The sequence below is a fragment of the Micromonospora sp. NPDC005173 genome (genome assembly GCF_040608515.1).
Classification (GTDB): domain Bacteria; phylum Actinomycetota; class Actinomycetes; order Mycobacteriales; family Micromonosporaceae; genus Micromonospora.
On sequence record NZ_JBEXIK010000002.1, the window covers coordinates 227470 to 454525 of the forward strand.

Genomic DNA, 227056 nt, shown 5'->3' on the forward strand with positions numbered 1-227056 from the left:
GGTCACCTCGGGCGTAACCACCGGCTGCCGGCCGTCGCCGACACGGTAGCGTCTGCGGCGTGACCGCCGACCAGGATCTCGACGCCGGCCTGCCGATCCGCCTGCTGCACGACCGGGTGCTGGTACGGATGGAGGGCAGCGAAGGCGAGCGCCGCTCCACCGCCGGCATCGTCATCCCGGCGACCGCCACGGTCGGCAAGCGCCTCGCCTGGGCCACCGCCGTCGGGGTGGGGCCGAACGTCCGCGCCATCGTCTCCGGCGACCGGGTGCTCTTCGACCCGGACGACCGCTCCGAGGTCGAGCTGCACGGCCGTGGGTACGTGCTGCTGCGGGAGCGGGACGTGCACGCCGTGGCCGCCGAGCGCGTCGACAACGACTCCACCGGCCTCTACCTCTGAGACCTCCCCCAACCCCGCGCCGCACACCGGCGGCCGGGCACCGGCGCGCGGCGTCGCTCCGTTTGCCGGGCCGCACGACGGGAAGCCATCCGGCGACCGTGGCCCTGGGGAGGGACGATGCCGGTATTCGTGAAGAAGCTGTTGGCCTGGGGCAGCCTCGCGTTCCTGATCTACTTCATGGCGTTCCGGCCGGACGGTGCCGCGCAGATGTTCAAGGCGATCGGGGCGATGCTGGTCGCGATGGCCCAGGGCCTCGGTGACTTCCTCACCACCCTGATGACCTGAGCCGCCCTGATGACCTGAGCCGCCGGCCTCACATCAGTGTTGACCGGGCGGCCAGGGCGCGGGCGCCGCCGGCCGCACGCCGTACCAGCCGGGCGGGGCGTACCCCACCGGGGGTGGCGGCGCGGCCAGCAGCACCGGAATCGGCACCACCGGCTCGTCCGGCGCGGCCACCGGACGCTGCGAACCGTCCGGGAAGCGCAGGTGGTAGCGGCTGCCGTCCCAGACCCCGACCGGGGCCTGCGGGTCCCGACCCACGAAGAACGACCGGTACGAGGTGATCGACTCCAGCAGCTCCCGCTCCTCACGAGCCGTCCGCTCCCGATCGGCCGGCTTGCGGTCCAGGCCGCGCAGCGTCCCGTCGCGCAGCAGGGCCAACCGGGTGGCGGCGAACTGGTACCCCCGCATCGCCCGCACCCCGGCGTCCCCGGCCACCCGACGCGCCCAGCTACGGGCCGCGTGCCGGCGACCGAGGCTGCTCAACGCGGCCACCTCGGGCGGGCTCAGCCAGCCGGCGCGCACGTAGTCCGGCAGCGTCCGCTCGGTGAGCCGCCCCTCCCACGCACGCAGCCACACCGCCAGCCCCACCATGCCGAAGAAGACCGGCACCATGAGGCCCAGGAAGCCGTACAGCATGATCACCGTCTCGCCGGTGGCCTGGGTCAGCGTGGGCAGCAGGTTCCAGGTGCCGTGCAACATCATGGCCAGCAGCAGGCCGGCGACCGGTGCGAGCACCCGGACCCGGCGGTCGGCCGTCCGGGCGGCGACACCCAGCCCCACACCGGTCATCGAGGTGAAAAGCGGATGGGCGAAGCCGAACAGCAGGATCCGCACGATGAAGATCGCGATGACCTGCTGGGTGCCGGTCGCCGGGCCGTACCGGTCGGCGCCGGCCGCGTAGCCGTACCCGCCCAGGTAGAGGATGTTCTCCACCATGGCGAAGCCGACCGCGGAGAGCCCGCAGTAGACCAGGCCGTCGGTGATCCCGGACCACTCCCGGCGACGGAACACCAGCAGCAGGATCGGGCCGAGGGCCTTGGTCAGCTCCTCGATGAACGGCGCCACCAGCACGCCGGTGAGCGCGGTCGGCAGTCCCCAGTCATTGAACCGGGCGGCGGCGAACTCGTTCACGGTGAGCGAGGCGGCCGTGGAGACGAACGCACCCCAGGCGAAGCAGAAGATCAGGTACTTCAACGGCTCCGGCTCGTAGCGGTCCAGCCAGAGGAAGCAGGCGACCAGCACCGGCACCGGCAGGACGGCGGCGACCAGCCCGATCAGCAACGCCTCGACGCCGAGCGACTGGCCGAGCGTGAAGACCATGAAGCCCGCGCAGGCGGCGATGAACAACACCACCCCGGCCAGCACCAGGAACCGCCGCCGGTCCAGTCGGCGCAGCGGCATCCGGGGCGCCTCGCCGGCGGACGGGGCTGCGGGCGCGGGCGGCGACGGCAGGGGTGCACCGGGCGGGGTGTCGGCCATGCGGTCAGCGTAGCCATCCCCCGCCGGCTGGTTTGGTCGCATCGGCAGTCGCTATGCTGCCGGCAGGTCACGAGCGCCAGCGTCAAGCCCCGGCTTGCTGGCCGGCAACCCTCGTCGAGTTCGCGGTGGGGTGCCCCGGGTGATGACCGGGCCCAGCCCGATCGGCGTGCTGGGCAAGCGCGGACCCCGTCCCGACACCAGACCCGGGGTCCCTGACCCCGGAGGTTCCGGCGTGTCCGTCACCCTCGTACCCTCGCTCCCCACCCGGTCCGCCGTGGCGCCCGCGCCGGCCCCGTCGGCGCCGCTCGACGTACTCGGCGTACCGGGCGAGATCAACCTGGACTACGCGGCCAGCGCGCCGTGCGCGCAGGCCGCCGCCGACGCGGTGGCCGAGCTGCTGCCCTGGTACGCCAGCGTGCATCGCGGTGCCGGAGCGCTGTCCCGGCACTGCACGCTGGCCTACGAGCGGGCCCGGCAGACGGTCGGTGACTTCTTCGGCGCCCGCGCCGAGGACCACGTGATCTTCACCCGCAACACCACCGACGCGCTCAACCTGCTGGCCCGGGCGCTGCCCGCCGGCACGACGGTGGTCACCTTCGCCGGCGAGCACCACGCCAACCTGCTGCCCTGGCCGCGCGGCTCGGTCCGGCTGCCGGTGCCCACCGACCCCGCCGGGGCGGTGCGCGCCCTCGCCGCCGCCCTCACCGAGCTGCGCCGGGACAGCAACCCGGCGCTGCCCGTACTGGTCGCGGTGACCGGGGCGAGCAACGTGACCGGCGAGCGATGGCCGGTCGCCGAGCTGGCCCGGGTGGCCCACCGGCACGGGGCCCGGATCGCCCTGGACGCCGCGCAGCTCGCCCCGCACGCCCCGGTCGACCTGCTCGCGCTCGACGTGGACTACCTGGCCGTCTCGGGCCACAAGCTGTACGCGCCGTTCGGCGCGGGCGTGTTGATCGGCCGGGCGGACTGGCTGGACGTCGCTCCGCCGTACCTGGCCGGTGGTGGCGCCACCAGCCACGTCGGGCCGGCCACCCACGACGTGACCTGGACGACCGGCCCGGCCCGACACGAGGGCGGTACCCCGAACCTGGTCGGCGCGGTGGCGCTGGCCGCGGTGTGCGCGGCGCTGGCCGACGCGGACCGGTTCGCGCTGGCGGCCCGCGAGCAGGCACTGCTGGCCCGGCTGCGGACCGGCATCGCCGCCCTGCCGCACGTGGTGGAGCTGCGCACCTTCGGCCCGGACGCGCCCCGGGTCGGCATCGTGTCGTTCGTGGTCGCCGGGTGGGACTCCGCCGACGTGGCCGCCCGGCTGGCCGCCGAGCACCGGATCGGCGTGCGGGACGGGCTGTTCTGCGCCCATCCGCTGGCCCGGCGGCTGCTCGCCGAGGCGGCGGGGCGTACCGGCCGGCGGGACCTGCCGCCCACCGCCCTGCGCGCCAGCATCGGCCTGGGCAGCACGGCCGCGCAGGTGGACCGGCTTCTCGCCGCACTCGCCGCGTTGGGCTGAGGGCGGGCGGAGCGCCGCGGCCCCGGTCAGCCGACCGGTGGGGCGGTGGGCGGCTTCGGCGCCTCGCCCGGCTCGGCCGGTTCACCGATCGGCCGCTCCTGCTCCCCGAAGGCGGTACGGATCCACCGGTTCGCCTCCTCCTGGTCGATCCCGGAGGCCACCAGCAGGTCGCTCGCCGTGGTCCGGATCTGGGCGATCACCACGCTGCCCGAGAAGCCGACCCCGGCTCCGTACGCCCGACCGGCCTCGCTGACCGCCCGCAGCGACCGCTCCCGGGCCTTCTCCGGCTCCTCGCCCACGGCGAACTCGTGCTTGAGCAGCCGGACCGACTCGGCGAGGTGGCTGATGCCGTCCGGCATCGGATCCGGCACCGTCTCCTCGTCCTCGATCAGCGTCACGGCCCGGCGGATCAGCGTGCCGGTGTTGCGCATCGCCCGGTCGATCGGGTCGGCCGCCTCCGCGTAGTGGGTCAGCTCGTCGCGCCGGTGCCAGCGGGCCGGGGAGAGGGTGGCGGTCTCCTTCGCCCCCTCGATCGCCTCGGCCAACGTGGCCAGTTCCTCCTTGTTGTTGCGCAATCGTTCGAGCGCCTGCTGGATGCCGGCGCGGTCCCGGTTGCGCAGCCCGTCGGCCGTGGCGTCGAGCTGGGCGGCGAGCAGGTCCAGCGCCGGTCGGGCAGCGCGATTGAGCACCCGGAGCGGGTTCAGCGGCAGCAGCACCGCCGTCACCAGCAGCGCGATCCCACCACCGAGGAACGCGTCGACGAAGCGCGGGATCTCCAGATTCTCGGTCTGCGGACTCAGCGTGACGATCAGCACGGCCGTCGCCGCCGCCTGGATGACGATGGCCACGCTGGCCCCGGCGAAGATGGTGAGCAGGATCGCGACCGTGACCACCAGGCCGAGCTGCCACGCCCCGGTGCCCAGCAGGTAGATCAGGAAGTCGCCGATGGCCACCCCGATCCCCACCCCGACGATCAGTTCCACGGTCCGGCGGAACCGCTGACCGACCGACGCGGCCAGGGTGCCGACCGCGGAGATCGGCGCGAACACCGGCTGCGGGTTGCCGAGCAGCCGGTGCGAGACGTAGTACGCCAACCCGGCGGCCAACCCGGCCTGCACGGCCAGCCCGCCGGCCATTCGCACCCGGTGCAGCCGGTCGTGCAGCGTGGCCCGACTGCGATGGCGCAGCTCCTCGGTGGCCTCGGCGATCCGCGCGCCGTCGATGTCCACCAACCCTTCGCGCAGCGCCGTACGCCGCACCATCGGAGGTCGCTTGTCCCGGGGCACGGCCATGGGCGCGACTACCCGTGGCACGCGCGCTGAATCCTCCCGCTCCGCGCGCTCCCGTCGGATGCGGCAGACTCGGGCGGTGGCCGATCTGTTGGACCGGTGGCGGGCGGCAGCCCGGGGCGCCGGGGCGAAGCCCGGCGCGGACACGACCCGGGCCGGGGAGCAACTGCTCTCCCGGTGGCGGGAGCCGCACCGGCACTACCACACGGCGGTGCACCTGACCGCCGTGCTGGACGTGGTGGACCGGCACGCGGGGCTGGCCGACCGAGCCGACCTGGTCCGGCTGGCGGCCTGGTGCCACGACGCGGTCTACGACCCGCGGGCCGCCGGCGACGCCAACGAACGGGACAGCGCCACGCTGGCGGGGACCGTGCTCACCGAGCTCGGGGTGCCGGCGCCCGCGGTGGCCGAGGTGCGCCGGCTGGTGCTGCTCACCGCCGGGCACGTGGTGGCCCCGGGCGACCGGGACGGCGAGCTGCTCTGCGACGCGGACCTCGCTGTGCTGGCCGCCCCGCCGGCCATCTACGACCGCTATGCGGCGGCCATCCGGCGGGAGTACGCGCACGTTCCGGAGCCGGCCTTTCGGGTGGGCCGGGCCATGGTGCTCACCGGCCTGCTGGCGCTGCCGGCGCTGTTCCGGCTGCCACCGCTGGCCGGCCGGTGGGAACAGCCGGCCCGGAACAACCTGCGCCGCGAACTGGCCACGCTCACCGCTGCCGGGCCGCCGGCGGACTGACCAGATGCTTCGGGCGGCGCAGGCCGGCGTCCCGGAGCAGCCGGACCAGCTCCCGGCTCGGCACCACCTGGGCACCGAGCCACACCGCCGCCGCGAACCGCTCGGCCGGAATGTCGTAGTGGTCCCGGTCGAAGCCGCGCCGGGGCGCACCCAGCGCCTCGGCGAAGGCGTGCAGTTCGGCGTAGGAGACGTCGCTGATCAGGTGCGACCAGAGCCGACCGCGCCACGGCCAGGCAGGCCGGTCCAGGTAGAGCATGGTGCCCAAGTTAGCCCGCGCAGTTGATCACGTTGATGATCGGCGGTCGGCAACCTAGCCTCAGCTACATGGCCCCCACCCCACTCCTCGACGACCTGCGCGCGGCGCTGGGCGAGACCGCCGTGCTCACCGACCCGGACCTGCTGCGCATGCACCAGCGGGACGAGGCCGACCTCTGCGCCGCCGGCACCCCGCTGGTGGTGACCCGCCCGCGCACCACCGAGCAGGTGGTCGCGGTGATCCGGGCGGCGGCGCGGCACGGCGTACCCGTGGTGCCGCAGGGCGCGCGGACCGGGCTGGCCGGCGCGGCCAACGCCGTGGACGGCGCGGTGGTGCTGAGCACCGTCGCCATGGACGAGATCCGGGAGATCGACCCGGTGAGCCGGATCGCGGTGGTCCAGCCGGGGGTGGTCAACGCGGCGCTGGCCGCGGCGGTGGCCAAGCAGGGGCTCTGGTACCCGCCGGACCCCGGCTCCTGGGAGTCGTCCACCATCGGCGGCAACGTGGCCACCAACGCCGGCGGCATGTGCTGCGTCAAGTACGGCGTGACCACCGAGTACGTGCTCGGCCTGGAGGTGGTGCTCGCCTCCGGCGAGGTGCTGCGCACCGGCCGGCGTACCGCCAAGGGGGTGGCCGGCTACGACCTGACCCGGCTCTTCGTCGGCTCGGAGGGCACCCTCGGGGTGATCACCGAGGTGACCGTCGCGCTGCGCCCCGCCCCGGCCGAATCGCTGACCCTGGTGGCGGTCTTCCCCTCCACTGCGGCGGCTGGCGCGGCGGTGGCCGAGATCGCCGCCCGAGGGCTCACCCCCAGCCTGCTGGAACTGCTGGACCAGACCCACCTGCGGGCGATCGAGGCGTACCAGCCGATGGGGCTGCGGACCGACGCCCAGGCTCTGCTGCTGGCAGCCGCGGACACCGGCAGCCGGGCCGCGGACGACCTGGCCGGCCTGGCCGAGGTGTGCGAGGCAGCCGGCGCCGACGAGGTCTACGTGGCCACCGACGCGGTGGAGGCGGCGGCGCTGCTGCAGGCCCGGCGCCTGGCCCACCCGGCGATGGAGAAGTTCGCGGCCGACGCCTACCCGGGCGGCAACGGCGGCCTGGTGATCGACGACGTGGCGGTGCCGCGCGGCTCGCTCGCCGCCCTGCTGGACGGCGTGGCCCGAATCGCGGTGGACTGCGACGTGCCGATCGGCGTGGTGGGGCACGCCGGAGACGGCAACATGCACCCGAACATCGTGGTCGACCGGGCCGACCCGGCGAGCCTGGAACGGGGTCGGCGGGCGTTCGACGAGATCATGCAGCTCGGCCTGGACCTGGGCGGCACCTGCACGGGCGAGCACGGCGTGGGGCTGCTCAAGCGGGACTGGCTGGCCCGGGAGATCGGCCCGGTCGGGGTCCGGGTGCACCACGCCATCAAGTCGGCGCTGGACCCGGACGGCCTACTCAACCCCGGCAAGGTGCTCTGACCCGGACCCGGACCCGGACCCGGCGAGGCCCGGCCGACGCCTCGGTGCAGGATCAGCCCTCGACCTCGGCCGGGGTCGCCTGGGTGAGCAGCAGCAGGATCTCCCCGGCGACCTTCGTGCGCTCCTCGCCGGGGCAGTCCTGCGAGGTGACCAGCCCGGCGGAGGTGAGCAGGCTGGAGGTCAGCGCGTCGATGCAGGTCGGCCGGTACTGCCGGACCTGATCGGTCTCCTTGGCCAGCGTCGGGTCGGCGAGCAGCACCTGGAGCCGTTCGGTCTGCTCCGGGGCGAGGGTGCCCCGGGAGGTGACCCCGTCACCGGCACAGTCGAGGCACTGCCACGCCCCGTCCCGCTCGACGCTCAGCGTGCGCAGCGGGCCGTCGGCCCCGAGCCTCTGGAGCAGGCTGACCTGCCCCGCGGCGACCGTCGTGGGAACCTCGAGCGCCGGCCCGCCGGCCGCGGCTCCGGCCGACTGCACCCCCGGTGTGTCGCCGCCGTTCCGGTCGAACAGCGAGCACCCGGTCAGGGCGCTGGCCAGCGCCGCAGCGAGAAGGGGAATGAGCAGGCGGGAGGGCGCGCGGTACAGCACGCGCGGAAACCTACCCCACCGTAGGTTCGACCGAAACCACCATCCGGGCCGGTATCGATGGTTACCCTTCGGTAACGTTTCTTTTCGTCACCGAGTGGACGGGCGCAACTCAGCCTGATCGTCGTCGCCACCCCGGTCGGCCGCGAAGCCCCGAACGTCCGGAGCGCCGAGCCGGGCCGCGTCCGCAGCGGCGTCGTCCGGCATCAGTTGGGACTGCCGCTCCGCCTCCACCCGTGCCCGGTAGTGCTCGACCTCGCGTGCCTGGGTGGCCGCGTCCCAGCCGAGCACCGCGCCCATCAACTCGGCGGCGTGCTCCGCCGACTCCAGCCCCCGGTGGCTGGTCTCGAAGGAGATCCGGGTCCGCCGGGTCAGCACGTCCTCCAGGTGCAGGGCGCCCTCGGCCCGCGCCGCGTAGGTGACCTCCGCGGCCAGGTACTCCGGGGCACCGGCCAGCGGGGAGGCGAGCAGGGGATCGGCGTCGGCCAGCGCCAGCAGGTCCAGCGTGAGGGTGCCGTACCGCTCCAGCAGGTGCTCCACCACGCCCACCGGTACGCCGTGCCGGCGGGCCAGGTCGGCCCGGTCCCGCCACATGGCCGGGTAGCCGTCGGCGCCAAGCAGCGGCAGGTCGGCGGTACGCGAGGCGCGCGCCCCGCCCAACCGCCTGGCGGCCCGGTCGACCACATCGGAGGCCATCACCCGGTACGTCGTGTACTTGCCGCCGGCGACCAGCAGCAGCCCGAGCATCGGCTCGAAGACCGCGTGCTCCCGGGACAGCTTCGAGGTGGAGTCGGCCTCGCCGGCCAGCAGCGGACGCAGCCCGGCGTAGACGCCCTCGATGTCGGCGGTCGTCAGCGGCCGGTCCAGTACGACGTTGACCTGCTGCAGGAGGTAGTCGATGTCGCGGGCCGAGGCAGCCGGGTGGGACCTGTCCAGCCGCCAATCGGTGTCGGTGGTGCCGATGATCCAGTGCCCGCCCCACGGGATGACGAAGAGCACCGAGCTCGCCGTACGCAGGATGAGCCCGGTCTCGCCGGTGATCGCCGAGCGGGGCACCACCAGGTGCACCCCCTTGGAAGCGCGCACCCGGACGCCGGGCCGCAGGCCCACGTCGTTGAGCATCCGGGACATGTCGTCGCTCCACACCCCGGTGGCGGCGATGACGGTGCGGGCGTGCACCTCGAACTCCGCGTCCGGTGAGCCGGCCGGCGCCTCCAGGTCACGGACCCGGACGCCGGTCACCTCACGCGCCTGCCGGATCAGCCCGACGGCGCGGGCGCTGCTCACCACCGTGGCGCCGAGGCTGGCCGCGGTGCGGGCCAGCGTGACCACCAGCCGGGCGTCGTCGACCTGCCCGTCGTAGTACCGGATCGCCCCGGCCAGCGCGTCGGCCCGCAGGCTCGGGAAGATCCGCCGGGCACCCTCGCGGGTCAGGTGCCGGTGCAGAGGCATGCCCCGGCCACCGCCGAAGACCCCTGCGAAGGCGTCGTAGGCGGCGACGCCAGCGCCGTAGTACGAGCGGCGGAAGATCCGGGCGGGCAGGTCCCGCAGGCCCCGACCGGCCGGCAGCGGCACCAGGAACGGCACCGGGCGGACCAGGTGTGGCGCGAGCCGGGTGGCCAGCAGGCCGCGCTCGGTCAGCGCCTCGTGGACCAGGTGGAACTCCAACTGCTCCAGGTAGCGCAAACCACCGTGGATGAGCTTGCTGGACCGGCTGGAGGTGCCCGCGGCAAGATCGCGTGCCTCGACCAGGGCCACCTTCAGGCCCCGGGAGGCCGCGTCCAGGGCGGCGCCGGCACCGGTCACCCCACCCCCGATGACCAGCACGTCGAAGCGCTCGCCGCGGAGTCGGCGCAGGTCGGCAGCGCGGCGGACCGGCGAGAGCTGACCGGCTACGGATCGGGAGATATTGGGGTCGCGCACCTGTCCACCGTAACCGCCGATGCCATCGTGCCGACATGCGCCGCCCGCCCCGTACTGTTCACGTCATGCAGGTCGGCTCTCCGTCACCCGCTGGTCCACCGTCGCACCACCAGCCGTCGTACCCGGGCCGGGCCAGTCCGTGGCCGGTGGTCGCGGCCGTGCTGGCCGGCTGCTGGACGGTGGGGGTCACCGTGGCCACCCAGGCGGGTGGCTGGCTCACCGACCAGGTGCTGCTGGGCTTCGGACGGGACCGGATCGGTTCGCTCTGGCCGCTGCTGGGCCTTGCCACCGTCGTGCTGGTGGGCACGCCCGCGCTGCTGCTGGCCCTGCTGCCCCGGTCGGCCGCGGTCCGCGCCACCGGCCGGGCCTGGCTGGGCGGGGCGCTCGCGCTCGGTGTGCTCACGCTGCTGCGAATCGTGCCGCCGGTGCACCACGAGGCGTACCTCGCCGCGCTGGCCGCCACGGCGGCGCTCACCGCGCTCGTGCTGCGCTGGACGGCACGCCGCTCGGCGCGCCGCTCAACGTCCGGCGGGTCGATCGGCGCGACGCCCGGCAGGGACGCCGCCGCACCCCCGATCGGAAGCGCCGCGTCCGGCGACATCGCCAGTGCCCCCGAGCCGACTGGAAGCGCCGCGCTGGCGGACATCATCGGCGGCTCGGCCGGACCCGGGCGGAGGCCGGCCGGGCCCGGTCCGGTGCCGCTGCTCGCGGTCGCCGCCGGGCTGGCGCTGCTGCTGCCGTGGGCCTGGCTGGGCGCGCTCGGCGGCCTGCTGGAGACCGCGCTCGCCCTGCTGGCGGCGGCCGCACTCGGTGCGCTGGCCGCGACGCTGCTGGACGCCGCCTTCTGGTCCCGGTTCGCGATCGGCCGGCCTCCCCGGCCGGCCCGGTTGGTCCTGGTCGGCGGCCTGGTCGCCGGGGTGACGCTGCTGCTGCTCGCGGCCGGCACCGGCCAGTCCGGCGCGCAGCTACCCGCGCTGCTGACCCTGCCGCCGGTGGGCTTCGCGCTGGCCGCCCTGTGGGCCGCGACCTGGCGTCCGGCCGCCGACGGGACGGCAGACGCCGGGGAACCGACGGCGGACGCCGGGCGCGCTGGTCGGGCGGCGACCGGCTGGCTGGTGGGCCTGACCGTGCTCGGCCCGCTGGCCTTCACCGACCCGGAAGAGATCAGCGTGCTGTTGGCCGGCACCCGCGACGTGCCGTTCTGGGTAGCGGCCGCCGCCGGTGTCGGGCTCGCCGTCGCGGTCCTGGTCGCCATCGGGTACGCGCTGCTGCTGGCCCGGCCGGCGGCCCGCACGCCGAGCCGGCGGATGGCCGCGCTGACCGCAGTGGTGCTGCTGGTCACGGCCGTCGTCGTCGACGTCGGGCCCGGGCAGCCCGGCCTGTACGGCGAACGGCTGCTGGTGGTGCTGCGCGAGCAGGCCGACCTGACCGGCGTGCCGGCCGGTGTGCCGGGCCGGGCGGGGCGGGAGGCCCGGGCGGCGGAGGTGTACCGGCGACTGGTGACCACCGCCGACCGGAGCCAGGCCGACCTCCGTCGGGAGCTGACCCGGCTGCGGCTCAACCCGGTGTCGTACTACCTGGTGAACGCGGTCGAGGTGGACGGCGGTCCGGCGGTGCGGGCCTGGCTCGAGCGCCGACCGGGGGTGGCCCGGGTGCTGGTCAGCCAGCGACTGCGGCCACTGCCGGCCCCGGCCGGGCAGAGCCGGGGCACCGCCCCCGCGCCGACCGGTCCGGAATGGAACATCCGCCAACTCGGCGCCGACCGGGTCTGGTCGCAGCTCGGGGTGACCGGCGCGGGCATCGTGGTGGGCAGCTCGGACTCCGGGGTGGACGGCACCCATCCGGCGCTGCGGGCCGGGTTCCGGGGCGGGGACGACTCCTGGTTCGACCCGTGGGACGGCACCCGGACCCCGACCGACCAGGGCGGGCACGGCACCCACACGGTGGGCAGCGCGGTCGGGCGGGGCGGCATCGGGGTGGCGCCGGACGCGCAGTGGGTGGGCTGCGTCAACCTGGACCGCAACCTGGGCAGCCCGGGGCACTACCTGGAATGCCTTCAGTTCATGCTGGCGCCCTTCCCGGCCGGCGGTGACCCGTTCACCGACGGCCGGCCGGAGCGCGCCCCGCAGGTGCTGACCAACTCGTGGGGCTGCCCACCGATCGAGGGCTGCGACCCGGGTGTGCTGCGACCGGCCACCGCCGCGCTGGATGCCGCCGGGATCTTCGTGGTCGCGGCGGCCGGCAACACCGGCCCATGGTGCGAGTCGATCGCCGACCCGCCCGCGCCGTACCCGGACGTGTTGACCGTGGGCGCGGTGGACGCGCACCGACGGGTTGCCGAGTTCTCCTCGCGGGGGCCAGTGCCGGGCGGCCTTCGCAAGCCGGACGTGCTGGCGCCGGGCGTGGACGTGGTGTCGGCCATGCCGGGCGGGGGGTACGCCGCGCTCGACGGCACCTCGATGGCTACCCCGCAGGTGGCCGGGGTGGTGGCGCTGATGTGGTCGGCGAACCCGGCGCTGGTCGGCGACCTGGCCCGGACGCGGCAGATCCTGCGGGACACCGCCACGCCGGCCGTGCCGACCTACCGCTCCCGCAACGCGGCGGACGCCTGCGGCGGCCCGGCGAACGTCACCGGGGCCGGCCAGGTCGACGCCTACGCCGCCGTCCGAGCCGCCCGGCCCTGAGCCTGCGGCTGTCCTCATCAACACGATGGCGGGAGTCGAAACCGGTACTCGGTGATCTAGGGTCGCGACCATGGACGCCGAGATCACCATCACCGAGCTGACCGTCGACCTGACCCCCGCCGTGGTGCGGCTCTGCGAGCAGGCGCTCGACCTGCCGGAGGACGCCACCGAGGCGGGGCCTGTGGTGGACGCGCTCTGGCCCCGGGCCGCCGCCGACCGGCTGGTCGTCGGGCTGGGCGCGTATCGGGGTGGGGACCTGGTCGGAGTGCTGCTCTGCTCGGTGTCATCGGCCGACCCGGGTCTCGGGCACGTGGACCTGGTCGCGGTGCTTCCGGAGCAGCGTCGCCGGGGTGTCGGCAGGGCGCTGCTGAGGCGGGCCGAGCGGGTGCTCGCCGAGCGCGGGGCGACCGAGGTGCTGCTGGCCGGGAACCCGCCGTACTACGCCTGGCCGGGCATCGACGTGCGCTACACCCCGGCGGTCTGCACCGCCCTGGCACTGGGTTACCGACAGGATCGGACCGCCTGGAACATGACCGCCGACCTGTCGTACGACGAGTCGCCGGCGCTGCGGTCCACCGAGGCGGCGGAGCGGCGGCTGGCCGGGCAGGGCATCACGGTACGTCGGGCGGAGCCGGCGGACCTACCGGCGCTGGCCGCGTTCGCCCGGTCCACCTTCGGTGGCGCGTGGGACGGGGAGCTGGCCGGGTCGGTGGGTCGCGAGGGCGCCGGTTGCCACCTGGCGGAGCGGGCTGGCGAGTTGCTCGGCTTCGCCGCCTACGGTTCGTCCCGACCGAGCTGGTTCGGGCCGATGGGCACCGCGCCGGCCGCCGAGGGTTCGGGCATCGGCGGGGTGCTGCTGCGGCGCTGCCTACGCGACCAACGGTCGGCGGGGCTGGACCGGGCGCAGATCGGTTGGGTCGGGCCGGTGCCGTTCTATTCGGGCAGCGCGGGCGCCCGGATCGAGCGGGTCTTCTTCCTGTACCGACGGACGCTCAACGGCGAATAACGGGCGAATAGGATATAGACCCAGATAGTCCCATTCGCCCGCGTCGGGCATCGACGCCCCCTACCGTTTCGGTAGAGGAGGCAGCCATGACCACGGATGACGACCAGACCGAGGACGGCCCGCCCGTCACCTGGAAACCGGTCGGCGAACTCCCCGGCCAACTGCCGTTCGACCGGCTCGACTACGGCGACGCCGAGCAGTTGGCCGAGATGGCAGAACCGGTGATCGAGGAGCCGCAGGAGATGGTGGACGCTCCCATCCAACTGCCTCCGCCGTACGACCGGGCGCAGAAGCGGCGCAACCAGCGCCCCCTGCCCACCTGACGACGAACGGGGCGGACCGCGTCAGCGGCCCGCCCCGTTCGGTGTCGGAACTGGACTCAGAAGTCCATGTCCCCGCCACCCGGGCCAGCCGGGGCAGCCGGGGTCTTCTCCGGCTTGTCCGCGACAACGGCCTCGGTGGTGAGGAAGAGCGCCGCGATGGAGGCGGCGTTCTGCAGCGCCGAACGAGTCACCTTGGCCGGGTCGATGATGCCCGCGGCCAGCAGGTCCACGTACTCGCCGTTGGCGGCGTTGAGGCCGTGACCCGCTTCGAGGTTACGGACCTTCTCCACCACAACGCCGCCCTCGAGGCCGGCGTTGACGGCGATCTGCCGCAGCGGGGCGTCCAGCGCGACCTTGACGATGTTGGCACCGGTCGCCTCGTCGCCGACCAGGTCCAGCTTGTCAAAGGCGGTCTTGCCGGCCTGCACCAGCGCGACGCCACCACCCGGGACGATGCCCTCTTCGACGGCGGCCTTCGCGTTGCGAACGGCGTCCTCGATGCGGTGCTTGCGCTCCTTGAGCTCGACCTCGGTGGCCGCGCCGACCTTGATCACCGCAACGCCGCCGGCCAGCTTGGCCAGCCGCTCCTGCAGCTTCTCCCGGTCGTAGTCGGAGTCGCTCTTGTCGATCTCGGCCCGGATCTGGTTGACCCGGCCCTGGATCTGCTCGGCGTCGCCGGCACCATCGACGATGGTGGTCTCGTCCTTGGTCACCACGACCTTGCGGGCGCGGCCCAGCATGTCGAGGGCGACGGCGTCCAGCTTGAGGCCGACCTCCTCGCTGATGACCTGGCCACCGGTGAGGATGGCGATGTCGGCGAGCATGGCCTTGCGGCGGTCACCGAAGCCCGGCGCCTTGACGGCGACGGACTTGAAGGTGCCCCGGACCTTGTTGACGACCAGGGTGGCCAGGGCCTCGCCCTCGATGTCCTCGGAGATGATCAGCAGCGGCTTGCCCGACTGCATGACCTTCTCCAGGATCGGGAGCAGGTCCTTGACCGACGAGATCTTGCTGTTGACGATCAGGAGGTAGGGGTCGTCGAAGACGGCCTCCATGCGCTCCGGGTCGGTCATGAAGTAGGCCGAGATGTAGCCCTTGTCGAAGCGCATACCCTCGGTGAGCTCAAGCTCCAGGCCGAAGGTGTTGCTCTCCTCGACGGTGATGACGCCTTCCTTGCCGACCTTGTCCATCGCCTCGGCGATGATCTCGCCGACGGTGCTGTCGCCAGCAGAGATGGAGGCGGTGGAGGCGATCTGCTCCTTGGTCTCGACGTCCTTGGCGAGCTTGGACAGCTCCTCCGAGACGCTCGCGACCGCAGCCTCGATGCCCCGCTTCAGGGCCATCGGGTTGGCGCCAGCGGCCACGTTGCGCAGGCCCTCACGAACCAGGGCCTGGGCCAGGACGGTCGCCGTCGTCGTGCCGTCACCGGCAACGTCGTCGGTCTTCTTGGCGACCTCCTTGACCAGCTCAGCGCCGATCTTCTCGTACGGGTCCTCGAGCTCGATCTCCTTGGCGATGCTCACACCATCGTTGGTGATGGTGGGGGCACCCCACTTCTTCTCGAGCACGACGTTGCGGCCCTTGGGGCCGAGGGTCACCTTTACGGCGTCAGCGAGCTGGTTCATGCCTCGCTCGAGGCCGCGGCGCGCCTCTTCGTCGAACGCGATCATCTTGGCCATACGGCGTTGTCCTCCTGGACACTCACGGGCCACCCGAGATGTGTGCCTCGGATGGGCCGCCTGGTGTACGCACCTTGGGACGTCGCCACCTGGCGACGACGACGTCCTTCGGCCGGGCCGGATAGCCCGCGACGACCGGCCATGTGCCGCCCCGGCGTCTCCACGCCGGTGCAACCTGGCCCCACCGTCCCGACCATTGGCACTCGCGGTATGCGAGTGCCAATACCTTGTTTAGCACTCTCCCCTGCCGAGTGCAAGCACGACTGCCGCTGTCAGCCGAGTTCCGCGGCCAGCCCGGCGCTGTTCACCGGCCCCTCATGAGCCCGCTGCTCGGCGTACGTCACCAGCAGCCCCACCATCTGCGCCAGATAGGCGGGGAGAGCCAGCACCGCTCCGAGGGCGAGAACCAGCACCACGCCGATCGCGGAACCTGGAGCGGCGAGCGGATCGACTCCGAACGGGGCGGTGCCGACCCCCTCCAGCACGCTCGCGACGAAGGTGCCGACAATCACCACCGCACCCACCAGCGCCACCCGCCCCAGCAGCAACCCCAACCGGTCGTGGAACATCCTGAACGACCGGCCGATCGGGTTGTGCCGCTCGAAGAGATAGACCGGCCCGGCCATGCTGAGCGCGAAGGTGAGGTAGATGCCGGGCAGGATGCAGAAGCAGATGCCCAGGCCGACGATCAGGCTGATCGCCAACGTCCACCCCCAGAGCCCGAGCGCCCGGCGCACGCCGTAGCGCAGCGCCTCACCCAAGCTCACCGGCCCACCGGCCGCCTGACGGGTGATCACCCAACTGCCGGCGGCCCAGCCCACGGACTGCACCAACCCGATCAGCACGCTGCCGACGATGATCACCAGGAACAAGGACGCCAGGTCGGTGAAGAAGTTGTCGGGCAGCGAGGTCGACTCGTCGACGGCGTTCGTGTCCCACTCCGCGGTCGGATCCAGCCCGAGCGAGAGCACCGACAGCACCGCCGCCGGCAGCACCTGGGTGAGCAGCAGGATGGGCAGCAGCAACCGCCAACCGCGCTGGAGCGCACCCAGGCACCGGTTGAACCAACCGCTCAGCCCGGCGCCGGGCGGCGTGACCAGCCGGTCGGACGGGTCGATGCCGGGCGGATACCACCCGGCGGCCGGTGGCCCGGGATACCAGTGCTGCCCACCGTACGGCCCGGAACCGATCGGGTAGCCGCCGGTGGGCGGGAACACCCAGCCCTGCGGCGGCGCGCCCGGTGGCGGCCCCCAAGCAGGCACGGTCGGATCCCAGCCGGGCGGACTGCCCGGCGGCGGGCCTCCAGCCGAAGCGGGCGGCGCGGTCGGATCCCAGCCGGGCGGGGTCCCCGGCTGCGGGCCCCAGGGGGACGGCGCGGTTGGGTCCCCGCCGGGCGGGGTGCCCCCGGGCGGGAGCCCAGCGGCACCGGGCGCGGTCGGGTCACCACCGGGCGGCGGGCCGGACGGGTCGGGCTGACCCGGTGGTGGGACGGCCGGGGGCGGCTGGTCGGACATGAACCCTCCTCAGCAACGGCTGGAACGGTTCACGATCCTCCAGGGTCCGGCCGCGCGGCGCAGCCCCGGGCCGGCGGCCTTACTGGCGGTGCCCGCTCAGGCGACGACGCGCACCCGCTCCGCCTGCGGACCCTTCTGGCCCTGGGCGATCTCGAACTCCACCCGCTGACCGTCGTCCAGCGCCTTGTAGCCGTCCATCTCGATCGCGGAGAAGTGGACGAACACGTCCTGACCGCCGTCGACGGCGATGAAGCCGTAACCCTTTTCGGCGTTGAACCACTTCACGGTGCCCTGTGCCACGGTGCACTTCCTCACTCTGCGCGGCGTGCCATGCCCCTGGCGCGCGGCACGGGCCGGCGCCGTCGGACCACCCACTCGGCGATCGATGACTACCGCTGAAACAGGTGACCGAAATCGCACGCTACACGAGGAGTGACGGCCGCGCACGACCACAAATCGGGCGCATCGGCGCCGTTTCCGACAGCACGAAGTCGGCCTCGTTTTCGATCAACCCGATCCACGCTCATGACTACCACGGCGCGGGCAGCCCGCCGGCCGTCCGGCGGCGATCGAGCACGCCGAAACCGTCGTCCACCCCTGTGATAGGCATGCGGGCATGACCACCGATCCGGGCGGAGTCGCCCTCCGGCAGGCGAAGGTCCGTCGGGTCCGGCCGGAGGACGCCGCCCGGATGCGGGCGCTGCGCCTGGAGATGCTCGCCGACGCACCGCTGGCCTTCCTGGAGACCGTGGCCGAGGCCGCGGCCCGCTCCCACACCGAGTACGCCGCCCGGGTCGCGTCCACCGCGACCGGGTCCGGTACCGCGCAGTTCATCGCCGACCCGGGAGGCCGGCTGGTCGGGCATGCCGGGGGCACGGCCGCGCCATACGAGGCGGGGTTGACCGTGATCTACGCCGTCTACGTCACGCCGGCCTGGCGGGGCATGGGGCTACTCGGCGAGCTGGTCGACGAGGTGGCCGCCTGGTCGCGCGCCTGTGGCCGGCCGGAGTTGCTGCTGGAGGTGGTGGTCGGCAACAACCGCGCCTACCGGGCCTACCAGCGGCTCGGCTTCACCGACACCGGCGTACGCGTCCCGCACCCGACCATCCCCGCGCTGACCGAACTCCAAATGCGACGACCAGCCTGAACCCCAAGAACCCTCCCAAGGCAGAACCCCGGTGATGTTTTCCAAGAGCCGGCTGCGTCGCGCCTAGCGTGCGCCGAGAGGGTTTCCGGGGCAGCCCGCCCCGCAGGGATCAAGCCTGACCGCCCGGAGCGGGGCGGGCTGCCCCGGAAACCCCAACAGCAACCAAAGACCAACGATCAGACAGGCCGCCGCGACTGCACGATCCGGAACCGATTCGCCACGTACGCGCCGTCGGTCAGCGCCGAGTTGGCCGCCGCGTTGGCGCCGCTGCCGTGGAAGTCGGAGAAGGCCGCCGACTGGTTCACGAAGACCCCGCCGGTGAGGTTGCAGGACAGGTGCACCCCGACCTCCACCGCCACCGCCTCGGTCGCGTCCAGCACCGCCTCGTCCGTGGAGTAGACCCCCGCGGTGAGCGCGCCCTTCTCGCCGACCGTCCGGTGTAGCAGTTCCAGGCTGTGCGCGGTGGAGTCGGTGGCGATGGCGAACGAGATCGGCCCGAACCACTCCCGGCCGTAGGTCTCCGCGTCGTCCGCGCCCAGCTTCACGATGGTCGGGGTACGCACCACCGCGTCGGCGTACGACGGGTGCGTGACGGCCCGCGACTCCAGCACCGGCTCGCCGACCTTGGTCACCTCGGCCAGCCGCTCCAGCACCCCGTCGTTGACGATGGCACCGGTCAGCTCCACACCCCGGGCCGGGTCGGCGGTCAGCTTGCCGACCGCCGCGGCGATCCCGCCGGCCACCTCGTCGAAGCTCTTGTGTCCCTGGTCGGTCTCGATGCCACCGGCCGGGATGAGGAAGTTCTGCGAGGTGGTGCACATCTGGCCGCTGTACAGGGTCAGCGTGAAACCGAGGTTGCGGCACATGCCGGCGAAGTCGTCGGTGGAGTCGATCACCACCGTGTTCAGCCCGGCCTTCTCGGTGTAGACCGCCGCCTGCCGGGCGTGCGTCTCCAGCCAGTCGCCGTACTCGGTGGAGCCGGTGAAGTCGACGATCTTCACGGCCTGGTGCAGGGCCAGGTCGCTGGCGAGCTTCTCGCCGGGCGTCTCGGCGGCCAGCGTGATCAGGTTCGGGTCGAAGCCGGCCTCGGCGAGCACCTCCCGGGCGTACTTCACGGTGATGGCCAGCGGCAGCACCGCGCGCGGGTGCGGCTTGACGATCACCGGGTTACCGGTGACCAGTGAGGCGAACAGCCCCGGGTACGAGTTCCAGGTCGGGAAGGTGTTGCAGCCGATCACCAGCGCCACCCCGCGGGGCACCACGTGGAACGTCTTGGTCATCCGCAGCGGGTCACCCTTGCCGGCGGACTTCTCCCACCCGGCCGTCGCCGGGTGCCGGGTCATCTCGGCGTACGCGTACGCCAGCGCCTCCAGCGCCCGGTCCAGCGCGTGCGCGCCGCCCGCTTGGAAGGCCATCACGAACGCCTGGCCGCTGGTGAACTGCACCGCGTTGGCCAGCTCGAAGATGTTCTTGTGCAGCCGGTCGAGGATCTCCAGGCAGACGCCCACCCGGGCCTGCGGGCCGGCGTCGCGCCACGCCGGCAGCGCGGCGGTGGCGGCGGCGACCAACTGGTCCACACCGGCGTGCGGGTAGCGCACCGCCAACTCCACCCCGAACGGGCTCGCCTCGGTGGCGACCCGGTCGCCGGTGTCCGGCTGGTCGAGGGGGAAGTCGCCACCCAGGTACGCCTCGAAGGCGGCCTTGCCGTCGGCGGCGGCGGTCTCGCCGTACACCCGAGGGCTGGGGGACTCGGGATAGGCGGACCAGTAGCCCCGCTCCGTGATCGCGGTCAGCGCACGGTTGAGGGTGTCGGCGTGCCTGTCGTACAGGGGATGCGGGGTCTCCGTCATGCCCGCCATCATGCCTGAGGAGCGCCCGTGAGCAGTAGCGCCGATACCCGTCAGAGAGTGAGCTGCCAGTTGCTCCAGGAGTCCACCGGGCGGAACCCGAGCCGCTCGTTGATCGCCACCATGTAGCTGTTGCTCGCCGCGTTGAAGGTGTCGATGACGCGTACCTCCTGCTCGTGGGTGAGCAGATGATGCAGGTTCTCAATCTTGGCGAGCAGGCCGAGCCGGTGCCCCCGGTGGGCCGGGTCGACGATGGTGATCTGTTGGAACGCGTGCCAGTCGGCGGAGGCGCCCACGTCCAGCAGCGTCCAGGCGACCAGCCGGCCGGACTCCTCGTGCAGCACCCCGAGGTTGTAGCGCCGCCGACCCCGGGCGTCCAGGGCCCGTTCGGTGCCGCGGATCCGCTCGGCGTCCACCTGCTCCGGTTCCCACTGCACGTCTCCCATGGGCGCGTCCATGAGCAGCCTGCCGTCCAGGTAGGCGACGTCCGCCACGTACTCCTGCGGGGTCGCACCCTGCCAGCAGACCGACCGGTAGCCCTCGGCCAGGGCGTGCGCCTCGGCCAGCGCCGCCCGCAGCGCGACCCGGTCGATGGTGCCGACCTCGAGTCGGCGACGCACCTCGGCCAGCGCGGACTGGGCTCCGGTCGCGGCGGCGAACGCGTCACCCGCCACCGTTCGGGCCGGCCCGTCGGGCAGCGCCGAGACGGTCATCGCGACCACCCGCTTGCGTCCGCGCTCGCGCAGCAGGCGTACCCCGTGCTCGTGCAGTGCCCGACCGACGCCCCGCCGCCGCAGCTCGGGATGCACCACCAGCTCGGCGGTGGCGTTTTCGGTGTTGTCGAGCTGCGGCAGGTCCAGCTGGACATAGCCGGCCGGTACGCCGTCCAGTCGGGCCAGCGCCCAGAGCGTCTCGGTGCCGGGCATCGGCGTGTGGAAGAACGCGTCGAAGCGACGCCGGCAGAAGGGCGGGAAGTCCGGGAGATCGGCGTCGTTGGCCGCCGCGCCGATCCGGTACGCCTCGTCGACCGAAGCTCGGTCGGCGCCGTCGAACGACGCGATGGTGATGCTCATGCCGCCGAGCGTGCACCCCGGGAAAGCGATCGGGCCAGCGAATATTCGCTGGCCCGATCGAACGTGGTCGGGAGGGACACTCGCACAACGCCTCCGGCGCTGGGTCGCAAGAACTTCAAAAGTCTCCGGCGAAATGCCCTCCCGCAGGGAGCATCTTGCGCCGTCCGGTTCCTGCCGTCAAGTCCAGAGCGGTGGGTTTTCCACACTCACTGCGAAAAGCCAGTTACCCGGCGGATCGGCCCGATCCCCCGTCCGGGCGATCCCCTATCCCCCGCCCGACCCTGCCAGCCCCACCCCTCCGGCGCGGCGCGGGGCTGGGCGGGGGGTGTGATCAGCCCAGGAGGCCGGCGTCGCGGGCCGCGCGGAGGGACGGCTTGATGTGGTGGGTCGGGCCGACCTGGCCGGCTACCGCGTCGATGGTCTTCAGCCCCTCACCGGTGTTGAACACCACGGTCTCCGCCGTCGGGTCGAGCCGACCGGACTCGACCAGCTTGCGCAGCACCGCCACGGTGACCCCGCCGGCGGTCTCCGCGAAGACGCCGGTGGTACGGGCCAGCTGCCGGATGCCGGCGCGGATCTCGTCGTCGTCGGCGTACTCCATCCAACCGTCGGTGCGGCGGACCGCCTCCAGGGCGTAGAGGCCGGCGGCCGGGTCGCCGATGTTCAGCGACTTGGCGATGCCGGTGGGCTTGACCGGGGTGATCGTGTCGGTATCGGCGTGCAGAGCGGTGGCGATCGGGTTGCAGCCTGCGGACTGGGCACCGAAGACCTTCCAGCCGCCGGCCGGCGCCTCGACCAGCCCGATCTCGACCAGCTCGGAGAACGCCTTGTCAATCTTGGTGAGCAGTTCGCCGCTGGCCATCGGGATGACCACCTGGGCCGGGATCCGCCAGCCGAGCTGCTCGGCCACCTCGTAGCCGAGGGTCTTGGAGCCCTCCGCGTAGTACGGCCGGACGTTGACGTTGACGAACGCCGTGTCCTCGAACTCGTCGGTCTCCACCAACTCGCCGCAGAGGCGGTTCACGTCGTCGTACGAGCCGTCGATGGCGACCAGGTCGCCGCCGTAGACCGCGGTGGTGATGACCTTGCCCTGCTCCAGGTCACTGGGGATGAAGACCACCGAGGGCACCCCGGCCCGGGCGGCGTGCGCGGCCACCGAGTTGGCCAGGTTGCCGGTCGAGGCGCAGGCGAACCGGCTGAAGCCGAGCGCGCGGGCGGCGGTGAGCGCCACCGAGACGACCCGGTCCTTGAACGAGTGGGTCGGGTTGGCGCTGTCGTCCTTGACCCAGAGCGGTGCGGTGATGCCCAGCTCGGCGGCCAGGTGCGGGGCCGCCACCAGCGGGGTGAGCCCCGGGTCGAGGGTCACCCGGGTGGACGGGTCCTGACCGGCGGGCAGCAGCGCGGCGTACCGCCAGATGTTGTTCGGGCCGGCCTCGATCTGCTCACGGGTGACGGCGGCCAGGGCGGCGGTGTCGTAGTCGACCTCCAGCGGGCCGAAACACTCGTAACAGGCGTGCTGGGCGGCGAGCGGGTAGCGGGCCGAACAGGCACGGCACACCAGGGCTCGGGCGGGGCTGGAGGAGGTGTCGATGCCAGGGGTGGCGAGCGTCGACGTCATGTCGAGGAGTCCTCTCATCTTTCCCCACACCGCACGGTGCGGCGGGGACGGAATTGGCACCTGCCCCGCGGGTCGCTCAGCGGTGAGCGCGCGGGGTGGTTGCCGGGGCGTCGTCGGGCCGTATCCCTCAGCCCCTCTGGATGAGGTATTCAGTTGTGCCGTCGAGTCTAGGCAACGCCGGGCGCCGCCTCCACCGCAGATCCCAGTGGGTGGGTCAGCGGTTGGCCACCGCCACCGGGTCGACCACCGCGACCGGATCGGTCACCGCAGTCGGTTGGGGCAGCGACGGGGTCACGGTCCGGGCCCGGGTGGCGAGGTTCGCGGCGATCAAGGCGGCGATGGTGATCGCGGCCCCGACCAGCTCGATCGGCTCCGGCCGGTAGCCGCGGACGATCTGCACCGTGAAGGTGGTCACCGGCACCAGGTTCATGAACAGGGCGGCATTGGCGGCTCCGAGCCGCTGCACGCCGGTGTTCCAGGCCAGCACCGCGATCACCGCGCCCATGATCACGGCGTACGCCAACTGCGGGGCGACCGCCACGAGGTCGGCGGCGGCCGGCGCGTGCTGCCATCCGATTCCGTCGGCGAGCACGCTCGCGGCGAGCATGGCGGCCGTGCCGGCGAGCGCGGTCAGCGTGGTGTACCGCAGCGGCGACCAGGTGCCGAACTGGCTGGCGCCGTGGGTGTAGATCGCCCAGCCGAGCACCGCGCCGATCATCATCAGCCCGCCGAGGCCGAACTGACCGAGCCCGGTCAGGCTCCCGCGGGTGATCACCAGGCCGACGCCGAGGAGCGCCACCAGGGAGAGGGCCAGCAGGAGGGGCTTCGGGCGTACGCCGTCGCGAGCCCAGCGGACCAGTTGGGTGATCACCGGGGTGGTGGCCACGAAGAGGGCGATCTGCTGCGGGGCGGCGTGCTCGAGCGCCAGGTTGGTGAGCACGTTGAAGCCGGCGAAGCCGACCACACCGAGCACCGCCACCTCGACGGCCCGACCGCCGAGCCGCAGCGCACCGGCACCCTCGCGGAGCAGCAGGATGGCGACCAGGATGAGGGCGGCCAGCAGGTAGCGAGCGGTGGTCAGGTTGAGCGGATCAACCCGGGTCAGCGCACTGGCCAGGACCGGGAACATCACTCCCCAGCTGAGCACGGCGAGAAGCGGATAGGCGGCGGAACGGGGACGCATCGTCAGCTCCAATGTTCGAGAATCGTCGAACCAACGACACCGACCCTAGGGACTTGTTCGACGATTGTCGAACAACGGTTACACTGGTCACATGGAGCCGCACGAACCCGACCTGACCGCCGTACCGGTCACCACTGTGCTGGCCGCACTCGCCGACGACGTGCGGCTACAGATCGTCCGGGCGCTCGCCGAGGGCGGCGAGTTCGCCTGCAACACCTTCGAGTTCGGCGTCTCCAAGGCGACCCGCAGCCACCACCTCAAGGTGCTGCGCGAGGCCGGCCTGACCCGCACCCGAGCCGCCGGCACCAGCCGCTACGTCCGCCTCCGGCGAGACGAGCTGGAGCGCCTCTACCCCGGCCTCCTGAACGCCGTCCTCACCCCCGCCCCGCCCGCCCCGAGCCGCGCCGCCCCGAGCCGCCCCGAGCCAGCCTGAGAGCGGCCGGCACCGCTGGCGACGCGACGTGACGGCGGGCTGACGAGCCCGGCGGTCGGGAGTAACGGACTGCCTGCACGCCCTGTCGAGCTGCCCCAGATATGGGGCGGGGTTGGACGTCGGCGTTACCACCGCTGGATGCCGGATTGTGCGCTTGCCTCAGCATGCCGGCTGTGTGCCGGGTCAATGACCGCCGGCCGCTACACGCGGACGAGCGATGTCCCCAACGATTCAGCTCCAGAGGCACCCGAAAGCCCTCGTCAGGTCCGTGCCGAGAGGGAACGGCGGCAGAGCAGCCGCCCCAGCAGAGCAGCCAGCCCGGCAGAACCGGTCAGGTGACTGGTCGCCGCGCAACCCTCGCGGCGATGGTCCAAATATGGGGCAGCTCGACAGGGTCAGCAGCCGGCAGGCCGGGCCGGCAGGCCGGGGCCGCGAGCCCGGGGCGCGAAGCCGGGGCCGCGAGGCCGGCGCGAGGCCGGGGCGCGAGGCCGGCGCGAGGCCGGCGCGCGAGGCCGGCGCGAGGCCGGCGCGAGGCCGGCGCGCGAGGCCGGCGCGCGAGGCCGGCGCGAGGCCGGGGCGCGGCCGGGGCGCGGCCGGGGCGCGAGGCCGGGGGCGCGATGCGGGAGCCGATGCGGGAGCCGATGAGATCCAGAGGGCCGGGCGGCGGTCGGACGCTCGCGTGGGCGAGGATCAACGGATGACCTTGCACGGCACGGCACCGCGGCGACGGACCGGCGTGGCGGTCGCGATGGCTCTCGTGCTCGGCGCCTGTGCTCCCGCCGACCATCGAGGCCAGGCGGGGGATGACCCGAGCCGGCTGCCCGGGGTCACGGCCGCGCCCAACCCGACGCCGTCGGCGTACGTCAGCCCGCCGTTCTGGTGCCCGGAGTCGGGCCTCCGGGTCCGCTCGAGGGGGTCGGACGCCGCCATGGGACTGCGCGCCCTCGGGCTGGAGCTGGTCAACTGCGGCGACCGGCCGTACCGGGTGAAGGGGTATCCGGCGCTGCGCGTGTTGGACGAGCAGCGCGAGCCGATCACCCTGCGGGTGGTGCCCGGGGCGAAGGAGATCACCCCGGGCTTCGACCAACCGCCCCAGCAGTTCACGCTGCAGAAGGGTGAGCGGGCCGTCGCCACCGTCCTCTGGCGCAACCTCGTCACCGACTCGACCGTGCCGGCCACCAACGGGGCGTACCTGCTGGTCGCGCCCGCCGCCGGGCAGCCGGTCGAGGACGTCGACCCGGACGGCCCGATCGACGTGGGCAACACCGGCCGGATCGGCGTCAGCGCCTGGAAGAAGGCCGACCCGCCCGCGCCGGTGCCGACGCAGCCGGCCCAGCCGCCAGCGCCGAGCGCGGTGCCGTCGTCGGTGAGCCCGCCCGACATCCGGCTCTGAGGTCAGCCGGCTACGAGGTGATGTCCTTGCGGGTGAAGCGCCAGAACGCCAGCCCCCAGAACAGCGTCGCGTAGCTGATCGCCGAGATACAGCCGCGTACCACGTCGTCGGTCTGCACCGGGGTGGAGAGCAGCCCCAGCCAGGCGGTGCTGAAGTGGGTGGGCAGGAAGTCGCGCAGCGCACCGAGCGCGGTGATCTGGTCCAGGATGCTGGACAGGATCCAGAGCAGCACCGCGCCGCCCACCGCGCCCAGCGCGGCGTCCGTCGTCACCGACAGCAGGAACGCCAGCCCGGCCACCACCAGCAGGACGACCGCCAGGTAGCCGAGCACCGCCAGCAGCCGGAGCAGCCCCTCGGCCGGCTCCAGCTCCGCGGCGACCGTGCTGCGCAGCGGCGACCAGCCGTACCGCAGGGTGCCGGCGACCAGCGCGGTACCGGCCAGCAACAGCAGGGCCAGCCCCGAGTACGCGAGCGCGACCACCAGCTTCACGGTGAGCAGCCGGGCCCGGGGCACCGGGATCGCCAGCAGGTAACGCAGGCTGCCCCAGCTCGCCTCGCTGGCCACCGTGTCGCCGCAGAACAGCGCCACTACCACCACCAGCAGGAACGACGCCGACACGAAAATCGAAAACAGGGTGAAGTTGAGCCCGCCAGCAGTGGCCAGGTCGACCAGGCTGGCGAACTCGTTGTTGCCGTTGTCGTCGTCCCCGCCGGAGTTGAACTGGAAGGCGACCAGGATGACCAGCGGCAGCAGCACCATGAACCCGAGCGCCAACTGGGTTCGCCGCCGGGACGCCTGGCGGCGGAACTCCGCGCCGAACGGCATGGTGGCCGACGGCCGGTAGCCCCGGGCCGCACCGGCCGGATCGGTGACGCCCATCGGCGCCTCGACGGAAGAGCCAGCCATCACCGGTCACCGCTTCCCCGAGAGTTCTCGCCCACCAGGGCGAGGAACGCGTCCTCCAAACGCCGCCGGGGCACCACCCGATCCACCCCGATGCCGGCGCGCACCAGCTCGGCCACCACCTCGCTGCGGGCCGTGCCGTTGGTGTCGACCACCAACTGGCCGTCGCTCTCCGGCAGCACCCGGACCCCGTGCAGCCGGTCCAGCACCGCCCGCGCCGCCACCGGATCGGTGACGTCGAAGAGCACGCTCGGGGACTCGCCCACGATCTCCTCCACCGGCCCGGATGCCACGATCCGGCCCTTGTTCACCACCACCGCGTGCGTACAGGTCTGCTCCACCTCGGCCAGCAGGTGGCTGGAGACCAGCACCGCACGACCGTCCGTGGCGTACCGCTGGAGGACTCGGCGCATCTCGGCGATCTGCGGCGGGTCGAGCCCGTCGGTCGGCTCGTCCAACACCAGCAGCTCCGGCAGGCCGAGCATGGCCTGGGCGATGGCCAGTCGCTGGCGCATCCCGTGGCTGTAGTTCTTGATCTTCCGGTGCACCGAGTCGCCCAGCCCGGCGATCTCCAGCGCCGCGTCGAAGTGCGCGTCCGCCGCCGGTCGCCCGGTGGCCCGCCAGTACGCCTTCAGGTTGTCCAGGCCGGACAGGTGCGGCAGGAAGCCGGGCCCCTCCACCAGCGCGCCGATCCGGGAGAGCACCGGCGAGCCGGGCACCAGTCGGCGGCCGAAGACGTAGATCTCCCCGGCAGTCGGCTGGGTCAGCCCCATCAGCACCCGCAGCGTGGTGGTCTTGCCCGCGCCGTTCGGCCCGAGCAGGCCCACCACCTGACCCGGGTGCACCTCGAAGTCCACGTTCGACACCGCGACGAAGCCGTCCGCGTACTCCTTGCGCAGCCGCCGCACGGCCAGCGGCGTGTCCGCGTACTCCGGATGCACCGAGCGGTCCTGTCGACGGTGCCGGCGCCGGACCACGGCGACGACCACGACGAGGCCGATCGCGATGGCGGCGAGCAGGCCGGCGAGGACCCAACGCCAGATGATCGCCGCGCTGGGGATCGGCTCGCCGCTGATCGTGGGCAGGCTGACCGCGCCGTCCGCCGCCACCGTGTAGACGGTGGGCTGGGCCGGCGTGGTGTACGCCTGGTCGGAGCTGGCCACCACCAGCCGCAGCCGGTGCCCCGCCTCCACCCGGCGGACGATCCCGGGCAGCGTCACGGTGACCGGCCGGGCCTCCTGCACCCGCTGCGGCAGGCCGGTGAGCCGAACCGGGGCGACCAGCCCGTTCTGCAGCGTGGCCGCGCCGTCCGGATCGACGTCGTAGAGCTTGACGAAGAGCACCGCCTCGCCGGTCGGCGACGCGGCCCGCAGGCTGACGGTGGGCGCGCCCGCCACATCCACCGCCTCGGTCAGCGGCGCCGACTCGAACCGGGCGTGCTGGCCGGGAACGTCGCCGGCCACCCCGTCCAGCAGCGACGCGAGCCCACCGGCGAACGGGATCGAGGAGATGGCGGCCGGGTTGCCGTTCGGCGGGTTCGCGATCGGCTGCGCCGGACCGGCGACCGCCACCTCCCGGCGGCTGCTGCCGGTCAGGCCCGGATAGTCGGCGCGACGGAAGCCGGTGGCGACCAGCCCCCGGTCGAGCGCGTCGAAGCCGGCGATCCGCGACCAGGTGAAGTCGTCGCCGGGCGCCTCGCCCTCGCCCTTGACGTAGTGGTCGAGCCACTGGACGGTCAGGAACTTCACCCGGTCCGAGTCCGAGCGGGGGCCCGCGCCGCCGTCGTGCCCGCCGGTGAACCAGGCTACCCGCACCGGGGTGCCGGCGGCGGCGATGCCCCGCGCGTTGGCGTCCGCCTCGCCGAGCGGGAAGAGGGTGTCCGCCTCGCCCTGCACCAGCAGGGTGGGTGCCGTGATCCGGTCCAGCACGCCCGCCGGACTGGAGCGGCGCAGCAGGTCCACGGCGGCCTGGTCGGCCTGCCCGGTGGTGGCGATCCGCAGGTACGCGGCGCACACATCGGCGGCGAAGCGGCCGCAGGACGGGTCGGCAGCGCCGGCCGGGGCGCCACCGGGACCCGTGCCCGGGCCGGCGCCCGGATCCGGGCTGGGCGGGCCGGCGGAGGCCGGTGCGCCCTGCGGCTGGGCGGCGGCCCCGCCGGAGATCCCGGCCGGGCCGGTGCCCACGTTGCCGCCCCCGCCGAAGAAGAGGCCGGCCCACCCCTTCTTGAACACGCCCTCGGTCGGCGCCCCGCCGGTGCTCTCCGGCAGGAACGCCCGGGACAGGTCGTTCCAGGTGATCATGGGAACGATCGCGTCCACCCGACGGTCCTGGGCGGCCAGCAGCAGCGCCAACCCACCGCCGTACGAGCCGCCGACCACACCGACCTTCGGGTCGCCAGCGGCGTCGGTGCGCACCTCCGGCCGGGCGGCCAGCCAGTCCAGCAGCCGCTCGGCGTCGCGTACCTCGTAGTCCGGGCTGTCCAGGTGGATCTCGCCACCGCTGCGGCCGAAACCCCGCGCCGTCCAGGTGAGCACCGCGTAACCGCGCCCGGCGAACTCCTCGGCGTCGGACCGTACCGACTCCTTGGTGCCGCCGAACCCGTGCGCCAGCAACACCGCCGGCACCTTCCGGCCGGCCGACGCGTCGGCCGGCAGGTAGAAGGTGGTGTCCAGGTCCACAGGCTGGTCGCCGGCCGGTCCGGAGCGGACGGTGAGCATCGCGCTCTCGGTGCGCACACCCGATCCCTGCGGCCACACCGCCCAGGTCACGACGGCCGCCAACAGCACGACGACCGTCGCTGCGGCGATCGCGCGGCGGCGGGTGGGCAGGGCACGCCGGAACCACGCGGCCGGCGACGGCGATCTCATGCGGCACACGGTACGGGCCACAGGCTGAGCGTTGGCTGAGATCCGCCGTACGTCCGTCCGGTTGCCCCGATCGGCGACCGGACGGGATGCGACCGCCCACCGTGCGACGCGGCACAGTGAGTTGAGTTCGCATCCCGTGAATTCCGATCTTCGGCGGATATCCACCTCGATCCCGTCATGTCACACCCGTCGACGGGACGCAGCGTGCCGGCAACACGGACGAACAGTGACATCGCTCGAACTGACGCAAACCCGACTCACCGACGACGGGTTGGCCACCGGAAGGTTCGGTTAGTTTTCCGGTCCGGTGCACGGGACTCATCGGCGAAACCCGACACCGCGCCCACCGCCGGAGGAGACACACATGACAGTCCCCGCGCCGCGGGTCCGTCGAAGGCCGTCCATGTTGGGTCGACTGCTGCCGCTGCTGCTCATCACGGCGCTGCTGGCACCGGTGGGTCTGCTCCTCACCCAGACCTGGCGGCAGACCAGCGACGACCGGGACCTGGCCGCCCGGGAACGGCTCGGCGTGCAGTATCTCCGCGCCCTCGCCCCGGTCACCGGCGCGCTGGTCGACGCCCAGTCCGCCGCCGTCAGCGGCCGCCCCGTCTCCAGGGAGGCGCTGACCCGCACGGTCGAGGACGCCGCCGAGGTGGACGCTCGGATCGGCGCCGAGCTGCGCAGCCAGGAACGCTGGGCCGGGCTGCGGGCCAGGCTGGAAGCCTTGCAGGACCGCAGCCCCACCGACCCCGAGTCCGCCTACACCGCGTACGGCGAGGTCACCGACCTGCTGTTGGCCCTGCACCGCAAGGTCCGGGAAAGCTCCGGGCTGGTGCGCGACCCGGGCGCCGACTCCTTCTCCCTCCAGGACAGCGCCGGCCAGGAGCTGCCCGAGGCGGTGGTGGCCGCCGGCCGGCTCGCCGACCTGGACACGCTCGCCGCTCGCCGCCCGGCCGCCGAACAGACCCGCAGCCTGATCGAGCTGACCGGCCTGCGGGTGGCCGCCCTGGCACCCGCCGCCGACCTGGTCGACAACCTGCGCGCCGCGGTGGACAGCTCGGAGAGCACGGACCTGGGCGCGAACGTGCTGACCCCACTGGACACCTACCAGCGCTCGGTGGAGGCGCTGGCCGCGTACTCCGCCCCGGCCGCCGGCACCGGCACGGTGGACCCGGGTCGGCTGGCCGCCGCCCGGCTCGATGCGCACACCGCCGCCCTCCAGCTCCAGCCGGTCATCCTCAGCGAGCTGGACGCCCTGCTGGCCGAGCGGATCGACGGGCTGGACCGGGACCGCTGGCTGACCGCCGGGGCCGGGGTGGCCGCCGCGCTGCTGCTGGGTTGGCTCGCCGCACTCCTCATCGCCGCCAGCCGTCGGGCCCGTCGCCGGGCCGCCATGACCGCAGCGGGCGCGGAGAGCCCCGGCGCCCCTCCGTCCGGCGGTTTCTGGCAGCCGGCGGTCAGCGCCGGCCGACCCGGCGACCCACGGCCGCTGCAACGGGTCGGCGCGACCCGCGACCCGGAATCCGCCCAGTGGGGGGCGTTCGATGCTGCTCGGTAGGCTCCGGATCCGCGGCAAGCTCGCGCTGCTCGTGCTGATCCCCCTGCTCAGCATGGTCGGCCTCGCGGTGCCCGTGGTGCTCGACCGGGTGGCCGTGGCGCAGCGCGCCGACGACATCGCCGAGCGGGTGCGGCTCGCCAGCCGGGTCGGCAGCCTGGTGCAGGACCTCCAGCAGGAACGCATCCTCTCGGTGGGCTTCCTGCTCGGCCGGGTGGAACGTGCCGAACTGGTCCGCAAGACCGCCGATGTGGACGACCGGGTCGCCGACCTACGGGCCGGGGGGAGCGACGCGCTGACCGACCGGGTCGACCACGCCCTGTACGGGGTGTCCAGCCTCATCGACCTGCGGACCGCCGTGCTCGCCCGGTCAGCGAGCCCGATTCAGGTGATGGACGCGTTCGGCCCGGTCAACCGGGGAATGATCGACTCGCTCCGGCTGCCGTTCAGCGTGGACACCGACACGCAGCCGGGCCGCCAGGTGCTGGCCCTGGACGGGCTGCTGCGCGCAGACGAGGGGCTGGGCGCCTGCGCCACCCTGATCGTGCTGGTCAAGGCGACCGACAGCCCGCAGGCCAGCGCCGGGTACGTGGCCTGCATGGCCGCCCTCCAGGTGGACAGCCAGCGCTTCCGCAGCCTGATCACGCCCGAGCAGTTGGAGGTGGCACGGCTCAACGACGTGGCGGTGGCCGCCCGTACCAGCCCCGACTTCCTGGTCACCAGCGCCCGCGACCCGGCCGGCGCGATCCGTGACGTGCCGCTGGACGCGCTCTTCCCGTCCGTCCGCTCGATGATCCGGCTCGGCCAGTTCGTGGAGAAGAAGCTGGTCGCCGACGTACTCGCCGAGGTGACCGCCGAACAGCGGCGGGCGCTGACCGCCGCGTACCTGGTCGGCGGCGCGGCGGCGCTGATCCTGGCGATGGTCGTCCTGCTCAGTGCGGTCGTCGCCCGGACGGTGGCCAGGCCGCTGACCCGGCTCACCCTCTCCGCGGACCGGGTCGCCCGGGTCGCCGAGGCGGAGCTGGTCCGGGTCGCCGACGACGAGACGGAGAACGCCCAGCCGATCCGGCTGGATCCGGTGGACATCCGGGCCCGCGACGAGATCGGTGACCTGGCTCGGGCCTTCGACCGGGTGCAGAGCACCGCTGCCCGGCTGGTCGAACGGCAGGTCGCCGGCCGGCGCAACGTGGCGCAGATGTTCGGCCACGTCGGGCGGCGTACGCAGAACCTGGTGGGCCGGCAGATCGCGCTGATCGACCGGCTGGAGCAGCAGGAGGCCGACCCGGGCCGGCTGGAGCACCTCTACCGGCTCGACCACATCTCCAGCCGGCTACGGCGTAACGCCGGCAGCCTGGTCGTGCTCTCCGGCTCTGCCGGGGCCGACGCGCACACCGCGCCGGTGCCGCTGGCCGACGTGGTCCGGCTGGCGCTCGGCGAGATCGAGGACTACACCCGGGTGGACGTGCAGGTGCCGGCTGGCATCTCGGCCGCACCGGCGGTGGTCGGCGACCTCGTCCTCGCGCTGGCCGAGCTGATGGAGAACGCCACCGTCTTCTCCCCGCCGCACACCCGGGTGCTGGTGGTCGGTGAGGCGTCCGGGCTCGGTGCCCGGATCACGGTGCTGGACCGGGGCATCGGCATGACCGAGCAACGGTTGGCCGAGGAGAACGCCCGGCTCACCCGCCGGGAACGGCTCGACCTGACGCCGACCGAGGTGCTCGGCCTCTTCGTGGTGGGCCGGCTGGCCCGCCGCCACGGCTGGACGGTCAACCTGGCCGCCACCACCGGCGGCGGCGTGACCGCCCGGCTGGAGATCCCGCCGGTGTCGCTGGTGCTGCGCCCTGCCGACCGGGCCGGGGCCACCGTGGCCCGGGCCGCGGTGCCGGACCGGGACCGCCGCTCGCTGACCGCACACGAAACCGGCCGGGGTACCCGGTCCCTCACGGCAGCCGCCCCCGCGGCACCCGGCGGCTTCGACTCGGACCTGCTCAGCCGCGCCACCCGCAGCCTGGAGTCGGGCAGGCCCTGGGACGCGTTCGGCGCCGCTGCCTCCACGCCGCAGATCAGCGCGCCCGCCGACGCCTCCGCCGCAACGCCGGCCGCCCCGGTGGACCTCCCGGCGACCGACTCGGGCCTGCCCCGCCGACCGGGGCGCGGCACGGCCAGCGGGGCGGGCATCGCCGGCGCCGGCATCGGCCACCCGGACCGCACTGCGCCGGGGCCGGAGAGGCCGGAACCGACGGGTACGCCCACCGGCCCACGGGTCCGGCAACGGGTGCCCGGGGCCAGCCTGCCCGCCGCCACGGCGCCAGTCGGCCCGGTGGACGCCACCGACGCCGACCCGGCCGCCGCCCGCGCGCTGGTCGAGGCGTTTCAGGCCGGCGTACGCCGAGCCGAGCTGAGCGTGAAGGTCGACCGTCCCGCCACACCTGGCGGTCTCGGCCCCACGGTCGCGGACACCGCCGGCTCGGCAGGGACCACCCCGGGCCGGCCCCTGCTGAGCCGGCGGGTACCCGGGGCGAACCTCACTGTCGACCCGCCCTGCCAGGCGGCCAGCCCGCACCTCGGCGATCCGGCCGAGATCCGCAAGCTCCTCACCGAGTTCGAGGCGGGCGTCGCCCGTGCTCTCCGCGAAGTCAGCCCAGACCGTCGGAACGAAGAAGGATCATCACGGTGACCAGCCCCTTCCTGCACGACAATGTCGACCACCAGAGCCCGTCCGGCGCCGTCGGGGACCTCAGCCCGGAGGCGCGAACGTTCAACTGGCTCCTGGACTCCTTCACCTCCAGCACGGCCGGCGTGCTGGAGGCGATCGCGGTCTCCTCGGACGGGTTGCTGATGGCCATGTCGGCGATCAAGGACCGGTCCAACGCGGAGCGGCTGGCCGCCGTGGTCTCCGGCATGACCAGCCTCGCCGGCGGCGCGGCCAGCTGGTACGCGCTCGGCGGCCTCAACCGGGTGATCGTCGACATGGCCGACGGCTACCTCCTGATCAGCGCGATCAGCAGCGGATCCGTCCTCGGCGTGGTCGCCGACCGGTCGGCGAACCTGGGTACCGTCGCGTACGAGATGACGCTCTTCGCCGGACGGGCCGGTGGCGCCCTCACCCCGCGGCTGATCGTCGAGCTGAAGAACGCCGTCCAGCAGTGATCCCGGACGTCGCCGGCGAGGATCCGGACCCGGAAGCCGGTGTCCGGATCCGCCCCTACCTGCGTACGCCGCCCCCGGCCGGGGGCGGCGCGTCGGCGGCAACGGCGCTGCCCGAGCCGGAATCCGGCGATGACCGGCCGGGCGGTCCCCGGCCGTTCGTGCTCACCTCCGGACGGGTCGCCGGCGCGGACCCGGCGATCGGCCTGGAGACGCAGGTGACCGTCCGCGCGGACAGCGGCTGGTGGACCGGCCCGCCGGGCGTCCTGCTGGCGCCGGAGCTCCAGGCGATCATCGCGCTCTGCGCCGAGCCGATCTCGGTGGCCGAGCTCTCGGCCCGGACCCGGCTGCACTTCGGCGTGACCCGGGTCCTGGTCGGCGACCTGCGGGCCGCCGGGCACCTGGACGTGCACGTCACGGACGCCGACGGTGCCTTCGACCCCAACCTCATCCTGCGAGTGATTGATGGACTCCGTGCGATCTCCTGAATGGCCGGTCGCCCCGCTCGGTGGGCCCGCCGGCAACAGCGCCGCTGCCCGCTACGGCACCTCGCCGACCACCGGTCCCGCGCTCGGACGCACCGGTCAGCCGCTGCCCGCGCCACCGCCGCCGTACCAGCCACTGGCCGGTTCGGGGTCGACGCCGGCACCGGCGATCCGGCCTCCTGCCGCGCCACCGATCCCGGTCAAGATTCTGATTGCCGGCGGGTTCGGCGTGGGTAAGACCACCACGGTCGGCGCGATCTCCGAGATCGCGCCGCTGACCACCGAGGCCGAGATGACCAGCGCCGGGATCGGCGTGGACGACCCGGGCGTCCGGTCGCACAAGACGACGACCACGGTGGCGATGGACTTCGGTTGCGTAACCATCGACCGCAGCCTCAAGCTTTACCTGTTCGGTACGCCGGGGCAGACCCGGTTCGGCTTCATGTGGGACGACCTGGCCCGGGGTGCGCTCGGCGCCCTGGTGGTGGTTGACAGCGCCCGGCTGGACGACTGCTTCCCGGCGATCGACTTCTTCGAGCGGGCCGGGCTGCCGTTCGTGGTCGGGGTCAACGCCTTCGACGGGCGGCTGGCCCTGGAGCTCGGCGAGATCCGGTGGGCGCTGGCCATCGGGGAGCATGTTCCCCTGGTCCAGTTCGATGCCCGGGACCGGCTTTCGGTACGGGACGCCCTGCTGGTCGTCCTGGACCGTGCGCTGGAACGGGCCACCCGGGACAGGAGGGCCTGAGCCGACCGGCTCCGGCCGTGGGCGGGAAGGGGTGATCTGGTGAGGGGCGACCTGGACGAAACGCTGGCCCGGCTGGCCCGGCGCGAGGAGGCGCTGCGCCGGCTGGCCGCCGACCGTGACGACAGCACACCACCACCGGATCAGGTCGATCGGCCGGCTCAGCCCGGAAGCGGCCGCACCGACACCCGCAACGCCGGACCGGGCCGGCACGACGCCCGACACGCGGGGCGGGACACCCCCGGTGAGGTGGCCGGGTGGGGTCCGGTCGAGGAGGTGGCCGAGGCGGTACGGCAGGTCGTCGGCGCCCACCCGGGGCTGGCGGTGACCGTCCGCGTCGAGTACGCCGGGCGGACGTACCCACTGCGGGTCTCCTGGGACGGGCCGGACGTCACGGTCGGCCCGGAGCTGTCGGCGCCCCCGCCGGAACCACCGCCGGCCTGGCCACTGTCCGGCCGGACGGTGCCAGCCTGGGCACCCGGCCCGGACGGGCTGACCGCGGACCCGGCGGCCCGGCTGGCCGAGCTGATCCGGCGGGACCCGTCGCTGTTGAACGAGCTTGATCCCCGGCGCTGACCAGCGGGGCTGGCGGCCGGCGCGTACGGTCGGGCGGTGGCGCAACCCGACCTGACCCTGACCGCGAGCCTGCGGCCGGCGGCGCTGGATGCCCGCCGGGGCATCGTGCGGCTGCACCCGGAGGCGCTGACCGCGCTGGGGCTGCGCCCCGGCGACCCGGTCCGGCTGGCCGGCCGCCGGGAGACGGCCGGGATCGTGGCGGCGGCGGAGCCGGGAGCGAGCACCGCCCTCCTGTACGCCGACGACCTGACGCTGGGCAACCTCGGCCTCCGCGACGGCGGTCAGGTGCGGGTGACCCCGGTACCCCTGACCCCGGCGAGCCGGGTCACCCTGGCCGGGCCGGTGGAGGTGGTCGCGGCGGTCAGCCCGGAGATGCTCCGGCTCGCCCTGCTGGGCAAGGTGGTCACCGCCGGCGACGACGTGTCGCTGTTGCCGCAGGACGTGCTGCCGGACGCCTCGGTGCGCGGCCTGATCGAGGCGGCCCGGCGCAGCCTCGCCAACACGGTCGGGTTCGCCTGGACCAGCACCCTGCTCACCGTTGTCGCGGTCGAGCCGGCCGCGGGCGCGCTGGTCACCATGGACACGCTGGTCGGCTGGGAGCACGGCCCGACCACCCACGGCTCCGCCCCCGGCCGGCTCACCCCGGCGGAGCGGCCCCTCGCGAATGCCGGCGGGCACCCGCCGGCCGCTGCGGCTCCGGCGGATGCGGCGGCGGACTGGACGAACGACGACGCGCCCGACGTGGATGAGCTGCCCGGCCTGCGGGCCCAGGCCGAGGAGCTGACCGAGCTGCTCGACCTCGGCTTCCACCACCGGGAGGTGCTGGGCCGGCTGGGCACCACCATCTCGCTGGGAGTGCTGCTCAGCGGGCCCGCCGGCTCCGGGAAGTCAGCGCTGGTCCGGGCGGTTGCGGCCCGGGTCGGTGCCCGCGTACACCCGCTCTGGGCGCCCGAGGTGGCCGCGCTGGCCAACCAGGCCGCCGCCGACCGGCTGCGCGCCGTGGCGACGGCGGTCCGGGCCGGCGGGCCGGCGGTGTTGCTGGTCACCGACGTCGAGGCGCTCGCCCCGGCGGACGAGCCCGGCCCGGTGGCCACGGTGTTCCGGCAGGTGCTCGCGGAGGCCGTCCGGGCCGGCGTCGCCGTGGTCTGCACCACCGGCCGGCCGGAGGCGGTCGACCCGGCCCTGCGCGCGCCGGACCTGCTGTCGCTGCGGATCAGCATCCCGCTACCCGACCCGGCGCTGCGCCGCGAGCAGCTCACCGTGCTGACCCGGCAGGTGCCGCTGGCCGACGACGTCCGACTGGACGAGGTTGCCGGCCGTACCCCCGGGTTCGTGGCGGCGGACCTGGCGGCGCTGGTCCGGGAGGCCGGGGTACGGGCGGCGCTGCGGCAGAAGTCGGCCGAGACGCCGACCGTGTCGATGGCCGACTTCACCGCCGCCCTGGAGGTGGTCCGGCCGACCACGATGGCCGCCTCCACCCTGGAGTTGGCCTCGGTGACCCTCGACGACGTGGGTGACCTGGTCGAGGTCAAGCAGACGCTGACCGAGTCGGTGCTCTGGCCGCTGACCTACCCGGACACCTTCGCTCGCCTCGGCGTACAGCCGCCGCGCGGCGTGCTGCTCTACGGGCCGCCCGGCTGCGGCAAGACGTACCTGGTCACGGCCCTGGCCGGGTCGGGGCGGGCGAACGTGCTCTCGGTGAAGGGCGCGGAGTTGCTCTCCAAGTGGGTGGGCGAGAGCGAACGCGCCGTTCGCGAGCTGTTCCGTCGGGCCCGGGAGGCCGCTCCCGCGCTGATCTTCCTGGACGAGGTGGACGCGCTGGCGCCGGTCCGCGGTCAGGCCAGCGACGGGGGCACCACGGACCGGGTGGTCGCCGCGCTGCTCACCGAGCTGGACGGGGTGGAGACGCTGCGCAACGTGGTGGTGGTCGGCGCGACGAACCGTCCGGACCTGGTCGACCCGGCGCTGCTGCGGCCGGGCCGGTTGGAGCGGCTGGTCTACGTGCCGCCGCCGGACGGGGCGGCCCGCGCGGAGATCCTGCGAGCTTCGTCCCGAAACGTGCCGCTGGCCCCGGACGTCGATCTGGCCGCGCTCGGCGGGGAACTGGACGACTTTTCCGCGGCCGACTGCGCGGCGCTGGTCCGGGAGGCGGCGCTCGCCGCGATGCGTGAGTCGTTGACCGCCGCCACCGTCACCGCCGCGCACGTGGCCACGGCACGTCGCCGGGTCCGTCCGTCGCTGAACCCGGCCCAGGTCGCCTCATTGGCCCGGTACGCCGCCGACCGGTCGTGACGCCAACAAAACTGATCAGCGAGTCAACCTTTCGAGCCGCCCAGGGTGTTCCTAGGACGTCACATTCCTCAGTGGAAAATTCCACGACGACGTCAGGCGGTGTTCCTTGCGCAAGCTGTTCTCTCTTCTGGTCGTTCCCCTGGTGGCGGCCGCGACCCTGGTCACGGTCGGCTCACCGGCGACCGCTCATCCGGCGAAGCCGTTTCCGGCCCGGATCGCCCTACCCGACGGGTTCACCCCGGAGGGTCTGACGATCGGTCGGGGCACCACCGTGTATGTAGGGTCCATTTTGGACGGTGCGATCTGGCGGGGTGACTTACGCACGGGGCGTGGCTCGGTGCTGATCCCGGGCGTGCCGGGCAAGGACAAGGCCGGCCTCAAGCTCGACCAGCAGGGCCGGCTGTGGACCGCCGACTTCTCCGGCGGCGGCGCCAGCGTGTACGACGCGGGCACCGGCGCCCAACTGGCCCACTACCAGTTCACCGACGAGCCGGGCAGCTTCGTCAACGACCTGGTGATCACCAAGTGGGCCGTCTACTTCACCGATTCGGCCCGACAGGTGCTGTACGTGGTGCCGCTGGGCCCGGGCGGTCGCCTGCCGGCCGCCAGCAACTTCCGGGTGCTCCCGCTCACCGGTCCGGCCGCGACGCCGGACGCGTACCACAACGGGATCGTGGCGCTGCCGGACGGCGATCTGCTGGTCGCGCAGATGCTGCCCGGCCGGCTGGTACGCATCGACCCCCGCACCGGCGGCAGCCGCCTCGTCGACCTCGGTGGCTACTCGGTGGAGCGGGCCGACGGCCTGGTGCTGCGCGGGCACACCCTCTACGTGATCCGGAACCTGACCAACGTCATCGCGGTGGTCCGAATGAACGCCAAATACACGGCCGGAGTGGTGCAGCGGGAGATCACCGGTCCGGAGCTGCGGTCGCCGGCCACCGGTGACCTGCTCGGTTCGGCGCTGTACGTGGTGAACGGCCGCTTCGACGTGGAATCCACGCCGGACACGGACTACGACATCGTCCGAGTCCCGGCCTGATCTGACGGCCGGCGGCGACCCCTCCCGGGTTGCCGTCGGCCGGCTCGGGTCAGTCCGTGGGGAGGAGCGGGCCGAGCGGCCCAAGGTCCAGGTTCAGGTCCTCCGGCGCCAGGCCGAAGTGTTCGCGCAGTCCGACCATCTGCTCCTCCAGGGCCATCAGTGTCACCCCGATCCGCTCGACCTGCTCCTCGGTGAGGTCACCGAGGTCCACCCGGCGCAGCGCCTGCCGCTCCATCAGCTGCCGCAGCAACTCGACGACGGTGAGCACCAGGCTGGCCAGCCCCCGCTCGACCGAGTCGCGGTCCACGGCGATCCGGCGGTCCAGCGGGGTGACCCGGGGCGGTTGCCACGACTCCGCGCCCAGCGCGGTGGCCAGTTCCGCCGCCTCGTCCCGCCCGTTCATCCGGCGTCCTCCGTCTGGGCCAGTGCGCCGACCGAGGCGACCAGCGCACGCAGCGAGATCCGGACGAGATCCACGTCGGCGATGGACAGGGTGATGTCGCCGCTGATCACCACTCCGGTGGCGAGCACCCGGTCGAGCAGGTCGACCAGGGCGACCGGCCGGTAGGCCAACGGATCGTCGGCGCTGTTCGGCGCGAGCGCGGCGGTCACCGCTGCTCCCGAACGGTGAGCGCGGGCTCCGGTCGTTCCGCGACGAAGGAGTAGGCCGGCCACGGCCCGGTCAGCTCCAGGTGGAGTCCCGGATGTCGTCCGCTCAGCGAGCCGACCAGCTCGGTGAAGCGGGACAGCTCCGCGAGGTCGACCAGGTACGCCCCGTTGAGCACCATCGGGGTGGACGCCCCGGAAAGCCGCCGGTCCTGTGGGGCGTGCCGCCGGCCCGCCACGGCCAACTCGCACAGGGCGGCGTGCACTGCGTCCGCGGCCGCGCTCGCCACGTGCTGACGTTCCTCACGGGCGGTCAACTGGGCCCGTCGGCGGCGCAGGTATGCCGTCCCCACCCGGCCGGCCCCGGCCGCTTCGGCGCTCGCGGTAGCCGCTCCCGGTACCAGGTAGCCCTTGACACCCCACTCACCGCGCCCGGTCAGCCGGTCCAGGGTGGCGACCAGTTCGGCCCGTCGGGCTGTGAGAGAGCCGGCCACCCGGTCGTCGTTCGTGTGCACGGTGGCGAGCCGGGCCGGCACCACCGGCCCCCGCCGTGCCAGCGCCTCGACCACCGCGTGGTGCGCCCGGGCCGCCCGCTCCAGCCAGGCCAGGTCCTCCAGGTTGCGGCGCAGGGGCTGCTCGCCGTACTCGTCCAGCGGCGCGGTGCTGACCACGGCGACCAACCCGGCGGCGGACACCGCACGGACCGGGGCTCCGTCCATCCCGACGATCGCCGCCAGCGTCGCCGGCTCGGCGTCCCGGACCACGCCGTGCAGCCAGGCAGCGGCGACGGGGGCGGGCCGGTCGGCGGCCACCTCAACCGTCGAACTCATCCCACTCCTCCACTTCGGCGTCCCGGCGTCGCGCCCGAGCCGCAACTCGGGGGCGCCGCTCCGCTTCGACCTCCTCCGGGTTACGCGGTCCCGGCTCCACCGGGGGTCGAGCCCGTGAGCTGAGCCACGGGTCGTGCTCCCACCAGTCGATGCCGATCTGCCGCGCGGTGTCGACCGACGCGATGACCAACCGCAATTTCAGCGTCAGCAGCTCGATGTCGAGGAGGCTGACCCGGATGTCGCCGGCGATCACGATGCCCCGGTCGAGCACCCGCTCCAGGATGTCGCCCAGATTGGCCGGCTCGTGGCCTGCGGGCAGGACCTGTCCGGAGTTCTGCACCACCGACGGAGCCTGCGGTCTGGTCATCTCAGCCCACCTCGCCCTTCCCGCGCTGGTAGCGGCGCACCCGCCGGTAGCCCAGCAGGCCGCCCTCGATGTCGAGTTCGACCTCGTAGAGGCCGAGCAGATCGATCGACGCGGGAATCCGGTGGTCCTCGACCACCTCGACCCCGATCAGCCAGCCGTCGTCGGTGGCCTGGATCGAGGTGGCTCCGACCGGGTCCCGGCCAGACAGCTCGACAATCTGGCGCAGCCCTTCCCGGACCGCCTCGGCGGCCGACACGGGCTCGACATACTCCTCCTCGTCGTACTGGTCGGCGTCGCCGCCCTCCGGCTCCCGCCGGCGGACGCGTTCACCGTCGCTGCGAATTGCCACCTCGCTCACCTCCCCGCCGCCGGTCCGGGTCACCCGGCCGGTCGGCACGCCGTCGCTGGCCGGTCCCCCGTGGCCCCCCGGCGCGGGCCGGCCGGTTACCCGCCCGGCCCGCGCCCGGGGCAGCGCCGCGAGCGCCCCCACCCGTGCCAATCAGCCGGTCCAGGACCTGCTGCTGTCTTAGGTCACGCTCCTGCGAGGTGATGTCGCCAGCGGCCGCCGCCGCATCCAACTCCTCCAGCTCACGCCGGATGTTGGCCGGGTCGTACCGCTGTGACTCCGCCTCCCGCGCGATCACCTTCACCACGGCGGTCAGCCATCGGGGCGTACGGCAGGGTCAGCAGCCCCCAGAGGATGTCCATGCGTCACTCCACCAGCTGATGGGCGCTGACGAAGTCGTACGGGGCGAGCGGCCCGAGCAGCCGCATCCGGATCAGGTCCCGGCGCTGCTCGGCGAACTCCTCCAGCACCCGCACGAACTCCTCCTCGTCGTCGGCGGCGACCAGGAAGGCGACGTTCATCGCGTCCAGTTCGCTGCTCGGTGGGCGCGGCACTTGCGCCACCGCGTACGGGGTGAGCAGGTCGATCAGCGCCCGGTTCTCCGCCTCCCGGCGCAGCTCCACCCCCTGGCTGATCATCTCGCCGAGCCGGATCCGCTGTTCCCGGCTCTCCGCCTCCGGCCGGCCGCGCACATGGTCGGCGAGCGCGGCGGCGGAGCGGTTCTCGGCGAGGAAGTCGCTGATCATTTCCTCCTCGTCGAAGCGGCCGTGCACGGTGTACTGCAGCCGGTCCTCGAATTCGTCGAGGGCGGCGGCGAACCGGTCGTGGTGGGCCTCCAGCAGGTCCTGGACCGCGTCCGGCCCGGTCACCACCGTGCCGAACCGGACCGGCAGCACGGGCGCGACGGCCGCCGTCCCGTCCAGCAGCGTCTGGTACGCGGTCAGGTCGGCCGGGCGGCCCATCGGCTCCTCCAACCCGACCTCGCTGACGAGCGCGGCCAGGTCGCCGTGCCGAACCACGGTCACCTCGCCCGGCGGGTTGCCGACCCCCTTCCGCGTCCGGGGTCGTCTCCACGTCGGACGGCACGATGCCGTAGATGAACAGCCCGGCCTCGCCGGCCGGCTGGGCCTGCTCGTCGGTCATCTTCACCGCTCCTCGTCCCGGCGTCGGCGTGGCCGCTCCCGCTCCCGGTCGGAGCCGCGGTCGCTCAGCGAGTCCGCCACCGCGCCGCTGATCTCCTGGGCCGCCTTGCCGAGGCCGGAGATCGCCTTGCCCTTGGTCGCCGCCCCGGCCGCGTCCCCCGCCAGGTCGGGCAGCCCCTTCGTGCCCTTGGGCACGATGCTCAGCCGGTCGACCGTCTCGGCGAACCGCAGGTACGTGTCGACGCTGGCGATCACGATCCGGGCGTTGATCTCCAACAGCTGGATGCCGACCACGGCGACCGACACCTGCGCGTCGATCACCACGCCCTTGTCCAGCACCGTCTCCACGACGTCGGCCAGAGTGCCCCCGCCGCCTCCTCCACCGCCGCGCTCCAACGCGCCGCCCTGGCGTCCGCTAGTCGTCGCGATGCTCACTGGTCACGCTCCTCACGTCGACGGCGGACCACCGGCCGTCGTGGTGCCTCCGGCGCCCGACGGGCGGCGGGGCGGGGGCGCTGCGGCTCCTCGCGCGACTCCCGCTCCTCGCGCGGCTCCCGTCCCTGCCGGGGTTCCCGCTCCTGGCGCGGCTGGGGGCGGCGGGCCCGCTCCGGCTGGCGCCGGCGCGGCGGAGGCTGCTCCTCCTCGGGCTCTTCCTCCTCGTACCCCTCGTCGTAGTCCTCGCCCTCGTCGTACGCCTCGTACTCCTCCTCCTCCGGGGGCCGGCGGCGCTCCGGCGGCCGACGGCGGCCGCGCTCGGCGGGCCGGCGCCGCTCCTCCTCCGGCTGTTCCTCCCGCTCATCCTCGGGCTCCTCCGCCCGGCCCTGCTCCTCGCGGGCCTCCCGCTCCTCGCGGAGCGCGGTCTCGTGGTCCTTGACCACCTGGGAGTCCTCGATCTCGCCGCGCCAGCCCTCGACCGAGTCCGGGTCCAGCACGGTGGAGGTCATCACGTGCCGGACGAAGTGCTTCAACTCCAGCCGCACCCGCCGGCCCTGGGCGCGCCACAGGTTGCCGGTGTGCTCGAAGAGGCCCTGCGGGTGGTACTCCAGCACCACCAGGATGCGGGTCAGGTCCGGGGTGATCTCGTGGAAGCTGACGGTGCCGTCGACCGATCCCTTCTCACCCTTGGACCGCCAGTGGATGAGCTTGTCCGGCACCTGCCGGACGATGGTCGACTCCCAGCTCCGGTGCGACCAGAAGACCTGCGCCTTCCAGGTCATCTTCTCCCCGGACTCGTTTTCGGCCTGCTCGACCTTCTTCATGAAGCTCGGGAAGTCGCCGAACTGGGTCCACTGGTTGTACGCGGCCCGCACCGGCACACCGACCTCGATCGTTTCGACGATGTTGGTGACCTTCTGCTTCTTGCCGCCCTTGCCGCCGCCCTTCCCGCCCGCGCGGCCGAAAGCCGACATCACCTTCTCCTTACCGCCGGCCATGCCGGCATGCACCATCGCCTTCATGGGTGAGCTGCCCTCCGCGAGCTTCTGCGCGCCGGTCGCGGCGGCGATCAGACCGGGTCCGCCGCCCTGGCGCGCGTACTCACTGAGCCGGCCGGTGGCGCCGGTGATCCGCTCGCTCACCACCGTCATCGCGCGCTCGCCGATCGCCTCTGCCAGGTTGCGTACCTCGTCGGCCAACTGGCCGCGGAGCTTGTCGCAGAGTCCTCCCGGGTTGGTGTTCTCCGCCATGGTCACCGCCCCCGCCGCTGCCCGGCCGCCGCCTCGTCCCGGTCGTCCATCGCGCCGCGATCGGTGTCCTCACCCGCGCCGTTGTCGCCAGCGCCGCTCTGGTTGCCGGAGCCGCTCTGGTTGCCTGAGCGGCGGCGCAGCGCGTCGGCGGAGCCGCGCAGCCGACCGGTGAGAGCGTCGACGCCGCTGCCGGCCGCCGCGGTCGCGGCAGACCGGCCGGCGTTGACGAGCGGCGCGCCGAGCCGGCTCAGGTTGCTCAGCTGGGGGGACGAATGCAGCACATCGGTGCCGCGCTTCAGCAGCCCGCCCGGGTTCTGGCTCGCCCGGCCGGCGGCGACCGCCGCGGCCAGGGTGAGCGCCGTACGCAGCTTGCGGCGGCGGCCCAGCAGGTAGCCGAAGCCCACCGCCAGCCCGATTCGTGTTCCGGTCTTCATCAGGTCTCCTTCGCTCCCCGCCGGGGGTCCGGACGCCCGCCCGGTGAGGGCCGGAGAAGGGCTACCGGGGAGTGGCGTGAACTGTGCCTTCGATCAGGCATCCCGTATCTACGGACCCGGCGGGCAGTACCCCGCGGCATTACTCCGAAACCGCTACGGCAATTTCCTTAAGCGTCGGGAAAGGCCATCCGGAAATGCGGGACCGCACGCCCCAGACCGGACTTTCAGGCGGTCAGGAGCAGGGAGAATGACAGGAGACGCGAAACCTCGAAATGGGCTTCAGAGCGCGGGCGGCGTCGAATCGAGGCAGATTTCGGCGCGCACCTTGCCGCCATCCTCGCGCAGTTCCGCACCGCACTTCTTCAGCACGGCGACGGCGCCGACATTGTCCGGGGTCGTCTCGGCCACCACGGCCCGCATGCCCGCTCGGGCGGCGGCGTTCAGCAACTCGCGCAGGGCGGTGGCGCCGATCCCCTGCCCGCGTGCCGAGCGACCCAGCCACATCCCGGTCTCCACCGTGCCGGGCTCGTCACAGCGCGTCATCCGCACCATGCCCATCACCTCGCCACCGACGAGGATCGCGTACATCTGAGAGCGGGTCGGGCCGTCCAGGCCGCCGAAGCTCGCCCGGTGGAAATCCCGGAACGCCTCCCGGCGGGCGAGCGACCAGCCGGCGGGAGCATCGACCGGAGGCATCACGTCACCCGGCTCGGCCTCGGCAGCCGCTACGGAGAGCAACGGCTCCAGGTTCCGCTCGTCCACCGGCTCCAACCGGACCGCACCCGCCACGTGCCGCAGTCTGCCGCCCTCACCGGCCGAAGTCCACCCCATTGGGCATCCACTGGCGGTCCGGCTACCGGTACCAGCCGGTCGGGCGGCCGGGGTGTTCCACCTCACGCTCTGTCGCCAGCCGGTCGTGCGGCAGATCGGTCAGGCCGCCGGCCCGAACTCGCAGAACACCACCGAGGCGTCGTCGGTCGGCTTGTGCCGGCGCAGCCGGTCGGGGTGGTCGCGCTCGGCGTCCCGAACCCGATCGAGCAACGCGCCCGGGCCGTCGGCGCTCAACATGTCCAGCAGCCCGGCCCAGTCGGTCAGCCCGAACTGCTCGACCGCGCTGGACGCGCCGTCACTGAGCAGCGCCGCCCGGCGCACCGCCGCCGGGCCTCGCCGGGGCAACGTCCCGGTCACCGCGTGGAAGGCCGCGTCCGGGTCGGCCGCCGCCACCCAGTAGCCGTGTGTGCGGTTCATCCGCTCCCGCTGGACGCCCACGGCCTGGCGAAACCGGGTGACCGGGTCGGCGGCGCCGGCCGGCACGGTGGCGACGGTTCGGCGCAGCTCGGCCATCGCCGACTCCAACCGATCGTCGGTCACCACGCTGACCTGGCCGCCGGCGTCGAGCACCAGCGGGCTGTCGCAGAGCACCAGATAGTCCACCTGGTCGCCACAGTCACGCAGCAGGCAGACGGTGCTGGACGGTGTGCCGGCATGGTCGAGATCGCACTGCCCGCCGTGGTCGGCGCGAACGGCGAGAATGGCTGCGGCCAGGTTGCTGGTCAGCCTGGCCGACGGGCGCGCCGCCTCGGCCACGCCGAGCCGGGCGGCCAGGTGCCGGACGTACCACTCCGGCCCGTGCACACAGCCGGTGTCGAAGCCCTCCGGCACGGTGGCGCCGTCCAGGACGCCGACCAGCGGGCCGAACCGGAAGACCAGGTCCTCGTTCACCGGACGGCCGGGGGCCGGCGCGGACGCGGAACGAACCCGCATCGGTGCCGGCCCCGGCCCGCTCGGGTCAGCGCTGCCGGAGGTCGTCGGCTGCCGCATGCGCCTGCCCCTGCACCTGACCGGCGGACGACCGGCTCTGCTCCCGGACCTTGGACATCCCCTGCTCGGCGGTGGACCGCACCGACTGCGCCGCCTGCTGCGCGGGCTCGCGCAGGTTGTCCTGCATCTGGTGCCCGACCTGGCTCGCCTGTTCGCGCAGCTCACCGGAGTGTTCGGTCACCATGCTCCGGGCCTGGCCGGCGAATTGCCGTTCCCGCCCGCTCGGTGGGACCAACGAGGCGGCCAGCAGCCCGACGCCGAAGGCGACCAGCCCAGCCGCCAGCGGATTGCCCTGAGCCTGCTCGCGGGTCTGCCGCCCGAGCGACCGGGTCTCCTCCCGCGCCGAATACATCGCACCCCGCGACTGCTGCCCCAGCGACCGAGCCTCGTCGCGTACCGAGCCGGCCATGTGCGACATCCGCTGGCTGGCCTCCTGCCCGCCATGACTCGTGCTGCCCATCACCTTCTCCTTCGCTCGGGTGAACGCGCCACGGGCCTCGCCCACGCGATCACCGGCGATCCGACGCGGATTCATCCTGTCGGTCAGCGCGTCGACATCGTTGCTCAACTCGTTGCGGGTGGTCTCGATCTCCCGCCGGATCCGATCCGGATCACTGGACATGACCTGTTTCCTCCCGACTCGTTCACCGACCCCGCCTGGCGTCCGGCAGTTCCCGCGCGGTCTGCTTCGTCCGGGGCAGCACCGCACGTGCCGCCCTCAGTTGGCTCCGCGCGTTGATGAAGAGGCCAGCGGCGACGACGGCCCAGATGATCGCGACGATCAGTGCGGCCCAGCCCTGGTCCATCGTGTTGGACAGCCCCCACCAGGCGGCGTACGACACGAACAGCACGGCCAGGAACCCGGCCAGCCCCGCCCCGCCGAACATGCCACCGGCCTTGCCGGCCTGACTAGCCTCCTCGCGGAGCTCAGCCTTGGCCAGCTCGACCTCCTTGCGCATCAGCGTGGAGAGGTCCCGGGTCACGTCACCCAGCAGGTCGCCGACCGAGGCCTGGGTCCGCTCCTTCTCCGGGGCGCTCACGGTGCCACCCCGCCCGGCAGGTCCCGCTCCGGCCGGCCGGCCGGCGAGGCGTTCTGGGCCCGGGCCACCCCGCTGTACGGCTGCTCGTACGGCTGCGGCCCGGCCCCGGCTGCCTGGCCCTGTGGGGCTGGTGGGCCGCCGGACATCCCTCCATCGCCACCGCTGGTCAGACCACGGGTGAGTCGCCCGACCAGCAACCCGGCCACCGCAGCGCCGGCGAGGAAGGTGCCGGGATGCTGCCGGGCGTACGTACGCACGTCGTCCAGCACCTCACCGGGTTCCCGTCCGTCGAGCCAACCGGCGGCGCGTTGGGCGGCGTCCGCCGCCCGGCGGACCGCCTGGCCGGCCAACCCGGAGTCGCCGTCCCGTTCGGCCATGGAGTTGAGCCCCTGGCCCAGGTCGCGCAGCCCGTCGACGGCCCGTTGCTGTTGCGACCGAGCCTGCTCACGCAGTTGGTTGGTGGCCTCCCCGGTCAGGTGCTGGGCCTGCTGGCGCGCCTCGGTCGCTACCTGCCCACCCTGCTCAGCGGCGGCGTGGGCGACCTGGCCGCCGGCCTGTGCGGCCTGCTGCCCGACCCGAGACGCCTCCTGCCGAGCCTGCTGCCCGGTGCCGGTCGCACCCTGCGGTGGCCGGCTCGGGTTGGTACCCGTCATAGCCCCTCCCCCCGTCGGCCCGGAGCCCCTGACTGCGGCCCGGTACCCGTCCCGCCTACCCGTCGCATCTGGCGACATGCTTTCGCCGGCTGCGACGGACCGGGCACCGGGGAGGCGGTTCGCAAGTGGGCATCATTCACCACTGGCGAAACGTTCTTCGCCATCCGCCGCAACGGACGCGGTCAGCGGCGGCGGTTGCGGGCGCGCGACGAGCGGAGTCGACGGAGCCGGCCAATCAGCACGGGGTCGGCGACGAGTGCCGCCGGGTTGTCGAGCAGCGCGTTGAGGAGTTGGTAGTACCGGGTCGAGGACACCCCGAAGGTGTCCCGGACGGACTGCTCCTTGGCGCCAGCGTGCCGCCACCACTGCTGCTCGAAGGCGAGGATGGCCCGTTCCCGCTCGGTCAACCCCGCCGCCGACGTGGTGGGTTCGGCATCGTCCCTGGCATCCGGTGCGAGATCGTCGGTGCTCTCGTCGGCCGGTGCCGGCCGGGGTGCCGGGACGATCGGCCCGCCACCAGCCGCCACGTGGCCCGGACGAGCGTCGGTGGACGGCTCGGGGGCGGCGGGGGTGGCGTCGGCGGGCATGGCACTCAGCCTAACCAGGGTCGACCCGGGTCGCAGCAGCCGGCGCGGCCGGCCCCGCACCGCCGGGAACCCCGACGGCCGGGCCGGCCGCACCGCACCGCACCGCACCGCACCGCACCGCACCGCACCGCACCGGTCAGGAGATGTCGCGCCGACGGATCGCCCAGAGGGCCGCGCCGAGGATCACCACCACCCCGACGGAGAGCAGCACCGAGGACTGCTGCCAGGTGATGTCCAGGGTCTCCGGTTTGCACTCGCCGTAGTAGGTGGCGTTACAGGAGTCCCAGTCCTGCAGGGTGACCGTCTTCGTCATCCAGGCCAGCACGTACGTGGGCAGCAGCCATGCCTCGGTCCACCGCACACTGGCCATCTCCAGCAGGATGCCGAGGCCGAACTGGCCGACCACCATCACCGCCACCACGCCGCCGAGAGCCATCGCGGTGTGCCGGCCCAGCGAGGCCAGCGCGAAGCCGATGGTGGTGAGCACCAGTACCAGCACGACGCCGCGCAGCCCGGTGAGGGCGAACGACTGCCAGGCCCCGGAGGTCATCTTCTCGGTGCTACCCCGGAACGCGGCGACCGCCCAGAACCCGGCGAACCAGAGCACTGCGGCGGGCAGCGTCACCGCCAGAATGCCGGTGAGCAGCGCGGCCAGTTTGGTGAGCAGCACGGTGAGTCGCTTCGGCCGCCAGAGCAGCAGGTTCATCATGCCGCCGGTGCTCCACTCGGCGCCGACGAAGGACGCGCCGACCACGAACCCGACCAGGGCGAGGATCGCCGCGAACGGGATCAGCGTCTCGGGGAACGTCTCACGGAAGTTGAACGTGGAGGGCAGGAACCACTCCGCCTGGATCTGGTCGCGGGGCGGCGGCGTGATCACCGAGCAGTCGTCGGGGTAGCGGCCGTCGTTCGGCGTGCCGGCGGTCTTGGCCTGCTCGCAGTTGACGCGCTCCTGCTCGCTCCAGCGCACCTGCTCCTGGTAGCTCTGCTCGGCCTGGCGCTCGGCCTGGGCCAGCTGATCGGTGCCGATCTTTTGGTTCGTGAAGAACACCCCGATCACCACTGCGGCCAGCACCAGCAGGCCGAGCAGCGACATGTAGCGGGTGAAACGCCGCTTGGCCAGCCGGCGCAGCTCCGTACGATAGAGGCTCACGCGCCCCACCCTCCTCCGGTGGCGGGCTGACCCGTCCCACCGACCTTCGTGGACTCGTCGACCTGCCGGTTCTGTCCGGGTACCGGCGCGGTGGCGGTCAGTTCGAGGAAGACGCTCTCCAGGTCCACGGCGACCGGGGCCAGCTCGCTGACGTAGAGGTTGTGCTCGGCGAGCAGCCGGGTCACCGTGGCCGGCTTGTCGACGCCGGCCAGCATCAGGTGGTCCGGGTGGCCGGTGAGCCGGATCCCGGCCCGGGTGAGCGCGTCGGTGGCCGCCGGCAGGTCGCTGACCGCCTCCAGCCGGACCAGGACGGCACCGGACGAGTGCTGGGCGAGCACCTCGTCGACCGGGCCGAAGGCGACCCGCCGGCCCAGCGAGATGATGGTGACCGAGTCGCAGATCAGCTGGATCTCGCCGAGGATGTGGCTGGACAGCACCACGGTCATCCCGGATTCGGCGAGCGTCCGCATCAACGTGCGCATCTCCCGGATGCCGCCCGGGTCGAGGCCGTTGGCCGGCTCGTCGAGGATGAGCAGGTTCGGTTTCTTCAGTAGGGCGGAGGCCACGGCGAGCCGCTGCTTCATGCCCAGCGAGTACGTCTTGACCCGCTCGCCGGCCCGGTCGCGCAGCCCGACGAGCTCCAGCACCTCGTCGACCCGGGTGACCGGCACCTCGCCGGCCCCGGCCAGCAGAGACAGCGTGTCCCGCGCCGAGAAGTGCGGGAAGAACTGCGGGCTTTCCACGATGGCGCCGACATGACCGGCGACGGTGGGCAGCGCGTCGGGCACCTCGTGCCCGAGCAGCGCCATCCGGCCGCCGTCGGGTCGGATCAGGCCGAGCAGCGTACGCAGCGTGGTGGTCTTGCCGGACCCGTTGGGACCCAGGAAGCCGTGCACCTGCCCCGCGTCGACCCGCATGTCGAAACCGTCGAGCGCGTTGCGGGTGCCGCGTCGACGACTCTTGTACGTCTTACGTAGACCTTCGATCTCCAGGACAGCTGGCAAGCTGCACCTCCCCCGATGATGGGCGTGACAGCCGACACCATACGCGGTATGCAGCGGTGCGCAATACGCGGTATGCATCGGCGCGCCGAAGGAGGTAATTGATAGACGGAGAGTGACCGGTCAGGCGCAGACGACCTGCACGCCGGCGGCGCGGAACGCGTCCACCACCTCCGGGGCGGCGCCGGAGTCGGTCACCAGCGTCTCCACCCGCTCGACCGGGCAGATCCGGGCGAAGGCGTGACCCCCCAACTTGGACGAGTCCGCGATGATCACCACCCGCTTGGCGCGGGCCACCATCAGGTTGTTCATCGCCGCCTCCCCCTCGTGGTGGGCGGCGGCGCCGAGCTGCGGATCGATCGCGTCCACACCGAGCAGCGCGACGTCCAGGGTGACCTCACGCAGCAGCGCCCCGCCCAGCGGGCCGACCAGCTCGAACGACTTGGGACGCACCACCCCGCCGGCCACCACGACCTTCATCCGCGACCGGACCAGCAGTTCGTTGGCGATGTTCAGCGCGTTGGTCACCACGGTGAGCTGGGCACCCTCGGCGCTGGTGTTCAGATCCGGCCGGACGGCCAGCGCCCGGGCCACCTCAGTGCTGGTGGTGCCGCCGTTCAGGCCGACCACGGTGCCGGGCGTGACGAGCGCCGCGGCGGCGGCGCCGATCCGCTGCTTCTCCGCCGAGTGCTTGGCGGTCTTGTAGCGCAGCGGCAGGTCGTACGAGACCCCGTTGGCCACCGCACCACCCCGGGTCCTGGTGATCATCTGCTGCTGGGCAAGCTGGTCGAAGTCGCGGCGAATGGTGGCCTGGGAGACGTCCAGCCGCTCAGCGGCCGCCTCGACGCTGACCCGGCCGTTGTCGGTCAGCATCTCGAGCAGGGCGTTCCATCTGGCGTACCGGTCCACCGCGGGGGTCCTCCCACTGACTGCACGAACGGTGATTGATTGCGTGCACACTAGTGCGCGAAACTAGGCTTGCGCAAAAGACCGGCCTGCGCGATCGGCTGGTCGGTTGCCACGGCCACCCAGTTTCGCGCAGAATGACGCGCGAAATACGGGTGTAACGAGCCGTATTGCGCACCGGCCGGCCCTGCGAGGAGTTTCCCATGGCATACGTGGACGCGGAGATCGCGAGCCAACCCGACTGCTGGCGGGAGGCGGCCGACCTGGCCGGCGTCGTGCGTGGTGACCTGCCGCGCCCCGGCGAGCGGGTCGCCGTCGTCGGCTGCGGCACGTCGTGGTTCATGGCGATGGCGTACGCGGCCCGCCGCGAGCAGGCCGGCCAGGGCGAGACCGACGCGTTCCAGGCATCCGAGTTCCCCGTCGGCCGCCGCTACGACCGGCTGATCGCGATCACCCGTTCCGGCACCACCACCGAGGTGCTGGAGCTGCTGGCCGCGCTGCGCGGGCTGGTGCCCAGCACCGTCATCGTCGGCGACCCGGCGTCCCCGGCGGTCGACCTGGCCAACGCCGCGGTGACCATGCCCTTCGCCGACGAGCGATCGGTGGTGCAGACCCGCTTCGCGACCACCGCGCTGGCCCTACTCCGGGCCAACCTCGGCGACCCGGTGACCGCCCTCGCCGCCGACGCCGAGGTGGCCGTGCGCGCCCCGCTGCCGATCGATCCGGCCACCATCGGGCAGGTCACCTTCCTCGGTCGGGGGTGGACGGTCGGGCTGGCCCAGGAGGCCGCGCTGAAGTGCCGCGAGGCGGCCACCTTCTGGGCCGAGGCGTACCCGGCGATGGACTACCGGCACGGACCCATCTCGATCGCCGCGCCCGGCCGGCTGGTCTGGGCGTTCGGCGAACTGCCCGACGGGCTGCCCGAGGACGTGGCCGCCACCGGCGCGGCCTTCGTACACAGCCGCACGCACGGGTGCCGCACCGTGCTGGGCAGTTGGGCCGCCGGCCGGACCCCGGTCGACCCGATGGCCGACCTGATCCTCGCCCAGCGCTTCGCGGTGGCGCTGGCGACCAGCCGGGGTCTCGACCCGGACGCGCCCCGTCACCTGACCCGGTCGGTGGTGCTGGCGTGAGCGAGCGCAGCGAGCGAACCAGCAGGCACAGCAGCGTGGCGCGGAGCGTCGGCACGGAGCGCGGCGGAGTGCCGACGTGAGCGACGGCCAGGCCGTGGACACCGACCGGGTGGTCGTCGCGCTGGACGTCGGCGGCACCGGCATGAAGTGCGCCCTGGTCCGACCGGACGGCGTCGCGGTACACACCGAGCGGTACTCCACCGACGCCGCGCGCGGCCCGGCCGCCGTGGTCGGCACCATCCTGGACGTTGCCGAGGGGCTGGCCGGCAAGGCCCGCGCCGACGGGCTCACCCCGGTCGCGCTCGGCATCGCCGTGCCCGGGGTGGTGGACGAGGCGCGCGGGGTCGCGGTCTGGTCGGCGAACGTGGGCTTCCGGGACGTACCGCTGCGGGACTTGGCGGTGGCGCGGCTCGGCCTGCCCACGGCGCTCGGCCACGACGTGCGGGCCGGTGGCCTCGCCGAGGCCCGGCTCGGCGCCGGCCGCGGCACCGGCCACGTGCTCTTCGTGGCGATCGGCACCGGCATCGCCGCCGCGCACGTGGTCGACGGCACGGCCGCCGTCGGCGCTCACGGCGCTGCCGGGGAGATCGGCCACATCCTGGTACGTCCCGGCGGCCCGCGCTGCGGCTGCGGTCGGCCCGGCTGCCTGGAGGCGGTCGCCTCCGCCTCCGCGATCGGCCGCCGCTACGTGGAACTGGCCGGCGGGACGCCCGCCGAGCCGGTCACGGCGGCCGAGGTGGCCGAGCGGGCCGCAGCCGGCGAGCCGCTCGCGGGCCGGGTCTGGCAGGAGGCGGTCGAGGCGCTGGCCGACGGCCTGGCCTCCGGGCAGGCGCTGTTCGACGTGGCGACGATCGTGCTCGGCGGTGGCCTGGCGCAGGCCGGGCACCGGCTGCTCGACCCGCTGCGGACGGCGCTGCACGAACGAATGACCTTCCACCGGGAGCCGCGGCTGGTCGCGGCAGCCCTCGGCGACGAGGCCGGCTGCCTCGGCGCCGCTCTGCTCGCCCTGGACGCCGCCGGCGTCCGTGACCATCAGGAGAAGCGATGACCGTGCGGGTGAACGGCCGAGTGGTGACCCCGACCGGTGTCATCCGGCAGGGCTGCGTCGAGTGGGACGGCGACCGGATCACCGCGGTGGCCGAATACCCGTCGGTCCGCGACGGGCACTGGATCCTGCCCGGCTTCGTCGACATGCACACCCACGGCGGCGGCGGGCACACCTTCACCACCGGGGACGCCGACCAGGCCCGGTCCGCGGCGGCGTTCCATCTGGGCCACGGCACCACCACTCTGCTGGCCAGCCTGGTCAGCGCACCCTTCCCGCTGATGCGCGCGGCCACCGAGGCGTTCGCACCGCTGGTCGACGCGGGCGTGCTGGCGGGCATCCACTTCGAGGGGCCCTACCTCTCCGCCGTCCGCTGTGGGGCGCAGAACCCGGAGTACCTCCGCGACCCGTCCACCGACGAGCTGGCCGAGTTGATCGAGCTGGGTGGGGGCGGGATCCGGATGGTCACCCTCGCCCCTGAGCGGGACGGCGCGCTGGAGGCGATCAAGCTGCTCACCGCCCACCGGGTGGTGGCCGCGGTGGGCCACACCGACGCCACCTACGAGCAGACCCGCGCCGCGATCGCCGCCGGCGCCAGCGTCGGCACCCACCTGTTCAACGGCATGCGGCCGGTGCACCACCGCGAGCCCGGCCCGGTGGTGGCCCTGCTCGACGCACCCACCGTGGTCTGCGAGCTGGTCGCCGACGGGGTGCACCTGCACGACGGCATGCTGACCTTCGCCACCACGACCGCCGGCCCGGACCGGGCCGCGCTGATCACCGACGCGATGGCCGCCGCCGGTATGCCCGACGGCGAGTACGAGCTGGGCGGTCAGGTCGTCACCGTGGCCGACGGGGTGGCCCGGCTGGCCCGCGACGGAGCGATCGCCGGCAGCACCCTGACCATGGACGCGGCGCTGCGGCACGCCGTGGAGGCCGGGATCCCGATCGCCGACGCGACGCGGATGGTGGCCACCACCCCGGCCCGCGCCATCGGCCTGGGCGACCGGGTGGGTTCCCTTCAGGTCGGCCTCCGCGCCGACCTGGTGGTGCTCGACGAGGACCTGAACGTGGTCCGGGTGCTGCGCGGCGGCTCCTGGGTGGAGTGACGGGCGCTCTGCCCGGCCTGGCAGCCCTGGCGAATCCGAAGCCCCAGGCTCGGGTCAGCCGAGGGTGGAGACCTCGACGCCGAGCACGGCCTGCTCGTCGGGGCGGTGCACCAGCACGTCGGCCAGGTACGACTGGACCGCGTGACGCATCCCGACGTCCCGGCCGGCCCGCTCGGAGAGCAGCCACTTGTGCTCGATGATCTGCGCGAACAGCTCCTGCGGCTCCAGCTTGCGGCGCAGGTGCGCGGGCACCGCCCGGACCACCGGCTCGAAGACCTCGGTGAGCCAGCGGTGCGCCGCCTGCTGCTCGTCGTTCAGGTCGCTCTCCGCCCGGTAGGCGTCCAGGTCGTTGAGCAGCTTGCGCGCCTGGTTCTCCTCGGCGTCCAACCCGGTGAGTCGCAGCAGCCGCCGGGTGTGGTAGCCGGCGTCGACCACCTTCGGCCGGACCAGGTAACGCCCGTTGTCAATGGTCGACATGGCCACCTCGGCCACGTCGAAGCCCAGGTCGTTGAGGCGGCGGATCCGGCCCTCGATGTCGTGCCGGGCCTCCCGCTCGACCGCCTGCTCGTAGGTGATCTCGTGCCAGAGCCGCTCGTAGCGCTGCACGACCTCCTCGCAGACCAGCTCCGGGTCGATGGACTCGTGCAGCAGACCAGCGGCCTGCAGGTCCAGTGCCTCGCCAAAGATGTTGACCCGGGCGATCTCCAGATCCTCGCCGCGCTGGCCGTTGGAGAGTGAGTTGTGCAGCGCGCCCGTCTCCGCGTCCACCAGGTACGCCGCGAAGGCGCCGGCATCCCGCCGGAACAGCGTGTTGGACAGCGAGCAGTCGCCCCAGAAGAAACCGGTCAGGTGCATCCGCACGATCAACGCGGCGAGCGCGTCGAGCAGCCGGCTCATCGTCTCCGGCCGCAGGGTGTGTGAGAAGAGCGCCCGGTAGGGCAGTGAGAACTGCAGGTGCCGGGTGATCAGCACCGATTCGAGGGGTTCCCCGTCCTCGGTCTGCCGGTCGGCGACCACCGCCACGGCCTCGACCGACGGGAAGTCGATCCGCTCCAGGGCCCGGAGCAGGTCGTACTCCCGTTCGGCGATCCGCTCGCGAGTCTCCTTGAACGCGTAGACGTACTCACCCAGCCGGACGAACCGGACGATGTGTCGGGAGATGCCCTGCGGCAGGGCCACCAGGTGCTGGGCAGGCCACTCCTCCAGCGGTGTCGACCAGGGCAGGTCGAGCAGCGCCGGGTCCACGAGGGCAGACGTGATCCGCACGGGCACAAGCATGACTGGTCTCCCCCCACATCCGCCTCTCATCGTGGCTGGGCACACAGCGCGGGACGGCGGCCTCGTCCGGTGCCGGTAGCGTGGTCGCGTGCGGGAGACCACAGCGGTACGACGTCACCTGCGGCTACGGCCGGTCCGGCCGGCCGGCTGGTGGTTCGATGCCCTGCTGGTGCTGGGGCTGGTCGGGCTGACCGTGGCGCTCGCCGCGGACCAGTTCTTCGGGCTGGACCGGGCGGTCGCCGACTGGGCCGACGGGCATCGGCCGGCAGTCGCGTACTGGGCGGCCCGGGTGCTGAACCTGCTCGGCCAGGGCACCCCGCTGACCTTGATCGCCGCCGGGCTGGGTGTGCTGCTGGCCGTCCGGCTCCGGTCGCTGCGACCGGTCCTGCCGCCGGTGGTCGCGTTCGGGCTGACCTACCTGACCATCGGCCCGCTCAAGGTGTGGACCGCCCGGGCGGCGCCGAGCGCGAGCGTCAAGGAGCCCTACCTGCCACCCGAGCAGACCCTGCCGCTGTTCCACGACGACCTGCCGGTCCGGTTCGCCCAGTCCTACCCGTCGGGGCACGTCGCCAACGCGATCGTCTGGTACGGCGTCATCGCGCTGCTGCTCGTCCCGCTGGCGCGCAGCTTCGGCCGGCAACTGCCGGCCCGGCTGGTCATCGTGATCCGCGTGGTGCCGCCCCTGGTGGTGCTCACCACCACCACCTACCTGGGCTGGCACTGGCTGACCGACTCGGTGGCCGGGCTGCTGCTCGGGCTGATCCTGGACCGGCTGCTGCACCGGGCACCGTGGGACAACCTGCCGCTGCCCGGCCGGCTACGCCAGTGGGACCGGCCGTTCACCTCGTACCCCTAGGGTGCGGCGGGTGAATCACCTGGCGCGACGGCTCGACGTACCCGATGCGGTGGTCATCGGGTTGGGCTCGATGCTCGGCGCGGGCGTCTTCGTGGTCTTCGGCCCGGCCGCGGCGGCGGCCGGCGGCGCCGGCCTGCTGCCCGCCCTGGTGCTTGCCGGCTTCATCGCCTTCTCCAACGCGACCAGTTCGGCCCGACTGGCGGCCCGCTATCCGGAGTCCGGCGGGACCTACGTCTACGGACGGGAGCGCCTCGGGCCGCTGGCCGGCTTCGTGGCCGGTTGGGGATTCGTCGTCGGCAAGACGGCGAGCTGCGCGGCGATGGCGCTGACCATCGGGGCCTACCTGTGGCCGGGTCAGGCCCGGCTGGTCGCGGTCAGCGCGGTCCTCGCGGTCACCGCGGTGAACCTGCGCGGCATCGGCAAGACGGCAACCGTGACCAAGGCCCTGGTCGCGCTGGTGCTCGCGGTGCTGGCCCTGGTCGCGGTCGTCGGCGTCGCCGGTGGCGACCTGGCGCTGGACCGGCTCGGCGATCCCGGTGGCTCCGGCCGGGGCGTGTTCACCGCCGCCGGGCTGCTGTTCTTCGCCTTCGCCGGGTACGCCCGGATCGCCACGCTCGGCGAGGAGGTCCGTGATCCGCAGCGGACCATCCCCCGGGCGGTGCCGCTGGCGCTCGGCGTGGTGCTCGCGATCTACCTGGTGCTGGCCGTGGTCACGATCGGCGTGCTCGGCCCCGACCGGCTGGCCGACTCCGCCGCGCCCCTGGTCGACGTGGTGACCGCCGCCGGGCTGCCCGGCCTGGCCTGGGTGGTCCGCGCCGGGGCCACCATCGCCGTCATCGGAGTGCTGCTGTCCCTGGTCGCCGGGATCGGCCGGACCACACTGGCGATGGCCCGCCGCCGCGACCTGCCCGGCGCGCTGGCCGCCGTACACCCCGTACACCAGGTGCCGCACCGGGCCGAGGTGGCCGTGGCTGCCGTGGTGATCCTGGTGGTGCTGCTCGGCGACGTGCGGGACGCGATCGGCTTCTCCAGCTGCACCGTGCTCGTCTACTACGCGATCACCAACGCGGCAGCGCTGACGCTGGGCCGGGAGCCGGGGCGGAAGCTGCCGGTTCAGGTACTCGCCGGCCTGGGCCTGGTCGGCTGCCTGCTGCTCGCGGTCAACCTGCCACTGAGCAGCGTCCTCGCCGGCTTCGGAGTGCTCGCCGTCGGCGCCGCCTGGTACGCGCTACGGCCTGGTCGCCGCTGACCCGAGGAGGCCACCGGCGACCAGGGGTCAGCGACTCAGCCGCTGGTAGCGGCGCACTGCCAGCGGAGCGAACGTCGCGATCAGCAGCACCGGCCACACCACCGCCAACAGCATCGCGTTCTCTGCCGGCCAGGAGTCGCCACCCAGGCCCGGATTGCCGAACAGTTGGCGGATCGCCGCGACGGTGGCCGACAGCGGGTTCCACTCCGAGATCGCGCCGATCCACGGCGGCATGAGCTCGGGCGACACGAACACGTTGGAGATCGCGGTGAGCGGGAACGCCGCCGGGAAGACGATCACGCCGACCGTGTCCGGATTGCGGACCAGCAACGCCAGGTAGATACCGATCCAGGTGATCGAGACCCGCAGCAGTAGGAGGAGCCCGACGGCGAGCAACGCCCGGCCCACGCCCTCTCGCCACTGCCACCCGACGAGCAGGCCACAGACCAGCAGGGTGGCCATCTCCAGCAGGGCGCGGAGCAGATCGGCGGCACTGCGGCCGGTCATGAGGGCGGAACGCGCCATCGGCATCGACCGGAACCGGTCCACGACACCCCGACTGAGGTCGAGCGCCACGCCGGTCGCGGTGGCGCCGAGCCCGTACAGCATCGTCATCACGAAGACCCCGGGCAGCAGGAACTCGCGATAGTTGCCGCCGCCCGGCACCTGCATGCCGCTGCCGAACACGTAGCCGAAGACGAGCACGAACATGATCGGCAGCGAGAAGTAGAGGATCAGCTCCTCCGGCGCACGGATCACGTGGATCATGTTGCGCCTGGTCATTGTCCAGCCGTCGGTGATCGCGGCACGCAACCGCGCCAGCGGCGTACGCGCGGGCACCGGCGGGGCCGTGGTGGCCACCGTCTCGACCGATCGCATCGCAGTGGTCATGCCGCGTCCACCTTTCCTCCGGCGCCGACGGGCACGCGGGCTTCGTCGGGGCGGTGCCCGGTCAGGTGCAGGAACGCCTCGTCCAGCGTCGCGCGGCGCAGGCCGATGTCCTCGACCGCGATCCCCGCGTCGTCCAACGCCCGCACCACGTCGACCAGCCCGGTGACCCGGTCGGTCACCGGCGCGCTGAGTCGCCGGACCTCCGGATCGCGCTCGGGCTCCGCGCCGCAGATCCAGGTCACGATGCGGGCAGCCTGGGTCAGGTCGGCCACGTCGCGCACCACCACCTCGACCCGGTCACCGCCGGTCATCGACTTCAGCTCGTCCGGTGAGCCCTCGGCCACCACCCGACCGGCGTCGATCACCGAGATCCGGTTGGCGAGTTGGTCGGCCTCCTCCAGGTACTGCGTGGTGAGCAGCACCGTGGTCCCGTCCGCGACCAGGGTGCGGACGAGGTCCCACACCTGGTTGCGGCTGCGCGGGTCCAGGCCGGTCGTCGGCTCGTCGAGGAAGAGAACGCGCGGCGTGCGGATCAGGCTGGCGGCGAGGTCCAGCCGGCGGCGCATCCCACCCGAATACTCACCGGCGGACCGACTCGCCGCCTCGTCGAGCCCGAACCGTTCCAGCAGTTCGTCGGCTCGTTGGCGGGCCGCCCGTCGGCCGAGCCGGAACAGTCGGCCGAACAGCTCCAGGTTCTGCCGGCCGCTGAGGGTCTCGTCGACGGCGGCGTACTGCCCGGTCAGCCCGATCCGGGCACGCACCTCGTCCGGCTGACGCCGCACGTCGAATCCGGCCACAGTGGCCCTGCCGACGTCGAAGTGCAGCAGCGTGGCAAGGATCCGTACGGCCGTCGTCTTCCCGGCGCCGTTCGGTCCCAGCAGTCCGTGCACCGCGCCGGTCGGTACGGTCAGGTCAAACGTGTCGAGCGCGTGGGTCGGGCCGTACCGCTTGCCCAGCCCTTCGGCGACCACGTCGAATGTCGTCATGCCCCCACGGTGCGGTCGGGCGCTGACGGCTCACGCACCGTCGGCTGACGGCGGCGCACCAGGCACCTCCGGTGCCCCGGCTTTCTCCGCCTCGGTGATCTGGTCGAGGACGAGGACGATCTCGGAGCGCGTGGCTTCGCCGACGTACCAGCCGGTGAGCCCGCCGACCAACGCCTCTTCGCAGAGCCGCCTCGCCTCGCCGAGATCTCCGCGCAGCCGTGCGACCTGGGCGAGGCCGAGCCGAGCGCTGGATACGAACTCCGGCGCGCCGCTGCGCTGCGCGAGGAGTAGCGCAGCGGCGAAGTCGTCCCACGCCGCGGCGAGGTCACCGGCGCGCAGCCTCAGCTCGCCCCGGGTACGCAGCATGTCGGCCTGATCGACGGCCGATCCGAGGCTCTCGGCCAACCCCAGGGCCTCATCCATGTGTGCGCTGGCCGTCTCCGGATCATCCCGCCAGGCGGCGAGTTCACCGAGCGCGCCGAGCGTGATCATGGCCCCCCACCGGTCCCCGGTGCTCCGGAAGCCGTCAAGCGCGGTGACCAGTGCGGTCCTGGACTGGTCCCACTGACCACGCCACATCTGCGCGGAGCCGGTTCCCATCGCGCCGAGCGCGTTGATCCACACGTCCGGGCCGACCAGCTGCCGCAGCTCCCGCATGAGGTCTTCGACGTCCTCGGCACCGCCGGACGGTGGCCCGGTGGAGATCCCCGACAAATACAGCAGGAAAGGTTGTCGAGGCGGCCGGCCGAGGCTTCGGATCATGGACTGCTGCGATCCGGACGGCAGATGGCCGGAACCACCGAGCGAGGCGTTGAAGACGCAGAGGGCGAACTCCTCGCCCAGCCCGGGCGGCGCCTCGGCGCCGAGCAGGTCGAGGACGTCGGCGGCCAGCCGGGCACCTTCCCCACGCATGCCGCGCAGCCACCAGTAGAACGACAGGGCAGCGACCAGCCCGGCCGCGTCGGACGCTTCGCCAGCCGCGGTGGCACGACGCAGCGCCGCATGCAGGTTGTCCCGCTCGGCGTCGAGCCGTCGCAGCCACTGCAACTGTTCAGCTCGCCTCAGGTGGTCGCTGGCGGTCCAGGCGAACTCCAGGAAATACGCGGCGTGCGCGCGGCGTAGCTGGTCGGCCTCGCCGGCTTCGGCGAGACGCTCGGCGCAGAAGGCGCGCACCGTCTCGAGCATCCGGTAGCGACCATTGGTCAACTCGACGAAGGACTTGTCGGCCAGACCGGTCAACGCGTCGACGAACTCGGCGGTGGGCAGGCCGGAAACCCTCCCGGCCGCCTCCAATGTGGCACCGCCGGCGAAGACAGTCAGCCGTCGGGCCAGCCTCCGTTCGGCGTCGTCGAGCAGGTCCCAACTCCATTCGACCACGGCCCGGAGCGTGCGGTGTCGCGGCGACGCGGCCCGGTTGCCCATCGACAGCAGCCGGAACCGATCGTCGAGACGAGCGGCCACCTCCGCGACGGGCAGCGCCCGCAGCCGCGCGGCGGCCAGCTCGATCGCCAGCGGCAGGCCGTCGAGGGTACGGCAGATCCGCAGCACCATCTCGACGTTGGCCGACGTGACGGCGAAGTCGGGCGCGACGTCAGCGGCCCGCTGGGCGAACAGGATGACCGCGGCGTAGTCGTCGGCGTCCAGCACCGACACGTCGGGCGGCGGCAGGGTCAGCCCGGACAACGGGCACAACGCCTCACCGGCCAGCCCGAGCGGTTCGCGACTCGTGGCCAGGACAGACAGCGTCGGGCACGCGCTCAGCAACCGCGCGGCCAACCGGGCCGCGTCGGCGATGACGTGCTCGCAGTTGTCGAGCACGAGGAGCAGCCGCCGCTCGGCGAGCGCCTCGACCAGCCGGTCGGTTGCCTGCCGGTTCGGTTCGACCGGGGCGCGCAGGCCCGCGTCGCGCAGGCCGAGCGCGCTCAGCACCGCCTGCGGTACGTCCGAACCGTGTGCCAGCCCAGCCAGCTCAACGAAGCGGACCTCACTGTCGAGGCGGCCTGCCGCCTCGATCGCCAACCGCGTCTTGCCCGCTCCCCCGGGGCCGGTCACAGTGACCAGCCTTCGCTCGCCGAGCAACTCCCCAACGCGCTTGAGCTCATCCTCCCGCCCGACGAACGTGGTGAGCTGGCTCGGCAGTGCCGGTTCGCTTGTCCCGCGCACGGCCGAATGCGTCTCACCGCGCAGCACAGCCAGGTGAATCGCGGCCAGCGCCGCCGACGGGTCGACGCCGAGCTGCTCGGCCAGCGTTCGCCGGGCGTCCTCGAACTCGGCCAGTGCCTCGGCCGGCCGGCCCAGTGCGGACAGGGCGCGCATGAGCTGGCCCCGCGACCGCTCCCGCAACGGATGCGCGACGACCAGCTCCCGCAGCTCCGCGACCAGCGCGGCATGCGCGCCCAGCGCCAGCTCCGCCTCGATACGATCTTCGATGGCGGCCAGCCGCAGCTCGTCCAGCCGGGCCGCTTGCGCGGGTGCGCCCGCCAGGTCTATGACGTCGGCCAGGGCGGGACCACGCCACAGCTCCAGCGCCTCGCGTAACACGGCCACCGCGCGGGACGAGTCGCCGCTGGCGAGCGCGCGGCTTCCCGCCTCGGCGAGCCGCTCGAACCGGTACGCGTCGACATCGCCAGGATCAATGGCGAGGAGATAACCAGCCGGGTGAAACTCGACCGGGTTGTGCTCGGCGGGCAGGGCCTGGCGCAGCCGCGAAACCTGGGACTGGAGTGCGTTGGCCGCGCCACGGGGCGGGTGCTCGCCGTACAGGCCGTCGATCAGCCGCTCCGCGGACACCATCCGGCCCGCGTCGAGCAGGAGCAGCGCCAGCAGAGCGCGCAACCGCGGACCGCCCACGGGGATCTCGCGCCCGTCGGCCAACAGCACCTGGGTCGGACCCAGGATGCGGAATTGCATGACCCCGATTGTCACTCACGACCAGCCCGTCCCTGCTATCCGGCAAGGCCATCGTGCGAACCCGGTCAGCTCGGCTCGCCGGCCCCATCGGGTTGGCGGGTCAGCCCGCCGTCGTCCGGGGCGGACGCGTCCGGCGGTCCACCGTTGACCGACGGCACCGCCCCGACCGGGGGTGACACCGGAGTAGGCATGGGATGGGCGGAGGCAGCTACCTCCCAATCCGCTGGCCCCGGCGCCGACCTGGGTGCCGCCAGTGGGGTCGGCACCCCACCGAGGACGGGCCCGGCCGGTCGGGGAACCGGGCCGGTGCGGGCGGGCGGGGCGCACTGCCTGGTCAGCCAGTCCAGCCCGCGCCGGCGGGCGACCACGGTGAGCCGGTCGCCCGCGAAGATCACCTGTCGGGGGTCGAGGTCCCTCCACCAGATGGTCTTGGCGCCGCCGGCTGGGGTCCGGGCGATCAACCGGACCTGCCCGTCCCGGTTGACCACGTCGAGCGGCCGGCCGTCCAACTCGGAGCCGGGGGCAACCGGCACCTCGGCGACCGGCAGCGCATGCCGGTCGACCGGGATGGTGGTGATCACCGCGCGTTCGGTGAGTGCCCCGATGAAAGCCGGAGCGGCCAGGTAGGAGACCGAGCGGGACACCCCGAGGGCGAAGGTCTCCTCCACCCGTTCGGCGAAGTCACCGTCGAAGAGCCGCAGGACCACCCGCAGGTCGTCGCGGAGATCCCGGGCCGCCAACGCCGCCTCCAGGTTGGCCACGTCGTCGGTGGACGCCACCACCAGCGCCTGACAGTCCGCCACCGACGCGGCGGCCAGGGTCTCCGGCAGTGCGGCGTCCCCGACGATCAGCGGCACCTCCAACTGGCGGGCCAGGGCGGCGCCACGCGGCTCCGGGTCCTTGTCGATCGCCACCACCTCGACGTCGTACTCGCGGAGCTGGGCCATCACCCGGGTGCCGACGTTGCCGAGGCCGACCACCACGAAGTGACCGACCCGGGCGGGCTGCAGCCGGCCGGTGTGCAGGGCCAGCCGCGCGTTGACGATGCCGTCCACCACGACCGCGGTGATCAACGGAATCAGCGCGAGCCCGGCCAGGTTGAGCACCACCTGCATGATCTGCGCGTCGGCCGCCTTTTCGGTGTCCGGGTCGGCGCCGCTGAGGGTGGTGACCAGCGTCAGGTAGAGCGCCTCGGCCGGGGAGACGCCCTCGGCCCGGGAGATCAACGTGCCGAGCAGCGCGATCACCGCGAGCACCAGCATCACCGCGATGCCGATCTTGCGGGTGGCGAAGCCGCGTACCGCGCGCAGCAGCACCGCCATCGGACGGCGCCGCCTGCGCGCCCGGACCAGCCGGCGGGCGGCGACCTCGGTGCCCGGCGGCTGCCCGGTCGCCTCGGCGAGCACCAGGTCGGCGTCGGCCTGCTCGGCCGGCAGCAGCTCCACCCCCTGCTCCTCGCTGATGTCGGCCAACGCGCAGACCACATCCTGCGGCCGGACGTCGGCACGGCGAGCCACCCGCAGCGTCTTGTCCCGGTGCTGGAACGAGCTCGGGTCGACCTCGCCGAGCGCGGCGGCCACGAACGCCGGTGCGGCCATCTCGGCGTCGGAGAGCACCTCGACCGGCGCCTTGAGCAGCTTGCGCACACCACCGGCGAGGGTGCCGTTGAACATCCGCAGCACCTGACGGACCCGCTGGTCGACGGCCTGGGCGCAGAGCGCGGCGTGCAGGTTGCCGACGTCGTCCTGGTGCAGCAGGGCCAGCCCGGTAGCCCCGGCCAGCCCGGCGGCCTCGAAGGTCGCCACGTCCAGTCGGTCTGACCGGACCACCCGGACCCCGCGCAGCCCGGCCACGTCCGGCCCGTTGGTGCGGTAACGCTCCGGCACCACCACGGTCACCCGGGCCCCGCCGGCCGGCAACTCGGATTCGAGCATCGCCCGGGCCACGTAGTAGGCGAGCGCGTCCCGCCCGCAGATCACGTAGTGCGGTCGGGGGTCCCCGGCGGACCGCAGTCGCCAGTTCCACTCGACCGCCCGTCGCGCCCGGTCCCGCCACGGCTCCGCCATGCCCGGATCGTAGTCAGCACCACCACGGTGGGCGACCCCGTCCGGATCATCCCGCCCAGGCATGTCGGCCGGGGCGGCGGGTAGAGCAGCGGCATGCAGACGTTCCTCCCGTACCCGGACTTTCTGGCCAGCGCCCGCACGCTGGACCAGAGGCGGCTGGGCAAGCAGCGGGTGGAGGCCATCCAGGTGCTGCGTGGGCTCACCCGGCCCGGGTACGGCTGGCGCAACCACCCGGCGGTGAAGATGTGGGCCGGGTACGAGGAGGCACTCACCCGCTACGGGCTGGACATGTGCGCGGTCTGGACCGAGCCGGGGCGGGCCGACACCTGCGCCACCACGATGACCGTCGACCTCGCCGCCGCCTGCGGAGCCGGCGTCGTGCGTACCCAGACCGAGCTGGCCGAGGCCGCTGAACTTCCTCCCTGGCTGGGCCGCGACGAATTCCACCTGAGTCACCGCTCGTCACTGCTACGCAAGGACCCCGCGCACTACCGCCCGATCTTCGGCGACGACGTGTCGGCGGACCTGGAGTACGTCTGGCCCGCCTCCGACCGGAGCCGCCGCTGCCTACCGCGCGACTGACCGTTTTGTGCGGCAGACTGGAGGCTCCGTCAGGTCGGGAAGGTGCTCATGGCGCTGTCGCAAATGGTGGGACGGCTCATCGGCGTACGCCAGCACCAGGTGGACCCGGGCGGCGGTGGCCCCGACCGCGTGCCGGGACCGGTCACGGCGGTGGTGGTGGGTGGCGGCATCGCCGGCATGTCGGCGGCGGTGGTGCTGGCGGAGCGCGGTGTGACGGTGACGGTGCTGGAGGCCGCACCCACCCTGGGCGGCCGGTTGGGCGCCTGGCCGGAGGCGCTCGCCGACGGCAGCCAGCAGAACGAGCACGGCTTCCACGCGTTCTTCCGGCAGTACTACAACTGGCGGTCCATCCTCCGCAGGGTCGACCCCGACCTGGGCTTCCTCAAGCCGATCCCGGGCTACCCGATCCTCAGTGAGCAGTGGCCGACCGAGGAGTTCGGCAAGCTGCCGCCGGCACCACCGGCGAACCTGCTCGCGCTGCTGCTGCGCAGCCCCAGCCTGCGCCTGGCCGACCTGCGACTGATGGACCGGGACGCCGCGCTGCCGCTGCTCAGCTACGACCCGGTACGCACCTACGCCGAGCTGGACGACACCACCGCCGACGAGCTGCTGGCGTCGCTGCGACTGCCGGACCGCGCCCGGGCCATGCTGTTCGAGGTCTTCTCGCACTCGTTCTTCAACCACGAGTCGGAGATGTCGGCCGCCGAGATGGTCGCCCAGTTCCACTTCTACCTGCTCGGCAACCCGGAGGGGCTGGCCTTCGACTGCCCGGACGAGGACTACGGCACGGCGATCTGGGAGCCGCTGACCCGGCACGTGGAGAAGCACGGCGGCCGGGTGCTCACCCGGGCCGCCGCGACCGGGGTGCACCGTGACGCCGACGGCTGGCGGGTGGCTGCCGCCGACGGCGGAAGCCACCCGGCGGGGCACATCGTGCTGGCCGTCGACCCGCCGGCGCTCGCCGCGCTGGTCGGGGCCTCCCCCGACCTGGTCGAGCAGGCACCGGAGCTGGTGGCGCGGATGCCCGCGTTCGGCACGCCCGGCCCGCCGTACGCGGTGGCGCGGTACTGGTGCGACGGGGACGTGGCCGCCGAGCGCGCGGTGTTCAGCGGGGTGTCCCGGCAGCCCACATTGGACTCGGTGACGCTCTATCACCGGCTGGAGAACGAGTCGCGGCGCTGGGCGCGGCAGACCGGCGGGTCGGTCATCGAGTTGCACGCGTACGCCTGCGAGCCGGGGGTGCCGGCCAAGGAGCTGGCCGAGCGGATGCGCCGGGAGCTGGTGGCGCTCTGGCCGGAGGCCGCCGGCCTGCGGATCCGCGAGCTGCGAGCCCGGGTGGAGGCGCAGGCGCCGGCGTTCAGCCTGGGCAGCCACGCCTGGCGACCGGGGGTACGCACCGACGCGAACGGCCTCTATCTCGCCGGGGACGGAGTCGCCACGGACTTCCCGAGCGCCCTGATGGAACGCTCCGCGGCCACCGGCATCATCGCCGCGAACCACATCCTGCGTGCCGAGGGTGGCGCCGCCGAGCCGGTGCACTCGATCCGGCCACGGGGGCTGCTGACCAGGAGAGGCACGGCAACCTGACAAGGCGGTCATATGCCGCACTGCCCGCCGGGGCAGAGCCGGACGGCCGATCGAAATACGTTGCCCGTCTGACCCGTGCCGACCTACCGTGATCGCGCAAGGTCAACACCGCCGCGGGAGCAGATCATGACGATGTCGCACGTCACCAGCGTGCCATCCGTGCTGCCCGGCGACGGTTGCCGAGCGGAAGGTCCCCGGGCGGGCCGGCCCGACTGACGCGTACCCGTACGCGCCGAGCCGCCCGTCCCACAGCCGGACCGGGCGGCTTTTCGCTGTCCGGAGCCATCGTCCGTCACTGCCCTGGAGGGAGATCCCGGTGGACGCCGTCCTCGTCATCAACGCCGACCTCGGCCCGCTGCACCGGGTCACCGTTCAGCACGCCGTCCGGATGCTCTGCCGTCGGGTGGCCGAGATCCACGAGGCCGAGCCGGACCAGGTGATCGGGGTCTTCCCGATGCCCCGGGTGGTGCGACTCGTCCGCTACGTGGTCACCCGGTGGCGGTTCAGCTCCGGGCCGGCCTGGTCCCGGGCCGGTGTGCTGCGCCGCGACGACCGCTGCTGCGCGTACTGCGGTGGCGCGGCGTCGACCATCGACCACATCCTGCCCCGCTCGCGCGGCGGCCGGAACACCTGGCGAAACACCACCGCCGCCTGCTACGGCTGCAACCAGCGCAAGGGCGACCGGACGCCGGCGGAGGCGGGCATGCCGCTGCGCCGGGAGCCGGTGAACCCGGGCTGGGCGGCCCTGGCGGGGCGGTGACGGACCGGCCGGCGGGAACGGGGGGCCGTGTCGGGGGTACGCCCCCGGCGCGGCACCCGCCGGCCCCCGGTCAGCCGGCGCGCTCCTTGACCTGCGGCTTCGGCCGGCCGTTGGCGCAGTGCACCCGGATCTCGCTGCGGTGCTCGGCGGAGGTCAGCTCGACCTGGATCCGCTTCGCCGGGCCCGGGTCGTACGCCGCCGCCCGGTAGCCGGGTGCGGACGTCACCGCCAGGACCTCGGCCGCCGCCTCGAGGCAGCGAACCGTGACCGTCCCACCGAGGGCGTCCACCGGCACGCCCGGCCCGGGGCTGGGTGTGGACGCGGCTCCAGTCGGGATCGGCCCGGAGGTGCTGGTGGGCGGTCTCGGTACGGAGGTGCTGGCGACCGCCCGTGTACTGCCTGGACCGGTCGACGGGTCAGGTCCGGCGCTGGCCGGCGGGGCGGCGGGCGGTCGGGGGACGGCCGCGTCAGCCGGGCCGGCGATACGCGGCAGCCCGACCGTCGTGGTGCCGCCCGATCCGATGCCGGTGCGCGGCTCGCCCGCTTCCGGTCGTCGTGTGACCGGGTCGCCGAGCGACCCGCCCATCGCCACCGCGGCCACCACCGCACCACTGACCGCCAGCACCGCCCGCCGCCGACGCCAGGACACCCTCCGGGCGGCACCGGTCGTTCCGGCGACAGCACCGCCCACCGTCTCGGCTGGCTCAGCGCGGGCGTCCGCCATCCCGCCGGACGGCAGCCCGGAACTCGATGCGCCCACGGCGGCGACCTCTTCACCGCCGGTCGCCGTCGATCTGCCCACGGTGGCGACCGGTTCGCCGACGGTGAGCAGGATGCGGGCCACCTCGGCGGCCGGCGGCCGGTCATCGGGGTCGCGGGCCAGACACCAGCGGTAGAGCCGGTGGATCTGGGGCGGCACCCCGTCGATCGCGGGCAGCGGGTCCGGCTCGACGTACGCGTGTGCGCGCAGCATCCCGGCCCGCGCCTCGGTACGCCACGGCAGCCGGCCGGTCAGCACCCGGTGCAGGAGCAGGCCGAGCGCGTAGACGTCGCAGGCCGGCAGCACCTCGCCGGCTTCCATCCGCTCCGGGGCGAGGTAGGCCGGCGTGCCGAGCAGCCGCCCCTCGAAGTCGATCTCCGGATCCCCGACGACCGCCGCGATGCCGAAGTCGAGCACCTTGGCGCCGGTGGGGGTGAGCATCACGTTGCCCGGTTTGACGTCCCGGTGCACCAGCCCCCGTGCGTGCGCGGCCGCGAGCGCGGCCGCCACCTCGGCGCAGATCCGCAGGCCGGCGCGGGGCGGCAACGGCCCGGTGGCCAGCTGCTGTTCGAGGGTGTGGCCGCCGAGCAACTCCATCACCACGAACGGAACCTCGGCACCATCGAGCGGCGACTGGCCGTAGTCGAAGACGCTGGTGACGTGCGGGTGCGACAGCCGGGCCGCCGCCTTGGCCTCGGCCCGAATCCGTTGCCGGGCGTTGGTATCCGAGACGACGAGCACCTTCACCGCCACGTCCCGTTCGAGCACCTCGTCGTACGCCCGGTGCACCTCGGACATGCCGCCACTGCCGAGGCGTTCCAGGAGCCGGTAGCGGCCCGCAAGCAACTGATCACGCTGCACGACGGACAGCCTGCCGTACGGCCCTGCCGTACGCCAGCCTGGATCGAGATCATTTGATGGCTGGAGTGGACCCTGAAACGTGGTCAGTCGTTGGCGGGAGGCCGCCAGGCGAAGCGGGGCGTACGGCGCTCGGCGACCGCCGCCACCCCCTCCCGGGCCTCGCCGCTGGTCGCCACCTTCCGGTGCCACCACGCAACCCGGGCCGGCCCGGCCCGGTCGTCGACGATCTCCTTGGCGGCGGCGACGGTCAACGGCGACCGCTGGGCGATCGTCGCGGTGAGGTCGTCCACCCGCGCGGCGAGCTGGTCGCCCGGCAGCACCTCGTCGACCAGGCCGACCCGCAGCGCCCGCGTGGCATCGATCAGCTCGGCGGTGAACAGCAGATGCTTGGCGGCGGACGGTCCGATCAGCCGGGCCAGCCGGCGGGTGGTCGGCGCCGGGTAGACCAGCCCGAGCCGGGCCGGCGGTACGCCGAACCGGGCGTCGTCGGCGGCGATCCGCAGGTCGCAGGCGACCGCGAGCTGGCACCCGCCCCCGACGCAGGCGCCCCGGATGGCCGCCACCGTCGGCTTGGCGAAGCGGGCCAGGCGCTCCTCGGCGGCCACCGCGATGCTGGCGTCACCGGCGTCCAGCAGCTCGGCCAGGTCGCCGAGGTCGGCGCCGGCGCAGAAGGCGTCGCCCGCGCCGGTGAGCACCAGCGCCCGTACGTCGGGGTCGGGCTCCAGCCGGTCGAGCAGCTCGGGGAGCTGGCGCCACATGGCCGCGGTCATCGCGTTGCGGCGGGCCGGGTTGTGGATCACCACGGTCGCCACCGGCCCGGTCACTTCGACGGTCAGCTCCGCGTCCGACATGTCCACCCCTCTCCACGGGCGCCCCTGGGGTCGCCACCACGTCCGTCGACTCCGCGCCGGCCGGATTCCGCCGACCGGCGGCGGCCTGCCCGCTCCGGTGCCGCGACCATAGCGGCGCGGGCCCGACGCCCACCCGCGAGGGGTGGCCGTCGGGCCCGCTTGAGCAGCGCGTCAGGTCAGGAGACGGTGAGCGCGGTGTCGTCGACCACGAAGGACGTCTGCAGCGAGGAGTCCTCGATGCCGGTGAACTTCAGGGAGACGGTCTGGCCGGCGTACGCGGCCAGCGAGAAGGACTTCTGGCTGTAGCCGGCGGCCTTGTTCAGGTTCGAGTAGGTCGCCAGCGTGGCCAGCACCGTCCCACCGCTGTTGAGCACCTGCACGCGCAGCGTGTCGTACGCGATGCTGCTGGTGGTCTCGGCGGTGTCGATGTGCAGCCAGAAGCTGACCGTGTACGACGAGCAGCCCGACGGCAGGCTCACCGACTGGGCGAGCGTCTCGGTGCGGGTGCTGCCGTACCCGTTCAGCCACGCCTTGTACGACCCGGTGCGGGCGGGCTGACTGCTGGAGTTGGTGATCACGCCGGAGCTGGCCGTCCAGCCGGTCGCACCGGACTCGAAGCCCGGGTTGGCCAGCTTCTGGCCCGGCGCCGTGCAGCCACCGCCGGTGCCGTTCACGGTCAGCGTGTAGGTCGCGCTCCGGGTGACCGCTCCCACGCCGTTGACGGTGATCGAATAGGTGCCGGGCGGGGTGCCCGCCGAGGTGCTGATGGTGAGGGTGGACGAGCCGCCCGAGGTCACCGAGGCGGGGCTGAACGCGGCGCTCGCACCGCTGGGCAGGCCGGACGCGGAGAACGTCACGGTCTGTGCCGTGCCACTGGTGGTCGCGGTGGCCACGGTGGTGGACGCCGAGCTACCCGGGTTCACCGAGCCGGCGGTCGGCGAGAGCGCCACGGAGAAGTCGTTGCCGGTCGAGCAGGGCGCGTCGTTGCCGGCCACGTTCACCGCGGTCCAGGCGGCCTGCACGGCCTTGTACTCGGTGGAGCAGCTGCCGTACAGGTCGGTGGCGGCCCGCAGGCTGTAGGCCCGTGCGGTGTTCGCCGGGTTGCTGGTGTTGACGTACGACGTGTTGGAGGTGAAGTAGACGTCCAGCGCCCGGAACCAGATCTTCTCCGCCTTGGCCCGGCCGATGCCGGTCACCGCGGGGGCGGAGCCGCAGACCGGCGAGGTGCCGTACGCGGTGGCGCCGGTGCCCTCGGCGAGGTTGAAGTAGAAGTGGTTGGCGACGCCGGAGGAGTAGTGCACGTCCTTGTTCTTCGTGCTGGTGGACCAGCAGCTGTCGGACGAGCCGTCCAGCGACGGGTTGTACATGTAGCGCAGCGGCGTGCCGTTGCCGTTGATGTTGATCTTCTCGCCGACCTGGTAGTCACCCGGGTCGGCCGAGGTGTTGGCGTAGAACTCGACCATGTTGCCGAAGATGTCGCTGGTGGCCTCGTTGAGGCCACCGGACTCACCGGAGTAGGTCAGGCCACCGGGGACCACGTTCTCGGTCACGCCGTGGCTCATCTCGTGTGCGGCCACGTCGATCGAGACCAGCGGACGGGAGTTGCCCGAGCCGTCGCCGTAGGTCATCCGGGAGCCGTCCCAGAAGGCGTTGACGTAGTTGCTGCCGTAGTGCACCCGGCTCGGCACGCCGGTGCCGTTGCCGAAGATGCCGTTACGGGCGTGCACGTTCTTGAAGTAGTCGAACGTCTTCGCGGCGCCGAAGTGCGCGTCCACGCCGGCGGACTGCCGGTTGGAACTGGCCCCGGTGCCCCAGGTGTTGTCCGCGTCGGTGAAGGTGGTGCAGGTCGACGTGCCGTTGTTCATGTCGCAGGTCGAGCCGTTGCCGTGCGACGGGTCGATCATCTGGTACGTACTGCCGGAGAGCGTCGTGTCGACGGTGACCGTGCCCGAGTAGATGCTGTTGCCGGTGCCGTTCACCGCCTCGATCTCGTCGTACGACCCGACGGCCGCGCCGGTGGAGGCGTCGGTGATCACGTGCAACCGGGACGGGGTCTGCCCGTCGGGCTGCCAGCCGCTGACCACGGTCTCCCAGGCCAGCCGGCCCTGGCCGGAGCTGGCGTCGACGAACAACTCCGGGGTGCCGACGGCCTCGACCGTGCCGGTGAACCCGGCGCGGGCGGTCTTCTTCGCCGCCGCGGAGGCGACCTTGGCCGAGGTACCGAGGGTCAGCGGTGCGGCCAGACCGACCGAACTGCCGGCGTAGGTGCCGCTCGGCGTGGCGTGGATGACGAAGTCACCGCCGTACACCCGCAGCCCCTGATAGGTCCGGGTGTAGCGGGTGTGCGTGGCGCCGGTGGCGTCCACCTTGGTGCTGTGCACCTGGTAGGACTCGGCGCTCGAACCCTGGACGGCGCCGGGGTTCGTTCGCAGGACGGTCGCTGCCTGGGCCGCGGCGGAGGCATCCGGCGCGGGGGCGGTGGGCGGTGCCGCGTGCGCCGAGGTGGCGACGCAGGTCAGCAGGCCGCTGGTGAGCAGCGCTGCGCTGACGGCGGCGAGGGGTCGTTTCACGTGCCCTCCGGAAAGGAGAAGGATTGTGACGGGGGTAGTCACACATGTAGATATAACGATGTGTTGAAGAAAAGAGAAGCCCTGGACCGCTCCCAGACATCGACAATGGCCGTTCGGATGAGGGCCTTGACAAGGGAACCGGCGACCGGGGCCACGCGTCCGAGCGGCATGAGACCCGCCTCGACGACCGGCGTCATGATCGCGCTCCTGGTCGCCGCCCTGGCCGGCTGCACCAGCGCCGACCCGGCCGGCAGCACCCCGGACCGGCCCCCGACCACCACCGGCCCGACCTCGACCGCCCCGGCCACCGACACCCCGCCGGCGACCACCGCCCCCACGGTGAGCCCGGGTACCGGGGCCACCAGCGCGGCTGCCCGGGTGATGCTGTTCCGCTCCGGCGGCTTCGCCGGCCGCGGCGACGCCGTGACCGTCGAACCCGACGGCCGGTGGACGATGGTGGACCGGGCCGGCAGCCAACGTACGGGCCGACTCAACCCCGCCGACCTCGGCCGGCTGCACGGGCTGGCCGCCGATCCCCGACTGGCCGCCGAGGCCCGCCGCCCGACCACCACGACCCTCTGCGCGGACGCGTTCAGCTACCGGCTGACCGTCGGCACGGTCGAAACCGGGTACGTCGACTGCCCGGCCGACACCGCCCCGCCGCCGGCCACCCAGGCGCTGGTAGAGCTGCTGCTACGCGTCACCGGCTGACCGCCCGACGCTCAGATCAGGTAGTCCGGGGGCAGGCCGGTGCCGCGCAGCTCCGGCGGCAGGTGCGCCACGTCGTTGACGGCGACCAGGTTCGGCGGCCCGGCCGGGCCGTACCGGATGACGGTCAGCCCCGCGTTGTGCAGATTCAGCCCCAGCCACCGCCGTTCCGGCGCGTCGAGGGCGTGCCGGACCAGCCAGGCGATCAGGAAGTTGTGCGTCACGACCAGCTCACAAACCGGCCCGGCGCCATCCGCGCCGTCGGTGCCGTCCGCGACCGGGCCGGCGAACCGCAATACCGCCGCCGCCGTCACCTGCGGCCCGTCGACCCGTTCGGCTGCCGGGAACTGGGCCAGGAATTCGGCGTACGCCGGAGGCAGGCCGGCAGGCTCCGTGTCGTGCGGGAGGTGGTCGCCGGCCAGCTCCGTCGCGTACACCGGAACCCCGGACAGCGACGCGGCGACCAGCTCGGCGGTCTCCGCGGCCCGGCGCAGTGGCCCGTGGTGCACGGCGGCGAACCGCCGGCCCCGCAGCCGCTCGCCGAGCAGCCTGGCCTGCCGCCGGCCCCGCTCCGACAGGCCGGCGTTCGGCTCGCCGGGTTCGGTCAGGTCCTGCTCGCCGTGTCGGGCCAGATACAGCAGCCGGGTGATCATGTCTCACACCTCAGCACACCGGGAGGCACGGGAACTCCCCGTGCCTCCCGGTGTGACGGCAACCGACTCAGTCCACCCGGCCGGACGCCGCTCGCGCGAAGGTGACCGACACCCACAGCCAACCGACCGTCACCGCCAGGCCGAACGCCACCATGACGGCCGGCGCCGGCCGGACCATCAGCGCCACCCAGGCCACCGCGAAGAAGGCCCCGGTCGCCAGGCTGAACCCGGCCCGACCCACCAGCCCACGACGCGCGGCCCGTCGGCCGGCGACCACCGTCGCCACGATCAGCGAGACGAAGGCGACCGCCGCCACCAGGAAGTGCAGGCCACCGTGCCAGCTGATCTGGCCGGCACCCCGGGGCGTGCCGACGGGGAACCCGTCGGCCGGGTCGGCGCTGAAGATCGCCGCCCCCACCAGGCCCAGCCCGTACAGGGCGAGCAACCGGGGCACCCAGACCGAACCGGTGCCGGTGGAGCGCCGGAGCGCCCCGGCGGCCAGCACGCAGAGCACTCCGGTGACCAGGAACGTGGCGATCTGGATCCAGCCCAGCTCGCCGGTGCTCAACACACTCACTGGGTGCCGCCGGAAGTCGAAGCCATCCCGGGTGAGCCCCTGGAGCAGCGCCGAGCCGGCGAAGATCGGGCCGGCGAGCACCCCGCCGGCCAGCAGCGCGCGGTCCAGGCCAGCGACCACCGGTCGGACCCCGGGAAGCGGAACGGCCTGGCTCATCGGTCCGCCCCTCAGGCCCGAGGGAACATCTGGCCGATGCGGATCCGGTTACCGAACGGGTCCCGGATGCCGAAGTCGATCCCGTACGGACGCTCGGTCGGCTCGTCGGTGATGTCGACCCCCTTGGCCACCAGGTCCTCGTGCGTCTTGTGGGCGTCGTCGGTGGTCATGAACAGGGCGCCGCCCAGCGCCCCCTTGGTGAGCAGTTCCCGGACCTGCGCCGCGGTGGCCGGGTCCATCGCCGGCGGACCCGGCTTCTCCAACAGGATCTCGCGCTCCGGGTCGCCGGGCAGGTTGACCGTCAGCCAGCGCATGAAGCCGAGGTCCTGGTCGGTGTTGAGCTCCATGCCGAGCTTGTTCACGTAGAAGTCGAGTGCCTCGTCCTGGTCGAGGACGTAGATCTGGGAGCGGCTGATCGCGTTCATCGTCATGTCAATCACGCTAGACGGGGACCGTGACCTGCTGCTTATCCAAAACTGCTGGGTCTGGTCCAGGCCTTGGTGAAGCAGGACGGCACGTTGGTCGGCGCGGCGCGGCGGCGGAAGTCCGTTGGTGACTCCCCGACGATCTGCCGGAACGTCCGGCTGAACGTGCCCAGGCTGCTGAAGCCGACCGCGAAGCAGATGTCGGTGACGTCCCGCCCGGTCTCCACCAGCAACGACATCGCCCGCTCCACCCGCCGACGTTGCAGGTAGCGGTGCGGGGTCTCGCCGAAGGTGGCTCGGAAGGTCCGGATGAAATGCGCCTCGGAGACGTGCGCGATCCGGGCCAGCGCCGGGATGTCCAACGGCTCGGCGTACGCGCGGTCCATCGCGTCCCGAGCACGCAGCATCGCCCGGTTCGACTCCTCCACGGCGCGACTCATCCGTCCTCGTTTCGCTCTTTCTCCCCCGGCCGGGCTGCCCAGCTCAGGTTACCGCTGGCCCTCGGTGTCGCCCGCACGCCGACGCGGCCGGCGTCGCTGCTGGTTGAGGTGACGTGACCGTTCGGGATGCACCGGGCGTACGGACCCCTGGGCTAACCGCGAGCCGACCCGCCACCAGCGGTGGAATGCCGCTGAGGCCGCGACGTACGGGCCATCATTGGTTCACAGCGCTGCGGTGACCGCCGAGCTGAAAGCATGGGCGGATGAGGTCGAGGCTGCGCAAGCTACACATCGACGGCCGGGAGTTCACCTGGAAGGCCGACATCCGGTCCGCCTCTGGCCCTGACGGTCGTCCGCACCGCTGCATAAGAGTCCGCGTATGGGGTGCAGGGAAGAATGGTCGTGCCCTACAGGTCGACCTGACCGAGCGGCCCGACTTAGCACCCACCGTCGCCTTCGGCCATCGATACGTCGAGACGGACGTGCACGACAGTGGGGAGACGTATCCATTCCCGACAGCTGCGGACGTCCGCGCTCTTGTCCGTTACGGGCTGATCGCTGGATGGACACCGCAAGCGCTGGGTGGGACGTTCCCAGTCACGTCGGCGGCTGAACTTGAACTACCGGGATTTGCCATCACTGATCTTCTGCGGGCCGTCGACCCGCACCGCTAGTGCTGGGGCAGCGCCCGACACGCCGACGTGAAGATCACCCTCAAGGTCTACGCTCACGCCAACCTCGACGCGATGCGTCAGGCGCTTGGCGGGTTCTCGTGAGTCCCGTTCCGGTCAACCGGTCGACTCACGGCAGTGCCCGTCGGGAAAAGCCTGGTGGAATTGGAGCCCCCGGCCGGGATCGAACCGGCGACATCTCGCTTACAAGCTCTGTGCAGCTCGTCTGCGCTCGTCCGTGGGCGGCCGGGACCTCGGGGCGGGGTTCGTCGCTGCTCGTTTCCGTCCGTCGCCGTGCGGTGCTGTTGCTGTCACCGCTGCTGTCGAAGACAGTTCGGGCAGGGCACTCAGCGGGCAAGCTCCGAGGCCCGCACCAGCATTGTCAGAGCCATAGGCGAAAGTGAACGCCATGCTCGATGCGCTCGTATCTGCCGCCACTGCCTTGGCTACGCCACTCGCCCCCTTGATCACCGGTGGCTGCACCCTTGCCGGCGTCGTGCTTACCCAGCGCTTCGCGCAGCGGCAGCAGGCAGCGGCCCAGAGGTCAGCCGCCGTCGAGAGGGCAGAGGCCGTGACGACGGAGCTAGTCACGGCAGCCGCAGAGTTGCACTTGGCCTTGGTGACCGACAATCCGCGTTGGAACTCCTGGCAGCCCAGGTTGCTGGCGCTCGGTCAGTCGGCATTGGAATTCTTCGCCGGCCGCGAAGCCGGCGGGCTCGCTCACGGTTCTGCCCGAGCGAGCCGCGTTGTTCTTGACTGGCACGGCCAGTCCGCCGCCGCCGGTGCAGGGTTGGTGCGCGACCCGTATCTCCGGCTGATCACTGCAATCAGTCGCGCCGCGTTGCTAGCTGAGAAGGAAGTCGTGCAAGCTGCGATGCAGACCTCCGAGGCCGCAGCTGCGGTTATGAGTGCCTACGGTCAGGACAACCTATACCGCCCCCGTGCGGCCAAGGCGGCGCGAACGGCGGCCGAGGCAGCCCTTCAAGAGGCGATGGCCCACCTCATCGCCACCATGCAGAACCACCTCCACCCCGTCCCGTCAAAGCCCCTCACAGGTTGGCGGCGGCCACTCCGGCTTCTCCGTCGGCCAGGTTCGAGGACGGATGCGAGAGGTTGAGGGCTTGCACGGCGCCCAAGGGTTCCGTCCAACGGGCCGATCCTGGCCTCCCAAAGCTCATCGTCGGCGCGCTGCCCGCTGGCGCCTGATGACTAGCATGCTCGGGCGACCACCCACCTCGGTTCGGGAAGGACGTCTAGGTGTTGCTGACCTGGCTTCAGGCACTCGGAGAAGTACTTGCAGGCGTTGGGGCACTGGCTGCTGCCTTCGTAGCCGTCTTCGCCATTCGTCGTCAGGTGTCGGCGAGCGAACGCGCCCTAGCGGCACAGGCACAGGCCACCCGCGATGCCAGAGACCACGAACGTCGGTTAGCTGCTGAGGATCGGCTATGGGCAAGGAGGGCAGACCTCTACTCCCGTGCGACCCTCGCTATGCGCGAACACCTCGACCGACCGGTTGACAAAGCGGGCAAGGAGAGACCCCTCGCCGATGTCTCTGTCATGGCGAGCCTGGTAGGTGAGGCCGAAATCTTGGCTTCATCCCAAGCCAAGGACCTGCTTAATGAGTTCGTCTACGACGATCCGGACCGCAACGAAAAAATCAACCTCTGGGCCGAATTCCAGATCCTGGCAAGACGGGAGCTCACGGCGGCAGAGGATCCATCGCTTCGGGCAATCTGAAGCCTGCCAGGCACAGGCTGCAGGGGACAGGTGACAACGCCGAGCCGTTGGGCGCGCTGTTGCGGTCGACTGCGTTGCTTTGCAAACGCAACTGGTCCAGCTTTACCGCAACATACTGTGGCGTACCTTTGATTCCAAATAGTCGTCTGGGTCCTCGTGAGAAATCCACTCAACAATCTCGTCCGGACCTATGAGCACGACTACAAGATCTGTAGCGGCGAGCTTTAGTTCCTGCTGCTCAGCATCAGACGTATATCCGCCCTTGGAAAAGAAGAGGCCAATCTTGCTTCGACCTCTCTTAGTCTGAAGTTTGAATATGAATGCCGAGATTTCTTTTTGGGGCACTGGATCGACCCAGTTCTTGGATTCCACGAGAATAAAGGGCGCGCTGCTGTTGTACCAACACCGCGCGGACACCTTGCTCAACTGGAGGATAATGTCGATCTCATCGGTGTCGCCCCGAAAGTTCTTCTCCTTCACAATGAAGTCATCAACTTGGCCGAGGAGAAACGCCAGGAGGGCTTCGAGCCGCCTGCCCTTTTCCTGTTTCGTACCGTCATCTCGCAGGCCCCAGGTCGCCTTCGCAAGTGCAGACCGAACGGACTGTTCGACGGGCACGGATTCATCAGACAAGACAGTCAAGACATGACCGCCCGCCTGTACGGCATTTCCCTTGATCAGATGCACATAAGCGTCTAGCTCGCCTAGAGCAAGGACTGTGTTCGTATCCGAAAGCGCGAGGAAGTCGACCGCGACGTGCACCTTCCAGCCATCACTCTTGGCAGCTCGGAGCCGTCGCAGCAGGTATGGACGCATCTCAGCCGCAAGGTGCACATACATGATGTCCTTGCTCGACTCTTTTACGAGACTCGGCAACCAAGCAACCTCGCCAAGATCGATCGGCTCACTTGGTACGACCCAAGCGGCGTCACTGGTCGAGATCGACGCTACAATTTCGCCAACCGTTGGCTGAAGGGCTTGCAGCAAGCCAATCTCGTCGAGGACCTCTTCCTCATACATCTCGGCGTCCTTAGCTACCGTAGGACCTGCTTCAGCCTCTCAATAAAGGCCTTGCCAATGGACACGACGTGCTCGCGCTCGTCGTCGGTTCGAACGCGAGTGAGTAAGCGTTGGAAGCTGGTGACCATGTTTCCGGTGCGGCGTTCCAGCTTGTCCGCCTCCACCATGATCTGGACGCTATCTTGGTAAGCATCCTCGATCGTTTGATTGGGATCGGTGATCAGATCCCGCAGAGTCCCGTCAAGCACCGACTCTTGGTCTTCGCTTGTATCTGCGTCCTTCGCAGCGAAATTAATGATCGGCCGAACATCGCGGAGCGATACTGTGTCGGTAATTACGCCATCAAGTCGCTTGCCCACAAACGCTTCGGTAATGCCCTCCTCGCCAAACTCCTCCGCAACCTTAGGTCGCTGGCGGACCATGGGCTCAATGACATTCCGCTTAAGCTCCCAAAACCAGTTCAGAGGAATTGTGCCGTCATTTATGTAGCCTTGATACTCTTCAGATAGGGTGAGTGCGTGCCGATACCGGCTGATTCGCTCTCTTGATAGCCCTGTCAAGTTTGACAGGTCACCATCATTCGGCTCACGTCCAGTCTCGGCCTTAATGTCGTCTATCAGTCTGCCGAGCGCCCACGCCGTAGGCATGTCCTTCCACGGCTCTCGGATGAGGTGGATGTTGAACATCTGGACCAAGTTCTCCCGAGGACTCTTGGGAGAGGTCACTACTGCGGGAACCTTTTTCAGGCCCAGGATCTTCGCGCACCTGAAACGGCGCTCGCCGTCGATAAGGACGAACTCTTCGCCATCGGGGTATACAACGATGGGTACTAGGATTCCCTCGTTTTCGATCGATTCGGCGAGTTTTTCAATCTCTTCTGGCGGGAAGATCAGGCGGGGATTTTGGTCGTTGGGCCTTACCCGTTCAACGTCGAGTTCTTGGAGAGACGTGAAGATGGGGGTGGCTACTACCGCGTCAGGAACAGACATAGATGTTCTCCACCGCTCGCTTTTTCTGTTCGCCCTGAGACGCTCCGAGCGTGGAGTGGTCATGGCCGAAGCTCATCACCGCAACGTGGTTGAAGTGCGACCTCAGAAGCTCGCCCAGCTCCACCCCGGCTCCCACCAAGAGGCCGTTGTCTGGGTAAGACAGCACCAACGGTGCATCCCGCTTCTTCGCTGCCGCCGCCAACGCTTCGAACGCGCCTGAGACTTTGGTCTTAATCGAGAATTCTGTTACGAATCGATCGCTCCTGTACCGGCCAGCACCCGCCGAATCGGGAAAGTCGTATCGAAAGAGCGTCTCGTATACGTGATAGTAGCGAGAATAGTGATCCTTGGTATAAGGAGGATCGGCGTAGATTGCACCGACGCCATCGACCTTATCGGAAGCGGCAAGCGAGAGCGCCTCATCGTTGAATACTTTATTACCTGAGCGCCAAGCGGCAGTGCCCTCTTGACTGACCTGCGTCAGTCGATCCAGGAACACATCCCACACATTTCTACGCCAAGCTCTCCGGACTCGCGCCTGAGATATCTCGCCCGACACCTTCAGGTACTGAGCGGTATGCCCTGGAGCGTTGATCACCACCGCAGCACTGCTAATCCAGGCTGCCAATAGCCAGTTTCTATCAGCATTGCCCAGGTCAGCACTCTCGATCGCGTACCTCAATGCGTCAAGGTGAATTGCTTGACGAAGACTAAAGTATCCGCCAGCGAAGTAAAGGGTTGCGAGGCAGTATTTGTCGCTCGTGGTGCAAGCACCTGCCGCGGCAGCTGCCTTCGCCGCATCGCTGCTGTTTCCTACGTGAGGAAACTCCTCCATAAAGCTCGCCAGCGACTGCCAGTCGCCCTCCAAGGCCGACGACTCCCTCGCAAGGAAGTCACGGTACTGCCGGCGCAACTGCTGTTCCCTGTCTCGGAACAGGTTCCGGACAGTAGGAACCAAGCTGGGTGCAACGGTCCGGTCGCCCCCGAGGAACCTGGCCCTCGCCAAGACTGTGGTGAAAGCGAGAGCGTCGTTAGTGATGACATGAACGTCAGGGGCCATTGCCGATGCCACCGCGCCTATGCCCGAGAAAAGGTCGATCACCGGCCCGTCTGGGCGGACAGACATGATGGCGTTACGCACATGTGTCGCCAGGTACCGCTTCGTGCCCATGTAGCGGACCGGCATTGCATGGCCTCCGACATGAAAGATCAACCTGCGCTACATCTTGACATGGATCGCAGCAACATCCCAGAGGGCATTCCGGGCAAATTCCTCGTTGTGTCGGCATCGCCCTCATTTGCTGCCGTCCCGTGTGCCGTCGACCCGCCCTTTAGGGAGCAGGCTGCCGCCCGGCCCGCCATGTCAAGCGGACCTTGACGGCTCGTACGGACGCTGGCGGGTCGGGCGGTGGTCTGCTCGGCTTGCCCGGGTCGATGGCAGGCGGGACGGCTCCTTCCGCAACCACCCACGGACCGTGACCCGCAGGCGGAGCCCCGGCCATCCTGGAGCCGGAGCGCCCCCGCCGGAGGCGCAGTGACCGCAACCCCGCGACCGCCGCCAACTCGCCGACGCGGCCGGCATCCGCTCCCCTACGCCGCGCGGGCTCGTGGCCGCGCGGCCCGGCCGGCTGCCGGCCCACCACCCTCCCGGTCAACGGTCTGTCGTTCTGCGGCGGCCCCCTGGGCTTCCCGCTGTCCGCGCCAGCCGCCGGGCATCAGGCGTGACGGCCGCAGAGCGACAGCGGCAGCGGCCGGCGCGCGCCCAGGCGGCGGCGCGTGCGGCCCGTCAAGGGCCGCCTTGAAGACGTACAGAAACTTTGAACCACTTCGCCGGCAGTCCGGCCGCCCTCGCCCAGTCGACCACGGACCACGGGATGGTGCGCGGGCTGGGTCGCTCCGTACCCTGGCGACATGGCCGCCCTCGTCGACACCGCCCAGGGAGTTGCGCGACACCTGCTGGAGACGCCTTTGCCCCGTCGATGGAGTCACGTCCAGGCGGTCGCTGCCAAGGCGGACAAGATCAGCGCAGCAGTCCCGGCCGAGGATCGCGAGGTGCTTGTAGCGTCGGCGTGGCTACACGATGTGGGCTACAGCCCTGACCTGGTCGACACCGGCTTCCACTCGCTCGATGGTGGTCGCTGGCTGCGCCGTGAGCGGTTCAACGAGCGGATTGCCGCCCTGGTGGCTCATCACTCCTGCGCGTGGCTGGAAGCCGAGGAGCGCGGGCTCGGCGAGGTACTGGCTGCCGAGTTCCCTCGGGAGGAAACCGCGGTAACCGACGCTCTCTGCTGCTCGGACATGACGACCGGGCCGGATGGCCAGGATTTCGAGGTGTTGGAGCGGCTGGCGGAGATCAGATCGCGGTACGGGCCAGAGCACCTGGTGACCCGGTTCATTGGCCGGGCGGAACCGGAGATGGTCGCTGCCGTGCGGCGGACTCAGCGTCGGCTCGCCGGCGGCGTCCGTCAGCCAATGTAGGGCTCGCGGCGTTCCTCGTAGCCGTGAGTGATGCGGAGCAGGGTCGACGGGTGGATGTCGAGCGCGGCCAGCTCGTCGCGGGCCACCCAACGGACGTCATGTGACTCGTCGCTCGGGGTTGGTGTGCCGCTGACCGGTACAGCGTGGAAGCAGAGCGAAAACTGCTGCCGCACTTCGCCGTCTGAATACTCGATGACGTGACCGGGGTCGGAGTAGACGCCAACCATCCCGGACACCTCGACGCTAATGCCGGTCTCCTCGTGAGTTTCCCGGACTGCCGTCTCTGCGACCGACTCGCCGATCTCCTGGCCGCCACCGGGCAGGGACCACAGGCCGTTGTCGGCGCGCTGTATGAGCAGCACCCGCCCGTGTTCGTCTCGCACGAAGACGGAGACGGCGACGACGATGCTGTTGGCCTTCGGCGCGCTCGGGTCGTGGTAGTGCTCGGTTCTCGCCATGCTCTTAGGCTGCCACCTCGCCGCGTGGCTGACTGGTCGAGGCAGCCAGGACCCGGTCGAAGCTGTCGGCGTATGTGCCGAACAGGTCGCCACCGTTGAGCTTGCGCAGGTGCATCACTGGCGCGTGTGGCGCCGGAAACCCGAGCACATGCATGTTCACCAACATCTCGTCATCAAAGCGGTAGATCGAGTTGTAAAGAGTCGTGTCGTGGTAGCCGACCTTCACCCCGGGCGCACCGTCAAGCCGGTTGTAGTACTGCTGAACCTGACGGATCTTCGCCGCCATCACACCCGGCGCACCTTCCTCGATGCTCTTCCGCTCGATCGCCTCGCTGGTCGGGTCTCCGATCAGAATCGTCACCGCAACGCCGTCAACAGCCTTTTGACGCAGGGTTTCAACGAGCTTGCGGTCCTGCTCCACGAGGAACAGGCCAGCGTAGGCCAGCACGTCGATCCGCTTCTCTGCGCGTTCGATCAGTCGGCCCCAAAGGTCGTACGGCACGGCAGATCGCCGGGTGTAGAGCTGGACCAACTCGCTCTGTCCGATTCTCGACGCCTTCTCCGGGGTCACCGCGTCCGGCCACAGGTACGGCACGTCTTCCCGCACCATCGCCGCGATTGCATGCCGGTGACGGGGGTACGGCGTCCGATCCTGAGTGATCCACCGTTCCACGGTCTTCGCGTCGACCCCGATCTTGTCGGCCACAGCGACCGGCGTCAGGCCGTTGCGCAGGATGGCATCGCGCAGCCGATCGTTCGGCATTGATCCTCCTCAAGGGACGACTCGGGACGCATTTATCGTAACCAAGACGTCCCTTAGTCGTCCAGCCCATCGGATGGGTTGTCCCTGGCTTTCCGGGAGCCTTATCCGGAGAGGCCAAGAGCAACAGTCCACCGGGGACTAGCTCAACACCTGGCCAAGACACAGGAGGTTCGTTGTGAAGCTGTACGTGGACACCCAGAGCAAGCAGGTTCAGGTGACGAAGGACCCGGAGCCGAAGAACGACCAGAACGGCAATCAGCGGTCGGAGAAGAACACTGGCCGGCTCATGTGGTCGACCCAGGTCTTCGTGCTCGACGAGACTGGCGGCGAGATCATCACCATCACCACGGCGGGTGAGAAGCCGGGCGTGACGGTGGGACAGCTCGTCGCTGTCGAGCAGTTGGAGGCTATTCCGTGGGCGACCAACGGGCGTAACGGCGTCGCGTTCCGTGCGATCTCGCTGAAGTCGAAGGCTGGTAACTCGGCGGCTAAGTAGGTCCCTCGCTCACCGTGCTGTGTGAGCCCTGGTGTCTGACGCACGTGGCGGCCTGATGGTCCGCTGAGATTCATGGTCCGGGAGTGGTTCCGACTCCTACATTCCCGGCCTGGTCATCACCTGTGGTGGTGGCATCCCCCGTAAGAGCTGGCGCGGGGTCGGTCCGACTCCTACATCTGCCGACCCCGTGCCCTCCAACTCATCCGACCCAAGTGCTTGGGAGGACTCGTCGTGTCCAAGTCTAGCCCTCGCCGGTTCGCCGGCAGGTCAACCGGAACGGTGACGGTCATCGAGGCCAAGGTCCACCGTTCCTCCGCACGCAACGCCAAGATGGCGTTCATCCTCACGGCGGTCATCGTCGGCCTTCTCTCGGCCGTGGTGGCCGCTTCCTACTGGCACCCCATCGTGTCCCTGTTCGTCGGCGCGCTGATCGGCGTTCCGACCGGTGCCGCCGTGTGGCTGCTCGTCCGCGTCTGGCCGGTTATCCGGCTGCTGTGGTGGTGGAGCCTCGAAACCGCCCTGGCGGTTCTGCTGCTCACCGCGTGGGTGCAGCTCGCTGACCACACCCCGACCCTGGTGACCCTGCTCGTGGTCGCCCTGGTCGTCGGCGTTCCCGCCGCCATCCGCCCGGTTCGCCGTCAGGTCAAAGCCTGGGCGTGGTGCCTGATCGTCCGGCATCGGCTGCGCGTGTGCTTCGCGCAGTTCATCATCGCCAACCAGTCCGGCAGCCTGCCGCTGATCCTGTGGGCACGTCCCACCCCGGTCGGCGAGCGGGTCTGGGTCTACCTGCGCCCTGGCCTGTCCGCTAAGGACCTGGATGGTCGCCTCGACAAGATCGCGGTGACCTGTCACGCCTCCACCGTGCTCATTGAGCGTGCTTCGGAGAACAACGCCGCCTACCTGCGGTTCGACATCAAACGCCGTGAGGTGCTGACCGCTCACGTCGGTTCCCCGCTGGTCGACGTGATCGACCCGGCCGCTCCCGTCTCGGCCTCGCCGCTGACGGTTCCCACCGCCCTGGATCTGCCGGACGTTGACGCTCCGACGATCACCCTTCCGACCCAGGGCAAGCCGGTGAAGAAGCCGGCCACGACCGCCAACGGCAGTAAGCCCGCGGCTTCCTCGTCGTCGTCTGTGCCGGACGACGACACCTCCGACTGGATCTGACCTACGCCCAACCGGGACGCGAGGAGCCATTGCGGCTCGTTCGTGTGGCTCCTCGCGCCCACCAACGCCCAAGGAGGGCACCCATGACCACCACGATTCCCACCTCCGCTGATGCGGTGCCGGTGGGTCCTGGCCTGTCGATGTTCGACCCGATCTTCATCGGGATCGACGAGTTCGGCCAACCCGTCTACCTGGACGTCATCTACCGCAACCTGCTCACCGCAGGCGAACCCGGCGGCGGTAAGTCCGGCCTGATCAACAACATCTGCGGCCACGCCGCCCTGTGCGACAACACTCGCCTCGTGCTCTTCGACGCCAAACTCGTCGAACTCGGACCCTGGCGCGACCTCGCCGACGCGTTCATCGGCCCCGACATCGACCATGGCATCGACGTGCTGCGTCGCCTCCTGGTCGTGGCCACCAACCGCTACGCCTGGCTGCTTGCCAACCGGCGCCGCAAGCTCGCCGACGGCGACGGCATGTCCGTCATCGTCACCATCATCGACGAACTCGCCATGTTCTCCACGGTGCTCGGCACCAAGGCCCAGCAGGAGGAGTTCTCCACCCTGCTGCGAGGGCTCGTCTCCCTGGGCCGTGCCTGTGGCATGCCCGTCGTTGCCGCGACTCAGCGGCCGTCGTGGGACATCATCCCCGCCTCGTTGCGGGACCTGTTCGGCTACCGGGCCGCGTTCCGCTGCACCTCGCTGAACAGCTCGAACATCATCCTCGGTCAGGGCTGGGCCGAGCAGGGCTACACCGCCTCCGACATCTCGCCCACCAACCAAGGCGCGGCCTACCTCCTGGCCGAAGGCGGCGTACCCCGCCGCATCAAGGCCGCCTACCTCACCGACACCGACATCTACAACATCGCCGACTACGCCGCCTGGACCCGCCGCCCCACCAACACCGTCCCGGCGGTCAACCCCACCGAGTGGGAGATGGCGGCATGACCACCCGCGAGCACACCTACGCCAAGGCCAACAACCAGCGGGCTGCGCAATACACCGAACTGTGGGTCATCGGCCGTCCCGAGGACATCGCCGCCATGGTCCAGGTCGCCTCCGCCAGCGGCCGACTCGTCTACGCCTCCGCGCCGACCCGCATGGGCGGCGACGACAACCGCCACCGCCGCTACCTGCGGCTACGCACTCACTGATCGGCCGACAGGACCGGGACTTCGCCTGGCAGCAACTGCCGGTCCTGCCGACCTCCCACCAAGCCCTTCTGAAAGGACGTGGCTGCCATGAAGGCTACCCAAAACCCACTCACCCCCGCGCCGGTCACACCCGCTGACCTGCTGCGGATGGCTGCCCTCTACCTGCGCCGGCACGGCTGGCACCAGGGCACCTACTACGCCAACACCACCGACACCCTCACCCCGCCGGCCTGCGCCGCCGGGGCCATCGGCATCGCCTGCGCCGGACACCCGGTCGAGCACTTCTCCCAACTCGACCCCGACGCCCTCGCCGACTACCTCGCCGCCCTCGGCGTGTTCGTCGACTACCTCGACACCACCGCCCCGGTCTTCTTCATCGACGAAGACGGCTACCTGCTCGACGAGCACACCTCCCCCTACTCGTGGAACGACGACCCGGCCCGCACCGCCGAGCAGGTCATCACCGCCCTCACGGCGGCTGCCAACGAGTGGGACTCCCTCCGCAACGCCGGAGGTGACCCGCGATGAACACCGTCAAGAAGTCCTTGACGTCCAACCTGCCCCGCCAGCGACGCCGGGAGGTCGTCGAGAACGACCAGTTCGCGGGCTTCGCTCGGCGCATCATCCGCGCCCACGGCCGCCGCGTCGCCACCGGCGACGTCGAAGCCCTCCGCGACCTCGTCGCCCTGTCATCGGTCATTGACGACGCGATCGGTGAAGCCGTGATTGGCCTGCGGGCCTTCGGCTACTCCTGGGCCGAAATCGGCCAACGGCTCGGCATCTCCCGCCAGGCCGCCCAGCAGCGCTGGGGAGACCGGCCATGACCGACCTTCGCAGCGTCGACCTCGACAACCTGGCCGACCGCACCGGCATCCGGGTCGAGTTCTACGACCCGCTCGGCACCCGCTACGGGTTCCCCACCTTCCCCTACCAAGGGGCACCCAACGGCCTGGCCACCCTGCGGCAACTCCGCGCCGCCGGCCTTCGCCCCGGAGGACAGGACCCGGTCGCCCAGATCTATTGGAGACACCGCAAAAACCGCCGGGTCGCCTACCTCTACCGCACCGACCTCGCCAAAGCGAAGCGCACCGCCACCCCCGCCCAGCGGGAGGCCATCGCCAAAGCGCTCCGCGCCCGCCGCACCTGCGGTGTCTGCGCCCAGGTGAAGCCCTACTACATCCCCCGCCGCTACGGCTGCTGCCTCGACTGCCACGGAGGCCACTGATGCCCACCACCACTCCGGCCAGCGCCGGCACCCGCCTGGAGGGCCTGGTCCTGGTCCTCATCCTCATCATCGTCGGCGGCTCCGCCGGGGCAGCCTCCTTCACCCACGTCCACGACTGGACCATGGCCAACAGCCCCACCAACACCCCAGGATGGTTCGGCTGGGCCAACGCCGTCATCTCCGAACTCGTCCCCATCGCCGCCCTACTCACCATCCGCCGACGCCGCCGCACCGGCGCACCCATCGGCTACCCGATGACCCTGCTCATCGCCGCCGCCGGCCTCTCCCTCGCCGCACAGTTGGCCGTCGCCAAACCCGGACCCTCCGGATGGCTCCTCTCGGCTGTTCCCGCGCTGGCGTTCATGGCCCTGGTCAAACTCGTCCTCGCCCCCGCACCGACCCCGCAGCCCATGCCACCGGTCTCTGAGCCGGCGCAACCGATCCGCGTTCAGGTGGCCGAGCAGGTCACCACCGAGCCGGCACCACCCGTCGCCATCACCCCGGCCCCGCCCGTCGAGCCGGAACCTGTCACCGCGCCGGCCCCGGAGCCGGTCGACGTCCCCGCCTATCTGCTGCCCACTGCCCGCTTCGCGGCCGTGCAGCACGAACAGGCCACCGGAGCACCCATCACTCCCGCCGAGCTGGCCGACCGGCTCGACATCACCCCGGCCGTCGCCGGGAAGCTCCTCACCACCATCGGTGGTGGTGTCCGATGACCATCTACCTGGTCGACATCGAGCAGGTCACCCACACCTGCCCCGCCTACCCCGACGCGCACCCGTTCGACATCCGCCGAACCTTGGTCGACGTCATCCCTGGCGGCCCTTGCAGGGCACCGGTCACCATCCGCTGCGGCGACACGACCGCCCTGATTCCCTGCCGTCGGCACGAACCGGCCAAGCGCCAGTGCGGCGCCTGCCGGGTCATCGTCACCGAACGCACCATCACCACCCGCCACCTCACCGAGGCACGCGGCTGATGGCCTCGACGCTGGACCTCACACCCCAGACCATCACGGCCCGGGGTGTGGGCTCGAACGCCGACACCATCCCCGTCTACGACTACACCGCCGAAGGCTCCGCCTTCACCCGCGCCACCCAACCCGACTACTTCGGCTGGCTGGAACACGTCCGCGCCGCCGCCGGCTGCACCCGGCCCATCCGCCTCGCCGGCAGTCTCCTGACCGTCGAGCAGGGCACCGGCCGCGTCCTGGACCAGCGGCACACCGACGCCATGCCCGACGCCGCGATCTACACCGCCTGCGGTAACCGCCGAGCCACCGTCTGCCCCGCCTGCGCCCACACCTACCAACGCGACGCCTTCCAGCTCCTGCGCGCCGGCCTCATCGGCGGCAAAGGTGTCCCCGAATCGGTCGCGCAACACCCGGCGGTGTTCGCCACCTTCACCGCCCCGTCCTTTGGCAGCGTGCACACCCGGGCGGTCAAGCGGCACACCTGCGGCAACCGCAAACGCTGCGACTGCCGCGCTGAGCCGTGCCACGCCCGCCGCGCCACCGACCCCGCCGCCGGCCTCTGCCCCCACGGCCGGCCGGCCGTCTGCTGGGCGCGACATGAGTCCGGGGACCAGGTGCTCGGGCAGCCGTTGTGCCTGGACTGCTACGACCACACCCACCAAGTCGTCTGGAACCTGTTCTCCGGCGAGCTGTGGCACCGCACCAAACAAGCCGCGGAACGATGGCTCGCCAAACTCGCCCGCCGACGCGGCATCCCCCGCGTCCAGGTCATCACCGCCTCCGGTAACACCCGCAAGGTTCCGCCCGTTCGGCTGTCTCACGGGAAGGTGGCCGAGTTTCAGGCACGAGGGGCAGTGCACTTCCACGCCCTGGTGCGCCTCGACGGCGTCCACCCAGACGACTCGACCGCCGTCATCCCGCCGCCGGCCGCCTTCACGGTCGCCGACCTGGACGACGCGATCCGGGCCGCCGTCGAGCAGGTCGCCTTCACCACCACCACCCACCCCGACCAGCCCGCAGGCTGGACGATCGCATGGGGTGACCCGGGCAAGGGCCTCGACATCCGACCCATCAGCCTGACCGGAGACGGGGACGTCACCGACAGCATGGTCGCCGGCTACCTTGCCAAGTACGCCACCAAAAGCACCGAGGTAACCGGGCACCGCTCCGTCAGGCTCGACGCCGACTCCATCGGCGACTACGCCGACCCCGACGGCGATCACACCGCCCGCCTCATCGACGCCTGCTGGCACACCGGCCGACCCACCACCACACCCGTCCCGCTCACGCAACGGCCCCGGGACGACCGACCCCGGCCCGGCTTCGTCGACCGCTGGGAGTGCCCCGACTGCGGCACCCACACTCGCTACGCCGCCTGCCCCGTCTGCATCGCCGAGCGTCAAGCCAGCCTTGACACCAAACCGGCGAAACCGGTGACGGCCAACCCTTATGCCCGGCTGCGGCGGTGGGCGCACATGCTCGGCTTCGGCGGCCACTTCCTCACCAAAGCCCGCCGCTACTCGGTGACCTTCCAACTCCTGCGCGACACACGCGTCAGCTTCCGGCGGCACGAGCACCAGGACCAGGCCGACGAGCAGACCGGCACCCTCCGGGCCGTCGACCACCTCGACGAAGACGACACGACGCTCATCGTCGGCACCCTCACCTTCGCCGGCGTCGGTTGGCACACCACCGGAGACGCCCTGCTCGCCAATACCGCCGCCGCCATGGCGCGCGAGCGACGAACCGCCGGCCGCGAAGAACTCGCCCACGAACTCGGCACCGCCCCCGCCGATGCGGTGCTCGCCGCAGCTTGACCCCGCCACACCACACGAGGAAGGCCAACCGATGAACGCCCCCACTCCCATCACTCCTCGCGTGCTACGCGTCGAGGAAGCCGCCCGAGCGCTCGGTATCGGCCGCTCGCTTGTCTACGACCTGATCCGCTCCGGTCGCCTCCGTTCCTTCAAGGTCGGAAGCCGCCGGCTCATCCCCGCCGCCGCCATCGACGAAGCCATCACCACACTCACGAAAGAAGCCGCCTGATGCCCAGAGAACCCAAGCAACGCCAACCCGCAGCCCGCCGCAATCCGAACGGCGAAGGCTCGATCTACCAGCGGTCAAGCGACGGCCGCTGGGTCGGGCAGGCATACGTACTCACCACCGACGGCACCCGCAAGCGGAGGTTCGTCTACGGCGCGACCTGGGAAGATGCCCACGCCAAGCTCATTGACCTGAAATCCCGCTCCCAGCGCGGCATTCCTGTACCTGATCAGGCCTGGAAGCTGGCCGACTATCTGCCCTACTGGCTGGCCGCATACGTCAGCGACCTCAAGCCCACCACGGCTCGTGGATACGAAAGCGCGGTACGGCTGCACCTCGTTCCGGCCCTCGGCACCAAGCGTCTCGACGGGTTGCAGGTCCAGCATGTCAAGGCTTTCATGGATGGCTTCCGTCATAAGTGCCTCTGCTGCACCAACGGCCTCGACAAGATCCGTCCGGTCGAACGCCGCTGCTGCTCCGTCGGCCGCTGCTGCCAGCACTACCCCAGTGCCCGCCAGATCCAGTTCGTGCACGCGGTGCTCCGCAACGCACTCCAACACGCGATGCGGGAAGAGCTGGTCTCGCGCAACGTCGCCAAGCTAGTCCGAATCCCGTCACCTCGTTACAAGGTCGGCAAAGGGCTGTCCGTCGACCAAGTACGAAAGATCCTGGCCGCCGCAGTCGGTCACCGGCTCCACGCGCTCTACGTCGTGGCGGCGACTATGGGCCTTCGTCGAGGTGAGCTGGTCGGCCTCCGTTGGTCGGATATCGACCTGGACGAGGGCACGCTACGGGTGCAGCAGACCGTGCAGCGGGTCGCCGGGCAGCTCCACGTCCAGGACGCGAAGACCGAGGACTCGGAGGCTGTGTTGCCGCTGCCCGAGATCACCTGGCTGACGCTTCTCGAACACCAGGAGCGGCAGCAAGCAGAGCGGGCCGCTCTGGCCGAGGTGTGGGAGGACCACGACCTCGTCTTTCCCTCGGGGCGGGGCACCCCCATCGAGCCCACCAACCTCAGCCGCTCGTTCGCCCGGCTCCGCGAGACCGCCGGTCTGCCTGGTGTCCGCCTGCACGATCTACGGCACACCGTCGTATCGCTACTGATGGAGATGGGCGTCCCGCCGCACGTCGTCCAGGCCATCGCCCGGCACGCCGACGTGAAGATCACCCTCAAGGTCTACGCTCACGCCAACCTCGACGCGATGCGTCAGGCGCTCGGCAAGCTCGACGACAAGCTCTCGTAAGTCCCGTTGCTGTCAGCGTTGCTGTCAACCGGTCGACTCACGGCAATGCCCGTCGGGAAAAGCCTGGTGGAATTGGAGCCCCCGGCCGGGATCGAACCGGCGACATCTCGCTTACAAGGCGAGTGCTCTGGCCAGCTGAGCTACAGGGGCGCGCGCGTCGAAGCCAGCATAGCGACTGACGTCCGGATATCCCGCTCGCGAGGCCTCCCGAGCATGGGAAACGTCAACAACCCGACGCTGATCCATCGTCGTGCGGTCGAGCCGTATGTCGATTGATGTCCGACCGTGCCCGACTGACCGGATTGTGTAGGCAATGGGCCGCGTCCGGCGCTCCCGCGCCTTGGCAGCGCGGGGAAAGCCGTTTACCGTGCAGTGACACGGACGACAGGTCCGGCCGCCCTCGCGACCGACCCGCCGTCCGTTGGCCGACACGGATACGTGTCGGTCGCTCCTTCACTCGGATCGTCCGGCACGTTCCTGCCGGTGAAAGGAAGCGCTTCACCATGGCTACGGTCACTTATTCCAAGGCGTCCCGGATCTACCCGGGCACCGAGCGTCCCGCCGTCAACGAGCTGGACCTCGAGATCGGCGACGGCGAGTTCCTCGTCCTGGTCGGCCCCTCCGGTTGTGGCAAGTCCACCAGCCTGCGGATGCTCGCCGGCCTGGAGGACGTCGACGCCGGCTCGATCTACATCGACCAGCGTGACGTCACCCACCTGCCCCCGAAGGCCCGCGACATCGCCATGGTCTTCCAGAACTACGCCCTCTACCCGCACATGACGGTGTACGAGAACATGGCGTTCGCCCTCAAGCTGCGCAAGACCTCCAAGTCGGAGATCGACCGGCGGGTCAAGGAGGCAGCCGGGCTGCTCCAGCTGGAGGAGTACCTCGGCCGCAAGCCGAAGGCGCTCTCCGGTGGTCAGCGTCAGCGTGTGGCGATGGGCCGGGCGATCGTCCGCGAGCCGCAGGTCTTCCTCATGGACGAGCCGCTGTCGAACCTCGACGCCAAGCTGCGCGTGCAGACCCGTACCCAGATCGCGTCGCTGCAGGCCAAGCTGGGTGTCACCACGGTCTACGTCACGCACGACCAGGTCGAGGCCATGACGATGGGTCACCGGGTCGCGGTGCTGCTCGACGGTGTCCTCCAGCAGGTGGACACCCCGCGGGCGCTCTACGACACCCCGGCCAACGTCTTCGTCGCCGGTTTCATGGGCTCCCCCGCCATGAACATCAAGACCGTCCCGCTGAACGAGCAGGGCGCCGAGTTCGCCGAGCTGCACATCCCGCTGACCCGCGAGCAGGTCGAGGCGGCCCGCGCCGAGGGCGGCGACGGCAAGGTCACCGTGGGCTTCCGCCCGGAGGACTGCGAGCTGGTCAGCCCGACCGAGGGCGGCATGCCGGTCGTGGTCGAGCTGGTCGAGGACCTTGGCTCTGACGCCAACGTCTACGGCCACGCCGCGCTGGGTGGCAACTCGGAGCGCTTCGTCGTCCGCACCGACCGGCGCACCATGCCGAACATGGGTGACACCGTGTTCGTCAAGCCGCGCACCGGTCGGAACCACGTCTTCCACGCCACCACGGGCGCCCGGATCTGACGTAACGCCGTACCAACAGGGGCGGTCCGCTTCGGCGGGCCGCCCCTGTTGTTTGCCTGAACCCGTCAGATCCCTCGGCCCGGACGCGACGAAGCCCCGCCCCCGACAAGCGGGAACGGGGCCTCAAAGACGCGTCGTTACAGTTCCGCGGCGCGGCGGCGGGAGACCTCGGCCAGGGCGACCGCTGCGGCCACGCTGGCATTGAGCGACTCGACCTCGGAGATCATCGGAATGCTGACGGTCAGGTCGCAAGTCTCCCCGACCAGCCGGGACAGCCCGCGCCCTTCCGAGCCGACCACGACCACCAGGGGGCCGACCGCGGCCTCCAGGTTGTAGAGGTCGGTGTCACCGTCGGCGTCCAGGCCGACGACCGTGAAGCCGGCGTCGCGGCAGGCCTTCAGCGATCGGGTCAGGTTGGTGACCTGCGCCACCGGCACCCGCGCGGCCGCGCCGGCACTGGTCCGCCAGGCGGTCGCGGTGATCCCGGCGGCCCGCCGCTCGGGTACGAAGACACCCTGCGCGCCGAACGCGGCGGCCGACCGGATCACCGCACCCAGGTTGCGTGGGTCGGTGACACCGTCCAGCGCGACCAGCAGCGGGGCCTGCTGCTCCAGGGCCGCGGCGACCATGTCCTCGAACGGCTGGTACGCGAACGGCGGCACCTGCAGCCCAACGCCCTGGTGCAGCACCCCGCCGGTCATCCGGTCCAGCTCAGCCCGGCTGATCTCCAGGTTGGCGATGCCCCGGTCGGCGGCGGTCCGGATGATCTCGTTGATCCGGTCGTCCATGTCGATGCCCTGGGCGGTGTACAGCGCCGTCGCCGGCACCTGGGCGCGCAGCGCCTCCAGCACCGGGTTGCGCCCGACCAGCAGCTCCGGCGAGTCCCTGGCCGGGTTGGACTTGCGCCCCGGGGCGACCCGGGGGCCGGACCGGCCGCCGGGCTTGCCGCCCCGGCCGCCAGTGCTGCCACCCCGGTTCGCCGGAACGCCACGGCCGCCACCCTTGCCCCAGGTGGTGTCCTTGGTGCCAGGCAGACCGATCTTGGGGGCACGCCCCTCCTCGGCCGCCGCGCGGCGCTCCTTGTCCTGCTTCCAGGCGGTGCGCTGGGGCAGCTTCTCGGTGCCCGAGTACCCCTTGTGCCACGGCCGCTCGTCGGCGGGCAGGGTGCGGCCCCGCCCGGTCAGGGAGTCCTTGTTTTTGCCGCCGGTGCCCTTGGGGGCGCCCGCCTTCGGCGTCAGTCGCCGGCCACGGCGCTGCGAGTTGCCGGCCATCAGTCCTGCTCTCCAATAGTCCAACGGGGTCCCTGGGGGGTGTCCTCGACCACCACGCCGGCCAGCTTGAGCTGGTCCCGTACCGCATCGGCGGCGGCCCAGTCCTTGCGGCCCCGGGCCTGCGCACGCTGCTCCAGGGCCAGCGCGATCAGGGAGTCCACCACGGCACGCAGATCATCGGATCGGCCGCCACCGGTCCAGGCCGGGTCGAGGGGGTCGATCCCGAGGATATCCAGCATCGCCCGTACTGCGGCCAGCGTGGTGCGGACGGTCACATCGTCGCCGGTGCTCAGCGCGGTGTTGCCGTCCCGGAGCTGCTGTTGCAGCACGGCCAGCGCGGCGGAGGTGTTGAGGTCGTCGTCCATCGCCGCGACGAAGCCGGTCGGCAGGTCGCCGAGGTGCCCGGCACCGACCCGCTCGGCCGCCCGCAGCACGAAACCCTCGATCCGGCGGTACGCGGTGGCCGCGTCGCGCAGCGAGTCCTCCGAGTAGTCGATCACCGAGCGGTAGTGCGCGGCGGCGTAGTAGTAGCGCAGCTCCACCGGCCGCACTCCGAGCGAGTCCACGTACCTCAGGTCCAGCGCGTTGCCGGCGGACTTGCCCATCTTGGCCCCACCGATGCTGAGCAGCCCGTGGTGCACCCAGTAGCGGGCGAACGGCAGCCCGGCCGCCTGGGACTGGGCGATCTCGTTCTCGTGGTGCGGGAACGTCAGGTCCAGCCCGCCGCCGTGGATGTCGAACTCCGGGCCCAGGTAGCGCCAGCACATCGCCGAGCACTCGATGTGCCAGCCCGGTCGACCCAGCCCCCACGGCGACGGCCAGTAGGCGTCCGCCGGCTCGTCCGGCTTGGCGCCCTTCCAGAGCGCGAAGTCGCGCGGGTCCCGTTTGCCCCGGTCGGGGGCGTCCCCGGCCGACTGCATCGCGTCCGGCGACTGGCCCGACAGCGACCCGTAGGCCGGCCAGGACGCCACGTCGAAGTAGACGTCGCCGGAGCCGTCGGTGGCCGGGTAGGCGTGCCCGTCGGCGATCAACTTCGTGATCAGCTCGTGCATCTCGGGGATGTGCCCGGTGGCGCGCGGCTCGTAGGTGGGCGCCAGCACGTTCAGCGCCCGGTACGACTCGGCGAGGATCAGCTCGTTGGCGTAGGCGATCGACCAGAACGGCCGGCCCCGCTCCCCCGCCTTGACCAGAATCTTGTCGTCGATATCGGTCAGGTTGCGGATGAAGGTGACCTCGTAGCCGGCGGTCAGCAGCCAGCGGCGCAGCACGTCATAGTTGACACCGGAGCGAAGGTGACCGATGTGCGGCGGGGCCTGAAGGGTGAGACCACACAGGTAGACCCCCACCTTGCCGGCTTCCCGCGGGACGAAGTCCCGCACCGATCGGGTGGCGGTGTCATACAGGCGTAGCGTCACCGTACAAGGGTAGCCGTCCGCGCATGTTCGAGTCCGCCGGTGCCGGGTCGTACGCTGCCAGGCGTGGATGCGACCGCACGCCCCGGTGAGCCGCCAACCCTCCGCGGTGCCGGTGCCCGGCTCGACGCGGCCACCGCCGCGCCTACGGGAGCGTCCGACGTCGGTTCGGATCGGACCGTCCCGGGCGGCGGACGGTCCGGGGAGACGGCGCAGACCCTGGACCGGGGGTTGCGGCTGCTGCACCTGGTCGCCGACACGCCAGGCGGACTCACCGTCACCGAGGTGGCGAACCGGCTCGGCATCGGCCGGGCCGCCGTCTACCGGCTGGTCGGCCCGCTGACCGGGCACGGCATGCTGCGCCGCGACGGCGACGGGCGGCTCCGCCTCGGCGCCGGGGTGCTGCACCTGGCCCGACGCGCCCAGCCGCTGCTCGCCGACGGGGCACTGCCCGCGCTGCGCCGGCTCGCCGAGCAGGCCGGCGCGACCGCACACCTGACCGTGGTGGAGGGCGGCGAGGGTGTCGCCCTGGCCGTGGTCGAGCCGAGTTGGACGTCGTTCCACGTCGCGTACCGGACCGGGGCGCGGCATCCGCTGGACCGGGGCGCGGCGGGTCGGGCCATCCTGGCCGGCCGGTCCGGGGCGGCGGAGCCGGTGAGCAGCAGTGGCGAGTTGCAGTCCGGGGCGTACGGGGTTGCCGCGCCGGTGCTCGGCGTACCCGGGTTGGAGGCCAGCGTCGGCGTGGTCGCGCTCGCCCCGTTGGACGTCGACACAGTCGGCCCTCAGGTGCTGGCCGCTGCCACGGCCATCGCCGCCGCCCTCCGCTAACCACCCGCCGCCCGGCTTGATCGACTCGGCATCGGCGATATTGCGGTATCCCCATCGCTCTACACCGCCACATCGCCGCCACGGTGATGATCTCGCCGTATACCACGCCAAACTGGCATCCGGCGGTCGTCCACAGGCGCACGGCACGAGACCGCCGGCCGCTGTCCACAGGGGTGTCGGGTGCCCAGCCTGGGGTCGGAGGCTGAGCACATGCCTCCTCGCCCCCACCGACCTCTCGCCCTCGCCTGGCAGGTCTTCCGCGGCTCCGACGTGATCCGGCAGGGCCTGGTGACCAGACATCAGCTACGCGGCGCGTCCTGGGTCCGCCTTCGGCACGACGTGTACGCGGACGCGCGGCTCGATCGCGACCACGAGTTGGCCTGCCGTGCCGCGGCGTTGCGGCTGCCAGCGGAGGCGCTGATCGCCGGTCCGTCCTCGGCCTACCTGCACGGCATCGAGCACGCCGCCGGCTTCGACGACGACGTGCACGTCCTGGTGCCGAGGACCGCCCGGGTCGACTCTCAACGCGGCCTTCGCGTGCACCTGGTCAGCGCCAGCGCACCGACGTTCCCGGTCCTGCGTGAGGCAGCGTTGCCGCCCACCGCCCCTCCCGCGAGGAGGGCCCAACCCACACTCCGCCGGACCGACCCCGCCTCCGCGGCCTGGGAGGCGGCGGCCTGGTTGGAGCCGCTGCGGGCCGTCACCATCGTCGACTCGCTGCTCGGCGTTGGCCTGACCAGCCGGTCCGCGCTGGCCGCCGTCGCCACCGCCAACGCGGAGCGCCCGGGTGGCCGGCGGGCGAACTGGGTGTTCGACCTGGCCGATCCGGGTGCGCAGTCGCCGCCCGAGTCACAGCTACGGGTACGTCTGGTGCTGGGCGGGTTGCCCCGGCCGATTGCTCAGCACCCGATCCGGCTGTCCGGAGGGCTCGTGCTCCACCCCGATCTGGCCTGGCCCGAGTTCCGGGTGGCGGTGGAGTACGACGGCCGATGGCACTCGGACCCCGAGCAACTGCATTGCGACCGCCAACGGCTCAACCTGCTCGTCGGTGCCGGCTGGCTGGTGCTGCACGTGACCAGCCGCCGGTTGCAGAACGACTTCCCGGCCGTGCTGGCCGAAGTCCGGTCGGCTCTGATCTCTCGCGGCTGGCGCCGCCGATCATCCGGGAGCTGATCGACTTCAGGTCGCCGACCTGGGGGCATCGGATGAGCCTGATACCGCCACGCCGGCGACCTTGAGTCGATCAACCCGCGAGATCGCGCCACGCACGGTCGCGCCACGCACGGCCGAGGCCCGCACGGCCGAGGCGCGGGAATGCGTCGGGGCCCGGTCGACCGTGGTCGACCGGGCCCCGATGCGTTGCCTTACGGACGGGCGTTCGGCTTGAGCGGGGTCTTCACCGCCGCGTAGGCGTCGACGATCCCGTACCCGTAGAAGCCGTTGAAGTTGACCCCACCGGCGCAGTAGGCGTCGTAGGTCTCGTCCCGGCCCTCATTGCGGTACTGCTGCAGCCGCGGCTCCGGGCAGGCGTGCTCGGCCGCCGTCCGGTAGAGGTGCTGCTCGACCAGGTCCGGCGACATGCCGAAGCCACCCCGGCGCTCCGCCTTGCCGAACCGGCTGACGATCAGCGCGGCCACGCCTGCGGCGTGCGGGGACGCCATCGAGGTGCCCTGCAGGTAGGTGTAGTAGCCGCAGTCACCGTTGGCCTTGCACTGCTTGAAGACGAGCGTGGCCACCCGCGGGTCGATGTTGCCGTTGGCGTCCACCCGGGGGTCCGGGATGGTCGGGGAGATCGGCTCCTCCTGGAGCACCTTCAGCGGGTACGTGGAGAGGATCCGGTTGCCCGGGCTGTTGTACGTCGGGGTCCCGAAGCCGTCCCGGGCGAAGCCACCCGGCGCGGCGACCGAGATCTGCTCGGTGCCGTAGTTGGAGAAGTCCGCCTTCTTGCCGGACGGGCCGACCGACGACACACCGATCACGTGCGGGCCCTCGACAGGCAGGTCCCAGCAGCTGTTGTTGTCGATCGGCCGGGGGTACGGAGCGGCGCCGTAGTCCGGGCTGCTGATGTCCGTGCGCGGTGCGCCCAGGTCCTCGTTGTTGTTGCCGAGCGCGCCGACCAGGGTGACGCCCTTGTTGTGGGCGAAGGTCAGTGCCCGCTTCATCGCCTTGATGATGGCCCGCTGCTCGGCCTGGCTCGCCGGGGAGTCGGCCGGGTTGGCGTTGCAGTTGTAGAGCCACGGGTCGACGTAGAACGACATGTTGACCACGTCGATCCCGGACCGGCCGGCGTAGACCAGAGCGTTGACCACCGGGTTGAGGAAGAAGTAGCCGGAGTCCTGGCCACCCTTCAGCTCGACCAGGGAGATGTTCGGGGCGACGCCGGAGAGGCCGAGGCCGTTGGCGGCCGCGCCGATGGTGCCCGCCACGTGGGTGCCGTGCCCACCGTCGTCGGTGCCCACCGCGTCGAGGCAGCTCGGCACCTCACACGGGCCATCCACGTCGGTCAGGTCCGGCGCGAAGTTGCGCGACAGCGACCAGTTGAAGTTCGGCGCGATGTCGGGGTGGCTGGCGTCGACGCCGGTGTCCAGCACGCCGACGGTCACCCGACGGTCACCCGGCTCGATCTTGCGGGCCTGGTCGGCCCGGATCATCTCCAGGCCCCAGAGCTTCTCGTCGAGCGGGTCCAGCTTGGCGCCCTTCTTGGCGGCGGCACCGGCGGCGGCCGTGTTGGCCAGCACCTGCTCCTGCTCGACCCGGTCCAGCTTCGGCTTGCGGCCGATGGCCTTCTGCTCGGCGGCGCCGATCAGCGTCGGGGCGGCGGTCGCCCTGACCGCGAAGTCAGCCCGGTCGCTGGTCACCTGGAACATGCCGACCTCGTCGGACCGGGACACCACAGTGCCGCCAGCAGCCCGGATGGCGGCGACAGCCGTCTCGGCGGCGACGCCATCCTCGGCGACTACGGTGAAGGTTCGGAAGCTGGTCGGCGCGGCGTTGGCTGGTACACCCAACCCCGTCACCGTAAGTGCCAGCACAGCCGCGGTCGCGACGGCACCGGCGGTGAAGCGCTTGCTCACCACATCGGATCCTCTCGTTGAGGGACGTGGCAGCCATCACACAACACTCGGCGGGTTTGCGCCAGGTCAGCGTCCGTTATGGCGGTGAATCTCTCCATCATCCGCCCAGGTCGGCGCAAGCCTCGCCCAGCTAGGCGCGAGCCCCGGGTAGATCGGCCCGCACCACCGGCCGGTCGGCCGGCTGCACGGGCAGGTCAGCCAGTATCGCGGGCAGGTCGGCCAGCGCCGCTGGAAGATCGGCCATGGTGGACACCTCGGCGTCGGGCGCACCCCCGACCGGGCGGGGCAGGCCGTGCCGGTTCAACCACACCGATCGCAGGCCGGCCCGCCGCGGTGCCAGCACGTCGTGCTCCCACGAGTCACCGACGTAGACGATCTGCCCGGCCGGCACCCCGGCTGCCTCGACCACCGCCGCGTAGAACTCCGGGGCTGGCTTCTTCGGCAGGCCGTTCTCGTGCGCGTACACCTCGAAGGCGAACTCGCCGGCGAGCCCGCAGCGTTCGGCACGGCTGTTGCCGTTGGTGGCGAAGCCCAGCGTGTACCGGTCGCGCAGCCTGGCCAGCGCCGGCGGCACGTCCGGAAACGGTCGGGTGAGGGCGAATCGGCGGGCGAAGAAGAGGGCGGCGACCTCGTCCAGGTGCGCGTCCAGTCCGGCGCGGGCCAGCGACCGGGCCAGCGCGGCGCGCCGGATCTCCGCCACCGGAGCGGCGCTCAGCTCCCCGAAGACCGCGCCCCAGTCCGACTCCAGCTCGGCGAGCGACACCTCGGCCGCCGCCGGGCTGCGCCGCCGCATCTCGTCGAGGACGGCCAGCAGCCCGCCGGTCACCGCCGGGCGCAGATCCAGCAGGGTCTCGTCGGCGTCGAACACCACGGTGGTCAGCACGGGGACCACTGTCTCATCGGCCGTCGCGGGTCAGCGCGGGCTCAGGCGAGGCGGGCGCGGGCGCGGGCTCTGGCCCTGACGACCCGAGCAGCTCGTCGAGGCGCACGAGTGCGACCCCTGCGACGATCATCGCGCCGCCGAACAACTGCCAGGCGGTGGGCAGCTCGTCCAGGAGCAGCCAGGCGATCAGCACCGCGAAGAGCACCTCGGTCAGCCCGACGAACGACGAGAGCCGGGGGCCGAGGATCCGCGTGCCGGCGATGCCGGCGAGGTACGCGATCACGGCAGCCACCAGGGAGAGCCCGACGATTGGCAGCAGCCAGCTGGTGCGCTGCCCGGCGAAGGTGACCTCACCGAAGGTGGCCCGCAGCGGCAGCAGACCGGTCAGCCCGATGATGAGCAGCGTTGCGGCGCCGACAGCCATCCCGCCGCTGGCCATGGCGACCGAGGGCAGGCGGGGATCGACCCGGCCGGCGAGCACGTAGTAGCCTGCCAGGCCGAATGCGGCGCCCAGCCCCCAGAGCACGCCCACCGGGTGGAAGCCGGCGGTGCCGGTGACGTCCAGCACGAACGCCAGCCCGGCCAGGGCGGCCACCGAGCCGGCCACGGTGAGCCGGCGGGGGCGCTGCCCGTGCCGCAGCCACATCCAGCCCACGACGAGGATGATGCCCAGGTACTCCAGCAGCAGTGCGATGCCGACCGGCAGGTAGCGCACGGCGTTGAAGAAGCAGACCTGGGCCAGCGCCACGCCGAGAAGGCCGAACATCCCGATCGGCGTGGCGTTCTGCCGCAGCACGTGCCACCTGCCGCGTAGCGACAGCAGGGCGGGGATCGCCAGCACCAGGGCAGCGATGCCGACCCGGGCGATCACCGCGGCCTCGGCCGACCAGCCGGCCTCGATGAGTGACCGGGCGAAGGTGCCCGAGGTGGCGAAGGTGACCGCGGAGAGCAGCGCCAGCGCGGCGCCTGCGGCGGGTCGTGACTGCATCTCGCGCTCCTCGGGACGACACGGTGTCATGAGCAAACTATCCTTGTACCCATGACGCTATGCGGCCCCTGTGACAGGAGTCAAGTTGCTGTTCGCTCATGACACCGAGTGTTCGCTGATCGCCGCCGCCGCGCTGGTCAACACCGCGGGCCGGGACGGCGAACTGCTGCCCGACATCGCCGCGCTGGACACGTTCTTCGTCCGGCACACCTACAGCGGGCGGCACGAGCGCACCGACGCCGAGTTACGCGCCGTCCGGGAGCTGCGACCCCGGCTGCGCCGCATCTGGTACGGCGAGCCCGCCGAGGTCGTCGCCGTGGTCAACAGCCTGCTGCTCGAGCACCGGGCGCTGCCGCAGCTCATCGAGCACGACGACGAGCCGTACCACCTGCACGCCGTGCCCCGCGACGCGCCGCTGGCCACCCGGATCGCGGTGGAGGCGGCGATGGCGATGGCCGACCTGGTCCGAGCCGGGGAGCTGAGCCGGCTGCGGATCTGCGAGTACCCGGACTGCGACAACGTGCTCGTTGACCTGTCCCGCAACCGGTCGCGGCGGTTCTGCGAGGCCGGCTGCGGCAACCGCGCCGCAGTGACCGCCTACCGCGCCCGTCGGGCCGCCGGCCACTCCTGAGCGGCGGCCGCCCACTCCTCGGCCCGCAGCTCGTACTCCACCTCGCCGTGCTCGGTGCCCGGGATCGGGTCGTCCCACTGCAGGTGGAAGGTACGCAGGTAACGCAGGCCGGCCTTGGCCATCACCCGTCGGGAGCGGTCGTTGACGGTCATCGTCTCGGCCCAGACCCGGCGCACGCCGACAGTGCCGAAGGCGTACCGGACCAACGCCCGGGAACCCTCGGTGGCCAGCCCGCGCCCCCACGTCGAGCGGCGCAGCCGGTAGCCCAACTCGGCCTCGGTGCCGTCGGCCGACGGGTCGAGCGCGAACCAACCCAGGAACCCGCCGGTCTCAGGGTCGAGCGCCGCCCAGCGGCCCAGCCCCGGATGCCGGTCGTACTGGGCCAACAGCTTCGGCAACTGCTCGTCCCGGACCGTGGCCATCGGGGTGGCGACGCCACCGGTGAGGAAGCGCATCACCTCGGGATCGCTGTCCAGCTCGACCAGCGCGTCCACGTCGGCCATGGTGAGTCGCCGCAACCGCAGCCGCTCGGTCACCGGCGGCAGGCCGGCCGCACCCTGAAGGTCACCATTCGACACCGCAGGATCATCCCGCCCACTCCGCGCCCCGGTCGACCGACTTACTCCCCGCCGCCCTGGGGCGTCAGGGGTGGGTCATCCGGAGCAGGTCGAGCGCCTCGTCGAGTTGGGTCTCGCTGAGCTTGCCCGAGTCGATGTGACCCCGGGAGATCACCACCTCGCGGATGGAGGTCTGCTTGGCCAGCGCTTCCTTGGCGATCGAGGCGGCCTCGTCGTACCCGAGGTGGCGGTTGAGCGGCGTGACGATCGACGGCGAGCCCTCGGCGTACGCCAGGCAGACCTCGGCGTCCGCGACCAGGTCGACCACCAGGCGGTCGGCGAACAGCCGACTTGTCGCCGCCAGCAGCCGGATCGACTCCAGCAGGTTGCGGCCCATCACCGGGAGCATCACGTTGAGCTCGAAGTCGCCCTGCGAACCAGCGAAGCCCACCGTCGCGTCATTGCCGATCACCTGGGCGCAGACCTGCCGCATCGCCTCGGCGACCACCGGGTTGACCTTCCCCGGCATGATCGACGAGCCGGGCTGGAGGTCGGGGATGCGCAGCTCGCCCAGGCCGGCCCGGGGACCGGAGCCCATCCAGCGGATGTCGTTCGCGATCTTGTAGAGCCCGACCGCCACGGTCCGCAGCTGCCCCGAGGTCTCCACCAACGCATCCCGGGCGCCCTGCGCCTCGAAGTGGTTACGCGCCTCGGTCAGCGGCAACCCGGTCGACTCGCGCAGCTTGCCGATCACGGCGGCGGCGAAGCCGAGCGGAGTGTTGATGCCGGTGCCCACGGCGGTGCCGCCCAACGGCAGCTCTGCCAGCCGGGGCAGCGCCGACTCCAGCCGCTCGACGCCGTACCGGACCTGGGCGGCGTACCCGCCGAACTCCTGGCCCAGGGTGACCGGCGTGGCGTCCATCAGGTGGGTACGTCCCGCCTTGACCACGGTCTCGAACTCCGCCGCCTTGGCCTCCAACGCCGTGGCGAGGTGGATCAGTGACGGCAGCAGATCCTCCACGATGAACTGGGTGGCGGCCAGGTGGATCGAGGACGGAAAGACGTCGTTGCTGGACTGCGAGGCGTTGACGTGGTCGTTCGGGTGCACGTCCCGGCCCAGCTCCCGGGTGGCCAGGGTGGCGATCACCTCGTTGGCGTTCATGTTGGACGACGTTCCGGAGCCGGTCTGGAACACGTCGATCGGGAACTGGTCGTCGTAGCCGCCGTCAGCCACGTGCGCGGCGGCGGCGGTGATCGCCGCGGCCACGTTCGGGTCGATCACGCCCAACTCCCCGTTGACCTCGGCCGCTGCGCCCTTGATCTGGGCGAGCGCCTTGATCTGGGCCGGCTCGATGCCCCGGCCGGAGATCGGGAAGTTCTGCACCGCACGCTGGGTCTGCGCCCGCCACAGCGCCTCGGCGGGCACCTCCACCTCACCCATCGAGTCGCGTTCGATCCGGTAACCGGTCGCTTCTGGAGTCGTCACGCGTACCATCCTGCCGCGCTCGTCGCCGACGTGCAGATGATCCGTCAGTCCAACTCGGCCAGCAGTCGCTCCACCTCGTGCTGGTCCGGCGACTCGATCTGCCGGAACAGCGCGAGCGCCCGGACCCAGTGCGATCGAGTCGCCGCCGGATCGGTCGGGCGCAGGCAGCGGGCGATGCCGTCCAACGCCCGGGCCTGCTCGTAGCGCGCGTTGATCCGCGTGGCGTCCCCCAACACCCTGCGGTGCAGGTCCAGCGCGCTGGCCACGTCCCCCTGATCGAGGATCGCCTGGGCCAACAGATTCCGCGAGGCGCACTGGCCGATCCGGTCGCCCACCCCGGTCATCTCGACGAGCGCCGCCCGGTACAGGTCGGCGGCCCGTTGCGGGCGGCCCGCTTCCCACTCCATCATCCCGATCTCGGTGAGCACCTCGCCCTCGCCGAACCGGTTGCCGGCCTCGCGCTTGAGGCGCAGCGCCACCCGCAGCAGCCGGCGGGCCGGCTCGCCGTGGCCCATCCGGTGCCGGATCATGCCCAGGTGCCCGATGGCATTGCCGACCTGCCGGAGGTCGCCGATCTCCCGGCCCAGCGACAGGTGGCGTCGGGCTGTACGCAGGGCCTCCTCGTGCCGGCCCCACAGCAGCAGCGCGATCGACAGATTGTTGAGCGCGTTCGCCAGCGGGACCTGCTCCTGCATCCGCCGCGCCAGCGCGGCGGATGCGTGGTAGCACTCCCGGCCCAGGCGGTAGTTGCCATTGGCGACGTGCGCGGTACCCAGGTTGCCCAGGGTGTTGCGGACATCGCGACGCGACCCGAGCCGGCGGTAGAGGTCGACCGCCCTCTCCATCAGCCGGATCGACTCGGAAAACCCGCCCAGCCGGTAGTGGGCCGAGGCGAGGTAGTTCAGCGTCATCGCCACCGCCGCGTCGTCACCCAACTCCTCCGCGGCGCGAAGGCCAACCGCGTGCGTTTCGATCAGCTCGTCGAGGCGACCGCCCTCGAACTGGGCGTACCAGCAGGCCCGCGCCAACTGCCAGCAGAGACGCGGAAATCCCTCGGTCTCGGCCAGCCGGACCAGGGCACCCAACGCGGGCATGTTCTCGTCGAACCAGACCCGACCCTGGGCCGCGATGGGCGCGACCAGGTCGGGGCAGGCCGGCTCAGGCAGCAGGATGAGCGAGTCGCCGGCGGAGAGCTCCGTCCTCCGGGCGATCGCCGCGGCGACGTGCAGGTGGTGGCCGAGCAGGCGCTCGATAGCGTCGCGCCGCTCGGCTGCCCGCTCCGGCGCGGCGACCAGCGTCCGCGCGTACTCCCGGACCAGGTCGTGCAACCGGTAGCGGTCCGACTCCGCCTCTTCCACCAGATGCGCGTCGACCAACTCGTCGAGCAGGTCCTGTGCCTCGGGTAGGGGAAGCTGCGTGAGGACGGCGACGATCGGGTTGTCGAAACGTACCCCCGGGTGCAGGCCCAGCAGCCGGAACGCTCGTTGCGCCGCAGGTGACACCTGGCCGTACGACAGGGCGAAGGCGCGGCCGACGGACCGCTCACCCGCCTCGAACTCGGCCAGCGGATCCCGCCGGGAGGTCAGCCGCTCGGCCAGGTCGGCGATCCGCAGGCGGGGCCGGTGCGCCAGTCGAGAACCGGCCAGCCGGATGGCGAGGGGCAGGTGGCCACAGCGGCGGACCACCTCGGCGGCTGCTTCCGGCTCCGCCGCCACCCGGTCCGCACCGGCCACCCGCCCGAGCAACTCGACCGCCTCGTCGGCGTCGAGCACGGGCAGCGACGACGGTCGTCCCTCGTCCACCCCGACCAGCCGGCGGCGACTGGTGATCAGGACAAGGCAGTGCGGGCCGTTGGGCAGCAGCGGATTCACCTGGTCGGCGCTGGCCGCGTTGTCCAGCACCACCACTGCGCGCCGACCGGCCAGCTCGGTCCGCCAGAGCGCCAGCTGGTCGTCCAGGTTCACCGGCACCCGCTCCGCCGGCACGCCCAGCTGACGCAGCAGGGTGGCCACGGCCGCGCCGGGCGTCAACGGGCTGCGCTCGCTGTGCCCGTGCAGGTCGATGAAGAGCTGGGCGTCCGGGTAGCGGTCGGCGAGAGCCGTGGCGACGTGCACGGCGACGGTTGTCTTGCCGCTGCCGGCCATCCCGTCGATCAGTTGGATCTGGGCGACGTTCTCCTCCACCTGCTTGACCAGGCGGCCAACCGTGTCCTGCCGGCCGGTGAAGTCACCGATCGCGCGGGGCAACGAGCGGACCGGGGCGATCGACCGGGTCTGCCGGCCTGACAGGGCCAGGTCGCCGGCGAGCACCCTTTGGTGCAGCTCCTGCAACTCGGCGCCCGGCTCGATGCCCAACTCGTCGGCGTAGAACCGCCGGCCCTCGCGGTAGACCACCAGCGCATCGGCCTGCCGGCCGACCGAGGCGAGGGCGAGCATCAGTTGGGCACGCAGCCGCTCCCGCAGCGGGTGCCGGTCGACACTCTCGGTCAGCTCCTCGATCAGCTCGTCGGCCTGCCCGAGGCGCAGCTCGACGTCGACGCACACCTCCAGTGCGGTGAGGCATTGCTCGTCGAGCGCCTGCGCGCGACGGCGGACGCTGCGGCTGGGGATACCGGCCAGCGCCGGCCCCCGCCAGAGCGACAGCGCGGCGCGGAATTGCTCCCGCGCGTCGGTCAACCGGCCTGCCGCCACGGCGGCCCGGGCCGCCTCCACTCCGCGGGTGAAGACCTCGGCATCCAGGTCCGCTGGCGCGGTACGGATGCCGTACCCCGCTGGGTCGGTGACGATGGTCTCCGGTGCCAGCCCGAGCTCGGCGAGCCGGCGCCGCAACCGCGACACGCAGGTCTGCAACTGTGCCCGGGCGGTGGCCGGCGGGCGATCCTCCCAGACCGCGTCGACCAGCTCCTCGACCGGCACCAGCCGGCCGGCACGGAGCAGCAGCATGGCGAGCACGATCCGGTCGCGACCAGCGGTGACCGTGGACTCGCCACGGCCGATCCGCAGAGGCCCCAGGATCCCGAACCGCATCTGCTCCCCCGCATCGACAGTGCAACTTCCAGCAGAGTAGCCCGACGATCACGGATCGCCCCGATCCGCCGAGAGTGATCTGAGAGTGGATCGACAGCGGCGCACCGAAGACTCACTCCGGGTTGTCGGTGACGACATCCGACGGGGGCGGTGCGCCCGTTCCACCTCAGCGGGCGGGCGCACCGATGTCGGTGGAGCGCGGACGGCGACAGGGGGCACCGGGCGGAGACGCCCGGTGCCCCTTTCGCTGTCTGTCGGGTCAGCGACGGCCGACGGTGAGCACCGGCTTGGTGACCTCGGCGAAGAAATCGTTGCCCTTGTCGTCGACCACGATGAAGGCGGGGAAGTCCTCCACCTCGATCTTCCAGACCGCCTCCATGCCCAGCTCCGGGTACTCCAGGACCTCGACGTGCTTGATGCAGTCCTGGGCGAGGCGGGCCGCGGGGCCGCCGATCGAGCCGAGGTAGAAGCCGCCGTGCTGCTGGCAGGAGCGGGTCACCTGGCCCGACCGGTTGCCCTTGGCCAGCATCACCTGCGAGCCACCGGCGGCCTGGAACTTCTCCACGTACGCGTCCATCCGGCCGGCGGTGGTCGGGCCGAACGAGCCGGAGGCGTAGCCCTCGGGGGTCTTCGCCGGGCCGGCGTAGTAGACCGCGTGGTCGCGCAGGTACTGCGGCATCGGCTCGCCGGCGTCCAACCGCTCGGCGATCTTGGCGTGCGCGATGTCCCGGGCCACCACCAGCGGGCCGGACAACGACAGCCGGGTCTTCACCGGGTACTTGGACAGCTCGGCGCGGATCTCGTCCATCGGCCGGTTCAGGTCGACCCGGACGACCACCTCGGCGTCGAGCGAGTCGTCGGTGACGTCGGGCAGGAAGCGTGCCGGATCGGTTTCCAGTCGCTCCAGCCACACGCCCGACGGGGTGATCTTGGCGACGGCCTGCCGGTCCGCCGAGCAGGACACGGCGATCGCCACCGGGCAGGAGGCGCCGTGCCGGGGCAGCCGGACCACCCGTACGTCGTGGCAGAAGTACCGGCCGCCGAACTGCGCGCCGATGCCGAAGTTGCGGGTCAGCTCCAGCACCTCCGCCTCCAGCTCCAGGTCGCGGAACCCGTGGGCGCTCAGCGAACCGGCGGTGGGCAACGCGTCGAGGTACTTGGCGCTGGCGTACTTCGCGGTCTTCAACGCGTACTCGGCGGAGGTGCCGCCGATGACGATGGCCAGGTGGTACGGCGGGCAGGCGGCGGTGCCGATCAGCCGCAGCTTCTCCTCCAGGAACTGCATCATCCGCGTCGGGTTGAGCAGCGCCTTGGTCTCCTGGTAGAGGTACGACTTGTTGGCCGACCCGCCGCCCTTGGCCATGAACAGGAACTTGTACGCGTCGGGGTGCCCGTCCGGGTCCTCGGCGTACAGCTCGACCTGGGCCGGCAGGTTGCTGCCGGTGTTCCGCTCGTCCCACATGGTCAGCGGAGCGAGCTGGGAGTAGCGCAGGTTCAGCTTGGTGTACGCCTGGTAGACGCCCCGGGAGATGGCCTCGGCGTCAGCGCCGTCGGTCAGCACGTGCCGGCCGCGCTTGCCCATCACGATCGCGGTGCCGGTGTCCTGGCACATCGGCAGCACTCCGCCGGCGGCGATGTTGGCGTTGCGCAGCAGGTCCAGCGCGACGAACCGGTCGTTCGGCGAGGCTGCCGGGTCGTCGATGATCGCCCGGAGCTGGGCCAGGTGCGCCGGGCGCAGGAAGTGCGCGATGTCGTGCATCGCTTCGGCGGTCAGCGCGGTGAGCGCGGCCGGTTCCACGGTGAGGAATCGGCGGCCTCCCGGGCCGTGTACGACGTCCACGCCCTCGTCGGTGACCAGGCGGTAGTCCGTCTGGTCGGGGCCGGTCGGCAGCAGGGGGGCGTACGAGAATGCGGCGGCACTGCTCATGAGCGGCAAGCCTAGGGCAGACCGGTCGATCATTCTCACCCGCCGGGCGGTCCTGGGACGCCGCTCTCACCCGCCGGGTCCGCCCGCGCTTCCGACTCGTCCCGGCCACCGCCGCTGATGGCGGGGCACGCCCTGCCGACCCGCCCGCTCAGCCGTCCTTGCCGCTGCCCGGGTCGGGGCATTGTTCCCGCTTGGGGCCGCAGGTGCCGTCGTCGCCGGGGTTGGGGCCGGTGCCGCCTGGGCCGGTGCCGCCCGGGCCGGGGGTGCCGCCGTCGCCGGGCCGCGGGGCAGGGGTGCCGCCGGTGGCGCCGCCGCCGAAGCGGACGTACCCGATTTCCCGGCCCTCGCCGATGATCATGCCTTGCGGCCCGACCGCGAGGGCGTTCGAGGAGGTCCGCAGGGCGGCCAACTCCCGGCCGGTCCGCGGGTTCACGGCGACCAACCGGGTCGGCTTCTCGTCGGCGACCACGGCCGCGTACGGAGTGAGCGCGGCACCGGACTTGCCGCTGGCGGGCCGGGTCCACATAACCCGGTCGGTGCCGAGCTCGCGGGCCACCACCGAGCGCTTGTCGGCCGCCCGGAATAGGGCGTAACGGTCGTCGACCGCGATCAGCCGGGTCCCTGGTTCGCCGACCCAGAGCAGCCGCCCGTCGTACCCGTCGATGACCGCCTCGCGGCCATCAGGGCCGACCCCGATCAGTACGTTCCGTGCGCCCTGCGGGTCCTCCCGCTGCACGCAGCCGGCACTGTCGGCGGTCCGCAGGTTGACCCCGGCGCGCTGCCAGGCCTCCTGACCGGTCGCCGGGTCCCGCGCGGAGATGGCGAAGTAGCAGGTGCCGTCCTGGGAGCGGGCGGTGATCCGCAGCATCCGGCCACCCACCACCGAGAGCCGCTCGTCCTGGCCCGGCTCGACGTTCTGCAGTACCCGCCCGGTGGCGGTGTCGACCACGTGTACGCGGCCGTCGACCGGGAAGCCGAGCAGCGGTGGCACCGGTTCGGGCCCGGCCACCCCGTCGTCGATCCGGGTGGTGGTGATCCGGCGGGTGCCGCGCAGTCCTGGGTTGTCGGCGAGCAGCCCGCTGTGCACCCCGGGCAGGAAGGCCGTCCACAGTGGTGCGGTGCCGCGGGGGTCCCAGGCGCTCAGCGTGCAGTCGGTGGCGTCCGTGCAGTGGGCGTCCAGCAGCAGGTTGCGGTACGTCCAGACGGCCACCGCGTCGTCGTCGCGCCGCCGGGTCACTCCGGTGGTCGGGTCGAGCAGCTCGTACCCCTTGACCAGCAGCTTGCCCACGGCGACGACCGGGTCCCGGTCACCGCCGGCGACCGCCGACCAGTCCGCCTTGCGCTCCCAGAGCTTGGCGCCGGTGGCCAGGCTTCGGGCTTCGACCCGGGTGCGTTGCTCGACCACCACGGCGTCGCCGGCGATGGTCACGCTGCGCGGGGTGCCGCCGACCCGCTGCTGCCAGACCACGTCCGGGTCGGAGATGGGTTGGCTGCGGTCCAGCCAGTCCCACAGGCCCGGAAAAGGGTTCCACACGCCGGTGGCGGCGAGGGCGACGACCACGGCGAGGCCAAGCAGCAGCCCGCCGCGCACGCTCCCCTTCGCCACACCGCACACCGTAGCCACGATCACGGATCTTCCGTACGCCCGCGCCGCCGTGTCGCCGCGCTTTCTGGGCCCGGAGGTGTTATCAGAGGACCGTTCCTCCGCCGGAGGCGCTGCTCCTTACTGGCGTATCGCGCTGCGGATCAGGGGGAGGGTGCGGTACGGGATCTGTTCGGCGAGCGCGATTATGGTGCTGGCACGGGTGATGCCCGCGGAGGAGACGATCTGGTCGATGACCCGTTGCAGGTCGGTGTTGGAGCGGGCCACGATCCGGCAGAGCAGGTCGCTGGAGCCGGTGATGGTGTGCGCCTCCAGCACCTCGGGGATGGCGGCGAGGTGGGCGGTGACCGGGTCGTGGCCGTGCCGCTGACTGATCTCCAGGGTGACGAAGCTGGTCACCGCGAACCCGATCGCGGTCGGTGAGATGTCCGGGCCGAAGCCGCCGATGACCCCCCGGTCGACCAGCTTGTCCAGCCGGGCCTGCACGGTGCCCCGAGCCACCCCGAGCCGCCGGGAGCACTCCAGCACCCCGATCCGTGGCTCCTCGGCGAGCAGTTCGATCAAGCGCACGTCGAGCGCGTCGAGCTGTACAGCCTGCTCACCGTTCATGGGTTCAGACCATACCGAATGCGCAACCTGACCAGCGTTTACTCCGACAGTTGCCCACTCGGGGGTGGCGGCGCGATCCTCGCCACAGAAACCAACCACGGCGGCCCACGAGGCCGGCCGGTACGCGAGGGAGGCCACCATGACCCAGGCGATCGACCGACCCCAGTCGACCGAGGACGTCGATGTCGACGTCGACCGGCTCGTCGGCGCTGTCGACCACGACATCAGCCACGACCCGTTCCCGGTCAAGGGCCTCGACCACGTGCACTTCCTGGTCGGCAACGCCAAGCAGGCCGCGCACTACTACTCCACCGCGTTCGGCATGACCTGCGTGGCGTACCGCGGCCCGGAGCAGGGCTACCGGGACCACGCCCAGTACGTGCTGACCAGCGGCTCCGCCCGGTTCGTCCTGACCGGCGTGGTGCGCCCTGACGCCGACGGCGCCGAGCACGTGGCCCGGCACAGCGACGGGGTGAGCGACATCGCGCTGGAGGTGCCGGACGTCGACACCGCGTACGCGCACGCCATCGCGCAGGGCGCCACCAGCGTGGTCGAGCCGCACGAGGTGACCGACGAGCACGGCACGGTCCGGCTGGCCGCCATCGCCGCGTACGGCGACACCCGGCACACGCTGGTCGACCGGTCCCGCTACACCGGCCCGTTCCTGCCCGGTTTTGTGGCCCGCGGCCCGATCGTGGACCGGCAGCCGATGATCGACGCCGGCATCCAGCCGAAGCGCTTCTTCCAGGCCGTCGACCACGTGGTCGGCAACGTGGAGCTGGGCCGGATGGACGAGTGGGTCGAGTTCTACAAGCGGGTGATGGGCTTCTCCAACATGGCGGAGTTCATCGGCGACGACATCGCCACCGACTACTCGGCGCTGATGAGCAAGGTCGTGGCGAACGGCACCCGCAAGGTCAAGTTCCCGCTGAACGAGCCGGCGGTCGCCCGCAAGAAGTCGCAGATCGACGAGTACCTGGAGTTCTACCAGGGGCCGGGCGCCCAGCACATCGCGGTCGCCACCAACGACATCCTGGGCAGCGTCGACGCGATGCGGGCCGCCGGAGTGGAGTTCCTCGACACCCCGGACTCGTACTACGAGGACCCGGAGCTGCGCGCCCGGATCGGCAACGTGCGGGTGCCGATCGAGGAGCTGAAGGCTCGCCGGATCCTGGTCGACCGGGACGAGGACGGCTACCTGCTCCAGATCTTCACCAAGCCGGTCCAGGACCGCCCGACCGTCTTCTTCGAGCTGATCGAGCGGCACGGCTCGCTCGGCTTCGGCAAGGGCAACTTCAAGGCGCTCTTCCAGGCGATCGAGCGAGAGCAGGAAGCCCGCGGCAACCTGTAACACTTGCAAGCGTGACGCAGCCTCCGTCGTACCCGACGCCGCCGGTCGGTGGGCCCCCGCCTGCCGCCGGCGGCGTCGTGCCGCCCAGCCCACATCCCCAGGGGTACGCCGTGCCGCCGCAGTACGCCCCGCCGGGGTACGCCGTGCCGCCGGGGTACGCCCCGCCCGGGTACGCCCCGCCGCACTGGTACGCCGGACCACCCCGACCGGTGACGCCGCCACCGACGCTGAGCCCGGGCGGGCAGCCGCTGGCCAGCTTCTCCGACCGGCTGCTGGCCGCCCTGATCGACGCTGCGGTGTTCATGACGATCGGCATGGTGCTCGCTGTGCCCGCGGTGATCATCTTCTTGATCGTCGTCATGCCCGACCTCGTCCAGGTCACGCCGGACGGCACCGTCAGAGAGCCCGACTTCCTCAACGACTTCCTGGTGCCGATGCTGTGGCTCGACCTCGCGATCATCGTGGTCTCGATCGTGATCTCGTACATCTACCACGTCGAGATGATGTTCAAGACCGGCCAGACCCTCGGCAAGAAGATGATGAAACTGCGGATCGTGCCGCTCGACCCGGCCCGCACCCTCGACCGTCGGGCAGCCGCCAAGCGGTACCTGGTGCAGCAGGGCGCCGGCCTGGTTCCCGGCCTGAGCTACCTCGACGGGCTGTGGCAACTGTGGGACAAGCCCTGGCAGCAGTGCCTCCACGACAAAGCCGCCCGAACGGTCGTCGTTAAGGTGTCCGGGTGAGCGTGCAACCCGGCTGGTACGTGGACCCCGCCGACCCTGAGACCCGGCGGTACTGGGACGGTGAGGGTTGGCTCGGTGCACCCATCCCCGTCGACGCCACCCCGCCGGAGGGACCGCCCCCGGTCGAACCCCCGCCCGCCCCGGTCGAACCCACGGCGCCGGCCGCCCCGGTGACCGCCCCGCCGGGCTTGCCGCCGCACCCCGGGCCGGGTTCGCAGCCGGGGCACGGCCCGGGTTGGGGACCGCAGGCCGGTCCGCCGGGCTGGGGACCGCAAACCGGTCCGCCCGGCTGGGGACCGCAGGGTGTTCCGCCGGGCCAGGGACCGCAGGGTGTTCCGCCCGGCTGGGGACCGCAAGCCGGTCCGCCCGGCTGGGGACCACAAGCCGGTCCGCCCGGCTGGGGACCACAGGGTGTTCCGCCCGGCTGGCCCGGACGGCCGCCCGAGCCGCGCCCGCACGGCCTGCCGCTGGCCGGCTATGGCGCCCGTTTCACCGCCCGGCTGATCGACTTCGCCATCGTCTTCGCGCTGAACGCTCTGGTCAATGGCTGGTTCGTCTGGCGACTGATCCGGGAGATGCTGCCGTACATGCGGGAGGTGTATCGGCGCCAGTTGGCCGGCAACCCGTCCACCGAGGGGCTGCCGGAGGTCGGCCCGCAGGCTGGCAACCTCATCGTGGTGATCCTGCTGATCGCCACCGCGCTCTGGCTGGCGTACGAGGTGCCCGCCATGGCCGCCGGCGGGCAGACCGTCGGCAAACGGCTGATGCGGATCCGCGCGGTGCCGCTCACCGCCGACCAGCCGCTGGGCTTCGGCCGGGCGCTAATCCGGTGGACGACGCTGGGCCTGCCCACCCTGGCCTGGTACTGCCTCGGGCTCGGCCTGATTCTGCAACTGGTCGACGCCCTCTCCCCACTCTTCGACCATCCGCTGCGTCAGGCGCTGCACGACAAGCGCGCACAGACGGTGGTCGTCCAACTCCCCGCCATCGCTTCCGCCACCCCGAACGACCGCACCCAGCCCTCGGGAGACACCCCATGACCGACCCCGGACGTCAGCAGCCGGCGCAACGGCTGACCCGCGCCGACCTGGACGCCCTGCCCAGCTACGTACCAGGGCGCAGCCCCGCCGACCTGGCGCGGGAGCTGGGTCTGCCGGAGGCGATCAAGCTGGCCAGCAACGAGGTGCCATACGGGCCGCTGCCCGGCGTGGTGGAGGCGGTCACCGAGGCGGTCACCGCCGCGCACCGCTACCCGGACATGGGCGTGGTGGCGCTACGCGACGCGCTGGCCCAGCGGTACGGGGTCGACGCCGACCGGATCGCCACCGGCTGCGGGTCGGTGGCGCTCGCCGACCACCTGGTCCGGGCCACCTGCCTGCCCGGCGACGAGCTGCTCTACTCGTGGCGGTCGTTCGAGGCGTACCCGATCATCGCGGCGACCAGCGGCGCGACCAGCGTGCGGGTGCCCAACGACGCCGGGCACGGGCACGACCTGGCGGCGCTGGCCGCGGCGGTGACCGACCGGACCCGGATGATCCTGGTCTGCAACCCGAACAACCCCACCGGCACGGCGGTACGCCGGGCCGAGCTGGACCGGTTCCTCGACGCGGTACCGGACGACGTGTTGGTGGTCATCGACGAGGCGTACCGGGAGTTCGTCACCGACCCGGACGTGCCGGACGGGCTCGGCTACCTGGACCGGCCGAACGTGGCAGTGCTGCGCACCCTGTCCAAGGCATGGGGCCTGGCCGGGCTGCGGGTCGGCTGGCTGGCTGCCCAGCCGGTGGTCGCGGCGGCGATCCGCAAGGTGGTGACTCCGTTCTCCACCAGCACCGCTGCCCAGGCCGGGGCGCTCGCCGCACTCACCCAGGCCGAGGAGATGGAGCGCCGCTGCGCCCTGGTCGTCGCCGAGCGGGAGCGGGTCACCGAGGCGATCCGGAAGTTCGTGCCCGACGTGCCGACCAGCCAGGCCAACTTCGTCTGGCTACCGCTCGGCGAGCGGGCGGTGGCGTTCGGTAAGTCGTGCGAGGCGCGCGGGGTGATCGTCCGACCGTTCGCCGGGGACGGGGTCCGGGTCACCATCGGCACCCCGACCGAGAACGACGCGTTCCTGGCCGCCGCGGAGGCGTCGCTGACCTGACCCGACCGATCTCGCCGTGCTGGCCCGCCGATCCGTCGGGTCGCCGGCGAATCCCGGCCGGCCGTTGAGACCCCGCCGGCGGCCGTGCGTCAGCTCGGCCGTCGGCGGCGAGCGGCCAGCCAGCCGGCGAGGCCGGATGGCCGACTCGCCACGATCAGGTGGCGGCCAGGATCACCGCCTCGGCGGTCAGGTAGTACCGCTGGTCGTCCCCGTCCGGATCGACCGGCTCGCGGAGCCGCTCCACCGCGAGGTAGCCGTCCGCCGCCGCCACCGCTCCGGGCGCCCAGCCCGTACCGTCCGAGCCGACGTTGAGCGAGAAGCGGGAGAGCTGCGTACCGGTCACCGGATCCAGCGTCACCAGGTCGTTCGCCTCGGTCAGCAGGTGCACACGCCCGGGTTGGACGGCGAGCACCCGGGCCGTCGTCCCCAGACCCTCGAACCGCCACAGCTCTTCGCCCGACCGTGCCGACCGGCCCACCGCCACCCCGTCGAGCACGGCGACAGCCTGCTCACCGATGAGGGTTGCTCCGGTCGGGTCCAGCGCGGGGGCGGCGGTCGGCTCGCTGGCGCCCAGCAGCCAACCCCGGCCACCCGCGTCGCCCGGCCCGGCGGTCCGCAGGGCCGGGCAGACAGACCGTCCGGTGCGGCATCCGAGTGGGGTCACCAGCAACCCGTCCGGGGCACCCGACGGGCGCCAGCGGTCGCGCACCGCACCGGTCGCCGCGTCCCGGAACTCGACCGTGGCCAGGCCGGCGCAGCTGTCCAGGCCGATCAGCTGCCCGGACACGGCGGTGCCGACGTCGCTGCGGCAGCGCCCAGGCAGGTCGACCCTCCACAGCTCACGGCCGCCGGCCAACTCCACACCGCGCGCCTGGGTGTCGCTGGTGACCACCAGCACCGTCCGGCCGTCCGCCAGGTCGGTGAGGTAGAGCCCGCGCGGGTCCCAGACGGTGGTCGCCCCGGTACGCCGGACCACCGCCCCGCTCTCGGCGGGCACCGGCCCGTCGGCCCTCCACAGCACCCGGCCGGTCGGTGCGTCGAGCGCGACCAGCCGGCCGTCGGACCAGCGGCTGACCACCGTGCTGCCGCTGGCCACCACCCCGGTCAACTCCGCCGGCCAGCGCCGGTAGGACCAGTACGGGGTGGTCCGGTGCCGGCCGTCGACCGGCCGGTCGGCATAGACCTGACGGTGCGCGGCGTACACCCGCAGCCGGGCGTCCACGATCAACGGGGCGACCGGCAGCCGACCGACCACCCCGACGGGTGGCTGGGCCGCGGCCGGGTACGCACCCCGGGCCACCGTGCTCACCTCGGCCGGCGCGAGCACCCGGTGGACGATGACCGCGACCACCGCAGTGGCGAGCAGCGCCGCGACCGCCGCCACCAGCCGTCGTCGGCCCTTCGGGAACCCCATGCCCCACCTCCGCCCGGCACCCTACCCAGCGGAACCGGCCGGACCCCGGTCAGGTCACGCCGTGCTGGGCGTGGTCAGGCGGGGTGATCGTCGCCGCCGCCCGGGACGGGGGAATCGACGGACCGAGCTGGCCGGAACGAGGTCAGGCGGCTTCGACGGAGCCGGTGGCACCGGCCGCGACGGCCAGATCGGCGAGATCACGCCGGAGCGCCACCTCGACCGCCCGGGCGGCGAGCCCGCCGAGCAACAGCGCCACCACCCGGCCGTACGGGGCGGTCGGCACCGCCTCCTGGGTGACGGTGATCGCCGTGCAGCCACGGCGGCGACGCTGGACCTGCCGCAGGCTCCAGGTGATCCGGTATTCCGCGCCGGCACCGGATGAGCAGAGCACCAGCCGGTGGGGGGCGAGCGCCTCCACCACCAGGAACTCCTCGGTCAGAGTGCCGCCGCCTGGCTGGACACGCTCCTCACGCCATGCGGTGCCCGGCCCGAACGGACCAGGGGTGAGCAGCTCGACCGGGCCGGCGGTGGTCAGCCGGGCCGCGCGGCCGGGCAGGTCGGTCAGCAGACGCCAGACATCGACAGCGTGCGCCTCGATGAACCCGGTAACCGCCACCGTCGACATGCCACCCTCCCGTGTCGTCGACGGTACGCGGCGTAAGGGCCGGACGGGGCCTCCGGGACGGAATTTCCACCGCCCGGAGGCCACGCTGTCCATTTCGGTGGCTGCTCGACGCCGGTCGTCGACCGGCCCGGCGACGGTCAGCGTTCGAAGCGACCCGCCCGGATCGCGCCGATGAACGCCGTCCACCCCGGCGGGCTCACGGCCAGTGTGGGCCCGGACTGGTCCTTGGAGTCGCGGACCGCGACCAGACCGAGGACGTCGACCAGGTTGTCCGCCACCTCCACGCAGAGCCCCTGGTCATTGGAACGGCTGCTGGTACGCCAGACCGCGCCCGCGAAATCGTGCATCGTCGTTACCTCCGTGTGCGATGGGATGCCCCACCGCTGCCGGCCAGGTGCCCGGCCCGTTCCGCACGGTGGGGCGACGGAATCCGCGACGATCAACGGGGAAACGCGGATCGGTGATCGCACAGCCGGTGCGATCACCAGTCCCATCAATGAGACGGTCGGCCGACCGGGTGAACAACCCGGTCCGGCAGTACCGAGGGCCCGGTTCACACGACCGCCGGGCCCGGTCCAGCGGGCGGTACGCCCGGTCGGCTCAGCGGGCCGGACGGACCGTTCCGGTGACCTCGCCGAGGGCGATGGTGGTGCCGTCCGGGCCGGGTGCGGTGGCGGTGATGGTCACCGTGTCGCCGTCGACGAGGAAGGTGCGGCTCTCGTCGCCGAGCTTCACCGGCTCCGCCCCGCCCCAGGTCAGCTCCAGGAACGACCCGACCTGCCCCCGGTCCGGGCCGGAGACGGTGCCCGAGGCGTACAGGTCGCCGGTGCGCAGGGACGCGCCATTGACGGTGAGGTGGGCCAACTGCTGCGCTGGCGTCCAGTACATGGTGGCGAAGGGCGGCTCACTGACCCGCTCGCCGTTCCACTCAACCACCAGCCGGAGGTCCAGCCCCGCATGCGGCGCGTCACGCAGGTAGTCGACGACCGGCGGGTCCTGGTCGGGGGCCGGCACGAAGGCGTCGGCGAGCGCGTCCAGCGGCGTCACCCAGGCCGAGACCGAGGTCGCGAAGGACTTGCCCAGGAACGGGCCGAGCGGCTGGTACTCCCAGGCCTGGATGTCCCGGGCCGACCAGTCGTTGACCAGCACGACCCCGAACACGTGCTCGGCGAAGTCGTCGACGGACACCCGGGCGCCCAGCCGGCTGGGCACTCCGACCACGAAGCCGACCTCCGCCTCGATGTCGAGGCGTACCGACGGGCCGGTGACCGGACCCTCGGCGGAGGCGCGCTGGCCGCTCGGACGGATCACCGGCGTACCGGAGACCACCACCGTGCCAGCCCGCCCGTGGTAGCCGATCGGCAGGTGCTTCCAGTTGGGCAGCAGCGGCGGCTGGCCCGGGCGGAAGATCTGCCCGACGTTGGACGCGTGGTGCTCCGAGGAGTAGAAGTCGACGTAGTCGGCCACCTCGAAGGGAAGCAGCAACTTCACCTGGTCCAGCGGCACCAGCAGCGGCTCCACGGCCGCCCGGTGTGCCGGGTCGGTCAGCAGCTCGATGATCCGCTGCCGCACCGCCGTCCACTGCGGACGGCCCAGCGCCATGAACTCGTTCAGGGTGGGCCGCCCCAGCGCACCGGCGGCCAGCACCAGATCGGCGGCCTCCGCCCCGGCCAGGTCGAACACCCATGACCCGATCCGCACGCCGATCCGCGGCCGGCCCCCGTCCTGCCGGAAAACCCCGTACGGCAGGTTCGTCACCCCGTACGGCGAACCGTCAGCACCGGTCACCCAGGTCATGCGTCGTAGCCCCCGTTCACCAGCCCCAGCCGGATCAGATCGGTCAGTGGTTCCAGGATGCTGCACGAGCCGAAGCCGACCCAGAGCGGGCGGGGCACGTCCAGCCGCCCGTCCGTGCGCTCCAGCAGCGGGCGCGGGTCGACCACGGTCAGCAGCTCGGCGACCGCACCCACGCTGTCACCCTCGGCGGCCGCCAGCGTCGCGGCCAGCACGTTCGCGTACCCGTGGTGGGTGAAGCCGGTCTCCGGGTCAAGGTGCCGGACCGCCTGGTGCAGCCCGGCGGTGAGCTTGAACGGCAGGTTCCGGTCCCGGCAGGCGCAGATCACCGCGGCCAGCTCGGCCGGGGTGGGGAAGAGTTCGGCGGCCAGCCCGCCGGTGCGGAACTTGGCCGCGACCGGCACCCCGTCGTCCCGAGCGGCGGCGAGCGCGTCCAGCGCACCCATCAGGCCAAAGGTCAGCGGCAGCTCGGCGTAGACGGCCTCGACGCCCGGCATGGTGCCAGCCAGCCGGCGCAGCTCGCTGATGCCGGGCAGTGGGTCCTCGCCACGCCTGGCGACCGCCACCTCGACCTGGCGGGCGGTGACGCCGTCCGGTGCCAGGAACGAGAGCGCGAAGGGCAGGCCCCCGATCCCGGTGTCACCGATCACGCCCACCACCAGGCCCTCGGCCGGGTCGACGAGACCGCTCAGATCCCCTGCGGCAATGGTCGAGGCCGGGACCAGCAGCGGGCCGACCAGGTCGGCGTACCAGGCGGTGCGATGCCGGCGGTGGGCGGCCAGCGCATCGGGCAGCGCGGCGCTGCCCGGAGGGAAGACGGCGGCGTCGTCCACCAGGCCGTCGAGGAGTGCGGGCACCTGCGTTGACACGGAACAAGAATGTACGGGACGCTACAAGGAACGGACAACCGCGTCCGATAATCGGACGCCCCCGGCCGGTGAACGGGACATATGGGAGGCGAGATGCCGTACTACCGCAGCGTCGGCGAGGTGCCGCGCAAGCGCCACACCCAGTTCCGTCAGCCCGACGGCAGCCTCTACGCCGAGGAGCTGATGGGCCAGGAGGGTTTCTCCTCCGACTCGTCCCTGCTCTACCACCGGCACGCGCCCACCGCGATCCTGGCCGCCGACGAGTTCACCCCACCGGGGTTCGCCCGGACGCCGAACCTGCCGCTCAAGCCGCGCCACCTGCGCACCCACAAGCTCGACACCGGCGGTGCCGACCCAATCCTCGGCCGGCAGTACCTGCTCGCCAACGACGACGTGCGGATCGGTTACGTGCTCGCCGACCGGCCCTCGCCGCTGTTCCGCGACGCCACCGGCGACCACTGCCTCTACGTCGAGGCGGGCTCGCTGCGGGTCGAGTCCCCGTTCGGCGTGCTGGACGCGGTCGCCGGGGACTACGTCGTCATCCCCACCTCGACCATCCACCGGCTGGTGCCCACCGGCGAGCAGCCCGTCCGGCTGCTCACAATCGAGGCGGCCGGGCACATCGGCCCGCCCAAGCGCTACCTCTCGGTACGCGGCCAGTTCCTGGAGCACTCGCCGTACTGCGAGCGCGACGTCCGCGGCCCCGACGCCCCGCTGCTCGTCGACGGCGAGGAGGCGGAGGTGCTGGTCCGCCACCGGCGTGGTTGGACCCGTTACGTCTACGCCCACCACCCGTTCGACGTGGTCGGCTGGGACGGGCACCTCTACCCGTGGGCGTTCTCGATCCACGACTTCGAGCCGATCACCGGCCGGATCCACCAGCCCCCGCCGGTGCACCAGACTTTCCAGGGCCCCAACTTCGTCATCTGCTCGTTCGTGCCCCGCAAGGTCGACTACCACCCGGACTCGATCCCGGTGCCGTACAACCACCACAACGTCGACTCCGACGAGATGCTCTTCTACACCGGCGGCAACTACGAGGCCCGGCGCGGCTCCGGCATCGAGCAGGGCTCGATCTCACTGCACCCGTCCGGCTTCACACACGGCCCCCAGCCGGGTGCCGCCGAGCGCTCCATCGGCGCGGATTACTTCGACGAACTGGCCGTCATGGTCGACACCTTCCGCCCACTGGACCTCTGCGACGCGGCCCGTAGCTGCGAGGACGACGGCTACGCCTGGACCTGGGCGCGTCGGGCCTAGTCCCCTGGGCCTGGTCGAGCCAGGCGGCGCCCGTTGAGCTGCTGGTGGTCAGCGGATGGCGGTGCGGGTGAAGATGGCGAACTCGGCGACCGCGGTGGCGGCGATGGCCAGCACCAGCGGCCACGGCGAGCCGACCACCGCGTACACCAGCAGCAGCACCGGCGCGGCGGCCACCGCGTAGATCGCCAGGGCGAGCGTCCGGTCCGAGTGCAGCAGTTCGGGTAGGACGGTCCGCGTCAGCCCCGGCAGCCGGGCCGCGAGCTGCCAGACCACGACCCCGCCGGTGAGCGCGGCGAGCACCGCCAGGACACGGGAGAACCCGTCGCTCGCCGAGGCCGCGAACGCCACCAGCACCGCGGCCACCAGCGACCAGCCCGCGCCGTAGAGCACCAGGCGGTGCAGGCCGTAGGCGATGGTTCGCCCCGAGTCCATCCGTTTCGGGCTGATCGTGGCCGCCTCGGCGAGGTGCTCCAGCGCCTCCGACCAGCGGCGCTGCTCCAGCCGGATGACACCCACGTCGTGCCGGGCCTCGGCGAGGCGCGGGTCGAGCCGCAACGCCTCCCGGTAGGCCCGCTCGGCCAGGTCGAACAGCTCCAGCCGGGCGGCGACCAGGCCGAGCACCAGGTGCGCCTGCGGTTCCTCCGGGGCCAGTTCGACCCCGCGCCAGGCCGCGTTCAGCGCCGGCTGGCCGTTGCGCGCGCCGGCCAGGATCGCCGCCGCACTGCGTTGGGCGTACGCGTCCGCCGGGCCGAGCGCGAGGATCCGGTCGGCGGTCGCGGCCGACTCGGGGTAGCGCTCCAGATCGGCCAGCGCCATGCCCCTGGCGACCAGCGGTGGGAGCGCCTCGGGTGCGGCGGCCACGGCCGCGTCGGCGGTGGTGAGCGCATCAGCCGGCCGGCCGGCGGCCAGGTGCACCCGGGCCAGCATGGTGAGCGCGTCCGGGTCGTCGGGCTGCAGGGCGAGCCCGTAGGTCAGCTCCCCGGCCGCTTCGTCGTGGCGGCCGAGCTCGGCGAGGAGTTGGGCCCGCTGGAGATAGCCATCGGCGGCGGACCGGTCGGGGGCGGGGTCGCTGGACATCGCGGCGAGCCTAGGTGGCCGGGGCGTCGTACACCAGGGCCACCGCGATACCGGCCAGCCCCTCACCGCGGCCGGTGAAGCCCAACCCGTCGGTGGTGGCGGCGGAGACGGTGACCGGGGCTCCGACGGCGGCGGAGAGCACCCGCTGGGCCTCCTCGCGGCGCGGGCCGATCTTGGGGCGGTTGCCGACGATCTGCACGGACACGTTGCCGATGGCCAGGCCGGCGGCCCGGACCCGGCGGGCCGTCTCGGTCAGCAGGGCCACCCCGGACGCGCCGGCCCACTCCGGCTGGCCCACTCCGAAGGTGGAGCCGAGATCGCCGAGACCGGCGGCGGAGAGCAGTGCGTTGCAGGCGGCGTGCGCGGCCACGTCGGCGTCCGAGTGCCCGGCCAGGCCGTCCTGATCGGGCCACAGCAGGCCGGCCACCCAGCACGGCCGGTCGGGCGCGAACGCGTGCACGTCGGTGCCGACGGCCACCCGGGGAACGATCATGATCAGAGGGTACGCGTCAGCCGGCGGCGGCCAGCAGGTGCTCCGCCAGCGCCAGGTCGAACGGACGGGTGATCTTCAGCGCGTACTCCGAGCCCGGCACGCAGCTCACCGTGACGCCCTGCTTCTCGACCAGACCGGCGTCGTCGGTGAGCGGATCGCCGGCCGCGGCGTGCGCGGCGGTGAGCACGGACCGGCGGAAACCCTGCGGGGTCTGCACCGCGCGCAGGGCGGACCGGTCGACGGTGCCGAGCACCACCTCGCCGGCGCCGACCTCCTTGATCGTGTCGACGACCGGCAGCACCGGGATCACCGCGTCCCGCCCCTCGCGGACCGCCGCCGCGACGGATTCGACCAGCTCCGGCGGGGTGAGCGCCCGGGCGGCGTCGTGCACCAGGATGATCGCCGGACCGGCGGGCACCGCGGCCAGCGCGGCGGCCACCGACGCCTGCCGCTCCGCGCCGCCGGGCACCACGGTCACCGGCGCCACCGGAGCGAGCAGCTCGCGTACGGCCGTCACCTCGGTGGCCGGCGCGGCCACCACGATCGTGTGCACCGAGGGCGCTGCGGCCAGCCGGCGCACGGCGTGCACCAGCAACGACTCGCCAGCGAGCAGGCGCAGCGCCTTGGGTCGGCCGGGGCCGAGCCGTACGCCGGCACCCGCCGCAGGAACGAGGACCGCGACGTCACCGCGCGGATTGAGCTGCGCGGTCACGTCACGGTCCTCGGTGGTTTCTTCGCTACGAAGTGGGTACGACGATGCTGTGCGGACTAGGCCTCGGTGAGCACCTTGTCGAGCAGCATCTCCGCCTCGTCCTTGGTGCTCTTCTCCGCCAGCGCGACCTCGCCGACGAGAATGTCACGGGCCTTGGCGAGCATCCGCTTCTCACCCGCGGAAAGGCCCCGCTCCCGCTCCCGGCGCCACAGGTCACGGACGACCTCGGCGACCTTCAGCGGGTTTCCGGAGGCCAGCTTTTCCAGGTTGGCCTTGTAACGCCGCGACCAGTTGGTCGGCTCCTCGGTGTGCGGAGCCCGAAGAACGTCGAAGACAAGGCCGAGGCCCTCTTCGCCGACCACCTCGCGCACACCCACGATCTCGGCGTTCTCGGCCGGCACCCGGACCGTCAGGTCACCCTGAGCGACCCTCAGGACGAGGTACTGCTTGGGCTCGCCCTTGATGACCCGAGTCTCGATTGCCTCGATGAGTGCGGCCCCGTGGTGGGGGTAAACAACGGTCTCGCCGACACTGAAAACCATAGGTTCGAAACCCCTTTCGCTGTGTCTAGGGTAACACGCTCAGGCACCGATGTCTCACCGATGTCCTGACCGTTGGCGCAGCTCAGGGGCCCTGTGAGAGGTCTTGCTTCAGCTTGACAGGCGGTCAAACCAATGGTTTGAACACGCTCCGTAACGCACGGGTGACTTCCCGGTACGGGTGAACAGAACGTCGAGATCAAGGGCTATGCGCTCCCCCCATGGTATCCCTCCCGGCGGGACTGCGCCCAGATCTAGCGGGAGGTGCCCCCAGTGCGGGACGCTGGAGGCAGACCCGCACGCCGCTCTCGAGACGCTGTCAGGGGGTCCGATGGGCAAACCAGACGCAGAGGGCCAGGGGCCGTCCGACGGCCTGCCCGACCTGCCACCCGAGTGGGGTCGGGTCGTGGTGCCCGACGATGCCTCCGAGCTCGCCTACGAGGCGGCCCAGCTCCGCCGTGAACTGCGCCGGGCCCCCGGTCAACCCGGTGACGGCCCCCGGGCCCTGGCCCTGCCGCTGCTGGTCCTGCTGGTGGCGCTGCTCACCACGCTGGCCGGCCTGCTCGCGGTCACCTGGCCGCGCGCCAACCGCGGCGCCGACCGCCCGACCCCCGCTCCCTACTCACCACCCGCCGCCCTCACCGGGCGGGCGCTGCCCGCACTGGACCTGGTCGACGCCGGCCAGGCGCCGGTGCCGCTGCGCGGCCTACTGCCCGCCATGATCATCTTGGTGGACGGCTGCACCTGCCCGGACCGGGTCGCCGAGGCGGTGGTGGCGGCGCCCGCCGGGGTGGCCGTGGTCACCGTCACCGGAGGGCGGACGGTGCCGGCCCCACCGCCGACCAGACGAGACGCACGCGCGCTGGCCGATCCCGCCGGCGGCCTGCGCTCGTTCGTGGGCCAGCCGGCCCGCTCCGGCACCGCGACCGGACTGCTGGTCGACCGAACCGGCGTGGTGACCCGCGTGCTGCCCGAGCTGGGCCCGGTCGACGCGTACCGCGCGGACCTGACCGCCCTCGCCGCCTGACGCGGCCGTCCGTCGCTGGACGGACGGGTTGCCGGGACCGGTGCACCCACGGTCAGGGCAGCGCGGCCAGTTGCGCCTCGACCTCGACCGGCTGCTCCCCCGCCGTCGACAGCGACACCCGGATCAGCCCGCCGGTGGTGTCCACCTCGCTGACGCTGACCGTGCCGTCGCAGTCGACCCGGGGCGACCCGGCGATCTGGGCGCCGGTGATCACCAGCAGCATGGCACCCGGCCCGGTGCACCGGTACTGGAGCAGATAGCGGGCGCCGTCGTCGGCGGACTGCCGGGTCACGGGCTGCCCCGGGGTCAGCGTCGCCCGCTCCCGCCAGATCGTCTCGCTGAACCGGGGCAGCCCACCCGACGCGTCCCCCTGGAAGAAGAACTCGCCCGAATCACCGTCGATGTCGGTGATCCAGCCCGTCTCCGGGTCGATCGACACCCCCGGCGCGCGTCGCACCTCGGTGGCCTCGCCCGTCTCGGGATCCACCAGCGCCGTCACCCCCTCACCCGGCACACCGCTGGCCATGACGCGGTCCAGTGCCGTGCTGACGGTCGGCCCAGCGGTCGGAGCGGCCGTCGCCGGATCAGCCGTCGGGGCGGGAGCAGCGGCCCGCCACCACCAACCGCCGACGGCCAGGGCAGCCAGGGCCACCCCGGCCAGCACCGCCGACCGCAGCCGATCATCCGCCTCCGAATCCATGCGGCGAGCGTACCGGCCGGGCTGCGGGACGCTCAGCCCTGTCGATCCAGCAGGGCGGCGTACAGGGTGAGGCCGGGACCGAACGCCAGCATGACGATCCGTCGAGGCGCCGACGCCGCGCGGCTCAACCGGTCCAGGATCAGCAGCACGGTAGGAGACGAGCAGTTGCCGTGCTCGTCGAGCGTCGCCCGGGACGCCGCCAACGCCTGCGGCGGCAGGGCCAACTCCCGCTCGACCACGTTGAGGATCCGCGGCCCGCCCGGGTGCACCGCCCAACCGTCCACCTCGGAGCCGGTGGTGCCATGCCGGGCCAACAGATCGTCGACCAGCCCACGGACATGCCTGGAGAGCACCTGCGGCACCTTCGGCGACAACCCCATCCGGAAGCCGGTGTCGGTGACGTCCCAGGTCATGTGGTCGGCGGTGGACGTGTCGGTCACCGCCGTGACCTCGCGCAGCGCGTACCCCGGGCCGCCCGGCACCACCACGGCGGCGACCGCGGCGTCCGAGAAGAGTGCGTGCGAGACGATCTGCTGGGTGTCCACCCGGGCGCTGGACGGCTGGATGTGCAGGCTCGTCAGCTCCGCGCAGAGCAGCAGCGCCGGACGACCCCGTGCGGTGACGAAGTCGCTCGCCGCGCCCAGCCCCGGCAGCGCCGCGTAGCAGCCCATGTGGCCGACGAACATCCGCTGGGTGTCCGGGGCCATGCCGAGGTCCCGGGCGAGCAGGATGTCCAGCCCAGGGGTGGCGTACCCGGTGCAGGAACAGACGATGAACAAACCGATGTCACCGGCACCCAGCCCGGCAGCGGTCAACGCGCGGCCGACCGCCTCCTTGCCCAGCGGCAGCGCCTCAACCTGGTAGCGGCGCATCCGTCGCTCGGTCGGCCAGTCCGAGGCGTCCTCCAGCAGGGGATTGACCGCCGCCTGCCGCCGCGTCACGCCCGAGTTCGCGAAGATCCGCTGGGCCAACGACCGGGTGGTGCCGGAGAAGTGCCGGGAGAAGAAGCCCTCCCACAACTCGTCCTGTGAAGCGGACGGCGGTTGCGCCGTCCCGAGCCCCGCGATCACTGGTACGGACACGATCCCCACCTCTCGTCCGACGCTGTCCTCCCCCTTGCCGTCCCGCCGGCCACCCGCCCGGCCCATCCCCCGTGGCAGTCGAGCCGCTGCGGCTCACCAACGCGGGGCCGATCCGTCGCGGTCCGGGTCTCCGCCCAACGCGGCGATGCCGAGCCAGTCGGCGCAGACGTCCGAGGTGGCCGGATGCAGTGAGCCACAGCGGGCGTCCCGGTAGAGCCGCTCCAACGGATGGCCGCGCCGGGTCGCCGAGGTGCCCGCCGCCTCCAGCATCGACGCCGCCACCTCGGCGGCCGTGGTGCCGGCCAGCAGCTTCGCCCGCCACACCCAGCGGTTGGTCTCCGCGTCGCCCGGCGTCTCGTCCACACGACGGGCCGCCTCGGCCACCACCAGTTGGGCCGCCGCCGTCGCCGCGTCCGCCCGCCCCAGCCGGGCCCGCACCGCCGGCAGGCCGGCCAGATTGCGGGCGTTGAGATGCTCGACCGCCGCGTCGATCGCCGCCCGGGCCACCCCGACGTAGACCGCCGCGTAGCTCGCCACCAGCCAGTGGGGCATCAGCTGGGCGACCACCAGGGCCAACCCCTCCACCCCGCCGAGCAGCCGGTCGGCCGGCACCGTGACGTCCAGGTGCAGGTCATGGGAGGAGGTTGCGCGCATGCCGAGCGCGTCCCAGGTCGGCTCGACGGTCAGCCCGTCCGGGCCGGACGGCACCAGGAACTGGGAGACCACCGACTGGTCGGCGGAACTGCGCGCGGCCACCAGGTAGCCATCGGCGTGCCCGGCACCGGAGCAGAAGGTCTTGCTGCCCTTGAGGTGCCAGCCCTCGTCGGTCGCCTCGTAGACCGTGCTCAGCTGGGAGAGCCGTGCACCCGCGCCGCGCTCACTCATGGCGACCGCGTACCAGGAGCCGTGCGCCGCGGCGGTGAGCAGCCGGTCCCGGGCGGCCAGCGCCTCGTCCGGCACACCCAGCGCCTCGGCCAACTCCTCGGTGACCGCGCCGAGCGCACCCGTCACCGAGGCGTGCATGTTGAACACCAGGGCGGTGGCGCCGTTGCCCCGGGCAAGCTCGGTAGCCACCGCGGCGTACTCGGCGAAGCTGGCGCCCAGGCCACCCAGCGCCCGGGGCACCATCAGCCCGAACAGGCCGGCCTCCCGCAGGTCACGAAAGTCCTCGACCGGAAAGGAGCCGTCCCGGTCGTGCTCCGCCGCTCGCGCGGCGAACCGCGGCGCCAACCGGCGGGCCGCCTCCAGCGCGTGCACCGTCATATCGCCCCCTCCTCGGCGTCCCATACCCCCGCCACGGCCCGACTATCCGTTGCGGACCCCCCGGCCCTGGTACAGCACTGCGGTGGACCAGGTCGGCACGATGCGTGGGGCACGGCCGGCGGCCGCGCCGGGCGTCCGAGACGCGCGAGCCCGCCGCAGCAGCCAGGCGAGCATGCCACCGAACTGGGGTCGGATGCCGCGCAACCGCAGCTCGACACCGTGTCGCGCGCACTCGGTCACCAGCGCGTGGGCGTCCACGAACAACTGTGGATCGTGGATGCCGCGCGGCACCGCCGGCAGGCGCTCCGCGATTCGCACCGCGACCAGACGGGCCAGCACCGTGTCGTTCAGAGTGTCCAGCACCAGTACGCCGCCCGGGCGCAGCAGCCGGCACGCCTCGGCCACCGCGCGCGGCCAGGCCGGCACATGTTCCAGCAGCTCACCGGCGGAGACCACATCGGCGCAGCCGTCGGGGAGCGGGACCGCGGTGACGTCGGCCTGGAGCACGCGTACCCCGTGCTCCGCGGCCTGGACCAGCGCCGAACGGGTCAGGTCGACGCCGACGTGCCGGTATCCCTTGCCGGCCAGGTGTGGCGCGAGCAGCCCGGCACCGCAGCCCAGGTCGACCAGGAGCGCGTCGGGGCGGGTGGCGGGCGGCACCATCGCCGCGCGGGCCTCGGCCAGCCAGTGCAGCATCGCGAACGCGCCATCCGGCCGCCACCACTCGCCGGCCAGGTCGTCGTACTGGCGCGGATCGTTACGCGGCAGCACCCGGGGGCCGGTGGACGCCGCGGCCGCAGCCACGTCTCGCATGGCACCGAGCGTGGCACGACTGCTCGGTAACGACCAGACTTCCCTTATGTCGTCGAGGGTGTTAGGGCTGGTCAGGGCGAGCCATCCGGAACCGGCCGCAGCGGTGACCACGGTGGCCGGTCTGCTGGCCTGGGGAGTGGGGCACCGGCCCGCCGGAATCGCCTCGGTGGTGCTCGCCGTGCTGGCCAGCCAGCTCGCCGTGGGCTGGACCAACGACGCGCTGGACGCCGAGCGGGATGCCACGGTGGGGCGTACCGACAAGCCGGTCGCCGCCGGCGCGGTCAGCCGACGCACCACGGCCTGGGCCGCGACGGCGGCCGCGGTGGCCTGCCCGCTGCTGGCGCTGACCACCAACCCCACGGCAGCGTTCTGGCTCACCGTCGCCCTGGTCTCCGCGCTGCTCTACGACTGGCCGCTCAAGGCCACCGCCTTCTCGGTGCTGCCGTACGCGGTCTCCTTCGGCGCGCTGCCCGCCTTCGTGGTGCTGGCGCTGCCCGGTGAGCCGACCCCGCCGGCCTGGCTGCTGGCCGCAGGTGCCTGCCTGGGCGCCGGCGCGCACTTCGCCAACGTGCTCCCCGACCTGGCCGACGACGCCCGCACCGGGGTGCGTGGCCTGCCGCACCGACTGGGTGCGGCAGGCAGCCGGGTGGCCGCGGCCGCGCTGCTGCTCGCGGCAACCGCGGCCCTGGTGCTCGGGCCGCCCGGGCCGCCGTCGGCGATCGGGGTGGCGGCGATCGGCACGGCCGCCGTGGTGCCGCCGCTGAGCTGGTACGCCGGACGCTCGGCGGTCCGGGCCGGACGGCGGCCGGTGGCCGCCTTCCGCGCGGTGATGCTGGTGGCCCTCATCGACGTGGTCCTGCTGGTGGCGAGCGGTCGGGTGGTGTGACCGGTACCCGGGGAGGTGGCATTGCCGGGTCCGCGTGCGGGCCTCGATCAGCCCCAACTACCCTGGAGCGCGGTCTGCGCGGGTATGGCCACCGTGCCCGGCGTGCGGCCGGGTGGGGATCGTGACGAGGAGGACCGACGTGACGCGCTCGATCAGGGGATCCCGGCGGGCGGCCCTGCTGCTGTCCGGGATTGCGGCGGCCACCAGCCTGCTGGTGTCCGGGTGCGGCGCCGGCCAGATCGCCGAGACCGCCAAGAAGGCGCCGTCGGTCCAGGGCGTCAACCTCTCGGCCGGCAACGGCGCCTTCGCGGTACGCGGCCTGCTGGTCGAGTACCCGGGCGTCGAGGGCTACCGGGCCGGGCAGGACGCCGCGCTCAACGCCGTGATCTACAACGACTCGAAGGAAACGGTGACGGTCACCGTCACCACCGAGAGCGCCCGCGAGGTGGTGATCAGCGGCGGCTCGGCGAGCGCGTCGCCGTCCGCCTCGGCGTCGCCCTCCGCCAGCCCGTCCGCCTCCGAGTCCGGTACGCCCAGCCCGTCGGCCTCCGAGTCCGGCTCGGCCAGCCCTTCGGCGACCCCGTCCGAGACCGGGTCGTCCTCGGCCACCCCGTCCGCCCCGGAGTCGGCGCGGGCGTCGGGCTCGGCCAGCCCCTCCACCCCGGGGGAGCCCGCCCGCATCGAGCTGGCACCGCTGAGCTACCTCCAGCTCAACTCCGAGGCCACCACGCAGCTCCGGCTGATCGGCCTGACCGAGGCGCTGCGCTCCGGCCAGAACGTCTTCGTGACCTTCGACTTCGGCAACGGCAACGCGGTGACCGGCCCCGCGCCGATCGCGGTGCCGCTCACCCCCGCGGCACCCCCGTCGCCGATCATCGAGCGCGAGGGTGGCTACGAGGGTGAGGAAGAGGGCGGCTCCGGCCACGGCTGACCAAACCCCGGCATCGACAAACACCCCGGCGTGGTGACCACCACGCCGGGGTGTTTTCGTCGTACGCGAGGGCTAGCGTCCTGATGTGACCACCTCCCGATCGACCTCTCCGCGCGGCGGCACGGCCAGTGGCGCCCGCGGTCGGTCCACCGCCCGCGAGCCGCGTCCGGCCTACGAGTGCGACGCCTGCGGCCACCAGCCCCCCAAGTGGGTCGGGCGCTGCCCGGAGTGCGGCGAGTGGGGCGCGGTGGTCGAGAGCACGGTGACCGGTCCGACGGTTTCCGGTCGGGTGGTCAGCTCCCGGCTGCCGGCCGAGCCGGCTCGGCCGATCGCCACCATCAGCGCCGCGCCGGCCCGCGCCCGGCCCACCGGGGTGAGTGAGCTCGACCGGGTGCTCGGTGGCGGCCTGGTCCCGGGCGCGGTGGTGCTGCTCGCCGGCGAGCCCGGCGTGGGCAAGTCGACCCTGCTGCTGGACGTGGCGCAGCAGTGGGCCGCCGGCTCCGGCACCCCCTCGCTGGTGGTCAGCGGGGAAGAGTCGGTCAGTCAGGTGCGGCTGCGCGCCGAGCGGATGGGCACCCTGCACGACCAGCTCTACCTGGCTGCGGAGAGCGACCTGGCGGCGGTGCTGGGGCACCTCGACGCGGTCAAGCCCGGCCTGCTGGTGCTCGACTCGGTGCAGACCATCTCGACCACCGCCAGCGAGGGGGTTCCCGGTGGCGTGACCCAGGTCCGGGCGGTCACCGCCGCGCTGGTCGCGGTGGCCAAGGAGCGGGGCATCGCCACCGTGCTGGTCGGGCACGTCACCAAGGACGGCCAGGTGGCCGGGCCCCGGGTGCTGGAGCACCTGGTCGACGTGGTGCTGCACTTCGAGGGTGACAAGCACTCCTCGCTGCGGCTGGTGCGCGGCGTCAAGAACCGGTTCGGCGCGGCTGACGAGGTGGGCTGCTTCGAGATGCACGAGGGCGGCATCAGCAGCCTGGCCGACCCGTCCGGGCTGTTCCTGACCCGCTACTCGGAGCCGGTGCCGGGCACCTGCGTGACCGTGGCGATGGAGGGGCGCCGTGCCCTGGTCACCGAGGTGCAGGCGCTGATCGGCGCGACGGTGGCCGGCTCACCCCGACGCACCGTCTCCGGCCTCGACTCAGCCCGGTTGGCAATGGTTCTCGCGGTGCTGCAACGCCGCACCGAGCGGCTGACCCTGCATGACCGGGAGGTCTTCGCGGCCACCGTGGGCGGCATCCGGGTCGTCGAGCCGGCCGCCGACCTGGCGGTCGCGTTGGCGGTCGCCTCGGGCGGGCTCAACCTGGCCATCGCGCCGCACCTGGTGGCGATCGGTGAGGTGGGGCTGACCGGCGAGGTGCGCCGGGTCGGGGCGGTGCCGCGCCGGCTGGCCGAGGCGGCTCGGCTGGGGTTCAAGGTGGCCCTGGTCCCGCCCGGTTGCGGCCCGGCCAGCACCGGTGCCGGCCCTGAGCAGATGCGGGTGACCGAGGTCACCGATGTCCGCTCGGCCCTGCACCATGCGGCCCGCGCGTCCGCCGAGTGACCCACCGTGTCGACGTGGAGGGCGATACCGGACAGCGCGCCGCAAGCGGGAAACGGTTGGAAGGGCGGCATCGTGACACATCACAGTAACCACGACAGCACCCACCGCACCGCAGTCCGTAGACTGTGCCCGTGCCGATCGACCGCGATACCACCAAGCCTGCCGGCGCGCCGCCTCACGCCCGCACCGGTGGCATGGGCTCGCCCGCCCGCCCGATCAGCGTGAACGTGACCGCGGGTGCCACCGGGAGCGCCGGGGATCCGCTGCGCGCCAACCTCGCCCTGATGGCACCCGGCACCGCGCTGCGCGACGGGTTGGAGCGCATCCTGCGCGGCCGCACCGGCGCGCTCATCGTGCTCGGTTACGACAAGATCGTCGAGGGTCTGTGCACCGGCGGCTTCCCGCTGGACGTGGAGTTCTCCGCGACCCGGGTGCGGGAGCTGTGCAAGATGGACGGCGCCGTGGTGCTCTCCAGCGATGGCACCCGGATCGTGCGGGCAGCGGTGCACCTGATGCCCGACCCGTCCATCCCGACGGAGGAGTCCGGCACCCGGCACCGCACCGCCGAGCGGGTGGCCCGGCAGACCGGCTACCCGGTCATCTCGGTCAGCCAGTCGATGCGCATCATCAGTCTCTACGTCAACGGTCAGCGGCACGTGCTCGACGACTCGGCGGCCATCCTCTCCCGGGCCAACCAGGCGCTGGCCACGCTGGAGCGCTACAAGCTCCGGCTGGACGAGGTCTCCGGGACGCTCTCCGCACTGGAGATCGAGGATCTCGTCACCGTGCGGGACGCGGTGGCGGTGGTGCAGCGGCTGGAGATGGTCCGCCGGATCGCCGACGAGATCGCCGGTTACGTGGTCGAGCTGGGCACCGACGGCCGACTGCTCGCACTCCAGCTCGACGAGCTGATGGCCGGCGTGGACGCCGACCGGACACTGGTCATCCGGGATTACCTGCCGGTCGGCCGCAAGTCCCGCACCCTGGACGAGGCGCTGGTCGAGTTGGATCTGCTCGGCGCGACCGAGCTGATCGACCTGGTGGCGGTGGCCAAGGCGATCGGTTACCCCGCCGCATCGGACGCACTGGACGCCGCCGTCAGCCCCCGCGGATTCCGGCTGCTGGCCAAGGTGCCCCGACTGCCGGTGCCGGTGGTCGACCGCCTGGTGGTGCACTTCGGCAGCCTCCAGCGGCTGCTGGGCGCGACGGTGGAGGACCTGCAGGCCGTCGAGGGGGTTGGTGATGCCCGGGCCCGGGGCGTCCGCGAGGGGCTGTCCCGGCTCGCCGAGGCATCGATCCTGGAGCGGTACGTCTGACCCGGCTCAGCCGGTGATGGTGATCTTCAGCGGTGCGCTCAACTTGGTGCCGACCCGGGCGAACACCTGGTACGTCCCGGCCGGCGGGAAGGGCCCGGCAGCCAGCCCGCTGTTGTCGCACCGGGTGGTGTCCCGTCCGTTCCAGCCCACCTGGTAGGAGCGCACGAAGTTGGGGGTGAAGGACTGCACGTCCGACCCCTTCACCTTGCCGCAGGTGTCCGACGACCAGATCTTCTCGGCACCGGACTTGATGAAGATCTCCTGGAGATCGGCGCCGACGTTCCGGCTGCACGTCCGGTCCGACGTGTTCCTGATCTTGAGCTGAAGGTCGACCACCGCCCCGCGCTGCACCGAGGTGGGCTGCGCCACCGAGGTCACGCTGATCTCCGCGTCGGTGCAGGTGCCGTCGTCCACCGATCCGGCGGCCGCGTCCGGCGGCACCACGTTGCTGGTGATCTCGGGGCTCGGCTCCCCCGTATCAGGATCGGCGGACCCGGACGCTGGCGGAGCCCCGGTCTGCGGTGTCAGCACCGACCCCCCGGGACCCGGGGTCGCGGCGGACGTCGGAGTCGCCCCCGCCTGCGGTTTGCCGCCCGAGCGGCCCGAGCCGGTGCAGGAATAGAGCAGGACAATCAGGAAGAGAAGCCCCGCTCCGAGTACGACGACACGACGCCGCCAGTACACGGCGGGTGGCAGGGGGCCGACCGTCAGACGCATGATGCCCCCCACCGTAGCGGCGCGGTCCCCGCCAGGCCGGCGCGACGCGCCGGAACGTCACCGACTCGACCCACCGCGCGTCCACTAAGGACGGACAAGTCGATCGTCCCGTGCCCGATCAGAGGTAGACCTTGCGCTGATAGACCGCATGCGCGCCGGCCACCCGGTCCAGGAAGAGCAGCCCGGCGCAGTGGTCGATCTCGTGCTGCAACGCCCGCGCCTCGAAGCCGTCGGTCACCAGCCGGACCGGCTCCCCGGTGCCCGGCAGGTCCCCCTCCACCACCAGCCGGCTGGCACGCTTCACGTCCCCGGTCAGGGCCGGCACCGACATGCACCCCTCCCGGCCCGGCTTCCACCGGGTCGCCTCGACCACCCGGGCGTTGCAGAGCACGAAGGTGCCGTGCACGGTGACCGCCTTCGGATGCCCGGTGACATCGACAGCGAAGACCCGGGCACCCACCCCGATCTGCGGTGCGGCCAGCCCGACGCAGCCCGGCGAGACCCGCATCGTGGCGACCAGGTCGGCGGCCAGCCGGACCGTCTCCTCGGCGGTCGGATCGACCTCACCGCCGACCCGACTCAGGACCGGGTGCGGGGCCGACACCACCGGCCGCACCTCGCCCGGCACTGCCAGCGACTCCGGCGTCCAGTCGCCCAAACCGGCGTACGTCTCGACGTCCCGGCCGGTGTCCGCCCCGCTCCGCTCGCCGGTCACAGCAGGTCCGGATCCGCCGGCCGGAGGGTCACCTCGACGCCCAACTCGGTGGCCGTACGGTGCAGCCGGCCGATCAACGTGTCGGCGACTCCAGCCGGCAACTCGACCTCGGCCAGCACCACGTAGAGCGAGCCGGCCAACCGGGTGCTCAGGTCGGTGACGTTCCCGCCGGCGTCCACCAGCACCCGGGTCATCGCCGCGACGATGCCCATCCGGTCCGACCCGTGCACCGCCATCACGTACGGCTCGCCCACCGGAGGCACCTCGGCGTCCGGGGTGACCGCGCGTACCGTCGCCAACAGCTGACCCTCGGCGGCCAGCGGCGCCAGCGCGGCCTCGACGTCGGCGGCGGCCGGGCCGGTGCAGATGAGGGTCATCGCGAAATGCCCCCGCAGCCGGGTCATCGTGCTGTCGGTGAGATTCGCGCCCAGTCGGGCCAGCACCTCCGCGACGTCGGCCACGATGCCCGGCCGGTCCCGGCCGATGACGGTGATCGCGAGCTCGTTCATCCGCGCATTCTGCCCGATCCGTCCGCTGCCGCAGTGGCACCCCGCCCGAGCCGCCCATCCAGCGGGAATGCGCCGCGTGACATCATCGACGACGCGATGACTGAGCCCGATTTCGCCACCATGGTCAGCCGGTGGTACCAGCAGCACGCCCGTGACCTGCCATGGCGCGAACCCGGCGCCAGCCCGTGGGCCATCCTGGTCAGCGAGGTCATGCTCCAGCAGACGCCGGTGGTCCGGGTGGTACCCGCCTGGCAGGCCTGGCTGGCCCGCTGGCCGAACCCGGCCGCGCTGGCGGCGGACAGCCCGGCCGAGGCGATCCGGATGTGGGGACGCCTCGGCTACCCCCGCCGCGCGGTCCGGCTGCGGGAGTGCGCGGTCGCGATCGTGGACCGGCACGGCGGCCAGGTGCCGGACCGGCTGGAGCAGCTGCTGGCGCTGCCGGGAGTCGGCACGTACACGGCGCGGGCGGTGGCCGCGTTCGCGTACGGGCAGCGGCACCCGGTGGTCGACACCAACGTGCGCCGGGTGGTCTGCCGGGCGGTCGCCGGCGAACCGGACGCCGGGCCGGTCACCCGACCGGCCGACCTGGTCGCCACGGAGGAGCTGCTGCCGGTGGAGCCGGCCGCCGCGGCGCTGGCCAGCGCCGCCTTCATGGAGTTGGGTGCGGTGATCTGCACGGCCCGGTCACCACGCTGCGCGGCCTGCCCGGTCGAGTCGGTCTGCGCGTGGCGGGCCTCCGGGCAGGAGGCACCGGCCGGACCGACCCGCCGGCCCCAGCGGTACGCGGGCACCGACCGGCAGGTACGCGGACTACTGCTCGGGGTGCTCCGGGAGTCGACCGGGCCAGTCCCGCACCAGCGGCTGGACCAGGTCTGGACCGACGACGTGCAGCGCGCCCGTGCCCTGGCCGGCCTGGTGCACGACGGACTGGTGGAACCCGCCGGTGCCGACTCCTTCCGCCTCGTCGGCGACGGCCCGTCCCTGCCGACCCCCGACCTCAGCGCCTGACCCGTGGACCGGCCGGTGCGGCGGTGATCGACTCCATATCGCGGACATCGGGGCCTACCGACGCCAGGACACCGCGACATCGCCGACACCGAGTCGATCATCGCAACGATCCCGGCCGAGGCGGACGACGACCGCCGAGTTGAAGCCGCGCGCGGTGTGGCGGACGGACAGCGGAAAAGGCGAGGCCCCGGTGGCTTGCGCCACCGAGGCCTCGCCCTCGCTGCTGGTCTTGCTACTCGTCCGCGCCTGCGGCGGCGGTGCCGCCGAGATCGGCCGGTACGGCGTCCGGAACCTCGACCGGCTTATCCGCGCCATGGAAGACGAGCTTGGACTTGTCGATGTCGTTCGGGTCGCCCTCGCAGTCCACCACCACGATCTGACCCGGGGTCAGCTCGTTGAACAGGATCCGCTCGGAGAGGTTGTCCTCGATGTCGCGCTGGATCGTGCGACGCAGAGGACGGGCACCGAGCACCGGGTCGAAGCCCTTCAGCGCCAGGTACTTCTTGGCGTTGTCGGTCAGCTCCAGACCCATGTCCTTGTTGCGCAGCTGCGTCTCGATCCGCTGGATCATGATGTCCACGATCGAGAGGATCTCGTTCTGGCGCAGCTGGTGGAAGACGATGGTGTCGTCGATCCGGTTGAGGAACTCAGGCCGGAAGTGCTGCTTGAGCTCGTCGTTGACCTTCTGCTTCATCCGGTCGTAGTTGGACTCGGAGTCCTCCGACGCCTGGAAGCCGAGCGACACCGCCTTGGCGACGTCCCTGGTGCCCAGGTTGGTGGTCAGGATGATGACCGTGTTCTTGAAGTCCACGATCCGACCCTGACCGTCGGTGAGCCGACCGTCCTCCAGGATCTGGAGCAGCGTGTTGAACACGTCCGGGTGGGCCTTCTCGATCTCGTCGAAGAGAACCACCGAGAACGGCCGACGCCGCACCTTCTCGGTCAGCTGCCCGCCCTCGTCGTAGCCGACGTAGCCGGGAGGGGCACCCACCAGCCGGGAGACCGTGTAGCGGTCGTGGAACTCGGACATGTCCAGCTGGATGAGGGCATCCTCGCTGCCGAAGAGGAACTCGGCGAGCGCCTTGGACAGCTCGGTCTTACCCACGCCGGACGGGCCGGCGAAGATGAACGAGCCCGACGGGCGCTTCGGGTCCTTCAGGCCGGCCCGGGTACGCCGGATCGCCTTCGAGACCGCCTTGACCGCGTCCTCCTGGCCGATGACGCGCTTGTGCAGCTCGTCCTCCATGCGCAGCAGGCGCGAGGTCTCCTCCTCGGTCAGCTTGTAGACCGGGATACCCGTCCAGTTGCCGAGCACCTCGGCGATCTGCTCGTCGTCGACCTCGCTGACGACGTCCAGGTCACCGGCCTTCCACTCCTTCTCCCGCTGCGCCTTCTGGCCAAGGAGCTGCTTCTCCTTGTCGCGCAGCTGGGCGGCGCGCTCGAAGTCCTGCGCGTCGATCGCGGACTCCTTGTCGCGACGCACCTGGGCGATGCGCTCGTCGAAGTCGCGCAGGTCTGGCGGCGCGGTCATCCGGCGGATCCGCATCCGGGCGCCGGCCTCGTCGATCAGGTCGATCGCCTTGTCCGGCAGGAAGCGGTCGGAGATGTACCGGTCGGCCAGCGTGGCGGCTGCCACGAGAGCGGCGTCGGTGATCGAGACGCGGTGGTGGGCTTCGTAGCGGTCGCGCAGGCCCTTGAGGATCTCGATGGTGTGCGCCAGCGACGGCTCGCCCACCTGGATCGGCTGGAACCGGCGCTCGAGCGCGGCGTCCTTCTCCAGGTGCTTGCGGTACTCGTCGAGCGTGGTGGCACCGATGGTCTGCAGCTCACCACGGGCCAGCATCGGCTTGAGGATGCTCGCCGCGTCGATCGCGCCCTCGGCGGCACCCGCACCCACCAGGGTGTGGATCTCGTCGATGAACAGGATGATGTCACCGCGGGTGCGGATCTCCTTGAGCACCTTCTTGAGGCGCTCCTCGAAGTCACCGCGGTAGCGGGAACCGGCGACCAGCGCACCGAGGTCGAGCGTGTAGAGCTGCTTGTCCTTGAGCGTCTCGGGCACCTCGCCCTTGATGATCTTCTGGGACAGCCCCTCCACCACGGCGGTCTTACCGACGCCGGGCTCACCGATCAGGACCGGGTTGTTCTTGGTACGGCGGGAGAGCACCTGCATGACCCGCTCGATTTCCTTCTCGCGCCCGATGACCGGGTCGAGCTTGCCCTCGCGGGCGGCCTGGGTCAGGTTGCGGCCGAACTGGTCCAGCACCAGGCTGGTCGACGGCGCGGCCTCACCCGGCGCGGCGCCAGCGGCGGCCGGCTCCTTGCCCTGGTAGCCGGAGAGCAGCTGGATCACCTGCTGGCGGACCCGGTTGAGGTCGGCGCCGAGCTTGACCAGCACCTGGGCGGCGACGCCCTCACCCTCGCGGATCAGACCGAGCAGGATGTGCTCCGTGCCGATGTAGTTGTGGCCGAGCTGCAGCGCCTCGCGCAGCGACAGCTCCAGCACCTTCTTGGCCCGCGGCGTGAACGGGATGTGCCCGCTCGGCGCCTGCTGGCCCTGGCCGATGATCTCCTCGACCTGCTGGCGGACGCCCTCCAGGGAGATGCCGAGGCTCTCCAGGGCCTTTGCCGCGACGCCTTCACCTTCGTGGATCAGGCCCAGCAGGATGTGTTCCGTACCGATGTAGTTGTGGTTGAGCATCCGGGCCTCTTCTTGGGCCAGGACGACAACCCGTCGCGCTCGGTCGGTGAACCGCTCGAACATGCCCTCGTGCTCCTCACGTGCCGTGCGCCTTGATGGTCTAGATCTTGGCGGGGCCGGTGCACGAACGTCCGGGACGGGCGTCCGTGCCTCCTTACTCTATCGTCGCTGACCGACTCAGCTGAGGTCGTGTGTCTCCGGTGTGGGTCGGTTCCACGTTGTTTTGGACAACCGTCCGCGCTCAGGAGGTGTTCCGGTACCCCTGTCGCTACGCGCAGAGCGAAATCCGACTGGCGCGACGGAAGCCCTCTCCCGGCCCTGAGAGGCTCCGAGAGGGGGGTCAGCGCTGGCGACGAACGCCGCGCCCGACCCTGGGGGAAGTTGTCCACAGGCTGTGGATAGCTGCTCCACTGGTTGTGGACAACGTCGGGCGGGCGGGAATGCTTCCCGGACGCTCCGCTGGCCCGACGACCCCCGCCGGCGGCCGTGGATACGGCGACGCCGGCCCGGAGAATGCTCCGGCCCGGCGTCGTGTCGCCCTGCGGTGGTCGATGCCACCAAGCTGCTGACGGATCAGCGCTTCGCGTGGAACTCGTCGACGATCTCCTGCGGGATTCGACCCCGGTCCGAGATGTCCTTGCCGGCCTTCTTGGCCCAGTCCCGGATCGCCTTGTTCTGCTCCCGGTCAGCGGTCGCGCCACCCCGACCGCGGGCAGCACGCCCACCGATCACCACGCCGCCCCGGCCCACCTTGGTGCCGGCGGCCACGTACGACGCAAAAGCGTCGCGCAATTTCGCGGCGTTGGAACTCGACAGGTCGATCTCGTACTGGACGCCGTCGAGGGCGAACTTGACGGTCTCGTCAGCGTCCCCGCCGTCCAGGTCATCGACCAGCTTGTGAATGATCTGCTTGGCCACGTCCCACATTCCTTTCGAGCAGGGTCTCCTGCTAACGAGAGCACAATAACCCGTGCTCTGCTCGCCCCGTCAATAGGATGCGGTATCGACCCGACGCGAGCCGCCGAGACTACTCGGGGCGCACCAACGGGAAGAGGATCGTTTCCCGAATTCCGAGCCCGGTCAGGGCCATCAACAGCCGGTCGATTCCCATTCCCATACCGCCGGCCGGCGGCATTCCGTACTCCATCGCCCGGAGAAAGTCCTCGTCGAGACGCATCGCCTCGTCGTCGCCACGAGCGGCGAGCTGCGCCTGGGCCAGCAGCCGGTCCCGCTGCACCACCGGGTCGACCAGTTCGGAGTACGCGGTGCCCAGCTCGAACCCGAGCACGTACAGGTCCCACTTCTCCGCCAGCCCCGGCTCGTCACGGTGGGCCCGGGTGAGCGGGCTGGTCTCCTCCGGGTAGTCCCGGATGAAGGTGGGCGCCTCCAGGCCGGGAACGACCAGTTCCTCGAACAGTTCCTCGGCCAGCTTGCCCGGGCCCCACTTCGGGTCCACGGCCAATCCCACCTTGTCCGCGTACTCGACCAGTCGGGACCGTTCGGTGCGGACCGTGACCTCCTCGCCGAGTGCCTCGGAAAGCACCCCGAACAGGGTTACCGACCGCCACTCCCCGCCCAGGTCGAACTCCCGCCCGTCGGCGTGGGTCACCACGGTCGAGCCGCTGACCGCGACCGCCGCCTGTTGCACGAGATTGCGGGTCAACTCGGCCATCGTGTTGTAGTCGCCGTACGTCTGGTACGTCTCCAGCATCGCGAACTCCGGCGAGTGCGAAGAGTCGACACCCTCATTACGGAAGTTGCGGTTGATCTCGAAGACCCGGTCGACGCCGCCGACCACTGCGCGCTTGAGAAACAGTTCCGGAGCGATTCGCAGATACAGATCAGTGCTCAACGCATTGCTGTGAGTCACGAACGGTCGGGCCGCCGCGCCGCCATGCAGCAGTTGCAACATCGGCGTTTCCACCTCGATGAAACCCTGTCCGTGCAGCGAATCGCGCAGGCTGCGCACCGCCGCGGCCCGGGTACGGACCATCTGTCGGGCCTGCGGCCGGACGATCAGGTCGACGTAGCGCTGGCGGACCCGCGCCTCCTCGGAGAGCGGCTTGTGCGCCACCGGCAGTGGCCGCAGCGACTTGGCGGTCATCTCCCACCGCTCGGCCAGCACGGACAGCTCTCCCCGGCGACTGGTGATCACCTCGCCGGTGACGCCGACGTGGTCACCGAGGTCGACCAGGCGCTTCCAGTCCTCCAGGCGTTCCGGCCCGACCCGGTCCAGGGAGAGCATCGCCTGCAGCTCGGTGCCGTCCCCGTCGCGCAGGGTCGCGAAGCAGAGCTTGCCGGTGTTGCGCACGAAGATCACCCGACCGGTGACCGAGGTCTGGTCGCCGGTGGCGGTGTCGGTGGGCAGGTCGGCGTAACGGGCCCGCACCTCCGCCAGGGTGGCCGTGCGGGGAAATCCGACCGGGTACGGCTCGACGCCGTCGGCGAGCATCCGGTCCCGCTTCTCCCGGCGGACCTTCATCTGCTCGGGAAGGTCGTCGGCGGGGTCCACTGGCACGGCGTTCTGCTCGGTCACGGCACGCTTCCTCGTCACGGAGATACAGGGGGTCAGGCCCGAGCGTACTCAAGCGCCTGGGGGGCTGTTACCGGATAACCTGCCCGCCATGGTCGATCACACTCATGCCCTCTCCTTCGGCGCTGCGGCGAGCGATTATGACCGGTTTCGCCCCACCTATCCGGAGGAGGCGGTCCGCTGGGCGCTCGACGGGCTGAACGACGCCGCCCAGGTCGTCGACCTCGGCGCCGGCACCGGCATCCTGACCCGCGTCGTACGGGCGCTCGGCCACCAGGTCCGGCCGGTGGAGCCCGACCCCGGCATGCGGGCCCAACTGGACGCCGCCACCCCCGGTCTCACGGCCCTGGCCGGCAGCGCCGAGTCGGTGCCACTGCCGGACGGCATCGCTGACGCGGTGCTGGTCGGCCAGGCCTACCACTGGTTCGACAAGGAGCCCGCGCACGCCGAGGTCGCCCGGGTGCTTCGGCCGGGTGGGACGTTCGCCCCGATCTGGAACGTTCGGGACGACCGGGCGGCCAGCTGGATCGCCGAGTTGAGCCGGATCGCCGACCTCCGGGACAACTCCGGCGACCTGCTCCAGCAGGTCACCGGCTTCGGCCCGGCCTTCGGGCCGGTGGAGCTGGCCCAGTTCGCGCACCGGACCCGGCTCACCCCAGAGCAGCTACTCGGCATGGTGCGCACCCGCTCCTACTGGCTGACCGCCAGCCCCCAGGAACGGGACGAGGTCGACCGGAAGGTCCGAGACCTCCTGGCCAGCCACCCGGACCTAACCGGCCGGGAGACCATCGAGCTGCCGTACCGGACGCTGGTCTTCCGCGCCCGACGGCGCTGAACCACCGGGGTCACAGGTTGCGGTCGTAGACCATCCGCAGGCCGATCAGGGTGATCATCGGCTCGTGGTGGGTGATGCTGCGGCACTCGTTGATCACCAGGGAGGCGAGACCGCCGGTGGCGATCACCGCCTTCACCGTGCCCAGCTCCTCGGTCATCCGCTCGACGATGCGGTCCACCTGCCCGGCGAAGCCGAAGTACAGGCCGGACTGGAGGCATTCCACGGTGTTCTTGCCGATCACCGAGCGGGGCTTGGTCGCCTCGACCTTGCGTAGCTGGGCGGCGCGCGCGGCGAGCGCGTCGAAGGAGATCTCGATGCCCGGTGCGAACGCCCCACCGAGGAACTCGCCCCGACCGCTGATCACGTCGAAGTTGGTGGTGGTGCCGAAGTCCACGACGATCGACGGCCCGCCATAGAGGGTGTACGCGGCCAGGGTGTTCACCACCCGGTCGGCGCCCACCTCCTTCGGGTTGTCGATCGCCAACTGCACGCCGGTCCGCACTCCGGGCTCGACGATCACGCTCGGCAGGTCGGCGTAGTAGCGGCCGAGCATGGTGCGCAGTGACCGCAGCGCGGCCGGCACCGTGGAGCAGGCGGCCACGCCGGTGATCTCGACGTTGTCCCCGGCGAGCAGGCCCCGGAACATCAGACCCAGCTCATCCGCCGTCGAGCGGGCATCGGTCTTGATCCGCCAGGAGTGCACCAGCTTGTCGCCGTCGAAGGTCGCCAGCACGGTGTTGGTGTTTCCGATGTCGATGCAGAGCAGCACGCACGCAGCCTAGACAACGACCGTACGGGCGGGTGCGGACCGGGTTGCGGACCGTATCCTTGTCGCATCGCGACATGAACATGGGTCAATCCACGGCGCGGCCGGACGGGGAGCGGACATGTCGGGGACGTGGTGGGTGCGGGGCCGTAACACCCTGCGCCGGCGTAGGCGGCACGTGCTGGTGCTGGTCGCACTGGCCGGCGGCGCTATCTGGATGATCGTGCAGGCGTGGCGGGCGTCCCTGCGGGAGGCCGGCAGCTTCGCCGGCGATCTCTACCTCAACATCGGCGCCGCGCTGATCATGACGCTGCTGACCTACGTGGTGCTCAACCCGCTCTTCCGCGAACTCCAGACGGTCAGCATCATCGAGCACCCGCGACTGGACCGGGACGCGCTGATCGAACGGGTCGCCCAGTCCCGGGAGATCGTGGCCATCCTGGAGACCTGGACCAGCATGCTGGAGGGCCCGTACGCGTCCCGGTTCGTGGCGGCGCTCCGCTCCGCGCTCGTCAACGGCGCCGCCGTCAAGGTGCTGCTGCTCGACCCGGACTCGCCGGCGGTCCGGCTGCGCGGCGAGGAGCTGCGCCGGCGGGACGCCTCGGTGGCCATCCTCAACAACATGTGGCACCTGGCCCGGCTCGCCGAGGAGCTGCCCGAGTCGGCCCGGGCCCGGCTCCAGGTCCGGGTCTACAGCGCCGCCCCCTCGGTGCAGATGTACCGCTGGGACGGCAAGGCGTTCATCTCGTTCTTCCCGGTCCAGGGCAGCACCTTCGACACCCAGCAGATCGAGGCGTTCGTCTCGACCCCGCTCGGCGAGTTCGTTGACGACCGGTTCGCCGAGCTGTGGGAGACCGCGCCGGTGGAGGACCTGGCGGCCTGCCTCACCCTGCGGCTCTGCCTGCGCCAGGCCGGTCGGGACCTGGAGACCTGCGAGGCGCTCTACGTCCGCTCCGACGGCGACTGGTACATCGCCGGCACCGACCTGGTGCGCAACGTGGCCCGGCACGGCCTGGCCGGGCTGAGTGTGGTGCTGGACCGGCCCGAGGCGGAGGGCGAGACCTTCGCCATCGGCGAGGCCGACGAGCTGCCGCCCGAGATCTACAACCGGGTGCTGGAACTCTTCCGGGCCAAGTACGGCCTGGACGGCCGGCAGGACACCGAGAACCGGGTGATCTTCAACCTGGCCACCACCTCACTGACCACCGTCTGAGGCCCGGCCCGCCGCGAGTAGCGCCGGGCCGGACACCCGTCACTCGATCCGCAGGTCCATGGCGATGTCCAGAATGGGCGACGAGTGGGTCAGCGCGCCCACCGAGAGGAAGTCGACACCGGTGGCCGCGTACCGGCCGGCCACCTCCAGGGTCAGGCCGCCGGTCGCCTCCAGCTCCGCCCGGTCCCCCACCGCCGTCACCGCTTCCGCGAGCGTCTCCGGCGTCATGTTGTCGCAGAGCAGGAAGCCCGCACCGGCCTCCACCGCCTCCACCGCCTCGCCGACCGTGGTCACCTCGACCTGCACCGGCACCTCCGGGAACGCCTCCCGGACCCGCCGATAGGCCGCGGTGATGCCCCCGGCGGCGAGCTTGTGGTTGTCCTTGATCATGGCCACGTCGTAGAGGCCCATCCGCTTGTTGGTGCCGCCGCCGGCCCGCACCGCGTACTTCTCCAGCTGCCGCAGGCCCGGCGTGGTCTTGCGGGTGTCCAGCACCATCGCCTTCGTGCCGGCCAGCGCATCCGCCCAGGCACGGGTGTGGGTGGCCACCCCGGACATCCGGCAGAGCAGGTTGAGCGCGGTGCGCTCGGCGGTGAGCAGCAGCCGGGTCGGCCCGGTCACCGTCGCCAGCACATCGCCGCGCGCCACCCGCTCCCCGTCGCGGGCCAGCACCGACACCTCGACGGTACGGCCGAACCCGGTCACCTCGCCGACCAGCTCGAACACGGCGGCGGCCACCGCCATCCCGGCCACCACGCCGTCCGCGCGGGCCACCAGGTCGGCGGTGTCGGTCTGCTCCGCCGGGATGGTGGCCACGCTCGTGACGTCCAGGAAGTCCGGCCCCAGGTCCTCGACCAGCGCGTTCTCGATCACCCGCCGCACCTGCGCGGGGTCCAGTCCGGCCGCCCGCATCGCCTGCCGCGTCGACTCCGTCATGACCTTCTCCGTTTCCGACTGCGGGGCCTGCAAAATCGGCTCACTCCTCGCGCTCACCGCATTCCCTCCCACTGCTGCGTCAACCGGCCCTGCGCCCCGACCGACCCGACCAGGTGACCCAGCCACCGCTCGTCGGCCGTGGGGAAGTCCTCCCGCCAGTGGCAGCCCCGGGTCTCACCGCGGGCGTACGCGGCGGCCACCAGCGTCGATGCCACGGTGAGCAGGTTGGTCGCCTCCCAGTCGGCGGTCCGCGGTCGGCCTCGGGCGGCACCCACCTCGGTCAGCGTGCCGGCCGTCTCGGCCAGCGTCGCGGCCGAGCGAAGCACCCCGGCGCCCCGGGTCATCGCCTGTTGCAGGGCCGGCGTCGTCTCGGTCGGGAGCACCCAGCCCGCACCGCCGCGCCAGGCGCCGGTGTCCGCCGGTTGGACCTGCTCGGGGAGGCCGGCCGCGATGTCCTCGGCGATTCGCCGGGAGAAGACCAGGCCCTCCAGCAGCGAGTTGCTGGCCAGCCGGTTCGCACCGTGCACGCCCGTGCAGGCGACCTCGCCGCAGGCGTACAGGCCGGGGATGGACGTGCGGCCGCGCAGGTCGGTGCGGACGCCGCCGGAGGCGTAGTGCGCGGCCGGGGCGACCGGGATCAGGTCGGTGGCCGGGTCCACGCCGATCGCCAGGCAGGACGCCACGATGGTCGGGAACCGGGCGGCCAGGAAGGTCCCACCCAGGTGCCGGGCGTCGAGGAAGACGTGGTCCGCGCCGTTGGCCAGCAGCACCCGGTGGATGCCCTTGGCCACCACGTCCCGGGGGGCCAGCTCGGCCAGCTCGTGCTGGCCCACCATGAACCGCTTGCCGTCCGCGTCCACCAGGTACGCGCCCTCGCCACGCAGCGCCTCGGAGACCAGCGGCTGCTGCGCGTGGCCGGTACCGGGCACGCCCACGCCGGACGGGGTGATCAGGGCGGTCGGGTGGAACTGGACGAACTCCACATCGGTCACCGCCGCGCCGGCCCGCATCGCCAGCGCCACGCCGTCCCCCGTGGAGACCGCCGGGTTGGTGGTGGCGGCGAAGATCTGCCCCATCCCGCCGGTCGCCAGCACCACGGCCCGGGCCAGCAGCGCGCCCACACCATCCTCACTGCCCTCGCCGAGTACGTGCAGGGTGATTCCGCAGGCCGGGCCGAGCCCGTCCGGGCCGTCGCCGGGGGCACGCAGCAGGTCCAGCACCAGGGCGTGCTCGACCAGCCGGATCCACGGGTCGCGTTGCACCGCCTCGTGCAGGGCCCGCTGCACCTCGGCTCCGGTGGCGTCTCCGCCGGCGTGCACGATCCGGTCCGCCCGGTGCCCACCCTCACGGGTCAGCATCAGCGACCCGTCCGGGTTGCGGTCGAACTCGGCGCCGATCCGGATCAGCTCCCGCAGCCGGAGTGGGCCCTCCTCGACCAGCACCCGGACCGCCGCCGGGTCGCAGAGCCCGACACCGGCGATCTCGGTGTCCGACGCGTGCGCCGCCGGGGTGTCTCCCGAGTCGAGCACGGCGGCGATGCCGCCCTGCGCCCACCGGGTCGAGCCGTCGTCGATGTTGACCTTGGTGACCACCGTGACGTGCAGGCCCGCCTCGCGCAGGTGCAGCGCCGCGGTCAACCCGGCCACCCCGGAACCCACCACGATCACGTCGGTGGTCTCCACCCAGCCGGGCGCGGGCGCGGCCAGCAACGGGGGCAGCGCCGGCAGGTCGACGGTCGGAAGGTCCATCCCCCCAGTCAACCCGAACCGTCCTCGCCCCGGGCGGCCGGGGCACGACGAGTGGTATGGGCTACCCCGTCCGGCGCCGGCCCTGCCGCGCCGGACGGTTGGCCGTGGTCACTTCGTCCGAACCGGCAGGCCGGCCGGGCCCGCGCCCCGCAGCGAGCCGGTCGCCGTACGGTCGCTGAGCCACAGGTAGCAGCGGATCCCCCGGTCGCCGACCCGCCAGCGCCCCGCACCCGGCGGGCGGACCACCACACCGCTGCGGAATCGCAGCTCGGCGTCGTCCGGCACGCCCACGTACCGGCCGAGGATCGTGCGGCAGCCGGTGTAGAGCGGAGCCCAGTCCGCGTCCCGGGTCGGGTACGGCGTGTCCGGTGCCCGCCACACCCCGACGAACCCGGCGTCGTGGCGGACACCGCACTCCACCGGGACCAGCGTCTGCGCGCCCCGGACGGTCGCGCCGCGGGTCTGCTGGCAGCCCAACCGCAGCGCGGAGACCCCCTTCAACGCGTCCCGCAGACTGCCCGACCGGACCACCACGGCGGCCGCCGCCTCGACCGTGGTCAACTCGCTGAGATCGCACCGGTACCAGCGGGAACCGGCCGCCCAGCCCGGCCCGGAGGGCAGCGCCACCGACAGCCGCAACCGACCGGCCCTCCAGTCGTCGCCCACGTACCCGGTGGCCCGGGTGTCGCACTCGGCGAACGCGCCGCGCAGCTCGGCAGAGCCGCCGGCCGGGGCGGTGGCCCGCTCGACCGGGAACGCCCCCACGTGCACGGTCTCCACCCGGTGCGGGCCGGCACAGTCCACCGGCTGATAGCCGGCCAGGGTGACGACGTCGGTGAAGTCGGCGGCCTGACACACGCCGGCAGCCGGGGTGAACGGCACCGCCGACGGCAGCGCCGCCCAGTCGTCGGTCAGATCACCGTCCAGGCCGCCGGCCCCGGCGCAGCCGACCAGCAGAACTGCCGTCACAGCAGCGGCGAACAGGGTCGTCATCGCACGGCGCATCGCGGCCTCCCCCAGCCACCGACCAGCTTCCGACGGCGTGCCAAGGGTAACCGGAAATGACCTTACGGTGACAGACCGGAATCGCCGTGCGTGGGATCAGGCGCTCGCCACGGCCAACGGGCTGGGCACCGGGTCGCCGGCCGTGCCCGGTGCCGCCGCCGCCGGGTCGGCGCCCAACTCGACCACCCGGTTGTCCGCATCGACGTGCACCACCCGTGGCCGGTACGACCGGGCCTCGGCGTCGTCCATCTGCCCGTACGAGATCAGGATGACCAGGTCACCGGGGTGCACCAGGTGCGCGGCGGCGCCATTGATGCCGATCACGCCGCTGCCCCGCTCGCCCGGGATGACGTACGTCTCCAGCCGGGCCCCGTTGGTGATGTCCACGATCGCCACCTGCTCGCCGGGGAGCAGGTCGGCAGCGTCGAGCAGGTCCTCGTCCACCGTCACCGAGCCGACGTAGTGCAGGTCGGCCTGGGTCACGGTGGCGCGGTGGATCTTCGACTTGAGCATGGTCCGCAGCATCGGGGTGGCCTTTCGCGATGGTGGTGAAGGGTGCGGCCGGGTCAGGGGCGGGGGGCGAGGTGGATCGCCGCGTTGTCGATCAACCGGGTGCTGCCCACCCACGCGGCGATCACCAGCCGCGCCGGCCCGGACACCGGCCCCGGCTCCAGCTCGGGATCGGTGAGTACCAGGTAGTCGAGCCGGGCACCGGGCGTACCGGCGCCGAACGCGGCGTGCGCGGCGGACAGCACCGCTCCCGCGTCCAGGCCGTCGTCGGCGGCCCGCGCACCGGCCAGCAGCGCGGCGGACAGGCTCAACGCGGCGGCCCGCTCGGGCTCGCTCAGGTAGCGGTTGCGGCTGGACAGCGCCAAACCGTCCGGCTCCCGGACGGTCGGCACGCCAACCACCTCGACCGGTACGTCCAGGTCCCGGGTCATCCGCCGGACCAGGGTGAGCTGCTGGTAGTCCTTCTCGCCGAAGAACGCCAGGTCAGGCCGGGTTAGCTGGAGCAGTTTCAACACCACGGTGAGTACGCCGTGGAAGAAGCCGGGGCGGCTCGCGCCCTCCAGTTCCGCGCCGCGCGGGCCCGGGTCGAGCCGCACCCGGGGCTGGCCGTCCGGATACATCTCGGCCACCGACGGGGCGAAGACCAGGTCGGCGCCGGCCCGCCGGCACACCTCCAGGTCCGAGTCGAGCGTCCGCGGATAGCGGTCGAAGTCCTCGTTCGGCCCGAACTGCAACGGGTTCACGAAGATCGTCACCAGCACGTGGTCGGCCCGCGCTCGGGCAGCGCGCAGCAGCGTCTCGTGCCCGGAGTGCAGCGCGCCCATGGTCATCACCACGGCGACGGTGCCCTGCAGCGCGGCCCGTGCCTCGGCCAGGTCGGCGCGGGTGTGCACCAGTTGGGTCACAGCGCCACCTCGGTTCGCGACTGCGGGGCTCGCAAGACCGGCTCACTCCTCACGCTCACGCCGCCACCTCCCGGCTGGTGCTGGCGAGCACGCCGAGCAGCGACTGCGCGTCCACCGGCCGGAGCCGGCCGGCGGCTATCGCCCGGTCGGCGGTACGCCGGGCCAGCGCCAGATAGGCAGGGACGGACTCCGGGGCGGTGGCGGCCAGCCGGGCCAGGTGCCGCTGGACGGTACCCGCGTCACCGCGGGAGACCGGGCCGGTCAGCGCGTCGTCGCCCAGCCGCAGCGCGTTCTCCAGGGCGGCCCGCAGCAGCGGGGCGAGCACCTTCTCCGGCTGGGCCACACCGGCGTCGCGCAGCCGATCGGTCGCCTCGTTCACCAGGGTCACCAGGTGGTTCGCGCCGTGCGCCAGCGCCGCGTGGTACAGCGGGCGGTCCGCCTCGCCCACCCACTCGGGCACGCCGCCGAGATCGGCGACCAGCCGGGCGGCCAGCGGGCGCAGCTCCGCCGGGGCGGTCACCCCGTACGAGATGCCGGCCAGCCGGGCCAGGTCGTCCGGCGTACCGGTGAAGGTCATGGCGGGGTGCAGGGCGAGTGGCCGGGCGCCGACCGCCACGGCGGGCTCCAGCACGGCCAGCCCGTGCGCGCCGGAGGTGTGCGCGACCACCTGGCCCGGGCGCAGCGCGCCCCGGTCGGCGAGGTCGGCGACCACCCCGGCCAGCGCGTCGTCCGGCACCGCGATCAGCAGCAGATCGGCGGCGGCGTGGGCGGCGGCGGCGACCGGACGGCGAGGTACGTCGGGCAGCAGCAGGGCGAGTCGGGCGCGGCTGGCCCCGGAGCCGCCAGCGACGGCGACCACCCGGTGCCCGGCGGCGGCGAGCGCGGCGCCCAGCACGGCACCGACCCGTCCGGCGCCGACGACACCGACGGTCAGGAAGCGAGAGGAAACGGAAGTCGGGGCGCCGGTGACGGCGCGGCCCTGCGGTACGGCGGCCCCGCGCGGGGCGGCCGGACGCGGGCGCAACGGTGCGCTCATGACGACGATCCAGTCCTCGAGAAGGGGTACCGGTCGATCGCAAGTATGCGCCCGGGTCAGGGAACCGGGACAAGCATGTGTGAAAACCTTCACGACCCCCGCCGGGCGGGATCGGCGCGGTGGCCCCCGAACGTTTCTGGAGGCCACCGCGACGGTCAGCGCCGGGGGCGGAGGAATCCGGCGTCGAGGAACTTGAAGTCGGTGTCTGGACGGGCCTCGCCGTCCTCACCCAGGGTCTCCGGGGTGTTCCGGCCGTCGTGCACCACCAGCAGACCACCCGGGTAGCCGGGCAACGGGGTGGAGACCACGGCCGCGCCGTCACACTCCTGCGACCCGTCGACCCGGCCGTCGACCACCGCGAACCGGCCCGTCGGCCGATCGGTGCGCCGGTCGTAGGTGTAGAAGGTGTCGTCGCCCTGGCTGGACACGAGCAGGGTGCCGGTGGAACGCCCGGTGGGGTAGATGGTCAGTCCCTCGACGTCCTGGGCGATCCGGCCGCCGAAACCGGGATCGGCCGCGTAGTCGGTCACGCAGTCCTCCTCCTCGGCGTCGTACGTCGCCGGCACGCCGTACTCGCGGACCCGCTCCACCGACACCGGTGCGCCCACGAACCGGCCGTGAACCAGTCGGGTCCGCCACAGCCCGACCTTCTCCTGGGCCAGGTGCACCACCCCGCTGTCCGGGTCCACCACCGTCCCCTCCACCTGCGGGCCGTCACCCGGGTCGGTGCACGGCGACCAGGCGGTGCCGTCGCGCAGGGTGAACGTGCTGGGCAGGGTCAGCCGGTCCACCCGCCGGTAGCTCACCTTCCCGGCCCGCTCCACCAGCCGGAACACCCCCACCTCCGGGGTGCTGCGCCGGCTCACCACGGCGTACACGCTGCCGTCGGTGTCGGTGTACGTGCCCAGCCCGTACGCGGTGCGCTGCTCGTTGACCCCGGCCTGGTCGGCGTTGAACGCGAACGGCACGTCCGGCGCGGTGACGTCGGTCAGCAGCCGGGTGCGCGGTTCGATCCGGTAGAAGCGCAGGTGGTCACGCCCCCGGTCGGTGACCACGGCCAGGTCCGCGCGCCGGCCGGCCAGCCGGAACCCGCCGACCAGGTCGACGTTGTTGAACCGGCCAGCCTCGTCCTCCGGTCCGGGTGCCGGCGGGGTGGCGATCACCTGTCGTTCGCGGGCCCGCAGGTCGTACACCCGCAGACCGCCGTTCTTCGCGGTGGCGATGACCAGGCTGCCGGCCCGGTCGGTCGGGTTGACCCAGATCGCCGGATCGTCCGCGTCGGCGTCCCCGCCGGCCGCGTCGTCAAAGAGGGAGGGGGTCTCGACCACCGCGCGGACCGGGCGCGGGGTGTCGGTCCCTGCGGGGCGCGGCGCGGCGGTCGCGGGAGCGCCGGCCATCAGCAGCGGTACGACCGCCAGCGCGGGGATCACGAGTCGTCTCATACCCGGTGACCGTAGGGTCGGCACGGTGACGCACCCTGAACACGGAATGAACTGATGTCGATTCCCTGGCGTGACGCGATGAGCCGGGCGCTCTACGGGCCGGGCGGCTTCTTCGTGGCCGGCGCCGGGCCGGCCGACCACTTCCGGACCAGCGTGCACGCCTCCCCGGCGTTCGCCAGCGCAGTGCTGCGCCTGATCTCCGAGGTGGACACGGCCCTCGGCCACCCTTCCCGCCTCTCCGTGGTCGACGTCGGCGCTGGGCGAGGGGAGCTGCTCCTTACCCTGCTCAGGCTCGTCTCATCCGAAGACGCCGCCGGGTTCGCCGCATCCGAGACCGCCACCGCCGCTGCCCGGCCGTCGGGCGACGATCCGTCGGCGGACGCCGTCCGTCCGTCGCTCGCGGAACGCGTGCGGTTCACGGCGGTTGAGCTGGCACCGCGCCCCGAACACCTGCCTGAGGAGATCGGGTGGGTGTCCGCGATTCCTGCTGGCATCAACGGGGTGCTGCTGGCAACCGAGTGGTTGGACAACGTTCCGTTGGACGTGGCGGTGCACACCGGACATGACTGGCGGTACCTGCTGGTCGACCCGAACAGTGGGGCGGAGACCGTTGGGGAACCCGTCAGCCCTGATGATCTCGACTGGTTGACGACATGGTGGCCAAGGCCCACGAGCCTGCCTGGTGCGGACCGTGACCTGAATCCGGCGGCGGCCGGAACTGCCGCGACCAGCGGAAGCGAGTCGGGTTTCCGGGCAGCCCGGCCGGCGCAGGGATCAAGCCTGACCGCCCGGAGCCGGCCGGGCTGCCCGGAAACCCCCCACAGCGACCACACACGAGCCGAGATCGGGCGGGCAAGGGACGCAGCATGGGCGGACGCGATAAGCAGAATCGAGCGAGGGATGGCCGTGGCCGTGGACTATGGGCACCTGCGGGACGGGCGGCCGGTGGACGGGACGCTGACCGGGTACCGGGGTGGGCGGCAGGTGCCTCCGGTGCCGGACGGGTCGGCTGACGTGACCGCGCACGTGGCCATGGACTCGGTCGCCTCCGCTGGCGCGGCGGTCGCCCGGTGTGCGTACTCCCTGGTCTCGCAGCGGGAGGCGCTGCGGGCGCTCGGGGCCGACGGCGGCCGACCGCCGCTGAGCCTGGCCGGCACCGACCCGGCGGGGTACGTGCGGGCACTGGCCGCCGCGTCGGCGGTGGCCGAGCTGACCGACCCGGCCGGGCTCGGCGGGCACTGGTGGCTGCGCCAACCGGTCGGCATCCCGCTCGGGCCGGCCGTGGCACGATGACGGGCATGACCACCGACGCCGGGGACCTCCGTGAACTGACCGTCGGCACCGGGGCCGGCCTGGTCGCCGACACCGGCGGTGAGCAGCTCGGCACCGACATGGTGCTGAACATCGGCCCACAGCACCCCTCCACGCACGGCGTGCTGCGGCTGAAGCTGGTGCTCGACGGCGAGCGGGTGGTCGCCTGCGAACCGATCGTCGGCTACATGCACCGGGGCGCGGAGAAGCTCTTCGAGGTGCGCGACTACCGGCAGATCATCGTGCTGGCCAACCGGCACGACTGGCTGTCCGCGTTCTCCAACGAGCTGGGTGTGGTGCTCGCGGTGGAGCGGCTGATGGGCATGGAGGTGCCGGAGCGGGCCACCTGGCTGCGGATGGCGCTGGCCGAGCTGAACAGGGTGCTCAACCACTTGATGTTCCTCGGCTCCTACCCGCTGGAGATCGGCGCGATCACGCCGATGTTCTACGCCTTCCGGGAACGGGAGACCATCCAGGCGGTGATGGAGGAGGTCTCCGGCGGCCGGATCCACTACATGTTCAACCGGGTGGGCGGGCTCAAGGAAGAGGTGCCGTACGGCTGGACCGGACGGGCCCGCGGGGCGATAGGCGAGGTACGCCGGCGGTTGCCCGACCTGGACCACCTGATCCGGCGCAACGACATCTTCCTGGCCCGGACCGTGGGGGTGGGCGTGCTCTCCGCCGCCGACGCCGCCGCGTTCGGCGCGTCCGGGCCGGTGGCCCGGGCCTCGGGGCTCGACCTGGACCTGCGGCGCGACGACCCCTACCTGGCCTACGACGAGCTGGACGTGCCGGTGGTGACGAAGACCGCCGGCGACTGCCACGCCCGCTTCGAGGTGCTGCTCGACCAGGTGTACGCGTCGCTGGACCTCGCCGAGCAGTGCCTGGACCGGGTGGATCAGCTGACCGGGCCGATCAACACCCGGCTGCCGAAGGTGCTCAAGGCGCCGGAGGGGCACACCTACGCCTGGACCGAGAACCCGCTCGGCATCAACGGCTACTACCTGGTCTCCCGTGGCGAGAAGACGCCGTGGCGGCTGAAGCTGCGCACCGCGTCGTACGCCAACGTGCAGGCGCTGGCCACCCTGCTCCCCGGCTGCCTGGTGCCGGACCTGATCGCCATCCTCGGCTCGATGTTCTTCGTGGTCGGGGACATCGACAAGTGACCTGACCGGGTCAGCGCCAGCGGTCGGTGGGCGGGGCGCCGCCAGCGCGCGGCGCATCGTCCTGCGGCGGGTAGCCGTACTGCTCCTCGACGCGGCGCCGGCCGGCCCGCTCGGGTGCGGGTTCCGCCTGGTGGCCGCGCTGGCGCGGGGGGCGCCACTCGTCCGGCACCGGCACGCCGCCGACCGGCAGCGCTGGCCGGTCCTCCGGTTCGGCCCGCCAGCCGCCGTCGCGGTCGTGTCGGCGCGCCGGCTCGTCCCGGTGGTACGACTCGCGCTCGTCGTAGCCACGCGGCTCGTCGTACCGACGGGCGTCCTCGTACCGGCGCGCGTCCTCGTACCGGCGGGGCTCCTCGTGGCGGACGGTGGCCCATCGGTCGGCCACCTGGTACTCGGTGCCGGTGGCACCCGCGTGCATTTCGGCCCGGCGCTCACCGACCCGCAGCTCACGGCCGTGCTCGTCGTCGCGGACGGCCGCCCACCGGTCACCGGTGCGCAGCTGCGACCAGTACTCGCCGGTGTCGTCCGCTCGCAGGGCCGGCCCGGGCTGCGGCGCTGCCGTCCGGTCCGGCTCACGCTGCTCCGACCAGCCGCGGTCGTCGTGGTGGTCGTCCGGGTTCGGCCAGGAACCCGGGTGCTGCCGCTCGGGCGCGCGCTCGGGTCGGGCGCCCCAGCCGGGCTCACCCCCGGTCGCGGCCTGCGCGGTCCAGGGCCGGTCGTCGCCGGAGCGGCGATCGTCGGCGGGGCGGGCACGGTCGTCGTAGCCGGACCGGCCGCGTTCCTCGGGCTCACCCCACGAGCGGTCAGCCGGCCGGGAAGGCTCCTCCGCGCCGCCGCGCCGGGCCCACTCCCGTGCCGGCGGGGTCCACTGGCCGGCGTATCCGCCGCCGTACGGCGCTCCCGGCTCGGCCGGACCGCCGTCCACCACGGTGTGCCGGGTGGTCACGTGCACGGTCTCGGTGTGCCGGACCACGCCGTGCGGCCGGTGCGCCGGCTCGGGGCGGTCCTGCTCACGAGGGCGAGGGGCCGACCCGTACCCGGCGGCGGCTGGTCGCTGCGCGCCGTACACCCCGCCGGCTGTCGGCGGCTCGGCACCGTACAGCCCGCCGCTGGCCGGCGACTCGGCGCTGGCGTCGGCGGCCGACCGCGGGTACGCCGGCTCGTCATCGTCGGCGCGCTCGGGACGGCTCCACCGGGGGGTGGCGTCCTCCGGACCTGGCACCCGGCCCCGACCGGCCGGGGCGTCGCCGGGCACCGGCACCCGGCTGCGGGCGACCGGAGCGGCGTCCACCGGCTCGGCGGCTGGCACCCGTGCCCGGCCGGCACCGGCCGGGTCGACGGAGGGGGTGGCACCGGCGAGGGCGGCGCCGCTGGCGTCGAGGCGGCGGCGGACCGCGGCGACCCCCTCCTGGGCCCGCTGCGCCTGGTCGAGCGCCTGGTTGCCGCGCTGCGCGGCGGCCACGATCTCGGTGCGCAACTCCCGGCGAAGCTCCTCGATCTCGTCCAGCAGCTCGTCGGCCCGCGCCGAGGCACCCTCCCCATCGGTCCGCAGCGCGATGGAGAGGCCGATCAGCACCACCGCCAGGATGGCGAGCACCGCCGCGAAGCGCAGCGGCCCGTTGCCGTCGGCGACCAACAGGATCAGCGCCGCCACCGGGGCGAGGGCCACACCGGCCCAGAAGAGCATGGTCAGCAGCGGCGATTGACGCCGGGCGTCGGGGGTGACCGGGGCTGGCATGGCTGTGCAGCCTACCGACGATCCCCACCTGAGGGAACGGGTCCCCGGAACGCGCGGACGCCCCCGCCCCCGGGTGGGGGCGGGGGCGTCGTCAGCACGCCACGCGGTGGCTCAACTGGTGGCGAAGGCGCTGTCCGAGGAGAAGATCAGGCCGACGCTGATGGCACCGGTGCGCAGCCCGTTCTTGGTCAGCGGCCCGCCCTGGTCCAGCGAGGAGAACGAGCCCACCGACAGCCCGTACGTCTTCTCCAGGCCCGGCTTGCAGAACGGACGCTGCTGGCACTCCGGCGGGCCACCCAGCACGGTCGCATTGCCGGAGCACTTCGCCGCCAACTCGGAGAGGGTCCGCACGCCGTACTTGTCGGCGAAGGCCTGGGTCACCGCGAAGGCGTTCTGGTCCTGGGCGGCAGCCGGGGCACCGAAGGTGATGCCCGCCTTGTCGCCTTCGGCCTTGAGCGCGGCCACCGTGTTGTTGATGTCGGGCGAGGAGACCGGCGGGGGGTTGGCGCCGTTGGCCTTGGTGTTGAGGAACTCGGCCATGGTCGCGGCGTACTCCGGGACAACCTGGATCTCGCCCTTCTCCAGTGCCGGTTCGTAGAGCTCCCGGTTGCCGATCTGCTGAACCTTGACCTGGTAGCCGGCGGCGGTGAGTGCGATCCGGTACAGCTCGGCCAACGTCTGGCTCTCGCTGAAGTTGCCGGCGCCGACGACGATGTCGCCGCCCGGTCCCTTGGCGATGCCCGCGGTGAGGTTGTTCGCGGTGGCGAACTCCTCGGCTGCCACCTTGGGGGTCTTGCGATCGGTGTCGACCGCCTTGTTGAGCAGGACCAACTTCGGCGTGTCGAGCGCGGCGGAGACCTTGTCCAGTGCCGCGATCAGCTGCGGGTTGGCCACCTTGCTGTTGACCGCGGGAATGACGTTGTCGGAGTTCTGGAGCTTCTTGTCGTCCTGCAGAGCGATGAGCTGCTGGCCGGCGACCGGGGCGCACCCGGCCCCGGAGGCACCCGCCTGCGGCGCGTCGGTGCCGGACGAGCCGGCGTCACCGCACCCGGTCAGAAGCCCTGCCGCGGCGATGACGCCGACCGCGCCGATCGCCAGACGTGTTTTTGCGCGCATGTGCCCGCCTTCCGTGTCCCGGCGCGACCCGTCCCGGGCCGGCCGCGTGTCCGACGGGCGATCCTGGCTGTCGGTCGCCCGCGAATATCCACCCAACATGGTCCGCAACCGACCGACAACTTGGGGAGGGCTTCGTCACCGCATCGTCACCGGCCGGCCCGCCGTCGGTCGCCGGCTCGGCGACCGCTCACCCGGACGGGTAACCCGCCGAACGGGCCTGGGTGGGTCAGGCGCTGCCGGTGGCGTCGGCGGGTCGGGGCCGCCCGGCGCGCTGCTGACCGCGCCGTAGCGGACGGGGGGTGACCAGCCGTTCGACGCCGCCCAGGATCACTTCGGCCAGCAGCGCGAGCCCGGCCACCAGTACACCGCCGGCCACGATCTGACCCCCGCCGGCCGCGATGCTCAGGCCGAAGCCGGTGCGGATGATCTCGCCGAGACCGCCGCCGTTGACGAACGAGGCCAACGCTGTGGTGGCGATCACCTGCACGGCGGCGGTCCGGAAGCCGGCGGCCAGGTAGGGCACCGCGAGCGGCAACTCCACCCGACGCAGCAACTGCCCGCCCGACAGGCCCATCCCGCGTGCCGCGTCGCGGGCCTCCGGGTCCGCCTGACGTACGCCGGTGTAGGCGTTGGCCAGCAGCGGCGGTACGGCGAAGACGGCCAGGGCCACCACCACCGGCGTACGGCCGAAGCCGAGGAAGGTCAGCGGCAGGATGGTCAACAGCGCCAGGGTCGGGATGGCCAGGGTGGCGTTGGACACCAGCACCACCAGGCCGCCGCCCCGCCCGGTGTGCCCCAGCCAGAGCCCGAGCGGCCAGGCCACCAGACAGCCGAGCGCCACCGCCGCAGCCGAGATCGCCAGGTGCTCGCCGAGCCGGTCCAGGATGCCGCCGGGGTTGGTCCAGTTCAGTGGGTCGTTGAGCCAGAGCACCGCCTGGTGCACCGGGTTCGCGGCGGCGCTCACCGCGCGCCCCGGACGGACCACGGGGTGACCAGCCGGGCCACCAGGACCAGCAGCAGGTCCAGCAGCACCGCGAGCGCCACACAGAGCACTGTGCCGGTCATGATCTCGGCCTTGTAGAGGTTGTTCTGGAAGCCCGCGAAGATCAACTGCCCGAGCCCGCCGTGCCCGACCAGCACCCCCACGGTGACCAGCGCGACCGTCGACACGGTGGCCAGTCGCAGCCCGGTCAGGATGCCCGGGATCGCCAGCGGCAGGTCGATCCGGAACAGTCGCCCCCACCGGCCGTAGCCCATGCCCTCCGCGGCCTCGCGGACCTCCGGCGGCACCTGGTTGAGCCCGGCCACCACGTTGCGCACGATCAGCAGCAGCGCGTACAGGACCAACCCGACCAGCACGGTGGTGGCGCCGGTGCCCAGGTAGGGCGCGATGAACGCGAACAGCGCCAGCGACGGGATGGTGTAGATCACACCGGTGATGCCGAGGATCGGACCGGCCAGCGGGCGGAACCAGTAGGCGACCACGGACAACGGCAGGGCGATCAGCACCGCGATCAGCACCGCCCGCCCGGTGAGGGAGGCGTGTTCACGCACCGCGGCGAGGATCGTGTCAGAGTTGTCCCGCACGTACTGCCAGGAGAACCAGGGGTTACCCGGGTCGGCCCGGTAGCTCAGGCGGAAGGACATACGTGGACGTTACCCCGGAGGCCGCCGGCCTGGCCGAGTCCCCTCGCGCGGCGTCGATCTCCCTGCAGGGCATCCAGAAGCGCTACCCGAACGGCACCGAGGCCGTCCGGGAGCTGAGCCTGGAGGTCAAAGCCGGCGAGTTGGTGGTGTTGATCGGACCGTCCGGCTGCGGCAAGTCGACCGTGCTCCGCATGATCAACCGACTGATCGAACCGACCGCCGGCCGGATCATGCTCGGCGACGAGGACGTCACCGACGTCGACCCGGTGCGGCTGCGCCGTCGGATCGGCTACGTGATCCAGAACGTCGGGCTCTTTCCACATCAGACGGTCCGGGCGAACGTGGCCACCGTTCCCGGGCTGCTCGGCTGGTCGCGGGACCGGACCCGGGCCCGCGTCGAGGAACTGCTTGACCTGGTCGGGCTGGACCCGGCCCAGTTCGGTCGCCGCTACCCGCACGAGCTGTCGGGCGGCCAGCGGCAGCGGGTCGGGGTGGCCCGCGCGCTCGCCGCCGACCCGGTGGTGCTGCTGATGGACGAGCCGTTCTCGGCCGTCGACCCGATCGTCCGGGCCCGCCTCCAGGAGGAGTTCCTCCGCCTCCAGGCCGAGGTCCGCAAGACGATCGTGCTGGTCACCCACGACCTCGACGAGGCGGTCCGGCTCGGCGACCGGATCGCCGTGCTCTCCGAGGGCGGGCACCTGGAGCAGTACGACACGCCGGCGGCCCTGCTCGGCGAGCCCGCCACCCCGTTCGTACGCGAGTTCGTCGGGGCCGACCGGGGCATCCGCCGGCTGGCGGTCACCCCACTCGACCGGGAGTCGCTGGACCCGGTGCCCGGCGACGCCCCGGCGGACCTGCCCACCGTGCCGCTGGACGGCTCCGCGTACGACGCGCTGGCGGTGCTGCTCACCTCGGGACGGGACCGGCTCCTGGTGACCGACGACGGCCGACCGGTGGGCGCGCTCAGCCGACAGCGTCTCCTCGACCTCGGCCGCTCGACGGGCTGACCGGCGCCGACCGACCGTTCGAACGGGCGGCCCCGCCGGTGTCCGTCCGAGCGCGCCGGTCAGATCAGGCCAGCACAGCCGGTCGGGTCACGCCCGGCCGCCGAGGCTGGCAGTGCCGATGATCCAGCCGGAGAGGAAGCCGTAGCCGGCGCCGGCGCTGGCGTCCTGCAACGCCCCCAACAGCGACGGGTCCGGGCCGAGCAGCGCCGCCAGCACGGCGGCGAGCCCACCGGCCAGCACGTACGCGGCCCAGCCGGAGAAGAACTGGCTGACCGGACCGGGCACCCGGGCCACCTGGGCGGCGGGCAGCAGGTACAGCAGGGCCACCGCGAGGACCACCAGCAGCACGGCCCGCAGGTCGGCGGCGAACAACCCGCCGGCCTGGCCGTCCGCGTCCAGCCGCCAGGCCGGCCAGGCGAGCACTCGCAGGTAGTAGGCGACGCCCGACTCCGGGTCGGTCTGAGTGCCGGCCCACCCGGTGTACGCCGGGCTGCCGCCGATGCCGACCAGCAGCAGCACGGCGAGCGCCCCGGTGCCGGCGGCCGTCCCGTAGCGGCTGACCGGGCCGGAGCGGTGGAAGAGTGCCATGATCCGCCCAGGGCCCGAGCCAACCGGCCGGGCGGACCTGGGCTGCCCCGACCGGCTCAGTGCTTCTGCAGGTAGTCGATGAAGGCGGCCCGCAGCAGTGGCGCCGACTCCTCATAGCCATGACCGGTCAGCTCCCGCCACAGCGCGGAGGCCTCGTCGATGGTCGGGCCGATCGAGTTCGGCGCGCCGTCCAGGACCGTCGCCTCGTCCGCGTTCGGCAGGTGCCGCAGCACCGACCAGAAGAACCCCACGTCGCGGTGCTCCCGGGCCCGGGCGAACGCCCGCTCCCGCAACTCCTCGGTGGACAGCGCGTCGAGCTCCTCGAACGAGGATCCGCCGGGGGTGGCGGCAGGTGTGTCGGTCATGCCGCCGAGCCTAACCGTCGAGATCAGCTCCGGCTCGGCGGACGCGGCACGGCTCACCGGCCATCGTCCCACCGGCGCGGGCTGTCCTCCCAGCGCGGGTCCCGCCACGGATCGGCCTGTTGGGGCGCAGCCGGCGTCGGCAGCGTGGGGGGCCAGTTGTCGACCGGCTGCGACAGCGGCACGTTCCAGCCCGTGCTGATCGTGCCGTCACCGACCGGCTCCGGCCTGTCGGTGCTGCCCGGCCGGGGCCGCCCGAACGTCTCGACCAGCCGGGTGACCAGCAGCCCGACGCCGATCGCCACGCCGCCGACCGTCCAGGTGTCCACCGTCCAGTCGCTCGCCAGCGCGTACGCCTGGAAGGTCGTGACCAGGCCCACCGCCAGCAGGGTCCCGAACACCCCACCCCGGCGGCCGAACGCGCTGGTGCCGCCCAGCAGGGCCATCCCGATCGCCAGCACGGTCCAGTCCAGCCCGGGGGTGGGCGTGACCGACCCGGGGCCGTTGGCGGCGAGCAGCACGCCGGCGAGCGCGGCCAGCACCGTGGAGCCGACCAGCGCGACCGCGGTGACCACGGCGGCCACCGCACCCCGGCGACGGGCCGGATCGGCGACCGGCCGGTTCCGGCCGACCAGCCGACGGATCGCCCGGATCCCCCCGAACAGCCCGCCGAGGACCGCCACCGCGGCGAACCCGGCGAAGAGGTAGCCGGCGGTACGCCCCGGGTCGTAGTCGCCCTGCACCAGCACGGGCGCCGACCGGCGTTCGATGAACACCATCACGCCGGCCGCGCCGGCCAGGCTGGCCGCCCAGCCCGGCACGTGCAGCACCACCACGGCCAGCGCCAGCGCCAGCCCGCCCAGCGCGGCGACCGCGATGGCCGGGCCCAGGGAGTCCCGCAGGCCCTGGTCGCCCTGCTCCGCGTAGTGCAGTGCGGCGGCGAGCGCGATCGGCCCGACCGCCAGGTTCGGGGCGGCGGTACGCAGGCTCAGCCCGGCGGCGAGGGCGAGCAGCCCCAGCCCGACCGCGTCGACCAGCAGCGTGCGCAGGCCGGTGCCGCGCAGCGCCGCCGGGTCGGCCCGCCAGAGCAGCCAGCCCAGGGCGGCGAGAGCGGCCAGCAGCAGGATCTCCCAGACCACGTGCACGCCCACCCGGTCCCGACCGGGCTCACCGTGAGTGGGGTCGTCGAAGACGTTCTCCAGAACGGTGGCGGGGACCCCGGATGAGGGCTCCACCGACCGGTCCCGGCCCGTTTCTTCGTACGTCATGACGCCGCCTCCCCGCTGGCCGGCCCTCCCTGGTCCGGCGCGCGGACGGACCGGGGGCGGCCGTTGCTCTCCGGTCGCAGGCACCGTACCCGCGCCCGGAGCCGGGCGTAACCCCTCTGCTCAGCGCTGGCCGGGGCGGCTCTCCCGCTGGTCGGGGTCGCGCTCGTCGTCCGGGCGCTCCGGCACCCGGCAGGAGCGCTCCAGCCAGAGCGCGGCACCGACCAGCGCCAGCGAGGCGAGCAGGCCACCTCCGGCGGCCGGCCGATCCTCCACGGCAGCCTGAGTGGTCTCGACGAAGAGCCAGCCGGTGAGCCCGGCGTAGAAGCCGGCGAAGATGGCCGCGGCCAGCGCCGACGCCTTGGCCAGCACCACGAACCGGGCCACCAGCAGCGGGTTGACCGGCTCCCGGCCGGGCTTGCGCTCGATCCGACCTCGGGTGTTGATTGCGGCGTACCCCTCCAGCACGGCGAGCCCAGCCAGTGTCACCACCGGCAGCCAGGGCAGCCGGGGGATGCCGCTGTAGTAGAGGGTGCTGATCAGCAGCCAGGCCACCGCAGCCGCAGCCAGGGCGGCCACGACCAGGGTGGAGATCCGGGTGGGGCCCATCCGCGACCGGTCCGGGCCCGGCCCGCCCGGTGGTGGGGACTTCGCCTGCGTCATGCCGGCCGGCTCCGCTCGGTCATGCCGTCGACTCTAACGCCAACTCCGGCCGGGGACGCAGATCCAGCGCGTCCTCCGCCGCGGGGCCGGCGGTGAGCAGGTCGGTCAGCCAGCCGTGACCGGGCAGCCGTCCGTACGGCTGGATGTCGATCCACGGTCGCAGCACGAAGGCGCGCAGGTGCGCCCGGGGGTGTGGCAGGGTCAGCTCGGGGTCGTCGCTGAGCACCGGCTCGTCGTCGTCGCCCCAGACCGCGATCACGTCCACGTCGAGGGTGCGCGGCCCGAACCGCCGCTGTGGGTCACGGACCCGGCCAGCCGCGCGCTCCGCGGCCCGGGCCCGCTCCAGCCAGTCGCGCGGGGCGGCGGCGTCGTCCTGGGCCAGCAGCACCGCGTTGAGGTACGCGGGCTGGTCCTCGTCCCCCCACGGTGGAGTCTCGTACACGCCGGAGAGCACCAGCACGGCGTCGCCGAGCGTCGCGACGGCCGTCCGGAGATGGCCCAGCCGGTCGCCCAGGTTGCTGCCGAGCGAGAGCACGGCCCGGGTCACCGGGCACGCGCCCGGGTCATGGTGACGGCCACGTCGGTGAAGGTGTGCGGCACCGGCGCCTCCGGCTTGTGCACAGTGATCGTGGCGGTGGCGACCCGCTCGTCGGCCAGGCAGACCGCGAGCAGCCGGTCCGCGAGGGTCTCGATCAGGTTCACCGGCTCACCGGTCACCACCGCGACCAGGCGTTCGGCCAACTCGCCGTAGTGGACGGTGGCGGTGACGTCGTCGCTGGCGGCGGCCGGGGCGAGGTCCAACTCGAGGATCGCGTCGACCACGAAGTCCTGCCCCTGGACACGTTCGAAGTCGTACACCCCGTGCCGGCCGCGGGCCCGCAGGCCGGTCAGCTGAATCCGGTCGGTCATCGCTTCCTCTCTCGCCGACCGGCCACCCGACCGGTCGGTCCTGCGCCTGTCAGGGGTGCCTGACGTGGGCCGGAGCGTCCGGCAGTGCACCGGCGCGCCCGACGTGGGCCGGTCATTCGGGCCGCCCGTGACCGACCCGCGCGGTGGCCAGGTGCGGGCGTCCGGTGGCGGCCCAGACGGCGAGCGCGTCGACGGTGGCCCGCACGTCGTGCACGCGTACCCCCCAGGCGCCCGCCGCGACCGCCAGCACGCTGGTGGCGACGGTGGCCGCCTCCCGCTGCGCGGTGGGTCGCGGCGTGTCGTCCGGGGCGGCGAGCAGCCGGCCCAGGTAGGACTTGCGGCTGGCGCCGAAGAGCAGCGGGTACCCGAGATCCAGCAACTCCGGCAGGCGGGCGCTGAGCTCCCAGTTGTGCGCGGCGGTCTTGGCGAAGCCGAGGCCGGGGTCGATGACGATGCGGTCGGCGGCCACCCCGGCGGCCAGCGCCGCGTCGACCCGCTGGGCCAGTTCGGCCCGGACGTCGGCCACCACGTCGGTGTAGCTGGCCAGCTCGCGCATCTGCCGGGAGTGGCCACGCCAGTGCATCAGCACCCAGGGGCAGCCGGCGTCGCGGACCACCCGGGCCATGTTCGGGTCGGCCAGCCCACCGGAGACATCGTTGACCACCGCCGCGCCAGCGTCCAGCGCGGCCTCGGCCACCCGGGCCCGGCTGGTGTCGATGCTGACCCGCACGCCAGCGGCGGTCAGCTCGCGGATGACCGGTAGCACCCGGTCGGCCTCGGTCCCGGCGTCGATCCGCTCCGCGCCCGGGCGGGTCGACTCGCCGCCGACGTCGACCAGGTGCGCCCCTGCGTCGCGCAGACGGACGCCATGTCCGACGGCCGCATCGAGGTCGGCGTACCGTCCGCCGTCGGAGAAGGAGTCCGGCGTGACGTTGAGGACGCCCATCACCACCGGGCCCGGGGCCCGTACCAGATCGGTCACGGCTAGACGGTACCGGTCGCGGCGGCGGTGCCCTCCGACCCGGGTCGGCCGTCGCCCCACCACTCCTGACGTGCGGATTGGAACAGGTGTACGATCGGTCGTCCGGGCAGTATCTGGTAGTCCCGTCGCGGCTTGTCGCAATCCGGGGCGGCCCGTACGCTTTGGAATCGGCCAGCATCGAGATGGCGAAGCCTGGAGGGAGGGCCGAAGCGGGGAAAAACCGCCCAAAGCTCGCCACTCTCCGTGGTGAGTAACGAACGCAGGGTCGAGAACGCTGCGCCCTGCGGAGCACATTTCCCGCCAGGCTTGCCTATTGCACCGCCGCGGCACCCGCCGGCCGCGATATGGGGAGGTTCCAGTGATCGCCTTCGAGCTCATGGAGACGGCGTCGTCCGGCGTCGCCCACGCGCTCTCCACCCTGGCGTCGGCTCCGCTCGCCGAGCCGGCACCGAAGGGGATCGACACCAACGGTGTGGTCACCTTCTTCGCCAGCAAGATCGCGCCAATCCTGCTCGCCGTCCTGGGCGTCATCTTCATCGGCCGAGCCAGCCGGGGCGAGATCTCCAAGGTGCTGACCAGCTCCGCGATCGCCATCGTCGGGCTGGCCTTCATCGCCGGCGCGGCCACACTCTTCTTCGTCGGCGATTACCTGATCGACCTGATCTTCGAATAGGCGCGGTCACCAGATGCGGCTGCGCACCGACGACGACATCTACCGGGCCCGCCTGGTCTACCTCGGGCCGCCCGGCTACACCCTTCCGGTCCACCTGCCGTACGCCCAGTACGGGCTCTTCATGCTGCTCGTCCCCCTCTACATGTTCATCCACTGGCTGTTCACGCTGACGGTCGAGCTCTTCCCGGCCTGGGAGATCGCGCTCGCCATCGTGACCACGTCGTTCATCTTCCGGCACGTCGACCCGGATCGGCCGGCGCGGGTTGTCATCCGCACCGCGCTGACCGACTGGCGACGTACCCGGGAGCCGGCGATCGAGCAGCGCGACCCGCGCCTGGTCGGCAGCCGGATCAGGATCCGGGAGGAGCTGGCATGACCGGGCGTACGCCGATCAGTCCGTCGCACGACGCGGGTGAGGCGGTCGCATGAGTCGCTCTTCCACGCCGGGTCCCCCGGCCGGCCGTCCGGCCGTACCGGGAGGTCACCGTGCGCAGTCATTTGACTACGCCGAATCCGAGGATGAGGTGGCGCTCGATCCCGCGCTGGTGACCTCGCCCGGGCACGGCGCGGTCGGCGTCTTCCAGGCCCCCCGGCCGGTGCCCCGCCGGACACCGCCCGCCGAGCCCAGCGCGGTGTCGGCCGGCGAGAACGCCGACATCGACTCCCCGTTCCTGGACCTCTTCGGCGCGTCCCGGCCGGGCACGGCGCGAGCCGTGCCGGCCGGCCCGGCCACCCGGGAGCAGCCGGCGATCCCGCAACAGCCGCCCGCCGCCACGCCGACCCATCCGGCCCAGCGGGTACCGGATCGGGCACCCGAACCGGAACCACGGTGGACACCCGACGAGCCCGCCAGCGGCGGGCGGCCTGTCGAGTCGCGGCGCGGGGCCGGCAAGCCCGCCATCGAGTCCCGGGTGCCGCACCAGGCCGGCGACCGGCTGCCGATGCTCCACCCCCCGACCGAGCCCAACCCGGCTACCGCGGGCACCTCCGCGTCGTCGACCAGCGGTCCGGCGACCTGGCCGCCGACCAGCACCGCGCCGGAGGACCGGCCGCCAGCACCGACTGGGTCGGTCAGCGCCGGGCCGGCGGATCGGCCGGCCCTGGAGCGCGCACCGCGCCGCGCCGCCCGGACCGGCTCGGCCCTGCCCACGCCGGTCGGTGCCGAGCCGACCGGGCGGGAGATCGCCGCACCCCGCCAGCGCGCTGCGAGCCGGCCTGCCCAGCCGACCCGGGTCCGCGCACCGAAGATCAAGTTCGGGGACCGCGACCCGTCGGTCGAGCTGGCCATCACCGAGATCGCCGGCCACCTGACGTTCACCCCGAACACCGTCACCGCCTGGTACTGGCTGCCCGAGGTGCGCTGGGCCTTCCGGCCGGACGCCGAACGCGAGGCGCTGCTGTCGGCGATCTCCGAGCAGTACGCCGGCCTGGCCGGCTTCCGGCTGCACCTGCGCCGCACCACCCGTCCGTTCCCCGCCGACGAGTGGGCACGGACCATCGACGCGCACACCCCGGCACCGCTGCCCGACGTGCCCGGCACCGCCGGCTGGGCCGACCACCTGGTCGCCGCCCAGCGGCACCTGATGGCGGTCAACCATGCCGAGGGACAGACCTACCTGGGCGTCACCTTCGCCCGCCGGTCGCTCGGCGACTCGCTCACCGAACGGTTGCTACGCACCTTCGGTCGCGGCACCGCCGACGGCGAACGCCGCAAGCTGGGCCGCACCGTCGAGCAGTTCGACGAGGTGCTCGGCGCGTTCGGCATGCGCGGCCGACGCGTCACCGCACAGGAGCTGGAGTGGCTGCTCTACCGCTCGGTGGCGCTGTGCATGGCACCGCCGGGCCGGCTCTCCCCGGTGACCGACGGGCGCTGGGAGCGCGGCGACCTGCTCGCCATGACCGAACAGGTCGAGCGCTACCGCACCCCGTACGGCTCGACGGTGAAGCTGGTCAACCGGATGACCGGCGAGGAACGGCACGTGGCCGTGCTCGCCGTCGGTCGGATGGAACCCCTGGAGATCCCAGAACGGCACGAGCCCTGGCTGCACTTCCACGAGCGGCTGCCCTGGCCGATGGAGATCTCCACCCGGGTCGACATCCTCGGTTCCAACGACTCGTTCCGCAATCTCGAACACCGGCTCCGCATGATCCGTTCCCAGCAGCTCGACTACGCCGAACACGGCATCGACGCGCCGCCGGAGCTGGAGCGGCTGGCCAAGCGGGCACTTGTGATCGGCGATGAGATGACCACCGGGCTGCCGGTCGACTCGGCCCGCGCGCACGGCTGGCACCGCATCGCGGTCGGCGGCCGCACCCGGGAGGAATGCCTGGAGCGGGCCCGTCGGCTCATCCAGCTCTACTCCCGGGAGCTGCGCATCTCGCTCCAGCACCCGAAGAACCAGGACTGGCTGGCCCGCGAGTTCATCCCCGGCGAGCCGATCGCCAACACCGGCTACGTCCGCCGGATGCCGGTCCCGCTGCTCGCCGCCGCGCTCCCCCAGGCCGCCTCAAACGTGGGCGACCGGCGGGGCGACCTGATCGGCCGGACCGCGGGCACCTGCCGCCGCCCGGTCTTCCTCGACCTGCACTTCCCCATGGAGGTCCGGGAACGCTCCGGGCTCGCGGTCTTCGTGGCCGAGCCGGGCGGTGGCAAGTCGACCCTGCTCGGCGCACTTGGCTATCTCGCCGCCCGGCGGGGCGTCCAGGTGACCCTGCTCGACCCGTCCGGGCCGCTGGCCCGGCTCTGCGCCATGCCCGAGCTGCGGCCGTACTCCCGGGTGTTGAACCTGACCGGCTCGGAGCACGGCACCCTGGCGCCGTACTCGCTCATCCCGACGCCGCTGCGCAGCGAGTTCGGCGCCGGGGCCGCCGGCGACCGGGAGTTCGAGATCGCGGTCTCCAACGCGCGGGCCGAGCGGCGGATGCTGGTCCAGGACATCTGCATGATGCTCGTGCCGCCTCAGGTGGCCCGGGAGGCGTCCACCGCCACCCTCTTCCGGCACGCGGTCCGCCAGGTGCCCGCCGAGGAAACCTCCACCATGGACGACGTGGTGAGCTGCCTCGGGCGGCTCGACGACGACGCCGGCAAGGAACTGGCCAACCTGCTGCTGGACACCGCCGAGATGCCGCTGGCCATGCTCTTCTTCGGCCGGCCGCCGGAAGGGCTGCTCGGTGCCGACGCGGCGCTCACGGTGATCACCATGGCCGGGCTGCGACTGCCCGACCTCAAGATCGAACGGGAGTACTGGTCCGCCGAGGAGTCGCTCGCCCTGCCGATGCTGCACACCGCGCACCGGCTCGCCGTTCGCCGCTGCTACGGCGGGTCGATGTCCTCCCGCAAGCTGGTCGGCCTGGACGAGGCGCACTTCATGGAGGGCTGGCGGTCCGGGCGTTCGTTCCTGGTCCGACTCGCCCGGGACTCCCGCAAGTGGAACCTGGCCGCGCTGGTCGCCTCGCAGAATCCGCGCGACATCCTCGGCCTCGACGTCCAGAACCTCGTCTCCACCGTCTTCGTCGGCCGGATCGCCGAGGACGCCGAGATCGCCTCCGAAGCGCTGCGCCTGCTGCGGGTGCCGGTCAACGACGGGTACGAAGCCACCCTGGCCTCGCTCTCCGCCGCCGACACCAGCTCGTCCAACCGGCTCGGCTTCCGCGAGTTCGTGATGCGGGACGTCGACGGGCGGGTGCAGAAGGTCCGGGTCGACGTCTCGTACGTCGAAGGGCTGCTGGACCACCTCGACACGACGCCCGCCGCGATCGCCGCAGCGGCCGGAGTGCTGCCGAGCATCCCCCTGCCGGATCTGGAGGCGTGACATGGCGAGGGCCCGGGCACGGATCGCAGCGTTCCTGCTCGCCCTCGGCGTACTGGCCGGGGCGTCCCTCACCTGGCCCCTGATCGGCGCGGAGGCGGCAGCCGCCGCCCCGCCGGCCGCCCAGGCCCGCGCCGACCTCTGCACGACCCCGGAGTGGCAGGCGGACTTCCGGGCCTGCGTGGCGAATCTCAAGGAGGTCAGCGAAACCGAGATCACCTGCCGCAACGCGCCGACCCCTGGAACGCCGGACTCCGGGCTCGCCGGCTGGTTCGCCGGCCGGCCGGACTCCGCCAAGCAGCCCGGTCCGAAGGGGCTCTACAGCGACTACGGCTACGCCGGCTACAGCTATCCGACCTACGACATCCCGGGCGGGTGCGCATCGTCGGTCCTGCATCCGGATTACAAATTCACCACGACAGTCGCGAACGGCGAATTCATGATCGCCACCGCGATCGTCGGCGCCTCGAACGCGCTGCGGGAGCGCGCCTGGGACCCGCGCTCGATGTGGGGCTGGGCCGATCCCCTGGTCGAGCAGGCGACCAAGGCCGTCTACCAGAAGGTGTTCAGCGTCTTCGGCATCGTCACGCTCTGCGTGGTGGGGCTCTACCTGCTCTGGCGCTCCCGCCAGTCGGACATGAGCAACGCCATGACTACCGCGGGCTGGGCTCTGCTGGTCATGGTCGCGGTCACTGCGCTTGCCGCCTGGCCGGTCAAGTCGGCGAACATCGCGGACGGCACGCTGATCACGACGCTGGGCGTGGTGCACGACGCCGTCGGTCCGGCGGCCCGGGACACCCCACCGGACCGTTGTGCCTTGCCGAATCCAGACGCGTGTGTCGACAAGCGGCCGCCTGCCGTGCGGGCCAGTGACACCGCCGCCGAGGCGATGCTCTACCGGAACTGGCTACGTGGCGTGCTCGGCTCGGCCGACAGCGAGACCGCCCGCAAGTACGGTCCGGCGCTCTACGACGCCAAGGCGCTCTCCTGGGAGGAGGCGGAGAAGCTGCGCGCCAACCCGGCCACCCGGGACGCGACCATCAAGGCCAAGCAGCAGCAGTGGGCGCGGGTGGCGCAGCAGATCCAGACCGAGGACCCGGAGGCCTACGAGTACCTCCAAGGGGTGCGGGACATGGACCGGGTCGGCGCCGGCTTCATCGCGGTGCTGGCGTCGCTGCTCTTCGCGATGTTCGACCTGACCGCGTCGCTGCTGGTCCTGCTCGGCTTCCTGATCTTCCGGTGGGCGGTGATCGCGGCACCCATTCTCGGCACCGTCGGCCTGCTCCGCCCGGCCAGTGCCGGGTTGCGGCGGCTGGCGAACGCCGTGGTCGCCGCGGTCTTCAACATCGCCATCTTCGGCACCGGGGCGGCCATCTACCTGTTCGCGGTCGACTTGATCATGAGTACGCCGACCCTGCCCGGCTGGCTCCAGGTGGTGCTGGTCTGGCTCTGCGGGGTGGTCGGCTGGCTGCTGCTGCGGCCCTACCGACGGATCACCCAGCTCGGCGGCAAGGACAGCAGCGAGGCGGTCAGCTCGGCCGGGTCCTGGCACCGTCGGTTCTTCCGGGACATGCGGACGGCGGCGCGGCTGGACGTGGCAGAGCCCGGTGGCACGGCGGAGCCGGTGGGTGGACGCCGTCAGTCGCCGGTCGCCGAGCGGACCTCGCTGCGGCCGGAGGCGCGGCAGGAAGACCCGGGCTCCGTGCCGACCCGTCCGGCCGACGGCCAGCGCACCGGCGCCGGGCGCCCGGACGGTAAGGAGCGCGCGGACGAGGCGCCAGCGGAGGAGAACGGTGGCCGGAGCCGTCCGGTCGCGCCTCAGCCCCGTCGCCGGCAGCCGGCAACCTGGACCGAGCCGGACGTTCCGGCCGAGAACCCGTCCTTCGTGGTCTACCGACCGGGCTCCGCCGATCGTGCACCGGACCGCCCCGGCCCCCGGGTGCGCTCAGAGGCGCGGTGACGGCGATGCGACGTGCTCTGGAGTTTCTGGCCACCCGCGCGCTGCGGTCCCGGCTGGGGGTGGCGCTGGTCATCGCGGTGCTCGTCCTCGGCGTGGTCGGGGCGGCCCGGCTGGTCTCCGGACCCGGCAATCCGACGGACGGATTGAGCAGCCGACCGAACCGGCCGATCACCACCGTTGATCCCATGGCCGGTGACGACGGTGCGATCTCCACCGACGCTCCGCCGTCACCGGTCACCCGGCCCGGCGACCGCACGCCCGAACAGACCGCCGACCGGTTTGCCGCTGCCTGGCTCGGCCGCCCCGGAATGACCGCGGAGCAGTGGCAGACCGGCCTGCGTCCGCTCTCCACCCCGGCGCTGACCGAGAAGCTGGCCGGCGCCGAGCCCGGCGGAGTTCCGGCCGAGGAGGTCACCGGACCGCCTGCGGTGCAGTCGCGCACCGAGACGTTCGTCGAGGTGCTGCTGCCCCTCGACACCGGTCGGCTCCGACTGGAACTGATCGCCGCAGACGGCGGTTGGCTGGTCGACGTTTTGGACTGGGAGCGCCCATGAACGACGGCAGCGGCTCCGCCGCCCTCCGCCGACCGCTACGGCTCGGCGTTGTCGCTTCGGTGCTGACCGGGGTGCTGCTCCTGCTCTGCTGTACCGGCGGGACCGCGGCCTTCTTCCTCAGTGGGCTCAGCGGCGACGCGGAGGATGGGGACACGCTGGCCAACGAGGACTGCGGTCCCGTGCGGCCCGTGAACATCACCGGCAAGCTGCCACGGTTCACCGAGTACGGCGATGCCCAGGTCCGTAACGCCGCGATCATCATCAAGGTCGGCCAGGACATGGGCGTGCCCTCGCGGGGATGGGTGATCGCCCTTGCCACCGCGATGCAGGAGTCCGGCCTGCGCAACCTGGCGAACAGCGGCGTGCCGGAGTCCCTGGCCCTGCCGCACGAGGGCGTCGGCGCAGACCACGACTCGCTGGGCCTGTTCCAGCAGCGGCCGGGGTGGGGCACGGTCGCCGAGCGGATGACCCCCTCGTACACGGCCCGCAAGTTCTACGAGAAGCTCGTCGGGGTACGGGGCTGGCAACGTCGACCGCTGACCGCAGTCGCGCAGCAGGTCCAGATCAGCGCCTATCCGGACGCCTACGCCAAGCACGAGGAGCTGGCCAGCCGGATCGTGAACGCGCTGTCCGGCGGCGCGGCCCGCACCATCGAAATCAACGGCAAGGCGGTGTGCGACGCGGCCGAACGCGGTCAGATCGCCGCCTCCGGCTGGACCGCCCCGATCCCTGGTGGGGTCGGCTCCGGCTTCCGGACCGCCCAGCGGCCCGGCCACAACGGGGTCGACATCGGGGCAGCCAAGGGCACCGAGATCCGGGCTGCTGCCGCTGGTCGGGTACTGGTCTCCCAGTGCGACCCGGACGACAGGGGCCGGCTCGACTGCGACGTGGATGGGTACCCCGGCAAGGGCGGCTGCGGCTGGTTCGTCGATCTGCTGCACGCCGGCGGCTACATCACGCGGTACTGCCACATGGTGGTCCAGCCCCGCGTGCAGCCCGATCAGATCGTGGCGGCCGGCGAGGTGATCGGCCAAGTGGGCAGCAGCGGCAACTCCTCCGGTCCGCACCTGCACTTCGAGGTGCACCTACGCAACGACCGGACCAGCCGTGGCGCTATCGACCCGAACCAGTTCATGCGCGGGCGGGGTGCCCCGCTGCGCCGCCCGGCATGAGGTCACCGAAGGCATGAGCGGCCCCCTGCCGGATCCGTTCGCCGACCAGCCTGACTGGGCGCCCCGGCCACCCCGACCACTGGCGATCGTGCCCGCCACCGAGCGGGTGGACCTGCGCGGACGGCGGGTGCTGGTCGGGCTGCCGGGGCTGGGCTGGCGGGGTGACCTGCGCGCGGACGACCGGGTGGTCCAGGGAGCCCGGACCTACGTCCCGGTGATCCCTGAGCACGAGTGGTACCGGGCCGAGGCTGAGCAGGTCGAGGTGTTCGCACCACTGGTACCGGTGGATCGGGTCTGGGTGGAGACGGTCGGCGAGCGGACCAGCCCGGACGCCAGTCAGGGCACCGGCATCCGGCTGGTCTCGCTCGACGGCCCGGCCCACCGGTCCCCCACCCCGGTCTTCGAGGCGGACGCGGTCACCGGGCGCCGGGTGGTACACGTCGAGGGCGCCCTGGAGCACCGCGACCTTCGCGCCGTCACCGAGACCTACTCTGGCGCCGAGGGGGACATCTGTGTCCGGATCACACCCGAGGTGGAGTGGTACCGCTGGGCCTGGCGTGGCCAGTCACCCACCACCCTGGAGGTTCCGGTCCATCTCCTGTGGATCGAATGACGTCAGCCAGCTCGCGTCCCGCCACAGACCCGCCAGCCGTCATCTAGCCGAGTGTCGAACTGCCAGGGCTGTCGGTCACTCTGGTTGATCCCGTCCACGAGGGCAGAAATAGTCAAGGTGACCTGGACAGCAGCGGAGTTGCCCTGCTTCTGAACGTCAAGGCTTCCCCAACTAACCGAGATGGTGACCCCAAACCGCTCTTCACGCGCGAGTAGATCGGCTCGCAGCAAACGGAGCGCCTCCAACTGCACCCCGCTCTGACAGGTGAAGAGGTCGGCTCTCGTGTCGTTGCGATCCACAAGGAACGCACGTAGGTAGTTGTCCACCACCACGTCCGGTGAGCTGCGGTCGGGGGCGGAGGCGCGGTCGTACAGCACGTAGCCGGTGATGACAGCGCCGATGGTGAGCAGAGCGAGCACCCCGGCGACCACGGTGAGCACGGTCCGCATCCGGCGGCGTGGCGGCTGAGGCGCCGGCGCGGCCGGAGCCGGCGGCAGCTGCTCGGACGGCGTCCGCTGGGCCGGTACGCGGGAGACCTGGGAACCGGCGGGGGGCTGCACTGATTCCACCTCCTGACGCTAACGGCTGGACGGCCCGGAGCCAATGCCTCAGATCCAGCGGATCGTGACGGACCCCTCCCCACTGGTGACATCCCCGACAACACCGGCGCACCGCCGCGGCACCTCCCGGAGCAGCGGCCCCGGCTGGGATACCGTCTCTGATCGGGAGGGGTTGCCAACCTCGGGCAGAGGGGGTGGATGCGGTGGCCGGTCCGAAGGCACGCACGACCCGCGCCGCAGCCCTGCACCGCCGGGCGGCGGCCGTCGCGACTGCCGCCGCCGGCATCCTCGACGAGACCCGACCTGCTCCGGCCGATCAGCGCCGCCAGTACGAGGTGGCGGACCGGCTGCGGGTGGTGGCGGCGCAGTTGGCTCCGGGCTGGTCGGGTGCCGCCCTGGACTCACTCACCGTGGATTTTCCGGCCGGTGACGGCCCTCCGCCCTTTGTTCGGGTCGGCACGGCGGCACCGCTGGACGACGCCCGTTTCCCCGCGCTGGTGCCGCTGTTCGGCACTGGCCACCTGTGCGTGGACACCGACGCCCGGGAGCCACGGGTGGCGGGGCTGCTGCGGGCCGTGCTGCTGCGGTCGCTGGGCGCGGCGCCGGCGGGTGCTCTGCTGGTACGCGCGGTGGACGCCACCGGTGCCGTGCTCACCCCGTTCGGGGCGCTGGCCGATGCCGGCCTGCTGCCGCCGCCAGCGGTGGACGTGGCCGGTCTGCGCGCGGTGCTGACCGAGGCAGAGCAGTGGGTCACCCCGGGGGCGAGCGGGCCACGTCGACACGACCGGACGCTGCTGCTGGTGGTCGCCGCGCTGCCGGAGCGCACCGGCTCGACTGACCTGGCACGGATTGAGGCGCTGGCCGAGCAGGGGCCGGCCGCCGGGCTGCACCTGGTGGTGGCCGGCTGGCCTCCCGCTGGCCCGTACGCGGCCCGTCCGCCACTACCGCACGCCACTCCGCTGGTGTTGCGCAACGCGTACGCGCTGCTCGGCGATCCACCGGGAGCATCCTTCGCCAGCCCCGGCACCGATCCGCCGGGCGGGCTGAACTCGCCGGTCTTCGTCGAGGCGGACCCACCGGTCGACGTGGTGGACGCGGTCTGCCGGCGGCTCGCCGCGCAGGTGGAGGCGGGCTCCCGGTTGGCCCTCGCGGATCTGCTACCGGCGACGGGTGAGCAGCTCTGGGGGTCGGATCCGACGGACGGGTTGACCACCACGGTCGGTGACGCCGGGGGCCGGCAGGTGCCGCTGGGCTTCACCGAGTTGACCCCGCACTGGCTGGTGAGCGGCCGGTCCGGGGTGGGCCGCGCCGCGTTCCTGACCACCGCGCTGCTCGGGCTGGCGGCCCGGTACGGCCCCGACGACCTGGCGCTCTACCTGGTGGATCTCGGCGATGGCGAGTCCTTCGTGGAGTTTCTCCAGACCGAGCGGGACCGGTCCTGGATCCCGCAGGTGCGGGCGGCCGCGATGGCCGCCGACCGGGAGTACGTCCGGGACCTGCTCGACCAGTTGACGGCCGAGGTCCAGCGCCGGGCGGACGCTGGCGGCCGGGCCGGTGGGCAACGCTTCGCGGAGTTGCGCCAGCATCGGCCGCTGCCCCGGATCGTCTGTGTGCTGGACAATGTGCCGCTGCTCTTCGCCGAGCGGGACCGGCTGGCCACGGAGATGGCCGCTCAGCTGGACGGGTTGGCCCGCACCGGCCGGGCGTACGGCGTCCACCTGGTGCTGGCCGGCGCGGGCGAGTTGGGGCTGAGTGGCCGCGCGGACGCCGGGCACCGGGATTCGGTGCTGGGGCAGTTCCCGGTGCGGGTGGCGCTGCCCGGCGGCAGCCCGGTGCTGGAACCGACCAACGACTCGGCGGCCGGCCTGCCGGTGGGCAGCGCGGTGGTGAACACCGCGGGTGGGCTCGGCGGCCCCCGAGGGGCGACCCGCGGTCACGAACGGCTGATCCGCCACCCCGACCCGCAGGACCACCCGGAGGTGGTGGAGCGGCTGCGGCACGAGTTGTGGACGGCCCGAGCCGCCGGGTCGGTGCCGCCGGTGGTCTTCGCCGGGTACGCCCGGCCGCTGCTCGGCAACGATCCGCGACACCGGGCGGCGTTGGCCGGGCAGGCACACGGGCCCGCCGCGCTGCTCGGCAGGGCGGTGGACGTGGCCCGTTCGACGGTCGCCGTACCACTTGGTCCGGCTGCCGGGCGCAACCTCGCGGTGCTGGGATCGGGCTCGGCGGCGGGTGGCCTGCTGGCGACGGCGGCCCGGAGCACCGCCGACCACCATCAGCCGGGCACCGCCCGGTTCCTGGTGGCGGCACCGGACCCGGGCGCCCGCCCGCTGGCGGAGGCGCTGACAGCCGAGCTCGCCGCCCGGCATCCGGCCACCATGGTTGACCTGCCAACGCTGCTCGCGGACGCGGACGGGGAGCTCCCCACCTACCTGGTGGTCTTCGGGCTTGACCGGCCGGGTCCCCGGGAACTGCCGGTGGACCGGCTGCGCGCACTGCTGCGGGACGGCCCGCCGGCGGGTCGGCACCTGCTGGGCTGGTGGCGTGCGGTGCCGCCGTTCGCCGCGCTGCTGGAGCCGGAGGGAGAGGTGGACAAGCTCGCCGCCGTGGCCGTACTGGACGTGCCGGCGGCCCAGCTCACCGCGGTCTTCGGTCGGCCGGTGGAGTGGCGGGCCCGCCCCGACCGGGCGGTGCTCTGGGACGGTCCGGATGAACGGGGCACCGTCCTGGTGCCGTTCGCCGATGAGGCCGGGTGATCCGGTGGTGCGCGCGGGAGGTGCCGGGATGGGTCCGGACGCGACGGTGACCGGGCCGGGGCGGCAGCGGACCGCCGAGGCGGGCGGGGCCGGCGCCGAGCCCGCCACGGCCTGGTCGGAGTACCTCGCGGCCGCCCGGCAGCTGGATGGGGTACGCCGCAGCGCGGCCGCCGCCGCCGGTGAGCAGGCCCGCTCGGCCGAGGCCGCCCGGGAGGAGTTGACGGTGATCCGCACCGGGCTGGCGAGTCAGCAGGAGCGGCTGCGTGAGTTGGGCGTACCGGCGATCTCGCTTGTGCCGTCCCCACCGGAGCTGACCGAGGCCGCCCGGTCGATGGCCGGCGGCCCGGCGGCGGTGCTGGCGGCGCTGCGAGCCGCGCGGGGTCGGGCCGAGGCGGCGGACGCGGCGCTGGCCGCACGCGGCCGGCTCCGCCCGGGGTCCTGGCCCGCGCGGGCCCGCAACCTCCTGGTGTACGGGCCACTGGCGCTGCTGGTGCCGCTGATTCAGGTCGTGGTGTACGCGGCGACCGGCACTGGCGCGGCCACTGTGGCGGCGTTGATCTGTGGGCTGCCGATGCCGGCGGTCGCCTTCGTCGCCGGTTGGGTGGGGATCGGGCGGATGTTCCGGGCCGGCCCCGGCGAGCGGCTGGACCGCACACTGCGCTTCGGCGGGCTGGTCTGCCTGGTGCCGGCGGTGCTGGTCACGGCCGGCCTGTTGCTGGCCCTGCTGGCCGGCTGACCCGCCAGCGGGGGCCGGGAAGACGGACTGGTCCGGGAGGACTAGGCGATCTGGGAGACGGAACGGCCGGCCGCCCCCCGGAAGGGTCGGCCGGCCGGTGGTGCGTCCGGAGTCAGCGGGGGATGATCAGCGCCATCGCCTCGGCCCGCGACTTGGAGTCCGTCTGCAGGATGCCGCGCACCGCCGACGTGATCGTCTTGGCGCCCGACTTCTGGATGCCCCGCATCGCCATGCACATGTGCTCGCACTCCAGCACGACCACGACGCCACGCGGGGCGAGCTTGTTCATCAGCAGGTCGGCGACCTGCGAGGTGAGCCGCTCCTGCACCTGCGGCCGGCGGGCGAAGACCTCGACCAGCCGGGCCAGCTTGGACAGGCCGGTGATCCGTCCGTCCGGGCCGGGGATGTAGCCGATGTGCGCGCTGCCACGGAACGGCAGCAGGTGGTGCTCACAGAGGCTCATCACGTCGATGTCGCGGACGATCACCAGCTCTTGGTGGTTGGCCTCGAAGGTGGTGCTGAGCACCTGGGCCGGGTCGACGCGCAGGCCGGCGAAGAGCTCGGCGTACGCCCGGGCGACCCGGGCCGGGGTCTGCTGGAGCCCGTCACGGTCCGGGTCCTCGCCGACCGCGATCAGGATCTCCCGGACCGCCTTCTCGATCCGACCCAGGTCGACCGCGTCCTCGACCGGCCTGCCGGTCAGCTTGCCGCTGATCAGCCGGGCGGCCACGTAGTCCAGCCCGTCGTCGCCGTCGGGCTCGGTCGCGGAGACGGCCAGCTCCCTTTTCGGGGAGCTGGCCGTCGAGTCGCTGCTCAGTGCGTACCGTCCGAGTTGTTCGACCCGGCGGAACCGCCGCCGACCGCCGCCTGCGCGCCGTCGGCCTGGGCCTGCGCCTTGAGCGCGTCCTTCTCCGCCGGGGTGAGCACGGGCGGCTCGGTGGAGGGCTGGCGCTTGCCGAAGCCGTTGTACGGCGCCAGCGGCGGGCGCTTGACCACCCGCGAGCAGATCCGGGCCATGTCGGCGGTGGAGAGGGTTTCCTTCTCGATCAGCTCGAGCACGATGCTGTCCAGGACGTCCCGGTACTCGACCAGAATCTCCCAGGCCTCGTCGTGCGCCAGCTCGACCAGCGCCCGCATCTCGCCGTCGATCTCGGCGGCCACCGAATCCGAGTAGTCCCGCTCGTGGCCCATGTTGCGGCCGAGGAACGGCTCGTCACCGCTGGTGCCGTACTTGATCGCACCGAGCTTGGAGCTCATGCCGTACTGGGTGATCATCGCGCGGGCCAGTTGGGTGGCCTTCTCGATGTCGTTGCCAGCACCGGTGGTCGGCTCGTGGAAGACCAGCTCCTCGGCGGCCCGACCGCCCAGCGCGTACGCCAGGGTGTCGATCATCTCGGCGCGGGTCTGGGTGTACTTGTCCTCGGTGGGGAGCACCAGGGTGTGGCCCAGCGAGCGGCCACGGGACAGGATCGTCACCTTGTGCACCGGCGCGGCGTGCGGCAGCGCCCAGGCGACCAGCGCGTGGCCACCCTCGTGGTACGCGGTGATCTTCTTTTCCTGGTCGCTCATCACCCGGGTCCGCCGCTGCGGACCCGCGATCACGCGGTCGATCGACTCTTCGAGCGAGTCGTTGCTGATCGCCCGCTGGTCCTTGCGGGCGGTGAGCAGGGCCGACTCGTTGATCACGTTGGCCAGGTCGGCGCCGCTGAAGCCCGGGGTACGCCGTGCCACCGAGTCGAGGTCGACGTCGGGGGTGAACGGCTTGCCCTTGGCGTGCACCCGCAGGATGGCCTTGCGGCCCTCCATGTCGGGGGCGTCCACCGGGATCTGCCGGTCGAACCGGCCCGGGCGCAGCAGCGCCGGGTCGAGGATGTCCGGCCGGTTGGTGGCCGCGATCAGGATGACCCCGCCCTTGGTGTCGAAGCCGTCCATCTCGACGAGCAGCTGGTTGAGCGTCTGCTCGCGCTCGTCGTGACCGCCGCCCATGCCGGCACCACGGTGTCGGCCGACGGCGTCGATCTCGTCGACGAAGACGATCGCCGGGGCGTTCGCCTTGGCCTGCTCGAACAGGTCACGGACCCGGCTGGCGCCGACACCGACGAACATCTCGACGAAGTCGGAGCCGGAGATGGAGTAGAACGGCACCCCGGCCTCGCCGGCGACCGCGCGGGCCAGCAGCGTCTTGCCGGTACCGGGCGGGCCGAACAGCAGCACGCCCTTCGGGATCTTGGCACCCAGGGCCTGGTACTTCGCCGGGTTCTGCAGGAAGTCCTTGATCTCGTGCAGCTCCTCGACGGCCTCCTCGGCACCCGCGACGTCCGCGAAGGTCGTCTTCGGAGTGTCCTTGGTGATCATCTTCGCCTTGGACTTGCCGAAGTTGAGCACCCGGGAGCCGCCGCCCTGCATCTGCGACATGAAGAACAGCAGCAGGAGCACGAGCAGCGCGATCGGCAGCAGGTTGACCAGCAGGCTCACCCAGATGCTGTCCGACGAGACCTTGGCGTCGGCCGGGCCGGTGACCCGGTTGGCCGCCTTGGCGTCCAGCACCTCGTTCCAGACCTCGTCACCCACCTGGTACGGGAACTGGGCCTCGATCTTGTTGGTGTTGGTCTCGCCGAACTTCGTCTTCTGGGCCAGGTCGAGCTGGAGCGTCTGCTCCTTGTCCTGGAAGACAACTTTATTGATCTTGGCGGTGTGGAGCTGGTCGAGCGCAACGGAAGTGTCCACGCGGTGGTAGCTGGGACCAGCGGTGAACAGCTGACTGAGCACAACGGCGCCGAGGATGACCAGGATGATCCAGACCACCGGTCGGCGGAAGAAACGCGTACGTTCCATACTGTTGTCGAGCGCCGGGGCGCCCGCATCCTCCTGATCGACGTCCTGACCGTCTGATGGTGTCGCCGCGATGAGCGGCGGCCGGAGCCGCCGTGCGGGCCGGCCTCGACCCCGAAGCGCGAAAACTGCCGCGCCGCGGTCATTCGACGGTACACCGTGTACGCGAGGGATGAGCTTGCGAGCCCCGCACTCGGCGCACGTTCGCCATCGACGGCGCGCACCGTGGGCAGGCTCGCCAGCCCCGCACCGAAACGTACGGCGGGTCCGGGCAGAAGCCGGCGTGGCGGAGAGTCCTGCCCGGCCACCCGAACGCCCGGTCACGCGGTCGAGGGGGCCGGGCGCGAAGTAACCTCCGCGCCACCGGGCTCCACGGTAACCGGAAGAGCTGAGAGTGCGCTGAACGTCGGCTTGACGAATGCCGATGCGAGTTGGCCTCACACCGCCCCGCGGTGAGGGCTGGGGCCGGGCCGGCGTCAGGTCCGGGCGTAAACCTCGGGCTTGAGCACCCCGACGTACGGCAGCTCCCGGTAGCGCTCGTCGAAGTCCAGGCCGTACCCGACCACGAACTCGGTCGGGATGTCGAAGCCGACGTACTTCACCGGGACCGGCACCTTGACCGCGTCCGGCTTGCGGAACAGCGCGACCACCTCGACGCTCGCCGCCGAGCGGGACTCCAGGTAGCGCAGCAGCCAGGAGAGCGTCAGCCCGGAGTCGACGATGTCCTCGACGACCACCACGTGCCGGCCGGCGATGTCCCGGTCCAGGTCCTTGAGGATGCGGACCACCCCGGAGGAGGTGGTGCCCTGGCCGTAGGAGGAGATGGCCATGAAGTCGAGCTCGGCCGGGGGCCCGTTGCGGCCCAGCGCCCGGGAGAAGTCCGCCATGAACATCACCGCGCCCTTGAGCACGCACACCAGCAGCAGCCCGTTGTCCACGTGGGCGTAGTCGGCGGAGACCTGCTTGGCCAGCTCCGCCGTCTTCTCGCGGATCTGCGCCTCGGAGATGATCACGTGGTCGATGTCGGCGTCGTACCAGGAGCCGTCAGCCATGACTCCTAGCCTGCCGTACGTCGGATGGCCTCCGTCGGCGGGGCCGCACCTTTTGGCGCGGTCCCGCCCGGGATTTTCGCCGCAAAAACCACTAAACACATCAGCTGGTACGCGACTGCCAGCGGCGGCCGTCGTCGCTCGGCTTCCAGTCGGCCGAATCGCGGCTGTCGGTGGTGAGGCCGGCCGCCGAGGCGGCGACGAGCAGGACGAGGAACAGGAGGAAGAGCAGGAACTCCATGGCGGCGCTCACTTTCGCATGGTTGCTGTCGGTTTCGCCGCCGGTGCGCACCGGACTGAGACCAGTCTGCGACGACTCGCGCCGACCGGACAGTGGCAGCGATGCCACTGGGCATCGATTTACTGCCACCTGTCGGGTTACCCTCGTCACATGCTTCGCTCCGTCGCCGTCCTCGCCCTCGACCAGGTCGCCCCCTTCGAGCTCGGCGTGCTCGCCGAGGTGTTCGGCACCGACCGGACGGCCGACGGTTTCCCCGGCTACCGCTTCCACGTGTGCAGCCCGGACGGCGCGCCGGTACGCACCTCGTCCGGCTTCCACCTCACCCCGCACGCCGATCTCGGCCCGGTGGAGGACGCCGATCTGGTGGCCGTACCCGCGCACAGCCAGGGCACCACCGTCCCGGGCCCGGTGCTCGACGCGCTACGCCGGGCCGACGCGCGCGGCGCGCACCTGTTCAGCGTCTGCTCGGGCGCCTTCCTGCTCGGCGCGGCCGGGCTGCTGGACGACCGGGAGTGCACCACCCACTGGCGGTACGTGGACGAGCTGCAACGGCGACACCCCCGCGCCCGGGTGCGCTGCAACTCCCTCTACGTCCAGGACGGTCGGCTGCTCACCAGCGCCGGCACCGCGGCCGGCATCGACGCCTGCCTGCACCTGATCCGCCAGGAGCACGACTCGGCCACCGCCACCCGGCTGGCCCGGCGGATGGTGGTCCCGCCGCATCGCGACGGCGGCCAGTCGCAGTACATCGAGGCGCCCATCCCGAAGGCGCCCGAGGCGCCCACCCTGGAGCCGGTGCTGGAGTGGCTGATGGGGCACCTGGACCGGACGATCACGGTGGACGAGCTGGCCGCCAGGGCCGGCATGTCGCCACGTACGTTCGCCCGCCGGTTCCGCGCGGAGACCGGCACCACCCCGCACGACTGGCTCACCAACCAACGGGTGCTGCTCGCCCGGCGGCTGCTGGAGGAGACGCCGCTGAGCGTGGAGGCGGTCGCCGACCAGGCCGGCTTCAGCGACGCGGCGGCGCTGCGCCACCACTTCAGTCGCCGGGTCGGCGCCACCCCGCACGGCTACCGGACCACCTTCCGGGACCGGGCGCACAGCGGCTGAGACCGGCCAGGCCAGGCTCCGGGCCGCCGCACCGCCCTCAGCCGGGGGTGAGCCGGTCGTCGCGGCGGAGCACCCGGACGCCACCGGGCAGGTCGGCTGGACCCTGACCGTGCCACTCGGTGACCAGGGCATCCAGCGCGGCGACGTGTCCGTACGACAGGGCACCCGGCGATGCGCCCAGCTCACGCGCCCAGGCGTGCAGCACCCGGCCGCGTACCGCGGGTGTCAGGCCGACCAGCTCCGGCACCAGCAGCCCGCCCCCGGGATGCCGGGCCGCCGCCAGTGCCGTCTCCGCCAACTCGTCCAGTGCGGCGTTGTCGGACGCCACCAGCCGGGCGGTACGCGCCAGGTTGTCCAGCACCCCCGGCCCGAGCGCCCGCACTAGCGCCGGCAGCACGTCGGCCCGTACCCGGGACCGGGCGTACGACGGGTCGGTGTTGTGCGGGTCCTCCCACGCGCTGAGCCCGAGCACGGCGCACGCGGCGCGCGTCTGGTCCCGGCCGACCATCAGCAGTGGGCGCAGCAGTGGCACCCCGGCCAACTCGCGCCGGGCGGGCATCCCGGCCAGCCCGCGCGGCCCCGCCCCCCGGGCGAGTGCGAGCAGCACGGTCTCCGCCTGGTCGTCGCGGGTGTGCCCGGTCAGAATCGCGGCAGCGCCGTGCTGCCGGGCCACCTCGGTCAACGCCTGGTAGCGGGCCTCCCGCGCAGCGGCCTCGGGCCCGCCCACGCGCCCGGCCACCTCCACCCGGACCACCGCCACCGGCGCGAACCCGGCCTCCCGTGCCCAGGCGGCCACCGCCTCGGCACGCTGCGCCGAGCCAGCCTGCAGGCCGTGGTCGACGGTCACCAGACCGGCGGGGCGGCCCAGCCGGGGCGCCACGAACACGGTGGCCGCCGCCAGGGCGAGTGAGTCGGCGCCGCCGGAACAGGCGACCAGCACCGGCCCGCCGGACGACAGGCCGGTCAGCGCGCGGCGGACCGCCACCCGGATCGCGGCCACCGGCGGGGCGAGCGCGGCCACCGGCGGACGGTCAGCCGGCGGCCGGGACGGTGCCGGCCGGACCGTGCACGCGGGTCACCCAGGCGTCCGGGTCGGCAAGCTCCGACAACCGGGGCAGGGTGAGCGGAGAGTTGAAGATCGAGTTGAACCCGGGCATGCCGACGCGCTCGACCACGCCGTGCACGAACTTGCGCCCCTCGGCGTACTGGCGCATCTTGACGTCCACCCCGAGCAGCCGGCGGATCGCCTTCTCCAACGGATTGCCCGCCTCGCGGCGCCGGTTGAACGACGCCCGGATCCGCTCCACGCTCGGGATCACGCGCGGCCCGACGCCGTCCATGACGAACTCGGCGTGCCCCTCCAGCAGGGTCATCAGCGCGGTGAGCCGGTCCAGCACGGCCCGCTGTGCCGGGGTCTGCACGATGTCCAGGACGCTGGTCCGGCTCTCCGGGTCGCGGACCGCGTCGGACAGGGTGGCCACCCCGCGCCGCAGCCGCTCGATCAGGTGCTCGCCACCGCTGGACGAGGCGTCCACGAACGCCTGCACCTCGCTCAGGAAGTACGCGCGCATCCACGGCACCGCGGTGAACTGGGTCCGGTGGGTGACCTCGTGCAGGCAGACCCAGAGCCGGAAGTCCCGCGGGTCAGCGCCGAGCTTCCGCTCCACCTCGACGATGTTCGGGGCGACCAGCAACAGTTGGCCCGGGTCGGCGGAGAAGACCTCGTACTGGCCGAGCACCCGGCCGGAGAGGTACGCCAGCACGGTGCCGGCCTGCACGCCGGTCAGCCGGGACCCGATCGCCTCGGTCAGGGCACCGGGCTGCTTGTCGCCGGAGAGCCGGTTGACCAGCGGAGTGATCACCTCGCGCAGCCCGGCGATGTTGGCGGCGGCCCAGTCCCGGCGATCGACCACCCGGACCGGCGGGTGCGACACCTGCGCCCGCAACCCCGTGTAGTCGGCCACGTGCCCGGCCGCCTCGTCGGTCAGCCGACGCAGGTCGCCGACCACGTCGGTGGCCTCGGCGTACGACACCCGAGGGCCCGACTTGCTCAAGGCCCCCGCGGTGGCGGCGGCCAGATCCCAGTCCACGAACTGCGCCATGGACCCACCGTACCCGCGCCGCGACACCCCGGCCCGGGCTCGCGGCGGCGGTCGACGGCGGTCGCGGCTCCACCGCCGGGCGAGAACGCGGGCCGGCGGCGGTCAGTGACAGCCGCAGCCGGCCAGCGCGGCGGCGATCCGGTCCAGCGCCGGTTGGGCGGTGTCCGTGCCACCCGGCACCTTGTCGGTGAGCACAGCGAAGGTGAGCAGTCGGCCGTCGGCCGTGGTGACCAGGCCCGCGATGGCGTGCACGCCGGTCAGCGTGCCGGTCTTGGCCCGCACGGCGCCCGCCCCTCCGGCGGTGCCGGGGGCCCCGCGATAGCGGTCGCCCAGGGTGCCGGACCAGCCGCCCACCGGGAGGCCGCCGAAGATGCCGGCCAGCTCCGGATGGTCCGGGCTGGCTGCCAGGCGGATCAGGTCGGTCAGCAGTGACGGGCTGATCCGGTTGCGGCGGGACAACCCGCTGCCGTCGGACAGGGTGATCTCGTCGGCGGGCAGGCCCAGCTCAGCCACCACTGCGTCCATCGCGGCGGCGGCACCATCGAACGAAGCCGGCTGGTTGCGGGCCAGCGCGACCTGGCGGGCCAGCGCCTCGGCCAGCAGGTTGTCGCTCTCGCTGATCATGATGTCGACCAGCCGGATCAGCGGCGGGGACTGCACCACGCCCAGCTCGGTCCCAGGAGCCGGAGTGCCACCGGTGGCGGCCTGGGCCGGGGCAGTCCCTTGCTTGACGGCGCTGGCCGGTACGCCGAGCAGCCGGGCGAACGACCGACCGGCCGCCAGGTCCGGCTCAGCGACCCGCTCGGCGCCGCCGCTGTCGGCGCCCGGGTCCTTGCGCGCGCCATCGGTCATCAGCGCGGTCATCGCTCCGCCGTACCCGCCGGTGGGGATGTCGTCGTCCCAGCCCGGCCCGTAGACCGGGCCGGAGTAGACCGAGCCGTCGACGATGACGCTGGTCGGTGCGACACCGCCGAGCGCGGTGCGCACCTGGGCGGCCAGGTCGTCGAGGCGCGCCGCACCCGGGTAGTAACCCTTCTTGTCGACCGCGAGGGTGGGGTCGCCACCACCGACGATCACCACCTCGCCGGGCTTCGCGCCGGCAACCGCCCGGGTGGGGATCCGGTACGCGGGCCCGCGGGCGGCCAGCACCGTCACCCCGGTCGCCAACTTGGTCACCGAGGCGGGCACGGTGCCGTCGTCCGCCCCCTTGGCGAACAGCGTCTGACCGGAGGTCACGTCGGCAACCGACACGTTCACCCGGTCGCCCAGGGCGTCGGCCCCGATCAGCGGGTCCAGCGCGGCTCGTACCCCGTCGGGGGTGGGCAGCGCGGCGTTCGGGTCCGGTCCGGCAAGCACGTCCGACGGGTCGGGCTCCGGGGTCGCGCCGGCGGCGGCCGGGGCGGGCTCGGTGTCGTCGCCCAGCCAGCCGGCGACCGGGCCGGGCCGGGCCACGAAAACCCCGACGCCGGCGAGCACCAGCAGCAGCACCAGGGCCAGCACCACCGGGAGCCGCCGACGGCGCGGCGCGGCGGGAGCGGGCTGCGGTGCGGCGGGCGGTTCGGCGCCGGCCGGCGCTGGCAGCGCAGAGATCGGCGGTCCCAGCGGTGGGACGCCGGTGGGGAGCGGGGCCGTCGGGCCGGACGCCGTGCCACGCGGGACCGCGCTGGTCGGGATGGGGACGGTCGGGCCGTCGCCGGACGGCGGGCCGCCCGGCGCCGGGCTGGTCGGGACACCGGCTCGCCCACTCGCCGGGGCGCTGCCGCCCGGCGCCGGGCTGGTCGGGACACCGGCTCGCCCACTCGCCGGGGCGCTCATGGGCCGGTTGCCGCCGAGGACCGGGAAGCGACCGGTGTTCGGACCGGCGGGAGCCGACCCTGCGGGCGGACGCCAGGGCAGTGGCGGGGGACGTTCGGGCACCGTCTCCGGCGCCGGGGTCGACGGCTCGGGCGCCCGAGGGAGGTGGGCGTCGGGCACCGGGACCCGACCGGTGGCGCCACCGGAGCCGGATCGTCCGGTACCGCGCGCGTCGCCCCCGTCCGGGCGGTAGTGTGAATCTTCCCTCCCCACGACCCCCTCCTCCCCCAGCGAAAATTGGCTTGGGTGACACTACTTCGGTCCGAAGACTATGCGGCAGCCGGAGCCGGCGGGTGGGCATTCACCTGTCCGGGGGGCCGCCAGTGGTTTCCGTTAGCCAGCGTGGGCAGACGAGGGAGCGTGCAGATGGATTTCGACGTGACGGTTGAGATCCCCAAAGGTCACCGGAACAAGTACGAGGTGGACCACGCGACCGGCCGGATCCGGCTGGACCGCACCCTCTTCACGTCCACCCAGTACCCGGCCGACTACGGGTTCATCGAGGGCACGCTGGGCGAGGACGGCGACCCGCTCGACGCTCTCGTGCTGGTGCCCGAGCCGACCTTCCCGGGCTGCCTGATCCGCTGCCGCACCATCGGCATGTTCCGGATGACGGACGAAAAGGGCGGCGACGACAAGGTGCTCTGCGTGCCCTACGAGGACCCGCGCCAGGAGCACCTCCGCGACATCCACCACCTGGGCGAGTTCGACCGGCTGGAGATCCAGCACTTCTTCGAGGTGTACAAGGACCTGGAGCCCGGCAAGTCGGTGGAGGGCGCGACCTGGGTCGGCCGCACCGAGGCCGAGGCCGAGATCCACGCCTCCTACCAGCGGGCCAGGGACGCCGAGGCACGCGGCGAAGCCGCCCACTGACGATCGCTGACATGCCGGGCCCGGGAGCCGCTCAACCGAGCAGCCCCCGGGCCCGGTCGTACAGGTCGAGCACCGCGCAGGCGACCGGCACCACGGCGACCACCAGCGCCGTGTCGGTGAGGTCGGCGACCCTGCCCACGTACGGCGAGACCGGCCGGCGGGCGTACCCGGTGCCGGCCGCGACGGCCACCAGGGCCAGCGCCGCCCCACCGAGGACCAGCGCCAGCCGCCCGGCGTCGTCGGCCCGGCCGACCAGCACCGCTCCCAGGATCGCGTAACCGGCCAGCCCGGCGAGCACCGGCGGCACCCGGTGCCGCAGCGCCACGAACAGCCGTGACCGCAGCAGCAGCACGGCCGAGACGACCGCCACCAGCACCCGTGCGGCCGTCCCGCCTGCCACCCCGAGCACCGCCGCCGTGGCGACCGCCAGCAGGGCGTGCCCGAGCAGCATCCCGGTGAGCATCTCCTCGGTGCGGGTCACCGCCGCCTGCACCCGGCCCCGGTCCGGCAGGTCCCGGGCCTGCTCCGGCTCCGCAGTGGGGGCCGTGGCCGGCAGGGTGATCGGCGGCAACGGCAGCTTGCCCAACCGGATGGCCAGCAGCGGGATCACCCCGACGGCGAACACCAGCGCGCTGAGCAGCACCGCGGCCGTGCCGGCCGGGGTCAGCACCAGCCCGCCGAGCGCCGCACCCACACCGATCAGGCCGACCGTGACACCGGCCACGAAGACCCGCAGCCGGCTGGCCACGCCGAGCAGCCCGAGCAACGCGACCAGCAGCAGCGCGACCGAGCCGGCCAGCAGCTCGGGGGCGCCCACCCAGCGCGCCGGGCCGAGCGGCCCGACCGGATCGCCCGAGCCGACCGCGAGGGCGCCAGCCACGAACGCGTACGGCAGGGCGTAGCCACCGAGCGTCGCCCCGGCGGTGCCGTCGCCGTTGGCGCGGGACGCGACCGTGCCAGCCACGGTCAGCAGCAGCGCCACCACGGCCGCCGCCAGCCAGCCCACCCGGTGCGCCGGGCCGCCGGTGAGCAGGGCGAGCAGCCCGACGGCGAGCGGGACCGCGGCGCCGGCCAGGCCGGCCGCACGGATGGCCGCGGGCGACCAGGCCCCGCCGCGGCGACGGGCGCCGTCGGCGATCGCCTCCACCACGTCGTCGTACTCCAGCTCGGGCCAGTGGGCGCGGGCCGGCACCAGGTGTAGCACCTCACCGTCGCGGACCCCCTGCGGCAGCAGCGCCTGGGCGGTCGCCAGCAGTGCTCCGTCCGTGCGGCGCAGCACCCAGCCGCCGTGCCGCTCGCCGTCGTCGGCAAGCCCCTCACCGGCGTGCCGGAGCACGTCGGGCAGCAGCTCGGCGAGGGGTACCTGCTCCGGCAGGGCAACGTCCACCCGCCGTTGCGGCGCGCTGATGGTGACGCGGGCCAGCCCGGTTGTCATCGACTGGTCTCCATATCGAGGGGGATCGGAGGCTGCGCGGACGACAGGACTTTACCTACCATGAGCCAGGCTCGGGTTACCCAGCGCTGTCAGGAGGCCGAGTGTCCACCGTCGTCATCAAGCGCCCGCCCCGCCGGCCGGCACCGGAGATCCCCGCCGGCGAACTGCCGGTCGAGGCCCCACCGGAGATCCCCGCGGTGACCGGCGGGCGCTGGCAGCAGATGCTCATGCTGCTGCCCATGCTCGGCGGCACGGTGGCGATGGCGATGATGTTCGGCCGGGGCGGCGGCGCCTACTCGTACGTGGTGGGCGGGATGTTCGGGCTCTCCTCGTTGGCGATGCTGGTGACCTCCTGGGGCAGCGCCTCGGGCACGCCGAAGAAGTCCGAGATGATGGCCGCCCGCCGGGAGTACCTGCGCCACCTGGCCACGCTACGTCGACGGGTCCGGCAGACCGCCGGGCAGCAGCGGGCCGGGCTCTACTACCGACACCCCGACCCGGGCCGGTTGTGGTCGACGGTGGACAGCCACCGGGTCTGGGAGCGGCGCCCCGCCGACCCGGACTTCGCGGTGGTACGGGTCGCCGTCGGGCCGCAGACGCTGGCCACCCCGCTCGTTCCTCCGGTCACCCGGCCGCTGGAGGAGCTGGAGCCGATGACAGCCGGAGCGCTGCGCCGCTTCCTGGACGCGTACTCCGTGGTGCCGGACCTGCCGGTGGCGCTGTCACTGCGCAGCTTCGCTCGGGTGCACGTGCGGACCGCCGGCCGCACCGGCGGTGGCACCGGCCCGACCACCGGCGGGCCACCCACCGGCGACCCGGCGGCGCAGGCGCTGGTCCGGGCCGTGCTGACCCAGCTGGCCGTCTTCCACGCCCCCGACGAGCTGCTGGTCGCCATCTGCGCCGGGCCGGAACGCCGGGCCGGCTGGGAGTGGGTGAAGTGGCTCCCGCACGCCCACCATCCCGGCCGCACCGACGCGCTCGGCCCGGTACGGCTGGTCACCAGCTCCGCCGCCGAGCTGGAACGGCTGCTGAGCGACGTGCTGGCAAGCCGGTCCCGGTTCAGTCCGGCCGGCCCGGCCACCGACGGGCCGCACGTGGTGGTGGTGCTCGACGGCGGCGACCTCACCGGTGCCACCGACCTGACCGGCGACGGCGGCATCGACGCGGTCACCGTCCTGGACCTGGACACTCCACCGCCGCGCCTGCTCGACCGGTACGCGCTGCTGCTGGAGCTGCGCGGCCGGCGGCTGCACTCCTGGTCGGCCGAGGGGCATGCCGAGGTGGGCAGCGCCGACCAGCTCGACCCCGCCGACGCCGAGGCGGTCGCCCGACGGTTGGCGCCGCTGCGGCTGGCCGGCGCGGCTCGCGGCCCGGACGCCCCGCTCCAGGCCGAGCTGGGCCTGCCCGAGCTGCTCGGCCTCGGTGACCCGGAGAGCTTCACCGCCGAGCAGGGTTGGGCGCCGCGCTCGGCGCGGGACCGGCTGCGGGTGCCGATCGGGGTGGGCGCCGACGGTGGGGCCATCGAGCTGGACCTCAAGGAATCCGCCCAGGACGGGATGGGTCCGCACGGCCTGCTCATCGGGGCCACCGGCTCGGGCAAGTCCGAGCTGCTCCGCACGCTGGTGCTGGGGCTGGCCGCCACGCACAGCTCCGAGCAGCTCAACTTCGTACTGGTCGACTTCAAGGGCGGCGCCACCTTCGCCTCGTTCGACCGGCTGCCACACACCGCCGCCGTGATCACCAACCTGGCCGACGCGCTGCCCCTGGTCGACCGGATGGTGGACGCGATCAACGGGGAGTTGGTCCGCCGGCAGGAGCTGCTGCGCCGGGCCGGCAACTTCGCCAGCGTGCGCGACTACGAGCGGGCCCGGGCGGCCGGCAGCCCGCTGGCCCCGCTGCCGTCGCTGCTGCTGATCTGCGACGAGTTCTCCGAGCTGCTCTCCGCCAAGCCCGACTTCATCGACCTGTTCGTGCAGATCGGCCGGCTCGGCCGGTCCCTCGGCGTGCACCTGCTGCTGGCCAGCCAGCGCCTGGAGGAGGGGCGGCTACGGGGGCTGGACACCCACCTGTCGTACCGGATCGGGCTGCGCACCTTCTCCGCGTTGGAGTCGCGCACCGTGCTCGGGGTGCCGGACGCGCACGAACTGCCCCGCTCACCGGGCCACGGCTACCTGCGTGCCGGCACCGACCCGCTGGCCCGGTTCAAGGCCGCGTACGTCTCCGGGGCGATCCACCGCCGAGCCGCGACAGCCGGTGTGACCGCCGGCGGCGGTGCCCGCCTGCTCACCTTCACCACCCACGTCGTGCCCGTGCCCGAGCCGGCCACGCCGGCCCTGCCCGTCGTGGCCGAGGAGGACGGCGGCCGGGAGACCCTGCTCGACCTGCTGGTCGACCGGCTCGTCGGGCAGGGACCGCCCGCACATCAGGTCTGGCTCCCGCCGCTCGGCCAGCCGCCCGCACTGGACGAGTTGCTCGGCCCGGTCGAGGTCGACCCGGCGCGCGGGCTCACCGTGGGCAACCCCGAGCTGCACGGCGCGCTCGGGGTGCCGGTGGCCGTGGTGGACAAGCCGCTGGAGCAGCGCCGCGACCTGCTCTGGCTGGCGCTGGACGGCGCGGCCGGGCACGTGGCGGTGGTGGGTGCGCCGCAGAGCGGCAAGTCGACCGCGCTGCGCACGCTGATCTGCGCGCTGGCGCTCACCCACACCCCGGCCGAGGTGCAGGTCTACTGCCTCGACTTCGGCGGCGGCGGCTTGGCCGCGCTGCGCGACCTGCCGCACGTGGGTGGGGTGACCGGCCGTGCCGACCCGACCGCTGTGCGGCGCACCGTCGGCGAGATGACCACCCTGCTGGCCGAGCGGGAACGCCGCTTCAATGAGCTGGGCGTGGAGTCGATGGCCGCGTACCGGCAGCGCCGGGCCGCGGCGGGGACGGCCAACCAGCCGGGCGCCGACCCGTTCGGCGACGTGTTCCTGGTGATCGACGGCTGGAGCACCGTCCGCGGTGAGTACGACGACCTGGAGCCGCTGGTCACCGACCTGGCCACCCGGGGCCTGTCGTACGGGCTGCACGTGGTCGCCACGGCGCTGCGCTGGCTGGACTTCCGCCCGGCGATCCGGGATCTGTTCGGTTCCCGGCTGGAGCTGCGCCTCGGCGACCCCGCCGACTCGCTGGTGGCCCGGCGGGCGGCCGCGAACGTGCCGGAGCGCTCCGGTCGGGGGGTGACCGCGGAGAGCCTGCACTTCCTCACCGCGCTGCCTCAGCTCGCCGCCGCCAGCGGGGACACCGCCGACCTGGTCAAACGAGTCGCCGGCAGTTGGGCGGGTCCCCCGGCGCCCCGGGTCCGGCTGCTACCGCCGGTGTTGCCGTACGCCGACCTGGACCTCGCCGCGACGACCGGGCTGCGGCTGCCGATCGGGATCGCCGAGGCGGACCTGCGCCCGGTGGTGCTCGACTTCGCCACCGAGTCACATTTCGTGGTCTTCGGGGACGCGGAGTGCGGCAAGTCGTCGTTCCTGCGCGCGCTGGCCACCTCGATCATCACCCGGTTCACCCCGGAGCAGGCCCGGGTGATCCTGGTCGACTACCGACGCAGCCTGCTCGGCGCCATCGAGACGCCGCACCTGATCGGTTACGGCACCGCCGCGGCGCACACCGCCGACCTGGTCGAGTCGGCCGCCGGCTACCTGGAGCGGCGTGCCCCCGGGCCGGAGGTCACCCCGCAGCAGCTGCGTGACCGGTCCTGGTGGTCCGGACCGGAGCTGTTCGTGCTGGTGGACGACTACGACCTGGTGGCGGCCGGGCCGGCGAACCCGTTGCGGGCACTGGAGGAGCACCTGCCGCACGCCCGCGACGTCGGGCTGCACCTGGTGCTTGCCCGCCGCTCCGGCGGAGCGGGCCGGGCCCAGTACGAGCCGATCGTGCAGCGGCTGCGGGAGCTTTCCACCGCCGGTCTGGTGATGGCGGGCAGCCCCGAGGAGGGCGCACTTGTCGGGCCGGTCCGGCCCGGGCCGCTGCCACCTGGTCGTGGTCGGTTGGTCACCCGGCGGGAGGGAGTACGCCTCGTCCAGCTCGCCCAGCTGCCGCCGCCGTGACCCTTGTCTTAGCGGTTCCTCCCGTGACAGGTGGGGAAACCGGTAATCTCCGATCGTCATGGTTTCGTCGGGATGAATGGCTGAGGATGTGACTGGGGTTCGGCACAGCTGTCCGGCAGCGGCCCGACGGGCGACCGGCCGGGTACTGCTCGGTGTGGCGGCAGCGCTTGCCGTCGTGGCCCCGGCCGCAGCCGCCGTGCCCGCCGCCGTGCCCACCGCAGGCGGCCAGCTCGCTGGCGCGTCGGTGGCGTTCGCCCCCGGTGACAGCGTGGCCCGCAGTGACCAGGTCCGCGACGAGCAGTGGCAGCTCGACGAGCTGCGCGCCGAGACGGCGTGGCGCAGCTCGACCGGGCGGGGCGTGACCGTCGCGGTGGTCGACTCCGGAGTGGACGCCAGCCATCCCGACCTGACCGGCCAGGTGCTGCCCGGTCTCGACCTGGTGGGCCCCGCTGGCGGCGCCGGTCCGGATCCGGTGGGCCACGGCACGACCGTCGCCGGCCTGATCGCCGGGCGGAAAGACGACAAGCGGGGTGTGGTCGGCCTGGCGCCGGACGCCCGGATCCTGCCAGTACGGGTGCTCGACGACGAAAACCGCTACGACGACGCGCTCATCGTGGCCAAGGGAGTGCGCTGGGCGGTCGACAATGGCGCCCGCGTGATCAACCTGTCGTTGGGCGGCAGCGGCGACAGCCCGGCCCTGGCCGCGGCGCTGGACTACGCGTTCGCCCGGGACGTGGTGGTGGTCGCCTGCACCGGCAACCTGGCCACCTCCAGCAACTCCAAGGTCTGGTACCCAGCCCGCGAGCCGGGCGTGATCGCGGTAGCCGGCCTGGAACGCAGCAGCGACAATCTCTGGTCCGGGTCGATCACCGGCCGGGCGACGGTGCTCACCGCCCCCGCCACCGGGTTGGTCGGCGCCAAACCAACCGACGGGTACTGGCGGGTGCAGGGCACCAGCTTCGCGGCGCCGCTGGTGACCGCCACCGCCGCGTTGGTCCGGTCCCGCTACCCCCGGATGCCCGCCGGCGAGGTGGTCAACCGGTTGCTGGCCACCGCACGTGACCTCGGCCCGACCGGCCGGGACGACCGCTTCGGGTACGGGGTGGTGGATCCGGTGGCCGCGCTGACCGCGCAGGTGCCGCCGGTGACCGCCAACCCGTTGGACGACCTCACGTCGCCGGGCGTGGTCGGCTTCGGCCCCGCCCCCGGCTCCGCTGACGACGAGCCGGTGACCGGCGCCGGCAGCGACCCGCTCGGCCTCACCGCACCCCGGCAGCAGACCCGGTGGACGGCCCGGCCGGCGGGCGCGCAGGACGACTCGGCGCCGGAACAGCTGTGGACCGGAGCCGCGCTCTTCGTCGCCCTGGTCGCCGGAGCGGCGTTGATGGTGCGGCAGTTCCGCCGGCGCGCCCGCTGATCCGGTCGGTGCGGCAGGCCTGACCCCACCGTCGGTGGGGTAGAACCGTCGGCATGAGCACGCCCGGCCCGCGCACCCTGGCCCCCGCCGACACCCCGTCCTGGCGGCAGCGCCGCCTCGACCCGGACCATTCGCTGGGCCTGCGGCTGACCCTGGCCGCCACGGCGGCGTTCCTGGTGCTCGTGCCGTTCGCGCTGCTCGCCCTGCTGGTGCTCGGGGCCTGGCCGCCGCTGCGCCGACTGGACACGACGGTCACCGACGCGCTGCACGGCTATGCGCTCGACCATTCAGCCTGGGTCACGCTGATGCGGAGCTGGACCGAGGTTTTCGGGCCGATGCCGCTGCGGGCCGTCGCCCTGCTCGTGGTGATCTGGCTGCTGCGCCGGGGAGCCCGCCGGCTGGCCCTCTGGGTGACCACCACGATGGTGGTGGGCGGGTTGATGGGCCCGCTGCTCAAGCTGCTCGTCGGCCGGGACCGGCCGGAGCTGCTGGACCCGGTCGCGCGGGCCGCCGGCTACTCGTTCCCCTCCGGGCACGCGCTGAACGCCACCCTGACCGCCGGGGTGCTGCTGCTGGTGTTCCTGCCGTACGCGGGGCGCGGGGCGTGGCGGGTCGTGCTCTGGGTCGCCGCGGTGCTGCTGACCGTGGTGACCGGGCTGAGCCGGGTGGCACTCGGCGTGCACTTCGCCAGCGACGTGTTCGGCGGTTGGCTGCTGGGTGCGGCGGTGGTCGCGGCGACCACGGCCGCGTTCACCAGCTGGCGGGCGCACACCGGACTGCGTCCCGTCCATCCGGCCCGCGACGGCGTCGCGCCGGAGGTGGAGCGGCACCCTGGAGAGGCCTGAGGCGTGACGACCATGGCGACAGGGTATTGGGCGGCCCATGTCCGAGACCGTGGTCCAGATCGCCCGGCGGGTGCTGCTGCCGGTATCCCTCCTGCTCGGCGTCATGGTGTTGCTCGGGGTGCTGGTCACCCGGGTGTTCGCCCAGGCCTGGCCGTTGTCCGTGGAGGACGCGGTCAACCGGGAACTCGCCGCCGAGCGCACCGGCGGCTGGAACGACGTGTCGCTGGTGTTCAGCACCCTGGCCAGCACCCAGATGATCGTCGTGGTCACCGTGCTGGTGGCGCTGGGGCTGCGGCTCTGGTTGGGCCGCTGGCGGGATCCGCTGTTCCTGTGCGCGGCGGTGACCGCCCAGGCGCTGGTGTTCCTGCTGACCACGCTGGCGATCGACCGGCACCGCCCGGCGGTGGAGCACATGGACGTCTCACCGCCCACGTCCAGCTTCCCGTCCGGGCACACCTCGGCGGCGGTGGCGCTCTACGTCGGCATCGCCGTGCTGCTGGCGCTGCGGGCGCGGAGCACCGGCGCGAAGGTGGCCTGGTGGACGCTGCTGCTGGTGGTGCCGCTCGGCGTGGCGATGACCCGGATGTACCGGGGAATGCACCACCCGAGCGATGTGGTGGCGTCCTTCCTCAACGGTGGCACCTGCGTCGCGATCATGGCTCGCGCGATGCTGGACCGGGGAGCGCGGTGGGGGCGGGCGAAGCTACCGGCCGCGGGCCGACCCGCCACGCCAGCCCGGAGCTGACCCGCGCGGCGGTCAGGTGCACTCGCCGGTGCCGACGCCCCGGGTGCGTTCGGCGCCGGCCAGCGCCACCGGGCGTGCCTCGGCCGCGGTCACCGCGAAGCCGGTGTTCGGGTCGTCGGCCGCCGCCGCGAAGATGACGCCGAGCACCAGGCCGTTGGCGGACACCAGCGGTCCGCCGGAGTTGCCGCTGCGGACCAGCGCCCGGATCGTGTAGATCTCTCGGCTGACGTCGCCGGAGGAGTAGATGTCCGGTCCCTTGATCCGGTCGACGTCGCGGATCCGCGCCGACTGTGCGTTGTACGGGCCGTCGAGCGGGAAGCCCAGCACGATGGCGTCGGAGCCGCTGCCCGCGTTGCCGGCGGCGAACCGCAGCGACGGGCCGGGCATCCCGGGCACGTGCAGCACGGCCAGGTCGCGCTCCGGGTCGTAGACCACCACCTGACCGTCGTACCGATCGCCGCCGAGCTCGACCGCCACCGAGCGGGTGCCGGCGACCACGTGCGCGTTGGTCATCACCCGGTCGTCGGCGTACACGAAACCGGAGCCCTCGATCCGGCGTGAGCAACTGGGGGCGGAGCCGAGCACCTTGACCACCGACCGCTGGCCGTTGACCACCACCTGGGAGCCGGCCAGCGCCGGGTCGGGCGGTTCGACCTGCCGGGCCCGGGTGGGTGCGAGGTCGCCGAAGACGTCCGGGAAGCCGTTGGTGTCGACGGTTTCCCGCAGTGCGGTGGAGAGCTGCTGGGCCTGGTCGGGTAGGACCCGGTCCACCACTGTGATCAGCGCGCTGTTGCGTACCGAGGCGGCCAGCCAGGGCAGCGAGGACGACCCGAGCGGCACGGCGACCAGCCAGGCGACCAGCAGCACCGCGAAGAGCGAGACGAACGCCCCGCCGACGTCGTCGACCCGCCTGCCCACCTCACTGGTGATCGTCTTGCGTAGGTGCGAGCCGACCCAGCCGGCCAGCGCCTGACCGACCACGGCGAGCCCGAAGACCACGACCAGTGAGATCAGCACCCGGGTGCCGCTGTCCACGAACTGTCGGGCGAGCAGCGGCCCGAGCTGGAGGCCCAGCAACGCGCCCAGGAAGAAGCCGGAGAACGACAGGATTCCGATGACGAAGCCCTGGCGGTATCCGCTGATCGCGAACACGAGCATGAGCAGCAGCAGGACGAGATCCACGGCGGACACGGGTCAAGCGTACGGGCCGCACGCCCGGCAGATGACCATCGCTCGCTGAAGGTGACCGCGCGGTCAGCGTAGGGCGGTCTCGTCGACCTCGTCGGTGCCGGCTGACGGCGCGGGGGTCGCCCCGGTCGGCGGCAGCTCGACCACCCGGCTGCGCGGCCACGGGCGGGCCCACCCGCCCATCTCCAGCAGGGTGGCCAGCACCCCGGCGGTGAAGCCCCACACCAGCATGCCGCGCGCCGAGAACGCCGGCCCGATCCAGCCGCTGGGGTGGCGGACCCGCATCCGGTTGGCCGGGTCGACCAGCTCGCTGACCGGCAGCCGGGCCACGTGCGCCACCTCGGCGGGCTCCCGGGGGTGCACCGGGTGCGGGTCGTGCCACCAGGCCAGCACCGGGGTGACCACGAAGTCGCTGACCGGGATCCACAGCTTCGGCAACTCGGCCAGCACGGTCACGCTGCCCGGGTCGAGGCCGACCTCCTCGTTCGCCTCGCGCAGGGCGGTGGCGCGGACGTCGGCGTCCTCCGGGTCGGCCGCGCCCCCGGGAAAGGCCGGCTGGCCGGCGTGGTTGCGCAGGGTGGCGGCGCGTTGCAGGACCAGCACGTCGGGGCCGGCGCCGGGCTGCTCGCCGAGCAGCACCAGCACGGCGCTCTCCCGGCCGCCCTCGGCCGGAGTGGTCAGTCGGGTGAAGTCCTCGGCGCGGGCGGTGCCCAACCGGGTCAGCAGGGGCTCGATCCAGTCGGGCGGTCGGTGGCTCACGCCGGCACCGTCAGACCGAGGTGTTGGTGGACCAGCTCAACGAGCCGGGCATCGTCGAGCGCGCCGCTGGCGTCGACGTGGCGGATCCGCCCCTGCGCGTCGACGAAGAGGGTCAGCGGGATCGCGTTGCGCTTCAGCTCCCGTTGCAGTGCTTCGCCCTGGTCCACCAGGATCGGGAACCGGACGCCGAAGTCCTCCCCGATGGACTGGGCGCCGCCGCGGCTGTCCCGGCTGTTCACCCCGACCACCTGGAGCCGGCCGGAGGCCCGCTCGCTGAGCCGCTGGAAGGCGGGCAGCTCCTTACGGCACGGCGGGCACCAGGAGGCCCACACGTTGATCACTGCCGGCCCGGCCACGTCCCGCAGAGCGACCGGTGCGCCGCCGGTGAAGCAGGCCAGGGTCAGCTCCGGCAGTGCCTCCCCGCCCGAGGCGGGTGCTGCCGCGTCCGCGGCGGACGTGGGTGCTGTGCTCAGCGCGGCGCAGTCGTCGAATGGCGACGGGCGCTCAGCGGCCGCCGGCCGGGGTGCGGGGTCGTCGGCCGTGCCGTCGGTGCAACTGGCGACGACCAGCAGCAGCGGCAGGAGCAGCAGAGCGAGGCTCCGGTTCACGGCACCTCCGCGGCGACCGCCTGGGCGGGCACCAGCGCCGGGTCGACCCCGGCCGCCGTCGCCAGGTCACGTGCCCGGGGGCCCTTGAGCAGCTTGGCGGCAGCGGCCGGATCGGTCGGGCCGGTGCCGTACGAGGGGCAGAGCTTGGCCAGCGTGCACGCGCCGCAGGCCGGCTTGCGGGCGTGGCAGACCCGCCGACCGTGGAAGATGATCCGGTGCGACAGCATGGTCCAGTCGCGCTTTTCGTACAGCGCGCCGACCGCGTGCTCGATCTTGACCGGGTCGGTCTCGGTGGTCAGCCGCCACCGGTGCACCAGCCGCTGGAAGTGCGTGTCGACGGTGATGCCCGGGACGTCGAAGGCGTTGCCCAGGATGACGTTGGCGGTCTTGCGCCCGATCCCGGGCAGCGTCACCAGGTCGGCGAGCCGGCCGGGCACCTGGCCGTCGTACCGGTCGAGGAGTGCCTGCCCGAGGTGGAGCAACGAGTTGGTCTTGTTGCGGTAGAAGCCGGTGGGCCGGATCAGCTCCTCCATCTCGCCCCGGTCGGCGCCGGCGTAGGCGGCGGCGGTCGGGTAGCGGGCGAAGAGCTTCGGGGTGACCTCGTTGACCTTCTTGTCCGTGCACTGCGCGGAGAGGATGGTGGCGACGGCCAGCTCCAGCGGGGTGGAGTGGTCCAGCTCACAGTGCGCGTCGGGGTGCGTCTCGGCCAGCACCCGGCCGATCTTCCGGGCGCGGCGTTTGCGCCCGAGGTCGGTCTCGCTGGCGCCGGGTGGGCTACTGGTCACGACGGTCAGCCTACGTCGCGCCCCGGACGTTCCCGCCGGGTCAGCCGCCGGTCGGCGGCGAGATCTTCCCCTGCCCGTCGAACCGGGCGCCGTCCTTCGGGAAGTCGCTGCGACTCAACTCGGTGACCAGACCCAGGCCCCGGTCGTCCGGGTCCATCGTCGGCTTGCCGGCCGAGTTCATGTACGTCGAGGTGAACGAGCCGCCGGCCCAGGTGCCGTCGGGCTTGAGCGACACCTTGAGCACACCGCCCCAGCCGAGCCGGCCGGTGTTGCTCAGCGAGTTGCCGCCACCGGCGAAGTTGCCCAGGCTGTACGCGATCAGACGCCCCTGGTAGAACTCCATCCCGCGCAGCACGTGCGGCCCGTGGCCGACGATCAGATCCGCCCCGGCGTCGATCATGGCGTGCGAGAACTTCACCGGGTCGCCCCGGTTCTCACCCAGGAACATCTCGGTGCCGGGCTTCACCCGGGTCTTGTCCGCTCCCTCGCCACCCATGTGCACCTGCACCACGACCAGATCGGCCAGGGTGGCGGCCTTGGCGACCACCGCCTTCGCCTTGGCGATGTCGACCAGGCTGTTGGACCAGACGTACGACGAGAAGCCGGCCACGGCGACCTTGACGCCCTTGACGTCGACCACGGTGATCTGGTCCGGGGCGCCGGTGTGCTCCAGGTCGTACTTCTCCAGCGCCTTCTGGGTGTTCTCGTAACCCTTCGGCCCGTAGTCGTAGCCGTGGTTGTTGGCCTGGTTGAGCACGTCGAAGCCGGCGTCCCGCAGGTGTGCGGCGTACTCCGGTGGGGCCCGGAACTGGAAGCAGCGGGTGGAGTTGGCCCCGCACTTGCCGGTGCCGGTGTCCACCGTCAGCGGCTCCTCCAGGTTGCCCATCACCAGGTCGGCCTTGAGCGCCCCGGTGACCGAGGTGAAGAAGCCCTTCCCACCGGCGGCGGGCAGTCGGCTCGGGGCGTTGCCCATGATGATGTCGCCGGTGGCGGAGAGCGAGATGGCGGCGTCCCCGCCGGAGGCCGAGGGATCCCCGCTGGCCTTCGGGCCGGCCGTGGCCACCGGAGCGCCGGTGCCACCGCCGCCGGCACCCGGCTGCCAGACCGGGGACTCCCCGGAGTCGGCGCAGCCGGCGACGAGCAGGGCAGCCAGCAGCGCGGCGACGCCGAGGGCGACACGGCGGCGCGGGCGGGGCGCGAGGGAGGCGGGAGCGTACATCGTCCGCGACCCTACCGGGCCGTAAACGCGCCGACGAGGGCCGATCGGTCGGAAGTTCAGCCGGTCAGCTGGTCCGACCAGGGCACGACCTGCCGGTCGCCACCGGCGAGCACCGCTGCGTGCACCGCCCGGGCCAGCGGGGCACCCCAGGTGGAGCGCGGTCCGCCGTACGCCGCCTCCGGCCCGTCCACCGGGCAGAGGACGGTGACCGCGTCGGTCGGGGTACCGGTTCCCAACAGCCCCAGCTCGCTGATCGCCTGGGTCTTCGCCTCGGTAGCGGTGGCCACCGCGTTGACCAGAGCCGAGTCGGCGAGCCGGGCCGGCACGTACACCACGATGTTGACCGTGCCGACCCGCTGGGTGAGCGCGGCCGGAACCGGCGCGGCGGCGAGCACCGGGGTGCCGAGCCCGACGGTCGCCCAAGCCCGGACCCCGGTGTCGGTCCGGGCAACCACCTCGGTCACATCAACGCCGGTCAGCAGGCCCACCCCGGGGCCGTCGAGGGCCAGGTCGGCGGCGAGCGCGGCCAGGTGCCCGGCGGGGTCGTCCCGGTCGTACGACATGGGCACGGTCGCGTTCAGCACCCATTGCCGGACGCCGATGCCACCGCCGAGCGGGCCGCTGCTGACTGCCCGCAGCGGGCCGTCGGCGCGCCACACCAGCAGCGGGATGTCCCGCCCGTCTTCGGCTCGGCTGGTCAGGATTGGCTCGGTCAGCACGTCGGGCAGGTTACGCCCACCGACCAAGATTCCAGGGGCGACCTCTGATTCGTGCTCACGTGCGCCTAGACTTGGCGGCGCGCGAGGGGATCAGCGGACGGCGGACCCGGCCGACGGACGGCACGCGTAAGCGGAGGTGCGCGATGGACGAGGTACTGGCCCGCAGCGGGATCTTCCAGGGTGTAGACCCGGAAGCTGCCGAGGCGCTCGCCAAGGAGATGGAGACGATCGAGGTCCGCAAGGGCGAGATCGTCTTCAATGAGGGCGAGCCCGGTGACAGCCTCTATATCCTGCTGTCCGGGAAGATCAAGGTTGGCCGCCGCGCGGCGGACGGCCGGCAGAACCTGATCGCGGTGATGGGCCCGTCGGACATGGTCGGTGAGCTGTCGCTCTTCGACCCGGGTCCGCGTACGGCGACCGCCACCGCGGTGACCGACACCCGGCTGGTGCGACTGCGCAAGCAGGCGCTGCGGCCGTGGCTGAACAACCGTCCGGAGATTGCCGAGCAGTTGCTCCGGGTGCTCGCCCGGCGGCTGCGTCGGACCAACGACTCGCTCGCCGACCTGATCTTCACGGACGTGCCGGGTCGGGTCGCCAAGAACCTGCTCCAGATGGCCGGCCGGTTCGGCACCCGGGACGGCGGGGTGCTGCGGGTGACCCACGACCTCACCCAGGAGGAAATCGCCCAGCTCGTCGGCGCCTCCCGGGAGACGGTCAACAAGGCGCTGGCCGACTTCGCCTCGCGCGGCTGGCTGCGCCTGGACGGCAAGAGCATCATCATCCTCGACCCGGAGCGCCTGGCCCGTCGCGCCCGCGTCTGAGTAGCACGTCCCGTCCCCGCCCACCGTCTCCGACGGTGGGCGGGGACGTTTCGTTGTGGACCCGCCCACCGCCCCGTCTCTCTCTGCCCGGCGCAGAATCGCTGGACTCGGCGCTTCGCCCGCCGCCAGGGTGGAGCCATGTTGAACCGGGTTGCTGTGCTGTCCGACATCCATGGGGTGCTACCCGCACTGGAGGCGGTGCTGGCCGAGCCGGACGTCGCCGCCGCCGACCTCATCGTGCTCACCGGCGATATCGCAGCCGGCCCGCAGCCGGTCGAGGTGCTGGACGTGCTCGCCGGCCTCGGCGACCGGGTCTGCTGGGTCGGCGGCAACGCGGACCGCGAACTGGTCGAGGCGCGGAAAGGCAGCCCCGCGTCAATCGAGGTGTCGAACTGGGCCGCCGCGCAGCTCCGCGATGACCACCTCACGCGGCTGGCCGCGCTGCCACTGACGGTGACCCTGGAGATCGACGGTCTGGGCCCGGTGCTCTTCTGCCACGCCACCCCTCGGGACGACGAGGAGGTCGTGCTCGTCGACACCCGGATGGAGCGCTGGGCGGAGGCCTTCGCCGCCCTGCCGGACGAGGTGACGACGGTGGTCTGCGGCCACACCCACATGCCGTTCACTCGGCTGGTCGACCGCCGCCTGGTGGTAAACGCCGGCAGCATCGGCATGCCGTACGGCGGGGTGGGCGCGTGGTGGACGCTGCTCGGGCCGGGCGTGCAGCTGCGTCGCACGAACTTCGACGTGGACCTCGCCTGCGCCCGGGTGACCGCCGACTCCACCTTCCCCGACGCCGCCGCCTGGGTCGATGAGTACCTGCGCTCCGAGCACAGCGACGCCGAGGCCCTGGCCGTCTTCGCCCCACGCGACGGCCGCTGACACGCAGCTTCGGCCACGGCCGCCACCGCGCCCGCAGGCCCAGGCCGCCGGGGGCGGGCCGGGCCTGCCGAGGGCGGGCCGGGCCTGCCGAGGGCGGGCCGGGCCTGCCGAGGGCGGGGCGGGCCGGGGACCACCCTCGCTGCCTGTCGAGCTGCCCCAGATCTGAGACCGTCCCGAACCGCACGGCACCCGATCCGGCACCCAAGCTGCGCGGCATCCCACCGGGCACCCGACCCTGCACCCAAGGCGGTGCTGGCGGTGGCGCTCTGTGCCGGGCTGCGCCTGTCGGAGCTGCTGCGCGGAACGTGGCGTGCGGAGGCTGCCCCAAATATGGGGCAGCTCGACAGGGACCAGGAAGCACGGACACCGGCCCGCGCGTCCAGGAGCTGCGCCCGCCACCGAGGATAGAAAAAATCAGTCTTGACTGTTTGTTTCGTAGGCCGCAGGCTGTCCCCGTGTCCACCACATCGACGCGCGTCCCTCAGCAGAAGCGCAGCCGAGCCACCCAGGCCCGACTGCTGGAGGCGACCGTCGACTGCCTGATCGAGCACGGCTGGTCGGGCACCACCACCACCGTCGTCGCGGCCCGGGCCGGCGTCTCCCGCGGTGCTCAGCTACACCATTACCCCACCAAAGCCGCGCTGGTCACGGCCGCCGTCGCCCACCTGGCCGAGCGCCGGGCCGAAGAGTTGCGCACCGAGGCGGAGGCGCTGCCCGCCGGGCCGCAGCGGCTGGACCGGGTGATCGACCTGCTTGCCGCGGCGTTCACCGGGCCGCTCTTCGTCGCCGCGCTCGAACTCTGGGTCGCCGCCCGCACCGACCGGGAGCTTCGGGACGCCCTGGTGCCACTGGAGGCGACGGTCGGCCGGGAGATGCACCGACTCACCGTCGCCCTGCTCGGCGTCGACGAGCGCCGTCCCGGCGTCCGCGAGGCGGTGCAGGCCACCCTCGACCTGCTGCGCGGGCTCGGGGTGGCCAACCTGCTCAGCGACGACTCGGCCCGCCGCACCGCCCTGCTCGCCACCTGGAAACGCCAGCTCGCCACCCTGCTCACGCCCTGACCTGCCGCCCGCTGCCGGGCCGCCCTGACCGGAGGCACCATGGTCGACCTCAAGGATCTACTCGCGGATCTGGCCGACGAGTCCGATCAGCTGGACGCACTGGTGAGCCCGCTGCCGACGGTCGACTGGGCGCAGCCGACCCCCGCACCGAGCTGGAGCATCGGGCACCAGATCGCCCACCTCGCCTGGACCGACCACGTGGCGTTGCTGGCCGCCACCGACGCGGCGGCCTTCTTCGCGACGGTGACCGCCGCACCGGACCTGGCCCGGCTGGTCGACCACGGTGCGGAGCAGTTCCTCGCGCCACCGCCCGAGTTGCTCGCCCGGTGGCGCGCCGGCCGGACGGCCCTCGCCGCCGCGCTGGCCGCCGTCCCGGTCGGTGCGAAGCTGCCCTGGTACGGCACCCAAATGTCGGCCACCTCGATGGCGACCGCCCGGATCATGGAGACCTGGGCGCACGGCGAGGATGTGGCCGACGCGCTCGGCGTCGTCCGCCCCGCCAGCGACCGGCTCCGACACGTGGCGCACCTCGGCGTGCGTACCCTCGGGCACGGCTTCGCGGCGCACGGCCGGCCGGCACCGACGGCGCCGGTCCGGGTCGAGTTGACCGGGCCCGGCGGTGACACGTGGAGCTGGGGTCCGGCGGACGCCGCCGACCGGCTGACCGGTCCGGCCCGGGACTTCTGCCTCCTGGTCACCCAGCGCCGACACCGCGCCGACACCGCCCTGCTGGCCAGCGGCCCGGTCGTCGACGAGTGGCTCGACGTGGCACAGGCGTTCGCCGGCCCGCCGGGCGCTGGCCGCGACCCGTCCGCGCCCGCCGCTGGGAACGGAGTGCGGTCATGATCCGGATCGGCAACGCCTCCGGCTTCTACGGCGACCGGTTCACCGCTTGGCGGGAGATGCTCGACGGCGGCGAGCTGGACGTGCTGACCGGCGACTACCTGGCCGAGCTGACCATGCTGATCCTCGGTCGGGACCGGCTGCGCGACCCCAACCTCGGCTACGCGAAGACCTTCCTGCGGCAGCTGGAGACCTGCCTCGGCACCGCCCTCGACCGGGGGGTGCGGATCGTGACCAACGCCGGTGGGCTGAACCCCGCCGGCCTGGCTGCCGCCATCGAACGGCTCGCCGACCGGCTGGGCCTGCCGGCCCGGGTCGGGTACGTCGAGGGCGACACGATCGAGCGGCCCGACGCGCTGACCGCGAACGCCTACCTGGGGGCGTTCGGGATCGCCGCCTGCCTCGACGGCGGGGCGGACGTGGTGGTCACCGGCCGCGTCACCGACGCGTCGCTGGTGGTCGGCCCGGCCATCGCCCGGTACGGATGGAGCCGCGACGACCTGGACCAGTTGGCCGGGGCGACCGTCGCGGGGCACCTCATCGAGTGCGGCGCGCAGGTCACCGGGGGCAACTTCAGCTTCTTTACTGAGCTGCCCGACGGTGGGCGCCGGCCCGGCTTCCCGATCGCCGAGGTGTACCCGGACGGCTCCACGGTGCTGACCAAGCATCCGGGCACCGGCGGCGCGGTCACCGTGGAGACGGTCACCGCCCAACTGCTCTACGAGATCGGCGGGCCGGCGTACCTGGGGCCGGACGTGGTCACCCGGCTGGACACTGTGACGCTGCGACCCGACGGGCCGGACCGGGTCCTGGTCTCCGGCGTCCACGGCACCCCACCGCCGGCGACGCTGAAGGTGGGCGTCAACAACCTCGGTGGCTTCCGCAACTCGATGACCTTCGTGCTCTGCGGGCTGGACATCGAGGCGAAGGCAGCCCTGGTCCGCGGCCAGGTCGAGGAGGCGGTGGGCAAGGACGGGCTGGAGTTCGTGCTGGCCCGGACCGACCACCCGGACGCCGTCGACACCGAGGCGGCCAGCGCCCTGCTCCACGTACACCTGCACGACAGCGACCGGACGCGGGCCGGTCGGGCCTTCTCGGCCGCCGCCGTCGAACTGGCGCTGGCCTCCTACCCGGGCTGCACGCTGACCACCCTGCCGGGCGACGCCACACCGTACGGCGTCTTCACCGCCGACACCGCGCCGCAGGATGCTGTGTCGCACGTGGCGGTGCTGCCCGGCGGCGAACGGGTGCCGATCGCCCCACCGATCCGTACCGGCGCTCCGCCCGCGCCGGAGACCGAGACGTCACCGGGTGGCGGGGCGGCCGCGGTCGAGGGCCCGACCCGGCGGGGAGCCCTCGGCGAAGTGGTCGGCGCGCGCTCCGGGGACAAGGGCGGCGACGCCAACCTCGGCGTCTGGGCGCGCTCCGACGCCGGGTACGCCTGGCTGCGCGAGTGGTTGACCGTCGAACGGCTGGCGGAACTGCTGCCGGAGACCGATTCGCTGGCCGTGCATCGGTACGAGCTGCCGAACCTGCGCGCGGTCAACTTCGTGATCGAGGGACTGCTCGGGGCGGGGGTGGCCGCGTCCACCCGGTTCGACCCGCAGGCCAAGGCACTCGGTGAGCTGCTGCGCTCCCGGATCGTCGACCTGCCGGTCAACGTGCCGACCGGCCCGGCGGCATCGGCCGGCACGGGCGAGGAGACGCCATGAGCATCGTGGACACTCCGGAGCGGCGGCAACTGCGCGAGCTGACGCGCGCCTTCGTGACCCGCGAGGTGCTGCCGCACCTCGACGAGTGGGAACGCGCCGGTGAGGTGCCCCGGGCACTGCACGCCACCGCCGCGAAGCTCGGCCTGCTCGGCATCAGCTTCCCCGAGTCGGTCGGCGGCAGCGGCGGTGATCTGCTCGACTCGATCATCGTGACCGAGGAGCTGATCCGCTCCGGCGGCTCGTCCGGCCTGGTCGCAGCGCTGTTCACGCACGGCATCGCGTTGCCACACATGGTCGCGGCAGCCGGCGTCCACCCCGGCGGCTCGCTGGGCGGCCGGCTCGGCGGCACGACGACGCCCGGCGCCGACGACCTGGTCGAGCGGTACGTCCGGCCCACCCTGGCCGGCACGATGATCGGCGCGCTGGCGATCACCGAGCCGGACGGCGGCTCGGACGTGGCCGGGATCCGCACCACCGCCCGCCGCGACGGCGACCACTACGTGGTGAACGGGTCGAAGACCTACATCACCAGCGGGCACCGGGCCGACTTCGTGACCACGGCGGTCTGCACCGAATTTCCGGGTAGCGGCGAACTCACCCTGCTGGTGATCGACAAGGGCACGCCCGGCTTCACCGTGGGCCGCCGGTTGGAGAAGCTCGGCTGGCACTGCTCCGACACCGCCGAGCTCTCCTTCGTGGACGTACGGGTGCCGGTGGCGAACCGGATCGGCGCGGAGAACACCGGCTTCCTGGCGATCATGCAGCACTTCGCGGCGGAGCGGCTCTCGCTGGCCACCCAGGCGTACGCCACCGCGCAGCGCTGTGTCGAGCTGGCCGTGCGCTGGTGCCGGGACCGGGAGACCTTCGGGCGCCCGCTGGCCAGCCGGCAGTTGGTCCGGCACCGGCTGGCCGAGATGCACACCCGCGCCGAGGCGGCCCGGTCGTACGTGCACGAGGTGGCCGCGCGGGTGGCGGCCGGGGAGCCGGTGGTGACCGAGGTGGCGATGGCCAAAAACATGGCGGTGGCCGCCTGCGACCAGGTCGTCGACCAGGCGTTGCAGTTGCACGGCGGCTTCGGCTACCTCCGCGACGCCGAGGTGGAGCGGCACTACCGGGACGCCCGGATCCTCGGCATCGGCGGCGGCACCACCGAGATCATGAATGAGATCATCGCGAAGGGGATGGGGCTGTGAGCATTCTGGACAGTGCGATCGACCCGTCCGCACCGGGGCCAACGGCGAACCGGGCGGCGCTGCTGGACCGGCTGACCGAACTGGACGCCGCGCTGGACCAGGCCCGGGCCGGTGGCGGCGAGAAGTCCGTGACCCGGCACCACTCCCGCGGCAAGCTGCTTCCCCGGGAGCGGATCGAGCTGCTGGTGGACGCCGACAGCCCGTTCCTGGAGCTGTCGCCGGTCGCCGCGTTCGGCACGGACTTCCCGGTCGGTGCCAGCGTGGTCACCGGCATCGGGGTGGTCGAGGGCGTGGAGTGCCTGATCATCGCCAACGACCCGACGGTACGTGGCGGCGCCGTCAACCCGTGGTCGCTGGCGAAGACCCGGCGGGCCGGCGAGATCGCGCTGGCCAACCGGCTACCGATGGTCAACCTGGTCGAGTCGGCCGGGGCGGACCTGCCGACCCAGGCGGAGATCTTCATCCCGGGCGGTCGGGTGTTCCGCGACCTGACCCGGCTCTCCGCGGCGGGCATCCCCACGGTCAGCGTGGTCTTCGGCAACGCCACGGCCGGTGGCGCGTACGTGCCGGGGATGTCCGACCACGTGATCATGATCCGGGACCGTTCGCAGGTCTACCTGGCCGGGCCGCCCCTGGTGAAGATGGCGACCGGTGAGGTCACCGACGACGAGTCGCTGGGCGGGGCGACGATGCACGCCGGCACGTCCGGGCTCGCCGACTACCTGGCCGAGGACGAGCGGGACGGCATCCGGCTGGCCCGGCAGTGTGTCCGCCGTTTGAACTGGCGCAAGCAGGGCCCGCCGCCGCGTACGGCCGTCCCGCAGCCGCCGAAGTACGACCCGGAGGAGTTGCTCGGCATCGCCAGCGCCGACCTCAAGGTGCCGTTCGACCCGCGTGAGGTGCTGGCCCGGATCCTGGACGGCAGCGACTTCGACGAGTTCAAGCCGGCGTACGGGGATGCGCTGGTCACCGGCTGGGGCGAGCTGCACGGTTACCCGGTGGGCGTGCTGGCCAACGCCCGGGGGGTGCTGTTCAGCGAGGAGGCGCAGAAGGCGGCGCAGTTCATCCAGCTCGCGAACGTCGCCGACACCCCGCTGATCTTCCTGCAGAACACCACCGGCTACATGGTCGGCACCGAGTACGAGCAGCGCGGCATCATCAAGCACGGCGCATTGATGATCAACGCGGTCTCCAACTCGACGGTGCCGCACCTGACGGTGAACCTCGGTGCCTCGTACGGGGCCGGCAACTACGGCATGTGCGGCCGGGCGTACGAGCCGAGGTTCCTGTTCACCTGGCCGAACGCGAAGTCGGCGGTGATGGGCCCGGCGCAGCTCGCCGGGGTGCTCTCCATCGTGGCTCGGCAGGCCGCCGCCGCCCGGGGGCGCGACTACGACGAGGAGTCCGACGCGGCGATGCGGATGATGGTCGAGCAGCAGATCGAGTCGCAGTCCGGCGCGCTCTTCCTCTCCGGCCGGCTCTACGACGACGGGGTGATCGACCCTCGGGACACCCGGACCGTCCTCGGGCTCTGCCTGTCGGCGATCCACAACGGGCCGGTGAAGGGCGCTGATGGCTTCGGCGTCTTCCGGATGTAGGGGGCGGAACCAATATGATCAACCGACTTCTGGTGGCCAACCGGGGGGAGATCGCGCGTCGGGTCTTCGCGACCTGCCGAGCGCTCGGCGTGGAGACGGTCGCCGTGCACTCGGACGCGGACGCCGCGGCGCCGTTCGTCCTGGAGGCCGACCAGGCGGTGAGGCTGCCGGGGAACACGCCGGCCGAGACGTACCTGCGGGTCGACCTGATCCTGGACGCGGCCCACCGCAGCGGCGCGGACGCCGTCCACCCGGGCTACGGCTTCCTGGCCGAGAACGCCGAGTTCGCGGCGGCGGTGACCGACGCCGGGCTGACCTGGGTCGGGCCGCCGGCAAAGGTGATCGGCGCGATGGGCGACAAGTTGGCGGCGAAGGCGCTGCTCGCCGACGCGGGCGTGCCGATGCTGCCCAGCTGGACCGACACCGACGAGATCACCGACTTCCCGGTGCTGGTGAAGGCGTCCGCCGGTGGCGGTGGGCGCGGGATGCGGATCGTCCGGGACGCCGCCGGGCTGGCCGAGGCCGTCGCCTCGGCGCGCCGCGAGGCCGCTGCGGCGTTCGGCGACGGCACGGTCTTCATCGAGCGGTACGTCGAACGCGGCCGGCACGTCGAGGTGCAGATCTTCGGCGACACCCAGGGTCGGGTGGTCGCCCTCGGCGACCGGGAGTGCTCGATCCAGCGCCGGCACCAGAAGATCGTCGAGGAGGCGCCGGCGGTCGTGCCGGCGGAGGTGCGGACGGCTTTGCACGAGGCGGCGGTGGCCGCTGGTCGTGCGGTCGACTACCTGGGCACCGGCACGGTGGAGTTCCTGCTCGCCCCGGGCGGAGAGTTCTTCTTCCTGGAGATGAACACCCGGCTCCAGGTGGAGCACCCGGTCACCGAGCTGTGCACCGGGCTGGATCTGGTCGGGCTGCAACTGCTCGTCGCCGAGGGTGAGCCGCTGCCTGCGGCGCTGCCGGCCAGCACCGGCCACGCGATCGAGGTACGCCTCTGCGCCGAGGACGCCGCAGCGAGTTGGCGGCCGGCCACCGGCACCCTGCACCGGTTCGCGGTCCCCGGTGTGGTCACCGAGTTCGGCGCGCTGGCCGGGCCGGGGCTGCGGCTCGACTCGGGGGTGGTGGCCGGCTCGGTGGTCGGCGTGCACTACGACTCGATGCTCGCGAAGCTGGTCGCGTGGGGCCGGACCCGGGCCGAGGCGACCCGACTGCTGGCCACCGCGCTGGCCCGGGCCGAGCTGCACGGGTTGACGACCAACCGGGATCTGCTGGTCCGCGTGCTGCGCAGCCCCGCATTCGCCGCCGTGGAGATCGACACCGGATTCCTGGACCGGCACCCGGAGGTCTTCACCTCGCTGCTCCCCGCCAACCGGCTCCCGCTGGCCGCTCTCGCGGCGGCGCTCGCCTCGGCCGCCGGCCGTCGCGTCGATTCCCGGGTGCTCACCGGCCTGCCGTCGGGCTGGCGCAACGTGCCCGCCGTTCCGCAGGTCACCCGCTTCGCCGGGGCGGACGGCGAGATCGAGGTCCGCTACCGACTGGACCGCACGGGCGGGCTCGCCGAGTGGTCCACCGACCCCGTCGCCGATCGCGTCGTGGCACTGGTCGAGGCCGCCCCGGGCCGGGTGGTGCTCGACGTCGACGGCGTGCGGCACGCGTACGGCGTACACCGGGTGGGGTCGGCGGTCTTCGTGGACGGCCCGGACGGGGCGGCGAGCCTGACCGAGCTGCCGCGTTTCCCGTTGCCCACCGCGGAGTTGGCCGCCGGGTCGCTGCTCGCGCCGCTGCCCGGCGCGGTAACCCGGGTGCACGTCCAGGTCGGCCAACGGGTCGCGGCCGGCGATCCGCTGCTCACCCTGGAAGCGATGAAGTTGGAACATCCCGTGCTCGCCCCGACCGACGGTGTCGTCGCCGAACTGCCGGTGCCGGCCGGCGGTCAGGTGCGCACCGGCGCCGTGCTGGCCGTTATCGACAACTCCAGCTCGGTGCGCCTTGCGCCGCACCTCGACCTGGAGCAGTCGAACCCCGAGGAGGACCCCCGATGACCTTCGACCTCACCCCCGAGCAGGACCAGCTGCGCGACGCCGTGCGGGCGTTGGGCCGCCGGTACGGCCACGGCTACTTCGTCGAGAAGGCTAAGGCCGGCGAGCACACCACCGAGCTGTGGACCGAGGCCGGCCAGCTCGGCTACCTGGGGGTCAACATCCCCACCGAGTACGGCGGCGGGGGCGGCGGCATCACCGAGCTGGCCATCGTCTGCGAGGAGTTGGCGGCGGCCGGCTGTCCGTTGCTGCTGCTGGTGGTCTCCCCGGCCATCGCGGCCACCATCCTCAGCCGGCACGGCACCGAGGAGCAGCGCAAGCGGCACCTGCCCGGCCTCGCCGACGGCTCCCAGAAGATCGTCTTCGCGATCACCGAGCCGGAGGCCGGCTCCAACTTCCACCGCCTCGGCACGGTGGCCCGCCGCGACGGCGACGGGTGGCTCCTCTCCGGCCGCAAGTGCTACATCTCCGGCGTCGACGAGGCGGACCACGTGCTGGTGGTGGCCCGTACCGAGGACGCGGCGACCGGAAAGCTCAAGCCGGCGCTGTTCCTCGTGCCGACGGACGCGGCCGGGCTGACCCGGTCCAAGCTGGACATGGAGATCCTGTCCCCGGAGAACCAGTTCCTCCTCTACCTGGACGACGTGCGACTGCCCGGCGACGCGTTGGTCGGCGAGTCGCTGGATGCCGGCCTGCCGGCGCTCTTCGCGGGGCTCAACCCGGAGCGGATCACCGTGGCCGCGATGGGCGCCGGCACCGGCCGGTACGCCATCGAGCGGGCCAGCGAGTACACCGCCACCCGCAAGGTGTGGGGTGGTCGGACCATCGGCTCCCACCAGGCGGTGTCGCACCCGCTGGCGCACGCGGCGGTACAGGTGGAACTGGCCCGACTGATGATCCAGAAGGCGGCCACCCTGTACGACGCCGGCCGCGACCTGGAGGCCGGGGTGGCCGGCAACATGGCCAAGTACGCCTCCGGGGAGGCCGCCGCGCTCGCCGTGGACACCGCCGTCCAGGCGCTCGGCGGGGCCGGCATGACCACCGAGTACGGGGTGGCCACCCTGCTCGGCGCGGTTCGGGCCGGCCGGATCGCCCCGGTCAGCCGGGAGATGATCCTCAACTTCGTCGCCCAGCACGTCCTCGGCCAGGACAAGTCCTACTGACCCGCCCCACCACGAGCCACAGCGGCAGCATTCAACCGGGAGTGCGGCAGGCGGCGTCGATGCGGTGCACCGGTCGGACGCGGCGGCCCAGCCCCTCCAGCAGCGAGTCCTCGACGTGGAAGTCGTGGATGCGCAGCCGGTGTCGGGGGAGCTCCTCCTCGCTCGGGCAGAGCACCTGGGCGCGTACCAGGTCGACCGGGACGTACCGCACGCCGCCCTGCTCCTGAAGGATCACCATGTTGACGTCGTCGGTGGTGACCACGTGCCCGCGAACGTCCTCGGTGGGGCCGTTCTCCGCGCCCACCGTGGTGACGGTCAGCGGCAGCACCGGCGTGCTGATCACCGGCAGCGCGGCCCAGACCAGCATGGCCAGCACCGCCACCTCGGTCACCGACGCCAGCGGCCGGATCACCATCCCGGGCAGCGGCCCGGCGATGAATAGTGCCAGCAACGGCGGCACCACGATGAGCGCCAGCACCGGCCGCTCGCCCCCCTGGTCCACCGCGTCGCGCAGCGTGGGCAGCACCAGCCAGCCGTACCCGGCGAGCAGCGCGACGATCAGCAACACTCGTGGCGCGACCCGCTCGTGCAGCCGGCCGGGGCGGAGCTGGAACGCGGCCACGAACGCCGGCAACAGCAGCGGAAGGTAGAGCAGCGGCCAGGTGATCAGGGCGAGCAGGAAACTTGCCAGCACCACCCAGGCCGGGGTGATGTCGACCCAGCGCGCGAAGAGCGGCCGACGACGGGTGGCCGGCGGGAGTCGATCCGCGCTGACGGCCAGCACCGCGCCGAGCGCGAAGACGGCGACCATGCCGGTGGAGAGCAGCCGGGCCGCCGTGGTCAGGAAGCCGGCCAGCAGGTTGACCGGCCCGACGTTCGCCACCAGCAGCAGCGTGGTCTGGAGTTCGCCGCCCGCCTCCACCCCGAGGCGGAGAACCGAGAAGATCGCCGGTACGCCCACCACGGCGGTCCAGAACGACTGGCTGGCGCGGGCGCGCCGCTCCGCCGGGTCCCACCGGACCCGCCCGGGCTCGACGTCGGCGACGACCGGCTCGGCGGGTTCGGCGGCCGGCACGCCGACCGGCCAGTCGACGCCACCCACGGCGCCAGCGGCCGAACCGTCGACAGCCGAGGACGCGGCAGCCTCCGTACCGTCGATGCTCGGCGACGCGGCGGCGCCCGGCACGGACGTGCGGGGCGGCGGGACCGGGCCGTCGCCGCCGGTGGCGGTCGCCGCCGTGCTCACTTCGCGGGCGCCTTGTCGTCGAAGTCGACCAGCTTTGGCACCTCCAGCGGCTGCGGCTGGCGCTTCTCGGCCTTCAGCCACGGGCCCAGAGTCCTGTTGTACGCGGTCTGCCAGGGACTTGCCTCCTCGTCCCGCCCCTGCTGGTAGCTCTTCTGTAGGAAGAACGCAACCAGGTCGCGCAGTGCCGGGTCGCCGATCGGCACACCGACGCCCAGCAACTCGCTGGTGCCGAACGGCAGGTCGACGATCTCGAACTCCTTCGGGTGACGGGCCAGGAAGCCGGCGAGGATCGTCTCGTCGGAGCTGACCGCGTCGTAGCGGCCTGCCCGGATGCCGGCGACGCAGTCACCAACGGTCTTCACGACCAAGGCCCTGACCTGGTGACTTTCCAGCTCGGCCTCGGAGGTGGAGCCGCCGCTGGTACAGATCTTGTAGTCCGGGTTACGAAGGTCCTCAATGGTGCTGATCTTGCCCCTCAGCCGGGTCGGCACCATCACCTCCTGGGTGGTGACGAAGTACGGCCCGGCGAAGCTCACGACCTCCTTGCGCTTCTCGGTCATGGAGAAGCTGGACACCACGAGGTCTACCGTGCCGCCCTGCAGCGCCGGGATCCGCTCCTCGGTGGCCACCGGAATGAACTCCAGCCGCTGGTCCCCCTCGTAGCCGAGGGAGGCGGCGACGTACCGGGCGATCTCGACGTCGAAACCGACGTGTTGGCCGTTTCGCAACTCACCCATGAGCGGCTCGTTCGTGGCGACACCGATGCGCAGCTTCGACTGGCCGTAGATGCGTGTCTCGCGCATCTTCTCCTGCACGGACGGCAGGTCCGGCTCCTGACGGCTGTCGCACCCGGCGGCGGCGGCCAGGGTGAGGGTCAGGGCGACCGCCAACGTCGTCGCGATCGAGCGGAGCCGGGACTGCGAACTGCCTGAGTTCATGGGCGACCTCGCTGCCGAAAGAGCCTGCGGGACACCGAGAGTAGCGGCTCCTGCCCATTGCGTGTGCGCACCGATCGGGTCAGTCCAGCCAAGCCGATCGATCGACTCGGAGCGACGCGCCGGTCGGCTCTCTGCGGTTGACAGCCGGCCCGGCCGCGACATGCTGGAGGGGTGAGCCGACTGTCCAGGCCCGATGCGCGGATCGTAGCGGTGGTCGCGGCGCTGGGAGCCCTCGCGCCGCTGGTCATGCTGGTCGTCTGGCGCCGCCAGGATCTTCTCGGCGTGGTCCTCGCGCTGCTCTGTGTCCTGCTGACCATGGTCGCCGGGGTGGCCGTCTCCGCCGCCCGACAGGGCGACGACCCGGAGCCGGCGGACCGGCCGGCCGCCGGGCCGCCGGAGTTAATGCCGTACGGGCTGGACGCGGACACCCTCGACGCCCTGGACAGCCGGGACGCGTTGCGTGCGGTGCATGAACGGCGGCGCGGGCCGGGCGGGCTCAGCGACCGGTGAGGGTGGGCGCGGTGAGCGCGTCCACGCCCCGCCCGGCCAGGCACCGGTAGGTCCGGTCGATGCTGCCGTCCACCGGCGGCAGCACCTCCAGGTGCCAGCCGGCCGACTCGGTGATCCCGGTGGTCAACCGGAACGTGGTCGCACTGCACACCTTGCCTACCGGCTCGGCGGCGACCACGTCGTCGTATTCGGCGCCGATCAGCGACACCGGCAGGAGGCCCTCGGCGTACGTCTCCCAGGTGTGCCGCCCGGCGCAGGGGACCCGGACCGCCTCGGCACGGGTGCCGCGGATCCGCACCGGGCCGAAGCACTCCAGCTCGGGCAGGCATCGTGCGCCGTCCGGCAGGGCGGTCTGCGCGCCGGCGGCGGTGGTGCAGCCGGGCAGTGGCCCGGTCGCTGGCGCGGCGGCCCGACTCACCGACGGGGTCGGGCTGGGCGGCTGCGGGCTGCTGGCCACCAGGGCTCCGGCGGTTGCCGAGGCAGCGAGCGCGAGAACCCCGGCGCCGCCGAGGAACCAGCGCCGCAGGGAGCGCCGCCCGCCGGGAGCCGTTGGGTGGGCGTCCTCGACCGGAGGGCGGGGTACGGGCTGGCCGGTGGCGTACGGGCCGGAGTGGGTCGGGCCGCCGCTGACCGGGGCGCCGCTGACGGGTGCCGACGGCGAGCCGAGCGGCAGGCTGGCGAGCAGTTCGTGCAGTTCGAGGGCGGAGGGCCGGTCGGCCGGGTCGTTGGCCATGCCGACGCGCAGCACGTCGATCAGCTCGTCCGGCACGCCGGGCAGGGTGGGGACCGGCTGGTTGAACATCTCCAGCACGGTGACCAGGCTGGGGTTGCGCTCGGACTGCCAGCGCGGCGGCCGGCCGTGCATCACCGCGTAGAGGGTGGCGCAGAGCGCGTACACGTCGACGGCCGGCGACGGCGGGCTGTGGCTGAACATCTCCGGCGGCGCGTACGCCGGCGTGAGCACCTCCAGGGTGACCGAGGCGTCCCGATGCTCCGCGAGCACGGCCAGCCCGAAGTCGGCGAGTACCGCCGAGTTGAAGGGCGAGTAGAGGATGTTCGCCGGCTTGACGTCGCGGTGCAGCACGCCGGCCGCGTGCGAGTGGGCAAGCGCGTCAGCGATCTTGAGGCCGAGGTCGCGAGCCTCGATCGGGCCCAGCGGCGACGTGCGCATGCGCTCGGCGTACGACCCGTCGCAGAGTTCCATGATCAGGTAGGGGTGCTGGTCGATGGTGACCCCGACGTCGAAGAGGTCCACCACGTGCGGGTGCGACGACATCCGCCCGGCCGCCCGCGCCTCACGAAGAAAACGGGCCTGGTCGCGCTCGCTGTCCAGCGTGCGGTTCTCCACCTTGACGGCGACCTCACGCCCCACCGAGATCTGGGTGGCCTGGTAGACGGTCGCGTAACCGCCCCGGGCAAAGACCCGCAAATCGGTCAGACCGGGCACGATCGGCACTGGCAAGCCGCCAGTCGGGGTGTCGGTCACTGCTCGAAAATACCCAACCCGGCCAGTCGCTCAGCGCACCGCGTCCGCCGGAGCGGCGCCGGCAGCGCCGGGACCGTCCCCGGCGTCGCCCGCCGGCAAGGCCGGGTCGGTGCCGTCGGGCGTCGCGTCGATGCCGACCGGCGCGCCCCTGCGGGCGTCGAGGCGCAGGCCGACGGCGGTGGCCAGTGCGCCCAGCCCCTCCCAGGCGGCCACCCCGAAGAACCGGTCGGGGGCGATGTCGGCCAGCACGGCGATGGTGAACACGGTGAAGGTGACCAGACGGAAGACCACCGTGAACCGGTAGAAGGCCCGCCACTCGGTGACCGTGGCGAGCAGGTAGTAGACCCCCATGTTGAACGACGCCATCGAGGACGCCAGCAGGAACGTGCCAGTGTGGTCACCGGCGGAGCGAGTGGTCGGCACGTCCAACCCGAGCATGCGCAGCAGCGCCTCCGGCCAGAGCAGCCCGAGCACGCCCATCACCAGCGCCAACACGCCGAAGACAGCGATTGTCCAGCCCGCGGCGGAACGCGGCAACTTCATGAAGGGCCTCCCCAGGCGCGGCGACGATCACCTGTGGACCACCGCACGGTGTTGACACGCTAGCCGCTCGCCCCGACCAACCACATCCCCGGAACCGTCAAAACCGGATCGGGTCCCGGCAGCCGGCGGACCGCTGCGGCTAGACGGCGGCGAGCCGCGCGCGCAGGGCGTCGGCGGCGGCGCGTTCGCTGCGCTGCTCGGTCGCGTATGCCAGCCGAACCGCCTCGTCCGCACTGGCCAGTGCCTCCGCCGGGTGACCGCACGCGGCCAGCGCCTCGGCCAGCACACTGGCCGCGATCACCTGACTACGCACGTCCTCGGCCGGCGCGGCGACCGCCCGCCGGGCCCAGTCCAGCGCCTGGTCCCGCTGACCGTGGGCGAGCAGCGCCGACGCGTACCGGGCCATCGCCTGGCGGCGGGAGAAGAGCAGCGAGGGTGCGGTCACGGCTGCGGTGGCCACCGGGGCGAGCAGGCCGACCGCGGTCGCCGGGTCGCCGGCGGCCAACCGGGCGGTGGCCAGCAGCACCCGGGGTGCCACCTGCGCCGGGGCCTGCGGGTTGTGCGGCTCGACGGCGGTCAGCACCGCGCGGGCGGCCTGCTCGGCGGTCTCGCAGTCGCCCATGTCCAGCGCCACGAAGCCACGCAGCGTCCCGGCCATCCCGGTGAGCAGCGGGTGCGAGGTCAGCTCGGCGTACGCCACGGCGTCGGTGAGCAGGTCGGCCGCGTGCTCCGGCTCGCCCAGCCCGCGCGCCACCACGGCCCGGACCACCAGCGCGAACCCGCGCCCCCAGTCGTCGGAGGCGGCCGCGAACTCGCGATACGCCCGCCGGGCCTCCCGATCCGCCTCGGCCAGGTCGCCCAGTTCGGCCGTGGCGAACGCCGCCACCGCGCGCAGCGTGCCCACCGCCCACGCCTCCCCGACCCGCTCGCCGAAGGGCAGGAAGACCTGCGCCATCCGACACGCCTCCCGCAGCCGGCCTGCGAGCAGCCGGGCGAAAGCCGTGGTGCCCCGCAGCCAGGCCCGCCCGTACGGGTCCTTCAGCTCGGCGAAGAGTCGGGCGGCCCGGCCGAGCACCGCGTCGGTGCCGGCGAAGTCGCCCCGGGTGGTGGTCACCCAGGCCAGGTTCTGCAACGACCAGGCCTGCCCGCGCCGGTCCTGCGCGCCGAGGCTGACCTGGTACGCAGCGGCCAACCGGCTGCTCGCCTGGCTCAGCCGCCCGGCCACGAAGTCGGCCATGCCGAGCCGGCGCATCGCGGAGGCGCGCAGCGTGGGCAGCCCGGCGGCAGTGGCCACCTGCAACGCCTCCTGCCAGGCGACCACCGCCCGGCCCTGGTCACCGACGGTCTGCTGAGCCTGCCCGGCGAGCAGCAGGGCGCTGACCCGGATCGCCTCGTCCCCGGCGTTCGCGGCAATCTTCTCGGCGAAGGCGAGGGCGTCGACGACCCGACCGATCTGGAGCAGCGCCCGGGCATGCACCACCCGGTCGGCCGCCGGCACCCCGTCGCGGGCCAGTTCGGTGGCGCGCTCCGCGTACTCCACGGCCAGCGCCGGCTCGCCCGCCGACAGTGACCGGCGGGCGGCCCGGCCGAGCGCGGCGACCCCGAGCGGGACCACCGCGCGGGCCGACGCGTCCGGACGCAGCTTCACCGCGTCGGCGAGCCTGGCGGCCCGCTCGACGTGCGTCGCCACGAAGTCGTCCCGGGCCTCCTCGTTGAACCCGCCCGGCCCGCCGGCCGCCGTCTCGTCCCCCGGCGCCGCCCAGCGCGCCAGCGCGGCATGCCGCTCGGCCAGCTCCGCCTTGCTCACCCCGGCGTACGCGGCCTCCCGCATCAACGGGGTGGCGAACGCGTAGCCGGTACGGGTGCGGTGCAGCATCCGCCGTTGCAGCAGCTCCTCGACGGCTCGGTCGAGCTCGACGGCGACCACCGCCGAGGGTCGGCCGTCGCGGCCGGCCCGCTGGTCGCGCAGCGCCTCCAGCGCACCGGTCGGGACCGTGTCACCGACGACCGCGGCGTCGCGCAGCACAGAGCGGGCGTCCGGCGGCAGCGCGTCGATGCGTGCCGCGAGCACGGCGGCGAGGTCCCGGGAGAGCAACCGGCTGCCCAGCGAGCCGGGCACGAGCCGCCAGCCGGCCGTCGAGCCCTGGTCCCGCTCTCCGGGTGCGCCCCGGTTGCCGCGCCCTGGTTCCACCGTGGTGAGCGCTCCGCGCTCGATCAGCAGGGTGACCAGCTCGGCCAGGTAGAACGGGTTGCCCTGGGCGGTGGCCAGCAGCCGGTCCGTGTCGGCCTGCGGCAGCTTGCCGCCGCTGAGGTAACTGGTGAGCAGTCGAGCGGCATCGGCGCCGCGCAGCGGCGGCAGGGAGTGCACCTCGGCGTCCGCGACCCGGGTCAGCGCGCCGGCGGTACGGACCAGCTCGGGGCGGCCGAGCAGCAGCACCAGCACCGGGCCGGTGAGTCGGGACAGGGTCAGCCCGAGAGCGCGGATCGTCTCGGCGGTGGCGTCGTGCAGGTCGTCCACCACGATCACCAGCGGCGCCTCCATGGCGAGCCCACTGAGCAGGTCGGCGACCGCGTTCGGCACCGCCTCGGCGTCGGCCGCCGGCGCGCCCGCGCTGCCCCACTCGCCGTTGTCGGTGCCGCCGTGGGCGGGAAGGTCGGCATAGCCGAGCAGGGCGAGCACTTGATCGGTGACGATCGGCGGCTGCTCACTGCCGGCCCGGGCCAGGCGCTGGCCGAGCCGGCGCAGCCGCTCCTCGACCGCTGGCCGGGTCAACGCGGTGGCCGCGTCACTGGGCAGGCCGACGGCGGCGCGGACCAGGTCGGCCAGCGGCGCGAGCCGGCGCCGCTCACCGAAGGCGGCGCAGCGCACCGAGAGGACCCGGGCACCGGTGTGCGCGGCGTACCGGCCGGCGCCCACGTCGTACCCGGCGGCGAGGCGTTCCACCTCGGCGGCGAACCGGGACTTGCCGATGCCCGCCTCGGCGGTCATCAGCAGCACCCTCGGGTCACCCTGGTCGATCACCTCGGCGAGCCGCCCGGCGACCCGGCCGATCTCGGTCTCCCGGCCCACGTAGGGCGCCTCGTCGCCGAGGCCGGACCGGGTGCCCGGCGCGTCCAGCAGACCCAGCAGCTCGTACGCCTCGACCGGCTCGCGCTTGCCCTTGAGCCGCAGCGGGCGCAGCGCCCGCCAGGAGGCGACGTGCCGGGTGGCGGCGGCGGTCCGCGCGCCGGCGTAGACGGCACCGACCGCGGCGGCGTCGGCCAGCCGGGCGGCGGTGTTCACCGTGTCCCCGATGACCGTGTACTCGATGGCGGCCTGGATGCCCGCGATGACGTCGCCGGTGTTCAGCCCGACCCGCAGCCCGAGCGGCGCACCGCCGCCCCGCTCGTCGTCGAGCACCCGGCGGACCGCCCGCTGCATCGACAGGGCGGCCCGGACCGCGCGTTCGGCGTCATCCTCGTGCGCCACCGGGGCGCCGAAGACCGCCATGATCCCGTCACCGGTCAGCTTGTCGACGTGTCCGCCGAAGGTCTTCACCGCGCCGGCGAGGGCGGCGAGCACCCGGTCGGTGACCGCACCGACCCGTTCCGGGTCAAGATCCTCGGACCAGGAGGTGAAATCGGAAAGGTCCCCGAAGAGCACGGTGACCACCCGGCGCTCGGCCGCCGGCAACGTCGCGGCGGCCGGCAGCGCGGCACCGCAATTGTGGCAGAACCGGGCACCGGGAACGGCGACGGTTCCACACACGGGGCAGGTCACGTGTGTTCCAACCCACTGACCCCCGGCTCAGATTCCCCGGTGGCGACCCCCAGGTACTCCAACTGGGCGCGGACCGACCACTCGGCGGCCCACCAGAGCGAGCGGTCCACGTCGGCGTAGACCTTCGCGACCACCTCGGCGGGGGTTCCGGCACCGGCGGTGACCGCCGCCCGCACCTGGTCAAGCCGGGCCCGACGGTGGGCGAGATAGAAGTCGGCCGCCGCAGCGCAGTCGGCCAGCGCCGGGCCGTGCCCGGGCAGCGCCGGGATCCCCCGGTACGCGGACAGCAACTCCAGGCTGGTCAGGTAGTCGCCGAGGTGCCCGTCCGGGTGGGCCACCACCGTGGTGCCCCGGCCGAGGATGGTGTCACCGGTGAGCACCACCCGCTCGTCGCCGTACTCGACGTGCAGGCAGACCGAGTCGGCGGTGTGCCCGGGGGTGCGTACCGGTCGCACCGCCAGACCGGGGAGGTCCAGTGGCTCGGGCCGGGCGGCCAGCGGCTCGGCGCCGATGCTGTGTGCCAGGTCGACGGCGCGTACCGGCACCCCACCGAGCAACTCGCTCAACCGGGCGGAGCCCTCGGTGTGGTCGGGGTGGCCGTGGGTGATCAGGATCAGCCCGACCGGGCCGGTCGCGGCGATCCGGGTCAGGTGTCCCTCGTCCGCCGGCCCCGGGTCGACCACGACGCCGTACTCCGCCGCCGGGGCGCGCAGCACCCAGGTGTTGGTGCCGTCGAGGGTCATCGGGCCAGGGTTCGGCGCGCGCAGCAGCGTCACCCAGCTCGGCAGCTCGTCGGCGAGGGCCGCCGCCGGCGCCGTCACGTGCCCGCTCATGGCTGCGATCGTACGACCCCGCCCGCCACACCCCGCGATCATGCACGTTCGGTCCCTGATTCATCCCTGTTCAGGGCTTTCATCCGGGCCGGAAGTGCATGGTCGCGGGGGTGGCGACGCGTCAGGCGACCTCGACGATGAGTTCGATCTCCACCGGGGCGTCGAGGGGGAGTTCGGCAACCCCCACGGCGCTGCGGGCGTGACGGCCGGCCTCACCGAAGACGGTGCCCAACAGGTCGGAGGCACCGTTGATCACGGCCGGCTGGCCGGTGAACCCGGGCGCGGAGGCCACGAAACCGGTCAGCTTGACCACCTTGACGACATTCTCCAGGCCGACCAGCGAGTCGACCGCGGCCAACGCGTTCAGCCCACACCGCTGGGCCAGGTCCTTCGCCTGCTCGGCGGAGATTCCGGCGCCGACCTTGCCGGTGGCCAGCAGCTTCCCCTCGGCGATCGGCAGTTGGCCGGAGACGTACACGTGCTGCCCGGACTGCACGGCCGGCACGTAGCTGGCCACCGGCGGCACCACCTCGGGCAGTTCGAGCCCCAGCTCGGCGAGCTTCGCGTGCGGGCCGTTGCTCATGCCTTGGGCCGCTTCAGGTACGCGACCAGCTGGTCCGGGTTCGGCCCGGGGACCACGGCGACGAGCTCCCACCCGTCCTCGCCCCAGTTGTCGAGGATCTGCTTGGTCGCATGGACCAGCAGCGGGACCGTGGAGTATTCCCACTTCTGCATCGCTGGAGGGCTCCCTCTCGGTGCGGACTTCTTCGAGGCACAGCCTACGGTCCGCTGGCCGAGTGAGGTGCGGGACGCTGCTCCGGCGCGGCCGGCAGCTCTCCGCAGGGTCCCTCGTGCTCGTACATCTGAGGGCAGCGGGACCGGTCGGGCAGCAGCAGGTCGCAGAAGACCCGGTGCCGGTTGTTCTGGTCGTCGGCGTTGGACACGGTGGTCTCGCCGGCGTTCAGCTCCGGCAGAAAGCCCAGGGACACCGCGACCCGACCGGCCAGCGTGGTCGCCGCCGCCAGGTCGGGCACCCGGATCGGCAGGTGGATGACGAAGCCCGGCTCGTCGTCATCCCGGGCCCGCCCGACGGGGCGACTCGGCGCCCGCGCCGCCTCCGTCGACTCCGGCACCCGGCGGTACGACCGCTCGTTGACCGGCAGACTGCCGACCGGTGCGTCGGCCTCGCCGACGGACCCGGGCCTGCGCGGCCGGTTGTTCGGGAACTGGGTGCGAGGAACATTGTCCGCGTCGCGCATGTACTGCCTCCGGGTCGTACCTCTCGGATCACACTTCCGGTCCGAACCATCCGTCCGTTCCGGCCCCCGCACCGGGACGAAGGTAGGTCCCGAGCCTCAGTCCCGCCAACAGGACGCGCACGATCGATCACCCCGAGTCACATATACGACACCTCCCAGGTAGGAAGCCCGACGGTGCTCCGCACCGGGGGCCAGCCGGTCGAATTCGAAGCTGGCACGGCACGACGGGGGCGACATCGATCCGGTGGTTGACCGCTACCCTTCCGGTCGGACGGTCGCGCAGCGCCCGGACGCCCGCTCGATCACGCTCGGCGCCAGGGGTGGCGACGGGCGCCGCACCCCCGGGGGAAGAGATGACCCAACCGCCCAGCGGCGACCAGCCCGCACACCCGCCCGTTCACCCGGATCCCACCGGCCAGCCCGACGGTTCCGCCGTCCCCGGCCAGTCGGCCCCCGACGCGCAGCCCGGCCCGCTCGCCCTCCCGGCGCAGCCCGCCAGGCCGGCGCTCCCTGCGCAGCCGGCATCGCCGGCATTCCCTGGCTCGCCCGCCTTCCCCGCGTCGCCGGCCGGGCCGGCCTTCCCCGCGTCGCCGGCCGGGCCGGCCTTCCCCGCGTCGCCGGGCTTCCCCGCGCCGCCTGCCGGGCCGGCGTTCCCCACTCAGCCGGGCGGGACGAACTTCCCCGGGCAGCCTGGTCTCGCCGGGCAGCCCGAGGGTCCGGGCGGCGCAGCCGCACCGGCTGGGCCAGGCACTCAGGATCCCTCGGCGATCCCGCCTCCCCCCTCCGGCTACCCGCCCTACCCGGGCGCTGCCGCGCCGAAGAAGAAGCGCGGCCTGCTGATCGCGGCGATCGCGCTGGTCGTGATCATGGTGCTCTGCGTGGGCGGCGGCGTGGTGGCGTTCCTGACCCTGCGCAACGTCGAGAACGGCGAGGGCGCCAAGGAGCCGGCCGTCGCCGTCGACGAGTTCCTCACCGCGGTCTACAAGGATCGCGACGCGACCAAGGCGGCCAGCCGCGTCTGCGCCGCCTCCCGCGACGACGAGAAGATCGCGGCGAAGGTGGCCGAGGTGCAGAAGTACTCCGCCGAGTACCAGAACCCGCGCTTCCGGTGGACCAGCCCCAAGGTGGACAACCAGACCGGAGACCGGGCCACCGTCTCCACCCGGATCACCATGACCACCGCCGACGAGAAGGTGGCCGACCAGGACCTGCGCTTCACCGTGGTGCAGAAGACAGGTTGGTGGGTCTGCGAGGTCGCGTGACCGCCAACCCTGGATAGGCTCGACGGGTGCGTGCAGCTGAGCGGCCGTCCGACCCGGCCGGTAACGGATGGTCGGCCCGTCTCCACGTCGTGACCGGCAAGGGCGGCACCGGCAAGACCAGCGTGGCGGCGGCGCTGGCCCTGGCGCTGGCCGCCGGCGGCCGGCGCACCCTGCTGGTGGAGGTCGAGGGGCGGCAGGGCATCGCCCAGCTCTTCGGCATCGATCCGCTGCCGTACGAGGAGCGACACCTCGCCGACGCCCCGGACGGCGGCGAGGTGCGCGCGCTGGCGGTGGACGCCGAGGAGGCGCTGCTCGAGTACCTCGACATGTTCTACAAGCTGGGTGCGGCGGGCCGGGCGTTGCGCAAGCTCGGCGCCATCGACTTCGCCACCACGATCGCCCCCGGTCTGCGCGACGTGCTGCTCACCGGCAAGGTGAAGGAGGCCACGACCCGCACCTCGGGGCAGCGGCGCGTGTACGACGCGGTGGTGCTGGACGCCCCGCCGACCGGGCGGATCGGCCGGTTCCTCA

General features: G+C 72.5%; 211 protein-coding genes, 1 tRNA gene, 3 pseudogenes and 2 riboswitches (1 of these 217 cut by a window edge). Of the genes and pseudogenes, 90 read left to right on the forward strand and 125 right to left on the reverse strand.

Features of this window, described 5'->3' with window-relative positions; all coding sequences use genetic code 11:
- The first annotated feature begins 59 nt into the window (after positions 1–59).
- The gene (locus ABZV00_RS04090; RefSeq protein WP_328420927.1) at positions 60–398 is read left to right on the forward strand and encodes a co-chaperone GroES; all 339 of its coding nucleotides are present in this window, start codon (positions 60–62) and stop codon (positions 396–398) included.
- 117 nt (positions 399–515) lie between these two features.
- Positions 516–683: a hypothetical protein gene (locus ABZV00_RS04095; protein WP_328420929.1), complete on the forward strand. Its 168-nt coding sequence runs from the start codon at positions 516–518 to the stop codon at positions 681–683.
- Positions 684–716: 33 nt separating this feature from the next.
- Here ABZV00_RS04095 and ABZV00_RS04100 read toward each other — a convergent pair whose 3' ends face one another.
- Positions 717–2201 carry a PrsW family intramembrane metalloprotease gene (locus ABZV00_RS04100; RefSeq protein ID WP_355601671.1) on the reverse strand — a complete coding sequence of 495 codons (1485 nt, stop codon included), beginning with the start codon at positions 2199–2201 and terminating at the stop codon, positions 717–719.
- 23 nt (positions 2202–2224) lie between these two features.
- A riboswitch (SAM riboswitch) is annotated at positions 2225–2345 on the forward strand.
- A gap of 46 nt (positions 2346–2391) precedes the next feature.
- Between ABZV00_RS04100 and ABZV00_RS04105 the strand changes: the two genes are divergently transcribed.
- Positions 2392–3666 (forward strand): aminotransferase class V-fold PLP-dependent enzyme, encoded by a 1275-nt coding sequence (locus tag ABZV00_RS04105; protein WP_355601673.1) that lies wholly within the window; start codon positions 2392–2394, stop codon positions 3664–3666.
- Positions 3667–3692: 26 nt separating this feature from the next.
- Here the strand turns inward: ABZV00_RS04105 and ABZV00_RS04110 are convergent, their stop codons facing one another.
- Positions 3693–4895, reverse strand: a complete 1203-nt coding sequence (locus ABZV00_RS04110; RefSeq protein WP_355602017.1) for an FUSC family protein — start codon at positions 4893–4895, stop codon at positions 3693–3695.
- A 139-nt stretch (positions 4896–5034) separates the two neighbouring features.
- Here ABZV00_RS04110 and ABZV00_RS04115 point away from each other — a divergent pair, with 139 nt between their 5' ends.
- Positions 5035–5691 carry a metal-dependent phosphohydrolase gene (locus tag ABZV00_RS04115; protein ID WP_355601675.1) on the forward strand — a complete coding sequence of 219 codons (657 nt, stop codon included), beginning with the start codon at positions 5035–5037 and terminating at the stop codon, positions 5689–5691.
- On the opposite strand, the gene ABZV00_RS04120 is transcribed toward ABZV00_RS04115, so the two are convergent.
- Positions 5663–5947 (reverse strand): DUF4031 domain-containing protein, encoded by a 285-nt coding sequence (locus ABZV00_RS04120; RefSeq protein WP_328420937.1) that lies wholly within the window; start codon positions 5945–5947, stop codon positions 5663–5665. The two genes, ABZV00_RS04115 and ABZV00_RS04120, sit on opposite strands and share 29 nt — an antisense overlap.
- Positions 5948–6015: 68 nt before the next feature.
- Between ABZV00_RS04120 and ABZV00_RS04125 the strand changes: the two genes are divergently transcribed.
- Positions 6016–7416, forward strand: coding sequence for an FAD-linked oxidase C-terminal domain-containing protein (locus ABZV00_RS04125; RefSeq protein ID WP_355601677.1), 1401 nt, complete (start codon positions 6016–6018; stop codon positions 7414–7416).
- Positions 7417–7468: 52 nt separating this feature from the next.
- Here the strand turns inward: ABZV00_RS04125 and ABZV00_RS04130 are convergent, their stop codons facing one another.
- Positions 7469–8002, reverse strand: a complete 534-nt coding sequence (locus tag ABZV00_RS04130) for a hypothetical protein (RefSeq protein ID WP_355601679.1) — start codon at positions 8000–8002, stop codon at positions 7469–7471.
- Between the two features lie 87 nt (positions 8003–8089).
- Positions 8090–9907, reverse strand: coding sequence for a glycerol-3-phosphate dehydrogenase/oxidase (locus ABZV00_RS04135; RefSeq protein ID WP_328426131.1), 1818 nt, complete (start codon positions 9905–9907; stop codon positions 8090–8092).
- An 80-nt stretch (positions 9908–9987) separates the two neighbouring features.
- On the opposite strand from ABZV00_RS04135, the gene ABZV00_RS04140 reads away from it, so the two are divergent.
- The 3 genes from ABZV00_RS04140 to ABZV00_RS04150 all read left to right on the forward strand — a co-directional run bounded on the left by ABZV00_RS04140 (position 9988) and on the right by ABZV00_RS04150 (position 13935).
- Entirely contained in the window at positions 9988–12606 is a 2619-nt protein-coding gene (locus ABZV00_RS04140) for a S8 family serine peptidase (protein WP_355601681.1), read from the forward strand.
- A gap of 70 nt (positions 12607–12676) precedes the next feature.
- Positions 12677–13612 (forward strand): GNAT family N-acetyltransferase, encoded by a 936-nt coding sequence (locus tag ABZV00_RS04145; RefSeq protein ID WP_355601683.1) that lies wholly within the window; start codon positions 12677–12679, stop codon positions 13610–13612.
- An 86-nt stretch (positions 13613–13698) separates the two neighbouring features.
- Positions 13699–13935 (forward strand): hypothetical protein, encoded by a 237-nt coding sequence (locus tag ABZV00_RS04150; protein WP_328420946.1) that lies wholly within the window; start codon positions 13699–13701, stop codon positions 13933–13935.
- Between the two features lie 56 nt (positions 13936–13991).
- Here the strand turns inward: ABZV00_RS04150 and groL are convergent, their stop codons facing one another.
- The 3 genes from groL to ABZV00_RS04165 all read right to left on the reverse strand — a co-directional run bounded on the left by groL (position 13992) and on the right by ABZV00_RS04165 (position 17428).
- Positions 13992–15614, reverse strand: coding sequence for a chaperonin GroEL (gene groL / locus ABZV00_RS04155; protein ID WP_328420948.1), 1623 nt, complete (start codon positions 15612–15614; stop codon positions 13992–13994).
- Between the two features lie 272 nt (positions 15615–15886).
- Positions 15887–16876, reverse strand: coding sequence for a hypothetical protein (locus tag ABZV00_RS04160; RefSeq protein ID WP_355601685.1), 990 nt, complete (start codon positions 16874–16876; stop codon positions 15887–15889).
- A gap of 348 nt (positions 16877–17224) precedes the next feature.
- Complete coding sequence (locus ABZV00_RS04165; protein ID WP_007073263.1) at positions 17225–17428, reverse strand: cold-shock protein; 204 nt, start codon at positions 17426–17428, stop codon at positions 17225–17227.
- 316 nt (positions 17429–17744) lie between these two features.
- On the opposite strand from ABZV00_RS04165, the gene ABZV00_RS04170 reads away from it, so the two are divergent.
- Positions 17745–18275 (forward strand): GNAT family N-acetyltransferase, encoded by a 531-nt coding sequence (locus ABZV00_RS04170; protein WP_355601688.1) that lies wholly within the window; start codon positions 17745–17747, stop codon positions 18273–18275.
- Positions 18276–18451: 176 nt separating this feature from the next.
- Here the strand turns inward: ABZV00_RS04170 and paaN are convergent, their stop codons facing one another.
- The 4 genes from paaN to ABZV00_RS04190 all read right to left on the reverse strand — a co-directional run bounded on the left by paaN (position 18452) and on the right by ABZV00_RS04190 (position 23996).
- Entirely contained in the window at positions 18452–20125 is a 1674-nt protein-coding gene (gene paaN, locus ABZV00_RS04175; RefSeq protein ID WP_355601689.1) for a phenylacetic acid degradation protein PaaN, read from the reverse strand.
- 50 nt (positions 20126–20175) lie between these two features.
- The gene (locus ABZV00_RS04180) at positions 20176–21195 is read right to left on the reverse strand and encodes a GNAT family N-acetyltransferase (RefSeq protein ID WP_355601691.1); all 1020 of its coding nucleotides are present in this window, start codon (positions 21193–21195) and stop codon (positions 20176–20178) included.
- A 331-nt stretch (positions 21196–21526) separates the two neighbouring features.
- Positions 21527–22813: a threonine synthase gene (gene thrC / locus ABZV00_RS04185; RefSeq protein WP_355601693.1), complete on the reverse strand. Its 1287-nt coding sequence runs from the start codon at positions 22811–22813 to the stop codon at positions 21527–21529.
- Positions 22814–22824: 11 nt separating this feature from the next.
- Positions 22825–22960, reverse strand: a riboswitch (SAM riboswitch).
- 67 nt (positions 22961–23027) lie between these two features.
- Positions 23028–23996 (reverse strand): DMT family transporter, encoded by a 969-nt coding sequence (locus ABZV00_RS04190; RefSeq protein WP_355601695.1) that lies wholly within the window; start codon positions 23994–23996, stop codon positions 23028–23030.
- A gap of 91 nt (positions 23997–24087) precedes the next feature.
- Here ABZV00_RS04190 and ABZV00_RS04195 point away from each other — a divergent pair, with 91 nt between their 5' ends.
- Entirely contained in the window at positions 24088–24429 is a 342-nt protein-coding gene (locus ABZV00_RS04195) for a metalloregulator ArsR/SmtB family transcription factor (RefSeq protein WP_355601697.1), read from the forward strand.
- Positions 24430–25126: 697 nt separating this feature from the next.
- A complete protein-coding gene (locus tag ABZV00_RS04200; protein WP_355601699.1) occupies positions 25127–25822 on the forward strand; it encodes a DUF4232 domain-containing protein in 696 nt (231 codons plus the stop codon).
- 10 nt (positions 25823–25832) lie between these two features.
- On the opposite strand, the gene ABZV00_RS04205 is transcribed toward ABZV00_RS04200, so the two are convergent.
- Positions 25833–26729 (reverse strand): ABC transporter permease subunit, encoded by an 897-nt coding sequence (locus ABZV00_RS04205; RefSeq protein WP_328420973.1) that lies wholly within the window; start codon positions 26727–26729, stop codon positions 25833–25835.
- Positions 26729–29593, reverse strand: a complete 2865-nt coding sequence (locus ABZV00_RS04210; protein ID WP_355601702.1) for an alpha/beta fold hydrolase — start codon at positions 29591–29593, stop codon at positions 26729–26731. Before ABZV00_RS04210 ends, ABZV00_RS04205 begins: the two co-directional genes overlap by 1 nt.
- Positions 29594–29957: 364 nt before the next feature.
- Here ABZV00_RS04210 and ABZV00_RS04215 point away from each other — a divergent pair, with 364 nt between their 5' ends.
- From ABZV00_RS04215 to ABZV00_RS04250, 8 genes are all read left to right on the forward strand, one after another.
- Positions 29958–31151 (forward strand): hypothetical protein, encoded by a 1194-nt coding sequence (locus ABZV00_RS04215; RefSeq protein WP_355601703.1) that lies wholly within the window; start codon positions 29958–29960, stop codon positions 31149–31151.
- The gene (locus ABZV00_RS04220; RefSeq protein ID WP_355601705.1) at positions 31138–33825 is read left to right on the forward strand and encodes a nitrate- and nitrite sensing domain-containing protein; all 2688 of its coding nucleotides are present in this window, start codon (positions 31138–31140) and stop codon (positions 33823–33825) included. Before ABZV00_RS04215 ends, ABZV00_RS04220 begins: the two co-directional genes overlap by 14 nt.
- Positions 33822–34298, forward strand: a complete 477-nt coding sequence (locus ABZV00_RS04225; RefSeq protein ID WP_355601707.1) for a roadblock/LC7 domain-containing protein — start codon at positions 33822–33824, stop codon at positions 34296–34298. Before ABZV00_RS04220 ends, ABZV00_RS04225 begins: the two co-directional genes overlap by 4 nt.
- The gene (locus ABZV00_RS04230) at positions 34295–34783 is read left to right on the forward strand and encodes a DUF742 domain-containing protein (RefSeq protein WP_328420984.1); all 489 of its coding nucleotides are present in this window, start codon (positions 34295–34297) and stop codon (positions 34781–34783) included. Before ABZV00_RS04225 ends, ABZV00_RS04230 begins: the two co-directional genes overlap by 4 nt.
- Positions 34761–35525: an ATP/GTP-binding protein gene (locus ABZV00_RS04235; RefSeq protein WP_355601709.1), complete on the forward strand. Its 765-nt coding sequence runs from the start codon at positions 34761–34763 to the stop codon at positions 35523–35525. Before ABZV00_RS04230 ends, ABZV00_RS04235 begins: the two co-directional genes overlap by 23 nt.
- Before the next feature lie 39 nt (positions 35526–35564).
- A complete protein-coding gene (locus tag ABZV00_RS04240; protein WP_355601711.1) occupies positions 35565–36098 on the forward strand; it encodes a hypothetical protein in 534 nt (177 codons plus the stop codon).
- Positions 36099–36134: 36 nt separating this feature from the next.
- The gene (locus ABZV00_RS04245) at positions 36135–38390 is read left to right on the forward strand and encodes an AAA family ATPase (RefSeq protein WP_355601713.1); all 2256 of its coding nucleotides are present in this window, start codon (positions 36135–36137) and stop codon (positions 38388–38390) included.
- A gap of 106 nt (positions 38391–38496) precedes the next feature.
- The gene (locus ABZV00_RS04250; RefSeq protein WP_355601715.1) at positions 38497–39429 is read left to right on the forward strand and encodes a superoxide dismutase; all 933 of its coding nucleotides are present in this window, start codon (positions 38497–38499) and stop codon (positions 39427–39429) included.
- Positions 39430–39478: 49 nt separating this feature from the next.
- Here ABZV00_RS04250 and ABZV00_RS04255 read toward each other — a convergent pair whose 3' ends face one another.
- The 19 genes and pseudogenes from ABZV00_RS04255 to ABZV00_RS04345 all read right to left on the reverse strand — a co-directional run bounded on the left by ABZV00_RS04255 (position 39479) and on the right by ABZV00_RS04345 (position 52003).
- Complete coding sequence (locus tag ABZV00_RS04255) at positions 39479–39832, reverse strand: gas vesicle protein K (protein ID WP_355601717.1); 354 nt, start codon at positions 39830–39832, stop codon at positions 39479–39481.
- On the reverse strand, positions 39829–40041 hold the full coding sequence (locus ABZV00_RS04260; RefSeq protein WP_355601719.1) for a gas vesicle protein: 213 nt from the start codon (positions 40039–40041) through the stop codon (positions 39829–39831). The genes ABZV00_RS04255 and ABZV00_RS04260 overlap by 4 nt, the downstream gene beginning before the upstream one ends.
- The gene (locus ABZV00_RS04265; protein WP_355601721.1) at positions 40038–40865 is read right to left on the reverse strand and encodes a GvpL/GvpF family gas vesicle protein; all 828 of its coding nucleotides are present in this window, start codon (positions 40863–40865) and stop codon (positions 40038–40040) included. Before ABZV00_RS04265 ends, ABZV00_RS04260 begins: the two co-directional genes overlap by 4 nt.
- Complete coding sequence (gene gvpJ, locus ABZV00_RS04270) at positions 40849–41232, reverse strand: gas vesicle protein GvpJ (RefSeq protein WP_355601723.1); 384 nt, start codon at positions 41230–41232, stop codon at positions 40849–40851. Before gvpJ (ABZV00_RS04270) ends, ABZV00_RS04265 begins: the two co-directional genes overlap by 17 nt.
- A gap of 1 nt (position 41233) precedes the next feature.
- The gene (locus tag ABZV00_RS04275; RefSeq protein WP_355601725.1) at positions 41234–41581 is read right to left on the reverse strand and encodes a gas vesicle protein; all 348 of its coding nucleotides are present in this window, start codon (positions 41579–41581) and stop codon (positions 41234–41236) included.
- On the reverse strand, positions 41559–41885 hold the full coding sequence (locus ABZV00_RS04280) for a gas vesicle protein GvpG (protein WP_355601727.1): 327 nt from the start codon (positions 41883–41885) through the stop codon (positions 41559–41561). Before ABZV00_RS04280 ends, ABZV00_RS04275 begins: the two co-directional genes overlap by 23 nt.
- A gap of 58 nt (positions 41886–41943) precedes the next feature.
- A pseudogene (locus ABZV00_RS04285) lies at positions 41944–42621 on the reverse strand (GvpL/GvpF family gas vesicle protein); the annotation flags it as partial.
- Between the two features lie 309 nt (positions 42622–42930).
- Positions 42931–43116 (reverse strand): annotated as a pseudogene (gvpJ, locus tag ABZV00_RS04290) (gas vesicle protein GvpJ); the annotation flags it as partial.
- Positions 43117–43151: 35 nt separating this feature from the next.
- Entirely contained in the window at positions 43152–44405 is a 1254-nt protein-coding gene (locus tag ABZV00_RS04295; protein WP_355601729.1) for an SRPBCC family protein, read from the reverse strand.
- Between the two features lie 2 nt (positions 44406–44407).
- Complete coding sequence (locus tag ABZV00_RS04300; RefSeq protein WP_355601731.1) at positions 44408–44839, reverse strand: hypothetical protein; 432 nt, start codon at positions 44837–44839, stop codon at positions 44408–44410.
- Positions 44840–45118: 279 nt separating this feature from the next.
- The gene (locus ABZV00_RS04305; protein WP_355601733.1) at positions 45119–45628 is read right to left on the reverse strand and encodes a GNAT family N-acetyltransferase; all 510 of its coding nucleotides are present in this window, start codon (positions 45626–45628) and stop codon (positions 45119–45121) included.
- A 141-nt stretch (positions 45629–45769) separates the two neighbouring features.
- The gene (locus tag ABZV00_RS04310; protein WP_355601735.1) at positions 45770–46660 is read right to left on the reverse strand and encodes a hypothetical protein; all 891 of its coding nucleotides are present in this window, start codon (positions 46658–46660) and stop codon (positions 45770–45772) included.
- A complete protein-coding gene (locus tag ABZV00_RS04315; protein ID WP_355601737.1) occupies positions 46629–47282 on the reverse strand; it encodes a DUF3618 domain-containing protein in 654 nt (217 codons plus the stop codon). Before ABZV00_RS04315 ends, ABZV00_RS04310 begins: the two co-directional genes overlap by 32 nt.
- A gap of 22 nt (positions 47283–47304) precedes the next feature.
- The gene (locus ABZV00_RS04320; protein WP_355601739.1) at positions 47305–47700 is read right to left on the reverse strand and encodes a phage holin family protein; all 396 of its coding nucleotides are present in this window, start codon (positions 47698–47700) and stop codon (positions 47305–47307) included.
- The gene (locus tag ABZV00_RS04325) at positions 47697–48353 is read right to left on the reverse strand and encodes a hypothetical protein (RefSeq protein WP_355601741.1); all 657 of its coding nucleotides are present in this window, start codon (positions 48351–48353) and stop codon (positions 47697–47699) included. Before ABZV00_RS04325 ends, ABZV00_RS04320 begins: the two co-directional genes overlap by 4 nt.
- Positions 48354–48535: 182 nt before the next feature.
- Positions 48536–48940, reverse strand: coding sequence for a DUF3263 domain-containing protein (locus ABZV00_RS04330; protein WP_355601743.1), 405 nt, complete (start codon positions 48938–48940; stop codon positions 48536–48538).
- A gap of 136 nt (positions 48941–49076) precedes the next feature.
- The gene (locus ABZV00_RS04335; protein ID WP_328421007.1) at positions 49077–50093 is read right to left on the reverse strand and encodes an ABC transporter permease subunit; all 1017 of its coding nucleotides are present in this window, start codon (positions 50091–50093) and stop codon (positions 49077–49079) included.
- Complete coding sequence (locus ABZV00_RS04340) at positions 50090–51097, reverse strand: ATP-binding cassette domain-containing protein (RefSeq protein WP_355601745.1); 1008 nt, start codon at positions 51095–51097, stop codon at positions 50090–50092. The genes ABZV00_RS04335 and ABZV00_RS04340 overlap by 4 nt, the downstream gene beginning before the upstream one ends.
- Positions 51098–51217: 120 nt before the next feature.
- Entirely contained in the window at positions 51218–52003 is a 786-nt protein-coding gene (locus tag ABZV00_RS04345) for a DeoR/GlpR family DNA-binding transcription regulator (RefSeq protein ID WP_053654382.1), read from the reverse strand.
- Between the two features lie 200 nt (positions 52004–52203).
- Between ABZV00_RS04345 and ABZV00_RS04350 the strand changes: the two genes are divergently transcribed.
- The 3 genes from ABZV00_RS04350 to nagA all read left to right on the forward strand — a co-directional run bounded on the left by ABZV00_RS04350 (position 52204) and on the right by nagA (position 55287).
- Positions 52204–53133: a sugar isomerase gene (locus ABZV00_RS04350; protein ID WP_328421013.1), complete on the forward strand. Its 930-nt coding sequence runs from the start codon at positions 52204–52206 to the stop codon at positions 53131–53133.
- Between the two features lie 76 nt (positions 53134–53209).
- Positions 53210–54181 carry an ROK family protein gene (locus tag ABZV00_RS04355; RefSeq protein WP_355601747.1) on the forward strand — a complete coding sequence of 324 codons (972 nt, stop codon included), beginning with the start codon at positions 53210–53212 and terminating at the stop codon, positions 54179–54181.
- Positions 54178–55287, forward strand: coding sequence for an N-acetylglucosamine-6-phosphate deacetylase (gene nagA / locus ABZV00_RS04360; RefSeq protein ID WP_328421017.1), 1110 nt, complete (start codon positions 54178–54180; stop codon positions 55285–55287). The genes ABZV00_RS04355 and nagA overlap by 4 nt, the downstream gene beginning before the upstream one ends.
- A gap of 54 nt (positions 55288–55341) precedes the next feature.
- Here nagA and ABZV00_RS04365 read toward each other — a convergent pair whose 3' ends face one another.
- Positions 55342–56565 carry a DUF4032 domain-containing protein gene (locus ABZV00_RS04365; protein ID WP_328421019.1) on the reverse strand — a complete coding sequence of 408 codons (1224 nt, stop codon included), beginning with the start codon at positions 56563–56565 and terminating at the stop codon, positions 55342–55344.
- A gap of 118 nt (positions 56566–56683) precedes the next feature.
- On the opposite strand from ABZV00_RS04365, the gene ABZV00_RS04370 reads away from it, so the two are divergent.
- Positions 56684–57421, forward strand: coding sequence for a phosphatase PAP2 family protein (locus ABZV00_RS04370; RefSeq protein WP_355602019.1), 738 nt, complete (start codon positions 56684–56686; stop codon positions 57419–57421).
- Between the two features lie 10 nt (positions 57422–57431).
- The gene (locus tag ABZV00_RS04375) at positions 57432–58670 is read left to right on the forward strand and encodes an APC family permease (RefSeq protein ID WP_355601750.1); all 1239 of its coding nucleotides are present in this window, start codon (positions 57432–57434) and stop codon (positions 58668–58670) included.
- A 27-nt stretch (positions 58671–58697) separates the two neighbouring features.
- Here ABZV00_RS04375 and ABZV00_RS04380 read toward each other — a convergent pair whose 3' ends face one another.
- The 4 genes from ABZV00_RS04380 to ABZV00_RS04395 form a co-directional block, all read right to left on the reverse strand.
- Positions 58698–59453 (reverse strand): ABC transporter permease, encoded by a 756-nt coding sequence (locus ABZV00_RS04380; RefSeq protein WP_355602021.1) that lies wholly within the window; start codon positions 59451–59453, stop codon positions 58698–58700.
- 104 nt (positions 59454–59557) lie between these two features.
- Entirely contained in the window at positions 59558–60547 is a 990-nt protein-coding gene (locus ABZV00_RS04385) for an ATP-binding cassette domain-containing protein (protein WP_355601752.1), read from the reverse strand.
- Between the two features lie 30 nt (positions 60548–60577).
- Positions 60578–63457: a BTAD domain-containing putative transcriptional regulator gene (locus ABZV00_RS04390; protein ID WP_355601754.1), complete on the reverse strand. Its 2880-nt coding sequence runs from the start codon at positions 63455–63457 to the stop codon at positions 60578–60580.
- Positions 63458–63522: 65 nt separating this feature from the next.
- Positions 63523–65523: an NAD-binding protein gene (locus ABZV00_RS04395; protein ID WP_355601756.1), complete on the reverse strand. Its 2001-nt coding sequence runs from the start codon at positions 65521–65523 to the stop codon at positions 63523–63525.
- Positions 65524–65616: 93 nt separating this feature from the next.
- Here ABZV00_RS04395 and ABZV00_RS04400 point away from each other — a divergent pair, with 93 nt between their 5' ends.
- From ABZV00_RS04400 to ABZV00_RS04410, 3 genes are all read left to right on the forward strand, one after another.
- A complete protein-coding gene (locus ABZV00_RS04400) occupies positions 65617–66105 on the forward strand; it encodes an MSMEG_6728 family protein (protein WP_355601758.1) in 489 nt (162 codons plus the stop codon).
- Between the two features lie 48 nt (positions 66106–66153).
- A complete protein-coding gene (locus ABZV00_RS04405) occupies positions 66154–67692 on the forward strand; it encodes an FAD-dependent oxidoreductase (protein ID WP_355601760.1) in 1539 nt (512 codons plus the stop codon).
- Positions 67693–68008: 316 nt separating this feature from the next.
- On the forward strand, positions 68009–68452 hold the full coding sequence (locus tag ABZV00_RS04410) for an HNH endonuclease (RefSeq protein ID WP_328421035.1): 444 nt from the start codon (positions 68009–68011) through the stop codon (positions 68450–68452).
- Between the two features lie 70 nt (positions 68453–68522).
- Here the strand turns inward: ABZV00_RS04410 and ABZV00_RS04415 are convergent, their stop codons facing one another.
- The 4 genes from ABZV00_RS04415 to ABZV00_RS04430 all read right to left on the reverse strand — a co-directional run bounded on the left by ABZV00_RS04415 (position 68523) and on the right by ABZV00_RS04430 (position 73691).
- Positions 68523–70073 carry a serine/threonine-protein kinase gene (locus ABZV00_RS04415; protein WP_355601762.1) on the reverse strand — a complete coding sequence of 517 codons (1551 nt, stop codon included), beginning with the start codon at positions 70071–70073 and terminating at the stop codon, positions 68523–68525.
- 83 nt (positions 70074–70156) lie between these two features.
- A complete protein-coding gene (locus ABZV00_RS04420; RefSeq protein ID WP_355601764.1) occupies positions 70157–70930 on the reverse strand; it encodes an enoyl-CoA hydratase/isomerase family protein in 774 nt (257 codons plus the stop codon).
- 170 nt (positions 70931–71100) lie between these two features.
- Positions 71101–73494, reverse strand: a complete 2394-nt coding sequence (locus ABZV00_RS04425) for a M4 family metallopeptidase (protein WP_355601766.1) — start codon at positions 73492–73494, stop codon at positions 71101–71103.
- A gap of 38 nt (positions 73495–73532) precedes the next feature.
- Complete coding sequence (locus tag ABZV00_RS04430) at positions 73533–73691, reverse strand: hypothetical protein (protein WP_355601768.1); 159 nt, start codon at positions 73689–73691, stop codon at positions 73533–73535.
- Between ABZV00_RS04430 and ABZV00_RS04435 the strand changes: the two genes are divergently transcribed.
- Complete coding sequence (locus tag ABZV00_RS04435) at positions 73690–74205, forward strand: hypothetical protein (protein ID WP_355601770.1); 516 nt, start codon at positions 73690–73692, stop codon at positions 74203–74205. The genes ABZV00_RS04430 and ABZV00_RS04435 overlap by 2 nt on opposite strands.
- 11 nt (positions 74206–74216) lie before the next feature.
- Here the strand turns inward: ABZV00_RS04435 and ABZV00_RS04440 are convergent, their stop codons facing one another.
- The 4 genes from ABZV00_RS04440 to ABZV00_RS04455 form a co-directional block, all read right to left on the reverse strand.
- Complete coding sequence (locus ABZV00_RS04440) at positions 74217–74855, reverse strand: histidine phosphatase family protein (protein ID WP_355601772.1); 639 nt, start codon at positions 74853–74855, stop codon at positions 74217–74219.
- Between the two features lie 67 nt (positions 74856–74922).
- The gene (locus ABZV00_RS04445) at positions 74923–75588 is read right to left on the reverse strand and encodes a DUF998 domain-containing protein (protein ID WP_328421049.1); all 666 of its coding nucleotides are present in this window, start codon (positions 75586–75588) and stop codon (positions 74923–74925) included.
- A gap of 11 nt (positions 75589–75599) precedes the next feature.
- On the reverse strand, positions 75600–76019 hold the full coding sequence (locus tag ABZV00_RS04450; protein WP_328421051.1) for a VOC family protein: 420 nt from the start codon (positions 76017–76019) through the stop codon (positions 75600–75602).
- A gap of 35 nt (positions 76020–76054) precedes the next feature.
- On the reverse strand, positions 76055–76453 hold the full coding sequence (locus ABZV00_RS04455) for an AraC family transcriptional regulator (RefSeq protein ID WP_328421053.1): 399 nt from the start codon (positions 76451–76453) through the stop codon (positions 76055–76057).
- A gap of 1080 nt (positions 76454–77533) precedes the next feature.
- On the opposite strand from ABZV00_RS04455, the gene ABZV00_RS04460 reads away from it, so the two are divergent.
- A complete protein-coding gene (locus tag ABZV00_RS04460) occupies positions 77534–78241 on the forward strand; it encodes a hypothetical protein (RefSeq protein ID WP_355601775.1) in 708 nt (235 codons plus the stop codon).
- A 140-nt stretch (positions 78242–78381) separates the two neighbouring features.
- Positions 78382–78861: a hypothetical protein gene (locus tag ABZV00_RS04465; protein ID WP_355601777.1), complete on the forward strand. Its 480-nt coding sequence runs from the start codon at positions 78382–78384 to the stop codon at positions 78859–78861.
- 102 nt (positions 78862–78963) lie between these two features.
- Here the strand turns inward: ABZV00_RS04465 and ABZV00_RS04470 are convergent, their stop codons facing one another.
- From ABZV00_RS04470 to ABZV00_RS04480, 3 genes are read right to left on the reverse strand one after another with little or no spacing between them, the layout of a single operon-like run.
- Positions 78964–79881 (reverse strand): hypothetical protein, encoded by a 918-nt coding sequence (locus tag ABZV00_RS04470; RefSeq protein ID WP_355601779.1) that lies wholly within the window; start codon positions 79879–79881, stop codon positions 78964–78966.
- A gap of 14 nt (positions 79882–79895) precedes the next feature.
- Positions 79896–80870 carry a ParB/RepB/Spo0J family partition protein gene (locus ABZV00_RS04475; RefSeq protein ID WP_355601781.1) on the reverse strand — a complete coding sequence of 325 codons (975 nt, stop codon included), beginning with the start codon at positions 80868–80870 and terminating at the stop codon, positions 79896–79898.
- The gene (locus ABZV00_RS04480) at positions 80857–81738 is read right to left on the reverse strand and encodes a DNA adenine methylase (RefSeq protein ID WP_355601783.1); all 882 of its coding nucleotides are present in this window, start codon (positions 81736–81738) and stop codon (positions 80857–80859) included. Before ABZV00_RS04480 ends, ABZV00_RS04475 begins: the two co-directional genes overlap by 14 nt.
- Positions 81739–82781: 1043 nt before the next feature.
- Here ABZV00_RS04480 and ABZV00_RS04485 point away from each other — a divergent pair.
- Complete coding sequence (locus ABZV00_RS04485) at positions 82782–83348, forward strand: HD domain-containing protein (RefSeq protein ID WP_355601785.1); 567 nt, start codon at positions 82782–82784, stop codon at positions 83346–83348.
- Here the strand turns inward: ABZV00_RS04485 and ABZV00_RS04490 are convergent.
- Positions 83336–83806 carry an NUDIX domain-containing protein gene (locus ABZV00_RS04490; protein ID WP_355601787.1) on the reverse strand — a complete coding sequence of 157 codons (471 nt, stop codon included), beginning with the start codon at positions 83804–83806 and terminating at the stop codon, positions 83336–83338. The two genes, ABZV00_RS04485 and ABZV00_RS04490, sit on opposite strands and share 13 nt — an antisense overlap.
- Before the next feature lie 4 nt (positions 83807–83810).
- The gene (locus ABZV00_RS04495; protein ID WP_355601789.1) at positions 83811–84569 is read right to left on the reverse strand and encodes an XRE family transcriptional regulator; all 759 of its coding nucleotides are present in this window, start codon (positions 84567–84569) and stop codon (positions 83811–83813) included.
- A gap of 175 nt (positions 84570–84744) precedes the next feature.
- Here ABZV00_RS04495 and ABZV00_RS04500 point away from each other — a divergent pair, with 175 nt between their 5' ends.
- The 12 genes from ABZV00_RS04500 (at position 84745) to ABZV00_RS04555 (ending at position 92873) form a co-directional block, all read left to right on the forward strand.
- Positions 84745–85065 carry a hypothetical protein gene (locus tag ABZV00_RS04500; protein ID WP_355601791.1) on the forward strand — a complete coding sequence of 107 codons (321 nt, stop codon included), beginning with the start codon at positions 84745–84747 and terminating at the stop codon, positions 85063–85065.
- A 279-nt stretch (positions 85066–85344) separates the two neighbouring features.
- Complete coding sequence (locus ABZV00_RS04505) at positions 85345–86232, forward strand: hypothetical protein (protein WP_355602023.1); 888 nt, start codon at positions 85345–85347, stop codon at positions 86230–86232.
- Positions 86233–86315: 83 nt separating this feature from the next.
- Positions 86316–87182: an FtsK/SpoIIIE domain-containing protein gene (locus ABZV00_RS04510; protein ID WP_355601793.1), complete on the forward strand. Its 867-nt coding sequence runs from the start codon at positions 86316–86318 to the stop codon at positions 87180–87182.
- Positions 87179–87388 (forward strand): hypothetical protein, encoded by a 210-nt coding sequence (locus ABZV00_RS04515; protein WP_355601795.1) that lies wholly within the window; start codon positions 87179–87181, stop codon positions 87386–87388. The genes ABZV00_RS04510 and ABZV00_RS04515 overlap by 4 nt, the downstream gene beginning before the upstream one ends.
- Positions 87389–87475: 87 nt before the next feature.
- The gene (locus ABZV00_RS04520) at positions 87476–87916 is read left to right on the forward strand and encodes a hypothetical protein (protein WP_355601797.1); all 441 of its coding nucleotides are present in this window, start codon (positions 87476–87478) and stop codon (positions 87914–87916) included.
- Positions 87913–88212, forward strand: coding sequence for a hypothetical protein (locus ABZV00_RS04525; RefSeq protein ID WP_355601799.1), 300 nt, complete (start codon positions 87913–87915; stop codon positions 88210–88212). Before ABZV00_RS04520 ends, ABZV00_RS04525 begins: the two co-directional genes overlap by 4 nt.
- Positions 88209–88613 (forward strand): RRQRL motif-containing zinc-binding protein, encoded by a 405-nt coding sequence (locus tag ABZV00_RS04530; RefSeq protein ID WP_355601801.1) that lies wholly within the window; start codon positions 88209–88211, stop codon positions 88611–88613. Before ABZV00_RS04525 ends, ABZV00_RS04530 begins: the two co-directional genes overlap by 4 nt.
- The gene (locus tag ABZV00_RS04535) at positions 88613–89329 is read left to right on the forward strand and encodes a hypothetical protein (RefSeq protein ID WP_355601803.1); all 717 of its coding nucleotides are present in this window, start codon (positions 88613–88615) and stop codon (positions 89327–89329) included. Before ABZV00_RS04530 ends, ABZV00_RS04535 begins: the two co-directional genes overlap by 1 nt.
- The gene (locus tag ABZV00_RS04540) at positions 89326–89592 is read left to right on the forward strand and encodes a hypothetical protein (protein WP_355601805.1); all 267 of its coding nucleotides are present in this window, start codon (positions 89326–89328) and stop codon (positions 89590–89592) included. The genes ABZV00_RS04535 and ABZV00_RS04540 overlap by 4 nt, the downstream gene beginning before the upstream one ends.
- Complete coding sequence (locus ABZV00_RS04545) at positions 89592–91403, forward strand: replication initiator (protein WP_355601807.1); 1812 nt, start codon at positions 89592–89594, stop codon at positions 91401–91403. The genes ABZV00_RS04540 and ABZV00_RS04545 overlap by 1 nt, the downstream gene beginning before the upstream one ends.
- Before the next feature lie 31 nt (positions 91404–91434).
- Positions 91435–91632 carry an excisionase family DNA-binding protein gene (locus ABZV00_RS04550; RefSeq protein WP_355601809.1) on the forward strand — a complete coding sequence of 66 codons (198 nt, stop codon included), beginning with the start codon at positions 91435–91437 and terminating at the stop codon, positions 91630–91632.
- On the forward strand, positions 91632–92873 hold the full coding sequence (locus ABZV00_RS04555; protein ID WP_355601811.1) for a site-specific integrase: 1242 nt from the start codon (positions 91632–91634) through the stop codon (positions 92871–92873). Before ABZV00_RS04550 ends, ABZV00_RS04555 begins: the two co-directional genes overlap by 1 nt.
- A 73-nt stretch (positions 92874–92946) precedes the next feature.
- Here the strand turns inward: ABZV00_RS04555 and ABZV00_RS04560 are convergent.
- Positions 92947–93023 (reverse strand) — tRNA-Thr (locus tag ABZV00_RS04560).
- 353 nt (positions 93024–93376) lie between these two features.
- On the opposite strand from ABZV00_RS04560, the gene ugpC reads away from it, so the two are divergent.
- Entirely contained in the window at positions 93377–94468 is a 1092-nt protein-coding gene (gene ugpC, locus ABZV00_RS04565; RefSeq protein ID WP_355601813.1) for a sn-glycerol-3-phosphate ABC transporter ATP-binding protein UgpC, read from the forward strand.
- 137 nt (positions 94469–94605) lie between these two features.
- Here ugpC and rlmB read toward each other — a convergent pair whose 3' ends face one another.
- Positions 94606–95739, reverse strand: coding sequence for a 23S rRNA (guanosine(2251)-2'-O)-methyltransferase RlmB (gene rlmB / locus ABZV00_RS04570; protein ID WP_328421103.1), 1134 nt, complete (start codon positions 95737–95739; stop codon positions 94606–94608).
- Positions 95739–97154, reverse strand: coding sequence for a cysteine--tRNA ligase (gene cysS / locus ABZV00_RS04575; protein ID WP_328421105.1), 1416 nt, complete (start codon positions 97152–97154; stop codon positions 95739–95741). Before cysS ends, rlmB begins: the two co-directional genes overlap by 1 nt.
- A gap of 216 nt (positions 97155–97370) precedes the next feature.
- Between cysS and ABZV00_RS04580 the strand changes: the two genes are divergently transcribed.
- Positions 97371–97979, forward strand: coding sequence for a helix-turn-helix domain-containing protein (locus ABZV00_RS04580; RefSeq protein WP_328426136.1), 609 nt, complete (start codon positions 97371–97373; stop codon positions 97977–97979).
- Positions 97980–98189: 210 nt separating this feature from the next.
- Positions 98190–99152: a hypothetical protein gene (locus tag ABZV00_RS04585; RefSeq protein ID WP_355601816.1), complete on the forward strand. Its 963-nt coding sequence runs from the start codon at positions 98190–98192 to the stop codon at positions 99150–99152.
- 191 nt (positions 99153–99343) lie between these two features.
- On the opposite strand, the gene ABZV00_RS04590 is transcribed toward ABZV00_RS04585, so the two are convergent.
- The 3 genes from ABZV00_RS04590 to ABZV00_RS04600 all read right to left on the reverse strand — a co-directional run bounded on the left by ABZV00_RS04590 (position 99344) and on the right by ABZV00_RS04600 (position 102924).
- On the reverse strand, positions 99344–101053 hold the full coding sequence (locus ABZV00_RS04590; protein WP_355601818.1) for a S8 family serine peptidase: 1710 nt from the start codon (positions 101051–101053) through the stop codon (positions 99344–99346).
- Between the two features lie 130 nt (positions 101054–101183).
- Positions 101184–101936, reverse strand: a complete 753-nt coding sequence (locus ABZV00_RS04595) for an HAD family hydrolase (protein ID WP_355601820.1) — start codon at positions 101934–101936, stop codon at positions 101184–101186.
- Between the two features lie 13 nt (positions 101937–101949).
- Entirely contained in the window at positions 101950–102924 is a 975-nt protein-coding gene (locus tag ABZV00_RS04600) for a DMT family transporter (protein WP_355601822.1), read from the reverse strand.
- 85 nt (positions 102925–103009) lie between these two features.
- On the opposite strand from ABZV00_RS04600, the gene ABZV00_RS04605 reads away from it, so the two are divergent.
- On the forward strand, positions 103010–103555 hold the full coding sequence (locus ABZV00_RS04605) for a CGNR zinc finger domain-containing protein (RefSeq protein WP_355601824.1): 546 nt from the start codon (positions 103010–103012) through the stop codon (positions 103553–103555).
- Here the strand turns inward: ABZV00_RS04605 and ABZV00_RS04610 are convergent.
- From ABZV00_RS04610 to ABZV00_RS04635, 6 genes are all read right to left on the reverse strand, one after another.
- A complete protein-coding gene (locus tag ABZV00_RS04610) occupies positions 103522–104133 on the reverse strand; it encodes a GNAT family N-acetyltransferase (RefSeq protein WP_355601826.1) in 612 nt (203 codons plus the stop codon). The genes ABZV00_RS04605 and ABZV00_RS04610 overlap by 34 nt on opposite strands.
- Before the next feature lie 64 nt (positions 104134–104197).
- Complete coding sequence (locus ABZV00_RS04615) at positions 104198–105607, reverse strand: class II fumarate hydratase (RefSeq protein ID WP_355601828.1); 1410 nt, start codon at positions 105605–105607, stop codon at positions 104198–104200.
- Between the two features lie 35 nt (positions 105608–105642).
- Positions 105643–108624: a BTAD domain-containing putative transcriptional regulator gene (locus tag ABZV00_RS04620; protein ID WP_355601830.1), complete on the reverse strand. Its 2982-nt coding sequence runs from the start codon at positions 108622–108624 to the stop codon at positions 105643–105645.
- Positions 108625–108883: 259 nt separating this feature from the next.
- Entirely contained in the window at positions 108884–110551 is a 1668-nt protein-coding gene (locus tag ABZV00_RS04625; protein WP_328421121.1) for a fumarate hydratase, read from the reverse strand.
- 148 nt (positions 110552–110699) lie between these two features.
- Positions 110700–112157 carry a PQQ-binding-like beta-propeller repeat protein gene (locus ABZV00_RS04630; RefSeq protein WP_355601832.1) on the reverse strand — a complete coding sequence of 486 codons (1458 nt, stop codon included), beginning with the start codon at positions 112155–112157 and terminating at the stop codon, positions 110700–110702.
- Between the two features lie 117 nt (positions 112158–112274).
- Entirely contained in the window at positions 112275–112763 is a 489-nt protein-coding gene (locus tag ABZV00_RS04635; RefSeq protein ID WP_328421125.1) for an Lrp/AsnC family transcriptional regulator, read from the reverse strand.
- 139 nt (positions 112764–112902) lie between these two features.
- Here ABZV00_RS04635 and hppD point away from each other — a divergent pair, with 139 nt between their 5' ends.
- The 4 genes from hppD to hisC are packed head-to-tail and all read left to right on the forward strand — an operon-like array spanning position 112903 to position 116997.
- A complete protein-coding gene (hppD, locus tag ABZV00_RS04640; protein ID WP_355601835.1) occupies positions 112903–114114 on the forward strand; it encodes a 4-hydroxyphenylpyruvate dioxygenase in 1212 nt (403 codons plus the stop codon).
- 11 nt (positions 114115–114125) lie between these two features.
- The gene (locus ABZV00_RS04645) at positions 114126–114857 is read left to right on the forward strand and encodes an RDD family protein (protein ID WP_355601837.1); all 732 of its coding nucleotides are present in this window, start codon (positions 114126–114128) and stop codon (positions 114855–114857) included.
- Entirely contained in the window at positions 114854–115897 is a 1044-nt protein-coding gene (locus ABZV00_RS04650; RefSeq protein ID WP_355601839.1) for an RDD family protein, read from the forward strand. Before ABZV00_RS04645 ends, ABZV00_RS04650 begins: the two co-directional genes overlap by 4 nt.
- Positions 115894–116997 carry a histidinol-phosphate transaminase gene (gene hisC, locus ABZV00_RS04655; protein WP_355601841.1) on the forward strand — a complete coding sequence of 368 codons (1104 nt, stop codon included), beginning with the start codon at positions 115894–115896 and terminating at the stop codon, positions 116995–116997. Before ABZV00_RS04650 ends, hisC begins: the two co-directional genes overlap by 4 nt.
- Positions 116998–117151: 154 nt before the next feature.
- Here hisC and ABZV00_RS04660 read toward each other — a convergent pair whose 3' ends face one another.
- From ABZV00_RS04660 to ABZV00_RS04680, 5 genes are all read right to left on the reverse strand, one after another.
- Positions 117152–118411 carry a PQQ-binding-like beta-propeller repeat protein gene (locus ABZV00_RS04660; RefSeq protein ID WP_355601843.1) on the reverse strand — a complete coding sequence of 420 codons (1260 nt, stop codon included), beginning with the start codon at positions 118409–118411 and terminating at the stop codon, positions 117152–117154.
- A gap of 142 nt (positions 118412–118553) precedes the next feature.
- Positions 118554–119036, reverse strand: coding sequence for an SRPBCC family protein (locus ABZV00_RS04665; RefSeq protein WP_328421136.1), 483 nt, complete (start codon positions 119034–119036; stop codon positions 118554–118556).
- A 137-nt stretch (positions 119037–119173) separates the two neighbouring features.
- Positions 119174–119383: a DUF397 domain-containing protein gene (locus ABZV00_RS04670; protein ID WP_355601845.1), complete on the reverse strand. Its 210-nt coding sequence runs from the start codon at positions 119381–119383 to the stop codon at positions 119174–119176.
- A gap of 253 nt (positions 119384–119636) precedes the next feature.
- Positions 119637–120833, reverse strand: a complete 1197-nt coding sequence (fahA, locus tag ABZV00_RS04675) for a fumarylacetoacetase (RefSeq protein WP_355601847.1) — start codon at positions 120831–120833, stop codon at positions 119637–119639.
- Entirely contained in the window at positions 120830–121699 is an 870-nt protein-coding gene (locus ABZV00_RS04680) for a hypothetical protein (protein ID WP_355601849.1), read from the reverse strand. The genes fahA and ABZV00_RS04680 overlap by 4 nt, the downstream gene beginning before the upstream one ends.
- A 93-nt stretch (positions 121700–121792) precedes the next feature.
- Here ABZV00_RS04680 and ABZV00_RS04685 point away from each other — a divergent pair, with 93 nt between their 5' ends.
- Complete coding sequence (locus tag ABZV00_RS04685) at positions 121793–122959, forward strand: homogentisate 1,2-dioxygenase domain-containing protein (protein WP_355601851.1); 1167 nt, start codon at positions 121793–121795, stop codon at positions 122957–122959.
- Between the two features lie 48 nt (positions 122960–123007).
- Here ABZV00_RS04685 and ABZV00_RS04690 read toward each other — a convergent pair whose 3' ends face one another.
- The 4 genes from ABZV00_RS04690 to ABZV00_RS04705 are packed head-to-tail and all read right to left on the reverse strand — an operon-like array spanning position 123008 to position 125783.
- Positions 123008–124036, reverse strand: a complete 1029-nt coding sequence (locus tag ABZV00_RS04690) for a tetratricopeptide repeat protein (protein ID WP_355601853.1) — start codon at positions 124034–124036, stop codon at positions 123008–123010.
- Between the two features lie 10 nt (positions 124037–124046).
- On the reverse strand, positions 124047–124532 hold the full coding sequence (gene ispF / locus ABZV00_RS04695) for a 2-C-methyl-D-erythritol 2,4-cyclodiphosphate synthase (RefSeq protein ID WP_328426137.1): 486 nt from the start codon (positions 124530–124532) through the stop codon (positions 124047–124049).
- Positions 124533–124545: 13 nt separating this feature from the next.
- Positions 124546–125241, reverse strand: a complete 696-nt coding sequence (gene ispD / locus ABZV00_RS04700) for a 2-C-methyl-D-erythritol 4-phosphate cytidylyltransferase (RefSeq protein ID WP_355601855.1) — start codon at positions 125239–125241, stop codon at positions 124546–124548.
- Between the two features lie 56 nt (positions 125242–125297).
- Positions 125298–125783: a CarD family transcriptional regulator gene (locus ABZV00_RS04705; RefSeq protein ID WP_328421148.1), complete on the reverse strand. Its 486-nt coding sequence runs from the start codon at positions 125781–125783 to the stop codon at positions 125298–125300.
- A gap of 328 nt (positions 125784–126111) precedes the next feature.
- Here ABZV00_RS04705 and ABZV00_RS04710 point away from each other — a divergent pair, with 328 nt between their 5' ends.
- A complete protein-coding gene (locus tag ABZV00_RS04710) occupies positions 126112–126807 on the forward strand; it encodes a hypothetical protein (protein ID WP_355601856.1) in 696 nt (231 codons plus the stop codon).
- A 52-nt stretch (positions 126808–126859) separates the two neighbouring features.
- Here ABZV00_RS04710 and ABZV00_RS04715 read toward each other — a convergent pair whose 3' ends face one another.
- The 4 genes from ABZV00_RS04715 to ABZV00_RS04730 all read right to left on the reverse strand — a co-directional run bounded on the left by ABZV00_RS04715 (position 126860) and on the right by ABZV00_RS04730 (position 130665).
- Complete coding sequence (locus ABZV00_RS04715; protein ID WP_355601857.1) at positions 126860–127507, reverse strand: hypothetical protein; 648 nt, start codon at positions 127505–127507, stop codon at positions 126860–126862.
- 32 nt (positions 127508–127539) lie between these two features.
- The gene (locus ABZV00_RS04720) at positions 127540–128598 is read right to left on the reverse strand and encodes a type III polyketide synthase (RefSeq protein WP_355601858.1); all 1059 of its coding nucleotides are present in this window, start codon (positions 128596–128598) and stop codon (positions 127540–127542) included.
- A gap of 84 nt (positions 128599–128682) precedes the next feature.
- Complete coding sequence (locus ABZV00_RS04725) at positions 128683–129852, reverse strand: acyl-CoA dehydrogenase family protein (RefSeq protein ID WP_355601859.1); 1170 nt, start codon at positions 129850–129852, stop codon at positions 128683–128685.
- 42 nt (positions 129853–129894) lie between these two features.
- Entirely contained in the window at positions 129895–130665 is a 771-nt protein-coding gene (locus ABZV00_RS04730; RefSeq protein WP_328421158.1) for a methyltransferase domain-containing protein, read from the reverse strand.
- Here ABZV00_RS04730 and ABZV00_RS04735 point away from each other — a divergent pair.
- The 4 genes from ABZV00_RS04735 (at position 130664) to disA (ending at position 135341) form a co-directional block, all read left to right on the forward strand.
- The gene (locus ABZV00_RS04735) at positions 130664–131551 is read left to right on the forward strand and encodes a UbiA family prenyltransferase (protein ID WP_355601860.1); all 888 of its coding nucleotides are present in this window, start codon (positions 130664–130666) and stop codon (positions 131549–131551) included. The two genes, ABZV00_RS04730 and ABZV00_RS04735, sit on opposite strands and share 2 nt — an antisense overlap.
- A 139-nt stretch (positions 131552–131690) precedes the next feature.
- On the forward strand, positions 131691–132482 hold the full coding sequence (locus ABZV00_RS04740) for a hypothetical protein (protein ID WP_355601861.1): 792 nt from the start codon (positions 131691–131693) through the stop codon (positions 132480–132482).
- Positions 132483–132567: 85 nt separating this feature from the next.
- Positions 132568–134025 carry a DNA repair protein RadA gene (gene radA / locus ABZV00_RS04745; RefSeq protein ID WP_328421164.1) on the forward strand — a complete coding sequence of 486 codons (1458 nt, stop codon included), beginning with the start codon at positions 132568–132570 and terminating at the stop codon, positions 134023–134025.
- 131 nt (positions 134026–134156) lie between these two features.
- Positions 134157–135341: a DNA integrity scanning diadenylate cyclase DisA gene (gene disA / locus ABZV00_RS04750; protein WP_328421167.1), complete on the forward strand. Its 1185-nt coding sequence runs from the start codon at positions 134157–134159 to the stop codon at positions 135339–135341.
- Positions 135342–135347: 6 nt separating this feature from the next.
- Here the strand turns inward: disA and ABZV00_RS04755 are convergent, their stop codons facing one another.
- The 3 genes from ABZV00_RS04755 to ABZV00_RS04765 form a co-directional block, all read right to left on the reverse strand.
- Positions 135348–136058 (reverse strand): hypothetical protein, encoded by a 711-nt coding sequence (locus ABZV00_RS04755; protein ID WP_355601864.1) that lies wholly within the window; start codon positions 136056–136058, stop codon positions 135348–135350.
- A 118-nt stretch (positions 136059–136176) separates the two neighbouring features.
- Positions 136177–136773 carry a peptide deformylase gene (locus ABZV00_RS04760; RefSeq protein WP_355601866.1) on the reverse strand — a complete coding sequence of 199 codons (597 nt, stop codon included), beginning with the start codon at positions 136771–136773 and terminating at the stop codon, positions 136177–136179.
- Positions 136770–137282, reverse strand: coding sequence for an ACT domain-containing protein (locus tag ABZV00_RS04765; RefSeq protein ID WP_328421173.1), 513 nt, complete (start codon positions 137280–137282; stop codon positions 136770–136772). Before ABZV00_RS04765 ends, ABZV00_RS04760 begins: the two co-directional genes overlap by 4 nt.
- Before the next feature lie 96 nt (positions 137283–137378).
- On the opposite strand from ABZV00_RS04765, the gene ABZV00_RS04770 reads away from it, so the two are divergent.
- Positions 137379–138290: an A/G-specific adenine glycosylase gene (locus ABZV00_RS04770; RefSeq protein ID WP_355601868.1), complete on the forward strand. Its 912-nt coding sequence runs from the start codon at positions 137379–137381 to the stop codon at positions 138288–138290.
- A gap of 232 nt (positions 138291–138522) precedes the next feature.
- On the opposite strand, the gene ABZV00_RS04775 is transcribed toward ABZV00_RS04770, so the two are convergent.
- The 3 genes from ABZV00_RS04775 to lysS form a co-directional block, all read right to left on the reverse strand.
- Complete coding sequence (locus tag ABZV00_RS04775) at positions 138523–141054, reverse strand: ATP-dependent Clp protease ATP-binding subunit (RefSeq protein WP_328421177.1); 2532 nt, start codon at positions 141052–141054, stop codon at positions 138523–138525.
- Positions 141055–141564: 510 nt separating this feature from the next.
- Positions 141565–141909, reverse strand: coding sequence for an Lsr2 family protein (locus ABZV00_RS04780; protein ID WP_328421179.1), 345 nt, complete (start codon positions 141907–141909; stop codon positions 141565–141567).
- 109 nt (positions 141910–142018) lie between these two features.
- Positions 142019–143527, reverse strand: a complete 1509-nt coding sequence (lysS, locus tag ABZV00_RS04785) for a lysine--tRNA ligase (RefSeq protein WP_328421180.1) — start codon at positions 143525–143527, stop codon at positions 142019–142021.
- An 88-nt stretch (positions 143528–143615) separates the two neighbouring features.
- Here lysS and ABZV00_RS04790 point away from each other — a divergent pair, with 88 nt between their 5' ends.
- Positions 143616–144359, forward strand: a complete 744-nt coding sequence (locus ABZV00_RS04790) for a class I SAM-dependent methyltransferase (protein WP_355601871.1) — start codon at positions 143616–143618, stop codon at positions 144357–144359.
- 10 nt (positions 144360–144369) lie between these two features.
- On the opposite strand, the gene ABZV00_RS04795 is transcribed toward ABZV00_RS04790, so the two are convergent.
- Positions 144370–145128 carry a type III pantothenate kinase gene (locus ABZV00_RS04795; protein ID WP_252417322.1) on the reverse strand — a complete coding sequence of 253 codons (759 nt, stop codon included), beginning with the start codon at positions 145126–145128 and terminating at the stop codon, positions 144370–144372.
- Between the two features lie 118 nt (positions 145129–145246).
- On the opposite strand from ABZV00_RS04795, the gene ABZV00_RS04800 reads away from it, so the two are divergent.
- Positions 145247–146338 carry a hypothetical protein gene (locus tag ABZV00_RS04800; protein WP_355601873.1) on the forward strand — a complete coding sequence of 364 codons (1092 nt, stop codon included), beginning with the start codon at positions 145247–145249 and terminating at the stop codon, positions 146336–146338.
- A gap of 39 nt (positions 146339–146377) precedes the next feature.
- Here the strand turns inward: ABZV00_RS04800 and nadC are convergent, their stop codons facing one another.
- The 7 genes from nadC to ABZV00_RS04835 all read right to left on the reverse strand — a co-directional run bounded on the left by nadC (position 146378) and on the right by ABZV00_RS04835 (position 153920).
- Entirely contained in the window at positions 146378–147274 is an 897-nt protein-coding gene (gene nadC / locus ABZV00_RS04805; RefSeq protein ID WP_328421189.1) for a carboxylating nicotinate-nucleotide diphosphorylase, read from the reverse strand.
- A 53-nt stretch (positions 147275–147327) separates the two neighbouring features.
- Positions 147328–149022: an L-aspartate oxidase gene (locus ABZV00_RS04810; RefSeq protein ID WP_355601875.1), complete on the reverse strand. Its 1695-nt coding sequence runs from the start codon at positions 149020–149022 to the stop codon at positions 147328–147330.
- Positions 149023–149130: 108 nt separating this feature from the next.
- Positions 149131–150027: a septum formation family protein gene (locus tag ABZV00_RS04815; protein ID WP_355601877.1), complete on the reverse strand. Its 897-nt coding sequence runs from the start codon at positions 150025–150027 to the stop codon at positions 149131–149133.
- A gap of 96 nt (positions 150028–150123) precedes the next feature.
- Positions 150124–150552 carry an aspartate 1-decarboxylase gene (panD, locus tag ABZV00_RS04820; protein WP_089018653.1) on the reverse strand — a complete coding sequence of 143 codons (429 nt, stop codon included), beginning with the start codon at positions 150550–150552 and terminating at the stop codon, positions 150124–150126.
- Positions 150553–150593: 41 nt separating this feature from the next.
- Positions 150594–151442, reverse strand: a complete 849-nt coding sequence (gene panC, locus ABZV00_RS04825) for a pantoate--beta-alanine ligase (RefSeq protein ID WP_355601880.1) — start codon at positions 151440–151442, stop codon at positions 150594–150596.
- Between the two features lie 55 nt (positions 151443–151497).
- Positions 151498–152478, reverse strand: coding sequence for a Rossmann-like and DUF2520 domain-containing protein (locus tag ABZV00_RS04830; protein ID WP_355601882.1), 981 nt, complete (start codon positions 152476–152478; stop codon positions 151498–151500).
- 155 nt (positions 152479–152633) lie between these two features.
- Complete coding sequence (locus ABZV00_RS04835; protein ID WP_355601884.1) at positions 152634–153920, reverse strand: phytase; 1287 nt, start codon at positions 153918–153920, stop codon at positions 152634–152636.
- Between the two features lie 54 nt (positions 153921–153974).
- Here ABZV00_RS04835 and ABZV00_RS04840 point away from each other — a divergent pair, with 54 nt between their 5' ends.
- Both ABZV00_RS04840 and ABZV00_RS04845 read left to right on the forward strand, forming a co-directional pair.
- Positions 153975–155213 (forward strand): SAM-dependent methyltransferase, encoded by a 1239-nt coding sequence (locus tag ABZV00_RS04840; RefSeq protein WP_355601886.1) that lies wholly within the window; start codon positions 153975–153977, stop codon positions 155211–155213.
- Positions 155210–156397, forward strand: a complete 1188-nt coding sequence (locus tag ABZV00_RS04845) for an NADH-quinone oxidoreductase subunit D (RefSeq protein ID WP_355601888.1) — start codon at positions 155210–155212, stop codon at positions 156395–156397. Before ABZV00_RS04840 ends, ABZV00_RS04845 begins: the two co-directional genes overlap by 4 nt.
- Before the next feature lie 10 nt (positions 156398–156407).
- Here the strand turns inward: ABZV00_RS04845 and ABZV00_RS04850 are convergent, their stop codons facing one another.
- The 4 genes from ABZV00_RS04850 to ABZV00_RS04865 form a co-directional block, all read right to left on the reverse strand.
- Complete coding sequence (locus ABZV00_RS04850; RefSeq protein WP_355601890.1) at positions 156408–158132, reverse strand: hypothetical protein; 1725 nt, start codon at positions 158130–158132, stop codon at positions 156408–156410.
- A gap of 111 nt (positions 158133–158243) precedes the next feature.
- Positions 158244–159248: a glycine betaine ABC transporter substrate-binding protein gene (locus ABZV00_RS04855; RefSeq protein WP_355601892.1), complete on the reverse strand. Its 1005-nt coding sequence runs from the start codon at positions 159246–159248 to the stop codon at positions 158244–158246.
- Positions 159249–159474: 226 nt separating this feature from the next.
- A complete protein-coding gene (locus ABZV00_RS04860; protein WP_355601894.1) occupies positions 159475–160212 on the reverse strand; it encodes an ABC transporter permease in 738 nt (245 codons plus the stop codon).
- Positions 160209–160895: an ABC transporter permease gene (locus ABZV00_RS04865; RefSeq protein ID WP_328421212.1), complete on the reverse strand. Its 687-nt coding sequence runs from the start codon at positions 160893–160895 to the stop codon at positions 160209–160211. Before ABZV00_RS04865 ends, ABZV00_RS04860 begins: the two co-directional genes overlap by 4 nt.
- A 2-nt stretch (positions 160896–160897) precedes the next feature.
- On the opposite strand from ABZV00_RS04865, the gene ABZV00_RS04870 reads away from it, so the two are divergent.
- Positions 160898–161902: an ABC transporter ATP-binding protein gene (locus tag ABZV00_RS04870; RefSeq protein ID WP_328421214.1), complete on the forward strand. Its 1005-nt coding sequence runs from the start codon at positions 160898–160900 to the stop codon at positions 161900–161902.
- Between the two features lie 87 nt (positions 161903–161989).
- Here ABZV00_RS04870 and ABZV00_RS04875 read toward each other — a convergent pair whose 3' ends face one another.
- The 7 genes from ABZV00_RS04875 to folP all read right to left on the reverse strand — a co-directional run bounded on the left by ABZV00_RS04875 (position 161990) and on the right by folP (position 166671).
- Positions 161990–162490 (reverse strand): hypothetical protein, encoded by a 501-nt coding sequence (locus ABZV00_RS04875; protein WP_355601897.1) that lies wholly within the window; start codon positions 162488–162490, stop codon positions 161990–161992.
- 56 nt (positions 162491–162546) lie between these two features.
- Positions 162547–162855 (reverse strand): hypothetical protein, encoded by a 309-nt coding sequence (locus ABZV00_RS04880; RefSeq protein ID WP_328421218.1) that lies wholly within the window; start codon positions 162853–162855, stop codon positions 162547–162549.
- Between the two features lie 53 nt (positions 162856–162908).
- Complete coding sequence (locus tag ABZV00_RS04885; RefSeq protein WP_355601899.1) at positions 162909–164120, reverse strand: ABC transporter permease; 1212 nt, start codon at positions 164118–164120, stop codon at positions 162909–162911.
- A gap of 120 nt (positions 164121–164240) precedes the next feature.
- Positions 164241–164780, reverse strand: coding sequence for a DUF3180 domain-containing protein (locus ABZV00_RS04890; protein ID WP_355601901.1), 540 nt, complete (start codon positions 164778–164780; stop codon positions 164241–164243).
- Positions 164781–164799: 19 nt separating this feature from the next.
- Entirely contained in the window at positions 164800–165327 is a 528-nt protein-coding gene (gene folK / locus ABZV00_RS04895; RefSeq protein WP_355601903.1) for a 2-amino-4-hydroxy-6-hydroxymethyldihydropteridine diphosphokinase, read from the reverse strand.
- Positions 165324–165689 (reverse strand): dihydroneopterin aldolase, encoded by a 366-nt coding sequence (gene folB, locus ABZV00_RS04900; protein ID WP_355601904.1) that lies wholly within the window; start codon positions 165687–165689, stop codon positions 165324–165326. The genes folK and folB overlap by 4 nt, the downstream gene beginning before the upstream one ends.
- Before the next feature lie 112 nt (positions 165690–165801).
- Positions 165802–166671, reverse strand: a complete 870-nt coding sequence (gene folP, locus ABZV00_RS04905; RefSeq protein ID WP_355601906.1) for a dihydropteroate synthase — start codon at positions 166669–166671, stop codon at positions 165802–165804.
- Between the two features lie 358 nt (positions 166672–167029).
- On the opposite strand from folP, the gene ABZV00_RS04910 reads away from it, so the two are divergent.
- From ABZV00_RS04910 to ABZV00_RS04940, 7 genes are read left to right on the forward strand one after another with little or no spacing between them, the layout of a single operon-like run.
- Positions 167030–167344: a hypothetical protein gene (locus tag ABZV00_RS04910; protein ID WP_053654780.1), complete on the forward strand. Its 315-nt coding sequence runs from the start codon at positions 167030–167032 to the stop codon at positions 167342–167344.
- Positions 167345–167357: 13 nt separating this feature from the next.
- Positions 167358–167720 carry a hypothetical protein gene (locus tag ABZV00_RS04915; protein ID WP_007466101.1) on the forward strand — a complete coding sequence of 121 codons (363 nt, stop codon included), beginning with the start codon at positions 167358–167360 and terminating at the stop codon, positions 167718–167720.
- 49 nt (positions 167721–167769) lie between these two features.
- Positions 167770–171156 (forward strand): ATP-binding protein, encoded by a 3387-nt coding sequence (locus tag ABZV00_RS04920; RefSeq protein WP_355601908.1) that lies wholly within the window; start codon positions 167770–167772, stop codon positions 171154–171156.
- Position 171157: 1 nt separating this feature from the next.
- The gene (locus ABZV00_RS04925; RefSeq protein ID WP_355601910.1) at positions 171158–173113 is read left to right on the forward strand and encodes an MFS transporter; all 1956 of its coding nucleotides are present in this window, start codon (positions 171158–171160) and stop codon (positions 173111–173113) included.
- Positions 173110–173667, forward strand: coding sequence for a hypothetical protein (locus ABZV00_RS04930; RefSeq protein WP_355601912.1), 558 nt, complete (start codon positions 173110–173112; stop codon positions 173665–173667). The genes ABZV00_RS04925 and ABZV00_RS04930 overlap by 4 nt, the downstream gene beginning before the upstream one ends.
- Complete coding sequence (locus tag ABZV00_RS04935) at positions 173664–174839, forward strand: M23 family metallopeptidase (protein WP_355601914.1); 1176 nt, start codon at positions 173664–173666, stop codon at positions 174837–174839. Before ABZV00_RS04930 ends, ABZV00_RS04935 begins: the two co-directional genes overlap by 4 nt.
- Before the next feature lie 13 nt (positions 174840–174852).
- Positions 174853–175452, forward strand: coding sequence for a hypothetical protein (locus ABZV00_RS04940; RefSeq protein WP_355601916.1), 600 nt, complete (start codon positions 174853–174855; stop codon positions 175450–175452).
- Positions 175453–175454: 2 nt separating this feature from the next.
- Here the strand turns inward: ABZV00_RS04940 and ABZV00_RS04945 are convergent, their stop codons facing one another.
- Positions 175455–176012: a hypothetical protein gene (locus ABZV00_RS04945; protein ID WP_355602027.1), complete on the reverse strand. Its 558-nt coding sequence runs from the start codon at positions 176010–176012 to the stop codon at positions 175455–175457.
- Between the two features lie 194 nt (positions 176013–176206).
- Here ABZV00_RS04945 and ABZV00_RS04950 point away from each other — a divergent pair, with 194 nt between their 5' ends.
- On the forward strand, positions 176207–178768 hold the full coding sequence (locus tag ABZV00_RS04950; protein ID WP_355601917.1) for an FtsK/SpoIIIE domain-containing protein: 2562 nt from the start codon (positions 176207–176209) through the stop codon (positions 178766–178768).
- Positions 178769–178796: 28 nt separating this feature from the next.
- Positions 178797–179504 carry a hypothetical protein gene (locus tag ABZV00_RS04955; protein ID WP_355601919.1) on the forward strand — a complete coding sequence of 236 codons (708 nt, stop codon included), beginning with the start codon at positions 178797–178799 and terminating at the stop codon, positions 179502–179504.
- 112 nt (positions 179505–179616) lie between these two features.
- On the opposite strand, the gene folE is transcribed toward ABZV00_RS04955, so the two are convergent.
- The 4 genes from folE to ABZV00_RS04975 form a co-directional block, all read right to left on the reverse strand.
- Entirely contained in the window at positions 179617–180282 is a 666-nt protein-coding gene (folE, locus tag ABZV00_RS04960) for a GTP cyclohydrolase I FolE (RefSeq protein ID WP_355602028.1), read from the reverse strand.
- Between the two features lie 35 nt (positions 180283–180317).
- Positions 180318–182339 carry an ATP-dependent zinc metalloprotease FtsH gene (gene ftsH / locus ABZV00_RS04965; RefSeq protein ID WP_328421249.1) on the reverse strand — a complete coding sequence of 674 codons (2022 nt, stop codon included), beginning with the start codon at positions 182337–182339 and terminating at the stop codon, positions 180318–180320.
- A 473-nt stretch (positions 182340–182812) separates the two neighbouring features.
- Positions 182813–183388 (reverse strand): hypoxanthine phosphoribosyltransferase, encoded by a 576-nt coding sequence (gene hpt, locus ABZV00_RS04970; RefSeq protein ID WP_328421251.1) that lies wholly within the window; start codon positions 183386–183388, stop codon positions 182813–182815.
- A gap of 100 nt (positions 183389–183488) precedes the next feature.
- Positions 183489–183638, reverse strand: a complete 150-nt coding sequence (locus ABZV00_RS04975; RefSeq protein ID WP_328426871.1) for a hypothetical protein — start codon at positions 183636–183638, stop codon at positions 183489–183491.
- Between the two features lie 138 nt (positions 183639–183776).
- Here ABZV00_RS04975 and ABZV00_RS04980 point away from each other — a divergent pair, with 138 nt between their 5' ends.
- On the forward strand, positions 183777–184739 hold the full coding sequence (locus tag ABZV00_RS04980) for a helix-turn-helix domain-containing protein (protein ID WP_355601921.1): 963 nt from the start codon (positions 183777–183779) through the stop codon (positions 184737–184739).
- 37 nt (positions 184740–184776) lie between these two features.
- Here ABZV00_RS04980 and tilS read toward each other — a convergent pair whose 3' ends face one another.
- From tilS to dacB, 3 genes are all read right to left on the reverse strand, one after another.
- A complete protein-coding gene (tilS, locus tag ABZV00_RS04985; RefSeq protein ID WP_355601923.1) occupies positions 184777–185760 on the reverse strand; it encodes a tRNA lysidine(34) synthetase TilS in 984 nt (327 codons plus the stop codon).
- A gap of 10 nt (positions 185761–185770) precedes the next feature.
- Positions 185771–186841, reverse strand: coding sequence for a zinc-dependent metalloprotease (locus tag ABZV00_RS04990; protein ID WP_328421257.1), 1071 nt, complete (start codon positions 186839–186841; stop codon positions 185771–185773).
- Between the two features lie 102 nt (positions 186842–186943).
- Positions 186944–188656, reverse strand: coding sequence for a D-alanyl-D-alanine carboxypeptidase/D-alanyl-D-alanine-endopeptidase (gene dacB / locus ABZV00_RS04995; protein ID WP_355601926.1), 1713 nt, complete (start codon positions 188654–188656; stop codon positions 186944–186946).
- A gap of 405 nt (positions 188657–189061) precedes the next feature.
- On the opposite strand from dacB, the gene ABZV00_RS05000 reads away from it, so the two are divergent.
- Positions 189062–189568, forward strand: a complete 507-nt coding sequence (locus tag ABZV00_RS05000; protein WP_328421261.1) for an inorganic diphosphatase — start codon at positions 189062–189064, stop codon at positions 189566–189568.
- Between the two features lie 31 nt (positions 189569–189599).
- On the opposite strand, the gene eccD is transcribed toward ABZV00_RS05000, so the two are convergent.
- Positions 189600–191003, reverse strand: a complete 1404-nt coding sequence (gene eccD / locus ABZV00_RS05005) for a type VII secretion integral membrane protein EccD (RefSeq protein ID WP_355601928.1) — start codon at positions 191001–191003, stop codon at positions 189600–189602.
- Between the two features lie 101 nt (positions 191004–191104).
- On the opposite strand from eccD, the gene eccCa reads away from it, so the two are divergent.
- The 4 genes from eccCa (at position 191105) to ABZV00_RS05025 (ending at position 198101) form a co-directional block, all read left to right on the forward strand.
- Positions 191105–195094, forward strand: coding sequence for a type VII secretion protein EccCa (eccCa, locus tag ABZV00_RS05010; protein ID WP_355601930.1), 3990 nt, complete (start codon positions 191105–191107; stop codon positions 195092–195094).
- 76 nt (positions 195095–195170) lie between these two features.
- Complete coding sequence (gene mycP / locus ABZV00_RS05015) at positions 195171–196511, forward strand: type VII secretion-associated serine protease mycosin (protein ID WP_355601932.1); 1341 nt, start codon at positions 195171–195173, stop codon at positions 196509–196511.
- Positions 196512–196564: 53 nt separating this feature from the next.
- Positions 196565–197356 carry a phosphatase PAP2 family protein gene (locus tag ABZV00_RS05020; protein WP_355601934.1) on the forward strand — a complete coding sequence of 264 codons (792 nt, stop codon included), beginning with the start codon at positions 196565–196567 and terminating at the stop codon, positions 197354–197356.
- Positions 197357–197393: 37 nt separating this feature from the next.
- Positions 197394–198101 carry a phosphatase PAP2 family protein gene (locus ABZV00_RS05025; protein WP_355601936.1) on the forward strand — a complete coding sequence of 236 codons (708 nt, stop codon included), beginning with the start codon at positions 197394–197396 and terminating at the stop codon, positions 198099–198101.
- Positions 198102–198113: 12 nt separating this feature from the next.
- Here ABZV00_RS05025 and ABZV00_RS05030 read toward each other — a convergent pair whose 3' ends face one another.
- The 6 genes from ABZV00_RS05030 to ABZV00_RS05055 form a co-directional block, all read right to left on the reverse strand.
- Positions 198114–199292 carry a MarP family serine protease gene (locus ABZV00_RS05030; protein WP_328421272.1) on the reverse strand — a complete coding sequence of 393 codons (1179 nt, stop codon included), beginning with the start codon at positions 199290–199292 and terminating at the stop codon, positions 198114–198116.
- A gap of 63 nt (positions 199293–199355) precedes the next feature.
- Positions 199356–200048, reverse strand: coding sequence for a CoA pyrophosphatase (locus ABZV00_RS05035; protein ID WP_355601938.1), 693 nt, complete (start codon positions 200046–200048; stop codon positions 199356–199358).
- A complete protein-coding gene (locus tag ABZV00_RS05040) occupies positions 200045–200656 on the reverse strand; it encodes a TlpA disulfide reductase family protein (protein WP_355601940.1) in 612 nt (203 codons plus the stop codon). Before ABZV00_RS05040 ends, ABZV00_RS05035 begins: the two co-directional genes overlap by 4 nt.
- Complete coding sequence (gene nth, locus ABZV00_RS05045; protein WP_355601942.1) at positions 200653–201441, reverse strand: endonuclease III; 789 nt, start codon at positions 201439–201441, stop codon at positions 200653–200655. Before nth ends, ABZV00_RS05040 begins: the two co-directional genes overlap by 4 nt.
- Before the next feature lie 40 nt (positions 201442–201481).
- Positions 201482–202660, reverse strand: coding sequence for a CapA family protein (locus tag ABZV00_RS05050; RefSeq protein ID WP_328421280.1), 1179 nt, complete (start codon positions 202658–202660; stop codon positions 201482–201484).
- Positions 202661–202716: 56 nt separating this feature from the next.
- Positions 202717–203379 carry an adenosylcobinamide amidohydrolase gene (locus ABZV00_RS05055; protein WP_355601944.1) on the reverse strand — a complete coding sequence of 221 codons (663 nt, stop codon included), beginning with the start codon at positions 203377–203379 and terminating at the stop codon, positions 202717–202719.
- Positions 203380–203522: 143 nt separating this feature from the next.
- On the opposite strand from ABZV00_RS05055, the gene ABZV00_RS05060 reads away from it, so the two are divergent.
- The 9 genes from ABZV00_RS05060 to ABZV00_RS05100 all read left to right on the forward strand — a co-directional run bounded on the left by ABZV00_RS05060 (position 203523) and on the right by ABZV00_RS05100 (position 214688).
- Positions 203523–204200: a Crp/Fnr family transcriptional regulator gene (locus ABZV00_RS05060; protein WP_007466162.1), complete on the forward strand. Its 678-nt coding sequence runs from the start codon at positions 203523–203525 to the stop codon at positions 204198–204200.
- A gap of 138 nt (positions 204201–204338) precedes the next feature.
- Positions 204339–205082: a metallophosphoesterase family protein gene (locus ABZV00_RS05065; RefSeq protein ID WP_355601946.1), complete on the forward strand. Its 744-nt coding sequence runs from the start codon at positions 204339–204341 to the stop codon at positions 205080–205082.
- Between the two features lie 455 nt (positions 205083–205537).
- Positions 205538–206143 carry a TetR/AcrR family transcriptional regulator gene (locus tag ABZV00_RS05070; RefSeq protein ID WP_355601948.1) on the forward strand — a complete coding sequence of 202 codons (606 nt, stop codon included), beginning with the start codon at positions 205538–205540 and terminating at the stop codon, positions 206141–206143.
- A gap of 39 nt (positions 206144–206182) precedes the next feature.
- A complete protein-coding gene (locus ABZV00_RS05075) occupies positions 206183–206989 on the forward strand; it encodes a TIGR03084 family metal-binding protein (protein WP_355601950.1) in 807 nt (268 codons plus the stop codon).
- Positions 206986–208698, forward strand: coding sequence for an acyclic terpene utilization AtuA family protein (locus ABZV00_RS05080; RefSeq protein WP_355601952.1), 1713 nt, complete (start codon positions 206986–206988; stop codon positions 208696–208698). The genes ABZV00_RS05075 and ABZV00_RS05080 overlap by 4 nt, the downstream gene beginning before the upstream one ends.
- Positions 208695–209891: an acyl-CoA dehydrogenase family protein gene (locus tag ABZV00_RS05085; protein WP_328421292.1), complete on the forward strand. Its 1197-nt coding sequence runs from the start codon at positions 208695–208697 to the stop codon at positions 209889–209891. The genes ABZV00_RS05080 and ABZV00_RS05085 overlap by 4 nt, the downstream gene beginning before the upstream one ends.
- Positions 209888–211489, forward strand: a complete 1602-nt coding sequence (locus tag ABZV00_RS05090) for a carboxyl transferase domain-containing protein (RefSeq protein WP_355601955.1) — start codon at positions 209888–209890, stop codon at positions 211487–211489. Before ABZV00_RS05085 ends, ABZV00_RS05090 begins: the two co-directional genes overlap by 4 nt.
- Before the next feature lie 14 nt (positions 211490–211503).
- The gene (locus ABZV00_RS05095) at positions 211504–213528 is read left to right on the forward strand and encodes a biotin carboxylase N-terminal domain-containing protein (protein ID WP_355601957.1); all 2025 of its coding nucleotides are present in this window, start codon (positions 211504–211506) and stop codon (positions 213526–213528) included.
- Positions 213525–214688 carry an acyl-CoA dehydrogenase gene (locus ABZV00_RS05100; protein WP_355601959.1) on the forward strand — a complete coding sequence of 388 codons (1164 nt, stop codon included), beginning with the start codon at positions 213525–213527 and terminating at the stop codon, positions 214686–214688. The genes ABZV00_RS05095 and ABZV00_RS05100 overlap by 4 nt, the downstream gene beginning before the upstream one ends.
- A gap of 31 nt (positions 214689–214719) precedes the next feature.
- On the opposite strand, the gene ABZV00_RS05105 is transcribed toward ABZV00_RS05100, so the two are convergent.
- Together ABZV00_RS05105 and ABZV00_RS05110 are read right to left on the reverse strand one after the other, a co-directional pair.
- A complete protein-coding gene (locus tag ABZV00_RS05105; RefSeq protein WP_355601961.1) occupies positions 214720–215934 on the reverse strand; it encodes a hypothetical protein in 1215 nt (404 codons plus the stop codon).
- On the reverse strand, positions 215931–216872 hold the full coding sequence (locus tag ABZV00_RS05110; RefSeq protein ID WP_355601963.1) for a transporter substrate-binding domain-containing protein: 942 nt from the start codon (positions 216870–216872) through the stop codon (positions 215931–215933). Before ABZV00_RS05110 ends, ABZV00_RS05105 begins: the two co-directional genes overlap by 4 nt.
- Before the next feature lie 171 nt (positions 216873–217043).
- Here ABZV00_RS05110 and ABZV00_RS05115 point away from each other — a divergent pair, with 171 nt between their 5' ends.
- A complete protein-coding gene (locus tag ABZV00_RS05115; protein ID WP_355601965.1) occupies positions 217044–217382 on the forward strand; it encodes a hypothetical protein in 339 nt (112 codons plus the stop codon).
- On the opposite strand, the gene ABZV00_RS05120 is transcribed toward ABZV00_RS05115, so the two are convergent.
- From ABZV00_RS05120 to ABZV00_RS05150, 7 genes are all read right to left on the reverse strand, one after another.
- Positions 217369–218868 carry a serine/threonine-protein kinase gene (locus ABZV00_RS05120; protein WP_355601967.1) on the reverse strand — a complete coding sequence of 500 codons (1500 nt, stop codon included), beginning with the start codon at positions 218866–218868 and terminating at the stop codon, positions 217369–217371. The genes ABZV00_RS05115 and ABZV00_RS05120 overlap by 14 nt on opposite strands.
- Before the next feature lie 30 nt (positions 218869–218898).
- Entirely contained in the window at positions 218899–219411 is a 513-nt protein-coding gene (locus ABZV00_RS05125; protein WP_355601969.1) for a hypothetical protein, read from the reverse strand.
- 139 nt (positions 219412–219550) lie between these two features.
- Positions 219551–223171 (reverse strand): adenylate/guanylate cyclase domain-containing protein, encoded by a 3621-nt coding sequence (locus ABZV00_RS05130; RefSeq protein ID WP_355601971.1) that lies wholly within the window; start codon positions 223169–223171, stop codon positions 219551–219553.
- Positions 223168–224004, reverse strand: a complete 837-nt coding sequence (locus ABZV00_RS05135; RefSeq protein ID WP_355601973.1) for an MBL fold metallo-hydrolase — start codon at positions 224002–224004, stop codon at positions 223168–223170. Before ABZV00_RS05135 ends, ABZV00_RS05130 begins: the two co-directional genes overlap by 4 nt.
- Before the next feature lie 121 nt (positions 224005–224125).
- On the reverse strand, positions 224126–224587 hold the full coding sequence (locus ABZV00_RS05140) for a RidA family protein (RefSeq protein WP_328421314.1): 462 nt from the start codon (positions 224585–224587) through the stop codon (positions 224126–224128).
- Positions 224584–224739, reverse strand: coding sequence for a DUF4177 domain-containing protein (locus ABZV00_RS05145; RefSeq protein WP_007466198.1), 156 nt, complete (start codon positions 224737–224739; stop codon positions 224584–224586). The genes ABZV00_RS05140 and ABZV00_RS05145 overlap by 4 nt, the downstream gene beginning before the upstream one ends.
- Before the next feature lie 44 nt (positions 224740–224783).
- The gene (locus ABZV00_RS05150; protein ID WP_355601975.1) at positions 224784–225263 is read right to left on the reverse strand and encodes a hypothetical protein; all 480 of its coding nucleotides are present in this window, start codon (positions 225261–225263) and stop codon (positions 224784–224786) included.
- A 752-nt stretch (positions 225264–226015) separates the two neighbouring features.
- On the opposite strand from ABZV00_RS05150, the pseudogene ABZV00_RS05155 reads away from it, so the two are divergent.
- Positions 226016–226525 (forward strand): annotated as a pseudogene (locus ABZV00_RS05155) (hypothetical protein); the annotation flags it as partial.
- Positions 226526–226551: 26 nt separating this feature from the next.
- A protein-coding gene (locus ABZV00_RS05160) for an ArsA-related P-loop ATPase (protein ID WP_355601977.1) crosses the window boundary here: on the forward strand, positions 226552–227056 show its 5' portion. Its footprint extends 473 nt past the window's final position; only the first 505 of its 978 coding nucleotides appear in the window; its start codon is at positions 226552–226554; the stop codon falls past the right edge of the window.

Bases quoted from the DNA above. Each gene is read 5' to 3' on its own strand.
- ABZV00_RS04095 (WP_328420929.1), top strand. From the start codon at position 516: ATGCCGGTATTCGTGAAGAAGCTGTTGGCCTGGGGCAGCCTCGCGTTC.
- ABZV00_RS04100 (WP_355601671.1), bottom strand. From the start codon at position 2,201: ATGCGACCAAACCAGCCGGCGGGGGATGGCTACGCTGACCGCATGGCC.
- ABZV00_RS04120 (WP_328420937.1), bottom strand. From the start codon at position 5,947: ATGCTCTACCTGGACCGGCCTGCCTGGCCGTGGCGCGGTCGGCTCTGG.
- ABZV00_RS04125 (WP_355601677.1), top strand. From the start codon at position 6,016: ATGGCCCCCACCCCACTCCTCGACGACCTGCGCGCGGCGCTGGGCGAG.
- ABZV00_RS04140 (WP_355601681.1), top strand. From the start codon at position 9,988: ATGCAGGTCGGCTCTCCGTCACCCGCTGGTCCACCGTCGCACCACCAG.
- ABZV00_RS04145 (WP_355601683.1), top strand. From the start codon at position 12,677: ATGGACGCCGAGATCACCATCACCGAGCTGACCGTCGACCTGACCCCC.
- ABZV00_RS04150 (WP_328420946.1), top strand. From the start codon at position 13,699: ATGACCACGGATGACGACCAGACCGAGGACGGCCCGCCCGTCACCTGG.
- groL (WP_328420948.1), bottom strand. From the start codon at position 15,614: ATGGCCAAGATGATCGCGTTCGACGAAGAGGCGCGCCGCGGCCTCGAG.
- ABZV00_RS04170 (WP_355601688.1), top strand. From the start codon at position 17,745: ATGACCACCGATCCGGGCGGAGTCGCCCTCCGGCAGGCGAAGGTCCGT.
- paaN (WP_355601689.1), bottom strand. From the start codon at position 20,125: ATGACGGAGACCCCGCATCCCCTGTACGACAGGCACGCCGACACCCTC.
- ABZV00_RS04180 (WP_355601691.1), bottom strand. From the start codon at position 21,195: ATGAGCATCACCATCGCGTCGTTCGACGGCGCCGACCGAGCTTCGGTC.
- thrC (WP_355601693.1), bottom strand. From the start codon at position 22,813: ATGACGTCGACGCTCGCCACCCCTGGCATCGACACCTCCTCCAGCCCC.
- ABZV00_RS04190 (WP_355601695.1), bottom strand. From the start codon at position 23,996: ATGCGTCCCCGTTCCGCCGCCTATCCGCTTCTCGCCGTGCTCAGCTGG.
- ABZV00_RS04195 (WP_355601697.1), top strand. From the start codon at position 24,088: ATGGAGCCGCACGAACCCGACCTGACCGCCGTACCGGTCACCACTGTG.
- ABZV00_RS04200 (WP_355601699.1), top strand. From the start codon at position 25,127: ATGACCTTGCACGGCACGGCACCGCGGCGACGGACCGGCGTGGCGGTC.
- ABZV00_RS04205 (WP_328420973.1), bottom strand. From the start codon at position 26,729: ATGGCTGGCTCTTCCGTCGAGGCGCCGATGGGCGTCACCGATCCGGCC.
- ABZV00_RS04210 (WP_355601702.1), bottom strand. From the start codon at position 29,593: ATGAGATCGCCGTCGCCGGCCGCGTGGTTCCGGCGTGCCCTGCCCACC.
- ABZV00_RS04215 (WP_355601703.1), top strand. From the start codon at position 29,958: ATGACAGTCCCCGCGCCGCGGGTCCGTCGAAGGCCGTCCATGTTGGGT.
- ABZV00_RS04220 (WP_355601705.1), top strand. From the start codon at position 31,138: ATGCTGCTCGGTAGGCTCCGGATCCGCGGCAAGCTCGCGCTGCTCGTG.
- ABZV00_RS04235 (WP_355601709.1), top strand. From the start codon at position 34,761: ATGGACTCCGTGCGATCTCCTGAATGGCCGGTCGCCCCGCTCGGTGGG.
- ABZV00_RS04255 (WP_355601717.1), bottom strand. From the start codon at position 39,832: ATGAACGGGCGGGACGAGGCGGCGGAACTGGCCACCGCGCTGGGCGCG.
- ABZV00_RS04265 (WP_355601721.1), bottom strand. From the start codon at position 40,865: ATGAGTTCGACGGTTGAGGTGGCCGCCGACCGGCCCGCCCCCGTCGCC.
- gvpJ (WP_355601723.1), bottom strand. From the start codon at position 41,232: ATGACCAGACCGCAGGCTCCGTCGGTGGTGCAGAACTCCGGACAGGTC.
- ABZV00_RS04295 (WP_355601729.1), bottom strand. From the start codon at position 44,405: ATGGCGGAGAACACCAACCCGGGAGGACTCTGCGACAAGCTCCGCGGC.
- ABZV00_RS04300 (WP_355601731.1), bottom strand. From the start codon at position 44,839: ATGAAGACCGGAACACGAATCGGGCTGGCGGTGGGCTTCGGCTACCTG.
- ABZV00_RS04310 (WP_355601735.1), bottom strand. From the start codon at position 46,660: ATGCGGCAGCCGACGACCTCCGGCAGCGCTGACCCGAGCGGGCCGGGG.
- ABZV00_RS04315 (WP_355601737.1), bottom strand. From the start codon at position 47,282: ATGTCCAGTGATCCGGATCGGATCCGGCGGGAGATCGAGACCACCCGC.
- ABZV00_RS04325 (WP_355601741.1), bottom strand. From the start codon at position 48,353: ATGACGGGTACCAACCCGAGCCGGCCACCGCAGGGTGCGACCGGCACC.
- ABZV00_RS04330 (WP_355601743.1), bottom strand. From the start codon at position 48,940: ATGCCCGCCGACGCCACCCCCGCCGCCCCCGAGCCGTCCACCGACGCT.
- ABZV00_RS04350 (WP_328421013.1), top strand. From the start codon at position 52,204: ATGGCATACGTGGACGCGGAGATCGCGAGCCAACCCGACTGCTGGCGG.
- nagA (WP_328421017.1), top strand. From the start codon at position 54,178: ATGACCGTGCGGGTGAACGGCCGAGTGGTGACCCCGACCGGTGTCATC.
- ABZV00_RS04365 (WP_328421019.1), bottom strand. From the start codon at position 56,565: ATGCTTGTGCCCGTGCGGATCACGTCTGCCCTCGTGGACCCGGCGCTG.
- ABZV00_RS04380 (WP_355602021.1), bottom strand. From the start codon at position 59,453: ATGACCAGGCGCAACATGATCCACGTGATCCGTGCGCCGGAGGAGCTG.
- ABZV00_RS04385 (WP_355601752.1), bottom strand. From the start codon at position 60,547: ATGACGACATTCGACGTGGTCGCCGAAGGGCTGGGCAAGCGGTACGGC.
- ABZV00_RS04390 (WP_355601754.1), bottom strand. From the start codon at position 63,457: ATGCAATTCCGCATCCTGGGTCCGACCCAGGTGCTGTTGGCCGACGGG.
- ABZV00_RS04395 (WP_355601756.1), bottom strand. From the start codon at position 65,523: ATGGCGGAGCCGTGGCGGGACCGGGCGCGACGGGCGGTCGAGTGGAAC.
- ABZV00_RS04400 (WP_355601758.1), top strand. From the start codon at position 65,617: ATGCAGACGTTCCTCCCGTACCCGGACTTTCTGGCCAGCGCCCGCACG.
- ABZV00_RS04405 (WP_355601760.1), top strand. From the start codon at position 66,154: ATGGCGCTGTCGCAAATGGTGGGACGGCTCATCGGCGTACGCCAGCAC.
- ABZV00_RS04435 (WP_355601770.1), top strand. From the start codon at position 73,690: ATGATCGCGCTCCTGGTCGCCGCCCTGGCCGGCTGCACCAGCGCCGAC.
- ABZV00_RS04430 (WP_355601768.1), bottom strand. From the start codon at position 73,691: ATGACGCCGGTCGTCGAGGCGGGTCTCATGCCGCTCGGACGCGTGGCC.
- ABZV00_RS04440 (WP_355601772.1), bottom strand. From the start codon at position 74,855: ATGATCACCCGGCTGCTGTATCTGGCCCGACACGGCGAGCAGGACCTG.
- ABZV00_RS04445 (WP_328421049.1), bottom strand. From the start codon at position 75,588: ATGAGCCAGGCCGTTCCGCTTCCCGGGGTCCGACCGGTGGTCGCTGGC.
- ABZV00_RS04450 (WP_328421051.1), bottom strand. From the start codon at position 76,019: ATGACGATGAACGCGATCAGCCGCTCCCAGATCTACGTCCTCGACCAG.
- ABZV00_RS04455 (WP_328421053.1), bottom strand. From the start codon at position 76,453: ATGAGTCGCGCCGTGGAGGAGTCGAACCGGGCGATGCTGCGTGCTCGG.
- ABZV00_RS04460 (WP_355601775.1), top strand. From the start codon at position 77,534: ATGCTCGATGCGCTCGTATCTGCCGCCACTGCCTTGGCTACGCCACTC.
- ABZV00_RS04470 (WP_355601779.1), bottom strand. From the start codon at position 79,881: ATGTATGAGGAAGAGGTCCTCGACGAGATTGGCTTGCTGCAAGCCCTT.
- ABZV00_RS04475 (WP_355601781.1), bottom strand. From the start codon at position 80,870: ATGTCTGTTCCTGACGCGGTAGTAGCCACCCCCATCTTCACGTCTCTC.
- ABZV00_RS04485 (WP_355601785.1), top strand. From the start codon at position 82,782: ATGGCCGCCCTCGTCGACACCGCCCAGGGAGTTGCGCGACACCTGCTG.
- ABZV00_RS04490 (WP_355601787.1), bottom strand. From the start codon at position 83,806: ATGGCGAGAACCGAGCACTACCACGACCCGAGCGCGCCGAAGGCCAAC.
- ABZV00_RS04495 (WP_355601789.1), bottom strand. From the start codon at position 84,569: ATGCCGAACGATCGGCTGCGCGATGCCATCCTGCGCAACGGCCTGACG.
- ABZV00_RS04510 (WP_355601793.1), top strand. From the start codon at position 86,316: ATGACCACCACGATTCCCACCTCCGCTGATGCGGTGCCGGTGGGTCCT.
- ABZV00_RS04515 (WP_355601795.1), top strand. From the start codon at position 87,179: ATGACCACCCGCGAGCACACCTACGCCAAGGCCAACAACCAGCGGGCT.
- ABZV00_RS04520 (WP_355601797.1), top strand. From the start codon at position 87,476: ATGAAGGCTACCCAAAACCCACTCACCCCCGCGCCGGTCACACCCGCT.
- ABZV00_RS04525 (WP_355601799.1), top strand. From the start codon at position 87,913: ATGAACACCGTCAAGAAGTCCTTGACGTCCAACCTGCCCCGCCAGCGA.
- ABZV00_RS04530 (WP_355601801.1), top strand. From the start codon at position 88,209: ATGACCGACCTTCGCAGCGTCGACCTCGACAACCTGGCCGACCGCACC.
- ABZV00_RS04535 (WP_355601803.1), top strand. From the start codon at position 88,613: ATGCCCACCACCACTCCGGCCAGCGCCGGCACCCGCCTGGAGGGCCTG.
- ABZV00_RS04540 (WP_355601805.1), top strand. From the start codon at position 89,326: ATGACCATCTACCTGGTCGACATCGAGCAGGTCACCCACACCTGCCCC.
- ABZV00_RS04545 (WP_355601807.1), top strand. From the start codon at position 89,592: ATGGCCTCGACGCTGGACCTCACACCCCAGACCATCACGGCCCGGGGT.
- ABZV00_RS04550 (WP_355601809.1), top strand. From the start codon at position 91,435: ATGAACGCCCCCACTCCCATCACTCCTCGCGTGCTACGCGTCGAGGAA.
- ABZV00_RS04555 (WP_355601811.1), top strand. From the start codon at position 91,632: ATGCCCAGAGAACCCAAGCAACGCCAACCCGCAGCCCGCCGCAATCCG.
- ugpC (WP_355601813.1), top strand. From the start codon at position 93,377: ATGGCTACGGTCACTTATTCCAAGGCGTCCCGGATCTACCCGGGCACC.
- rlmB (WP_328421103.1), bottom strand. From the start codon at position 95,739: ATGGCCGGCAACTCGCAGCGCCGTGGCCGGCGACTGACGCCGAAGGCG.
- ABZV00_RS04585 (WP_355601816.1), top strand. From the start codon at position 98,190: ATGCCTCCTCGCCCCCACCGACCTCTCGCCCTCGCCTGGCAGGTCTTC.
- ABZV00_RS04600 (WP_355601822.1), bottom strand. From the start codon at position 102,924: ATGCAGTCACGACCCGCCGCAGGCGCCGCGCTGGCGCTGCTCTCCGCG.
- ABZV00_RS04615 (WP_355601828.1), bottom strand. From the start codon at position 105,607: ATGGTACGCGTGACGACTCCAGAAGCGACCGGTTACCGGATCGAACGC.
- ABZV00_RS04620 (WP_355601830.1), bottom strand. From the start codon at position 108,624: ATGCGGTTCGGGATCCTGGGGCCTCTGCGGATCGGCCGTGGCGAGTCC.
- ABZV00_RS04625 (WP_328421121.1), bottom strand. From the start codon at position 110,551: ATGAGCAGTGCCGCCGCATTCTCGTACGCCCCCCTGCTGCCGACCGGC.
- ABZV00_RS04635 (WP_328421125.1), bottom strand. From the start codon at position 112,763: ATGAACGGTGAGCAGGCTGTACAGCTCGACGCGCTCGACGTGCGCTTG.
- hppD (WP_355601835.1), top strand. From the start codon at position 112,903: ATGACCCAGGCGATCGACCGACCCCAGTCGACCGAGGACGTCGATGTC.
- hisC (WP_355601841.1), top strand. From the start codon at position 115,894: ATGACCGACCCCGGACGTCAGCAGCCGGCGCAACGGCTGACCCGCGCC.
- ABZV00_RS04660 (WP_355601843.1), bottom strand. From the start codon at position 118,411: ATGGGGTTCCCGAAGGGCCGACGACGGCTGGTGGCGGCGGTCGCGGCG.
- ABZV00_RS04665 (WP_328421136.1), bottom strand. From the start codon at position 119,036: ATGTCGACGGTGGCGGTTACCGGGTTCATCGAGGCGCACGCTGTCGAT.
- ABZV00_RS04670 (WP_355601845.1), bottom strand. From the start codon at position 119,383: ATGCACGATTTCGCGGGCGCGGTCTGGCGTACCAGCAGCCGTTCCAAT.
- fahA (WP_355601847.1), bottom strand. From the start codon at position 120,833: ATGACCTGGGTGACCGGTGCTGACGGTTCGCCGTACGGGGTGACGAAC.
- ABZV00_RS04685 (WP_355601851.1), top strand. From the start codon at position 121,793: ATGCCGTACTACCGCAGCGTCGGCGAGGTGCCGCGCAAGCGCCACACC.
- ABZV00_RS04690 (WP_355601853.1), bottom strand. From the start codon at position 124,036: ATGTCCAGCGACCCCGCCCCCGACCGGTCCGCCGCCGATGGCTATCTC.
- ABZV00_RS04705 (WP_328421148.1), bottom strand. From the start codon at position 125,783: ATGGTTTTCAGTGTCGGCGAGACCGTTGTTTACCCCCACCACGGGGCC.
- ABZV00_RS04710 (WP_355601856.1), top strand. From the start codon at position 126,112: ATGGGCAAACCAGACGCAGAGGGCCAGGGGCCGTCCGACGGCCTGCCC.
- ABZV00_RS04715 (WP_355601857.1), bottom strand. From the start codon at position 127,507: ATGGATTCGGAGGCGGATGATCGGCTGCGGTCGGCGGTGCTGGCCGGG.
- ABZV00_RS04725 (WP_355601859.1), bottom strand. From the start codon at position 129,852: ATGACGGTGCACGCGCTGGAGGCGGCCCGCCGGTTGGCGCCGCGGTTC.
- ABZV00_RS04735 (WP_355601860.1), top strand. From the start codon at position 130,664: ATGGCACCGAGCGTGGCACGACTGCTCGGTAACGACCAGACTTCCCTT.
- ABZV00_RS04730 (WP_328421158.1), bottom strand. From the start codon at position 130,665: ATGCGAGACGTGGCTGCGGCCGCGGCGTCCACCGGCCCCCGGGTGCTG.
- ABZV00_RS04755 (WP_355601864.1), bottom strand. From the start codon at position 136,058: ATGCGTCTGACGGTCGGCCCCCTGCCACCCGCCGTGTACTGGCGGCGT.
- ABZV00_RS04765 (WP_328421173.1), bottom strand. From the start codon at position 137,282: ATGAACGAGCTCGCGATCACCGTCATCGGCCGGGACCGGCCGGGCATC.
- ABZV00_RS04770 (WP_355601868.1), top strand. From the start codon at position 137,379: ATGACTGAGCCCGATTTCGCCACCATGGTCAGCCGGTGGTACCAGCAG.
- ABZV00_RS04775 (WP_328421177.1), bottom strand. From the start codon at position 141,054: ATGTTCGAGCGGTTCACCGACCGAGCGCGACGGGTTGTCGTCCTGGCC.
- ABZV00_RS04790 (WP_355601871.1), top strand. From the start codon at position 143,616: ATGGTCGATCACACTCATGCCCTCTCCTTCGGCGCTGCGGCGAGCGAT.
- ABZV00_RS04800 (WP_355601873.1), top strand. From the start codon at position 145,247: ATGTCGGGGACGTGGTGGGTGCGGGGCCGTAACACCCTGCGCCGGCGT.
- nadC (WP_328421189.1), bottom strand. From the start codon at position 147,274: ATGACGGAGTCGACGCGGCAGGCGATGCGGGCGGCCGGACTGGACCCC.
- ABZV00_RS04810 (WP_355601875.1), bottom strand. From the start codon at position 149,022: ATGGACCTTCCGACCGTCGACCTGCCGGCGCTGCCCCCGTTGCTGGCC.
- ABZV00_RS04815 (WP_355601877.1), bottom strand. From the start codon at position 150,027: ATGCGCCGTGCGATGACGACCCTGTTCGCCGCTGCTGTGACGGCAGTT.
- panD (WP_089018653.1), bottom strand. From the start codon at position 150,552: ATGCTGCGGACCATGCTCAAGTCGAAGATCCACCGCGCCACCGTGACC.
- ABZV00_RS04830 (WP_355601882.1), bottom strand. From the start codon at position 152,478: ATGAGCGCACCGTTGCGCCCGCGTCCGGCCGCCCCGCGCGGGGCCGCC.
- ABZV00_RS04835 (WP_355601884.1), bottom strand. From the start codon at position 153,920: ATGAGACGACTCGTGATCCCCGCGCTGGCGGTCGTACCGCTGCTGATG.
- ABZV00_RS04840 (WP_355601886.1), top strand. From the start codon at position 153,975: ATGTCGATTCCCTGGCGTGACGCGATGAGCCGGGCGCTCTACGGGCCG.
- ABZV00_RS04845 (WP_355601888.1), top strand. From the start codon at position 155,210: ATGACGGGCATGACCACCGACGCCGGGGACCTCCGTGAACTGACCGTC.
- ABZV00_RS04850 (WP_355601890.1), bottom strand. From the start codon at position 158,132: ATGCCAGCCCCGGTCACCCCCGACGCCCGGCGTCAATCGCCGCTGCTG.
- ABZV00_RS04855 (WP_355601892.1), bottom strand. From the start codon at position 159,248: ATGCGCGCAAAAACACGTCTGGCGATCGGCGCGGTCGGCGTCATCGCC.
- ABZV00_RS04865 (WP_328421212.1), bottom strand. From the start codon at position 160,895: ATGTCCTTCCGCCTGAGCTACCGGGCCGACCCGGGTAACCCCTGGTTC.
- ABZV00_RS04875 (WP_355601897.1), bottom strand. From the start codon at position 162,490: ATGGCACTCTTCCACCGCTCCGGCCCGGTCAGCCGCTACGGGACGGCC.
- ABZV00_RS04880 (WP_328421218.1), bottom strand. From the start codon at position 162,855: ATGACCGACACACCTGCCGCCACCCCCGGCGGATCCTCGTTCGAGGAG.
- ABZV00_RS04885 (WP_355601899.1), bottom strand. From the start codon at position 164,120: ATGACGTACGAAGAAACGGGCCGGGACCGGTCGGTGGAGCCCTCATCC.
- ABZV00_RS04890 (WP_355601901.1), bottom strand. From the start codon at position 164,780: ATGACGCAGGCGAAGTCCCCACCACCGGGCGGGCCGGGCCCGGACCGG.
- folB (WP_355601904.1), bottom strand. From the start codon at position 165,689: ATGACCGACCGGATTCAGCTGACCGGCCTGCGGGCCCGCGGCCGGCAC.
- ABZV00_RS04915 (WP_007466101.1), top strand. From the start codon at position 167,358: ATGCGGCTGCGCACCGACGACGACATCTACCGGGCCCGCCTGGTCTAC.
- ABZV00_RS04920 (WP_355601908.1), top strand. From the start codon at position 167,770: ATGAGTCGCTCTTCCACGCCGGGTCCCCCGGCCGGCCGTCCGGCCGTA.
- ABZV00_RS04925 (WP_355601910.1), top strand. From the start codon at position 171,158: ATGGCGAGGGCCCGGGCACGGATCGCAGCGTTCCTGCTCGCCCTCGGC.
- ABZV00_RS04935 (WP_355601914.1), top strand. From the start codon at position 173,664: ATGAACGACGGCAGCGGCTCCGCCGCCCTCCGCCGACCGCTACGGCTC.
- ABZV00_RS04940 (WP_355601916.1), top strand. From the start codon at position 174,853: ATGAGCGGCCCCCTGCCGGATCCGTTCGCCGACCAGCCTGACTGGGCG.
- ABZV00_RS04955 (WP_355601919.1), top strand. From the start codon at position 178,797: ATGGGTCCGGACGCGACGGTGACCGGGCCGGGGCGGCAGCGGACCGCC.
- ftsH (WP_328421249.1), bottom strand. From the start codon at position 182,339: ATGGAACGTACGCGTTTCTTCCGCCGACCGGTGGTCTGGATCATCCTG.
- hpt (WP_328421251.1), bottom strand. From the start codon at position 183,388: ATGGCTGACGGCTCCTGGTACGACGCCGACATCGACCACGTGATCATC.
- ABZV00_RS04980 (WP_355601921.1), top strand. From the start codon at position 183,777: ATGCTTCGCTCCGTCGCCGTCCTCGCCCTCGACCAGGTCGCCCCCTTC.
- ABZV00_RS04990 (WP_328421257.1), bottom strand. From the start codon at position 186,841: ATGGCGCAGTTCGTGGACTGGGATCTGGCCGCCGCCACCGCGGGGGCC.
- dacB (WP_355601926.1), bottom strand. From the start codon at position 188,656: ATGAGCGCCCCGGCGAGTGGGCGAGCCGGTGTCCCGACCAGCCCGGCG.
- ABZV00_RS05000 (WP_328421261.1), top strand. From the start codon at position 189,062: ATGGATTTCGACGTGACGGTTGAGATCCCCAAAGGTCACCGGAACAAG.
- eccD (WP_355601928.1), bottom strand. From the start codon at position 191,003: ATGACAACCGGGCTGGCCCGCGTCACCATCAGCGCGCCGCAACGGCGG.
- mycP (WP_355601932.1), top strand. From the start codon at position 195,171: ATGGCTGAGGATGTGACTGGGGTTCGGCACAGCTGTCCGGCAGCGGCC.
- ABZV00_RS05020 (WP_355601934.1), top strand. From the start codon at position 196,565: ATGAGCACGCCCGGCCCGCGCACCCTGGCCCCCGCCGACACCCCGTCC.
- ABZV00_RS05025 (WP_355601936.1), top strand. From the start codon at position 197,394: ATGTCCGAGACCGTGGTCCAGATCGCCCGGCGGGTGCTGCTGCCGGTA.
- ABZV00_RS05050 (WP_328421280.1), bottom strand. From the start codon at position 202,660: ATGTACGCTCCCGCCTCCCTCGCGCCCCGCCCGCGCCGCCGTGTCGCC.
- ABZV00_RS05060 (WP_007466162.1), top strand. From the start codon at position 203,523: ATGGACGAGGTACTGGCCCGCAGCGGGATCTTCCAGGGTGTAGACCCG.
- ABZV00_RS05065 (WP_355601946.1), top strand. From the start codon at position 204,339: ATGTTGAACCGGGTTGCTGTGCTGTCCGACATCCATGGGGTGCTACCC.
- ABZV00_RS05075 (WP_355601950.1), top strand. From the start codon at position 206,183: ATGGTCGACCTCAAGGATCTACTCGCGGATCTGGCCGACGAGTCCGAT.
- ABZV00_RS05080 (WP_355601952.1), top strand. From the start codon at position 206,986: ATGATCCGGATCGGCAACGCCTCCGGCTTCTACGGCGACCGGTTCACC.
- ABZV00_RS05085 (WP_328421292.1), top strand. From the start codon at position 208,695: ATGAGCATCGTGGACACTCCGGAGCGGCGGCAACTGCGCGAGCTGACG.
- ABZV00_RS05095 (WP_355601957.1), top strand. From the start codon at position 211,504: ATGATCAACCGACTTCTGGTGGCCAACCGGGGGGAGATCGCGCGTCGG.
- ABZV00_RS05100 (WP_355601959.1), top strand. From the start codon at position 213,525: ATGACCTTCGACCTCACCCCCGAGCAGGACCAGCTGCGCGACGCCGTG.
- ABZV00_RS05110 (WP_355601963.1), bottom strand. From the start codon at position 216,872: ATGAACTCAGGCAGTTCGCAGTCCCGGCTCCGCTCGATCGCGACGACG.
- ABZV00_RS05125 (WP_355601969.1), bottom strand. From the start codon at position 219,411: ATGAAGTTGCCGCGTTCCGCCGCGGGCTGGACAATCGCTGTCTTCGGC.
- ABZV00_RS05135 (WP_355601973.1), bottom strand. From the start codon at position 224,004: ATGAGCGGGCACGTGACGGCGCCGGCGGCGGCCCTCGCCGACGAGCTG.
- ABZV00_RS05140 (WP_328421314.1), bottom strand. From the start codon at position 224,587: ATGAGCAACGGCCCGCACGCGAAGCTCGCCGAGCTGGGGCTCGAACTG.
- ABZV00_RS05145 (WP_007466198.1), bottom strand. From the start codon at position 224,739: ATGCAGAAGTGGGAATACTCCACGGTCCCGCTGCTGGTCCATGCGACC.
- ABZV00_RS05150 (WP_355601975.1), bottom strand. From the start codon at position 225,263: ATGCGCGACGCGGACAATGTTCCTCGCACCCAGTTCCCGAACAACCGG.